Source organism: Pseudomonas sp. A (assembly GCF_056270345.1).
The window spans coordinates 3806982-4035810 of record NZ_CM149873.1 but is presented as its reverse complement, the minus strand read 5'-3'; the positions used below and the strand labels follow the sequence as shown (position 1 = coordinate 4035810).

Below are 228829 nucleotides of genomic sequence, written 5' to 3'. Positions count from 1 at the left end.
AAATGCGGGCAAACGACCTGTTCCGCTGGCTGCGCGATTTTGGCCCCGACTTCGGCTGGCGCCAGACGGGCACGTTGAGCAAATTGCAGCAGGCCGCCAACCAGGGCGGCGTGGCGTTGATCGTCGCGCGGCGCAAGGCGGATGGAAAATCCGGGCACATCGTTGCCGTCGTCCCTGAAACGGCGCAGAAGAGCGCGAGGCGTGATGCCAATGGCGAAGTGTTGGCGCCGCTGCAGAGCCAGGCCGGGGCAAGGAACTTCCGCATGGAAACAGGGACGGCCAACTGGTGGAATGGCGAGCAGTTCGCCGAGAGTGCGTTCTGGATTCATGGGTGATGCGTGGCCGTCGAATGGTGTGGCGAGCGGTCAGTCGGAACAGGCTGCTCGCTTCCTTGCTCAACGTTCTTGCGCCGACGAGGCATGCGCTGCTGCGTCTTTACGGCTGAACCACAACAAGCAGGCGCCTGCGAACAGCAACCCCAGCGTGCCGTAGAGGCTCCAGCTCAGCGTGAACCCGACGCCGGCAATCAACGAAGCGCCCAACCCCACCGAGACCATTCTGGCGGCCGCCAGGAGAATGGGGATGAGGGAAAAGAGACGGGCCTGGGTCTGCAATGAGGTCTCCTGAGAGATCAACGCGGTGATTTGGGTGACGCCGAGAATCTCGCCCATCGTCCAGAAAAGAACGACAGGATCAACGCTGTGTGTTCGACGAGCGCATAGGCACCGAATCCGATGCCATAGAACATGGCCGCCAGGGCCAGGTTGGCGAGTGTGCCGAAACGAGCGGTCAACGCGATCAGAGACTGCGTCAGCAAGACGACCAGCAAGGCATTGACGAGCCCCACCGCGGCGAAGGTGCTCGCCGCCTGCTCGGCGGCGATCGCGTCGAGCCACAGCTGCAGCTGGTACTCGCGCTGCGCAGTACCGCCGTGGCGAAGAACAACGCGCCGGCGATGATCACGACACGAGGCACGTCGCCCAGGCCGCGCCCCGTGCCACAGGTGCCTGATCCTGGCGTTTGGGCATCGCCAGAAAGAGGCTGGAGACGAAGCGCAAACGACTCTTTCAGCCCTTCACAACGACCAAGCAGGGAGGTCTGGGGGGGCTGGTGATGGTCAAACGCATCATGGAGCGCTTCGGCGGGCAGGTGGATATTCAGAGCACACCGAACGAGGGAACCCGCGTTCGCCTGACCTTTGCGCTGGCCGCCAGGCAATGAGCGCTTGTGCTGGCTTGACCGGTGCTTATCATCTAGGCGCTGGTGTAGCCCAGCTACCTGAGGCGGTTGGCATCGAGCGTGCCCTGGCACGTAAGGCCATCAGCAATGACAATCCCCCCCTTTGCCGCCGAGGAGAACCGATGGCTGAATCCACCTCACAGGGTGTTGCCGAGCAGCCCTCCATAGGGTTGCTCGAGGCTTTCCTCTTCTGGCTCAAGCTTGGGTTCATCAGTTTCGGTGGCCCGGCAGGGCAGATTTCCATCATGCACCAGGAACTGGTTGAGAGGCGCCGCTGGATCAGCGAGAAGCGCTTTCTGCATGCCTTGAACTACTGCATGGTGCTTCCAGGGCCGGAAGCCCAGCAATTGGCAACCTACATTGGCTGGCTGATGCATCGCACCTGGGGCGGGGTGATTGCGGGGACGCTTTTCGTGCTCCCTTCACTGTTCATCCTGATCGGCCTGTCCTGGGTCTACATTGCCTTCGGTGAGGTACCTGCGATCGCGGGCCTTTTCTATGGCATCAAGCCGGCGGTCACGGCCATTGTCATGCAGGCCGCGCATCGCATTGGTTCGCGGGCCCTGAAGAATGGCTGGTTGTGGGGAATTGCCGCTGCGTCGTTTGTCGCGATATTCGCGCTGAACCTGCCTTTCCCGTTGATTGTGCTGATTGCCGCCATCACCGGCTTCCTGGGTGGAAGGCTGCTACCTGGGCAGTTCGCGACAGGCGGCAAGCAGGGTGAAGTCAAGGCCAGCCATGGCGCTGCCGTGATCGACGACGACACGCCCACACCGGTGCATGCACGCTTTCGCTGGAGCTATCTGGTCGGCCTGCTGATGGTCGGCGCCGGCCTGTGGATGCTGCCGATGGGGCTGTTGACGCTGGTATATGGGTGGGCAGGTACGCTCACCCAGATGGGCTGGTTCTTTACCAAGGCCGCACTGTTGACCTTTGGCGGTGCTTACGCCGTGCTGCCGTATGTATACCAAGGAGCAGTGGGGCACTACGGCTGGTTATCACCGACGCAGATGATCGATGGCCTGGCGTTGGGCGAAACGACTCCAGGCCCCTTGATCATGGTGGTGGCGTTTGTCGGGTTCGTTGGCGGTTATGTCCACCCGATGTTCGGAGCCGATCATCCGTTTCTGGCGGGCGCGGTCGCCGCCAGCCTGGTGACGTGGTTTACCTTCCTGCCCTCGTTCCTGTTCATCCTGGCAGGCGGGCCGCTGGTGGAGGCGACGCACGACGAGTTGAAATTCACCGCTCCCCTGACGGCCATCACGGCCGCGGTGGTGGGTGTGATCATCAACCTCGCGTTGTTTTTTGCCTACCACGTCATGTGGCCGCAGGGTTTCGCCGGAGCCTTCGAGTGGCCTTCAGCGGTGATTGCAATCGCCGCCGCGGTCGCGCTGTTGCGCTACAAGCGTGGTGTGATCCAGGTGCTGCTGGCAAGCGCGCTGGCGGGGCTTTGTATCCACCTGCTGCGCGCCTGATGTGCAGGCGTGGCTTCAGCCGCGATGGGTCGCAAGGCGGCCCCTTGGTTCACACGTTCTTGCGCAGCGCGTTCAGGACAACTGGGCCGCCAGGCTGTTGCTGACGTTACGCCCCAGCACCAGCACCGTGAGGAAGCCGCAACCCACCAGGGCCGTGGCCAGGCTGAACAGCCCCGCGCTGCTTCGGGTTGACGAACAGGGCAGGCAGGTCGCTGATGCGGATGGCCTTGTCCGGGGTCAACCGCGGCAGCAGGAATATCTGCGCCAGCAGCACCGGTATGCCCACCAGCGCGGTGACCAGGAAGGTGGTGCGCCATCCCATCAGCCAGATCGATAGGACGCTTTGAGAACACCTCTGTACGCCTCCCAACAAAGCCTCACAGCCTGTTGCCTGCAGGTGGTCAGGCTAAACCAGATAGACCGACAATCCGGCGCATTGTGATCTACGATGGCTGGGGGGGCAGTAGATTAAGGCTTAGTGCTGGGGCAGCGGAGCCCTGAAGGAAGCGTCTGATGAAAACGTTACTCGCCACTGCCCTGTTCGCGTGTTTGTCGGCGTCCCCTCCTGCGGATGCCGCACCATTGGAAGGTGCGCTGAAGGACTTCAAAGCGATTCTCTTCGATTATTTTCGTAATCAGCCAGACCCCGTTATTCCAATATTTCTTCCCGCAGGCGAGAAGCCAGGAGACGTGTACCGTGATGTGTTCGGCGGCTATGTTGCCCGACAGGCAGAGTGCTTCAACAATGTAAGTGTCGACAAGGAAGAATCCCGTTTCCAGGAGGCCGTGGAAAGCGTGGCTGGTAATCTGTCCGGGAACGTGCAGGCGCAGTTCACAGAAGCGGCCAGGGTTGGAGGTGGTGTCGGCGTCAAGATGGGCGATTCGGTCACCATTCGTTTTCGTGACGTTTCGGCTCACGTGGCATCGGATGTCGCGTTGATGACTGCATTCAAAAAAAACCTCCGGGCTTGTGCGGCGATCGGGAAACTTATGCGGCAACCAGGCTCTGGCAACGCGGCGTTGGTGTTGGGGCAAGTCTTCACAGCGAAACAAACGATCGAAACGATTGCGACTGTCGAGCGCTCGGGTCAGCTCGGAGGCGAAGTGCGATTGGACGAGGTCATGAAGAAGTTAGGTGTGCTCAGAGACGTCCTAGGTGCCGCCGGCATTTCGCTGGATGTGCTCGGTACCGCAAAGATCGACGGAGGAAGAACTGCGACAACACAGGTATCACTGACTGATCCTCGGCCCTTGCCAGTCGGTTATCGACCTGCTTTTCTCTCGCAACAGCACCTGAACAAGCTACTTGAGCTCCGTCAAAAAGGAGTCCTTGCGGAGATTGAACGCACTGTTGCCGTTACCCGTGATACGCATGAAATAGAAAAAAAATACAACAATGTCATTTTTGATCCAAAGCGGCTCGCATTCGAAATGGCATCTGGCGACATGATTCCTTTCGACAACAAGAATGCTGAACACGTCCAGTACATTCAGGGGCTTGGACTGCTTTTTGCCATAGGCATTGACGCGCAATCCGGTAGTCCGCGCCCAGCCTACACGGCGCCCCCCTCCCGTATCGAGGACGATGGTGCCCGCGCAGTGTTAAGCGAGCGCAAGGGGCCTCCTGCTCCCTGACAATGCACGCCTGGACGATGCTCATGATCTCTTTGCGGTCGTTGGCAGCCGCCTCTGCTACTGATGGTCTGTCGGTGAGGAGGATAGACCGATTTATTCCCATTCTTTGGCAGCCATGCAGCGACTACTTTATCTTCCAGCCTCAACTACTATTGACTCATCCGGCTTCGGTGGCACGGCCAGTTCGGATGATGGGTGACTTTAATAACGGGTACTACGGATACCCACAATGCCTTGTTGGAGCGCGCCATGAACAATGAGAGAGTGAACTTGACCGAGCTTCTAAAATACCCGCTGACCGTGTTTTCAATTCTCCTGGCTCTGATAGTGGCCACGCATACCTTAGGCATAAAATTTGGCGTGGTGTCGGAGTTGAGCGTTGAAGGTATAAAGTTTACTCAGGAAACCAAAAGTGAGGTCAGTGATTTGGCAAGTAAGCTCAATGCTGCGCTGACCGCAATTGAAGAGTTAAAGGCTCGCACGCCAAGCGCACAAACCCCTATCGTTCAAGCAGCCATTGCTGAGGCCGCTCAGACGGTGTCTGACCAGTCCGCACAGTTTTCAAGAATTTCTCCGGGTTCACGCCAGGGCTATATATTTATTGGCAATTACGACAACGCGTGGAGTGCGCTTAAACTCGGGGCGCTTGAGACAGGCCAACCCATCGTCATTGCGCCTGGAAACTTGAAGGCAGGCACTACCTATCAGGTGCTCGGTAACATGGTGGTTCGCGACGGCCTGCCAGCGAATGACTCGCAGTATTATCAAGGGCGTGCCAGTCTGGGCACCGTGCCGCGCGGTTCGAAAGTTCGATTGATCAGCACGCCGGTTGGAATACATCGTGAATTTGCGACCCAGTATTGGGCACAGATCGAGATACCTTAGGATCTGTCTGAAGTCCTACGGCACCTGACCGACGCCGGTACTAGAAGCCATCAAAACCACCAGCCACAACGCTGCAAGCATGATATTCGCCCCCAAAAGAATTGGTAGCTGGAGGAACGTTCTCATCAAGGTTAGTCCGTACACCATGATCCGACGGAAAAATCTCCAGACATAACGCTATGCCCAACACAAAACGGAGGGTTGCACATCCTTTCAGACGCTCTAGGTTCTGTATGAAAACCTTTGAAACCTCACCGGAGCCTCTGGAAGCCTGATTTTCCGTAGAGTTCTCGCTTTTTAGGCGAAGGATTCTGCCATGCCCAAGCGATACGAACTTTCCGACGCAGAATGGGAAATAGTCGCGGATCTCTTTACCGCACATCGACGTACAGGACGCCCAAGAGTTGACGATCGCTTGATGCTCAACGGCGTGTTGTGGGTGCTGTGCTCCGGTGCAACCTGGCGGGACATGCCTGAACGATTCGGGCCTTGGTCGACGGTCTATCAACGATTTCGAGACTGGCGAAACCAAGGAACCTTCAACAAGATGCTCAAGCGGTTACACCTCAAACTCAATGCACAGGGCCAGATTGACTTGACCACCTGGTGCATCGACTCAACCGCCGTGAGGGCCACCCGTGCCTCTGCCGGAGCAGGCAAAAAAGGGGGGCTGAAGAACCAACGGACCACGCACTTGGACGAAGCCGGGGCGGGTTGACGACGAAAATTCACATGGTCAGTGACGCCCGTGGCATCCCACTCCACTTCACGCTCTCAGGTGGTAACGCCAGCGACATCTCCCATGCTCAGCGACTGCTGGACGGTGTCCACATCCCTTCGAATCGAGGTAGGCCACGCAAGCGCTGCCGCTGGCTCTTGGCCGACAAAGGCTATGATGCAGAATCCTTGCGGCAATACTGCGACCGCTATCGGATGCAGCCGGTGATTCCGCTGCGTGACATGAAGCGCAAGCCGAAGCCGGGCTTACCGCGCCTGTTTGACACAAGCCCAAGTATCGGCAGCGGAACGCTATCGAACGGCTATTTGGTTGGTTGAAGGAGCACCGCCGCCTGGGTACACGCTACTGCAAGCTAGCGGAAAGCTTCGCTGCGATGGTTACGCTGGCTTGCTGGCGGCGGTGTTTACGACATTACTTTTCGTACAGTGCCTAATGCGGCTTTGGGCCGCCAGCGGCCAACATCGGATGGCCTCTATGGGGCGAGAGCAGCCGGTCACCAGGGGCCGTCATCGACCCACAGCTGTCGTCGACAAGGCCATGGCGAGGGCGAAGCAAAAATGCTAATTTAGATTCATTCTCATTTATTGCCCGTTTTCATGGACAAACCGCGATCCACCTCATCCGACCCAATTGGCGAACTGTATGCAGGGCACCATCACTGGTTGGTGACGTGGCTGCGCCGTCGCCTGCAATGTCCTCACCAGGCCTCGGATTTTGCCCAGGACACCTTTTACCGTGTACTCACGGCCGGGCACTACGATCCGCCTCGTGAACCTCGAGCGTTCCTGGCCACCATCGCGCGTCGTATCCTGATCGACAACGGTCGCCGCTTGCGGCTGGAACAGGCCTACAGAGAGGAGCTCGAGCGCAGTATCGAGCACATGGATCAGGCGTTTTCTCCCGAACAGATCCTGCAGGCCATCGAGCTGCTCGAACGTATCGACCGGGCGTTGTCACGCATGAAGGCGAGGGTCCGGGAGACCTTCATCCTGCGTCACCTTGAAGGCTGGTCCCAGGATGACATTGCACGCCATCACGGCATCTCGGTGAGGACCGTGCAGGCCGACCTGGTCGAAGCCATGCTGGCGTGCGATGCCGCCATGGGGATGAGCTGATGGCAGAGACGACGGCCGATCCCGTCCTGCGCGCAGCGGCGCAATGGCTGGTGCTGCTCGACAACCAGGCCGATGAGCACTTGCAGGCAGCATTCCAGGCTTGGCTGGCCGAGTCGCCCGAGCATGGCGCGGCGGTCGCCCGCTTGCAGGGGTGTCTGGGTTCGCTGCAACAGCTTCCCCGCCACGCGGCCGTCACGGCCCTGCGCCACGCACCGCGCAAAGCCCTGAGCCACAAGGTTCAGGCACTGGCCTTGGCGATCGCCCTGGTGCCAATGGCGTGGGCTGCAACGACCTATTGGCAACAGGGCTACCTGCTGGCGGACCTGAGCACCTCGGCAGGGGATTGGCTCGATCACCGACTCGACGATGACAGCCAGATCCACCTGGACGCGGGCTCGGCAGTGGATGTGCACTTCGACGCTGGCGAACGCAGGATCGAACTGCTGCGCGGCGAAGTCCTGGTCGATGTCGCCAAGGATCCTCGCCCGTTCGTGGTGGTCACGGCGCATGGGCGTGTGCAGGCCCTTGGCACGCGTTTCACGGTGGAGCGACAGGACGACTCGACGCAGGTGGTCATGTTCGAGTCGACCACCGCCATCAGCAGTGCCGGGCAATCATTGCACCTGACCGCCAACCAACGCGTGCGCCTGAGCGCCGAAGGCCCTGGCAAGGTAGAGCAGGTGCAGGCAGAACCCCTTGAGCAGGCGTGGCGCAAGCACCAGCTGCTGGCAGACGACCAGCCGCTGAGCGATGTGCTCGCGCGTTTGTCGCGCCATTATCCCGGTGTGCTGTGGGCCGACCATGAAGCCCTCGCAGGCCTGCGGGTCACGGTCATGCTGCCGCTGGACGATCCACGCCAGGCGATGCGGCTGTTGCAACGCACCTTGCCGATCGAGGTCAGCCAGTACACCCCGTGGATAACCCGGGTGACCCTGAAGCCCAATGCGGTGAGTAAATAATTTCAATAATCATTTCGTGTTTTCGATTTTCGCCCGTCCTCCCATGGCCAACACCATCAGGAGTATCGAAAACATGAACTCGCCGATTCGAGCGCTGCCGCGTTCCACCTCGCGCAGCCTCTGCCTGGCCGTGCGCCTGGCCCTTTGTGCGGCACCGCTGGTGCTGCCTGCCAGCGCCTTGGCCGAGCAGATCGTGCAGCGATATGACATCGCTGCCGGCCCATTGGGTGAAGTACTCAGTCGTTACGCACAGGCCAGCGGCGCCCCCATCTCGTTCGAATCCCGCCAGGTGCAAGGTTTGACCAGCCCGGGCGTTCGAGGCAGCTTCACCATCGAAGGCGGTTTTGCCCAGGCGTTGCTGGGCTCGGGGCTGGTGGCAAGCCCGACCCAGGATGGTTATCAACTCCTGCAGGCATCGCCGGTTACAGACGCACTCGAGCTCGGGGCGACCACCATTTCCGGCAAGGTGCTCGGCGCGACTACCGAGGGCAGCGGATCCTACACAACGGGCTCAACCAATACGGCGACCAGGCTCGCCCTGAGCCTGCGCGAAACACCGCAGTCGGTGACGGTGATCACCCGCAAGAAGATGGACGACCAGAACATCCAGAACCTGGACGATGTCGCGCGCACGGCGACCGGTATCACCCTCACCAAGATCGGCACTGACCGCTCTACCTATTACTCGCGCGGCTTCGAGATCAGCGATCTGCAATACGACGGTATTCCGACCAATATCTCGGAAAACTACTCCATGGACGTCATGTCCACTTCGAACATGGCGATTTACGACCGTGTCGAAGTCGTACGCGGGGCCAACGGCTTGCTGCAGGGGACGGGCAACCCGTCGGCGGCAATCAACCTGGTGCGCAAGCGACCGACCCAGGACTTTCGCCTGGGCGCGGAGCTGGGGGCAGGCTCCTGGGACAATTATCGTAGCCAGGTGGATGTGTCCGGGCCTTTGACCCCCACGGGCAATGTTCGCGGCCGCGCAGTGGCTTATTACAACAACGCCAACAGCTACAAGGACGGCTCCGGACGGGACAACCAGTTGCTCTACCTGGTCGGCGAAGCGGATCTTGACGACGCCACCGTGCTGACGGTCGGCGCCACGATCCAGAAGGACAACCAGAACGGCTATGACTGGGGCGGCTTGAATACCCGCAGTAACGGCTCTTTCTATCCGCTTTCGCGTTCCACCAACCTCAACGGCAAGTGGGCCCATCTGGATCGCAACAACTACACGCTGTTCAGCGATGTCACGCACACCTTCGACAACGAGTGGAAGGTGACCCTGGCCATGAACGCGATCTGGTCGGACGCCGACTTTCTCTCCGCGTATCCGAACCGGGTATCGGGTGACAACTATCGGATGACCGTCTCCCAGGCCGACTACGAAGACACCCAGTTTGCGCTGGATCTCTACGCGACCGGCCCCTTCGAGCTGTTCGGGCGCAAACATCAGCTGATGCTTGGGGCCAACACGCGCCAGGACCAGTTCGACGCGGTGATCAAGAGTGCCACCAACAACCCGACGATCAACATCACCGACTTCGACTACAGTGCGCTGCCCAGCCCCATCCTCAATGCCATCGGCGCGGACTACAACTACACGCGCAAGGAGCGTGGCCTGTACGGCGCCTCGCGCTTCAGCCTCACTGATGACCTTAGTCTGATCCTCGGCACGCGGGTGAGTTGGTCGGACTACAAGGTGGGCAGCCCCTATACCAATGATCAATACCGCGAGAATGGCCGGCTGGTGCCCTACGCGGGGTTGGTACTGGACCTGGACAAACACCACACCTGGTATGCCAGCTACACCGAGATCTACAAGACACAGAGTTACTATGGTGTCGGCAATACCCTGCTTGATCCGATCGAAGGCGAGAACTACGAAACCGGTATCAAGGGTGAGTACTTCGACGGCCACCTGAACACCTCCCTGGCGATTTTCCAGACCAACCTGGAAAACATGCCCGAGGCACTGTCGGTGTCGCCCACCTGCGGCGTGACCGGTACGAGCAAGTGCTATGAAGCCGGCGCAAAAGTGCGTAACCGCGGCTTCGAGCTGGAGATTTCAGGCGAACCATTGGAGAACTGGAACGTCAGCGCGGGCTACACCTACAGTGATCCGGAGTATGTGGCCGGCGGTAACAAGGGCTCGGACTACTATCGCAAGATCCCGCGGCGCCTGCTCAAGGTGTCGACAGACTACCGCTTGCCCGGTGTCCTCGACCAATGGCGTGTGGGCGGTGATGTGTATGCCCAGAGCCGCACCGCCGCCGATGTGACCGGGTACACGATTGAACAGGGTGGCTACGCCTTGCTCAACTTGCATGCCCATTATCAGATCAACCAACAGTTCAGTGTGCAGTACAACCTCAACAACGTGCTGGACAAGACGTACTACCAGTCGTTACCCACTTCGAACAATTTCGGTGGCCTGTACTACGGTGATCCTCGCAATTTTGCGGTTACCTTGCGCTACCAATATTGATCAAAGGCCTGGGGTGGCGCTTCACCCGTCTTGTACCGATGCCCTTGCAAGTACGCATGCAGTTGACCGCGTCGCTGATTGCCGTAGAATCGCGCGCCCAAAATTCAGCAGGCATGGCGAGAAGGAGCTTCAATGCAACGGGTGATGATCATTGGCCAGCCAGGGTCCGGGAAAAGTACTCTGGCGCGTAAGCTTGGCGAGCGCACGGGCTTGCCGGTCGTGCATATCGACACGATTCACTGGCAGCCAGGGTGGGTCGAGCGCAGCCGGGACGAGAAGACGCGTCTTTGCCATGAGGTCGAGGCCCGTGAGCGCTGGATCTTCGAAGGCGGACACTCGACCACATGGAACAACCGGCTGGCCCGCGCCGACATGCTGATATGGATCGATCGCTCGGCGCCGCTTCGATTCTGGCGCGTGCTCCTCAGAACGGCGCTGAACCGCGGTCGCTCTCGGCCCGACCTGCCGGACGACTGTCCGGAACTGCTGGCCAACCTGCCGGAGTTCTTCAGGTTCATGTGGCGGACGAAAACCTCGTCTCGGGAGGCGATGAAGCGATTCGTGGCGACGGCGCCGTCTGGGTGTCGCGTGGTCTGCCTGCGGTCGAATCGGGATACCGAGGTTTTTCTCGCGAGTCTGGGTGCGCAGCCTGATCAGGCAGTGCAAGGCCACTAGAGACTCGATTGCGCTTGATTGGCGGCAGACGTCTGCCGTGAAGCGTGTCAGAACGTTTTAACCTGCCCAAGGATGGCCCATGGCGCTGACCAGCAAGATCACGACCTACAACCCTGAATGGGCGCAACGGTACCAGGCGGACAAAGTGCTGCTCGCTTCGGCATTCGGTGATGAACTTCTCGCCATCCACCATGTGGGCAGCACGGCTGTCCCGCAACTCGCGGCCAAGCCTGAGATCGATGTGCTGATCGAGGTTTCAGAGCATCGCAATGAGGCAGCCCGAGACGAGGTGTTGCTCAGCCTGGGGTATGTACGCGGCAGTGATCTGTCGCCAGGACACCATTTCTACCGTCGCAATGTTGGCGAGGTTCGCACCCACAAGATCCACATTTGTAGGTGTGGTCACGATTCAGTCATCCAGATGCTGACGTTCAGGGATCTGCTCAGGAACGACGCCTCTCTCCGGCAGCGATACCAAGACCTCAAGATCGAGCTGGAGGCTACCAACACCGGCGGTATGGCTGAGTACCTGGAGAAGAAGGGGCCGTTTATCATTGCGGCGTTGCTCGAGGTCGGTCTCAGGCGGTGGTGATGGTCAGCCATAACGCTGTTCGACCACTCGAAACCGGCTGCTTACGATGCTTTTTCAAACTGCGACCACAGGGGATCGCTCGCCATCAACGCAGTCACCCAGTCGGCGAACGCTCTTACTCTCGCCGACAAATGCCGCGTGTAGGGATAGACGATGGACAGGGGCATGCTCGCCATCTGCCAGTGCGGCAGGACCTCGACCAGGGCGCCACTTCTGAAGTGAGGCTCGGCCTCCGCCCTGGGCAGGAATGCGACGCCCAGGCCGGCGACCGTGGCGGCGGCCGTGGCACTGCCGTTGTTGAAGTACATGCTTGGCGGATGATCCAGGGTGAAGTGCTCGGTTCCGCGGGTAAGGGTCGGGACGTATCGCCTGTCCGTGGCGGGAAACTTGAAGCCCAGGTGCTTGTGTCGTGGCAAGTCCACAGGCGTCTGGATCGGCTCTGCCGCCGCCAGGTAGGAGGGTGAGGCGCAAAAGCAGAAGCGCATCTGGCCTATCGGGCGGCAGACCAGGTCCTGGTCTGCGACCACGCCACCACGAATCGCGCAGTCGACGCCCTCCTGGACAAGGTCCACGACGCGCTCGCTGCAGCCGATGTCGAGATGAATCTCCGGGAACCTGGCGGTGAAATCGGGCAGCGCCGGCACGATGAACAATATCCCGACCGGTGACGGCATTTCGATGCGCACCCGGCCACGCACGACGTTGCGGCTCTGGGATACCGAGGCCTCCAGTTCGTCTACGTCGTCGATGACCGCGCGCGCCCGGGCGTAGTACGCGGCGCCTTCTGTAGTAGGGGAGACCTTGCGGGTGGTGCGGTGCAGAAGCTTGATCCCCAGCAGCGCTTCCAACGCCTGCAGCTGCCCTGAGATCGTCGTCTTGGCCAAACCCAGCGACTCTGCTGCGCCGCTGAAACTGCCTACCTCGACGATACGGCAGAACGCGCGCATGGCCTCCAAACGGTCCAAAGCCATTGTCCGTATTTCCGTAAAAACAAAACGATTCAACCTAGTTTATCCGAGTATTTGCTTTTCCTACAGTACGCCCATGCCACGGCACGTCGTGGCCAAACTGTCGGAGAACACCCATGAGCAACAAACGCATCAACTACTACGAAGCGGCCCCTCAAGCGATGAAAGCCATGATGGGCCTGGAAAAGGCGGTCTCCCAATCGATCCTGCCCGCCGCGTTGCGTGAGCTGGTACGGATTCGCGCCTCGCAGATCAACGGCTGCGCCTACTGCATCGACATGCACGCCAGTGATGCTTTGAAAGCCGGAGAAACCCCACGGCGGTTGATGGCCATCAGTGTCTGGAAGGAAACGCCGTTCTTCGATGCGCGTGAGCGTGCGGCCCTGTTGTGGGCCGAGACACTGACCCTGGTGGCCGAGCGGCATGCCCCCGACGAGATCTACGAAACCGTGGCCACCCAGTTCAACCCGCAGGAACTGTCCGAGTTGACGTTCGTCATCGCGGCTATCAACGCCTGGAACCGTTTTGGCGTTGGTTTCGCCATGCAACCGCAGTAAGCCCACCCGCTGGAGCTCGGCATTTCACTTGCTCGCCGACTGAGTTCCACCCGGTATTTCCATAGATCCCGTTTGCAAACTGATGAAGTTCAGTTGGCGCCGTTCTGCGCGCGCCATTCGAGGAAACGACATGAACCCACTCAGCAACTTCACGGCAATCGTTGCGCTGGCGTTGCCGTTGTTCGCCCATGCCGAAGATGGGGCGCAGGCCGCGAAGCGCTTTCACGATCACAACAAGGCGGTGTTCGCGCAACAGGCCAAGGATCGCGCCGCGCGTGAGCAACGTGAGCGTGAGGCCTTAGAACCGTCAATGGAAAGGGCGTCCGGTGATATCCCGGCGAGCCATGCAACGACTGCAGATTGACCTGCAAACGCCCTCGTCATTCACCGATTTAGAAAGGACAGCCCTGTGCGCGCCCCTTCCGTCAGCGTTACCGCAATCATCATCGCTGCCTTGCTTGCCAGCGGTTGCAGCAAAGAACCCGAGTCGATCGTCGCCAGCCCTGCCGCTGTCGATGTCGTGAACGCGAAGGTCAGAAGCGTCAGATATTGGGACAGCTTCAATGGTCGCGTGGCAGCCATGGAGTCGGTGGCGATCCTTCCCCGGGTGGGCGGATACATCACCAAGGTGGCCTATGGCGAAGGGCGCGAGGTCAGCAAGGGCGATCTGCTTTTCGTCATCGACCAGCGTCCCTACCGCGCCGCGTTGGACAGCGCGCGCGCCCAGCTGGAGCGGGCGCGTGTTTCGCTGGCGTTTGCCAGGCAGCAAGACCTGCGCGCGCAAAAGCTCATCAGCGCCAACGCCGTTTCGAAGGAACTCGCCGAGCAGCGGCGCACGGCCTACGAGCAGGGCGTTGCCGAGGTACACGCCGCCGAATCTGCAGTTGCCACCGCGGCATTGAACCTTGAGTTCACCGAGGTTCGATCGCCCATCGACGGCCGTACCAGCCGCGCTCGGCTGACCGTTGGCAACCTCGCGGTAGCGGATCAGTCCGTGCTGACCTCGGTCGTGTCGCAGGATCCGGTCCATGTCTACTTCGACCCCGATGAGCACAGTTACCTGAACTACCGCAAAACACTCACGACCTCGGCGAAGGCCGCGGTGCGTATTGGCCTGGCGACTGACGACGGCTTTGCGTACGAAGGTGAGCTGACGTTCGTGGACAACGAAGTGGACGCCGCGACCGGTACGATCCGCGCGCGCGCCACCGTGCGCAACCCGGACAGGCACTTGACCCCAGGCCTGTTCGCCAAGGTCCGGTTCTCGCCAGGCGAGGCGGTGCAAGTCGTCGTGGTACCTGATCGGGCCATCCTGACCGACCAGGACAAGCAGTATGTGTATGTGCTCAGCGGCGCGAAGACGGCCGAAAAGCGCTACGTCGAAACCGGCAGGCTGCTCGGCAAGCAACGCGTCATCACGGTGGGCCTGGCCTCGGACGAGCAGGTCATCGTTTCCGGACTGCAGCAGATCTATGCCTCGGGAACCCCGGTCCTGCCCAATGTGCTCGCGCCTGAAAACGATGAGCTGAAAGTTTCCAGCACCCGTCATGACGGACGATGATCCGCAAAGGCTCCCACCATGGATTTCTCTAGATTCTTCATCGACAGGCCGATCTTTGCCATCGTCCTGTCGGTCGTTATTTTCGCTGCGGGCCTGATCGCCATGCCACTGTTGCCGGTCGGAGAGTACCCGGAAGTGGTGCCGCCCACCGTGGTGGTGAAAGCGACCTATCCTGGCGCCAACCCCAAGGAAATTGCCGAGTCGGTTGCCGTTACGCTGGAGGAGTCGATCACCGGGGTCGAGGACATGGTGTACATGAAGTCCGTGGCCAGCTCCGATGGCACCCTGCAGGTGGTCGTCACCTTCAATTCGAAGGTCGACCCCGACACCGCTGCCGTTCGCGTTCAGAACCGTGTCAGCCAGGCCCTTTCGCGTTTGCCGGAGTCGGTGCGCCAATATGGCATCACCACCCAGAAGCAGTCACCGACGCCGCTGATGTATGTGGACATGTATTCCGACAACGACCAGTTCGATGCGCTCTACCTGCGCAACTATCTGCGCTTGCACGTGAAGGATGAGCTGGCGCGCATCCAAGGCATCGGCGACGTCGTGCTCTACGGTTCGGGCGACTACGCCATGCGCATCTGGCTCGACCCGAACAAGTTGGCCGCCCGTGGCCTCACCGCTCAGGATGCGATCGGCGCGATCCGCCAGCAGAACGTGCAGGTTTCCGCGGGCCAGCTGGGGGCCGAGCCTGCTCCGCAGGATACGGAGTTCCTGGTCTCGATCAACGTCCAGGGCCGCCTGAAGACTGAACAGGAGTTCGCCGATGTCATCCTCAAGAGCGGGAGCGACGGACAGGTCACCCGCCTTGCCGATGTCGCCCGCGTGCAACTGGACTCGGGCGACTACACGATGCGCGTGTTTCGCGGCAAGAACCAGGAAGTTGCCATCGGGATCTTCCTGACGCCCGGGGCCAACGCCATCGATGTCGCCAACACGGTGTATGCGAAGCTCGACGGGTTGGCCAAGGATTTCCCCGAGGGTGTGCGCTACGCCCCGGTCTGGGACCCGACGGTGTTCGTTCGTGAATCGATCAACGCCGTCCAGCACACCTTGCTCGAAGCGATGGTGCTGATCGTGCTGGTGGTCGTGCTGTTCCTGCAGACCTGGCGCGCCTCGATCATCCCGCTGATCGCCGTGCCGGTCTCGATTGTCGGCACGTTCGCGTTTCTCTACCTGCTCGGCTATTCGATCAACACCCTCACCTTGTTCGGCATGGTATTGGCCATCGGTATCGTGGTGGACGACGCCATCGTCGTGGTGGAAAACGTCGAGCGCAACATCGCGCTTGGCCTGGCGCCGCTCCAGGCGGCGCACCAGGCCATGCGTGAAGTGTCAGGCCCCATTATCGCTATCGGCCTGGTGCTGTGTGCCGTGTTCATCCCGATGGCATTCATGAGCGGTGTCACGGGGCAGTTCTACAAGCAATTCGCGGTCACGATCGCCATTTCCACGGTGATTTCGACGATCAACTCGCTGACCCTGTCGCCCGCCCTGGCGGCCAAGCTGCTGCGTCATCACGACAGCCCCAGGGATCGGCTGACCCGTGGGATGGATTACACCCTGGGCTGGCTGTTGCGCCCGTTCAATCGGTTCTTCAATCGCAGCTCGGCACGTTACGAAGGCAGCGTTGCGCGGTTGCTGCCGCGCAAAGGGCTGGTGTTCGTGGTCTACGCCGCATTGCTGGGGGCTACCGGGGTGCTGTTCAAGACGATACCGGGTGGTTTCATTCCCAATCAGGACAAGCTCTACCTGTTTGCCGGGGCCACACTGCCACCCGGTGCGTCGCTGTCCCGCTCCGAGGCCGTCGCCCGGCAGATGTCGGCAATCGCCTCGAGCGTGGAGGGCGTCGATTACGCCAACTCCTATGTCGGCCTGAATGCGCTGCAGAGCACCACCACGCCGAACCTGGTGACCGCGTATGTCCTGCTCAAGCCCTTTGCCGAGCGCACGCGCAGCGCGGCGGATATCAATGCCGAGCTCAACGCCAGGTTCGCGGCGATCAAGGACGGTGCCGCCTACGCGTTGCTGCCGCCGCCGATCCAGGGGTTGGGCAACGGCTCCGGCTACTCGCTGTTTCTCACCGACCGGGGCGGGCTGGGCTATGCCGCGTTGCAGCAGGCGCTCGCCAGGTTCCAGGGCGAGGTTGCCAGTACCCCGGGCATGACCTTCCCGGTCAGTTCCTACCAGTCCAACATTCCGCAACTTGACGTCAAGGTCGACCGTACCAAGGCGCAAGCTCAAGGCGTGGAACTGACGGCCATCTTCGAGACCTTGCAGGCCTACCTCGGGTCGGTCTACGTGAACGACTTCAACCTGTTTGGCCGGGTGTATCGAGTGGTCGCCCAGGCCGACTCGAGCTTGCGCCAGACGGCGCAGGACATCGGTAACCTGCATGTGCGAAACCGCCGGGGCGACATGGTCCCCATCGGCGCGGTTGTCGATATCGTGCCGACCTTCGGCCCGGATCCGGTGATGCGCTACAACGGCTATCCCGCTGCAGACCTGATCGGCGATGCCGACCCGACTGTGATGTCGTCGGGCGAGGTCATCGCCAAGCTGCAAGCGATCGCGGCCCGCACGCTGCCACGGGGCATAGAGCTGCAATGGACGGACCTGAGCTATCAGCAGGTCACCCAGGCCAATACCGCGGCGATCGTGTTTCCAGTCGCGGTCATGCTTGCCTTCCTTGTGCTGGCGGCACTCTACGAAAGCTGGACCTTGCCGCTGGCGGTCATCCTGATCGTGCCCATCTGCATGTTCGCGGCGCTGAGCGGCGTCTGGCTGGTCGGTGGGGACAACAACGTGTTCGTCCAGGTTGGCCTGGTGGTGCTCATGGGGCTGGCCTGCAAGAACGCGATCCTGATCGTCGAGTTTGCCCGGGAGCTGGAAATGCAGGGGCGAGGCACGGTGGATGCCGCTTTGCAGGCCTGCCGGTTGCGGCTGCGGCCGATCGTGATGACCTCGGTGGCATTCATCGCTGGCGCCGTACCGCTTCTGCTCGGCAGCGGTGCGGGTAGCGAGGTGCGTCATGCCACGGGCGTCACGGTGTTCTGCGGAATGCTTGGCGTGACGTTGTTCGGCTTGTTCCTGACGCCGGTGTTCTATGTCGTGCTGAGAAAGCTCGGCGCAGGCATTCCTGTACATCCTTCCGGGGTGGCGCAGGACAGTATGCTGAACATACCGCCGCGCAACTAGGTGTCGAGTGCCGGAGCCATCGATTTCCAGGCGTGCAAATTGCCCTTGGTTTTGCAGCCGTTAATACTGGATTGAAACCGATGGCCCTGGCTCAGCCCGTAGCCTGCGAACGTCAGAAGGTGTACTTGATACCCGTCATGATGTTCCTTGGAGCACCGTACATGCCGTGGTCGCCGGCATAGCTGAGGTATTCACGGTCAAACACGTTGTTCAGATTGACTGACGCACTCAGATGCTGGTTGAAGTCGTAGCGAGCCATGAGGTTGGTGACGGCGTAGCTGCCCTGGGTGAAGGTGTGCAGGTCGGCACCGGTCTTGCTCTGCCAGTTCACGCCGCCGCCGATGGTGACCTTGTCCAGAATGCCCGGCAGGCGATAGCTGGTGAAGGTCTTGAGACTGTGGCGGGGCAGGGTGGTCACGATACGCTGGTCGTCAGCGTCGGTACTGACCGCATAGGCATAGCCGGCGGAGGCCTGCCAGTCTTCGGCCAGTTCTCCGTCCAGGGTGAATTCAGCGCCCTTGGTAGTGGTGCCCTGTTCGGACTTGTAAGTGTTGCCGCCTGGGGTATCGATCCAGATCGCCAGGTTGTCCTGCTCGATCTTGAACAGCGCGACGCTGGAATTCAGCTTGCCGTCGAAGTGGCTGCCCTTGACACCGACTTCATAGCCGGTGCCCTCCATCGGGTCCAGTGGCTTGTTGTCGATGTCGCGAACCCAGGACGACTGAGGGTTGAAGATTTTCGTGTAGCTGGCATACAGCGACCACGTGTCGTTGACGTCATACACCACACCGGCATACGGAATGTAGACGCCGGTTTCCGACTCCTTGGTCTTGGTGTGTTCAGCGTTATAGGGTTTATCCTCGATGTCGCGCTGCCAGTCGATCACGCGGCTGCCCAGCAAGATACTGAGATCGTCGGTGGCGTGCAGGCGCGTGGCGAGGTAGGCGGCGTATTGGGTTTCGTCGACAGTGGATTTACCCGTGACGTCGAATTGCGGTTTCACCGAGGCGCCGTTCCAGTTCAGCAGGTTGTCGATCGCGCCGGCCGGAGAGCCGGAATAGTCGTACTTCCACCCGCCGTAGCTCGGCACGTTCTCGTAGTAGTTGGACAAGGTCACGCCGGCGATCAGCTCGTGCTCGCGGCCCAACAGACCGAACGGGCCGGTCAGGTAGGCATCGATATTGTTCTGGCGCGGGATACCGGAGAAGCGCACGGGCAACTGCGTGGTGCCACTTCCGTCCGGGTTGAGGCTGCCGTTGACGTAGTTGAAGACTTCATCGAACTTGTTTTCGGAGTGGGTGAGTTCGATCTTGCCGCTCCAGCCATTGGCGAACTGCTGCTCGATGGAAGTGAAGAAGCTTGTTTGTTCATGGTCGTTGTATGACCAGGTCTGAGCCGAATTGAGCGAGCGTTTGAGGTTTGTGCGAGAGCCGTCGGTGAAGCGGGTCGGCAGGCCGGAGCGCATGGGCGAGTCGACGTCTGTGCGTTGATAACTGAAGCCCATGGTCAGCAGGGTGTCTTCAGTCAGGTCGAACTCGGTAATGCCGTAGATCAGTTGCGAGTCCTGCTTGTAGCGGTCGATCCAGGACTGCTCGGTCTTGAAGTCGGCGACCAGGCGACCGCGTACGTTGCCGGTTTCGGTCAGCGGGCCGGACACATCAAAGCCGGTACCGTAGCGGTCCCAGTTGCCGGCTTCAGCGGTGACGCTGGCCTGAGCCTCGGCGGTCGGGCGCTTGCGGATCAGGTTGATCGTCGCCGAAGGGCTGCCCAGGCCGCTGATCAGGCCGGTGGCACCGCGCACCACCTCCACACGGTCATACATGGCCATGCTCTGGGTGTAATTGTCCATGCGCTTGACGGTGGGCACACCATCGATTTCAAAGTTCTGGATCTCGAAGCCCCGGGAGAAGTAACCGTCGGATTCGGCACCCTGTCCGTCGCGCAGCACGATGATGCCCGGTGTGGCATCGAGGGTATCGCTGAGATTGGTCAGGCGCTGGTCATCCAGGCGCTGGCGGGTCATGACGGTCAGTGACTGCGGGGTTTCCTTGGGGGTCAGGTTCAGACGGGTCGAGCTGCTGGATGAGTAGGTGGTGTAGAGTCCGGTGCCCTCTGTAGTCGACCCGGGAGCCTTGCCCGAAATGGAAATGCTCTGCAGCTCCAGGGCGGCAGGGGCCGGTGCGCGCTGGAGGGTGTATCGCCCATCCGGCTGGCGAACCGCAATCAGTTGGCTGCCCTCGAGTAGCGCCTGTAAAGCACCGTCGACCGTGTAATCGCCACTCAAGCCAGGGCTGTTTCGCCCGGCAATCAACTCATTGGGAAACGACAACAACAAGTGGGCTTGCTGGCCCAGTTGATTGAGCGCAGCGCCCAGCGACGCCGGGGCAATTTCGTAGTGCTGCACGCGGCTATCGGCGGCTGCCCAGGCTGGCGATGAAGTGGCGAGCAGAACCGCCGCGGTAGTGGCGAGCGAGGTTACGTAGTAGGAGGAAATACTGCGATGATGCATGTGAAGTTTCCCGATGATTTTTGATGTATGGCCTATGAGTCTCGCCAGAAATCAAAACGGCTCATCGAGGACGCAAAAAACTTCAAACGTTAGCGGGCAGGGGACGCAGGTTGACCCACAGTCGGGTGAAACGCTGTACATCCAGTTTCAGTGTGTGGGCGACGGCATCGATGATTCGATCGCTGTCTGCCAGCGGGTAGGTGCCCCATACGCGCAGATTGGCCAAGGCGGCGTCGCACCCCAGATGCCCATGACGATACCGGCCAAGTTCATCGAGGAACGCCTGGAGCGGTTGGCCGTTGGCGACGATCATGCCTTCGGCCCAGGCAGGGGCGGATGCTTGCAATACATCCTGATCGAGCATCCCGAGCGGCCCGAAACGCGCCAACTGTCCGGCTTGCAGGGTCGTCCAGGTGCTGGCCTGATTGGGGCTTACTTCAAGCGAGCCACGATAGACCGCCAGCTGGGTCGAGCCATTGTCAAACTGCCGCATCGTGAAACGCGCCGAGGACGCCTGCGCCCGAACCTGAGCGGTTTCGATAAACAGCGCCGGGTTCAAGGCGGTGTTGATCAAGACCTCGCCGCTGAATAATCGCAGGTGCCAGCGCTGGTCAGTCGCGCGAGCATTTATCGCACTACGGGTATTGAGTTCAAGCAACAGATCCGAAGCCAGCGCAACACGTCGCTGCTCGCCCACACCCGTGGTGTAGTCGGCACTCATGCGCGACACCAACTCGCTATCTCGACTCAACCAGCCACCGGTACCTGCAGCCAGCAGCAAGGCCAGGCCCTTTATTGCCCGACGCCTGCTCAGCCCTTCCTGGGAGGGGAGTAACAGGGCCTGTCGGGCGAGGTCTGGATCGCCTTGGGTGCGCAATGAATCGAGCTGCTCCCCCAGCGCCAAGGCTTTTTCCCAGGCCAGTTCATGCAAGGGGTGTTCACGACGCCACGCCATGAAAGCGGCCTGTGCGGGGGAATCGAAATTGGCCTCCTGCATATCGAGCCACCACTCCATCGCCTCCTCACACATTTTCGGCGATAGCGCGGGTTCTCGGCCAAAGGTGTTGGCGGTGATAGTCATTACAGTGCTTCCGTCACCAGCATGCATCGCGCACCCGCCTTGATGATATGGCGCTTGACGGTAGCGATTGAAATACCCAGTCGCTCGGCAATTTCTGCGTGGCTGAGTCCATCGAGTTGCGACCAGAGAAAAGCCTTCTTGACGGCGACATCCAGTTCACACAGTGCTTCGTCGAGTCGAACCAGCGTCTCGAAAATGATCAATTGGGTCGCCAGATCCGGCAGCACGCTTTGGTCTTCAGTCTGAAGCGCCTCCAGATAGGCTTTTTCCAGGCGTGCGCGGCGGTAGTGGTTGGACAGGACACTGCGTGCCACCTTGGCCAGAAAAGGCCGAGGCTGGCGGATTTCAAGCGCCTCGTTGCTGGCCAACAGACGCATGAAGGTGTCCTGCATCAAATCAGCGGCGCGGTGTGAGCAGCTCAATTGCCGATACAGCCAGCTACGCAACCAGCGGTGTTGCTGTTGGTAGAGAGCAGTGAGCTGAGCGGTATCGATGGATGCCATGAGCTGCCACGGAATGGGTGCAAATGAGACTTAGTATCATATGAGATTAATTGGGTAGCGACAAGAATGCAGAAGGGCGCAGGGCAGGACTGGCCTGATGGGTGAATAGCAAAGTCGTAGAGGTATACGACAAGATACAGGCCAAGAACCTGCCTTGTGTGGTGATGGTCGGCATTTCCAAACCGCAGACCCGTCAACAAGCAGACACCCTCAATACCCAGCGCACCAGCATTGCTAACTGGTGGGGCTGCTCGTACCGTGGGCAATCTGGCCGGGCCAGTAGCAGGGCTCGCCGCCGGTACTGCTGTAGGAATGGGTGTGCGCTCTTACGTCAATGAGGTTTTACCCACTTACCATGCCGGCGACGTTGTCGTGAGCATCCAGGCTCAGGTGAATGGTGGGATTGGCCCGCAGCGTACTGCCGAATCACTGATCATCAGGGCTTGAGAGGAAGTGCACATGTCCGAGATTACCCAGGCAGTCGTCTTCGTTGCGCTGGCTTTTCTGTTTGAACGGTTCATGAAACCGTACCTGCTGCGTAAGTGGCTAGGCGTTGCGCTGGTCATTGCTGGGCTGATGGGTTGTGTGGCGCTGAGCCAGGCCCGTTTGCAGGGCTTTGACCTGGGATTGATGTCTGCCCTTGCAGTGCCGGTCGGTATAGGGTTGTTCCTGAGCAGACGACGATTTGAGAGGCGAGAGTAGGGTGCTTGTCGAGGCGCCTTTGGCTGGTTCAGTTACACCACTTCCCGGGACACGATCACTGCTTCCTGCTGCGTCAAGAAATGAAGAATTGAGAAAGGGGAGCTCTAGGCAGCAGAACCAAAAAAGCCGTGGCCACGAAAGTGAACCACGGCTATGGACAATCATCAAAAGCACCTTCAAATTCGAAGCACTACTCAATGCGTCCTAAGGGAGGATTGTTAATCAACCATTGCTGGGGAAGGCAAATTGCGCAGCCTCGTGATTTGCGCGGCGCGGCCAGCGTTGGGTGATAGCCTTTTTACGGGTGTAGAAGCGCACACCATCCGGGCCATAGGCATGCAGGTCGCCAAACAGCGAGCGCTTCCAGCCGCCGAAGCTGTGGTAGGCCACTGGCACCGGCAGCGGCACGTTGACACCAACCATGCCGACTTCGATCTCGTCGCAGAACAGACGCGCTGCTTCACCGTCACGGGTGAAGATGCAGGTGCCGTTGCCATATTCGTGATCATTGATCAACTGCATGGCCTGCTCCAGGCTGTTCACCCGCACTACGCACAGCACCGGTCCGAAGATCTCTTCCTTATAAATGCGCATCTCGGGGGTGACGCGGTCGAACAGGGTGCCGCCGACGAAGTAGCCATCTTCATGACCGGCAACCCGCAGACCACGGCCATCGACCACCAGTTCGGCACCGGCAGCCAGACCGTCGTCGATGTAACCGACAACCTTGTCACGGGCGGCGGCGGTCACCAACGGGCCCATGTCCAGGCCGCAACTGGTGCCGGCACCGATCTTCAGGCCCATAATCTGCGGAACCAGCTTGGCGACAAGCGCATCAGCCACGTGGTCACCGACACAGACGGCCACGGAAATTGCCATGCAGCGCTCTCCGCAGGAGCCATAGGCTGCGCCCATGAGTGCGCTGACGGCATTATCCAGGTCGGCATCGGGCATCAACACTGCGTGGTTCTTCGCACCACCCAGAGCTTGCACGCGCTTACCGCGTTTGGTGCCTTCGCTATAGATGTACTCGGCGATCGGAGTGGAGCCAACGAAGCTCAGAGCTTTCACTTCCGGCGCCTCGATCAGCGCGTCCACGGCTTCCTTGTCGCCATGCACCACATTCAGCACGCCCTGTGGCAGGCCCGCATCCAGAAGCAGTTGGGCGATGAACAGGGTCGAGCTTGGGTCACGCTCGGACGGCTTTAGGATAAAACAGTTGCCACAAGCGATGGCCAGCGGGTACATCCAAAGCGGCACCATGGCAGGGAAGTTGAACGGGGTGATACCGGCAACCACACCCAGTGGCTGCAAATCACTCCAGGCATCGATGTTCGGACCGACGTTGCGGTTGTATTCTCCTTTAAGGATCTCTGGGGCCGCGCACGCAAACTCGACGTTCTCTATTCCACGTTTGATCTCGCCGGCGGCGTCCTCTACCGTTTTGCCGTGCTCCTCGCTAATCATCTGCGCAATCTTCGCTTCATTCTGCTCCAGAAGCTGCTTGAAGCGGAACATCACTTGAGCACGTTTAGCTGGCGGTGTGTTGCGCCAGGCCGGGAAGGCGGCCTTAGCCGAGTCGATCGCTTTCTGTACGGTGGCACGGCTGGCCAACTCGACTTTGCGAATGGCCTCGCCGGTGGACGGATTAAATACCTCGGTGCTGCGGCCTTGGTCAGTGATGTATTCGCCGTTAATAAGATGCGGCACGGTGGTCATCTTGATTCCCTCGAAAATAGGTTTAGTGCATCGCTCTCGGTGCAAAGGTGGTGATTAATTGATGGCTTGCAGCGTTTGGCCGACCGCATCGAATAGGCGGTCGAGTTCGTCCACAGTTGCATTGAAGGGCGGGCCAAACTGCAGGGTGTCGCCGCCGAATCGAACGTAGAAACCCGCCTTCCACAGGGCCATTCCCGCCTCAAACGGACGGACGACTGGGTCGCCATCGCGTGCAGCTAACTGCAACGCGCCGGCGAGGCCGCAGTTGCGAATGTCGATGGCATGTTTGGCGCCTTTGAGGCCATGAATGAGCCTCTCGAAGTGAGGTGCCAACTCGGCGGACTGCTGTACCAGGTTCTCTTTTTCCAACAGGTCCAGAGTGGCCAAGCCAGCGGCGCAGGCGACCGGATGCGCGGAGTAGGTGTAGCCGTGAGGGAACTCCACTGCGTATTCCGGGATCGGCTGGCTCATGAAGGTGCTATAGACCTCACTGCTTGCAATCACCGCGCCCATGGGGATGGCGCCGTTGGTAATCTGCTTGGCCACGTTCATGAGATCCGGAGTCACGCCAAAATACTCGGCCCCAGTCCACTTGCCCATACGACCGAAGGCAGTAATCACTTCGTCGAAGATCAGCAGGATGTTGTGCTGGTCGCAGATCTCACGCAGGCGTTGCAAGTATCCAACTGGCGGTGGCAGAACACCTGCGGAACCTGACATCGGCTCGACGATAACGGCAGCGATGTTAGATGCATCGTGCAATTCGATTAGCTTCAGCATTTCATTTGCGAGCTCCACACCGCCCGTCTCTGCTGCGCCCTTAGTGAATGCTAGACCCTGCTGGAGGGTGTGCGGCAGATGGTCGACGTCCATCAATTGGCCGAACATTTTGCGATTGCCACCGATGCCGCCTAAAGAAGTACCCGCGACGTTCACGCCGTGATAGCCACGTGCGCGGCCAATCAGTTTGGTCTTCTGCGGCTGCCCCTTCAGGCGCCAATATGCACGGGCCATCTTGATGGAGGTATCAGCACTTTCGGAGCCTGAGCCGGTGAAGAACACATGATTCAGTTCACCTGGAATGAGATTGGTGATCCGATCAGCAAGCTGGAAGGAAAGTGGGTGACCATACTGGAAGCCAGGAGAGTAATCGAGCGTGCCCAATTGCTTGGACACTGCTTCCTGGATTTCCTTGCGCGAATGACCGGCGCCGCAGGTCCAAAGACCGCAGAGGCTGTCGTAAATTCGACGACCCTGATCGTCGATCAACCAACTACCCTCGGCGGCGACAATTATCCGCGGATCCCGCAAGAAATTTCGGTTGGCGGAAAAGGGTAGCCAGTGCGAATTCAGCTTAAGCGGATGAGTCTGCAGTTCAGACTGTAAGGAAGGATGATTCATGTTCATGATACAGGTCCAAGTATGTGATGGGAGACTCATCTGGCTTAGGTTTTTATTCAGATAAGTCAGGGGATGCGCGTCCTCTTTTCGCGACGGGCGTTTTCTAAAGTTCCACGGGTCAACATAGAATGTTGCGAATGCACTGTGGGATAAATCCCCCGATTCAAAAGCCGACTTTCATCGATTTGAAAGTTAGGCGCCTAGCCTTCGTTGGGTGCGCGAAGACCGCAGCGCGACTAGCTCTGTCGAAATGGATTCGAAGATATCAAATTAGTATTTAATTGCTGCAGCAATACAAGCTATTGAATGCTTCAGCAGCCAAATAAACACTCTAGGAATTTTGTCAGCGCTGGCCTTGACTCTTGCCCTTGACGAGTAGCGCAGTGAAATTCCGAACGGTACGACAATCGTTCCGGGTGTAATTCACGAAGTTTTCCTTCCTTTACCCAAGCAGCCGCGTAATGTGTAGGCAGGTAGCCAATATAGGTACCGGATAGGAGCAATGTCGCGATTGCTTCCATAGAGAAAGCTTTAATCGATTTACTGAATCGCAGATCGTGAGGTCGACGATTTTCCGCCATATAACCACGATCTACGTAATCAACTGCACAGATCTCTTCGATACCGAGTGCTGAGTCATCACGGCTGAAAAACGGGTGTTCGCTGCTGCAATAAAGATTTTGCTCCTCTTCAAACATCGACTGGTAGTGAAGTCCTGAGAGCCGATGGTGAAAAGCGCCTATAGCAAGTTGCAGTCGCCCTTCGAGGACGCCTTGCTCCAACTCGTCAGGCCGCATGATATGCAAGTCGATACGCGTAGTGGGACAATCCTTTCTGTACAGAGCGATTGCCCGAGAAAGCGGCGCCTCTACGCATGTAATTAGACTGTCTACCGTCCCGATTTGCAGAAAATCAGGTAGGCCACCGTGCAGAGTTGTCGTACGCTGGCGGAATCGATTGATATCGGCAAACAGCTCTTGGGCCGCCACGTATGTGGCCTGGCCTTCTTCTGTTAGCTGAAAACCCGCTTTGCCGCGCGAGCATAGGGAGTATCCCAGGCGAATTTCTAGGTCCCTCACTAGCACGCTCAGGCGCGGTAGACTGGTGTTCAATCGGGCTTGAGCGGCGGTGAAACCGCCTGCTTCAACGATGGAGCAGAAAATTCGTAACATCCGCAGATCAACATCAGTCAGCGTACTTAGCATATTTTCTGCTCATCGTAGAGATTGAGTATTATCGGACTAGCGCTATGGTTCGTCAGCCCACCATCGCCCCACCGCCGTTCACCCCAAGGACTTGACCGGTCATGAAACTGGCCTCCTCGGAAGCAATAAACGCTACCACGTTAGCAATTTCCTCGGCAGTTCCCAAACGCTGCAGAGGGTAACGCGCGGCCTCCTCTCGGATGTAGTCCTCACCCAGTCGGGTGACCATCGGTGTCAGAGTGCCTCCAGGTGCCACGGAGTTCACTCGCACATTCCAAGAGGCGAGTTCCCGGGCTAGAGACTTGCTGAACGCGATGATTCCACCCTTTGCGGCAGCGTAATGGCACAAATCGGCGCAGCCAAGCTGACCAAGGTCTGAAGAGATATTAACGATTGCACCGCTCCGCTGACGCTGCATGAGGACAGCAGCCCCTTTCGAAAATAGGAATGCGCCATGGAGATGAACGCAAATCATCCTATCCCACTCCTCAAAGGTGAGCTCAGTGATCGGCTTTTCGAAAAGAATCCCGGCATTGTTGACCAAGATGTCCAATCGTTCCAAACCAGTGAATGCATATTCAGCGGCACCCGGATCGGATACGTCGCCGAGCACTATGTTAGTCTTAATATCTCGACGATGTAATTCATCTACGAGAGATTGAAGAGCCTCGCTATCACCCAAGTCATTCAAAACTGCAGTATCTCCGGCGTTGCCTAAACGCAATGCAATAGCCCTTCCGATTCCGTTTGCTGCGCCGGTTACGAGATAAGTTTTCATACAAGTATCCAGTTCAATAAGTATGAAGAGCTAGCCAGTCTGCATAGCCGGCCAGGCCATCACCTAAAGTGTAATGGGGCTTATAGCCCAACTGCTCAATTGCCGCGTCAATACTGAAGCGTGCGTTCGAATCCAAAACGGAGATGGTCCCAGGGCCGATATCGATGTTGGCATCGGGGAACATACGGGCTACTCGACGAGCCACATCTGAATAGCTTTCTTGTTCACCTGCAGTCACGTTGAAAACGCGTTGCTTCAGATGATCGCTTGGGACTTCAGCAGCCAGGATACAAGCTCTAGCGACGTCAGAGACGTGTACATATTGCAATAGGTAGTCACCGCCCTCCTCATCATGGTGTGGGGTACCATCAATGGCGCTGCGCAGAAGAGACTTGAGATAGCATTGCATGAATTGACCTGGACCATAGATCCAACCGGGGCGGAGCGAAATCACATCAATCCCATACAGGTCGTTGTATACCTTGCCAAGCTTTTCTGTGAAAACTTTGGTGCAACCATAAGGGGTGGTGGGCTGAAGGTCGGCGGACTCGTCTATTACGCCAAGTTCCAGATTATGGCCATAGGCACACTCCGAGCTTAGATTGACAATCCGGCCAACTCCGCTAATTCGAGCAGTTTCGAAGACATGTGTTGTCCCGACTGCATTTGTGAGTACGGTCTGGAGCGGAATCCTTCGAGAGTCCACAGGGTGGGAAATCGCGGCGGTATGGATGATCGCTGATGGCTTGAACGCTTGGCACGCTTGGAGCAGCGTTGCGATATCGGCAAGATCCCCTTGGACATAGCTGTATTTTTTGTCGGAGATCGCGCTGGTAAGGCTTCGATCATAGCCCAGTACTGCATGACCAGCAGCCAACAACTGACGTGCCACTTCCTGGCCCAAAAAGCCATTTGAACCGGTTACCAAATAGTTCATTTGTTGAAACCTCAATAGGGCTGAAGGGGCAACTCAATGTTCCCGGCTTTCCAGTGTGAGTAGACAGAGTCGGGGGTGCAGAACCATAGGTCCTCTTGAGAGCGCATCAGCTGGATCAGGTTCTCCAACATCATTAGTCGCGACGGTCTGCCGATCACTTCAGGGTGCATGGTGAGCATGAAGTGACTGCCAAACTCACGCATGCCGGCAAGCTCAGCTGCCCACATGCGATAGACCTTGTCTGGCTCTTCAATCACCCCGCCAACAGCAGGCTCGGCGGAGTAGGCAAATTGTTCGAAGTCATCGAGCAGCCAGCTAACGGGTAATTCAAGAAGGCTCTGCTCAGGCCCGCCTACGAGATATGGACGATCATCTCCCATCAAACTGCTGTCGGTATGGAATCCCAAGTCGATCAGTGACTGAACTACATCTGGGGTGATTTCCCAGAGGGGGGCTCGGTAGTGACAGACCTCCCGATCAATGGTTTGCTCGAGAATATTCTTGCTGTCCCTAAGAATTATCAGGTTCTCGGCCGGGTTCATTTCATCGACGCGCTCATGAAAGAATCCATGGCAACCGATGCCATGGCCGGCCTTGGCGATACTACGTACCACCTCGGGATCAATTTCTGCAATCCGCCCAGGGATGTAGAACTGTGCCTGGATGCTGTATCGCTCGAGCAAGTCAAGTAAGCGAGGCACTGCGACGCGACGGCCATAAGCTCCCATTGACAGCAACGACAGACGGCGGCCATTTAGGCTGGATGACTCCCAGGAGGATTCCGCGTCAAGGTCAAAAGAGAGCGTGGCAGCAAAGCGTTTGTTGTTGGGCCAGATGATCATTGGAGAAGTACTCCTCAGCTACACACGCCTTCTAGGTTTTGGGGCTGGTCAGACGTGGTGGAGATAGAATGGTCGGGCGCTCAACGCTTGGCGATCGATTCAGCAAGGATGCACATCAACTCAAACATCATTGTGGCCCCCACCAGCGCAGTCGAACCACCTTGGTCGAAAGGTGGGGAGACCTCCACTACATCCGCACCAACCAGATTCAAACCGCGCAGGCCGCGAATAATCTGTTGTGCCTCCAGTGTGGTCATGCCGCCAATTTCGGGAGTACCGGTACCTGGGGCAAATGCTGGGTCGAGAACGTCGACGTCAAACGTGACGTAGGTAGGTCCGTCACCGACGATCCGGCGTGCTTCGGCAATGGTCGCTTCCACTCCAATTTCGCTGAACTCCTCCATATGGATAACACGAATCCCGCACTCTTCTGCGAAGGCTTCGTCGTCAGCTGAGTAGATCGAGCCACGGATACCGATCTGCACGGTTCGCTTCGGATCTAGCAAACCTTCCTCGATTGCTCGGCGGAATGGTGTGCCATGGGTATAGGGATTGTCACCAAAGTAACGATCGTTGGTATCGGAGTGGGCATCGAAATGCACCATCCCGATGGGTCCGTTCTGCGCCAAGGCCCGGAAAATAGGGAGCGTGACCAGATGATCTCCACCCACAGACAAAGGGACCGTACCGGCCTCGTGTATCTGGCGGAAGAAGGCTTCAATGCGCTTCAACGAATCCAGCAGGTCAATTGGGTTAACGGGAGCGTCGCCCAGGTCACCAATGCGCACGAGATCGTACGGGGCGATTCGGCTTACGTGATGGACCTTACGCATCAGGCTCGACATGTTTCGCACTTCACGTGGCCCATGGCGCGCACCGGCACGATTTGTTGTGCCGCCGTCCCAAGGGACACCCACCAGCGCAAGTTGCACCCTGCTCGGGTCTTCGAAGATAGGAAGGCGCATGAAGCTGGGGATGCCAGCAAAGCGCGGAATAAGAGCGGCGTCCAGCGGCTGGGGGAAGTCATTGTGCATATGTCTACTCCATGTGCGCGCCCTCAGGAGCGCACATTCGCGAATGAAAGATCCGATAAGCGTTACCAGAGCTCTCAGCGGCACAATGCAGAGCAAATGTCATGGCCTCACAGACAGTGAAGGCTCAATCGCTTGTCCCTGTGCATTTTTTGGCCTTTTTGAGAGCACGGCGGGCTGAATCATGATGGTAGGCGAGGTAGAGGGAATAAATCCCGTGATGCGCAACCTGACTTTCACCGACGCGAAAGTACCCACGCATTTTCGTTTTCCGAAAAGCTGACTTTCGGTTCTCAGGATTTGTGCTTGCAGAGTATGGCCGTACCTTCAGGGTAGGGTTATCTAAAAACAACAGCGAGACCTAGCAAGCATGAAACTACACGACCTTATCGGGTATGACCGGAATGGCACGATCAAGGAGATCGAGACTGGCTTGAACAAAGGCAAGCTTGGTACGAGAGACATAGTCTTCTCCGCTCTCGGGTTCAATGCACCAGCCTGGGTTGCCGCATCTTCGATGTCGATCCTGTACTCTATCTCCGGTCACCAGGCGCCCCTAGCAATTTTGATAGCCTTCTTCTTTCCCATGCTGGTACTAGCGATTTGCTTGGTTTCGCTCACTCGGTATGCCCCGTCCGCCGGTGGAGTGTTCACATTCTGTTCCCGGTTCATTCATCCCAGCTGTGGAGTAGTGCTCGGCTGGACCTACGCCCTGGCGTGCATGGCGGTAACACCCATGTGTGCATTGATTGGAACCCAGTACATTCAAGCGCTGTTCCCCGCGCTTCAAGGTGAGCTACAGGCAAAGATAATTGGTACGCTGTTGATTTTGACGTTTCTTATGGTCTCATCCAGAGGTGTGGCTGTGACTGCACGGGTAGCAGCTACTTTCCTTGTATTTGAAATAGTTGTCGTCGCAGGCCTGGGTATGTTGGGGATCATCAATCCGCAAGTCAGCGATCTGTCCGTTGCCACGATGTACTCGGTTACCGCGAATAATTGGTCAGCAGTAGCCCCCGGCGTATTGTTTGGTGTATGGATGTTGGCAAACTTCGATTCGGCTATCAATTACATTGAAGAAGCTAAGGTTCCAGTTCGAACCGTTCAGCGCTCGCTATTGATCGTCTTGACATCTGCGTTTATTATTTACAGTATTGCGGCGATTGGATGGCAATTCGCAGTGCCCGTAGATAAACTTGCCTCTATCGTAGAAAGCGGCAATGGTGGCGCGATTTCGGCGATCGCGGAAACTTACTTGCCCTCATCAATGTCCTGGGTCGCCCTGTTTGTTGTAATTACGTCTGCTTGTGCTGGCTTGCAGATTTCTTCGAACTCAGCGGCGAGAACGCTTTACCGGATGAGCGAAGAAGGCCATCTACCTTCCGCACTGTGCGCTGTAAACAAATTCAAGGCGCCTCGATTAACTCTTGCTTTGGTGACTACTGTAGGCATCGCTATAGTTTGGTGGAAGCCAATTAGCAATATCATCTGGTACTACGATGTGATTACGATCACTCTCGTACTTTCTTATGTATTTGCTCTGATCGCATTTTTGGTTTTAACTTGGGAAAAAAATGCTCCGAAAGTTGCTCTGATGCTCTCGGCGCCTGCTGTTCTCGCGATGCTGGTTCTGGGTTATATTGGATATCTGGCCGGAGCTAGTCCGGTTTCGCCGGATGATATCTACACCGCTTGGTATTTGGGCATATTTGCTCTTGTGAGTGGTGCATTGATCGCGCTGTTGAGTAAGCTATGCAAGCTGCGACCAATTATAAACTAAGTGGATTAGCTTTCTGCAGTCGCATCCACGACGCTAACTGGTAGGTGAAGCTTAAGTATGGGCTGCCTTAACAATCACTAAATAGCTAAGTGCAGCAACCGGTTCGGCCTTTGCGAATCTCGTCGGGTACCACGACCTACTCATTGGCGGGATTCGCGGGGGTCGATTCAAAAAAGAAGATCCCATACGTTTCCCGCGATACTAAGATTTAAAGCTTCCCTAACTGCGAGCTCGTGACTAGAAAATAGCCAAAGTTGACGACCAGGATACCAAGCAACTGCGGAGGGCATTTGATCATGGTTAAACAGCACTTTGAAATGCAGTGCAAGTAATTTCAAAACACAAACAGCTTTCGCTACTGCCCATTTCTTGCCTTGACAATAATTACGGGAGTGTCTTTATGCCCGTGGAGAGAGCATATGCCCAGTGCCAAGATTGACTCGCAGCAGCCAGTGCTCATTGAAACTCGTTCTATAGATCATATTCCAGAGTCCGAACGACATGGAAGTCTCTATAGTCAATTTACGTTGTGGTTAGGCTGCAACTTACAGATCACAGCGCTACTCACCGGTTCGCTGGCAGTGGTCCTCGGCGGTGATGTTTTTTGGTCGCTGATCGGTTTGCTGGTTGGGCAGGTTTTTGGTGGAGGCGTAATGGCCCTACATGCCGCTCAAGGACCAAAGTTAGGTCTTCCGCAGATGATTTCCAGCCGGGTGCAGTTCGGGGTCTATGGTGCTACAATTCCCATCGTTCTCGTAGCGCTCATGTACCTGGGCTTCAATGCAACCGGCGCCATTCTGTCCGGTCAGGCGGTCGCCCAACTGGTTGGTATCAGCAATAGCAGCGGCATCCTTATTTTCGCCTTCCTCACAATGTTGATGACCATTATGGGGTATCGGTTTATCCATTTAGCTGGACGAGCAGCGAGCGTCGTAGGTGTGCTTGCGTTCTGCTACCTCTTCGCTCGCCTAACTTTGAACCACGATATCGCTCAACTTCTGGCCATCCGGCATTTTGAATGGGGCAGATTTTTACTTGCGGTGTCGCTTTCGGCTTCCTGGCAGATCGCATACGGACCCTATGTGGCAGACTATTCGCGCTACTTGCCGGGCGAAACATCTTCAGTCAAAACTATTCTTGCTGTTGGGCTTGGGTCGGTTATCGGAGCTCAGACTTCCATGGTTCTGGGGGTGTTCGCTGCTGCGCTAGCCGGATCAAACTTTGCGGGTCATGAGGTATCGGTTATCGTAGGGCTAGGGAGCACCGGCCTCGCCGCAGCGTTGATTTACTTTAGCATTGCGTTCGGAAAGCTGACTATCTCCACCTTGAATGCTTATGGTAGCTTCATGTGTGCAGCTACCGTCATAAGCGGCTTTAAAGGCAGTGTCGTAATCAGCCAAGCGCACCGTATAGGTTTCGTGCTGTGTATTGTAGGCGCCTCGACGGCTGTCGCACTTGTCGGCGAAGACTCATTCATCGCAGCGTTCAAATCGTTCATTTTATTCTTGCTCGCGTTTTTCACGCCCTGGAGCGCGATCAACCTCGTTGATTTCTATTTCATCAACAAGGGAGAGTATAACCTTAAGGCGCTCTTCGACCCTGATGGGCAATATGGCCGGTGGAATGGAGTCGGCATCGTTACCTATGTGGTAGGTGTTTTGGTACAGATGCCTTTCATCGCAACTACTTTGTATGCCGGTCCCTTGGTCGAGCTTCTGGGCGGTGTGGACATATCTTGGATCATTGGACTGATTTTTCCGGGGATTATGTACTACGTGCTAGCCAGACGAGCCAAGACTGAAATCTCATCCAGCGTGCTTTCATAGTAACTGCACGCTCGCTCAGGGGCGAGCATCATGTTTTAGGTGGCTGTGAGTTAGGCAGAGAGGAGCTCTTTTATTCGCCGGCCTAGATTAGTTTGATGTAAGTAATGGTTGACTATCGAAGCATGGAGGGCTGGGAACGCTCAGGCCCCGTCAAGCTTTTTAGTCTAAGCTCACCGCCACCTTCCGGCATGAAAGCGGCTTACAAGCTGATTTTCTGAATACCAGGTTTTGATAGCGGCCTTCTGCTGTCCCTAATTATTATTCTGCGAGATATGAACAGAGAATGAAACGAAGCTTAGAAGAGAGGCCCAGAGCAGGCGAACCACTGATGCTCGAAGCCCTTGCAGCGATGAAGGCACATCGAGATGCTCAAGATGGCGGGGAATCTCCGGAGGAGGTAGAACGGCTCAGATTGCTGGCAGATTCTCTTTATCGCGCCGTAGTTAGTTTCCAGTTGTTGGAAGCCGGCAGTCTGCCTGATCCGATTCATTGATGGCCTAGCAAGATTCATCGTGATTATTTAGGACTGAATTGACCTCGGTTTCGTAGACACCTCGAACGGCAGCTATGGGTCGAAAGCGGCCATTCTCGAGTGAGCTCCATCGACCCATAGCGAATCGCCGTGGCTGCCTGACAAAGCAGCCAAGGTGTAGTTGGGCTTTGCGTGTGCTTGCCCGGGTCTATAAGCTGCAACCTTAGTCCCAATCAACTTCGCAAGAGGTAAACCTTTGTCCACAGATCCGCTGTGTCTCGTTTTTGTTCCGGCGCTTGTATCCCTGCTTAAGGCGGCGGAGGATCGCAAAGGCTCCCAGCTCAACGAGGATGAGGTGCTTGAGATTCGCGATAATGCAACCGCGACAGCAATACCCTTCAGTGTCGCCGTCGCGTTGGAAAAAGAGCGGGGTTATGAAGACATCGCTCCAGAAGAGTGCTGGAAGGAATGGCAGCGAGTACGCTCATTTTTCTGAGCAAACAGTCCTCACACAACCGTTCGGGGTCAGAAATTGCGCAATTACTATCGGAGCGATGGATCAAATGACGACAGTCTCCAGCCTCATCGGCCCTTGGAAAGGTGCGGCGTCGACAACGTTGCTACAGCGTTGTCGAGATGCCTGGGACACGCCTTTTGAAGAGCTTTCAGATCTCATGGTCGCTACTTTTCTGAGCCAGCGAATCGCAATTCCTCAACTGTTGGTCGAGGCGATGCGGCGGTTGGATTCAGAGCCCCGCGATGACACCGAGTACTTCGATGGCCAACTGGCTGAGGCAGTTTCGGCGCTGAAAGCTGACGGTGTCTGACCGTTAGCTGCCCGGCTATGGGGCGATAGCGGCATCACAACAGGACACCAGTATGTACGCATTCCTCAGCCTGTCTTAATCGCCATTTCACAGCCACCGAAAGTGGTCGTTTGCAACGTCACGTCCGCCCATCACTCGAATAGGCTTTCGTTGCTTTCAGCGCCGTGCGGAAAGTTGTTGCGGCGCCAGGAAGGCGTCGTGGAAGTAATTGTGGAACGCGTGCATCGCCGGGCTGAACTCCCGCTCGCGATGCCAGGCCAGGCCGACGCTCATGGGGGTGACCTTGTCGGTGATGGTCACTGTTTCGATGCGTTTACCCTCCAGCGACCAGGGGCGGTGTACCAGGTCGGAGAGGATCGCCACGCCGCTGCCGTTGGCCACCATGCTGCGCACCGCTTCCACAGAGCTGGTGCGGATTCGCACGTTGGGCTGCTGGTGGGCATGTTCCCAGTAGCGCATGGCGCTTTGTTCGGCTTCGTCGACGGTAAGCAGGATGAAGGGCTCCTGTGTGACGTCGGCAAGGCTCACGGCCGAGCGTTCGCACAGCGGGTGATGGCTGGGCAGCCACAGCCGGCGCTCGGAATTGAACAGGGTTTTCGAGACGATGTCCGGGTGGGTCAGGTTCGAGGTCAGCACCACTGCCATGTCGAATTCGCCTTCCAGCAGGCCTTGCTCGATGGCCTGGCGCTCCCGTTCGTGCACTTCGATGGCCACGTCCGGGTGCCAGTGTTCCAGGCGTTGCAGGTGATGGGGCAGGAAGTAGCCGATCACCGTGTAACTGGCCGCTACCCGCAACAGGCCGGTGGCGCGAACGTCCGGCAGTGGGCTGTTGAGGGCGTCGTCGACGCTACGCAAGATCACGTAGGCCCGGTTGAGAAAGTGCCGTCCGGCATCGGTCAGGCTCATGCCCTGGGCCGAGCGCTGGAACAGTAGCGTGCCGAGAATGCCCTCCAGTTCCTTGATCGCAGTGGTTACCGCCGACTGGGAAATATTCAGATGAATCGCAGCTTGGGAGATTTGCCCGATCTCGGCCGTGGCGACGAAGTAGCGAACCTGGCGCAGGGTCAGAGACATGAGCACTCCGCTTGATGGGTATCTGATTTTCAGAAGATATCCCCTCGGATAATAGATCTTCCCAAGGGGGTGGCTGGAACTTAACGTGCTCTGCATGAAGTCACAAGCGTCAGGAGCACGTGTCATGCAGGCAGTAGATTTCAATTCGGACATGGGCGAAGGCTTCGGTCCGTGGACGATCGGCGACGGGGTCGACAACGAACTGATGGGCTTCATCAGCTCGGCCAACATCGCCACCGGTTTCCATGCCGGCGACCCCGGCACCATGCGCCGCACGGTCGAGCAGGCCAAGCGCCTGGGCGTGGCCGTCGGTGCCCATCCGGGCTTTCGTGACCTGGTCGGGTTCGGCCGCCGCCACATCATTGCATCGGCCCAGGAGCTGGTGGACGACATGCTGTATCAGCTGGGCGCCCTGCGTGAGCTCGCCCGAGTTCAAGGCGTGGCCCTGCAACACATCAAACCTCACGGTGCGCTGTACATGCACCTGGCCCGGGACGAAGAAACGGCGCGCTTGCTGGTAGAAAACCTGCAGCGCCTGGAGCCTGAACTGCTGCTGTATTGCATGCCCGACTCGACGATCTGGCGCATCGCCAAGGAGCTTGGCCAGCCAGTGATCCGCGAGTTCTACGCCGACCGCGAATACGACATCAGCGGCTCCATCGTCTTCACCCGCAATGTGCGTGCCTACGACCCCGCGCAAGTCGCTGCGCGGGTACTGCGTGCCTGTCAGCAAGGCGTGGTGCGCACGGTGGAGGGTGAAGACCTGGCGATCGAGTTCGACTCCATCTGCTTGCACAGCGATACACCCGGTGCCCTGGCACTGGTCGAGGCCACCCGCAAAGCGCTCGATGGCGCGGGGATCGAGGTGCGCGCACCGCGATAACGCAACCGAAGACACCTGGCACGCAGACGCCAGGGTTTGCTCGACACACAGATTTTTTGCCTGCCTTTCTACAACTATTCCAAGAGGAACAGACATGGCGCAGCACACAGTCATCACCCCATTGCCGGGGACGTTCTACCGCAAGGCCACCCCGGAGTCGCCGAACTACGTCGAGGCCGGTGCCAGCGTCAGCGCCGACACAGTGATTGGCCTGATCGAGGTCATGAAACAGTTTTCCGAACTGACCGCGGGTACGGCAGGGCGTCTGGACGCGTTTCTGGTCGAAGACGGTGATCCGGTGGAGCCGGGTCAGGCCATCGCTACACTCGAAGACGCGTGAGGGCACGACCATGACCCAAGGCATTGGTAAACTGCTGATCGCCAACCGTGGCGAGATCGCCGTGCGGATCATCCGTGCCGCGAAAGCGCTCGGGATTCCAACCGTGGCGGCGTGCAGCGAAGCAGACATCGATTCCCAGGCCGCGCGCATGGCCGACGAAGTGCACGTCCTCGGCCCGGCCCGCGCTGACAAGAGCTACCTCAATGTCGAGGCCTTGCTCGGTGCCCTGAAGGCCACCGGAGCCAACGCGGTGCACCCTGGTTACGGCTTTCTTTCGGAAAACGCCGAATTCGCCGAAGCGGTACTCGCGGCTGGGGCGATTTTCGTCGGCCCATGCCCCGAGACCATCCGCCGCATGGGTGACAAGGCCGAAGCCCGGCGCACCGCGCAAGCGGCGGGCGTGCCGGTGGTGCCCGGTTCTCCCGATGAACTGTTCGATGTGGAGTCGGCGGTCGAGGCCGCCAGCTCCGTCGGTTTCCCGCTGCTGATCAAGGCCTCGGCCGGAGGCGGCGGACGCGGCATTCGCCTGGCGCAAAACCTGCAACAGTTGCGCGAAGAATTCCCCCGTTCCCAGCGCGAAGCCCAGGCCGCCTTTGGCAATGGCGCGGTGTATCTGGAGCGCTTCATCGGCAGGGCCCGGCATATCGAAGTGCAGGTGCTGGGCGACGGCAAGCAGGCGGTGCACCTGTTCGAGCGCGAATGTTCGCTGCAACGCCGTCGCCAGAAAATCTTCGAAGAAGCACCGTCGCCGGTCCTTGATGCGCAGCAGCGCGAGGCCCTGTGCGCGAGCGCCGTGCGCCTGACCGAGGCGCTGGGATACAAGGGCGCCGGCACCCTTGAGTATCTGTACGACGACGTCACTGGCGAGTTTTTCTTCATCGAGATGAACACACGGATCCAAGTGGAACATCCGGTCAGCGAGCTGATCACCGGTATCGATCTGGTCCAAGCCATGTTGCGCATTGCCGGTGGCGAGCCACTGGGACTCAAGCAAAGCGATATCGAGCTCAACGGCGCAGCCCTGCAGATGCGCCTGAACGCCGAAGACCCCGCGCGGGATTTCTTCCCAAGCCCAGGGCTTGTGCAAGCGCTCAACTGGCCACAAGGCGAGGGCGTGCGTGTCGACAGCCATCTGTATGAGGGCTACCGGGTACCGCCATACTATGACTCGCTGCTGGCCAAGCTGATTGTTCATGGCCGTGACCGCACCGAAGCTCTGGCCCGCGCGCGACTGGCGGTCGAGCAGACCACGCTCACCGGCATGGCCAGCACCTTGTCGTTGCATGGCGAACTGTTGGAGCAACCCTGGTTGCACACCGCCGATTTCCACACCGGCACTTTGGAAACCTGGCTGGCCGAACGCCGCAGTGGAGGTGCAGCATGAGCAGTCCGATTCGCTACAGCTTTGGCGCCGACGAACATCTGTTTGCCGAAGTCAGCGAGAGCATGTCCCTTGAAGCCTTCTTCAAGGGCATGGCGGTCACCCGCGCGGTGGAGCGTCTGGCCCTCGATGGCGTGCTCGACGTGTGCTTGGCCAACGCCTCGTTCCAGATCCGCTTTGACCCGGATCGCATCGCGCCGGCCGATCTGCTTGAAGCGGTGAAGGGGGCCGAGGCCCAGGCCGTGGCCGAGCGCACCCTGCACACCCGGATAATCGAAATCCCGGTGCTCTACAACGATCCCTGGACCCACGAAACCCTGATGCGCTTTCGCGACCGCCACCAGGACCCGAATGCCACGGACCTGGAGTACGCCGCGCGCATCAACGGCTTGGCCGACGTCGAGGCGTTCATCGCCGCCCACAGTGGCGCGCCGTGGTTCGTGTCGATGGTGGGCTTTGTGGCGGGCCTGCCGTTCATGTTCCAGATGGTCGAGCGCGAACGCCAGTTGCAGGTGCCCAAGTACCTGCGACCGCGTACCGACACGCCGAAGCTGACCCTGGGCCATGGCGGCTGCTTCGGTTGTATTTACTCGGTACGTGGCGCCGGTGGTTACCAGATGTTTGGCGTCACTCCGGCACCGATCTACGACCCGCAGCAGAGCTTGGCGTACCTGAAGGAGCACATGGTGTTCTTCCGTCCCGGTGACATCGTGCAGTTCAAGCCGATGGACCGCGATGCCTATGACCACGCCGTGGCCGAGGTCGAAGCCGGGCGCTTCGATCTGCGCATTCGTCCAATCGAGTTCTCGCTCGATGCGTTTCTCGCCGACCCGATCGGCTATCCCAAGTCGCTGCAGGAGGTGCTGGCATGATCAAGGTGCTCAAACCCGGTCTGGCCACCTCGGTGCAGGACCTCGGCCGCGAAGGCTACTACCATCTGGGTATCCCGCCTTCCGGGGCGCTGGACCAGTACGCCCTGAGCGCGGCCAACCAGTTGGTGGGCAATCCGGTCAATTCGGCGGCGCTGGAGTGCACCTTACTGGGGCCGGAGCTGGAGTTTCAGCAGGACGCCCTGGTGGCGGTATGTGGTGCGCAGATGACGCCGAAGGTCGATGGCGTGGACATGCACTTGGACACCGCCTTCGAAGTGAAGGCCGGGCAAGTGCTGCGTTTCGATTTTCCCAAGGCTGGCGCGCGGGCTTATCTGGCGGTGGCCGGCGGTATCGATGTGCCGGTGGTGCTCGGCAGTCGTTCTACCTACGCGCTGGGGGCGCTGGGTGGTTTTCAGGGGCGCAGGCTGGTGATGGGTGATGAACTGCCGATCGGCACCGCCAGCGGCAAGGGGCGTGTCGGGGCGAGTCTGCCCATGGCGTTGCGACAGTCGCTGGGAGGGGAGATCACCCTGCGGGTGGTACCGGGGCTGTACTACGATCGCCTGACCCTGGCGGCGGCGGACAGCTTTTTCGCCGAAGCCTGGACCGTCGGCTCGGAGGCAGATCGCATCGGTTATCGCTTCAAGGGTGGCAGCCCGCTGAGCTTCCAGCCTCGCGAGCAGCCATTCGGCGCAGGCTCCGACCCTTCGAATATCGTCGACAGCTGCTACCCGATCGGCTCGATCCAGGTGCCGGCAGGGCTCGAGCCCATCATTCTGCACCGCGATGCGGTGTCCGGTGGCGGCTACGCGATGATCGGCACGGTGATCAGCGCTGACCTCGACCTGGTCGGCCAGATGCAACCCAACCAGAAGGCCCGTTTCGTTGCGGTGACGCTGGAAGAGGCGCTGCAAGCCCGACGTTCCTACAAGAAAAAACTCAGCTGTCTGAGCAAGCTGTTCCCTTCCTGACCTGCCCGCCGCACTACGCGGGTAAAGCCAAAAAGGCAAGCCAACACCGCCCTTCGGTGCGGGGGCGGCTGCCCGCGCTTCAACCTCTGACTGGCTCTGGAGTTCACGCATATGGCTGCTTTATCGCAATCGAGTCAAACCGGACAGGACCCGGCCAATCATCCCGTTGCGACCGATACGCGCATGGGGCGACTGTCGCTGACCATGGCCTGGTGGGCGGTGTGCAGTGCAATGTTCTATATCGTGGTCGGTGCTTCCCTGGCGCTGTCCTACGGCGCGCGCAATGCGTTGATCGGCATGCTGTTGTCAGTGATCAGCTATGGCCTGGTCAACAGCGTGCTCAGTCGCTTCGCGATGCGCAGCGGCTTGTCGGTGGCGCTGTTTTCGCGGCTGCTGTTCGGTAGCACCGGTGCGTGCCTGGCGACGCTGATCTTCTTCTCCACGGCGATCTACTATGCGGTATTCGAGGGCTCGGTGATCGCCGTGGCGCTCAATTACCTGTACCCCCAGTTGGTGTATCCGCTGGCCGCATTGCTGGTGGTGCTGTACAGCGTGCCGATGGTACTGGGCAGCGTGCAGCACTGGCTGGACAAGCTCAACGGTGTGCTGCTGCCGGTCTACCTAGGCGGTCTGCTGGCGGCGGTGGGGTTGTCGATCAGCCGTTATGGCTACCAGGCGCAATGGCTGGACTTCGGCCCGGCGACTCCCGCTGCCTTCGGCTGGTGGGACTGCTTCGTGGCCTACATGGGTGTCTGGATCCTGATGCTGTTCACCTTCGACTACGCGCGTTTCGGCAAACCCGAAGACGCCGAGTACCATGGTCGCTGGAACTTCGGCATGCCGTTCTACATGGTGACTTTCCTGCTCAATGGCGCGGCGGGCATCTATCTGGTCAGCAGCATTCCCCACGAAGGTGCGCTGAACGAAGTGTCGGTGGTCATGGCGATCCTGCAGTTGATGGGGCTGTGGGGGCTGTTGTTCGTCTGGGCCACGCAAACCCGGATCAACACGGCCAATTACTACCTGGCGACCTTGAACATGCAGGCGTTCTTTTGCCGTTTCGGCCTGCGGGGTTCGTACCTGATGTGGGCGCTGGCGGTTGGGCTGATCGTGTATGGCCTGATGCTCGCGGATGTGTTCGCATACTTGCTCAAGGCGTTGGCCTACCAAGGCATCTTTGTCGTGGCTTGGGTCGGTGTGGCATTAGCGCAGATTCTTTTGGGACGTCTTGATGTGGTTGCGCTCGACGAGGAGCCCGCATGGAATGCTGTCGGCTTGACGGCCTGGTTTGGCGCCACCGCATCGGGGCTGGCTTTGATGTTTGCCGGCGGTGGGCTGGGCAGCTTTTCTGCACCATCGACTGTAATCATTGCGTTCGCCCTGCAAGCAGGTTTGTCCAGACGAAGCCGGTTACTATCGCAAGCGATTGAGTAGGGTGTAGCCGTTGCGCCTCTCCTGGAACAAATCGTAACTCATTGATTTAGCTAGACCCTGTGGGAGCGGGTTTATCGGACCGTCGCACCGCCGCGAAGAATCCAGCGCGGTGTATGGCACCGGCTGCGCCGGTGTTCGCGGCGGTGCGGCGGTCCGACAAGCCCGCTCCCACAGGGATCGCGTCAGATTCTAAAAATTGACGTTGGCATCAGCGTCAGTGATGGTCTGGCCCCGACTACCAGCCTTGCGCGTGGTGTTCTGGACCTGTCAGCGCAGGAAACAGCGGCAGCACTTCTTCGGCCAGTTCCTGGATGATTTCCAGCGGCGGGCGCCGCGCCATCTGCATGCCCAGTGCCGCATGATTGACCCCGGCGTGACGCCACTCATGCAGCAGATCGATCAGGCCGTTTCGACCGGTGCGCAACACGTAGCCGCCTTGTTGCGGCGTGCGCGGGAAGGTCGGGTCCTCATCGAGGTCGATCCATTCATTGGTGACATGCGGGCGGAAGCCTCCACCGGGAATGAGCGCCCGCCAGGCACTGATCTTCTCGGCCAGGCGCCGAGGCCCAAGGATATTGTGGGTGGCGTCGGGGTAGGTGATCCAGCCGTCGGCCTGCTCGCCAAGCCACTGCAACGACTGGCGTGATGAACCGGTCACCAGCAGCGGGATCCGTCCAGTGACGGCGCTGGGCAGCAGTTTGGCGCCATCGAGTTGTCCCAGTGGCGAATGGATCGGCGCAGGATGGTTGGCCAGCAGTCGGCGGAAGTAGTCCACGCTCTGCGCGAAGCGCTCCCCTCGGCCGTCATGGGCCAGGCCATAGGCCGGAAACTCCACCGGTCGATCGCCCGAGGCGATGCCCAACACCAGGCGTCCACCTGACAGACAGTCCACGCTGGTCGCGGCTTTCGCCAGGTCGATGGGGTGGCGCAGCGTGAAAATCGCGCTGCCGGTTGCCAGGGTGATCCTGCGGGTATGGGCCGTCAGATAGGCCAGGTAGGTGAACGGATCGAATACCTGGCCGGCATCACCGAAGGCAGGGTCGTACAAGGGCACATCACGTACCCAGGCGGCGGCAAAGCCCAGGCGGTCGATCTCGCTGAGCAGTTGCGCCTGTCCGTGCAGCACGCCCATATCGCCGTCATAGAAACGAAGCGGCAGGAAGATGCCCAGGGTCAACTGACCGTGGGCGAACATACGACGGTAACCGGGATGCAGGGCGAAGGCATCGGCGCTGGCGCCCTGGGTGCTGATAGGGGTCATGGACATTCCTTGGTCGGGGAGTCAGGGGCCGGTGGCGGGCGCCGGGAGACGAATGCCGCGTTGCACGGCGGGACGCTGCTCGATCTGCCGGTACCAGCGATTCAGATGGCGGTAGGAACTGAAGTCGAAGCCAACGATCTCGGCGATGTGCAGCCAGGCGAAGCTGGCGATATCTGCAATCGAATAGGATTCGCCGGCCAACCATGGGCGGGTTGCAAGCTGCTGGTCGAGAAGTGCGAAGGCATCCTCGGTGAGGGCGCGGTAGCGCTTCTGCGCCGCAGGATTGGGGATGGGCTCGAAACACTCGAAGTGCACGCGCTGACCCAGCAAGGGGCCCATGCTGGCGCTGTGGTGCATCAGCCAGGTGATTGCCGCCCAACGCGGTTGCGCGGCCTGTTCGAGCAGCTGGCCGCTGTGTTGCGCCAGGTACAACAGAATCGCGGCTGAATCGAACAGCACAATGCCGGCCTTGCGGTCTATCAGCACCGGGATGCGGCCTGCCGGGTTGAGTGCCAGGAAGTCTTCGTGGCGATGCTCGCCCAGGTCGATGTTCACGTGGACCAGGCGATAAGGCAGCCCCAGTTCCTCGAGGGCAATGGTGATCTTGAAACCGTTGGGGGAGCTGTCGGTGTAAAGCACAAACGCAGGGTCCGTCATGTTGTTCACCTTAATAAAACTGATTCGAATGTCTCTGGCACAACGCTATGCTAGGTATCATCCAGGTGGTTTACGAACGATCATTCCACTTGCTTAAATCAGTTTTTCTAAGGTTGGTATTGCATGGGTGCCGTGTTGCCGTTGCTTGCGTTGCGTGCCTTTTCCGAAACCACTCGCCTGGGCAGCCTGAAGGCCGCCGCCGAGCGCATGGGCGTGACCCCGGGTGCTATCAGTCAACAGATTCGCCTGCTGGAGGATCGCCTCGGGGTTACCTTGCTGACCCGCAGCCGCTATGGCGTGCAGCTCACAGAGGCGGGCGCGAGTCTGTATCCGGGGCTGTCGCGTGGGTTTGGCCAGATCGAAAGCGCGCTGCTCGATCTTCAAGTCCTGACACGGACCAACACCCTGACGATCAGTACCCAGCCGTCATTCGCGTCCAGCTGGCTGGTGCCGCGGTTGGCGGACTTCAATGCGCTGCATCCGGAGATCGACGTGCAGGTGCAGTCCACGGCCGAGCTTGTCGACCTGCACCGGGAGCCTGTTGATATTGCCTTGCGTCATGGCCTGGGCGATTACCCGGGGCTGGAGTCGATACCGCTGCTGGCGCCTGTGCTGCTGCCGGTGGCCAGCCCTGGCCTGCTTGCTGGCGGGCCGGCCCTGGACGAGCCGCAGGACTGCCTGCACTACCCACTTCTGCAGGATGCCGAGCGTGCCGACTGGACGCTGTGGTTGCAGGCTCATGGTGTCGAGCCCGATCACCGTAGCCGCCGGGGGCCGAGCTTTGATGAGGATCTGCTGTTGGTGCGTGCGGCTGTCAGTGGGCAGGGTATTGCTCTGGTACAGGCGCAGCATGCTGAAGAGGATCTGCGAAGTGGCAGGTTGGTGGTGGCGGTGGATCGGGCTTGGCCCTCGCGGTTTGCTTATTACCTGGTTGGTCGGGGGGAGAACCTGCGGCGAGTGCAGGTGCGTGCGTTTGTTGAGTGGATTCAAGCGCGGGTTGAGGCTGAGTCAGGTGTCTCGTTGTAGGGTGTTGATGACAGAGCTGATGTGCACGGAGGGGCAGGGCTGGATCTGGTGGGGGAAGCGAGTGTCCGTACTGGGGAGAAAGTAGTTACTCGCGACCGGCTGCTATCGACCCTAAGTGGACCCGGTCGGTGTTTGCTTCCCTCGAAAGGGCATAGATAAGCTACCGTTTGTAGACCCCTTCCTCAAGGAATCATCATCCATGGCCAATGATCAGGATCGTTTTTCACGCGCTTTTCGTTTCGTTCTTAACAATGGCACCGAAGTATTCCCCGTGCGGATGAAAAAATAGGAGTACCGGACTGGTAGCCTAGCGAGTCTCCCGTGGTGGGGCAGGAGGAAACACGTTGGACGCAAGTGAGGAAGTCGACGAATTAACGATGATCGATAAGGTTTTTAATTTTGACTTTGCTGTCCGCTGCGCTTCCCTCGATGGAAGCGTTCGTGGCTTGTACAAGAAAGGTCAGCGATCTGTACGTGAGGTGTGCTGCGAAATCAAACCGTCGATAGAGTGATTTCGGTTCTTGCAGGGGGTATTTCGACGATCATCGAGGGGCTCTCATGGGGCGAAGACAGCCAACCTTGATCGACCACTCTCGAACCATGGGGGCAATGGCTTAGGTAACAACCGGCAAATAGCTCACATCCAGTCTACTATCCAGTGTAAGGCGAATACTACGAATGGGAGCTTCTTCTGTCATTCCTAATATACCTGAACTCTGGTTTAGAACTATACTCTGGCAGGCAGGGCCGCAGGGTGCGGCAAGGATGAATGCTATTGGGGCTGAACCATGTAGAGGTTGGATGTCCGTGGGCGACGGGTCTGGCCAGCACGGCGATACTTAGGGCTATGGGATGCCGGTTGCTGTTGTGATACTTGCTATCTTAAGGTGGTGTATGGAGCAGAGTGTTATTCTGGTTGTATCTATGGCGTTCTATAAGGTGGCATCGCTTGCGGCTGGGGTGGGTCTGTCATATATGGGGTACCGACTATTTATGGCTGGTGTCTGGGGTCGGTCCGGAAATCTTGAGGCCGAGCATAAAGAATTTCGAATCGTATTGTCGCAAGCGGCGCCTGGAACATTTTTTGCTGTTCTAGGTGCTATTGTGATCGTTGTTACTTTGTTTAGAGGCCTGGAGTATGAGGGGGGGAGTGACCTCTCAGTCACTCCAGGGCCGGTATCGCCACAGTATACGTTGCCGGGTAAGCCGCCTACTTGACTTAAGAAAGAGTGTTTTCATTATGATTAAAAGCAGATCCGCGTTGCTGCTATTGGTGGTGCTTTCTTTTGTCGTCCCAGTCGAGACCCGGAGTGCAGACGCCGGTGAGGAGTCGGGGAATGACTACTATGAGAAAGGGAAACGTGCGTATGATAATGGCGATCTTATCGGTGCTATTAAGTTTTTATTTGCATATAAGGTTTCTCGTGGCGAAAGCTTGAATAGTGATCCAAAGTTTTTGGCTGCTGTTGATGCGGTTATTGAGCAGTCCGAGAAGGATCTTAGGGTGGCTCTCGATAATAATAAAAAAAGGGAGAGGTGGTGGGCGGAAAACCCTAAGGCCCTTGGTGGAAGTTTTGCTTGGAGTGGATCAGGAGATAGTGTTTCTGACTCTTCAGGGCGCAGCCTGGTTGTTAAATACAAGCTTTTAGAGAAGGAGATAGAGCTGAAGCGACTTGAGTTGGAGAAGTTGAACTTCGAGGCGGAGTTGTCCAAAAAGAATGAGCGGGAGAATAAAAAGTAATCCGTACGCCTTCCTCTGTGGGGTGTTTTACTAAAAAGTAAGTTTTCTCCTTGTGCTCATGGCTCTCGCCTAGAGAGGAGTAGGGCGGTTAGAGGTCCAGGCTGTGAAAAAAACACAAGCGCCGATCTCAAGTACTTGCCTCTACTTTAAAACTGCAAGTTTTTTTAGGCTTTGTACGAAAAGTGCCTGCGCGACAATCATGCTGTGTTGAAACAGGCTCGAAATGCTCATTTGCATCCAGCAAAGTCGAGTGCGACTGCGACCGTTCCTCGCCTGTTTTCGCCCTGCCTGATCGCCGCTCGGCGGCCTGTCGTACAAACGCTAAGGCGCCTTGCGCACCCGAGTCACCGTCAAGCGCAAGCTTCCGGAATTGTTGCCATACAAGCCCCACACATCGTTGGGGAAGCAGTAGAGATAGCCTGGATGCTTCAACACCAGCGGTTTCTTTCGATGCTGATACAACTCGACATACTGGTGTGGAAGGGGACTTCCGTCGTTGTTGACAGCTGCAACACCACCGTTGTCGTTAGCGATTGCTCCGATCAAGGTGAACCAGTTTTTGTCTTCGATGCGTTTGGTGAATATAAAGTCCGCACCATGGTTTCCGGTGACTTTGCTGTAGATAGGCTCCGCGGCGCCCATAAACCCGGAGACGCTACGGATGATGTCGCCCATGGTCAATTTAGTGTCTTCAGTGCCTTTCCAGTCGCAGGCATCCTCGCTGTCTTGCCATTCACCAGTTGCATTGAAAGTGTATTCTATCCCTGCTTCCAGATATAGGTCAGAGCGATTCCAGTGCTGATTCGCATAGACGTTGAACGAGGTGCTGTCACCGTCATTGCCGAGGATGGTTGTCGGGTAGTAAGCAGGATACTCGAGGGGCGAGTTCTTTTGTCGCGCCAGTGCGCTTTCATGAAATTCCTGGGACGTAGAGTGCATCGCCGGCAGGTTTCTGGGCCTTGAGCGGAGCTTGGCGAAAGCACCTTTGTATGAGTTATGCAAAACGCCCAAAGGGTTGGGAGAAATGGCCGCTTGAACGTGAGAGTGGAAGGGCAGACCGGCCAATTCGCTTTCCCTGATCATCCACAACAAGGCGCCATCGGATAGTCCACTGCTGGCGTAACCGCCGCCGACATCCGAGTGCACACCCGGGAACCACAGCTCGGACACGTCTTTATGGGTATGGCGATTGGTCCAGCGGGTGACACAGAAGCTTGAGCGCATTTCATCGATCGCCATGGCGTGTCGGCCGGTCTGTACATGATCGCCCAGGTCAGTATTGTGAAAACGCCAGGCAGCGGGGTTATCGAAAAGATTGAGCAACTCGAAGTCATCCGGCACGCCTAGCGCACCCACGGTGTCCCAGACCCCGATCAAGCGCACTGGCGTAGCAGCGCCGGCATGGAACATTTTCCAGTTTCTATTGACCTGTTTCACCGAGCGTTCGGCTCGATAACCTTCCTCGTAGGCCCTGTGAACGCGCAGCCAGGCTTCAGCTGGCTTGACGCCAGCCAGGTCCAACAAGCCACGACCGAGAAAGGCGCCAAGGCTGCGAGCGGTGAATGCGCCGCGACTGAAACCGTAGAGGTAAATATCGGCGCCCTCTTCATAGTTGCTCGCCAGCCAATGGTAAGCGCTGCAAATATGTCTGGAGATACCGGCGCCGACGGCCCCACCGACAATAGGCCGGATAATACCACCCTCGCCGCCGACTCCGGGGTGGTAGTATTTGTCGTTATCGGGGAGGGCAATGGCGTTGTGAATCTTGAAGACGTTTGAAGGAGCGGGCAGCCCGTTGTCTTCTTGTTGTGGATTGTTCCAGGTCCCATCGCAGCAAACGACAAGGCGTTTGGTCATGGTGCACTCCATGTTGCTGGTTGTGTCAGTTGGCCGGAATGGGTCGGTTCATGGGTTGGGGAACAACCAAATGCAAAACCGAGCACAATCCGAGTCGATAGCGAAGTCTCATCTACTCAAGTTGTAGACGATAACGGTGATTCTTGTTCGCCATCAGCACACTGCAAATCAGACCGAATCGGCTGTCACTTGCCAGGGTCGTGGCCCTGTAGAAATTGCCGGTGCCGATTTCTGCCGGCCGCGCCGGCCCAATACCAATCGGCAACCTGTCGGCCAGACGGTCATGTCGGACCGCCTTGCGGGGGCTATCGTTGCTTGTCTGGGCAACGACTACCGACCGAGGGCGGTGCCATGAACACGAGTGATCTACTGGAACAGTTGCTTCGGGCCGGGCAGGGCTCGCAAGCTCAATAAGGGCGCGGCGGCATGTCAGCGCAAGATGGCCTGGGCGGCTTGCTGGGAGGGCTGCTTGGCGGCGGCAGTGGAGCAGGTGGCGGTGGTGGCCTTGGTGGTTTACTGGGCGGCCTTCTGGGTGGCGGTGGTGGCAACGCCGGCTCTTCCACTCAGGGACGCTCTGCTGGCAGCGTCAATTACGCGGCTCTGGCGTCGTGGGCATGATGGCGTTCCAGGCCTATCAAAGCTGGCAGCGCAGCCAGGCGGCAGCCCCGCAACAGGCGGTACGTACTGTTGATCAATTGTCCGGCCCCGAGGCTGAGGATCACAGCCATGCAATCGTCACACCAGCGACCCGCAACTGCAGCAGTGGCTGGACGAGGAAGTCAGCAAGCCACTCGATGCCGCCGAGGTGGCACAGTCGGCCCAGGACCCGGGCATGGCTGCGGAAATGTACCTGGCCAGCGTGATGCTGGTGGATGACCAGCAGGCCAAGGAGGCCGCCTGGCCGGGCGGAGATGTTCTCCGTGGGCGATCTCGCGTACACAGCAGCCAGCAGCTCAAGGGGCAGACTCCGCGCGCCTGTCCAGACCCGGCGCGCTAATTGACGATGAACAGGTCGCCTTCTACCCCCGTCGCACCCTGTTTACGCTGCTCGGCGGCGGCGTCGTAGACCAGCAGCACTGCGCCCGTTCCATCGCCCGGCTCGTACAGGCACAGACCCTCGGCGTGGTCGTCGCCTTTTCCGAATGGCACCTCGAGTACCTTCTCCAACTGGACCCTAAACACCACGCTTTCCTCGTCAGAGGCCAAGGCGCCACGCCAGCGGAACACCGTGACCGGGCCATCGAGGTCCAGGGTTGGGCCGGCCAGGATCAGCAGGTCGTCGCCCTGCCAGCACAGGTCCCGCACGCCCAGGCCTTCGAGGTCGAAGAAGTGCTTGCGGTAGGGCCGCCCATCCGAGCCGATCGGCTTGAGCAGCAGGGTGCCGGGCGAGTTGTCGTCCTGTTCGGGTTCAATCTCCAGCACCACGGCCCAGCCGCGTAACACGGGTCCGCGCAGCCCCAGCAACAGTCGTGGGCCATTAACCGCCAACCCCTCGATGTCGAACCCGTTGTCCTTGCCTGGGATGCGCAGGAAGTCGCGCAGATGTTCGTCTTCGGCGATTGCCGCAGTCAGCTCGTTGCCGGTGTCGTCGCCGCGCAGCTGCGCCGCGCTCCGCCCGTCGCTGTCGACCTTGTCGGCCAGTGCATGGTGGTCGTCTTCTAACACCACGGGGATGCGGGCAAGCAGGTAACGATTGCCATCGGCCTCCACCGTCGCCAAGCGCTTGATGTTCTTGTGGGCGGTTTTTTTGGCGTCGGCCTTCTTGCGTTTCAGGCTATGGGAGCCTGTCAGCCATAGATATCCCTCGCGGGCGTCGTAGGCCAGCCCCTCGATATCGATCTCGGCGTCATCCTGCTTCACGGGCAGGTTCAGAAACTCCCGCAACGGGAAGACCCGGTGCTCGTTGCAGGTGATCGCTCCCGTGTCCGTTGCCTTGCCGATCTGCAGGCGCTCCAGGCTCGTGGTCTCGTCATTCGCCAGCCACAGCGAGTCGCCTGTGCGCTCGACAGCCGACAGGCCGTCACGTAGCGACGGGGTCTCGAAGGTGAACAGTACGGTGCCCCATTTCGTGCTCATGAAGTTTGCCTCCTTATGCCGCTGGCGGCGTGGCATGCCTGCCACTCAGGGTAGTCGCTGCCTGATCGTGAGCGCACACACGTTGGACGGACCAGCCGTTAAATTACAAATGGATCTTTGCGCATACGGCCAGTTTCCCCAGGCGGTGCTAGTGTATGAGTCAGAAGTTTGAGCGCTAAATAAAAAGGTAAACCTGTTGAAAGTTGCCGAACTGACGCTGAGTTGGCCGTAGATGCGTTTGCCCCGAAAAAACAGTTTTTCAGCACTCGGCGTTCACGTTGGGCAGCATCCTTGAGCAACAGCCTTGGGGGCGCGCATGGTCCGTTACTGGAAATTGACGCTACTGCTTCTGGTCTTCGATCTTCGCGTTGCATTCGCAGTCGCCGGGCCATCGGACACCGCATCGACGCCGACCTTCCAGTTCCTGGGAATAGGCGGCTATCTGATTCGCTGGCGTGGCGAGGCCTTGCTGATAGCGCCGCTGTTCAGCCATCCCTCGCCCTTTACGCTTTCAATGAAGCCGGACGAGGAGAAACTCTCCCGAAAGATGCCGGTGGCCGACGATGTCACCATGCTGCTGATCGGTCATGGTCATTACGATCATCTGCTTGATGTGCCCTGGATAATGCAGCACCGTGCGCCAAACGCAATCGCCTACGGCTCGGTCACGGTTGGGCGCATCCTGCGCGCGGTCATCGCGCCAGGACGCGTGGTCGATGCCCAACGGAAGATGGCCAGGGTACAAGCGGGCAAACCAGCGGATAGGGGTAAGTGGATCGAATCCACCGGAAAGCATTTTCGCGCGATGCCGATTCAGAGCATGCATGCGCCGCATTTTGCCGGGTATACCTTGGCCAGTGGCAGTTATGACGATGACCCCGACCTCACTGAGTTGCCATCTACAGCCTTGGGCTGGAAGCAAGGCCAGGTGCTGGCGTGGATGATTGACCTGCTGGATGACGCAGGCAAGACGGTGCTGCGGATTCACTATCTGGACTCGGCAAGCACTCCACCCTTCGGGTTGCCAGTGCTCGAGGACGACGGCAATGCTGTAGACGTTCAGATATTGGCAGTGAGCTCTTGGCAGAAGGTCGACGATTATCCGAGTGTGCTACTCGCCCGCACTCAGCCGCGGCTGGTGGTGCTTGGGCATTGGGAAAATTTTTTGGTCGATGATGCCAAGGGTGCTGAAGACCTGCCTTTGCAGGATATTGACGACATGATCAAGGTCACCTGCAAGAGTGCGCCAGGCGCAAAGGTAATCAAACCTCAACCGCTTGACTTGATAAAGCTGACTTTGCGCAGTGATGCAACCGGGAGAGCGGCTAAAGAAGTAGCTGATTCAATGTCTAACCTGTGTGAGCCGTAAATTTTTATCCGCTCTGTGAATCGGGGTAAGGCTCTCCAGTGTTACGGAGTATTGATCCCGCATCCTCATTGCAAATCAGACAGTCAAGGAATTTGGTATGCCGTTTACGATCACCCAAAGCGGTTTCACCCAACCGCCGGCGCATGCTCGGCCATCAATTCGATTATCCAGTCGATAAACACCCGCACCTTGGCGCTGACATGGCGATTCGGCGGGAAGGCCAGGTACATCGGCATTGGCGACATGTGCCAGTCTTCAAACAGCGGCAGCAGTTCGCCGCTGAGCAGGTGCGGTTTGGCCATGTACTGCGGCAGCCAGAGCATCCCCAGGCCAGCCAGCCCGGCGGCAAGGTAGGCATTGCCGTCATCGACCGTCAGTTGCGGGCGGGCCTGGACCTCTATGCGCTCCTCGCCACGCTGCATCGCGTAGGGCAAGGTTTTACCTGTGCGAAACCAAAGAAAGCCGATGGTCTTGTGCTGGCCTTCCTCTAACTCACGGGGGTGTACCGGTGTACCGAGGCGCTGCAAGTAGCCGGGCGTGGCATACATGCCGAGCTGCAAATCGCCCACATGCCTTGCCACCAGAGACTGATTAGTGATCTCGCCGCCACGCACCACGCAGTCGACGTTTTCACCAATGATGTCGACGATGCGATCGCTGACGCCCACGGTCAGCTGGATTTCTGGATAACGTGCAAAAAACTCTGGCAAGGCGGGTATGAGCAGCATTCGCGCCAGCGGGCTGGGGACATCCACCCGCAGCCGTCCGCGCGGTGCCATCGACGCGCTGGACAAGCTGGTCTCGGCGTCGTCCATGTCGACCAGTAGCCGGACGACGCGTTCGTAGTAGGCCGCGCCGTCGGCGGTGACATTGACCTTGCGTGTGGTGCGGTTGAGCAAGCGTACGCGCAGCCTCGCTTCCAGCTGCTGAATGAGCTGCGTCACGGTGGTCTTGCTCATGTGCAGGGTGGCGGCCGCCTTGGTGAAACTACCGGTTTCCACCACTCGGGCAAACGCCTGCATTGCATCGAATCGGTCCATTCCACGCCTCGTTCGCACCTGGATTGTTTGGAGTATACAAACAGTCCTGGCCAGAGCTGCCCGTTTATCCAGGTAGGTGGCCTTTTTAAAGTGACCTTACCGTAAACACCGGGCCGCGATGGCCTAGAACGAGGTAGGTAATGTCCAGCAAACGTGATGTCGTTTTCCCACCCGATCGCCATGCTTTGTACGAGCTGCACCGCTACTCGCCGGCGATTCGCTCCAATGGTTTTCTGTTCGTATCCGGTCAGGTCGGCAGCCGCAAGGATGGTTCGGCCGAGCCGGACCTGGCGGCGCAGGTTCGCCTGGCCTTCGCTAACCTCAACGCGATTCTCGCCGAGGCCGGCAGTAGTTTCGAGGATGTGGTTGATACGACCATCTTCATGGTCGACCCCGATTCGAAGTTCGAAACCATCTGGGAGGTGGCGGCCGAGTATTGGGGTGAGGCGCCTTATCCCACGGTGACCGCTCTTGGCGTGACCTGGCTGTCCGGCTTCGATTTCGAGATCAAGGTGATCGCGAAACTGCCGCAATAGAGGCGGTCCAGCCCCTGCTTCGGGTTCAAGTTGCAGGGTGCGTCCATGCTATTTCGCTGCACTCGGTAAGCTCCCGCTTACCCGTCGGCCAGACGGTAATGGCGGTTCGCCTTGCGGGGGCTATCGTTGCTTGTCTGGGCGACGACTACCGACCGAGGGCGGTGCCATGAACACGAGTGATCTACTGGAACAGTTGCTTCGGGCCGGGCAGGGCTCGCAAGCGCAACAAGGGCGCGGCGGCATGTCAGCGCAAGATGGCCTGGGTGGATTGCTGGGAGGGCTGCTTGGCGGCGGCAGTGGAGCAGGGGGCAGTGGTGGCCTTGGTGGTTTACTTGGCGGCCTTCTGGGTGGCGGTGGTGGCAACGCCGGCGCCTCTACTCAGGGGCGCTCATCTGGTGGCGTCAATTACGCAGCATTGGCGTCATTGGGCATGATGGCGTTCCAGGCTTATCAAAGCTGGCAGCGCAGCCAGGCGGCCGCGCCGCAACAGGCCGTGCGTACGGTGGATCAATTGTCCGGCCCCGAGGCTGAGGATCACAGTCATGCGATCTTGCGTGCGCTGATTGCGGCAGCCAAGGCTGACGGTCGCATCGACCCGCAGGAAGAACAGTTGATCTACGCCGAAATCAAACGTCACACCAGCGACCCGCAACTGCAGCAGTGGCTGGATGAGGAAGTCAGCAAGCCCCTCGATGCCGCCGAGGTGGCACAGTCGGCCCAGGACCCGGGCATGGCTGCGGAAATGTACCTGGCCAGTGTGATGCTGGTGGATGACCAACAGGACGCTGAACGGGCCTACCTTGATGAATTGGCCAGTGCGTTGGGGATCGATCCGACGTTGCAGGTGCATTTGGAGCAGCAGGCGAAGGGGGCCGCCTGATCGGGCTGAAGTGCTCTTGCTGTCTATCAATCTAAAGCCTGCACAGGCAAGGCCCGAGAGATTGCGCGCACGCTCGGGCTATTTGTTTCGATCCGAGGCGAACATTGCTCCAAGACCGTGTTTTCAACGCAGCCTGATTGTTGGACAGCGTGGGAGCGGGCTGGCCCCGCGATCACCGGCAATGCCGGTGCCATACGCCGCATCGCGGGGCAAGCCCGCTCCCACGTTGGTAATGCTTGTAACGTTGTTCCCTGCACGACTGCGTAGCCCATAGGGCCCGGCGATCTCCTACAAGAGCCGGACCTGGGCTTCAGCCCAACTCCGTGAACCGCCGCCGCGTCACGAACAGCACCACGCCCAATGGCACTGCCAGGAGTGCCAGCAGCTCCAGGTCAAAGCCCAGCACTTGCTGCTGGCCGACTTTGAAAATGCCGACCAGGCCCGCAGCCAACAGCGCCACGCCCAGCCACTTGCGTAAGGGGTATGGTTTCAGAAACTGAACGAGGAGTGCGCCCAGTATCAGAAGGATGACAGCTTGCATGATGTAAGGCATATGCAGCTTCTCAGACCTGATGACCAAAAGTGGCGGGATTCTCTACAAGCTCTGGGTGAGATGTAAACCGTCTTTTTTGGGGCTGGGTAGACGGGCAGGGGAGAGACCCGCGTCGCGTCCTACAGGGATTAATCAGATTTTCCCTATTTCGAGTAGTCCATTTCCGAAGCATGCTTTGACCGCTTTTACGCCTTCCAACAGAGGTCTAGTCTCGCTGAGTCGCTGCAAAAAGTAGCGGCCGGGTCTGCAAGCCTGAGCGGGACAACTAGATCAGCGCCACCCCTTGCCATTGGTCTCAAGCCATTGGCCGTGCGTTATGGTGGCTGCGTACGGGTGGCCTTCGGGTCAGCCGGGCTTACTCTAGTTGCCCCGGTCTTGCAGGCCCGTACGTAGCCGCCACCCTATCGCCTGCAAGCGATGGGCTGCGGTCCGATCAGCGCAACTAGAGAATTTCATCATGCTCAAGATCGTCCCGGCCCCCCCCCGTCCGCTGAATCCCCTCATCTCCTTGAAGACACGTTGGTCCAGGCCACCGAGTACGTCATGTGTGCACTGGCCGTCGCCCATCAGTCTTTCAGCCATCTGCCAAAATCACCGGCCACCCTGGTGATGCTGACGATGATGCACGAGCTTGATGCCACCCGCATGCTGCTGGAGTCGGCACTGGCTCAGCTACAGATGAGTGCGCGACCGCCGTCATACACATTGCACTGATAGAGCTGCCACAGGTCAGCAGGGAGCTGTTTCCCTGTGGGAGCGGGCTTGCCCGCGAAGCAGGCGCCGCGGTGGCTGGCACCGGCTTTGCCGGTGTTCGCGGGCAAGCCCGCTCCCACAGGGGGATGTGGACTACCTGCGAACCAAGTTCCCACGCGGTAGCGTTGCCCGTAGGGCTGGGCAATTTCCTGCAGGCGCATGGCAACCCAAACGTCGATACCGCTATGCAAAAGACACCCGAGGATTTCGCAAATGGACAACGAAACCCCTGCAGACCACGGCAAACTCGGCTGGACCGTCGGCAGCTGCATCTGCCTGGAAGGTGCCACCAAAGGCACGCGCCTTCAATAGGCCTTGCCCTCATCAGGGGAAGGGTACGCAAGCTAGGGATTCTCCGGGAGTAGCGGATCTCACATCGCTTGCCGGCCAGGCTAGTCCCAGTACATTTCGATGTTTTCCTGCACTCTGAACTCATCCAGCACGCTGTGAAAATGCGACCTTTCAAAAGTCAGGCAGGGTATCGCGTCGAACCAGTCAACAGCAGGGGCTTCGACAATGATCAGGTCCTTCAGCAAGCCAAATCGACTCCAGTGAACGGCATGCTCATGGGCGCATTGCTCAGCGACAATCACGGTGCAAGTGAGGTCCAGGTCATCCGCGCAGACCAGCAACGGCACCAAGGTCTTCCATCCTGGCACCGTGGAATAGATCCGATCCCAGATCAACAAGGTGTCTTCATCACTGTGCAAACCGGAGTGGGCGGCTACAAGGTGGAATTCGGCATCCGCATTCTGTCTGGGTAGCCAAACCTCAAGGGGTGATCCGTCAATCGCAAAGGTTGGGTAGTAACCTTGGCTGTACTTGGACTTGTGACTGGCAATTGATAGCCGGTTGAACATTCAGTTTCTCGCTCTGCTGAAGCTCACATAACTTACTGCTTTTGGCTGTGAATGTCTGCCAAGGGGTGAGCAGTGAGTAGGGCAGGGCCCGGCCAATGATTTGTTGGTGCGTCCTACAGGGATGAATCAGATTTTCCCTATTTCGAGTAGTCCATTTCCGAAGCATGCTTTGGCCACTGTTGCGCCCTCGAAGTGGCGGCTAGTCTCGCTGGGTCGTTGCCAAATCAACGACCGGGTCTGCAAGCCTGCGCGGTATTACGATGGTGCTCACCATGAGCCTCGGCGTCGAGTCGTGGGTCTCGCTTTATGGTGGCTACGTGCGGGTGGCCTTTTGGTCAGCCGGGTTTTCGCCTCGTAATGCCCCGGTCTTGCAGACCTGCACGTAGCTGCCACCCTTCACCTGCAAGTGAAGAGGTGGCGGTCTGACTAATGCATTGCGAGGTGTTTATGCTCAAGATCGTCCCGGATCCACCCCCGTCCACCGAATCCTCCTATCTCCTCGAGGACACCCTCGTCCAGGCCACCGAGTACGTCATGTGCGCACTGGCCGTTGTCCATCAGTCGTTCAGTCACCTGCCGAAATCACCGGCCACTCTGGTGATGCTGACGATGATGCACGAGCTTGATGCCACCCGCATGCTGCTGGAGTCGGCTTTGGCCCAGCTCCAGATGAGTGTGCGACCGCCGTCATACACATTGCACTGACAGGGCTGCCACGGCCCCCTAGGCGATCATCTAGCCATGTAGGAGCGGCCTTGCGCCGCGAAAGGGCTGCGCAGCAGCCCCGGCGATTTTGATGGCGGCTCGGAACCTGGGGCCGCTGCGCAGCCCTTTCGCGGCGCAAGGCCGCTCCTACAGGGTTGAGCTAAATCAATGAGTTATGGCTTTTCCACGAGAGAGGATTTCGCAAATGGACAATGAACCGGTGCTGGTCTGGGCATCGCACTACCTGAGCGATATGGCCAAGGCATTGATGGATGATGCGCATATGGGGATGTTGAAGAAGGTGTGAAACAGACCCCGGTGGTCTGGGTGGTCAGCCGAACCGACCCGGACCACACTCGAATGCCCTCAACACCTTTTATCGTGGCGACAAGCCCGTATAGTGCCTAGCTGTCATCAGTCAAAGGAGTGGCCATGAAACAAGCAGCACATCGCCCGGAGAGGGGAATCTGATGCGTATCGCAACGATCCTCGCGGCAGTCGGGACTACCTTGTCGTTGATGTCGGCGTCGCTGTCGGCGTCACCCGGCCAGCCTTCGTCTCCGTTACACACTGATCAGCAGCGTATCTCGGTCCAGGTCGAAGGCGAGGGCAGGGATGTGATCCTGATTCCGGGGCTGGCATCGTCTCGCGAGGTATGGGCTGACCTTGCCGCTCGGTTACGCCAGAACCACCGTCTTCACCTTGTGCAGCTCGCAGGCTTTGCCGGTTTGCCTGCGGTGTCCGATAGCGAAGGGAAAGTGGTCGCTCCGGTGGCCGAGGCAATTGCTGACTACATCCGCACCCAGCATATAGAGGCACCCGTGATCATCGGTCACTCACTGGGGGGAGAGGTTGCATTGATGCTGGGGGCTCGTCATCCCGATCAGGTTGGGCGCTTGATGATCGTCGATGCGTTGCCGTTCTATACGTTGCTGATTGACCCTTCGGCCACCAGCGAAACCGCTACGGCGCAGGCGGCAGCAATGCGTAGTTCGCTCTTGTCGGCATCGCCGGAGCAGAGCGAAGCGATGCAGAAGGCATCCATCGCCCGACTCGCCAAGACCGAGGCGGTCAGGCCAGGGGTGGTTTCTGCGGGGATCAGCTCTGATCGCAAGACCGTGGCGGATGCAGTGTATGAGTTGATGATCACTGATCTGCGTCCCGAACTCGGTCGCATCAGCGCGCCGGTCGAAGTCGTTTATGCATACGACGATTTTTACGGTGTGCCTGCATCCAGCGTCGATGCAACGTTCCGTCGGGCCTATGCCTCGACACCTGATATCCATTTCACCCGCATCGATGACAGTTTTCATTTCGTCATGCTCGATCAACCGGAACGGTTTGCCAGCGTTGTAGAAACCTTCCTCAAAAAGTAAGCAGTGCGGAGCCCGGCCAATGATTTGTTGGTGCGTCCTACAGGGATGAATCAGATTTTCCCTATTTCGAGTAGTCCATTTCCGAAGCATGCTTCGCCCACTGTTGCGCCCTCGAACTGGCGGCTAGTCTCGCTGGGTCGTTGCCAAATCAACGACCGGGCCTGCAAGTCCGTCTGAACATCGAACTGTACTCACCTTCGAGTCGCTGGCGTTTTCCAGTGGCTGTGCTCAATGGTGGCTACGTGCGGTTGGCCCTCGGGCCGGCCGGGTTATCGCTCGATGTTCCCCGGACTTGCAGACCCGCACGTAGCCGCCACCCATCCTCCTGCAGGTGAATGGGTGTCTGGTTGATCATTCATGAACGTCGAGTATGAAGTCATGTTGAAGATCGTCCCAGATCCACCCCCGTCCGCTGAATCCCCTCATCTCCTTGAAGACACCCTCGTCCAGGCCACCGAGTACGTCATGTGCGCACTGGCCGTCGCCCATCAGTCGTTCAGCCACCTGCCGAAATCACCGGCCACTCTGGTGATGCTGACGATGATGCACGAGCTTGATGCCACCCGCATGCTGCTGGAGTCGGCACTGGCTCAGCTCCAGATGAGTGCGCGACCGCCGTCATACACATTGCACTGATAGAGCTGCCACAGGCCCCAGGTTCCGCGCCGCAATCAAGATTGTCGGGGCCGCTGCGCAGCACTTTCGCGGCGCAAGGCCGCTCCTACAGGGGCTAGCTAAATCAATGAGTTATGGCTTTTCCACGAGAGAGGATTTCGCAAATGGACAACGAAACCCCAGCAGACCACGGCCAGCTCGGCTGGACCGTCGGCAGTTGCACCTGCCTGGAAGGTGCCACCAAAGGCACGCGCCTGTTCCGTGTCGAGCCCGGCAACTGTGCAAGCCATGCCATGGAGCAGGCTTCCGTTTTGCTCGACAGCGCCCGTCGGGCGTCCTTCATCGGTGTGATGGACAACGAACCGGTGTTGGTCTGGGCATCGCACTACCTGAGCGATATGGCCAAGGCACTGATGGATGATGCGCATATGGGGATTTTGAAGAAGGTGTGAAGCAGACACGGCGGTCTGGGGCGGGCAACCCCACCGCCCCAGACCACACTCGAATGTCCTCAACACCTTCAATCGTGGCGACAAGTCCGTATAGTGCCTAGCTCTCATCTGTCAAAGGAGTGGCCAATGAAACAAGCAACATATCGCCTGGAGAGGGGAATCCGATGCGTATCGCAATGATCCTTGCGACAGTCGGGACCACTTTGTCGCTGATGTCTGCATCGCTATCGGCGTCATCCAACCAGCCTCCGTCTTCGCCACTAGGGCACGCTGACCAGCAGCGTATCTCGGTACAGGTCGAAGGCGCGGGCAGGGATGTGATCCTGATTCCGGGGCTGGCATCGTCCCGCGAGGTATGGGCTGACCTTGCCACTCGCTTACGCCAGAACCACCGCCTTCACCTCGTGCAGCTCGCAGGCTTCGCCGGTTCGCCTGCGGTGACCGATAGCGAAGGGACAGTGGTCGCTCCAGTGGCCGAGGCAATTGCTGATTACATTCGCACCCAGCATATCGAGGCCCCCGTGATCATCGGTCACTCGTTGGGGGGAGAGGTTGCATTGATGCTGGGGGCTCGCTATCCCGATCAGGTTGGTCGCTTGATGATCGTCGACGCGTTGCCGTTCTATACGTTGCTGATCGATCCTTCGGCCACCAGCGAAACTGCTAGCGGGCAGGCTGCAGCAATGCGTAGTTCGCTGTTGGCTGCATCGCCGGAGCAGAGCGAAGCGATGCAGAAGGCATCCATCGCCCGACTCGCCAAGACCGAGGCGGTCAGGCCAGGGCTGGTTTCTGCGGGGATCAGTTCAGATCGCAAGACTGTGGCGGATGCGGTGTATGAGTTGATGGTCACTGATCTGCGTCCTGAACTCGGTCGTATCAGCGCGCCGGTCGAAGTCGTGTATGCATACGACGCTTTTTACGGCGTGCCTGCATCCAGCGTCGATGCAACGTTCCGTCGGGCCTATGCCTCGACACCTGATATCCATTTCACCCGCATCGATGACAGTTTTCATTTCGTCATGCTCGATCAACCGGAGCGGTTTGCCAGTGCTGTTGTGACCTTCCTCAATCCGGGAGCAGAGCGCGGGCAATGAGTCGTTGGCGTGCCGCCCTCTCAAGGTCTTTGGCTGCGAGGGCTACTGACCGATTGAGGGCCTCGAGGTGTTCGCCGCAAGCCTTGCAGCGCCCATGAGATCGAGCGCCGCCCGCGCGGCGCATCGCGACGCAAGGCCGCTCCTACATCTATGGTTACCCCCATTTCTGCAATACTGTACTGAGATGTGCGTGAGTTTGGTTTGCGTCAATCTATACGGCGTCGTGTGGGAGGTTGGTCCCGCGCCTCGATGAAAATCGCGCCCGACGAGCCTAGATATTTGTTCGGCTTCTGAAGCCGAGTAGGAGCTCAGGTTGATCGCCAGGCCGGTATACCGTTCACGTCATCTGTGTGCAGCATCGCAAAACCAGGTGGGTTGTTACTCGTGTGTCTGCAGGGTCAAGCGTTCATGGCGCTTGACCCTGCATTAAATTCGCTGTGGTGTGCCGTGATGGCCCAGGCGATTCGGGCCAGTTTGTTGGCGATAGCGCACACCACCAGGTTGGGGTGGTGAACACGTAGCAAGCCACGTACCCAGTCCGCCAGCTTGCCGGTTTTGCGCTCCAGCCCAATCAGATAGACCCTCGCGCACTGGATCAGCAGTCGTCGCTGATTGCCGTCGCCCCGCTTGCTGATTCGCCCCAGGCAAGGTTTGCCGCCTGTCGTGTGCTGCCTGGGAACCAGGCCTATGGAGGCTGAATAATTTCGCCCACAGCGGAACTGCTTACCATCACCCAATTCCGCAGCCAGGGCGGTAGCGGTGATCGGGCCAATACAAGGTATCGACATCAAACGGGAAGCAAGATCATCGCTAACGGCCTGGCTATGCACTTCCTTGTCCAGAGCCTTGATCCGATCATCGAGATAGCGGAAGTGGGCATGTAGGTCCAGCAACAGCTTCTTGATCAACGGTGAGAAGGTACTGTCGTCCAGCAGAATGGGGAGCTCCCGGACCGCCTTGAAGGTGGGTGCCAAACTGACCCCCACCTCGAGCAAATAAGCGTGGATGCGGTTCATGGTGGCAGTACGGTCTCTGATGAAGCTGTCGCGCAGTGAATTGAGCATCGCCAGCGCCTGCTGGGCCTCGGTTTTGGGAGGCACGAAGCGCATCTGATCGCGGGTTGCCGCCTCACCGATAGCGGCAGCATCGGCAAAGTCATTCTTGTTGCTTTTCACGTAGGGGCGAACGAACTGTGCGGGAATAAGTTTGGGCGTATGACCCTGTCTCGTCACCTCTCGCGCCATGAAATGAGAGCCACCACAGGCCTCCATCGCCACCGTGCAGGGCGCAAGATTGGCAAGGTGGCGGATGAGTGACTCACGGTTGAACCTGCGGTGATAGAGCTCATGACCCCGATCATCCTGAGCGTGTACATGGAAGCTCAACTTTCCCAGGTCGATGGCGATGATGGCGACAGTGTTCATGGCGTTGCACTCCGATAGGCACCCTGTGAAAGCTTAGAGGGCTGACACAGGGTGGGGCGGGGGTAGCCATTTCATTATTTGTTGCAACGTGCCGAACCTGTCAGGCCATGGTTGCCCGCCTTGGTGCCTGTCTTGAGACAGGTGGAGCGGCAGTGGTGCCCATGCTGAAACCGCGCCTTACCAACAAGGCGGACCCGGTGATGGCACAGGATTGACTGGCCCGAAACAGATGTAGGAGCGGCCTTGCGTCGCGATGCGCCGCGCGGGCGGCGCTCGATCTCATGGGCGCAGAAGCCTTCGCGGCGAACACCCTGAAAGCCCCGGCGCTTAGAACGCCGATCCTGCCCCCATCAGAAACTCCCCTTGAGCGTCACCATGAAGTTACGCGGCTCACCGTAGTGGTTGCCCCAGCCAGCAGCCCCGATGGTCGCGTAATAGCGCTTGTCCAACAGGTTGTTGCCGTTCAACGCCAGGCTCCAGTGCTCGTCGAGGCGGTACTGCACGCGGCCGCTCCACAGGGTGTAGCCCGCTTGCTCGATGCTCAGGTTGCCCTGGCGGCGGAAGTTGTCGCTCTGGCTGGAAACCCCGGCACCGACCGTCCAGCGCTCGAGCGCGCCGTCGAGCTGGTAGTCGCCCCAGACCTTGAGCATGTGCCGCGGGATGAAGCTGGAGGTAAAGTTGAGCTCGGTCGGGTCGGTCTGGTTGATGGTGCTCAGGTACTTGGTCTGGGTGTAGGTGTAGCCCGCCAGCAGTTCCAGGCGCTCGATGGGCGAGCCGCTGACCTCGGCCTCGAAGCCCTGGGCGCGGACCTTGCCGCTATCGGTGTAGCAGTACTGGTCGCCCGAGCCCATGCAGGTGGCGGCGTAGTCGGTTTCGGCGCGGTGCTCTTCGACCGTGCGGAACAGGTTGAAGGCGGTGTTGAGCGCGCCGCCGAACAGTTCGCCCTTGATGCCCAGCTCGTAGTTGGCGCCGGTCTTGGGTTGCAGGGCCTGGCCCTGGGCATTCACCAGGTTGCTCTGCGGCTGGAAGATATCGGCGTAGCTGGCGTAGGCGGTCCACTCATCGTTGAGGTCATAGAGCACCGCGGCGAAGGGCGTGACCTGGCCGTTTTCCTGGCTGCGGTTGTGTACCCAGTAATCCCAGGCCTGGGTGTAGGAGTCGCTCTGGTTGCGGTACCAGCTCACCCGCGTGCCGAGCACCAGGGTCAGCGGCTCGGCCAGCTTCAGGCGCAGGGTGGCGTAGGTGCCGTACTGGCTGGTGGTGGAGTCGCTGGGCGCGCTGCCGCCACGGCTGGGGTTGGCCAGGAATTGGTCCTTGGACGGGTGGGGGAAGGCCCCTGACGGGTCGAAGGGGTTCTGGGTGCCGCCGAGCGGCATCAGCGCGAAGTAGTCGTGGGTCTTCTGCCGACTGGCGTTGGCGCCCACGATCAGCTCGTGCTCGAGGCCGAACGCCTCGAACTTGCCGTCGACGTAGCTATCGAAGCCGTAGTCGTCCTGGTCGTAATCGAACCGGCCGACAATACGGCGCATTCCGGCGCTGCTGGCGCCGACCGGCACCGCGCCCTCGGAATAGCCGTATTCGATGTTCTGGTTGTTGTGGGTGTAGACCGAGGCGAAGTTCAGCGTCCAGTCGTCGTTGAAGCGATGCTTGAGGTCGGCGAAGCCGGTGATGCGCTGGCTCTGCTGGTCATTCCAGGTGGCGCCCAGGCAGGTGGAGCGCGACAGCTTCAGATCGCTGCCGTCGGCATAACGGGGCAGGCCGGTATAGCACGGCGAGGCGTCGACGTCTTCATAGGCAAGGCCCACGCCCAGGGTTGTGTCGGGCGTCACGTCCCAGTCGAGGGCGCCGTACAGCACCTGGTCCTGGCGCTTGGCGTTGTCGTAGAAATACTGACGATCCTGCAGGGTCGCCACGACGCGGCCGCGCACGGTGCCCGATTCGTTCAGCGGGCCGCCGACGTCCACCTGGCCTCGGTAGTTGTCCCAGGTGCCGGCGGACAGGGTCAGCGTGGTGTGGGCCTTGTCCTGGCCGCGCTTGCGCACGAAGTTGACGCCGCCGGCGGAGGAGCCTGAGCCCTTCATCATGCCGGCCGCGCCCTTGAGGATCTCGACCCGGTCATAGAAGGCCATGTCGCTGGAGAAGCTGTTGGCCTGCACGTAGTTGCCGCCCACATCCAGCGGTACGCCGTCGTACTGGTACTGGCCGTCGAGGTTGAAGCCACGGGAATAGAAGTACTTGCCGCCCATGGGCGAGTCGTAGACGGTGATGCCGGGGGTCTTGTCCAGCACCTGCTCCAGGGTATTGAGGTTCTGGTCGTCGAGCATCTTGCGGGTCATCACGGTGACCGACTGCGGCGTTTCCTTGAGGCTGTGCACGCCTTTGCCGATGGTCACCGCGCGCGCGGCGTAGGACTGGGTGCCCTCGCTGGTGGCATCGAGGCGGTTGGCGTCGATGGTCAACGGCCCCAGTTCCATCGCCGCGCCATTGTCGGCCGGTACCAGCACATAGCCGCCGTTGCCCTGGCGCTGGGCTTGCAGCCCGCTGCTGGCGAGCAGGCGCAGCAGGCCTTCCTCGACGCTGTAGCTGCCGTCGAGCCCGGCGGTGCTGAGGTGGCGGGTCTGCTCGGTGTCGAACGAGATGGTCACTCCCGCTTGCACACCGAACTGGGTAATGGCGTTGCCCAGGGGGCCGGCGGCGATATGGTAGGTGTTCTGGCTGCTGGCCATGGCATGGGCCGGCGCGAACAACGCGCAGGGCACGGAGGCGAGGGACAGGCCGAAGGCGAACCGGCGGATGGCCAGGTGCAGGCGGGCGGTGGGGTGGGGAGCGGGCATTGGGTGATCCTTGCGTGTCATGGCGGAAAGTCGCTGTCGTCGCGGCTTGTGTCATGGACGGACGAGAATCGAAATCAGCAAGATTGCGGAAAACTTTTTTCGCTCAGGCAGGCTCCACGCTGACCCAGTAGCGACTCAGGTAGCGCACCTTCACCGGCAGGGATTTGGGCAGGTTCGCCAGGGCGATATCGGTGTCGTCGATACGGAACGAGCCGGAAATGCTCATGCCGCGAATGGCCGGGGCGCAACGCAGCACCCCGCTTCGGTAGCGGCCCAGCTCGTCGATGAAGTCACCCAGGCGCCAGTCGTTGACGCTGAGCATGCCCTGGACCCAGGCCGTCGAGTCGGCGGGCAGGGGGTGGGCGCGGGCAAATGTGTCGCGGTCAAAACCGGCCTGTTGCCCTGCGTCCAGGCGCAGCACCTGGTCGAGATGGTGCTTGGGCCGAATCTCGACGGCCGACTGCAACACACCGACCCGTGTCTGCTCCGCTAGCTGCCGCACACTGAACCGCGTACCCAGCGCCCGCACGCTGCCGTTGTCGGTGTGCACGATGAACGGGCGCCGGGCGGGGTCGCTGGCGGTGCTGACCAGGATCTCGCCGCGATAAAGTTGGATCGCCCGTACCTGCGTATCGAAACGCACATCCAGCGCGGTGTCGACGTTCAGCTCCAGCTGCGAGCCATCCTCCAGGCGCAGCGAGCGCCGTTCGCCGCTGCCGGTGCGCTGCTGGGCGAGGAGGGCGCTGTAGGGCACCTGTTCGCTGGCCAGCCAGCTGCCGCCGCCGACGGCCAGCAGCATGCCCAGTACTTTCAGCACCTCGCGGCGCTGCGCCTGGGCCGCGCCCAAACCCGACAGCGCGGCCTGGCGCGGCACCATAGCCCACTGCTGCTGGAGCTTTTCCACCCGCGTCCAGGCTTCGGCATGCGCCGGGCTTGCTGCCAGCCACGCCTGCCAGGCCCGGGTCCGTGCAACGTCGGCATCACCGTCATTGAGCTGCACGTACCAGGTCGCGGCCGCTTCGAGTGTCTTCATATCCATAGCCCGGGCCCTCAGCTCTCGACCACCAGCAGGCAGCGGGTCATGGCCCGGATCAGATGGTTCTTCACCGTGGTCACCGAGACGTCGAAGCGTTCGGCGACCGCCGCATAGGTCAGCCCTTCCAGTTGCACCGCGAGGAAGATGTCGCGGGTCCTGGGGCCGAGCTCGTCGAGCATTGCATCGACCGCTACCAGCATCTCGATGATCGACAGGCTAATCTCCGGCGATACCTCGACCGGCTCCGGGCGCAGGGCCAGGGCTTGCAAGTAGGCCTGCTCGATGGCGCGGCGGCGAACCTTGTCGATCAGCAGTGCGCGGGCGATGGCGCTGAGGTAGCTGCGCGGCTCGCGGATGGGCGCCTGGTTGCGGGCGGTCATGACCCGCAGGAAAGTGTCGTGGGCCAGGTCGGACGCATCGGCGGTATTGCCCAGGCGCGCGCGCAACCAGCTTTTCAACCAGCCGTTGTTCTCGCTGTACAGCTGGTGCAGCGCCGAGCGGTCGAGCGTCGACATAGAGCGGGATCCATGATGTAAATGGTAATTGCTCGCATTGTCTCGGTGCGGCGGGGGGATTGCAAGGTCCACGGCTGCTGGCGTGGCTTGCGCGTACTAGATGACTGCCAACGAATTCTGACGCACACTGCCGAAAAAACCGATGCCCATTGCCCCGCCTGAGCGGGGCACCCCTGGAGCACGCAATGGCGCGACAACTTCCAACAACAAACGCCAACGACCCGCTGCAGCAATCCCGCCTGGTCCGCCTGAAGCTGGCCAGTGAAGGCGAGCTGCCCTCCGGCATGCTGCGTGACGAGATCGACGCCTCCTGGCGCCGCAGCCTCGGCCACGGCCTGGACTGCCTGCAGGGCGAGCAGGTAGGCCTGGGCATCCGCCATGGCCTGGACCTGCGTGCGCTGCTGGAGCACAACCGCCTGCTGATCGACGCGGTCACCCCCGAACTGGATTACCTGGTCAAGCGCCAGGGCAAGAGCGGCATCGTCATCCTCGGCGACGCCCAGGCCAACGTGCTGGCCATCGAGGGCCAGAAGCAGACACTTGAGCGCGAGGGCCTGCGCGACCTGCACCCGGGCAGCTGCTGGAGCGAGGCCCTGCGCGGCACCAACGCCATCGGCACGGCGGTGGTCGAGGGCCAGCCGACCCTGATCAACTGCGGCGAGCACTACCTGGACCGGCTCAGCCCGTTCTCCTGCACTTCGGTGCCCCTGCGCGATCCGCGTGGCGAAGTGATCGGTGTGCTTGATGTGACCCGTGAAGGCGTCATGGCCCAGCCCCAGGACAGCCTCTCCACGCTGCTGCTGGCCGCCGGCAATATCGAAAGCCGGTTGTTCGGGCTGTATCACCCCGAGCACCTGGTGCTGGCCTTCCATAGTCGGCCGCAGTACCTGGCCAGTGCCTGGCAGGGCCTGCTGGCGCTGAGCCTGGAAGGCGAGGTGCTGGCGGCCAACGACAACGCCTGCCAGCTGCTGCAGATGTCGCGCCAGGCGCTGCTTGGGCGGCGCAGCAGCGACCTGCTGGGCGAGCGCTCGCCAGCATTCATCGCCCGCCTGTGGCAGGGCGGTGTCAGCAGCGTGCAGACCGCCAAGGGCGAATTCTTCTTCCGCGCCTTGCAGTTGCCACGGCATGGCCGCATCAGTGGTCCGGCGTCCACCACCAAGCCGGCTGAGCCGGCCAAGGCCCAGGCTCTGGAGGCCCTGGCCGGCGGCGATGCCCGCCTGGCCCGAGCCTTGCGCATGGCCCGCCAGGGCCTGGCCAATGGCTTGCCGGTGCTGCTGTTGGGCGAAACCGGTACCGGCAAGGAAGTCGCCGCCCGTGCCCTGCACCAGGCCGGCCCGCGGGCCGACAAGCCGTTCGTGGCGGTCAACTGCGCGGCGATTCCCGAGGGCCTGATCGAGTCCGAGCTGTTCGGTTACCGCGAGGGCGCCTTCACCGGCTCGCGCCGTGGCGGCATGGTCGGGCGGCTGATGCAGGCCCATGGCGGCACGCTGTTCCTCGACGAGATCGGCGACATGCCTCTGGCCTTGCAGGCGCGCCTGTTGCGTGTCCTGCAGGAGCGCCGGGTGGCGCCGCTGGGGGCCGGCGAGGAGCAGGACATCGATGTGGCGCTGATCTGCGCCACCCACCGCGATCTCAAGCGCCTGGTCGCCGACCAGCAGTTCCGCGAAGACCTCTACTACCGGGTCAACGGCGTATCCCTGCGACTGCCGGCACTGCGCGAGCGCGACGACCTGGCGACACTCATCCAGGGCCTGCTGGACAAGTCCGGGGCCAGGGGCGTCAGCCTCGATGCACCATTGGTGGCGCTGCTGGAGAACTTCGACTGGCCGGGCAACATCCGCCAGTTGGAAATGGTGGTGCGCACCGCCCTGGCGATGCGCGAGGAGGGCGAGCAGGTGCTGACCCTCGACCATCTCACCGACTGCCTGCTCGATGAACTGGCCAGCGGCGCCGCGCCGTCCGGCAGCCTGCGCGACAACGAGCTGGAGCTGATCCGCGCTGCCCTGGCCCGCCATCAGGGCAATGTCTCGGCCGCGGCCGAGGCCCTGGGCATCAGCCGCGCGACGCTGTACCGCAAGCTCAAGCAGTTGCGTGGTTGAGCCATGGGCGGACTGTTTTCCCGGCTGATCGAATCCAGCGACCCGGCGCTGATGCGTCAGGCGCTGGCCTGGTTGTATGGCTTCGTGCGTCCACACCGTTGCGCCATCGGCGTGCTGCTGGCGCTGTCCCTGGGCGCCTCGCTGCTGGCCCTGGCGCAACCCTGGCTGGTCAAGACGCTGATCGACGAGGGGTTGCTGGCCAAGGACTACCAGACCCTCTGGCACATGGCGGCAATCATGATCGTCGCCGGCCTGCTCGGCACCGTGCTGGCCGGGGTCAACCGCTACCTGCATACACGGCTGTCCGGGCGCATCCTGTTCGCCCTGCGCGATGACCTGTACCGCCACCTGCAACGGCTGTCGCCGACCTTCTACGGCCGGCGGCGCACCGGCGACATCCTGTCGCGGCTGGACGGCGATGTCGCCGAGATCCAGCGGTTTGCCGTGGACTCGCTGTTCTCGGCGGTGTCGGCGCTGATCGGCCTGGTCGGCGCCGTGGCCCTGATGCTGATGCTGTCCTGGCAGCTGTCGCTGCTGCTGGCGCTGCTGATTCCGATCGAGGTGCTGTGGCTGCGCTGGATGCGGCGCAAGGTCGAGCGCGAGGTGCGCAGCCTGCGCGAGCGCTCGGCGGACGTGTCGTCGTTCCTGGTCGAGACGCTGCCGGCGATGAAGTTCATCCAGGCCGCCGGCCAACAGCAGCGCGAGGCCGAACGCCTCGACCGGCTGGGCCAGGGCTACATGGGGCAGTTGCTCAAGGTGCAGGTCACCGAGTTCTTCACCCAGGCGGTGCCCGGCACCCTGACCTCCTGGTGCCGGGCGTGCGCATTCCTGGTCGGCGGCTGGTGGGTGATCCAGGGGACCTGGCAGCTGGGTGCGCTGATCGCGTTCTCCACCTACATGGGCATGGCCGTCGGCCCGGTGCAGAGCCTGCTGGGTCTGTACGTGGCGGTGCAGCGGATGGCCGTGAGCCTGGCCCGGGTGATGGAGCTCAAGCAGGAGGCGGTCGCGGTGCGCGAGGCGGATGATCCCAAGCCCATGCCGCAGGGGCCCGGCGAGCTGCGCCTGGAGGCGGTGAGCTTCGCCCACGACGGGCGCCAGGGCAAGGTGCTGGACAAGGTCGATGCCAGTCTGCCGGCCGGGGCCAAGGTCGCCATCAGTGGCGCCTCCGGCGTCGGCAAGTCGACGCTGATCGACCTGCTGCAACGCTTCTACGACCCCGATGGCGGGCGCATCCTGCTCGATGGCGTCGACCTGCGCGAGCTCGACCTGCAGGCCCTGCGGCGACGCATCGCCGTGGTCAGCCAGGACATCGTGCTGTTTCGCGGCACCCTGGCGCAGAACCTGGCTTACAGCACGCCCCAGGCCAGCCGTGACGACCTCGAGCGGGTGGTGCGCCTGACCCGTCTGGAGAGCCTGGTGCAGAGCCTGCCGCTGGGGCTCGACGGCTTGCTGGGCGAGCGTGGCCAGCAGCTGTCCGGTGGGCAGAAGCAACGCATCGCCATCGCCCGGGCGCTGCTGCAGCAACCGGCGATCCTGGTGCTGGACGAAGCCACCTCGGCGGTGGATGAAGCCACCGAGCGCGAGGTGATCGCCGCCATTGACCAGCTGTTCGCCGGGCGCACGCGGATTCTCATCAGCCACCGCGCCTCGACCCTCGCCGATGCCGACCTGCACCTAGAACTGCTGGACGGACAGTTGCGCAGCAAGGAGCCCGCCGACCATGGCCGCTGAACCGTGCATCGGCGTGATCGACAGCGGCTGCTCGCCGGAGCAGGCGGCCGGCCTGCTGGATGCGCGTCGCTTCTGGCTCGAAGAGGGCATGTTGCGCGAGGGTGACCCGCTGCCGGACGCCCTGGGCCATGGCAGCGCCGTGCTGGCGCGGCTGCGCGCCGAGTCCGGCGCCCAGCCCGTGCTGCTGGCCCAGGTGTTCGCCGGGCAGGGCAGCACCAGTGCCTTGCAGGTGGCGGCTGGTCTGTTGTGGCTGGTGGAGGCCGGCGCGAGCGTGGTCAACCTGAGCCTGGGCCTGCGCCAGGACCGCCCGGTGTTGCGCCAGGCCTGCGCCGAGGCCGTGGCCGCCGGGGTGCTGCTGTGCGCCTCCAGCCCGGCGCGGGGCGAGCCGGTGTACCCGGCCAGCTACCCCGGGGTCATCCGCGTGACCGGCGATGCCCGCTGCGCTGCCGGGCAGTGGTCGTGGCTGGACACGGCCCAGGCCGATTTCGGCGCGGCGGTCGGCAGCGATGGCGGGGCAGGAGCCAGCCTGGCCTGCGCCGCATTCAGCGGCCGGGTGGCGGCCCTGCTGCGCGAGGAGCCCGGCATGACCCGGGAGGCGCTGTTGCGGTGGCTGAAAACCCACGCGGCGTTTGCCGGCCCTGAGCGCAAGGGGCTGATCAATGTCTGAATCGAGCATCCTGATACTCGGTGCCGGACCTGCCGGCGCAGCCACGGCGCTGGGGCTGCGGCGGATGGGCTATGCCGTCACGGTGGTGTCCGACTGGCGCCGCTTCGCCGCGGTGGAAGGCGTGTCGCAGCGGGTGCTGGAGGGCCTGCGTCATGCCGGCCTGGGCGCCGCCCTGGCCGAGGCCACCACGCCGGCCGCGCGTCAGGTGCACTGGAACGGCGAGCGGCTGCAACCGAACCAGGAATGCCTGCTCGATCGCCAGCGTTTCGACCAGGCCCTGCGCGACGACCTGCGCCGCGCCGGTGTCGAGCTGGTCGAAGGGCGTGTGCGCGAGGTGGCGCGGGGGCAGGGGTACCGGTTACACCTGGACGACGGTCGCACCTTGCACGGTAACTTCCTGGTCGAGGCCCGTGGTCGCCAGGCGCCGTTGAGCGAAGGTCGCCTGCGCGGACCGGAGACCGTCAGCCTGCTCAACCTCTGGCAGGCAGCGCCCGGCACGCCGGCCTCGGCGGTGGAGAGCCTGGACGACGGCTGGGCCTGGATGGCGCGACTGGCCGATGGCCGCTGCTACTGGCAGGTGACGCTGGATGCGACGGCGGCACAGCTGCCGGGCAAGGCGGCCTTGCCCGAATACTGTGCCGAGCGTCGGCGTGGTTCGGCGCTGGTGGAGCAACTGTTCGGCGAGCAGGCCTTCGCCCCTGCGCAGGTGCATGCCCGTAGCAGCACCGCGATCCTGGCCGGCACCTGCGCAGGCGATGATTGGCTGCGAGTGGGGGATGCGGCGATGGCGGTAGACCCGCTGTCGGGTAACGGGATCTTCCAGTCGTTGTCATCGGCCTTGCAGGCGCCGGCGGTGATCAACACCTTGTTGCAGCGGCCTGAGCACGCGGCCCAGGCGCTGCGCTTTCACCAGGAACGGATTGAGCAGCTGTTCCTGCGCTTTGCCCGTATTGGCCGGGATTTCCACGATCAGGAGCAGTCGCGGGCGACGGCCGCGTTCTGGGCTGCGCGCCGCGAATGGCCGGATACGCAGCCGATCCATGCCCAGGCCGCCTGGAGCGCTGTGACGGTGGAGCGTCGGCCGGTGTTGCGTAATGGCTTCGTGGAGGAGGCCGAGGTGGTGGTGACGGCAGACCAGCCGTTGGGGGTGTGGCACTTGCAAGGGGTTGAGTTGGCGCCCGTGGTCCGTGGGGTGCAGGCGGGGCTGTCGCTGCAGGCGTTGTTGCGTGATCGGCCTGCACAGCAGCAGATGATGGTGCGGCGGTGGTTGTTGGAGCAGGGGTGTCCTTGAGACTGTGGGGCTGCTGCGCAGCCCTTTTCGCGGCACAAGGCCGCTCCTACAGAGGATCGCGGTCTCCTGTGTAGGAGCGGCCTTGTGCCGCGAAAAGGGCCGCGCAGCGGCCCCATAATCTGGAATCAGAAGAAGGTCCCGACCACCAGTTGCAGATAGGTCCCCCTATCCCGGCCACCCAACTGCACGCCGCCATCCTGCGCACTGCGCTGCGGGGTATAGAACCCCACCAGCGGGCTGATCAGCCAGTGCTCGTCGACCATCCACTCCACATACAGGTCCACCTCGCGCCCACCCAGGTTACCCTGGTCGGTCTTGAGCGTGTCGAAGTCGAAGTACAGCGCCCCCACGGTCAGGCCCTCCCGCGGCGTGGCCTTGAGCGCCACATGGTGCACCTGGGTGTTGCTGTTGAAGGGCCCGGCGTAGTTGGCCGCCACTTCGCCCTGGAACCAGGTGCCGTAGCCTCGGCTCAGGCCATAGAACAGCGGGTCGAAATGCTCCGAGAAGCGGCTGTAGCGGTAGGTGGCGGTGGGCGCCCAGGGCAGCTCGGAGAACGTCCAGTTGCCCTCCAGGTACCAGGCGTTTTCGCGTCCGCCGGTGCGGTCCTGGGTGACGTATTCGGCGGCCAGCTCCAGGTCCTTCACCCCCAGGTTGCCGCGCCCGCGCAGGCTCACCGTATCCATGCCGTCGCGGTGTTCCAGGCCGAGGATCTCGGCGTAGCGGCGGTCGACATCCAGGCCGTGGATCCAGCTCAGGCCCACGGTGCCCGCATCGCTGACATGTTCGAGGTTGGCCACCGCCATGGCGGTGTCGGCCTGGAACGGGTTGTCTGATTTGAGCCACATCAGGTCGCCACGCCAGCCTTGCTTGCCGCCCAGGCGCAGCACGGCGGTGCGGTCGAAGGCCTTGCGCGCCGCCAGGTAGTAGGCGCCGCCACGGTCGAAATTGGCGCCCAGGTCGACATTGCCGGCATTGACCGGGTCGCCCTGGATCAGGAAGCCGTCGCCGAGGGTGATGACCTGGCGGCCGCCGGAGAGGTCGATGCCATCCTCGCCGAGGGCCGGGAACAGGTTGCCCGAGCGCCAGCCGAGGTAGGCGTCCTCGATGCCGGTGCGACGCTCGTTGCCGAGGGTGAAACCGGCGGCGTCACCATCGCCCCAGGTGGCCGAGCTGAGCAGGCTGAAGGCGCCGTACAGCGTGCCGCTGTCGGCCAGGGCCTGGCTGGCGCTCAGGCCGTACTTGACGTAGCCCTCGCGCCAGTTGCTGCTGCCGGGCTGGCGGTTGCCGAACTGGTCGAAGCTTTCGTCGCTGTGGAAGACGCCGAACAGGGCTTCGAGGTTGGCGTCCAGGGTGGTGCCGGCGTTGTTGTAGAGTTCATGGGCCTGGGTGAGGGGCGAGGCCAGCAACAGGGCCAATGTGCAGGCGAGCTTGTGCGTCATGGTTGTGCTCCATGTTTTTATTGTGTGTTCTGTAGGGGCTGTTCCGGCCTCTTCGCGGGTAAACCCGCTCCCACAGGGATCGAGCGAATCCTGTGGGAGCGGGTTTACCCGCGAAGAGGCCAGTGCAGGAAGACTCAGAGCCTGATCAACACCGACTTCAGCTCGGTGTAGTGCTCGATCGCCGCCGCGCCCATCTCGCGGCCGACGCCGGAGAGCTTGTAGCCGCCAAACGGCAGCGCCGGGTCCAGTGCGCTGTGGCAGTTCACCCACACCGACCCGGACTTGATCCGCGGGATCATCCGGTGCACCGCGGCGAGGTCGTTGGACCAGATGCTCGCGCCCAGCCCGTAGGGGTTGTCGTTGGCCATGCGCACCACCTCGTCGAGGTCGTCGAACGGCATAGCCACCAGCACCGGGCCGAAGATCTCCTCCTGCACCAGGCGGTGGCGCTGGTCGACATCGACGATCACCGTCGGCTTGACGAAGTAGCCCGGGCCGAAGCCTTCGCCGCCGCAGGCGATGGTCGCGCCCAGCTCGCGGCCCAGGTCGATGTAGCCGGTGACCCGGTCCTGCTGCTTGGCCGAGATCAGCGGCCCCATCTGCACGGTCGGGTCCAGGCCGTTGCCCAGCTTCATGGCGTTGGCGATGCCGGCGATATCGGCCACCACGTTGTCGAAGTGCTTGCGGTGCACGTACAGCCGGGAACCGGCGCAGCACACCTGGCCCTGGTTGAAGAAGATCGCGGTGGCGGCGCCGGCGGCGGCTTCCTGCAGGTTGGCGTCGGGCAGGACGATGGTCGGCGACTTGCCGCCCAGCTCCAGGGTGACGCGGGTCATGTTGTCCATGGCGGCCTTGCCGATCAGCTTGCCGACCTCGGTGGAGCCGGTGAAGGTCAGCTTGTCCACGCCCGGGTGGCGGCTCAGGGCGGCGCCGGCGTTCAGCCCGGTGCCGGTGATCACATTGAACACGCCATCCGGGTAGCCGGCCTCGCTCACCAGCTCGGCGAGCTTCAGCGCGGTCAGCGGGGTTTCGTCGGCAGGCTTGAGGACCACGGTGCAGCCGGTGGCCAGGGCCGGACCGAGCTTCCAGCAGGCCAGCAGCAGCGGGAAGTTCCAGGCGACGATGGCACCGACCACGCCGACCGCTTCGCGGCGGATGAAGCCGTGGAACTCATCGTCGGGCATCAGCGGCAGCGAGGGCTCGACCGTGCTGCCTTCGAGCTTGGTGGCCCAGCCGGCCATGTAGCGCAGAAAATCGATGGCCAGTTGCACGTCCATCACCTGGGCCACGGCGGCGCTCTTGCCGTTGTTCAGGCATTCCAGCTCGGCCAGCTCCCGGGCATCGCGCTGCATCAGGTCGGCCAGGCGCCACAGCAGGTACTGCCGTTCACGCGGGCGTGTGCGGCTCCAGGCCGAGTTGTCGAAGGCCTGGCGCGCGGCCTGCACGGCGCGGTCCACGTCCTGGGCCTCGGCCGCGGGCACCTCGCCGAGGACCTCGCCGGTGGCCGGGTTGCGCAAGGTCATGGTGCGACCGCTGGCGGCGTCCTGCCAGTCGGCGCCGATGCGCATCCTGAGCTTGCGTGCGAGGAAGTCGCGTGTGGCGGGGAGGATCGGCAGTTCGGAATGCATGGGGGCGGTGCCTCTTGTCATGGTTGTGACCAGGGCTGGGGCAATGGGCGTGCCAAAGGACTCGGATGGCGGGTAGGCCCAGCTAGTGGTGGCTTTTGCCGGATTGGGAGTGAATAGAATCAGGGTTGGTCTGTTGCATATTGAGATCGGGTGAGACGTCGTGTGACACACATTCACGGGTGCTGGGGCCGCTGTGCGGCCCTTTCGCGGCACAAGGCCGCTCCTACAGGGGATCGCGGTCTCCTGTGTAGGAGCGGCCTTGTGCCGCGAAAGGGCTGCGAAGCAGCCCCGGCAACTGTCTCAAGGTGAAACACCCAGTCGCGAAATGGGACGTTCACCTACAATCCCAAACGCTGGCCCCTACCCGCAAAACCAAGGTAACTCACTGATCCAAAACATTTTTGCTGCAACTGGCACACTTCCTGTATCGCAACTGTCACATGCACACCGCTGTACCCAAGCGTGCGAATAACGATAAGAACAACACCGTGGAGGTCTGACCTTGAAGACGACTCGACTCCGGCGGCAGGCGGGCACACTGGCGCTGGTCGCCACCGCACTGCTGGCCGCCCAGGCCATGGCGGCCGAGCAGGGCCCGAGCCTGTTGCAGAACAAGTGCATGGGTTGCCATATCCCCGAAGGCAACGACAGCTACAGCCGCATCAGCCACCAGCGCAAGACCCCGGAAGGCTGGCTGATGAGCATCGCCCGCATGCAGGTGATGCATGGCCTTTCGATCAGCGACGACGACCGTCGCACCCTGGTCAAGTACCTGGCCGACAAGCAGGGCCTGGCGCCCAGCGAGACCGAGGGCGTGCGCTACGCCATGGAGCGGCGGCTGAACACCGTCGAGCACTTCGACGATCAGCTCAGCCAGATGTGCGGCCGCTGCCACTCCGGCGCCCGGGTCGTCCTGCAGCGGCGTCCGGCCAAGGAATGGGAACACCTGGTCAACTTCCACCTCGGCCAGTGGCCGTCCCTCGAGTACCAGGCCCAGGCCCGCGACCGCGACTGGCTGGACATCGCCCTCAAGCAGATGGTGCCGGACCTGGCCAAGCGCTTCCCCCTCGACAATCCGGCCTGGGCCGAGTGGCTCAAGGCGCGGCCCGAGTCCAAGGTCCTGGCCGGGCAATGGGCGTTCAGCGGCCACATGCTGGCCAAGGGCGACGTGCGCGGGGTGATGACGGTCAGCGCCGAGCAGGGCGACATCTTCAAGGTCGAACTCAAGGGCGCCTATGCCGATGGCACGCCGTTCAACGGCAGCGGCTCGGCGATCCTCTACAACGGCTATGAGTGGCGCGGCAACGTCAAGGTCGGCGAAGCCAACCTGCGCCAGGTGTTCGCCGCCATCGAAGGCCAGATGAAGGGCCGCATGTTCGAGGCCGAGCATGACGAGCGCGGCCTGGACTTCAGCGCCGCCAAGGCCGGCCAGGGCCGTCTGCTGGCGGTGCAGCCGGCGTTCATCAAGGCCGGCGGCGACAGCGAGATCAGCCTGGTGGGCAGCGACCTGTCCGGCAAGCCCGACCTGGGCGCGGGCGTCGAGGTGACCGAGGTGCTTGAGTCGACGCCGACGCTGATCCGGGTCAAGGCACGTGCCGCCAGGGACGCCGCCGCTGGCCAGCGCGAGGTCGCGGTGGGCGCGCTCAAGGGCGTGCAACTGGCGGTGTACGACAAGGTCGAGGAGGTCAAGGTGGTGCCGGCATTCTCCATTGCCCGCATCGGCGAGAACGGCGCCTCGGTGCCCAAGGTCCAGGGCCGCTTCGAGGCCGAGGCCTGGGGCAAGGACGCCAGCGGCCAGCCGCTGCGCATCGGCTATCTGCCGGCCACCTGGAAAGTCGAACCGTTCAACGAACGGGCGGTCGAGGACGAAGACGTCAAGTTCGCCGGGCAGATGCAGGCCGACGGCGTGTTCGTGCCGGGCGGGGCAGGGCCCAACCCGGCGCGCAAGATGATGACCAACAACGCCGGCAACCTGAAGGTGATCGCCACCCTCGCCGACGGCGGCCAGCAGGGCGAGGGTCACATGATCGTCACCGTGCAACGCTGGAACAATCCGCCACTGCCATAGGCATCAACCTGACGCATCGAATCCCGGGAGGTCGCCATGGGCGCACTACTGAACCTGGTCGAACGCAACCTGCACGAAGTGCAGGTGGATGCCGACCGCATGCTGTTCCATATCCCCAGCAGTTCGCTGTTCGCCGCCGACGCGGTGACCGGCGGCATCATCGACGCCCTGCGCCGCCAGGGCTGCTCCGCCGAGGAGCTGATGCAACGCCTCGGCCAGCAGTTTTCCGGACAGGACATCGAGGAAACCCTGCGCGAGCTGATCGCCCTGGAAGTGGTCAGCGACGGCTCGCCGCTGACCCCGGAGATCGCCCTGAAACAGGTCGAGCGCACGGCGCTGAACACCGTGGTGCTCAACGTCAACACCGGCTGCAACCTGAGCTGCACCTACTGCTACAAGGAAGACCTCGACAAGCCTTCGGCCGGGCGCAAGATGAACACGGCCACCGCCGAGGCCTCGGTGGAGATGCTGCTCAAGGAGTCGCCCGACGAGCAGCGCTACAGCGTGGTGTTCTTCGGTGGCGAGCCGCTGTCCAACCGGGCGCTGATCGAGCACATGGTGGCTTACTGCGAGCGGCGCTTCGCCGAGGTGGGCAAGCAGGTCGAGTTCATCATGACCACCAACGCCACCTTGCTGACCGAGGAAGTCGTCGACTGGCTCGACGCTCACCGTTTCGGTTTGTCGGTCAGCATCGACGGGCCCAAGACCGTGCACGACCGCAACCGCATCACCGTGGGCGGGCAGGGCACCTACGACGTGGTGCGGCGCAAGGCCGACATGCTGCTGTCGCGCTACCGCAGCCGGCCGGTGGGCGCGCGGGTCACCCTGACCCGTGGCATCACCGATATCGAGACCATCTGGAACCACCTGTTCAACGAACTGGGTTTCGCCGAGGTCGGTTTCGCCCCGGTGACCTCCGGCGACATGGCCGACTACAACCTCACCGGCGACGAGCTGGTGCAGGTGTTCGCCAACATGAAGGCCCTGGGCCGGCGTTACCTGGAGGCGGCGCTGGAGCATCGCAACATCGGTTTCTCCAACCTGCACCAGCTGATCACCGATATCCACGAGGGCCACAAGAAGGCCCTACCGTGCGGCGCCGGGCTGAAGATGCTGGCGGTCGATCACGAGGGCGAGCTGAACCTGTGCCACCGTTTTACCGGCTCCAGCCTGCCGACCTTCGGCAACGTGCACCAGGGCGTGAAACAGGCGCAGCTCAATGATTTTCTCTCGCAGCGCCTGGACCGCAGCGGCACCGGCTGCGACAGCTGCCGCATCCGCAACCTGTGCTCCGGTGGTTGCTACCACGAGAGCTACGCCCGCTATGGCGATCCGCAGCACCCGACCTACCACTACTGCGAGCTGATGCGCGACTGGGTCGACTTCGGTATCGAGGTCTACAGCCGCATCCTGGCCGCCAACCCGGCCTTCATCGATCGCTACATCACTCCCAGGAAGGCGCATTGACATGAAGCACCTCAAACCGCTGAACAACAAGGCGCGCATCCTCGAACAGGCCGCCGCCGAAGACCGCGTCGACGAAGTGCTGGCCATGAGCGCCGTGGCCGGCTGCACCGCCACCACCGACCCGGGCTGGGAAGTGGACGCCTTCGGCGGCGTCAGCTCGCTGTGCCAGCCGATGGAGGCCGACCTCTACGGCTGCTCCGACCCTTGCTGGTGGCCGGCCCAGGTGCCGGACATGATGAGCACCTACCAGGACTGGAACGCCCAGGCGACCAACTCCGCCGAAGACTGGCGCAACCTCGGCACCGTATTCCCGAAAGACAAATAGAACGACAAGGGGAAACCGCATGAAAGCTGGATTCTGCGCGCAGCTCGCGCTCACCATTGCCGCCACGGCCTGCGCCTGGGCGGCCCAGGCAGATGATGCAGGCCCGGCCTTGAAGGCCGGCCATGAATACCTGATCGCCACCAACTACCCGAACAACCTGCATGTGGTCGAGGTGGCCAGCGACACCCTGTACAAGACCTGCCGCATGCCCGATTCGTTCGGCCCCGGCACGGCGATGATGGCGCCGGACAACCGCACCGCCTACGTGCTGAACAACCATTTCGCCGATATCTACGGCATCGACCTGGACAGCTGCAAGACCACTTTCCACGCCAACCTCTCCAGCGTGCCGGGCGAGGTCGGCAAGGCCATGTACTCCTTCGCCATCAGCCCCGACGGCAAGGAGGTCTACGCCACGGTCAACCCGAGCCAGCGCCTGAACGACCACTACGTGGTCAAGCCGCCGCGCCTGGAGGTTTTTCGCACCAGCGACGGCCTGGACGCCAAGCCCGTGCGCAGCTTCCCGATGCCGCGCCAGGTCTACCTGATGCGCGCCGCCGACGACGGCAGCCTGTACGTGGCCGGGCCGGACATCTACAAGCTCGACGTCAAGACCGGCCAGTACAGCATCGCGCTGCCACTGCGCAGCTGGAACCGCCCAGGCTACAGCGCCCCCGACGTGCTGTACTTCTGGCCGCACCAGAGTTCGTTGCATGAGTTCTCGATGCTCTACACCATTGCGAAGTTCAAGGATGCCAAGCAGGACCCGGCCACCGCCGAGCCGCTGTACGGCTACCTGAGCATCGACCTGAAGACCGGCAAGGCCCACACCCAGGAGTTCGCCGAACTGACCGAGTTGTACTTCACCGGCCTGCGCTCGCCCAAGGATCCGAACCAGATGTACGGCGTGCTCAACCGCCTGGCCCGCTATGACATCCAGCAGAAGAAACTGGTCAAGGCCGCCAACCTCGACCATACCTACTACTGCGTGACCTTCGACAAGGCCGGCGACAAGCTCTATCTGGGCGGCACCTTCAACGACCTGGCGGTGTTCGACCCGAACACGCTGGAGAAGGTGAAGAACATCAAGCTGCCCGGTGGCGACATGTCGACCACCACGCCGCAGGTGTTCGTTCGCTAGAGGACCGGGAAATATACATCCCCGTGTAGGAGCGGCCTTGTGCCGCGAAAGGGGCGCGCAGCGCCCCCGGCGATTTCAGCGTCACAGCGAGATTGGGGCTGCTTTGCAGCCTTTTCGCGGCACAAGGCCGCTCCTACAGGGATCGCACAACAAGAGAGCCCCTATGCCCCAGCCCAGCCATACCCAAGGCTCAAAAGCCACTCCCTTGCTCACCCACTGCATCGGTGACGCTTTCGACGTCACCGCCGCCCGCTTCCCCGACCGCGAAGCCCTGGTGGTCCGCCATCAGCACCTGCGCTACACCTGGCGGCAACTGGCAGACGCTGTCGACCTGCACGCCCGCGCCCTGATGGCCCTGGGCCTGCAGGCCGGTGATCGCCTGGGCATCTGGGCACCCAACTGTGCCGAGTGGTGCATCACCCAGTTCGCCAGCGCCAAGATCGGCGCGATCCTGGTCAACATCAACCCGGCCTACCGCACCAGCGAGCTGGAGTACGCCCTGGGCCAGTCAGCCTGCCAATGGGTGATCTGCGCCGACGCCTTCAAGACCTCCGATTACCACGCCATGCTGCTGGACCTGGTGCCCGAGCTCGGTGCCTGCCGACCGGGCGAGCTGCAAAGCACCCGGCTGCCCGAACTGCGCGGGGTCGTCAGCCTGGCCGATACGCCACCCAGCGGCTTCCTGGCCTGGCCGGCGTTGCAGGCCCGCGCCGGCGAAACCGACGCCGGGCAACTGACCGCACGCCAGGCCAGCCTGCACCGGCACGAGCCGATCAATATCCAGTACACCTCCGGCACCACCGGTTTCCCCAAGGGCGCGACCCTCAGCCACCACAACATCCTCAACAACGGCTACATGGTCGGTGAAAGCCTCGGGCTGACCGAGCACGACCGGCTGGTGGTGCCGGTGCCGCTGTACCACTGCTTCGGCATGGTCATGGCCAACCTCGGCTGCATGACCCACGGCAGCACCCTGATCTACCCCAACGATGCCTTCGATCCACTGCTGACCCTGCAGGCCGTGGCCGAGGAGCGCGCCACCGCGCTGTACGGCGTGCCGACCATGTTCATCGCCGAGCTCGACCACCCGCGCCGCCACGAGTTCGACCTGGGCAGCCTGCGCACCGGCATCATGGCCGGCGCCACTTGCCCGATCGAGGTGATGCGCCGGGTGATCGACGAGATGCACATGAGCGAGGTGCAGATCGCCTACGGCATGACCGAGACCAGCCCGGTGTCGTTGCAGACCGGCGCCGCCGACGACCTGGAGCGCCGGGTGACCAGCGTCGGTCGCACCCAGCCGTGGCTGGAGAGCAAGGTGATCGACAGCGCAGGCTGCACCCTGGCACGCGGCGAGATCGGCGAGCTGTGCACCCGTGGCTACAGCGTGATGCTCGGCTACTGGAACAACCCCAAGGCCACCGCCGAGAGCGTCGATGCCGATGGCTGGATGCACACCGGCGACCTGGCGGTGATGGACGACGAAGGCTATGTGCGCATCGTCGGCCGCAGCAAGGACATGATCATCCGCGGCGGCGAGAACATCTACCCGCGGGAGCTGGAGGAGTTCTTCTTCACCCACCCGGCGGTGGCCGATGTGCAGGTGATCGGCATCCCCTGCAGTCGCTATGGCGAGGAGATCGTCGCCTGGGTCCGCCTGCATCCGGGGCAGGTGTTGGGCGCGGACGAGCTGCGCGACTGGGCGCGGGCGCGCATCGCGCATTTCAAGGTGCCGCGTCATTTCCGCTTCGTCGACGCATTCCCGATGACGGTGACCGGCAAGGTGCAGAAGTTCAGGATGCGCGAGATCAGCATCGAGGAGCTGGCTGGCGGCACCGATCGATAGTCGTCAGCCCTGTGGCCGGGCACCGTTGAGGAACAATTGCTCGACCGTCTGCGCAGTGTTGGCGCTGGCGGCGCGACCGCGGTGCTCGGCATCGACCATGCCGTAGATCATGGTCATGAATATCTCGGTGAACACTGCCGCGCTGATGTCGATGCGTAGCACGCCCAACTGCTGGGCACGCAGGAAGAACGCATCCATGGCCTGGATATAGACCTGCCAGCGCAGGTCCTCGGCGTCGTTGAGCAAGGTATCGGGGCGGTACTGGAACATCAGGAACATCAGCAGTTCGCGATGCTTGAGGTGTTCGGCGATCAGGTGTCGGATGCCGGCCAGCGGTTCGACGCGCTCGAGGTCGGCTTCAAGAATGACCTGGTTGAGCACCTGCTCGCCATGGTCCTCGAGCAGTTTCACCAGGTTGTCGCGGGTGCCGCAGAAGCGGTGCAGGGTGGCCTTGCTGACCCCGGCGGTTTCCGCCAGCTCCTTGAGGGTGGCGCGGGGGTGGACGACAATGGCCTGGGCCAGGGCCTTGAGCAGGCGCTCTTCCTGGAGGGTTCTACGCATGTGGGACCTCGAGTCGGGGTTCGGCGACGAAATATCCACAATTGTATCATATGAGACGAATAAATCTCATAAAGGGGCACGCCCCGTGTAGGAGCGGCCTTGTGCCGCGAAAGGGCTGCGCAGCAGCCCCGGGATTTCAGCGTAAATGCAAAGATTGCCGGGGCCGCTTTGCGGCCCTTTCGCGGCACAAGGCCGCTCCTACAGGACCTGATGCCTCGCCTCAGACCGTGTAATGCTTCAACTCACGCGCAATCAGCATGCGCTGGATCTCGCTGGAGCCCTCGTAGATCTGGGTAATGCGCGCATCGCGATAATACTTCTCCACCGGGTAGTCTTCCAGGTAGCCATACCCGCCATGTACCTGGATTGCCATCGAGCAGACCCGCTCGGCCATCTCCGAGGCGAACAGCTTGGCCTGGGAGGCCTCCGACAGGCAAGGCTTGCCGGCGCTGCGCAGGCGCGCGGCATGCAGGATCAGCAGGCGAGCAGCGTTGACCTGCACCTGCATGTCGGCCAGCAGGTTGGCGATGCTCTGGTGCTCGTTGATCGGCTTGCCGAACTGGATGCGCTCGCGGGAGTAGGTCAGCGCCGCCTCGAACGCCGCGCGGGCAATGCCCAGGGCTTGGGCAGCGATGCCGATGCGTCCGCCTTCGAGGTTGGACAGGGCGATGGCCAGGCCCTTGCCGCGCTCGCCCAGCAGGTTGGCGGCCGGAATGCGGCAGTCGTCCAGGGTCACCGCGCAGGTGTCGGAGGCGCGAATGCCCATCTTGTGCTCGCTGCGGTCGACCTTGAAACCCGGGTTGTCGGTCGGCACCAGGAAGGCCGAGAGGCCTTTCTTGCCCAGCTCCGGGTCGGTCACGGCAAAGACGATGGCCAGCTTGGCGCGGCGGGCGTTGCTGACGAACTGCTTGGCGCCGTTGATTACCCACTGGCCATCGACCAGCTCGGCGCGGGTGCGCAGGTTGTGGGCCTCGGAGCCGGCCTGGGGCTCGGTCAGGCAGAAGCAGCCGATCGCCTCGCCACTGGCCAGTTGCGGCAGCCAAGCCTGCTGCTGCTCGGGGGTGCCGTAGGCCAGCAGCGGGCCGCAGCCCACCGAGTTGTGGATGCTCATCATCGCTCCGGTGGCGCCATCGGCGGCGGAGATTTCCTCGACCGCCAGGGCGTAGGCGACATAGTCGGTGTAGCTGCCGCCGAACTGCTCCGGGGCGACCATGCCGAGCAGGCCCAGTTCGCCCATCTTGCGCACCACGTCATCGTCGATCCAGCCGGCCTTTTCCCAGGCCTGGGCATGGGGCGCGATCTCGCCGCGGGCGAAATCGCGGGCCATGTCGCGGATCATTATCTGCTCTTCGCTCAGTTCCAGGTCTTGCATCTGTGTACTCCCGGGCTCACAGGCCTTCGAAGAATTGGTCGACCCGCTGGGCAGTGAGGCCGGCCAGGGTCGGCGGGTTCCAGCGGGGTTGCTTGTCCTTGTCGACGATCAGGGCGCGCACGCCTTCGATGATGTCGCCGTGGGCGAACCACTGGCGGTCGATGTGCAGTTCCATGGCGAAGCAGTCTTCCAGGGCCAGGTGGCGGCCACGGCGCAGCAGTTCCAGGGTGACCGCCATGGCCAACGGCGAGCGGGTTTCCAGCAGGTCGGCGGTGTCCAGCGCCCATTGGCGGCTGTCGCCGATGGTCACGGCGCGCAGTTGCTCGATGATGCTCGGCAGGTCGGGCAGGGCGAAGAAGTGGTCGATCACCGGGCGCAGTGTCGCCAGCGGCGCGTCCGCCAAGGTCTGTGTGCCCTGCTTGGCGAGCAAGCCTTGCAGGTCCTTGAGCGGGTTGGCGCCGAAGGTCAGGCGGTCGAGCCCGTCATCCAGGGCCGCGAGCTGCTCACTGTCGACGTACCAGTCGGCCAGGCCGCAGTAGAGGGCATCGGCAGCCTTGATCTGGCTGCCGCTGACGCCCAGGTAGATACCCAGTTCGCCCGGTACCCGGGGCAGGAAGTAGCTGCCGCCGACATCCGGGAAGTAGCCGATGCCCACCTCGGGCATGCCCAGGCGGCTGCGTTCGGTGACGATGCGCAGGTCGCAGCCCTGGGCCAGGCCCATGCCGCCGCCGAGGGTGAAGCCGTCCATCAGCACCAGCACCGGCTTGCGGTAGCGGTGGATGCACAGGTCCAGGGCGTATTCCTCGACGAAGAAGTCCTCGTGCAGCTTCTCGCCGGCCTTGTAGCTGTCGTGCAGCGAGCGGATATCGCCACCGGCGCAGAAGCCCTTGGGGCCCTCGCCACGCAGCATCACGGCGTGCACCTGCGGATCCTGGGCCCATTGGTCGAGGTGGCGCTGCAGGCTGCGTACCATGTCCAGGGTCAGGGCGTTGAGGCCGGTGGGGCGATTAAGGGTGAGGTGACCAATGTGGTTGCGGACCTCGGCCAGTACCTGATCCGTTGCCGAGGGTTGAGCGTGCGCGGTCATCGCGGTCTCCCTGCTTTGTTATTGATTTTCCAAGTGAAGTCCTGGAATGCGCGGGCGGATCGAACGATCCTGTCATGCAAAATTACCCTGCACAATTGGCAAATCTGCAGGGTTACCCTGCATTTTTGTCGCCATGCGCATTCCAAGTCTGATGCAGCACTGTAGCAACTCCACGCCCCCTGTAGGAGCGGCCTTGTGCCGCGAAAGGGCCGCAAAGCGGCCCCAGGATTTCAATACTGATGCGAAGGTCGCCGGGGCCGCTTGCGGCCCTTTCGCGGCACAAGGCCGCTCCTACAGGGGGACGTGCAGCAATTGAGACTGGCTCCTCACCCCGAAGGGTGATAGCCGCCCCGTCCCCCCCATGAAACAATCCCGCCCAGCACTCACCCTGGCGGGGACAACAACAATGAGCAACGCCCAGCTGAATTCGCCCGACTGGTACGCGCAGATGGCCCGCGTGGTCGACGCCATTGGCACGCCCGGCTTCGTCGAGGCGTTGTTCGCTGCCCTCAACCAGCTGGCGCCGTGCCAGGCCATCACGGTGTTCCTGTACCCGCGCAAGGGCTTGCCGTCGGCGCTGTTCGCCAAGGACGACGAGGGGCCCTGGCTGCCCGAGGGCAATGTGCAGAAGTACCTCGAAGGCTACTACCTGCTGTGCCCGTTCTACCGCGCCTGCATGGACGGCATGCCCGCCGGCTGCTACCGCCTGAGCGATGTCGCGCCCGATCATTTCAAGCGCAGCGAGTACTACACCTCCTTCTACCAGCATGCCCACCTGGAGGACGAGCTCAACTACCTGGTGCCGCTGGACGCCCAGCTGTCCATCGCCGTGGCCCTGGGCAGCACCCGGCGCCTGGGCAGTCGCCAGGTGGCCGAGCTCAAGTGCGTTGCCGCCTGGGTGGTGGCAGTGGTGCGCCGACACTGGGGGCAGCTGGATGCCGAGGCCCTGGGCGGACGCTTCGAGAGCGCGCTGGGGCGGCAGATCAACGCCGCGCTGAACAATTTCGGCTCATCCCTGCTCACCGAGCGTGAATGCCACATCGCCCAATACCTGCTGCGCGGCCATTCCACGCGCTCGCTGGCCGAGCGCCTGGGGATCAGTGAGGACACCGTCAAGACCCACCGCAAGAACCTCTACGCCAAGCTCGACATCGCCACCCAGGCCGAGCTGTTCTCGCTGTTCATCGCCTCGCTGGCCCAGGCCCAGGAAGGCCTGAGCAAGGACCCACTGGAAAGCTACCTGCGGCGGCGCTGAACCACCGTTTCACCTCATCCAGACAACGACAATCACCGGCCCCGCGTGTGGCCGGAGGGGAGACCTGCGTGCATACGAAAAGCGATTGGCAGCAGCGCGCTGCACGGCAAAGCTTCATCACCACCGCGTTGATCGACGGCCGCCCGGTGGCGGCTCGTGACGGTGCCACCTTCGCCGCCATCAATCCGGCGACCGAGCAGTGCCTGGCCCAGGTCGCCGCCTGCGCCGACCACGAGATCGATCAGGCGGTGCGCGCCGCCCGTCGCGCCTTCGAGCACGGGCCCTGGGCACGCATGGCGCCGGCCGAGCGCAAGCGCGTGCTGCTGCGCCTGGCCGAGCTGATGCTGGCCCACCGCGAGGAACTGGCGCTGCTTGACTCGCTGAACATGGGCAAACCGGTGATGGACGCCTACAGCATCGACGTGCCCGGTGCTGCGCATGTGTTCGCCTGGTATGGCGAGGCGCTGGACAAGCTCTACGACCAGGTCGCGCCGACCGCCGCCAGCGCCGTGGCAATGATCAGCCGCGAGGCGCTGGGCGTCATCGGCGCGGTGGTGCCGTGGAACTTCCCGTTGGACATGGCCGCCTGGAAGGTCGCCCCGGCACTGGCCGCAGGCAACAGCGTGGTGCTCAAGCCCGCCGAGCAGTCGCCATTCTCGGCCCTGCGCCTGGCGGAGCTTGCATTGCAGGCGGGGTTGCCGGAAGGCGTGCTCAACGTGGTGCCGGGCCTGGGTGAAACCGCGGGCCGCGCCCTGGGGCTGCACCCGGACGTGGACTGCCTGGTGTTCACCGGCTCCACCCAGGTCGGCAAGTACTTCATGCAGTACTCGGCGCAGTCCAACCTCAAGCAGGTGTGGCTCGAATGCGGCGGCAAGAGCCCGAACCTGGTGTTCGACGACTGCCGCGACCTCGACCTGGCAGCGCAGAAAGCGGCGTTCGGCATCTTCTTCAATCAGGGCGAGGTGTGCTCGGCCAACTCGCGGCTGTATGTGCAGCGCTCGATCCATGACGAGTTCGTCGAGCGCCTGCTGCGCCAGGCCCGTGAGTGGCTGCCGGGCGACCCGCTGGATCCGGCCAGCCGCGCCGGCGCCATCGTCGATGCAGGGCAGGCCGCGCGCATCGAGGCGGCCATCGCCCAGGGCCGGGCCGAGGGCGCGCGCCTGCTGTGCGGCGGCGAGCGGCTGAGTGTCAACGGCTCGCAGAACTTCATCACGCCAACGATCTTCACCGATGTGCGCCAGGACATGGCCCTGGCCCGCGAGGAGATCTTCGGCCCGGTACTGGCGGTCAGCGCCTTCGATGACGAGGAGCAGGCCATCGCCTTGGCCAATGACAGCGTCTACGGCCTGGCCGCGTCGGTCTGGAGCGACGACCTCAACCGCGCCCACCGAGTGGCCCGGCGGCTCAAGGCCGGCACGGTGTCGGTCAACACCGTCGACGCTTTGGACGTGACCGTGCCGTTCGGCGGCGGGCGCCAGTCGGGCTTTGGCCGCGACCTCTCGCTGCATTCGTTCGACAAGTACACCCAGCTCAAGACCACCTGGATCCAGCTGCGCTGACATTCACCCGAGGAGAACAACAATGAACGCACCTTTTGCGCCCAAACGCGACACCCGCGACTACCAGGCCAGCGACGCCGCCCACCACATCCACGCCTTCCTCGACCAGAAGGCGCTCAACGCCGAGGGGCCACGGGTCATCACCCGGGGTGAAGGCCTGTACCTGTGGGACAACGACGGCCGCCGCTACCTGGACGGCATGTCCGGCCTGTGGTGCACCCAGCTCGGCTATGGCCGCAAGGACCTGACCGCCGCCGCCGCCGCGCAGATGGACCAGCTGGCGTACTACAACATGTTCTTCCACACCACCCACCCGGCGGTGATCGAACTGTCCGAGCTGCTGTTCAGCCTGCTGCCGGGCCACTACAGCCACGCCATCTACACCAACTCCGGCTCCGAGGCCAACGAGGTGCTGATCCGCACTGTGCGTCGCTATTGGCAGGTGGTCGGCCAGCCGAGCAAGAAGATCATGATCGGCCGCTGGAATGGCTACCACGGCTCGACCCTGGCGGCCACGGCGCTGGGCGGGATGAAGTTCATGCACGAGATGGGCGGGCTGATCCCGGACGTTGCGCATATCGACGAGCCGTACTGGTTCGCCGCGGGCGGCGAGCTGACCCCGGCCGAGTTCGGCCGACGCTGCGCCCTGCAACTGGAGGAGAAGATCCTCGAGCTGGGCGCCGAGAACGTTGCCGGTTTCATTGCCGAGCCGTTCCAGGGCGCCGGCGGCATGATCTTCCCGCCCGAGAGCTACTGGCCCCAAATCCAGCGCATCTGCCGCCAGTACGATGTGCTGCTGTGCGCCGACGAGGTGATCGGCGGTTTTGGTCGCACCGGCGAATGGTTTGCCCACCAGCACTTCGGTTTCGAGCCCGACACCCTGTCCATCGCCAAGGGCCTGACCAGTGGCTACGTGCCCATGGGCGGGCTGGTGCTGAGCAAGCGCATCGCCGAGACGCTGGTGGAGCGGGGCGGGGTATTCGCCCACGGCCTGACCTATTCCGGTCACCCGGTGGCAGCAGCGGTGGCGGTGGCTAACCTCAAGGCCCTGCGCGACGAAGGCATTGTGCGCCAGGTCAAGGACGACACCGGGCCATACCTGCAGCGCATCCTGCGCGAGGTATTCGCTGATCATCCGCTGATCGGCGAGGTGCAGGGCGCCGGGTTGGTGGCGGCGTTGCAGTTCGTCGAGGACAAGGCCACGCGCAGGCGTTTCGCCAATGAGAACGACCTGGCCTGGCAGTGCCGCACGTTCGGCTTTGAAGAGGGGGTGATCATTCGCTCCACCCTGGGGCGCATGATCATGGCGCCGGCGCTGGTGGCCAGCCGAGGCGAGCTGGATGAGCTGGTGGAGAAGACCCGTATTGCGGTGGATCGGGTGGCGGGGATGGTTGGCAGACGCTGAGTCTGGCTTGAGATCCTGGGGCCGCGTTGCGGCCCTTTCCGGCCGGTCCGACGCCTCGGCAAGGCCGCTCCTACAGGGGTACGCGATCCGGGTAGGAGCGGCCTTGCGCCGCGAAAGGCCTGACTTATGATTATCCAGCGTTGTCTGACAGCGCCTTCAACACCGCCATGGCGCGCTGGGCGTCGTCGACACCGACAAAGATGTGGTCATGGTAATAGGCCGCCACTACGTTGCAGCTGATGCCCGCCTTGCCCAGCGCGGTGGCGAACGCCGCAGTCAGGCCCACGGCCTCGAGGGAAGAGTGGACGGTCAGCGTGATCCAGGCGCAGACATAGGTGTAGGGCAGCTGCATCGCGTCCGCGACCGTTCGCTCCAGGATGACCGTCCAGCCTTCGCGCTCCCTGAAGCTGCCTACAATGTTCAGGTCTTGCAGCTGCGAGGCGTCAGTGACCGTGGCAAAGACATATTCGCCATCATTGAGTTCGGGCCTCATGGACTGGAGAAGTTTTTCAATCGAGGTTTCGCCATGCATCGCCTGGGCTCCTTGAATTGTGAGTCGGCAGTCTAGAGCGTTCACCGGGGGCGAATGAAATTAGCATTGCACGCAGGGCATTAGGACAATCGATTTCGCCGCTCAGCGCCACGCTGCCAGGCGTACCAGCGCGGGCAGCAGCGCCCAGATCGGCGCCAGCAGCAGGGCGGTGGTGACCGCGCCCAACGGCAGGTCGACCTGTGCCAACCGGGCACCGGCCAGATAGGCCAGCGGCCCGCCCAACGCACCCAGCACCGCCCCGCGCCAGAACGGCTGGCCGGCCCAGGCCAGGCTATGGCGCAGGCCGCTGGCCAACACCAGCCACATCAAAACCAGCCACACGGGTAGCGGACGGCTGTCGAAAGTAAACACGCCAATCGCGCCCAACAGGCTGTCCACCAGGCAGCCGGCCAGCGTCACGCGCAGTAGCGCCCAAGCCTCGCCAGGGCGATCCTGGCAGAGGTATACATGCACCGCCATGACCGGCGGCACCACCAGCAGCAACCCGGGCCATCGAGCGCCGAGCACGCACAGCCACCAGCCGGCCTGCAGCCACAGGGCATTGGCGATCAGCCAGCCACGGCGCATGGGTCAGTGCCCGGGCAACGGAGCGCGCCGTGCCAGGGGAGCTGCCCAGAGCAACTGGGCGACGCCGATGGCGCGCTCCTCGAAACCGCCCTGGCAGTAGCACAGGTAGTACTCCCACAGGCGCTGGAACATTTCGTCGTAGCCGAGCGCCGTCAGCACACCGCGGGCCTGGCGCAGGTTGTCGCGCCAGTGCCGCAGGGTGCGGGCGTAGTCCAGGCCGAAGTCCTCCAGGTGCACGAGGTTCAGTCCTGTCTGGCGGCTGGCGGTGTCGAGCAGCACGCTCAGCGACGGCAGGGCGCCGCCGGGGAAGATGTAGCGCTGGATGAAGTCCACCGAGCGACAGGCCTGGGCATAGCGCTGGTCGCGGATGGTGATGGCCTGCAGGAGCATCAGCCCGTCGGGCTTGAGCAGCGTAGCGCACTGGCGAAAGTACACAGGCAGGTAACGGTGGCCGACGGCCTCTATCATCTCGATCGAGACCAGTTTGTCGAAGGTGCCCGCCAGGTCGCGATAGTCCTGGCGCAACACCGTCACACGGTGCTCCAGCCCCAGCGCCTGGACGCGCTGCAGGGTGAAGGCGTACTGGGCCTCGGAGAGCGTCGTGGTGGTGACCCGGCAGCCGTGCCGGGTCGCGGCGTGGATCGCCAGGCTGCCCCAGCCGCTGCCGATCTCCAGCAGGTGATCCTGCGCACGCAGTTCGAGCTTGCGGCAGATCTGCTCCAGCTTGTTCAGCTGGGCCTGCTCCAGGGGTTGCTCGGGGTGTTCGAACCGGGCCGCCGAGTACATCATGGTCGGGTCGAGCAGGTGTTCGAACAGGACGTTGCCCAGGTCGTAGTGGGCCAGGATATTGCGTCTGGCGCCGCGCCGGTTGTTGCGGTTCAGGCGATGCAGCAGGCGCAGCAGGGGGCGACCCAGACGCGCCAGGCCACCCTCCAGGGCGTCCAATACCTCCAGGTTGGCCACGAACAGCCGGGTCACGGCCGCCAGGTCCGGGCTGTGCCAGTAGCCATGGATGTAGGCTTCGCCGGCACCGATCGAGCCATTGCCGGCCACCAGGTTCCAGGCCGCGCCTTCAAGGATCTCCACTTCGGCCTGCAACGGGCTGTCGGTGTCGCCGAAGCTCCATTGCCGTCCCCGCTCGCGCAGCCGCAGGTGGCCGTGGCGTAGCTTGCCCAGTTGCGCCAGCACCGCGCTGCGGGCCAGTCCACCCAATAGCGGTGTGAGGCCTGCAGATTTGCTAACGCTCAGGGTGGGGTTCGACATGGTCGGGCTCCTCGCGGCGATGGCCGAGCGCCAGGGTGCCCTGGCTGGCGGTATGGTCGTGAACGGGGACACGCTTGAACAACAGGCGCAGTGCTTGCCAGTAGATGGCCGAGACGGTGCGCAGGCTCATCCAGGGGAAGGACAGCAGGTAGCGATGCAGCGCGGCGCGGTCCAGCGGCTGGCGGCGCACGGCGAGGTCGGCTTCGAAGACCTTCTGGCCGTCTTGCCAGTTCTCCATGTGCACGTGAATCCGCTGCGTATCGAGATGGAAGTGCAGGCGGTAGTCCATGGCCATCGGCAGGAAGGGCGATACGTGGAAGGCCTTGGCCATGGTGAACGGTTGCTCGAGGCCGTCCCGCACCGGCAGCACATAGTGGAAGCGCTCGCGCCACGGCGTGTTGCGCACTTCCAGCAGAATCGCCGCCAACTGCTCGTCGCGGTCATGGCAGAAGTACAGGCTCACCGGATTGAACGACAGCCCCCAACTGCGCAACTGTGTCAGCAGGCGCACCGGGCCTTCGGGAACCTGGCCGGTGGCCTGGCCGACCAGTCGGCGGGCGGCCTGGGCCAGCGGCTCGCCCTTGCCGGTCAGCGCCGGCAGGTAGTCGGTCTCGCGCCAGCTCAAGGGCGCCAGTCGCCAGCGCCCCACCCAGCGCGACAGGCCCAGCAGCCGGGCCTGCTCGTCGAGGTCCAGGTAGAACATGCCGATCCGGTAGCGGAAGGCATGCGACCGGGGCCCCAGGCGTCGATGGCTGACCCAGCCCGGGCACAGGCTGCTGTTCACAATTGCTCTCCGAAGTGTTCGGCGACCTTGAGCGCACTGACCACGCCGTCTTCGTGAAAGCCGTTGCCCCAGTAGGCGCCGCAGTAGTAGCTGTGGTGCTGGCCCTGCAGCTCGGCCTGGCGGGCCTGGGCGGCGGTGGCGGCGAGGCTGTATTGAGGGTGGGCGTACTGGTAGCGGGCGATGATCTGCGCCGGGTCTACACGTGAGGTCTGGTTGAGGCTGACGCAGAAGGTCACCGGGGCCTGGATGCCCTGCAGGATGTTCATGTTATAGGTCAGCGCGGCTGGGGCCTGTTCGGGGCCGCCCAGGCGGTAGTTCCAGCTGGCCCAGGCCTTGCGCCGGCGCGGCAGCAGGCGGGTGTCGGTGTGTAGCAGCACATCGTTGCTGGCGTAGGTGATGGCCCCAAGCACCGCGCGCTCCTGGGCGCTGGGTGCTTCCAGCAGGGCCAGGGCCTGGTCGCTGTGGCAGGCGAACACCACGTTGTCGAAGCGCTCACTACCGGCCTTGCCGTGCAGGGTGACGCCGCCTTCGTCGCGGCTCACCCGGTCGACTTTGCACGCCAGGCGAATGCGCTCGGCGAACGGTCGGCACAGCGGTGCGACATAGCTGCGCGAACCACCCTCGACGACCCGCCACTGCGGACGCCGGTTGACCGACAGCAGCCCATGGTTGCGACAGAAACGCACGAAGAACTGCAGGGGGAAATCGAGCATGTCCGCCCGTGACATCGACCAGATTGCCGAGCCCATCGGCACGACGTAGTGCTCGATAAAGCGCCGGCCATAGCCCTGTGCCTGGAGGTAACCGCCCAGGGTGGTGGACGGGTCGATGCGCTCGCGGTCCAGGTCGGCCAGGGCCTGGCGGTTGAAACGCAGGATGTCGCGCAGCATGCCCCAGAACCCTGGCGACACCAGGTTGCGCCGCTGGGCGAACAGGGTGTCGAGGTTATGGCCGTTGTATTCGAGGCCACTGCCCGGGTCATGCACAGAGAAGCTCATCTGGGTCGGTCGCGAGGCGACCCCAAGCTGGTCGAGCAAGCGGATGAAGTTCGGGTAGGTCCAGTCGTTGAACACGATGAAGCCGGTGTCCACTGCGTGGCGCTCGCCGTGCCAGGGCACTTCGACGGTATGGGTGTGGCCACCGATCCAGTCCTCGGCCTCGAACACCGTGACTTCGTGGCGGCGCGACAGCAGGTGGGCGCAGGTCAGGCCGGCGATGCCGCTGCCTATGATCGCGATGCGCATGGCGGGCTATTCCTGTGGCCGTCTTGCCAGGCGTCGACCCAGCGCCAGGCGCCAACGCGGCGGCAGCGCGCCGAGCAGGCGCAGGACCAGGGTGAACGCAGTGGGGAAGTTGATTTCCAGCGGCCGCCCGGGCAGGCGCCGGGCGATATGGCGGGCGGCGCGCTGCGCCGTCCAGCGCTGGGGCATGGGGAAGTCGTTGCGCCGGGTCAGGGGCGTATCGACGAAGCCGGGGCTGACCAGGGTGACATCGATGCCTTCATTGGCCAGGTCGATGCGCAGCGATTCGACCAGGTAACGCACGGCGGCCTTGGATGCGCCATAGGCGCCGGCCCGGGGCAGGGCGAGCCAGGCCACCGAACTGCCCATCACCACCACATGCGGGCGCTCGCCACGGCGCAGCAAGGGCAGGGCGATGGCCAGGCAATGACACAGGCCCAGCAGGTTGGTGCGCACCACGCGCTCGACCAGGTCAGGGTCGAATCGACCCGGCTCCAGGTATTCACAGGTCCCGGCGTTGAGGATCACGCCATCGAGTGCGCCCCAGGCTTGCTGCAGTTCCCCGGCGATCAACGCCAGCCGTTCGCGGTCGTCGATATCGCCAAGGGCCGCCAGCGCCTGCCCGGGAAAACGTTCGACCAAGGGCGCCAGGCGCTCGGCGCAGCGGCCTCCCAAGGCTACCTGGTGCCCCTGTTCCAGCAGTTGCGCGGCCAGCGCCGCGCCGATGCCGCTGCTGGCGCCGGTCAGCCAGTAGCGGCTCATGCCAGCCGACCCTTGAGCCAGCGGATGGCGCCGCCCATGACCGGGACATGTTCATAGAGCAGGGCACCGGCGTCGAAGTAATCCTGGTGAACCTGTACCCGCTGCTGCCATTGCAGATGGCTGCAGCCCTGCAGGCTGATGGGCCGGCCACCGGCCAGACGTGGATGGCGAAAGTGCAGGGTCCAGCGCAGGTAACCCTGCCCGGGCCGGACCTCGTCGGCGCCGGTGAAGGCATAGCGGATGTCGTGGGCGTTGGCGTAGAGCTGGGCGAAGTACGCCTTCAGGGCCGGCAGGCCATCGACCCGGTGCAGCGGGTCGCGAAAGCTGACATCTTCGCTGTACAGGTTTTCCAGCGAGTCCAGGTTGCCCCGGTGCAGGCGGGCGAAGCATTCGGCGAACTGCTGCAGGTAGTCTGACATGCGCGGCTCCGGGCAATCCTGTACAACGATGGCGAGTTGTACAGGTATGACTGAAGCCTAGGACTAAAATTGTACAAACACAATCTTCTTGTACAGATTTTGCCGTCAGCGTCCGGCTGCCGCCAGCGCCTCGCGCAAGCGCGCGACCTCCGCTTCCAGTTCACGCACTTTCTCCTCGGCGGCTACCTGGGCCGTGACATCGCGCTGGATACCGATGTAGTAGGTCAGTTGGTCGGCTTCGTTGCGCACCGGGGTAATCGACAGCTCGTTCCAGAACGGGCTGCCATCCTTGCGGTAGTTGCGCAGCACCTGGCGGCAGGGGCGGCCTGCGCGGATCGCCTGGCCGATGGCGGCGACGCCCGGCTGGTCATGGTCGGTGCCCTGGAGAAAGCGGCAGTCCTGGTAGAGGATGTCGTCCGTGGCGTAGCCGGTGAGCCGTTCGAAGGCCGGGTTGACGTAGATGAGAATGCTGTCGTTGCCCTCCTGTTCGGCGACGACGATGCCATCGTTGGACTGCTCGACCATCAGTTGCAGGAGTTTCGCGTTGATCATGGAGCTCACCTGTCGGATCGTGTGTGCGAATGCGCAGCGTAGCTTCCGTGCGAGAACCTCGGGCGCGTGTGCCGACCATGATGACCCAAGCAGGCTCGCCGCAACAGGTACCCATGGGGTTAGAATGTGTCTTCACCCATTCGAACCCTGGCCATGACCGACGCCCCTTCCTTCGACTTGCTGCCCATGCGCGACGTGGTCAGCCTGACCGGCATCAACCCCGTGACGTTGCGCGCCTGGGAGCGCCGCCATGGCCTGATCAGCCCGCAGCGCACCGAAGGCGGGCACCGGCTGTACACGGCCAGGGATGTCCAGCGCATTCGCGACATACTGCGCTGGACCGGCAATGGCGTGCCTATCAGCAAGGTTGGCGGGTTGCTCGCCGGCCAGCCCGAGGCGCCCCCCGCGCAGGACGATGCCTTTCACGACTGGCGCCTGGCCGTTGTCCGGGCGACCAAGGCGTTCGACGCGCAGGCTTTGGAAGGCATTCACGGGCAGTTGTTCACGCTGTTGCCCAAGGCCTCGGTGATGCACGAGGTGTTCATGCCGGTGTGGCGCGAGCTGGCCGAAGGTGAGGCTTTCGGCGAGCGCAGCCAGTGGCTGTTCCTGGACACTTTCCTGCGCGCCCGTCTGCTGCTGCGCCTGCACATGAACCAGGCCGATGCGCCACGGGTGCTGCTGGCCGGCGCCGAGGGCCTGGCCGAGCTGCAGTTGCTGTGTGCCGGCCTGCTGCTGAGTGATCGGCGCCAACGCATCGAGGTGCTGGGGTGTGGCCAGCCGCTGGAGGAGCTGGCGCTGGTGTGCAGGGCAATCCAGCCGGCGGTGCTGGTGGTTGCGGTGCGGGGGCCGGTAAGCGCGGCCTTGGCGAAACGACTGCGTTCGTTGCAGATGGAGATCGCTTGCCCGCTGGCGCTGGTGGGCGAGGGGCTGGGGGCTTCGCAGGCGATGCTGCAGGGGATTCCGGTGTGTCTGCTGGATGAGTGTGATCCTCAGGCGCCCGGCATGCTTGATGCGTTGATCAGGGGCGCCCTGGACCTGTGATGGCTACCTACAGCGCTTTCATCTCCGCAATATCCCGCGCCACCTGATCCGCGGAGCGGTCGAACATCGCCTGTTCCTGCGCATCCAGCGGCAGCTCGATCACCCGCGTGATGCCCGCGTCCGAGAGCACGCAGGGCACTCCCATGGCGATATCCGTGCGTCCGTACTCGCCCTCGAGAATCGCGACCGCCGGCAGGATGCGGCTGCGCCCGTTGGCAATCGCATCCACCATCTGCGCGATCGCCACGCCCGGCGCATCGCAGGCGCTGCCGACCTTCTTCAGGGCAAGGATCTCGCCGCCACCTTTACGGGTACGCTCAACGATCTGCTCGATCTGCTCACTGGACAGCAAGTGCGCCAGCGGCACCGCACCGACCATGCAATAACGCATCAAAGGCACCATGCTGTCGCCGTGCCCACCCAGGACCAGCGCCGTGATATCCCGTGCCGAAAACCCGGTCTGCTCGGCGATGAAACATTTCATGCGCGCGGTATCCAGCACCCCCGCCTGGCCGAACACCTTGTCGCGGCCCAGTCCACTCAGGCTCCAGGCCCGGTAGGTGAGCACGTCGACCGGATTCGACACCACCAGCACCGTCGCGCTCGGCGCCTGCTGTTTCACATCGCGCATGATGCCGTCGAGTATCGGCAGGTTGATGGCCAGGACATCCTGGCGCGACTGGCCAGGCTTGCGCGGCACGCCCGCGGTGATCACCACCAGGTCGGAATCCTGCAGCAATTGGGCATCCGACCCGCCGTGCACCTTGGTATCGGACCCGGACTCCACCGCCGCCTGCCAGACATCCAGCGCCTTGCCCTGCGCCAGCTCACCCTGGACGTCGATCAGCGCCAGTTCACGGCAGAGCGCGTCCCGGGCGATGACCTGGGCCGCTGCCTCACCGACGATACCGGCACCCACGATTGATAGTTTGTTCACCTCGCACCTCCTCGTGGCTCGCGTTACCCGCAACACGCGCGCCTGTACAGGGAAGTATTGCCTGCCCGGGCGAAAAGGCTACCCGAGGTGGAGCCCTGTGGGCCCTTGGAGCCATCCCTTTCAAGGTTTTTGCGTTTTTTGGGATATGGCCGCTCTAATTCAAGATTGCCGGGGTCGCTTTGCGACCCTTTCGCGGCACAAGGCCGCTCCTACAGGCGATCGCGCCCCCCTGTAGGAGCGGCCTTGTGCCGCGAAAGGGCCGCAAAGCAGCCCCGGCGATTCGAAGCCGGACGCCAATTCAGAGCACTTTGACCGCCCGCCCGATGAACTGCACAGGCCCGTTCGGACGTCCGCTTGCAGAGCCACCCGCATTCTCCAGGGTCAGCTCGAACAACTGGTTGGGCTCTACCGCAGGCAGGCGCTCCAGCGGCACGGTGACCTGCTCCCCAGGTTTGATCAGCCCAAGCGAGATTGGTGCTGGCCACTGTTCACCCTTGGTCCAGAACTGCAGGACCTTGCCTCCCGGGACCTCGGACTTGCCCAAGGGAATCAGCTGGACCTGATCAGCGCCACGGGCTTGGACCACCCAGCCAGGTGCCTGGGTGGCAGGCGCCACCAGCACGACCATATAGGTGGTGGCAGGCGACTGTACCGTCAGCAGTGCAAGACCCAGTAACAGACTGGCTGCAAGGCCGGCACCGGCCAGCCCTTGCCACAGCCCCAGGCGTCGCCACCATGAGGGCTGGGCAGGGCGGTCGCCCAGGCTACGGTTGATCCGTTGCCACAGTCGGGGACTGGGCGCAAGTGGCGTGGCCAGCGCGTTCAAGCCCAGCAGTCGCTGCTCCCAAGCGTCCACGGCGTCACGCAAGGCACGGTCGCTGTCCAGGCGCTTGAGCACGGTCTCCTGCTGTTCGGCCGACAACGTGCCTAGCACGTACTCCCCGGCCAGTTGCTCGAGGTCATCGGTGCTTTCGTTACCCGGCTCGTTGGTCATCCCATGCACTCCCGCAGCGCCTTGAGGCTGCGTTTGATCCACGACTTGACCGTGCCCAGCGGGGTGTCGAGCAGGCGGGCGATCTCGGCATGGCTGCAGCCGTCGACGTAAGCATGCAGGATGCACTTGCGCGGCGCGGCGTCGAGCTGGTCGAGGCAGCGGTGAATCCTCGGTGCATCGGCCTGCAAGGTCATGTCATCGTGATAGGGCGCGATATCGACGGTGGCAACATCGTCGATCACCACTTCTCGGCGGGTATCGCGTATGAAATTCAGGGCCAGGTGCCGGGTCAGGCTGTACACCCAGCCACGCGCCGAGCCTCGGGCCGGATCAAAGCTGGCCGCACGAGTCCAGATGCGGATGAAGGCGTCATGGACGATGTCCTCGGCGGTGGCGTGGTCGCGGGCGATGCGCCGGGCCACGCCGAGCAGCCGGGCACCCTCCTGGTCGTAAAGCGCCTGCAGGGCGCCGCGATCGCCCCTGGCACAGGCCTGGAGACAGCGCTCGTAGTCGAATGGCGTCGTGGGCAGGTTCAAGGTCGGGCCGATCCTCATGCTACCGGGAGCCCCGGCCGGTCGGCCGGGGACTGTCGATGAGCGTAGCTCAAGGGTGCTGGCGCGCCTTGCGCGCAGGCCCTCAGTTGGCGGCCCAGAAGATGTAGTCGGCCTGGTACTTGACGATCTGCTTCTCGCCCTTGTTCTGCGCCGTGCAGGCGGTCTGCGGGGCGACACCGCCACGGGTGGCCAGGCGCTGGACGAAGCTGACGCCGCTCATGGCGCCCTTGCCCTCGGCGGGATTGGCCTTGACCAGCTGGTACGGCAGGTCACCCTTGGCCGCCGGGGCGATGGCCAGCTGGGTACCGGTGATCTTCGAGCCGTCCTTGGCCTGCCAGGTGGCGGGCGGGCCGAAGTAGTCGCCCACGGTCTTGCCGGCCCGGTCCTTGAGCACGGCCTTCGGGCCGACGAAGGTCCATTCGGTCTGGCCGGGGGCGTCGGCCTTGTCGCGGCATTCGTAGGTGATTTCGCCGACACCGACGGTTTCCAGCGCCACCTTGTGGCCGTCCGGCACCTTGACGGCATCGGGGACCCCGGTCTGGGCGTGGGCGGTCGGCACCAGCATGGCCAGGGCGAGGCCGCAGGCGGTCAGGAACGAAACGTGTGCGATGTTCATCGAGCGATCTCCTGGTGGGGGCATGGCAGGGCATTCAGTTGTTGCCCTGAGTTGAATACCCACCAGAACGGGATCTGGATGCACTCAAGCGTAAAAAGAGAGACCTGGCCGACGGAGCGCAAGGTGGCCAGCAGTCTTCCTCCGATGTCGAGCGCTCATCGGGGAATGGCGTTTCTTTACGCTTTCTTTATGCCGGCCTTTGCAGCTTGAGAAGATACTGGCGCGGTTTTTCTGCCCCCCCCAGCCTGCCTGCCCGCATTCAGTGTTTACGCGATACTGACGAGACGTTACCTGTGAGCCAATCCGCAACCGTTGAAAACCCGTCCCACGCCAACAAAAGCACGGGCGTCGGCCTGCTGGTCGCCGCCGTCGGCGTCGTCTATGGCGACATCGGCACCAGTCCCCTGTACACGCTCAAGGAGGTGTTCTCCGGCCATTTCGGCGTGCAGGCCAACCTTGAGGGGGTGCTGGGCATCCTGTCGCTGGTGTTCTGGTCGTTGATCTGGGTGGTTTCGGTAAAGTACGTCCTGTTCATCCTGCGCGCCAGCAACCAGGGCGAGGGCGGGATCATGGCGCTGACCGCGCTGGCCAGGCGGGCGGCACGTCCTTATCCGCGGCTGAGCAAGGTGCTGGTGCTGCTGGGGCTGTTCGGCGCGGCGCTGTTCTACGGCGACAGCATGATCACCCCGGCCATCTCCGTGCTGTCGGCGGTGGAGGGCCTGCAGTTGGGCATCGACGGCATCGAGCACTGGGTCGTGCCCCTGGCGGTGGTGGTGTTGGTCGGGCTGTTCATCATCCAGAAGCACGGAACCGCGCGCATCGGCATCCTGTTCGGGCCGGTGATGGTGCTGTGGTTCGTGGTGCTGGGGGCGCTAGGCATCCATGGCATCGTGCAGCGGCCCGAGGTGCTGCAGGCGCTGAACCCGTCCTGGGCGGCGCACTTCTTCGTCGCCCATCCGGGCATCGGCGTGGCGATTCTGGGTGCCGTGGTGCTGGCCTTGACCGGTGCCGAGGCGCTTTATGCCGACATGGGGCACTTCGGCCGCAAGCCGATTTCCCGCGCGTGGTTCATCCTGGTGCTGCCGGGCCTGGTGCTCAACTACTTCGGCCAGGGTGCGCTGATCCTCGACAACCCGGCAGCGGTGCGCAACCCGTTCTACCTGCTGGCCCCCGAGTGGGCGCTGCTGCCGATGGTCGCGCTGGCCACCCTGGCTACCATCATCGCCTCGCAGGCGGTGATCTCCGGCGCCTTCTCGCTGACCCGCCAGGCCATCCAGCTGGGCTATGTGCCGCGCATGTTCATCCAGCACACCTCCAGCGAAGAGCAGGGGCAGATCTATATCGGCATGGTCAACTGGGCGCTGATGGTCGGCGTGGTGCTGCTGGTGGTCGGCTTCGAGTCGTCCAGCGCCCTGGCGGCGGCCTACGGCGTCGCGGTGACCGGCACCATGCTGATCACCACGCTGCTGGCCTCGGCGGTGGTGCTGTTGCTATGGAAGACCCCGCGCTGGCTGGCGATTCCCTTGCTGCTGGGCTTTCTGCTGGTGGACGGCCTGTACTTCGCCGCCAACGCGCCGAAGATCCTGCAGGGCGGCGCCTTCCCGGTGATCGCCGGCCTGGCGCTGTTCGTGCTGATGACCACCTGGAAGCGCGGGCGCAGCATCATCGTCGAGCGCCTGGATGAAACCGCCTTGCCGCTGCCCTTGTTCATCGCCAGCGTGCAGGCGCAGCCGCCCCATCGCGTGCAGGGCACGGCGGTGTTTCTTACCGCCCGCTCCGATGCGGTGCCCCACGCGCTGTTGCACAACCTGCTGCACAACCAGGTGCTGCACGAGCAGGTGGTGCTGCTGACGGTGGTGTCGGAGGATTCGCCGCGGGTGACGCAGGACAAGCGCTTCGAGGTCGAGGCGTTCGGCCAGGGCTTCTTCAGGGTCAACCTGCACTTCGGCTTCATGGAGGAGCCCGACGTGCCCCTTGCCCTCAGCCACAGCAGCACGACCGAGCTGGACTTCAGCCCCATGCGCACCACCTACTTCCTGAGCCGGGAAACCGTGGTGCCGACCAAGCGAATCGGCATGGCCAAGTGGCGCGAGCACTTGTTCGCCTTCCTGTTGAAGAATGCCAACAGCAACCTGCGGTACTTCAAGCTGCCGCTGAACCGGGTGATCGAACTGGGGACCCAGGTCGAGATGTGAGGGGGCATCACGGGGCGCCGGTAGCTTACTATCCTGAATGGAATAGCAGGGGTATGGCGAGGAGTGGCAACGCGCGCCGGGCGCCCAGGACGCCGCCAAAAGTGAACAGCTTATTTCCGAGGCAGGACACTAGTGTGAGCTTGAGCGCGCTGGGTGCTCAATTCAAAAGTCCACTTCCATGATTTCAGAACCGATACATTTATCGAAGATTGCGGCCAGAGGGACATCGTTGCCGTAGTAGGATGCAATACATGCATTGACCCATTCTTCACGGTTGGCCAAGTCCCAATTTATAATGTAACCTGCGTTGAATACCAGACATTCAAATAAGTAGCGCTGTGTTCGTCCGTTGCCTTCCCGGAATGGGTGCGCGACGTTCAACGTACCGTAGGATTGCGCAACAGCGGAAACCAGTTTTTCTCGGGAGTACCCTTCAAACCAGTGCGCGTCGGCCATCTTCGAAAATTCTTTCTCGGTTTCGGACTCGATAAACTCTGGACTGCAGAACCTTGTTTCGCCCTTACTGATTGCTAACGTTCGGGTCTCGCCTGCCCAGCTATACACATTGCAGAACAAGGCATGGTGCACCCGCTTCAGAGCGTCGAGGTTGTAGGGCGGCTGGACAAAGTCCATCGTTTGCAAGGCAATTTCGTTGAGGTACCGCTCGGCCTCTTCAAGGTCATCTGCATCTTGCAGATCAAGCAAGTTTATAAGCACGTCGCTACCCGGGTAGCAATCCGGTGCTTGGTCAGTACCGTACTTGTCTCGGCTCAAGCTTTGATGCGTCGGACGGCATGAAGAGCCGCAGCGCGGGTAGGCAGCTTCACTTCGCCATCGGTAGGGGATGGCACAATGCCCTCAAGGCGCAGGCTGGCCGCGAAATTGGATTTTCGATACTTGGCGAAACAAGCTTTCTTGGCTTGCAAACTCAGCTTATCCATCATTTGCCCTCGAGTCATTGCCTGGTAAGTATAACCGATCGCCCTGCAATGGCGCCACGTCAGACCACGACGTTGCCCTTGGACATCACTCAAAGTCTGTCCGGATGCCTCAAGAACATGGCGATTCGTGAAAGCGGAATTGGCGGTATCAGCGGGCATTCATCGGGGTACAACGGTCGGTGATCATGGGCCTCATATCGCCAGCCCTGATACGACATTGACACCTTCCAGCGTCGCAAACGAAATGTCCTTGGCCGTCAGCTCCGAAGTCCGCACCTGCGCGGGCTCGATGTCCGCGGGCTCGAAAAAACGAGTGAAGATGTCCAGGCGGTGGCGCTCGATGGGGTAGGTGATCAGCGTCTGGCTGGCCAGGTCGCCGCGCTCCAGCGCGGGCAGCGGCATCGTGCTAGCTATCGATATCGCGCAAGGCGTGCATCGTGCGCAGGTGCCTTGGATTGATCATGAGTGGAATTAAAGATCATCTCAAGAAAAATGAGTTTGTCTCATTGTGGCCGTTTATTGACAATCCCCCCATTGAATTTTTCCTTCGAAGCCGGGCAAGCAGGAAGACTTTTCAGGATCTACTTCGGGAATCAGGGTGCCGGGTCACAATGAATAAAACCTTCACGTTCGCCATTAAAAGTATTCGTTTCGACGAAGATTATCTGCCCGCGGACAATACGCGTATAACCACCAACTTTGCCAACCTGGCCAGGGGCGCGAGCCGCCAACAGAATCTGCGCAACACGCTGGCGATGATCGACAATCGCTTCAATGCCCTGGCGCATTGGGACAACCCCAAGGGTGACCGTTATTCGGTAGAGCTCGATATCGTTTCCGTCGAGATGAAGATCGCGGGTGAACAGGCAGGCGATGCCTTGCCGTTGATTGAGATCCTGAAAACCAGCATTGTCGACCACAAGACCAACGAGCGCATCGAAGGCATTGTCGGGAACAATTTCTCCTCTTACGTGCGGGACTATGACTTCAGCGTGCTGTTGCTGGAGCACAACAAGGGGCAGTCCGGTTTCAGTACGCCGGAGGCGTTTGGCGAGCTGCACGGGAAACTGTTCAAGCGCTTCGTGAATTCGAGCGCTTTCAAGGAACACTTCAACAAGCCGCCGGTCATCTGCCTGAGCGTTTCGAGCAGCAAGGCCTATCACCGCACTGAAAATCAGCACCCGGTCCTGGGTCATGAATACCAGCAGGATGAGTACTCATTGACCGATGAGTACTTCGCCAAGATGGGCCTGAAGGTGCGCTATTTCATGCCGCCGAACAGTGTCGCGCCCCTGGCGTTTTACTTTGCCGGCGACTTGCTGGGTGATTACAGCAATCTCGAGCTGATCAGCACCATCAGCACGATGGACACCTTCCAGAAGATCTACCGCCCCGAGATCTACAACGCGAACTCGGCGGCAGGCAAGTCCTATCAACCCAGCCTGAAACACCAGGACTACTCGTTGACTCGAATTGTCTACGATCGCGAAGAGCGCAGCCGTCTGGCCATAGAGCAAGGCAAGTATGCCGAAGAACAATTCATCAAGCCGTACCACGCCGTGCTGCAGCAGTGGTCCGCTCATTACGCTGTTTGAACGATCGAATACACAAGGCCTTGCGTCATGAAAAAACTACTCCCCACTTCGACTGCCGGCAGCCTGCCCAAACCGTCCTGGCTGGCACAGCCGGAAACCCTCTGGTCGCCCTGGAAGCTGCAAGACCAGGTGTTGGTCGAGGGCAAGCAGGATGCGCTGCGCCTGTCGTTGCATGAACAACAACTCGCCGGTATCGATATCGTCAGTGACGGTGAGCAGACCCGTCAGCATTTCGTGACGACCTTCATCGAACACCTGAGTGGCGTTGATTTTGAGAAGCGCGAAACCGTCCGCATTCGTGACCGCTACGACGCGAGTGTTCCGACGGTCGTGGGCGCCGTGGCTCGTCAGAAGCCGGTGTTCGTGGAGGACGCCAAGTTCCTGCGTCAGCAAACCTCGCAGCCGATCAAATGGGCGCTGCCAGGCCCCATGACGATGATCGATACGCTGTATGACGCGCACTATAAAAGCCGCGAAAAGCTGGCCTGGGAATTCGCCAAGATCCTCAACGAGGAAGCCCGCGAGCTTGAGGCTGCCGGCGTTGACATCATCCAATTCGACGAACCCGCCTTCAACGTCTTCTTCGATGAAGTGAATGATTGGGGCGTTGCCACCTTGGAGCGGGCGATCGAAGGCCTGAAATGCGAAACGGCAGTGCATATCTGCTACGGCTATGGCATCAAGGCCAACACCGACTGGAAGAAGACCCTGGGTTCCGAGTGGCGCCAGTATGAGGAGGCGTTCCCCAAGCTGCAGAAATCCAAGATCGACATCGTCTCGCTGGAGTGCCACAACTCCCACGTTCCGATGGAGCTTATCGAGCTGATCCGCGGCAAGAAGGTGATGGTCGGGGCCATCGACGTGGCCAACCATGCCATCGAAACCCCGGAAGAAGTAGCCAACACCCTGCGCAAGGCCCTTCAGTTCGTGGATGCCGACAAGCTCTATCCGTGCACCAACTGCGGCATGGCCCCGCTGCCGCGTGCCGTGGCACGCGGCAAGCTCAATGCATTGAGTGCAGGTGCAGAGATCGTTCGCCGGGAACTCTTGAAGTAAAACCGAGCGCGATGTGAGAGGGCAGGGGCGTGCAGCTTCAGCCCTTTCCCATTGTTGGCGGGTTGTACCTAACATTCAGGATTTACTATGTCGCTTCCCTGTACTGCTATCGAGCCGTTGCGCTTTCGCGAAGCGCTCGGGCATTACGCCTCCGGCATCACGGTGATCACCTCGCACAGTGATGGCGAACCGCTTGGCTTTACCTGCCAGTCGTTCTACAGCGTGTCGATGAATCCGCCGCTGGTGTCGTTCAGCGTCATGTCCAGTTCGGCCAGCTATCCCGGAATTCGCCAGGCCGGCCGTTTCGCGGTCAACATCCTGTCAGGCGAGCAGGTCGGGATTTCCAACCAGTTCGCCCGGCGAGGCACGGACAAGTGGCAAGGCATCGACTGGCAGACATCGCCGCTGGGCAACCCGATCATTGCCGGCAGCCTGCACTGGCTCGATTGTGAGATTCACGCCGAACACGCTGCCGGTGATCACCTGATCGTGATTGGCGAGGTGAAGGCATTGAACGTGCAGGACGCCGACGCCGCGCAGCCACTGCTGTATTTCAAGGGACAGTATCGTAGTCTCGCCGCAGTGGATGCGGCTTGAGTCTTCATTCATCATGCGCGCGATCATGTTACTGCGTCAGGTACAAAGGTTGCGCCTAGGGTGGTGTACAGCAGCCACAAAATGCTGCTCACCATCCACAGACTCGATAGCGTAAAAAGCGAGATCCATTGCACCGCGTTACCGAACCGGCGCTTGGGCACGCGAATGGGACTTTCGACCTACAGGCTGTCCGGATCGCCGAAGAACATCTGTATCCGCGAGCGCAACCACTTCTCCGCCGGATCATTGTCCTGCGCCCCACGCCAGGCCATGTGCAGCTCGAAGGTGCGCACCTCCAGCGGCAGGTCCTCTGCCCGCAACCCACCCGCCGCAGTCAGCGCATCGGCCGTGTAGTCCGGCACCGTGGCGACGATATCGGTCCCCGCCAGCAAACTCCCCAATCCGTTGAACTGCGGCACCGCCAACACCACGTGGCGCTTGCGGCCGATCTCGTCCAGTGCCTCGTCGATGAACCCCGAGAGGTCGCCGGCGAACGACACCAGGGCATGGGGCCGGGCGCAGAAGTCATCCAGGGTGATGCTGCCGGGCATGCTGTCGGCGCGCAGCAGCTTGGGCATGCTGCGGCGCAGCACCTTGCGCTTGGCGTTGGCGGGGAGTTCGTTGGTGTAGCTCACGCCCACCGAGATTTCGCCCGAGGCCAGCAGGGTGGGCATCAGCAGGTAGTTGACCCGGCGCACCACCAGGACAATGCCGGGGGCTTCGGCGCGGATGCGCTTGAGCAGCTGCGGCAGCAGGGCGAATTCGGCGTCGTCCGACAGACCGATGCGGAACACCGCGTTGCTGGTGGCCGGGTCGAACTCGGCGGCGCGGCTGACGGCGGTGGAGATCGAGTCCAGCGCCGGTGACAGCAGGGCGAAGATCTCGTGGGCCCGCGCCGAGGGCTCCATGCTGCGGCCGGTGCGCACGAACAGCGGGTCGTCGAACAGGTTGCGCAGGCGCGACAGCGCGGCGCTGATCGCCGGCTGGCCGAGGAACAGTTTCTCGGCGGCGCGGGTCACGCTGCGTTCGTGCATGAGCGTTTCGAACACGATCAGCAGGTTGAGGTCTACGCGACGCAAGTCGTTACGATTCATTCGATGCGGCTCGCCTGAAGTGGGGCAGGGGTGAATCTTAAGGCCAAAGGCTGGTACCCTGCACCGATTTCCGGGTGCCAATGCACAGATTTGTCAGGGGCCCAATCAATGACAGGCATGTCGACTATTAACAGCCACTGATGGTCCAACCGTGAAAGCCCGGATAAAGTCCGTGGTAATACGAGATTCACACAGGCGAGGTATGCGATGTCCCGCATGATCCGTTTCCACAAGTTCGGCCAGGCCGATGTGCTCCGATGCGAGGAGCAGGCCGAACCGTCCCCGGCTACCGGCGAGGTGCAGATTCGCGTCGAGGCGATCGGCGTCAGCTGGTACGACGTGCTCTGGCGGCAGAACCTGGCGCCGTCCCAGGCGCGGCTGCCGGCCGGCATCGGTCACGAGATGGCCGGCGTGGTCACCGCCGTGGGCGAGGGTGTGGACGATATCGCGGTGGGCGACCGGGTTGCCAGCTTCCCGGCCACCAGCGCCAACGACCACCCTGTGTATGGTGATGTGATCGTCCTGCCGCGCAGCGCCATCACCCGTTACCCGGATGTGCTGACCCCGATCGAGGCCAGCGTGCACTACACGCCGCTGCTGATCGCTTACTTCGCCTTCGTCGACCTGGCGCGGGCCAAGGCCGGGCAGACCGCGCTGGTCACCGACGCCAGCCACTGCGCGGGGCCGGCCTTCGTGCAACTGGGCAAGGCCCTGGGGCTGAAGGTGTTCGCCGCCACCAAGGAGCCCGAACAGCGCGAGTACCTGCTGGGCCTGGGCGCCGACAAGGTGATCGTCACCGAGGAACAGGACCTGCTGATGCAGATCGGCAAGTACACCGATGGCCGTGGCGTGGACATGGTCCTCGACGGCATGGGCGGCCCGCAGATGTCGCTGCTCGGCGATGTCCTGGCGCCGCGTGGCAGCCTGGTGCTGTACGGCCTGCAGGGCGGCAACCAGACGCCGTTCCCGGCCTGCGCGGCGTTCCAGAAGAACATCCAGTTCCATGTGCACTGCATCGGCAACTTCACCGGCAAGCCGGAGCTGGGCATCGCCCAGGACCAGGTGGCCCTGCAGCGGGCGCTGCGCGACATCAACCAGTTCACCGCCGACCAGCTGCTGACGCCGCAGATCATCAAGGTGTATCCGTTCGAGCAGGTGGTCGAGGCGCACCGGCACATGGACGAGTGTCCGTGTGGTGGGCGGGTGGTGCTGGATATGGGTGTGCACTGAAGCCACGTGTGATCCCTGTAGGAGCGGCCTTGTGCCGCGAAAGGGCCGCAAAGCGGCCCCGGCGATTGATGCGTCAACGCTGTAACCTTGAGGCCGCTACGCAGCCCTTTCGCGGCACAAGGCCGCTCCTACAGGGACGTCAGGCAAATTTAGCTAAATGTCCTACTAGGCTTTAGGAAGTTTCCTTCAAGCTCGGTTTGCTATTCATCTGCCAGAATCGGACTTCAATTCGAAGCCGTCAGGGAGATGGAGCGATAGCATGACCGAGACCCACGACCAAGCCATGCATTATGTCTACCAGCAAGTCCTGCAGCGCCTGCTGGAGCACATGACCCAGGCCCAGCGCGCCTCGGTGCAGTTGCTGGTCCAGCGATTGCTGGTCATCGCCGGCGGCCAGGATTACGTCGGCAACGTCCGGGTGCTGGTGCTGCACGGTGTCGACCGGCGCAGCGCGCATCTGCTGGCTTGCCTGCGCGCCGCGCAGTTGAGCATCGCCCTGCGCCATGGCGCCACCTGCCGCCTGCGCGTGCTGGCGGCCCGCCTGCCGACCCTCGACGATACCGCCCTGGCCCTTCACGACCGTTGCTTCAGCGCGCTGTTCCTGCATGACGATCCGCGGGTGGAGCTGCTGCGAGCCGATGGCGGGCAGCTCGGTCCGTTCTGTGCCCGCCAGGCCTGCACGGCCGAGCAACTGGCCGATGCGGGCAACGCCTGGTTGCTGTTCGGCCATCTGGTCGGCGGGCAGCCGGACGCGATGCTCGGTGCCAGGGGCTACCTGGAGCTGGCCAACAGCCTGGGCCAGGCGCTGGCCGGGGAGGCCGGCGAGCAGATCCTGATCAGCGCCGTGCCGTTTTCACAGCGCCACCGCTTGCTGGCCTGGGGGCGGCGCTGCCTGCGCCATACCGTGGAGGTGGCCCACGCCCTGACGCCTCACAATGTGCTGGCGGCGGGTCTCGAGCAGTTGGGCGAGGTGCTGGCCGATCCCTGGCAACCACCGACTTCGCCCGTGCTGCGCCAGCCCGGCGGCGAGCCGCGCCTGGTGATGGTCGAGGACCTGTTGCGCCACCCGGACGACGGTGGAGCGCTGGACCGCATGCTCGGCCGGCAGGACGTCAAGGGCAGTCAGGCCCAGGGGCCGTCAGGGCTGTTCGATCCCTTGCCGCTGGCCCACCTGCATGGACTCAAGGCGCAGTACCTGGATCAGCGCAGCTATCGCGAGGGCACCCAGGCGTTCTTCCAGCGCTTGCGCCAGCCGTCGACCGCCTGGCCGCAGGGGCGGGCCTTGCGCGGCGAGGCACAGACGCGCCTGGCTGGCGCCTATGGTGTGAGCGAGGCGCAACTGGTCTGCCAGCTGTTCACCCCGTTCGAGGCGCAAGGGCACAACCTCGAGACCTTCGTGCTGCGGTGTCATCCGGGCATGCGCGTCGCACTGCCGTACCTGCACCGTGCCTTGCAGGGTCGTCCCTGCCCGGAGCCGGTCAGCCAGTGGCTGGTTGAAACCAGCGGCCTGCAGCTGGCGCAGTTGCGGGGGCTGTATGCCGGCACGCTCAGCCACCAGGCCCGGCGCCTGTTCCAGCTGCTGGGCCGGCGCGACCTGTGGCTGCGGCCTTTGCCGGCCAGCCCGGGTGGCGGCTATCCGCTGTGGCGCGCCGTCGAGTAGGCCTGCTTTCTGGGCGAGTGCTCTTAACGATCGTGTGACCGTCGATCCAGCGCGCTTGCCCAGGCATGTGATCTGTATGTATAACCAGTGCTTGTTCCTCAGCACCCGACTAGCACCGTGATCGCCCATTCCGTCGATGATCCCCTGTACTACCTGCACAACTTCCGCCAGGTCCTGCGCTGGGTCGGGCAGCGCTATGCCGACCTGCTGGACCGCGACGAGCACGGTTTCATCCAGGTCTTCAGCGAACTGCCGGTGCCCAGCCAGGCCCTGCTGGTACGCATGGTCATGCGCAAGGGTGAGCTGTTTCGCAGTGACAAGCTCGACTATGCCGAGATTGGCGACACCGAGGTGGCCCTGGCGCCGTTGCTGGCGTTGGGCTGGGTGGTCGACGACGCGCCGATGACGGTGGAGCAACTGTGGGCGTTGCTGCGCAAGGACGAGCTGGCGACGTGCTTCGCCGGGCGGCTTCCCCGGCCGCGGGCCGGCAAGGCCGGGTTGCTGGAGCAGTTGCAGGCTTTGGGTTTGCCGGCCGGCCCGCTGGCCCAGTGGTGCCCCGGTTTCCCGGTGCGGATCCTGCATTGGTGCCAGCAGCCGTTGTGCGACCGCCTGCGCCTGCTGTTCTTCGGCAACCTGTACCAGAGCTGGTCGGACTTCGTGCTTGCCGACCTCGGGGTGTTCCGCTACGAACAGGTGGCGTTCAGCGACGACTCGCGGGCCTTGCGCCAGCGTGCCGAGGTCGACCTGGCCATGACCCTGCACCAGTGCGCAGAGCACCTCGAGCAGGGCGCCCCGCCTGCCGAGCTGCTCGCGGCACTGGACGGGTTCGACGATAGCAACCCCTGGCTGGCCCGGCGCCGGGCGCGCCTGCTGTTCAGCATCGGCCAACAGTGCGAGCGCCTGGGGGACTGGGACCTGGCACTGCGGATCTACGCCGACTGCGCGCACCCCGAGGCACGTATTCGTCAGGTCCGGGTCCACGAGCGCAGCGAGCAATGGCCAGAGGCTCATGCCCTGGCTCGGCATATGGCCCAGGCACCTGCCAACGCTCTGGAACGCCAAGCCCTGGAACGCCTGCTGCCACGTCTGGCGCGCAAGCTTGGCGGTCCGGCACAGCCGCGCCGGCGCAGCGAGGCAGTGACACTTATCGAACTGGAACTGCCGGCCGAAATGGCAGCACTGGGGGTGGAAGAGGCGGTGCGCCAGCATTTGGAGCAGGAAGGCGGCAGCGTTCACTACGTCGAGAACACCCTGTTCAACAGCCTGTTCGGCCTGCTGTGCTGGGAGGCGATCTTCGCCCCGGTGCCGGGGGCGTTCTTCCACCCGTTCCAGAGCGGGCCGCAGGACCTGCACGACGTCGACTTCCAGCAGCGTCGCGCGGCACTGTTCGACGCCTGCCTCGGGCGCCTGGACGATGGCAGCCATCGTCAGGCCATCCGCGACTGCTTCCAGGCCAAGCAAGGCCTGCAGTCGCCTTTCGTGTTCTGGCAGATGCTCGACGAGCCGCTGCTCGAACAGGCACTCGAGCACTTGCCGCCCGCGCACCTGAAAGCCTGCTTCCTGCGCCTGCTGCAGGATATCCGCGCCAACCGCGCCGGCATGCCCGACCTGATCCAGTTCTGGCCGGGGCAGGGCGGCTACCGCATGATCGAGGTCAAGGGGCCGGGTGACCGCCTGCAGGACAACCAGCTGCGCTGGCTCGAGTTCTGCCATGCCCACGGGCTGCCGGTCGCGGTCTGCCATGTGCGCTGGAGCGATGTGCCGGCATGAGCTACACCGTGGCCGTGCGTGCCTTGTGTGAATTCAGCGCCAAGGTTGGCGACCTTGACCTGCGCTTCACCCCGTCGCCCACCGCCCAGGAGGGCATTGCCGGACACCGCCGGGTGGTGGCGCGGCGCGCCGCCGGCTATGAAGCGGAGGTGGCGCTGGAGGGCGAGTACCAGGGGCTGCGGGTGCGCGGTCGCGCCGATGGCTACGACCCGGCGCGCAATCGCCTGGAGGAGATCAAGACCCACCGTGGCGATCTGGCCAGGCAGCCCGACAACCACCGCCAACTGCACTGGGCCCAGGCCAAGGTCTATGCCTGGTTGCTGTGCCAGGCACGGCAGCTGACGGAGATCGATGTGGCGCTGGTCTATCTCGATGTCGACAGTGACGGCCAGACCGTGATCAGCGAGCGTTACCAAGCCGATGAGCTCAAGCACTTCTTCGAGACCCAGTGCCAGCGCTTCCTGGCCTGGGCGCAGGCCCAGGAGCGGCGGCTGAGGGAGCGGGACCTGGATCTTGGCGCGCTGACATTCCCCTATCGCGAATTCAGGCAGGGCCAGCGCCAATTGGCCGAGACGTTGTACAAGGCCGTGAGCACCGGCCGCTGCCTGATGGCCCAGGCCAGCACCGGCATCGGCAAGACCCTCGGTACCCTGTTCCCGCTGCTCAAGGCCGTGGTGCCGCAGCAGCTGGACAAGCTCTACTTCCTTACCGCCAAGACCCCAGGCCGGGCCCTGGCCCTCGATGCACTGCGCCAGATCACCCGGGCGTCGCCGCAACCAGCCCTGCGCAGCCTCGAGCTGATCGCCCGCGACAAGGCCTGCGAGTACCCCGAGAACGCCTGCCATGGCGAATCCTGCCCCTTGGCGCGGGGCTTCTACGACCGCCTCCCTGCCGCCCGCGAAGCCGCCGCGCAGGTGTCGCTGCTCGACCGTGCCAGCCTGCGCGAGGTGGCCTTGGCGCACCAGGTCTGTCCTTATTACCTGAGCCAGGAGATGGCGCGCTGGGTCGACCTGCTGGTGGCCGACTACAACTACTACTTCGACGCCCATGCCTTGCTGTTCGGCCTGGCCCAGGCCAACCAGTGGCGCACGGCGGTACTGGTGGACGAGGCGCACAACCTGGTCGAGCGGGGGCGGCAGATGTACAGCGCCAGCCTCGACCAGGGGCAGTTGCTGGCGTTGCGCCAGAGCAAGCCGGCCGGGCTGGGCAGTGCCCTCGACCGGCTGAACCGGCAGTGGAACGCGCTGTACAAGGCCCAGGTGGCGCCGTACCAGGCCAGCGAACAACTGCCGGACGCCTTCTTGCGTGCCCTGCAGCAGTGCATCGGGCTGATCCAGGAGCGCATGAACCAGGCGCCCGCCGAAGTCGAGCCCAAGGTGCTGGAGTTCTTCTTCCAGGCCCTGCAGTTCAGCCGCATCGCCGAGCTGTTCGACGAGCACTTCCTGTTCGATATCAGCCCGCGCAACGGCCCGCGGGGGCGGCGCCTGGCCACGCTGTGCCTGCGCAACGTGGTGCCGGCGCGGCTGCTGGGGCCACGGATGAGCGCGGCGCGCAGCGTCACGCTGTTTTCTGCCACGCTGAACCCGCGGCACTTCTACAGCGACCTGCTGGGCATGCCCGCTGACACGGCCTGGCTGGAAGTTGCCGCGCCGTTCCGGGCCGAGCAGTTGCAGGTGCGCATCGTCAGCGAGGTGTCCACCCGCTACCAGCAGCGCCAGGCGTCGCTGGCGCCGATCGTCGAGCTGATCGCCGCCCAGTTTGCCGGCCAGCCGGGCAACTACCTGGCCTTCTTCAGCAGCTTCGAATACCTGGAGCAGGTGGCGCGGCTGCTGGTCGAGCGCTATCCGGCACTGCCTATCTGGTGCCAGGCGCCCGGCATGGACGAGGCCGGGCGCGAGGCCTTCCTGGCGCGGTTCGTCGAGCACGGGCGGGGGGTGGGCTTCGCCGTGCTCGGCGGCGCCTTCGGCGAGGGCGTGGACCTGCCGGGCACGCGCCTGATCGGCGCCTTCGTTGCCACCCTCGGGCTGCCCCAGGTCAACCCGGTCAACGAGCAGTTCAAGCAGCGCCTGGGCCGTCAGTTCGGCGCCGGTTTCGACTATGCCTACCTGTACCCGGGCGTGCGCAAGGTGATTCAGGCCGCCGGCCGGGTGATCCGCGGCGATCAGGACCGTGGCGTGTTGATGCTGATCGACGAGCGCTTCGCCGAGCCCCGGGTGCGGCAGATGTTCCCCAGTTGGTGGCAGTTGGGGTGAACGCCGCCATCGCCTGGCGCTGAAACTCCCAGTACACTGCGCGTTCCAACACCTACTTCTGTTGATTTCGAGGTTCCGCATGACGCTCAGTCCTTTGGCAGGCAAGCCGGCTCCGGCCAGCGTGCTGGTCGATATCCCCCGCCTGTTGACCGCCTACTACACCGGCCGTCCCGACGCCGCGGTGGCGGCCCAGCGCGTGGCCTTCGGCACCTCGGGCCACCGCGGCACGTCGTTCGAGCTGAGCTTCAACGAATACCACGTGCTGGCGATCACCCAGGCCATCTGCCTGTATCGCCAGGAAAAGGGCATCGACGGCCCGCTGTTCATCGGCGCCGACACCCACGCGTTGTCTGCCCCGGCCGCCGCCAGCGCCCTGGAAGTGCTGGCCGCCAACGGCGTGCAGGTGATGCTGAGCCAGGATGACGAGTACACCCCGACCCCGGCAGTGTCCCACGCCATCCTCTGCTACAACCGTGGCCGCCAGCAGGGCCTGGCCGACGGTATCGTCATCACCCCGTCGCACAACCCGCCGCAGAGCGGCGGCTTCAAGTACAACCCGCCCAACGGCGGCCCGGCCGACAGTGACGTGACCAAGTGGATCGAGGCCAAGGCCAACGAACTGCTGGCGGCCAACCTGGCCGGCGTCAAGCGCATGGACTACAAGCAGGCGCTGGCGGCACCGACCACCCAGCGTCACGACTACGTCAGCAGCTATGTCGCTGACCTGGAAAACGTCATCGACTTCGAGGTGATCCGCAGTGCCAACCTGCGCCTGGGCGTCGACCCGCTGGGTGGCGCCGGGGTGCGCTACTGGTCGGCCATCGCCGAGCGCTACCAGCTGAACCTGGAAGTGGTGAACACCGAGGTCGACCCGACCTTCCGCTTCATGACCGTCGACTGGGATGGCCAGATCCGCATGGACCCGTCCTCGCCGTATGCCATGCAGGGCCTGATCGGCCTGCGCGAGCGCTTCGACGTGGCCTTCGCCTGCGACCCCGACCACGACCGCCACGGCATCGTCACCGCCGACGGCCTGCTGCAGCCGAACAACTACCTGGCCGTTGCCATCGACTACCTGTACCGCAACCGCCCGCAATGGCGCAGCGATGCGGCGGTGGGCAAGACCGTGGTCTCCAGCGGCCTGATCGACCGTGTCACCGCCGCGCTGGGCCGTGAGCTGTACGAAGTGCCGGTGGGCTTCAAGTTCTTCGCCCAGGGCCTGTTCGACGGCTCGCTGGGCTTTGGCGGCGAAGAGAGCGCCGGCGCCTCGTTCCTGCGCAAGGATGGCAGCGTCTGGGCCACCGACAAGGACGGCCTGATCCCGGCGCTGCTGGCGGCCGAAATGACCGCCCGCACCAAGCGCAACCCGAGCCAGATCTACGCCGACCTCACCGCCAAGCTGGGCAAGCCGTACGCCACCCGCGTCGAGGCCAAGGCCGATGCGCGGCAGAAGGCGCTGCTGAGCAAGCTGGCGCCGGAGCAGGTCAAGTCCACCGAACTGGCCGGCGAGCCGATCCAGCAGATCCTCAGCCACGCGCCGGGTAACAACCAGGCCATCGGCGGGCTGAAGGTGATGACCGAGAACGGCTGGTTCGCCGCCCGCCCTTCGGGCACCGAGGACATCTACAAGATCTACGCCGAGAGCTTCATCGACGAGGCGCACCTGGCGCGCCTGGTGGCCGAAGCCCAGGTGCTGGTGGACGCGGCGATCGCCTGATCTACGTCGTTGTACAAGGTCGGCGCGGTCCCTGTGGGAGCGGCTTCAGCCGCGAACACCGGCGCAGCCGGTGCCAGGCACCGCGTCGCCTGATTCGCGGCTGAAGCCGCTCCCACAGGATCGCGTAATTGTTCTGCCAGTAGAACGATCCATGCCATTTTCTCCGTCTACCGCTTAATTAGCCTCCTCGGTAAGGTTATACCTATCCAAGAGGAGGCTTCTCATGAAAAAGATCCAGGGTATCCACCGCAGCCCCCACGCCCACTGGGTGGGCGACGGCTTCCCGGTGCGCAGCCTGTTCACCTACGACCATCTGGCCCGGCACATCAGCCCGTTCCTGCTGCTGGACTACGCCGGCCCCCACGACTTCACCCCGACCACGGCCCGTCGCGGCGTCGGCCAGCATCCGCATCGCGGTTTCGAGACGGTGACCATCGTCTACCAGGGCGAGCTGGAGCACCGTGACTCCACCGGCGCCGGCGGCTTGATCGGACCGGGTGACGTGCAATGGATGACCGCCGCGGGCGGCATCATCCACGAGGAGTTCCATTCCCCGGCCTTTGCCCGTAGTGGCGGTACCCTGGAAATGGTGCAGCTGTGGGTCAACCTGCCGGCCAAGGACAAGCGTGCCGCGGCGGGCTACCAGACGCTGCTGGCCAACGACATTCCCGTGGTGGCGCTGGCAGGCGAGGCGGGCAACCTGCGGGTGATCGCCGGACGTTACCTGGATCATCAGGGACCGGCGCGCACCTTCACCGAGATGGACGTCTGGGACCTGCGGCTGAAGGCCGGTGCCACGTTGCAACTGCCCTTGGCCGCCGGGCGCAATGCCGCGCTGGTGGTGCTGCGCGGCAACCTGCGGGTCAACGACGAGCGCGAGGCCGGCCCGGCCAGCCTGGTGCTGCTGGAGCGCGATGGCAGCGATGTGCGCCTCGAGGCGCTGGAAGAGGTCAGCGTGCTGCTGCTCAGCGGCGAGCCGATCGACGAGCCGATTGTTGGCTACGGGCCGTTCGTGATGAACAGTCAGGCGGAAATCGCCGAGTCGTTCGATGATTTCCAGGCCGGGCGGTTTGGGCAGGTAGGCGGTGTCGAGCGTGGTATCTATTGACAAATGCGGCAAAGGAGCTGCATGGGCCGCCTCTGCTGAAATAATGCCTAGTGTGGTGTTTCAGAAACACCACACTAGATTGAGGTACGCACGCCCCCATTTTGCCTAGCTGTTGATTCCTGTCTACGAGCATCCAATGCCTCCTGATTGGGAATCCACTCATCCCAGGAATCTGTTGATTCAATCGAGCTGCTGCGGGATCGTGAGTAATTGTTCTCGGCCGTACGTGCCTCGGGGCTGTATGCCACGTTGGCAGATGTTTGTGCTTGTACTGGACGTACTATCGCCATGGGCCTACGTGTTTGGGTCGAGGGTGGCAACGATATGAACGATCTGTTAGCGGGAGCGTTTGTCCAACCTGGCTGTGGCGACACCAAGTCATTTGCCGGTCGGGCGGGAAGGGTTGAGGAAATCACTGCCACACTGCGTTGAGTGGCTGGCTCGGTCCCTGTGCGAGGGCGAGGCGACACCGCCACGGTGGGCAATATGCGAGGTGGCATGGAGGTCGTACGTAGAGACGCGTTACCGTTTTTGCCATTCGCGGGGAAGGGCTGATGAATCAATCCTCGGAACTTGGTAACAGCGGTTGTTACTACTGCCGCAATATATAAATTCATTGTGCTGCTCATGCCCGAGGAATCTGCTCGATTGATGGGGTCGTTATGGCAATAGGAGTAAGCATTAATACCTCCATCACCAAATGGGCTCATATCGTCGGCGGAGACAAAACGCATCAGTACTGGGTTGAAGCTTCGATAACCGTTTCCAAGCAGGTAAACACCGGTCGAAGGCTCGCGGTGCTGGCTATTGAAACCGAGCAGGGGCGCTACTGCTCGCGCAGATCCCAGGTGTCCAAAGGCACAGTAGACAAACACATCTGGCGGCTGGTCACTAAGTCGTTTCAAAACCGAGCCGGCAATATCTGTCACCAGCAGCCTTGTGGATGGCAGGAAGTTTGGATGAGACATGGCCGCTCCTGAGTTTGGCAAACTCGAAAAGCTGACTATGGAGTGGGTTGCCTGTACCGACAACTGGCAGAACTATCAGTTGGCTCAACGCTGGTTCAGCGAAAATCCTTGAAAGGGTGAAGGGGCCGCAAGGCAGCCCCAGGTATCGCATGTCGTTACTCCTGATCCGGCACCACCGCGATCACATCGATCTCCATCAACCACTCAGCCTGGGCCAACCCTGCCACCACCAGCCCGGTGGAAATCGGGAACACCCCCTTGAGCCATTTGCCCACTTCCTTGTACACCGGCTCGCGGAAGCGCGGGTCGGTGATGTAGGTGGTGGTCTTGACGATATGCGACAGGTCCGAGCCGGCTTCTTCGAGCAGTTGCTTGACGTTCTTCATCGCCTGTTCAGTCTGGGCCTGCGGATCGCCCAGGCCTACCAGCCGGCCTTCGAAGTCGGTGCCGACCTGCCCGCGCACGTAGATGGTGTTGCCGGCGCGCACCGCCTGGCACAGGTCGTTATCCAGAGTCTGGTTGGGGTAGGTGGCCTTGGTGTTGAACATGCGGATGCGAGTGTGGGTAGGCATCAGAGGGCTCCGAAAGTGCTGACGTTGCTGATCGAGGGTTGCTGCTCATCCGCCGCGCGCTGCTCGCGGTCGCGGTAAGCCAGGTAGGTGCGCTGGGTGGCGATATGGCCGGCAACGTGCTTGGCGTCGTGCCACACCCCCCAGATGAACGACGAGCCACGGCGCGACAGCCAGGGCAGGCCGAGGAAATACACGCCCGGCTCCCTCGACACGCCGCGCTGGTGCTGTGGCTTGCCGTTGGCGTCGAAGGTGTCCACCTGCAGCCAGCTGAAGTCCACGCCGTAGCCGGTGGCCCAGATGATGGTCCTGACCTTGGCCTGGGCCAGGTCCAGTTCCGGCAAGGGCTGGCTGACGCAGGCCGGGTCGGGCAGGCGCTTGCGTGCCTCGGGCTCTTCCGGCAGGTCCAGGCCGTTGCGTTCGATATAGGCGTCGGCGGCGTCCAGCAGGGCCAGGTAGTTCTCGTCGCCGCGGTTGATGTTCTCGGCCAGGTTGTCCTGGAAGCGGGCCACGCCGCCCTCGAACGACTGGGTCAGGCCGACCAGGGTCATGCCCTGGTGGGCGAGGGCGCGGAAGTCCACGGTGTGGCCGCCGCGGGCGCCGGACACGGCGATGGTCACGTGCTCGCGGCCGGGCTTGGCGATCTCCGCGTCCCACTCGCCAAGCACGCCCAGCCACCAGCAGAAATCGCGGTTGCGGTAGCTACGCGGCGGACGGTCATGGGCGCCGACCGACAGGTACACCTGGCGCCCGGCGCGCATCAGTTCCTCGGCGATCTGCACCCCCGAGGAGCCGGCGCCGACCACCAGCACCGCGCCCTCAGGCAACTGCTCGGGGTTGTAGTAGGCGGCGGAGTGGATCTGGTGCAGGCTTTCGTCCTTGGGTGCGATGGCCGGGATCACCGGGCGCTGGAACGGGCCGGTGGCAGCCACCACGCGGTTGGCGCGGATCACGCCCTGGTTGGTGTCGATGGTGAAGCCCGGGCGGTCGGCGTTGCGCACCACCTTCCTCACCTCGACCCCGGTGCGTACCGGCAGGTTGTACTTGCGCACGTACTGTTCGAAGTAGTCGGCGACCTGCTCCTTGCCGGCGAAGGCGTCGGCGTCGAGGTCGAATTCCAGGCCAGGGAAGCGGTCGTGCCAGACCGGTCCGTTGGCCACCAGCGAATCCCAGCGTCCGCTGCGCCAGGCCTCGGCGATGCGCTTGCGCTCCAGCACCAGGTGCGGCACGCCGAGCTTGCTCAGGTGTTCGCTCATGGCCACGCCGGCCTGGCCGGCGCCGACCACGAGGGTGTCGATTTCGATGTTGTTCAGTGTCATGTCCCAGCCCTTCTTCAGCGGCGTTCTTGTTCAGGTCGGTGGGGACCGCCTTTGCCTGGAGCCAGACTAGGGATGGGCGGGAAATCGCGAAAATAGTATTTAGCTGGGGCTTGCCGATAAATTGGCGAAGGCCTGTGTTGTGGCGCGGATGTTCAGGGTTGCGCAGGATCTTGTAGGAGCGGCCTTGCGCCGCGAAAGGGCCGCAAAGCGGCGCCGGCAATCTTGAGGTGGGCATACACCCGGGGCTGCTCTGCAGCCCTTTCCGGCCGGTCCGACGCCTCGGCAAGGCCGCTCCTACACAGGATGCATTCGCAGGCGCCTTAGTTTTTTCCTGCCCAGTACCGAGGAAAATGTTGGTTTCGCAGCTCCCGGGGCCCACCGAGAATGCCGGTAACCTCAACACAGGAGCTGCACCATGACCTTCTCCATCATCGGCCGCTGCCAGGAAACCGGCCAGGTCGGCATCGCCATCAGTTCTTCGAGCATCGCCGTTGGCGCCCGCTGCCCGTGGGTACGTGCCGGGGTCGGGGCGGTGTCGACCCAGAACATTACCTTGCCGGCCCTCGGCCCGCAGATCCTTGACGCCCTCGAACAGGGCCAGTTGCCGCCCGCAGCGGCGCTGGACCGGGTGCTGAGCGCCAATGGCTGGAGCGAGTATCGCCAGGTCACGGTGATCGACAGCCAGGGCCAGGTGGCGCTGTTCACCGGCAAGGAGGCCCTGGGCGTGCACAACGCCGTGGCCGGCGAGCAATGCGCCGCGGCCGGCAACCTGTTGTCGTCGCGGGCGGTGATCGAGGCCATGGTGACGGCGTTCGAGCAGGCCGGCGGCCACCTGGCCGACCGCCTGCTGGCGGCGATGCACGCGGCCATGGCTGCCGGTGGCGAGGCGGGGCCGGTGCACTCGGCGGCGTTGAAGATCGCCGGAGAGCTGACCTGGCCTTTGGTGGACCTGCGCGTGGACTGGACCGAGCACGATCCCATCGGTGAACTGGACAGCCTCTGGCAGGCCTACCGCCCGCAGATGCAGGACTATGTGACCCGCGCCCTGAACCCGACCGCCGCGCCGAGCTATGGAGTGCCGGGCGATGAATGAGGTTTCCAGCCGTGCGCTGCTGGAGCGCTTGGTCGGGTTCGCCACGGTCAGCCGCGATTCCAATCTCGAGCTGATCGCCTTCATCCGCGAATACCTGGCCGGACTTGGCGTTGCCAGCGAGCTGTTCCACAACGAGGCGGGCACCAAGGCCAATCTGTTCGCCACCATCGGCCCCGCCGACCGTGGCGGCGTGGTGCTCTCCGGGCACACCGACGTGGTACCGGTGGAGGGCCAGGCCTGGACCGTCGAACCGTTCCTGCTCACCGAGCGCGAAGGACGCCTGTACGGCCGTGGCACGGCCGACATGAAGGGCTTCATCGCCTCGGTGCTGGCGGCGGTGCCGGCGTTTCTCGCCCAGCCGCTGAAGCTGCCGGTGCACCTGGCTTTTTCCTATGACGAAGAAGTGGGTTGCCTGGGGGTTCGCTCGATGCTCGCCGCCCTGGCGCAGCGTCCGCACAAGCCGCGGCTGTGCCTGATCGGCGAACCCACCGAGCTCAAGCCGGTGCTCGGCCACAAGGGCAAGCTGGCCATGCGCTGCCAGGTGCATGGCGCCGCCTGCCACTCGGCCTATGCGCCCTACGGCGTCAATGCCATCGAGTACGCGGCGCGGCTGATCGGCAAGCTGGGCGAGATCGGTGACGAGCTGGCGCGTCCCGAGCATCACGACGAGCGCTTCGACCCGCCGTTCTCCACGGTGCAGACCGGGGTGATCAAGGGCGGCCGGGCGCTGAATATCGTCCCCGAGGAGTGCGAGTTCGACTTCGAAGTGCGCGCCTTGCCCGGCTTCGAGGCCCAGGCCGTGGCCGACCGTCTGCAGACCTACGCCGAGGCCGAGCTGCTGCCGCGCATGCATGCCGTCAGTGGCGCCAGCGATATTCGCCTGCGCGCCCTGAGCGCCTACCCGGGCCTGGCCACGCCAGCCGAGAGCGAGGCTGCACAACTGGTGGCGTTGCTCAGCGGTTCGGACGATTTCGGTACTGTGGCCTTTGGCACCGAGGGAGGCCTATTCGATCAGGCGGGTATCCCCACGGTGGTCTGCGGGCCCGGGAGCATGGACCAGGGGCACAAGCCCGACGAGTTTGTCAGTGTCGAGCAGTTGCAGGGATGCGATGCGATGTTGCGGCGGTTGGTGGATCATCTGAAGCAGGCATGACAATCGCGGAGCCAGCCCGCTCCCACAGGTTGCGCAGGCATCTGTGGGAGCGGGCTGGCCCCGCGACAAGGTTATAGCGGCTCAGGCCTGAACAACGGTTTCTTCATCACGCCCTTGATCCACACGACGGCAATCAGCGACACCACCGCCAGTACCACTCCCGCCGTACCGAAGACCTTCAGGTTCATTTCCGGGCTGGGGGAGGCATGCCAGATCGCGTACAGCATCCCGCCGATACCGAACAGCTGCGGCAGTGGGTAGAACGGTGTGCGGAATGGCCTCGCCAGATGTGGGTAGCGCAGCCGCAAGGCGATCACATCCAGGTGCACGATGATGTACGCCAGCAGCCAGGCCAGCGCGGCGGCCAGCAGCAACAGGTTGATTGCCGCGGCGTCCTGGCCCATCAGCAGGATCGGCAGGCCGGTGATCGCCGCGACGAACAGCACGGCCACCCAGGGCGTGCGCGCCCGCGGGCTGAGCTGCTTGAACTGGGGGAACGCCTGGCCGTTGCAGGCCATGCCGTAGAGCATGCGTGGAATGGCCGCGAGCGACGTGTTGAGGGTGCTGCAGGTGGCGGTCACCGCGGCGATCACCAGGAACACCTCGCCGGTCTTGCCGAACACCGTGGTGGCGAACAGGTAGTGGGGCAGGGCGTCGCTGCTCAGGGCTTCCCGGGGCACCAGGAACAGCGCGCCCAAGCCGTACAGGCCGATGGTGGCGAAGATCACGGTCAGGCCGATGATCATCGAGCGCGGGATGTTGCGTTCGGGCTTGCGGGTTTCCTCCACCAGCGAGCAGACGAACTCGGCGCCGACGAAACCCCACACGGCCATGGCAGTCAGGGCCAGCACCCCGGCGCCCATGGGGTTCCAGTCGCCCTGCAGCAGGGTGGTGGTGACACCCTCGGCATGCCCTTCGCTGATCGCGGCGATGCCGAGGATCAGCAGTACGATCACCATGACCACGGCCATGGCGCTCTGCAGTTTGGCGAAGATGTCGATGCCCATCAGGTTGAGGCCGGTGAACAGGGCGAGCACGCCGAAGGCCACCGAGTACTGCGGGAACACCCCGGGGTAGACCTTGCCGATGATCAGGTCGAGCAACAGCAGCTCGGCCGACAGGGCGAACATGGCCACCACCACGTAGCCGGAAAAGGTCGCCAGGATCGCCGGGAAGTGCCCCAGCGCCACTTCGGTGTAGCTCGACAGGCTGCCGGCGCGGGGCACCAGCAGGGCCAGCTCGGAGAAGGAAAAGGCGTAGCTCAGGGCCAGCAGGTAGGCCAGCCCCAACGGCACGATGAAGCCCAGGCCGGCGGCGCCGACCCCCTGCAGCATCATCACCATCACCCCTTGCGACACCACCAGGCCCACGGCCACCGCCAGCAGCGACCCCAGCCCCAGGACCCGGCGAAAGCCGGCTTGATCGTGCTGCACGCTGGCAGGCACGGACGCACTTGCACTCATGACAGTTTCCCCGCTCTTTGTTGTTGTAGTTGCGCCAGATACTGGGACAGGGGGCGGGGCGGGGAAATTAGTAAATATGTGGTTGCTGGGCAGGAAAAAGCTATGCGCGCCAACGCCGACCTGTAGGAGCGGCCTTGCGCCGCGAACGGGCTGCATGGCAGCCCCGGCGATTGATGCTTTAACGCTAAAACCCAGGGGCTGCTGCGCAGCCCTTTCGCGGCACAAGGCCGCTCCTACAGGTCACGCCAGGCTTGGTTTCAGAACGTCGCCTTGACCTGCAAGCCGAACACCAGCGCGTTGTCGATGTCCTTCCCGGAAAACGCCCCCGGCTCGACGATGTACTGCACATCCGGCCGCAGGTTCAGCCACGCGGTGGCCTGGTAGCCATAGCTCAGCTCGACCAGCTGCTCGGCGCTGTCGAGGTTGGGGACGGGCTGCCCGGCATCGACGGCCGCATCTTCCAGCACATCGCGGCTACGCGGGTTCGGCACCGCGCGGCCATACCCCAGCGCGACGGTATCCCGTGGCCGGCTTGCGAACGGCTTGTACAGCACCACGCCTGCGCCATACCACCTGGTGAACGGCGAGGCGGCCTTGCTCGACGCCGAGTACTGGCCGAAGGCATGCAGGCTGCGCCCGGGCGATACCGGGTCGTTCCACACGGCCTGGTCGACCAGCAGGTAATGCCCACCACGACCGGCGACTTCCTCGCTGCTGCCGATGCGCTTCGCGTTCGAGCTGTCGTAGTAGTAACCGAGCTTGTACTCGCCCGGCAGTTCGCCGCGCAGCTTGTACACCAGTTCCACAGGGACCACGGTGCCGGTGGTGTGCTTGGGCCCCAGGTGCCAGGCGCGGCTGGAATTGCCGTTGCTCTCGGGGTCGACGTTGAACGCCGCCACCCGCAGTTGCCAGTCGGGCGTCAGGTCATATTTCAAGCGTACGCCGAGGTGGGCGTTGGGGTAGTTGGTCCAGCCGCTGCCGCCGGACATGTTCAGCGGGTGACCGCAGAAGCCGGCGTTCATGAAGTTGCACAGGATGCCGCTGTCCAGGCCGCCGAGGTCGTTGCCCATGGCCATGTAGCCGAGCTTGAGGTTCAGCGCGGGCGACAGGTTGCGCTCGTAGCTGAGTTCGGTCAGGCGGGTGTAGAGGCCGCCGTAGTTTTCCTGGATCGGCAGGCGGTTGCCCACCAGGTCCTCCGAGGCGCTGTTACCGCGCCGGTCGTTGATGGTCAGCTGGACCTTGCCGCCGTTGTCCAGGCCGTACAGCTTCGACAGGTCGAACTGCACGCCCAGCTTGAGGTTCTGCGAGTAGCGGGCCGAGCGGTGCAGGCCGCCATGGGCGTTGTAGGCGGTCTCGCCGCTGTAGTCGCCGGTGAAGCTGATGCCGTCTGCCGCGAGCCGGTGGCGCAGGCCGCCCCAGTCGCCGGTCAGGGTGTTATCGTCGGCGAGAGACGCGGTGCTGGTCAGCAAGAGAAAGAAGGGAGTGAAACGAAAAGCACGGGGCATTGCGTAATCTCGGGTTGTGTATAGGGCCCCTTCGCGGGTAAACCCGCTCCCACAGGGACCGCACAAGTTGCAGTCCAGTGAAAGTCCTGTGGGAGCGGGTTTACCCGCGAAGAGGGCGACGCGGTTCAGGGCAGGGCGTATGCCATCACGTAGTCGCCACGATCGGTCGACTGGCGTGCGCCGCCGGCGGTGATCACCACGTACTGCTTGCCGGTCTTCGGCGACACATAGGTCATCGGGCCGCCCTGGCTGCCGACCGGCAGGCGGGCCTTCCAGATCTCGTTGCCGTTGCCGCTGTCGTAGGCGCGCAGGTAGAAGTCCTGGGTGCCGGCGATGAACACCAGGCCGCCCTGGGTGGACAGGGTGCCGCCCAGGGTCGGCAGGCCGATCTTGATCGGCAGGTGCATGCGGATGCCCAGGGGGCCGGTGTCCTCGACAGTGCCGACCGGTACCTGCCAGGCGATCTGCCGGGTCTTCATGTCGATGGCGGTGAGGGTGCCGAATGGCGGCGCCTGGCACGGGATACCGGCCACCGACAGGAAGCGGTTCTTGTTCACCGCATACGGTGTGCCCTTGAGCGGCACCGCGCCCATGCCGGTGTTCAGCGCCTCGCCGCCGCCCGCTGCCGCACCCGTGTTCTGCGAAGGGATCATCTGGATCCACAGGCCCAGGCGCATGTCATTGACGAAGATGAAGCCATGCACCGGGTCGGTGGAGAGGCTGCCCCAGTTCATGCCGCCCAGCGAACCCGGGAAGCTCAGCGACAGGTCGGTGCCCGGCGCGGTGTACAGGCCGTCATAGCGCATCTTCTTGAAGTCGATGCGGCACAGCAGCTGGTCGTACGGGGTGGCGCCCCACATGTCCGACTCGGTCAGGGTCTGCGCGCCGATCTGCGGCATGCCCACCGACTTCGGCTGGGTCGGCGAATACGGCTCGTTGGGGATGTTGCCCGGTTTTACCGGTACTTCGTCGACCTGGGTCAGCGGCTTGCCGGTGGCGCGATCGAGCACGTAGATCTGCCCGGCCTTGGTGCCGATCACCACGGCGGGCACGGTATTGCCGTCATCCTTGGTGAAGTCGATCAGGCTCGGCTGCATCGGCAGGTCGAAGTCCCAGAGATCGTTGTGCACGGTCTGGTACACCCACTTTTCGTTGCCGGTGGTGGCGTCCAGGGCCAGCACCGAGGCGCCGTAGGTGTGATCAAGCTTGTTGCGTTCGACGCCGTAGATGTCGGTGGACGAGGAGCCCATCGGCAGGAACAGGGTGTTCATCGCCGGGTCGTACGACATCGGCGCCCAGCTGTTGGGTGTGCTGCGCACGTAGGTCCGGTCGTCTTGCGGGGCGTCGCGGTCCTGCGGGTTGCCCGGGTCGAAGGCCCAGCGCTGGGCGCCGGTGATCACATCGAAGCCACGGATCACGCCGCCGGGCATGTCGGTCTGGACGTTGTCGGCGACGCGGCCGCCGACCACCACGGTGGTACCGGCCATCAACGGTGCCGAGGACAGCTGGTAGTACGAGTCCGGCACGTTGCCCAGGCCGGCCTTGAGGTCGACCTGGCCGTTGTCGCCGAAGCCTTCGCAGAACGCGCCGGTGTCGGCATCGACTGCGATCAGGCGGGCATCGATGGTGTTGGTCAGCAGGCGGCGCTGGCAGTTGGCGCCGGCCGGCACGCTGCTCACGCTGACCGGCGTGCTGTCGGGCCGGGTCGGCTGGGCGATCGGCGCGCTGGCGTCGAAGTAGGCCAGGCCGCGGCAGCGCTGCCAGACCTTGGACTGGGCGTTGATGGCGTTCTTCCACAGCTCCTTGCCGGTGTCGGCGTCGAGGGCGATCAGGTTGTTGTGCGGGGTGCAGATGAACACCTTGTCGCCCACCTGCAGCGGCGTGAGCTGGTCTTCGGCGCCGTTGCCGTCGCTGAGGGCGACGTCACCGGTGTGGTAGGTCCAGGCCACCTTGAGCTGGTCGACGTTGCCACGGTTGATCTGGTCCAGCGCGGCGAAGCGGCTGCCGCCCTCGGTGTTGCCGTAGTGGGCCCAGTCCTTCTGTTGCTGGCCGGGTTCCACTGGCGTCAGGCCCGGGCCCTTGCTGGTAGGAGCGACGCTGGGGTGGGCGACGAACATGTTGCCGGCGGCGATCGCCAGCGCCACGCCCAGCAGACCGGCGATGCCGTAGGCGCCACGCGCCGGGCGCCGGACCAGTTGCGGATACACCAGCACTACCACCAGGCCGATGGCGGCGAACATGAATAGCCGCGAGAACAGCGGCCAGAACACCAACCCGGCGTCGGCCACGGCCCAGATCGCGGTACCGGCGAGGAACAGCGCATAGAGCCAGGCGCCAGCGGGCTTGCGACGGGCGATGAGGATGCCGGCAATGGCCATGGCCAGGCCGCCGCCCAGGAAGTACCAGGAGCCGCCCAGGCCGGCCAGCTTGACGCCGCCGGCAGCCAGGAGCAGGCCGAGCAGGGCGATGACGACGCCCAGGCCGACCAGGATGAAGGTTGAGGCGCCGGAGGCGCGGGGTGAGTCTTTCATGCCAGGGATCTCGCAGGTGGAATGCGAGAAGTTTAAGCCCTTAGCAAGCTAATTAACAAGTTAGTACATTTTGCGGCGAGCAAAATTTCTATAGGCCGTAATCCTCCCGTGTAGGAGCGGCCTTGTGCCGCGAAAGGGCCGCAAAGCGGCCCCGGCGATCTTTGCTCAGTCCTGAAATCCTGGGGCCGCTGCGCAGCCCTTTCGCGGCACGAGGCCGCTCCTACAGGTGGGCGTAGCCATTCAGACCTGCAACCCCTCCATCAAACAGCGCAACGCCCCCTTCACCCGTTCCGCCGCCGCCTGCGGATCGTCCTGGGCGATCACCCACATGCCGCTGTCGCCCATCGCGCCGTTGATCAGGTGCGCCATGGCCACGGCGTCGAAGGCGCGCAGCCTGCCGGCCTGCTGCAACTCCACCAGCCCCTGGGCCATGGGCCCGATGTAGCTGGCTTCCTCCAGTTCGCGCAGGCGCGGGCCGAGTACCCCGGGGGCGTCCTGCAGCAGGATGCGCCGAAGGGCCGGCTCGTGCAGCAGGTCGTAGTAGTACAGGCAGGTGTCGATATAGCCCTCCCATGGGTCGTCGTGGGTGGCGTAGCGGGCGTCGAGCGCCTGGTTGATCTCCTCGAGCAGGTGCTCCACCACGGCGGTGAACAGCCCGGCCTTGCCGCCGAAATGGTGGTGCAGGGCGCCCCGGGTGAGGTCGGCTTCGGCGCACAGTTCGTCCATCACCACGGCGGCAAAGCCCTTTTCGGCGAACTGGCGGCGGGCGACGGCGATCAGCCGTTCGATGGTATCCGCGCTCATGGCGGCGCGGCTGCGGCGAGGGGTGGGCATGGAGGGCTCCGGGTGAAAAGCGATGGCTGCAAATTAGCATACGTTGCGTATGTCAATAAATGGCATTAGCATACGCGGCGTATGTCAATTGGAGGTTACTACCGTGACTGCCCTTGTTTCACGCAAGAACATTGCCTGGCTGGGTGAGCTGCCCGGTCTGTTGCGCCTGGCGCTGCCGCTGGTGCTGGGCCTGTCGGCGGCCGAGCTGATCAGCCTGACCGATACCGTGCTGCTGGCCTCGCTGGGCACCGTGGTGCTGGCCTGTGTCGCGCTGACCAGCAGCGCCGGGCTGATCTTCCATGCCGGGCTCTACGGCATGCTTGCCACCCTCAGCGTGCGCGTCGGCCATGCCTTCGGCGCCGACGACCCCGGCACCGTGGCGCGCACCCTGCGCGCCGGGCTGGGCTATGGCCTGCTGGTGGGCATCCTCGGCTGCCTGGCGATGCTGGCCTGCCTGCCATTGGTGCAATGGCTGGGCGTGCCGCTGCCCGACGTGGCGCTGCTGACGCCGTACTGGCAGGCCATGGCGGTGTTCCTGATCCCGTACTGCCTGGCGGTGGTGTTCAAGGATGTGCTGGAAGCCATCGGCCGGCCCTGGGTGGGCGTGCTGCTGGTGATGAGCGCGGTGCTGTTCAACATTCCGCTGAGCTACGGGTTGATCCACGGCCATTTCGGCCTGCCGACGCTGGGCCTGCTGGGCGCGGGTATCGCCGGGGTGATCGCCGAATCGCTGGCGGTGTTGCTGGCCCTGGCTTATTGGCGCCTGGCGCCATCGCTGGCGCGTTACCGCCTGGCGCCACAGGGGGCGCGACTGAGCTGGCGCACGCTGCTGGGCGAAGGCTGGCCGCTGGGCCTGGGTTATCTCGCCGAAGCCGGCGCGGTGGTGATCGCCGCCTGGATGCTGGGCTGGCTGGGCAATGCCGCACTGGCGGCCAACCAGGTGGTGCAATCGATCGGCGCGTTGCTGTACATGCTGCCGCTGGGCATGGCCGCGGCGGTGAGCATCCGCATCAGCCAGGCCCAGGGCCGCGGCGAGACGGCGCGCATCCGTGCCATCGGCAGCGCCACCTTTGCCAGCGTGAGCGCCTGGATGCTGGTGGCCACCGTGCTGTTGGCGTTGTTCGGCCGCTCCATCGCCGAGGCCATGAGCGACGACCCGCAGGTGATCGCCATCGCCGTGCCGATGTTCGTGGTGGTCGCGGCCATGCAGGTGGCCGATGGCTTGCAGTCCACCGCGCTGGGCGCCTTGCGCGGCCTGCAGGACTACCGCTGGCCGGTGGGCGTGACCATGATCAGCTACTGGTTGCTGGCGTTGCCGCTGAGCTACTGGCTGGCCTTCCACTCCGCGCTGGGCGCGGTGGGAGTGTGGGTCGGGTTCGCCTGTGGCCTGGCCGTGGCGGCGGTGCTGCTGCCGTGGCGGTTCTATCGCCTGCAGGCGATGCCTGCCGCAGCGACCTTGGCTCAGCCCTGATAGAACACCGCCAGCCATACCGTGGCCACGCCGGGTTCGGTCCACTCCACGCGGTGGCGGCAACCGGGCGGGATGTCCAGATGGTCGCCGGGGCGCAGCACGCGGGTGCGCGGCTCATGCTCCAGGCGCAGCCCGGCGCTGCCACTGAGCACGACCACCCATTCGCCCTCGGTCTGGTCGTACCAGAACCCTGGCGGGCTGGCCTGGCCGCTGGAGACGATGCGCTCGATGCGCAGACCCGGGCGCCGGAGCAGGTCGGTGAACTGCTCGTCGGCGTCGGGCGCGAGCGGGGGCAGGGCGGTAAACAGGTTGTCGGGCATGGGCGCCTCGCGCATGGTTGATTCCAGCCGGTGATTGTAGGAAGGTTTCGGCCTTTGCCCCATGGAAGATTGACGATGGACAAGCTGCTGGCGCTCAAGGTGTTCATGGCCACCGCCGAGGTCGGCGGCTTTTCCGCCGCTGCGCGCAGGCTGGGGGTGGCGACCTCCTCGGTGACCCGCCAGGTCGACGCCCTGGAACTGGAGCTGGGGGCCAGCCTGCTCAACCGCTCGACCCGCCAGGTCAGCCTGACCGAAGCCGGCGCCAGCTACTACCAGCGGGCCCGCGAGATCCTCGAGGCCCTGGCCGAGGCCGACGCCAGCGTCGCCGACCGCGGCGAGGAACCGGTCGGCGTGTTGCGCCTGTGCCTGCCGGTGGAATTCGGTCGCCGGGTCATCGCTCCGCACCTGGGCGCGTTCCTCGCCCGCCACCCGGCACTGGAACTGGACATCGACCTGAGCGACCGCTTCGACGACCTGCTCGATGGTCGCTACGACCTGAGCATCCGCCTCGGCGAGCCGGCGCCCAGCGACGAACTGGTGTGTCGCCCGCTGGGGCGTTTCGAGCGCTGGCTGGTGGCCAGCCCGGCATACCTGAGCCAGCAGCCAGTGCTTACCGAACCGCAGCAACTGGCCGCGTGCGCCTGCCTGCGCTTTCGCTACGGCCAGTCGGCACGGCCCTGGCGGCTGAGCCTGGGCGAGCAGCGCCTGGAACTGGACGTCAGCGGCCCGTTGCGCAGCGCCAACGCCGACCTGCTGCGCGAGGCGGCCATTGCCGGTAGCGGCGTGGCGCTGCTGGCCGACTGGCTGGTGCGCGAGGATGTCGAAGCCGGGCGCCTGCAAAGGTTGTTCGCCGACTGGACGGTGAGTCCGGGGGCGGCCAGCGCCAGCATCAACGCTCTGTACCTGCCCAACCACCGAGGCTCGCGCCGGGTCATGGCGTTCGTCGCCTTCTGCGAGGGGCTGCTGGCCGGCTGAGGTGTTGCGCGCCACGCAAAGGCCCGTTGCGCGGGCGATGGATTCTCGCCGGGGCGGTTGTCCGTCACCCTTCGCGCACATCCTTTCGCAAGCCGAGGTACCCTCGAATGAATCCCTCCCTCGCCGTCGCCCAGGCATCGGCCCCAGGCCTGAGCCGCACCCTGGTGACGCTACTGGCGTTCTGCTGCGGCGCCATCGTCGCCAACATCTACTACGCCCAGCCCATCGTCGGCCTGATCGCGCCGGACCTGGGGCTGCCCGCCGAACGGGCCAGCCTGATCGTGTCCCTGACCCAGATCGGCTACGCCCTGGGCCTGTTGTTCCTGGTGCCGCTGGCCGACCTGCTGGAGAACCGCCGGCTGATGATCGCCACGGCGGTGCTGGCCACCGGCAGCCTGTTGCTGGCCGGCACCAGCGGTCATGGGCAGGGCGAGGTGTTCCTGCTGTACGCGCTGCTGATCGGCTTCAGTTCGGTGGCGGTGCAGATGCTGATACCGCTGGCGGCGCACCTGGCGGCGGAGCGCGAGCGTGGCCGGGTGGTCGGCAACATCATGGGCGGGTTGCTGCTGGGCATCCTGCTGGCACGGCCGCTGGCGAGCCTGGTGGCGGATCACTTCGGCTGGCGCGCGGTGTTTGTCGGTGCCGCCGGGGTGATGGTGGCGATCATCCTGCTGCTGGCGTTGACCTTGCCGCGCCGGGTGCCTGAGCACACGGCCAGCTATGCCGGGCTGATGGCCTCGTTGCTGGTGCTGCTGCGCCGTTATCCGGTGTTGCGCCAGCGGGCACTGTTCCAGGCACTGATGTTCGCGGCGTTCAGCCTGTACTGGACGGCGGTGCCACTGGCGCTGGCCGGCGAGCACGGCCTGTCGCAGAGCCAGATCGCGCTGTTTGCCCTGGTCGGGGCGGTGGGCGCGGTGGCGGCGCCGCTGGCCGGTCGGCTGGCCGATGCGGGCCATGCGCGACGCGCTTCGCTGCTGGCGATGGCCCTGGCGCCGCTGGCGTTGCTGCTGGGCCTGAGCGCGCCGGGCGCCAGCGTGATCGGCCTGGGGTTGACCGGGGTACTGCTGGATTTCGCCGTGCAGATGAACATGGTCATCGGCCAGCGTGAGGTGTATGCGCTGGATCCGGCCAGCCGTGGCCGGCTCAATGCCTTGTACATGACCAGCATCTTCCTCGGCGGGGCGCTGGGCTCGGCGCTGGCCAGTGGGGTGTATGCGCAGTATGGCTGGAGCGGCGTGGCGTTGCTGGGCGCGGGATTGCCGGCGCTGGCGCTGGTGGTGTTCCTGGTCGTTTCCCGGCGTTGATCCCTGGGGCTTCTATCGTCCCAGCGGCAGGGCCACGCCGATCAGCGCGAACAGGCTCCCGCAGCAGCGGTTGAACCCACGTCCGCCCTTGGCCAGCCACGGGCGGATGCGAAACGCCAGGCGGGCCAGCAGGTACTCCACCAGGCATTCGACACTGGCGAAGGTCGCCGCCATCACCACGAACTGCACCAGCAGGCCGCGCTGCGGATCGATGAACTGGGGCAGGAACGCGCCATAGAACAGCAGCACCTTGGGGTTGGCCAGCGCCGACAGGCAGCCCTGGCGGAACAGCCCGGCATTGCTCAGCGCCACGCTGCCGCGCGGTTGCTCCAGGTGCAGCGCCGGGGTGCGCCACAGCTGGATCCCCAGCCAGACCAGGTAGGCCCCGCCGACCCACTTGAGCACCGTCAGCACCGAGGCTGAGGCCTGCAACAGGGCGCTCAGGCCGAACATGGTCAGGGCGATCAGGAGACTGAAGCCCAGCACCCCGCCGAGGATGGTAAACAGCGTGCGGCGGGCGCCGTACAGCGCGCCATGGGTCAGGGCCAGCAGGCTGTTCGGACCTGGGGTCAGCGACAGGCCGATGCTGGCGAGCAGGTAGATGAGCCAGGTGTCGAGTGCCATGGGGGAGCCTTGTTTATGTGCAGGGCGTCAGTGTAGGGCAGGGCAGTGGGAATACAGGGTAGTATCTGGCCATTGAATGGTTATATCTGGACATACCTCAATGACACCCGACCTGCGCCTGCTGATCCTGCCGTTACCGGAGTTCGCCCTGCTGCCGTTCGGCGCGTTCCTCGACAAGCTGCGCTTTTCCGCCGACGACGAGGACTACAGCCGCCAGCGCTATTGCCGCTGGACCGTGCTCGGGCTGGACCGGGAGCCCGTGGTTTCAAGCAGCGCGGCGAGTGTTCAGGTCGAGGCGGCGCCTGCGGACATCCGCTGGGGCGACTACGACCACCTGGTGCTGTTCGGCGGGCGCAACGCCAGTGCCACGGCGGCTTTGGCGCCGCGCTACAGGGCTCTTTTGAAGCAGGCGACCAAGGCCGGGGTGAAGCTGGTGTGCGTTGACAACGCGGCTTTCCTGCTGGCCGCCTGTGGCCTGCTGGAGGGTCACCAGGTAGTGGTGCACTGGCGCCATGAGGCGGAGTTTCGCCTGGCCTTTCCCCGCGTGCGCCTGCTGACCGGGCAGCTGTTCTGCTTCGACGGTGGCCGCATCACCTGTGCCGGCGGCACGGCAGCCATCGACCTGGCGGTGGAATTGATTGCCCGCGCCAGTGGTCGCACCCGGGCGCTCAAGGGCCTGGCCGACATGCTGGTGGACGAGAGCCGCGATAGCCTCCATGCCTTGCGTTCGCTGGAGGCCGGCGCCGGGCAGGGGCGCCAGGTGCGGCGGGCCACGGCGCTGATGCGCCACCACCTGGCGGCGCAGATGCCAGTGGAGGCGTTGGCGGCAGAGCTGGGCATCAGCCGACGCCAGCTCGACCGCCAGTTCCAGGCCTGCCATGGCATGAGCGCCAAGGCCTGGTGGCAGGAACTGCGCCTGCAGCAGGCGCGCTGGCGCTTGCTCAACTCCAGCCACAGCCTGGCGCAAATCGCCGATGAGGTGGGGATGGCAGATGCCAGCTATCTGGGCAAGTGGGTACGGCGGCGGTTTGGTTGCACGGCGCTGGCGTTGCGCAACTCGGGCCATGCACCGTCCTTGTAGGAGCGGCCTTGTGCCGCGAAAGGGCTGCGCAGCAGCCCCTGTCTCGGAGAAACGCTGAAATTGTCGGGGCCGCTTTGCGGCCCTTTCGCGGCACAAGGCCGCTCCTACAGGGACGGTGCCTGGCAGGGTTTACTGCGGCGTACCGAACAACCCCGTCCAGTAGATCCCGGCATCGCTCTTCGGGTCCACCGCATACGCCGCCCCCAGCTCGCGGAAGTCCGGGTTCATCAGCGTGGCGCAGTGCCCTGGGCTGGCCAGCCAGCCGTCGACAACCTTGCGCGCGGTGTCGCGCCCGGCGGCGATGTTCTCGCCGATCTGCCGGTACAGGTAGCCGGCCAGCTCCGCCCGATCACCTGGGGTGCGGCCCTCGCGGTCGAGATGGTCGAAGAAGTTCTGGTTGGCCATGGCCCGGGTGTGGTTGGCGGCGACGCCCGCCAGGGTGGTGCTCCAGGCCAGCGCCGGGGCGGCGGGGTAGGGCTGGCCGCCGCACTGGCGGGGCAGGTTGCGCGCGGCGTTGATCTCCTGCAGCAGCTTCTGCCCTTCGGCCTGCCAGTCACCCAGGCGAGCGCTGAGCAGCGGTCGGGCCAGGACAATGCGCCAGTCGCGGCCCTCCTGGCTGACGCCGATGTCGACGAACTGCGGGTCGAGCACCACCTGGCAGAAGCTCTCCTCGATGGCCTTCATCGCTGCCTGGGCGTCCCGTGGGCCGGACAGGCTGATGGCCTGGACGTTGACCATCGGGTAGGCGGCGCGGGTCATGGCCTGCTGCAGGTCGCGGGTGCCTTCGGGCGACAGCGCCAGGCGGGTGTCGCTGTTGAGCGGCGGCAATTCCAGCGAGGCTTCGCCACCACAGCGCTGGGCCTGACTGCGGTAGACGTTGATCGTATCGATCAGTTGCGCCTCTTCACCGGTGAAGGCCTGGGCGCTGGTAGCGGCGAGCAGGCCCAGCGTCAGGCCGACGAGGCAGGCAACGGATGGGACGCGCATGTGGATCTCCCTGTAACTGGCAGCGTCTGGATCTGCGCTGCCCATCCTACACAACGGCAAGGCTTTTGGCCCGGCCATGTGCAGTGTGAAAAGGCGGGCCTTGGCAGTCGAATGCGGTTGGCAAAAGAGGGAGTAGACCGCTGCTCGGCGAAAAAGTGCGATCGTTGTTGGCGCGCTATTGCTGCAAGGTACAGAAGAAGGTTGTGACCCTGCGGTCAACGTGGAGACTGTATCACCGGCACCATTTTGACCTGCAGGGATTGCAGCGTGTCTTACCAGAGTGCCACCGCTGCTGCTCCGACAACCCGGCCGAATACCGCCAGCGCCGTGTCCACGTCCGCTTCGCTGGTGTAGCGCCCGAGGCTCAGACGCACGCTGTTGCGCGCCTGGTGCTCGTCGAGGCCAAGAGCCAGCAGCACATGGGACGCCGCGTTGCTCGCCGAGTTGCAGGCCGAGGTGGTGGACAGCGCCAGCTCGCCGGCCAGGGCCAGGCTGTTGAAACCCTTGGCGTCGATGCGCAGGTTGAGGGTGTGGGGAATACGCTGCATCGCGCAGCCATTGAGCGTCACTCCGGGCAAGGCCAGCAGGCCGTCGCGCAGGCGCCGGGCGAGCTGTTCCAGGCGCTGGTACTCCGTCTCGCCGGGCTGGCCGGCCAAGTCGAAGGCGCTGCCCATGCCGACGATCTGGTGGGTGGCCAGGGTGCCGGAACGCAGGCCGCGTTCATGGCCGCCACCGTGCATCTGCGCACGCATGACCGGGCGAGCGTGAGGGCCGACGTAGAGGGCGCCGATGCCCTTGGGGCCGTAGACCTTGTGCGCCGAGAACGACATCAGGTCGACGGCCTGGTGCGCCAGGTCGATGCGGACCTTGCCCACGGCCTGGGCCGCGTCCACATGCAGCAGCGCGCCATGCTCGCGGACCAGCTGGCCGATACGGGCGAAGTCAGTCACCGTGCCCAGTTCATTGTTCACCGCCATCAGCGACACCAGGCGCGTGTCCGGGCGCAAGGCGGCCTGCACGGCTTCGGCCTGGATCAGGCCATGGGCGTCGGGCGCCAGGCGGGTCACTGTCCAGCCCTGGCGCTCCAGTTCGGCGGCGGTGTCGAGGATGGCCTTGTGTTCGAGCTGGCTGGTCAGCAGGTGCCCCGGCTGCGCGAAGCCCTGGGCGACGCCCTTGAGCGCCAGGTTGTTGGATTCGGTGGCGCCGGAGGTCCAGACCAGATCGTCGGGCAGTGCGCCCACCTGCATGGCCACCTGCTGGCGGGCCTGTTCGACGGCCTCGCGGGCCGCCTGGCCGTGGGCGTGGCCACTGGAGGCGGGGTTGCCGAAGTTCGCCTCGCGTCCCAGGCAGGTGAGCATGGCGGCAATGACCCGGTCATCGACCGGAGTGGTGGCGGCGTAATCGAAGTAGAGCGGGGTGCTGGGCATGATCGCGGGCGGGTCCGTGCGTGGACGCCGCCTGTCGGCATCCATGGACATCATCCTAGGCAACTGCCGATATGAATGTTTTTTCTTTTTCCCGTTCCAGGGCGATTTTCGAAAAAAATTCTATTCTTTTTCGCTATGTATTTAGAATTTTTTTCTTCCCTGGGTCAGAGCCATTGCCACGGTGCCTGCTTGGTGATCATCACAAGCACGAGCAGGAACATGCCGGCAAACCCCGCCACCCCCATCCACAGCCAGGGGCGGTACAGCCGCTGATAGTCCTCACCCAGCGCGGTGCCATGCTCGACCGCCTGGGCCGCGAGGCGCTGCATGCGCGTCTGCAACAGCAGCACCGGCAGCCACAGGGCGCCCACCGTGAAAAAGATCAGCAGTGCGCCACGCAGCCAGCCCGTGGACCACGGCATGCCGGTCATGCTGACCATGGCGTAGCCGGTCAGCAGTTGCAGGACGCCGGCGGGTGTGGTGATCCAGGCATCGAAGCGCACCACCATCCTGGCCACGGCGGCGATCACCCGTGGATCGCGGCTGCGGTTCGCGGCGATCAGGTACAGGTACGAGCCCATGCCGAAACCGAACAGGAATACGGCAGCGATCACATGCAGGTACTTGAGCAGCAGGTAGCTCATCTCAGCCTCGCCCGTGCTGGAAGCTGACGCTGTAGCGCACCTTGTCCGGTTCGCCGATGGCCGCCAGGTACTGCTCGACACTGATCTCGCCGACGCAGGGGCGGGCGCCCGGGGCTGGGGTGTAGCCCTCGATGACCCTGGCCATCAGCGCCACCGCCGCGCAGCTGGGAATTTCCGGGCCCTTGTCGTCGCGGGCGCTGACCTGGGCCTGCAGGCGCAGTGGCTGGCCCTGCATGTCCAGGCCGCGGACATCGAGGTACATCGCACTCATGCCATCGCCAAAGCGCTCGAAATGGCCGCCCAGGCGATGCAGACGCCGCGCCCAGGGCAGCGGATCGCGCACCAGGCCGTACTTGACCAGCAATGCCAGCGCGGCATTGGCCAGGCCACCGGCCATGAGCCCGGAGCCGGCCTTGAACGCCAGGTCCCGGGCGCCGTAGCGCTCGGCGAAGATGTCCATGTCCGGCACATCGACGTTGTTCAGCAGGCGCCAGCCCAGGCCGGGCAGGTGGCGCAACTGCAGGCCGAGCCAGCCGTCGACGGTGTGCGGGCGTCCGTCGCGCCACTGGCGAATCGGCCGGCCGGCGTAGGCCAGCACGCCCTCGATGGTGGACAGGCCGGGCATCTTCGCCGAGGAGGAAATGCCGTGCTCGATACGGTCTATGCGGCTGAAGTGATGGCGCTGCTCGTCGAGGATCGCCGACGACAGGCTTGGCACCGAGCTGCAGCCGCTGAGCAGCGCGACATTGGCCTGGCGGGCGCGGGCGTCCAGGCGCTCGATGCCGTTGACGAACACCCGGCAGTCGGAGAGGTCGCAATAGCTGGCGCCGGCCTCAATGCAGGCTTCGGCCACGCTGTAGGGCTGGCCCTGGAAGGGGCCGCCGGTATGGATCACCCAGTCGATGCGCAGGGCGCGCAGTGCGTCGGCGAAGCCGGGGGCCATGGCGTCGCCGCACCAGCTTTCGCTGCCGCTCAGCTGGGTGGCCAGTTGGGCGAGGCTGTTGGCGTTACGGCCGGCGATCACCAGTTGCACGGCGGGCATCTGCTGCAGGTGGCGGCAGATGATCCGGCCGAAGTTGCCGTAGGCGCCGATCACCAGGATTCTGCGGGACATGCGGGGGTCCTTGTGCATGTGTCGGGGAAGGAAAAGCTGACTTACATTTCCCTGTAGGAGCGGCCTTGCGCCGCGAAAGGGCCGCAGAGCGGCCCCAGCGATCGTTGCATCAACACTGAGATCCTGGGGCTGCTACGCAGCCCTTTCGCGGCGCAAGGCCGCTCCTACACAGAGGGGGCAGCGCAGGGCCGGATTCAGCCCTCGTAGCCCAGGTTCGGCGCCAGCCAGCGTTCGCTGACGCTGACATCCTGGCCCTTGCGCGCGCTGTATCGCTCGATCTGGTCCTTGTCCACCTTGCCCACGGCGAAGTACTGCGCCTGCGGGTGGGCGAAGTACCAGCCGCTGACTGCTGCCGCCGGGAACATGGCGAAGTGCTCGGTGAGGAACACGCCGCTCGGGCCGGTCTCGCCGATGGCGGTGCCATCGAGCAGGCGGAACAGGGTTTCCTTCTCGGTGTGGTCCGGGCAGGCCGGGTAGCCGGGGGCCGGGCGGATACCGCTGTACTGCTCCTTGATCAGCGCCTCGTTGTCCAGGTGCTCGTCCTTGGCGTAACCCCAGTGCTCCTTGCGCACCTGCTCGTGCAGCCACTCGGCGCAGGCCTCGGCCAGGCGGTCGGCCAGGGCCTTGACCATGATCGAGCTGTAGTCGTCGCCCTTGTCCTGGTAGGCCTTGGCCACTTCCTCGGCGCCGATGCCGGCGGTGGTGATGAAACCGCCGACATAGTCGGTCACGCCGCTGTCCTTCGGCGCGACGAAGTCGGCCAGCGACCAGTTCGGCTTGCCGTCGGGCTTGATAGTCTGCTGGCGCAGGTGGTGGAGGGTGGCCAGGGTGTCACCGTTGCCGCCATACACCTCGATGTCGTCGTGTTCGACCTGGTTGGCCGGCCAGAAACCGAACACCGCGCGGGCGCTGATCAGCTTCTCGTCGATCAGCTTGTCGAGCATTTCGCGGGCGTCCTTGTACAGCGCCGTGGCAGCCTCGCCGACCACTTCGTCGGTGAGGATGCGCGGGAACTTGCCGGCCAGGTCCCAGGAGATGAAGAACGGCGTCCAGTCGATGTACTCGGCCAGGGTGCGCAGGTCGATGTCTTCCAGCACCTTGACGCCGGTGAAGGAGGGCACCGCGGCCTGGTAGCCGGCCCAGTCGTACTGCGGCTTGGCGGCGATGGCCTGGGCGTAGCTCAGGCGTTCGGTGCGGGCGCTGCGGTTGGCGGTGCGCTCGCGCACCTCGACGTATTCCTGGCGGGTCTTCTCGACGAAGCCGCTCTTGAGCTCCTTGGACAGCAGCTGGGTGGCCACGCCCACCGCGCGCGAGGCGTCGGTGACATAGACCACGGCGTCGTTGGAATACTTGGGCTCGATCTTCACCGCGGTGTGGGCTTTCGAGGTGGTGGCGCCACCGATCATCAGCGGCAGGTGGAAGTCCTGGCGCTGCATCTCGCGGGCGACGTGGACCATCTCGTCCAGCGACGGGGTGATCAGGCCGGACAGGCCGATGATGTCGCACTTCTGCTCGCGAGCGGTCTGCAGGATCTTCTCGGCCGGGACCATCACGCCCATGTCGACGATGTCGTAGCCGTTGCAACCGAGCACCACGCCGACGATGTTCTTGCCGATGTCGTGCACGTCGCCCTTGACCGTGGCCATGAGGATCTTGCCCTTGGCCTCCGGCTTGTCGCCTTTCTCTTCCTCGATGAACGGAATGAGGTGGGCCACGGCCTGTTTCATCACGCGGGCGGACTTCACCACCTGCGGCAGGAACATCTTGCCGGCGCCGAACAGGTCGCCGACCACGTTCATGCCGCTCATCAGCGGGCCTTCGATGACTTCGATGGGACGTGCCGACTGTTGGCGGCATTCTTCGGTGTCTTCGACGATGTAGGCGGTGATGCCCTTGACCAGCGCGTGCTCGAGGCGCTTGTCCACCGGCATCGAGCGCCATTCTTCGTTCTCGACTTCCTTGGTGGCCCCGCCGCCCTTGTAGTCGTCGGCAATCGCCAGCAGGGCGTCGGTGCCGTGCGGGGTGCGGTTGAGCACCACGTCCTCGACCTTCTCGCGCAGGGCAGCGGGGATCTCGTCATAGATCTCCAGCTGGCCGGCGTTGACGATACCCATGGTCAGGCCGTTCTGGATCGCGTGGTAGAGGAACACCGAGTGGATCGCCTCGCGCACCGGGTTGTTGCCGCGGAACGAGAACGACACGTTGGACACGCCGCCCGAGCTCAGGGCATACGGCAGGTGATCGCGGATGTAGGCGCAGGCCTCGATGAAATCTACCGCGTAGTTGTTGTGCTCCTCGATGCCGGTGGCGACGGCGAAGATGTTCGGGTCGAAAATGATGTCTTCCGGCGGGAAGCCCACCTCGTTGACCAGGATGTCGTAGCTGCGCTGGCAGATCTCGCGCTTGCGCGCGGCGGTGTCGGCCTGGCCGACCTCGTCGAAGGCCATCACCACCACGGCGGCGCCGTAGCGCTTGCACAGGCGGGCGTGGTGCTTGAACTGCTCGACGCCTTCCTTCATCGAAATCGAGTTGACGATGCCCTTGCCCTGGATGCACTTGAGGCCGGCCTCGATCACCTCCCACTTGGAGGAGTCGATCATGATCGGCACCCGGGAGATGTCCGGCTCGCCGGCGATCAGGTTGAGGAAGCGGACCATGGCGGCCTGGGAGTCGAGCATCCCTTCGTCCATGTTGATGTCGATCACCTGGGCGCCGGCCTCGACCTGCTGCAGGGCGACTTCCAGGGCCTCGGTGTAGTTCTCTTCGCGAATCAGCCGGGCGAACTTGGCGGAACCGGTGATGTTGGTGCGCTCGCCGACGTTGACGAACAGCGACTGGCGATCGATGGTGAACGGCTCCAGGCCCGACAGGCGGCAGGCCTTGGGGATGTCCGGAATCGCCCGCGGCTTGTACTTGGCGACCGCCTCGGCGATGGTCTGGATGTGCGGCGGGGTGGTGCCGCAGCAGCCGCCGATGATGTTGAGGAAGCCGCTGGCGGCGAACTCCTCGACCACCGCGGCCATTTCCGCCGGGGTCTCGTCGTACTCGCCGAAGGCGTTGGGCAGGCCGGCGTTGGGGTGGGCGGACACATGGGTGTCGGCCTTGGTCGCCAGCTCTTCCAGATACGGACGCAGGTCCTTGGCGCCCAGGGCGCAGTTCAGGCCGACGGAGATCGGCTTGGCGTGGCGCACCGAGTTCCAGAAGGCTTCGGTGGTCTGGCCAGACAGGGTGCGGCCGGAGGCGTCGGTGATGGTGCCGGAGATCATGATCGGCAGTTCGACGTCGTCCTCCTCGAACACCTGCTGCACGGCGAAAATCGCCGCCTTGGCATTGAGGGTGTCAAAGATGGTCTCGATCAGGATCAGGTCGGCGCCGCCCTCGATCAGGCCACGGGTGGCCTCGATGTAGTTCTCCACCAGTTCATCGAAGGTGACGTTGCGATAGCCTGGGTCGTTGACGTCGGGGGAGATCGAGCAGGTGCGGCTGGTCGGGCCGAGCACGCCGGCGACGAAGCGCGGCTTGTCCGGGGTCTCGAGGGTCTTGGCGTCGGCCACCTGGCGGGCAACGCGCGCGCCCTCGACGTTGAGCTCGTACACCAGCGCTTCCATGCCGTAGTCGGCCTGGGAAATCTGCGTGGCGTTGAAGGTGTTGGTCTCGAGGATATCGGCGCCGGCGTCCAGGTAGGCTTTCTCGATCGCGGCGATGACATCCGGGCGGCTGAGCAGCAGCAGATCGTTGTTGCCTTTGACATCGCTTGGCCAATCGGCGAAGCGCGTGCCACGATAGTCGTGTTCCTCGAGGCGGTAACTCTGGATCATAGTACCCATGCCGCCGTCGAGGATCAGGATGCGCTCTTTGAGTGCTTTCTGGAGTGCTTGGTAACGAGCGCTGCGGTCGGACATAGGAACTACCTGGTCGGGCGAATATCAGAAGGTGCCGAATAATAACAAAGCTGCACGGATTTTAGGCGTACCGCCGATTTGCATGAATTTACTTCATGTTGGTGCGGCGCCCCAACACCTCAGGACCCGCCAGGCACATCGTGATGGCTTCAAGTAACCAGGACTTTCGGCACATGCTGCATCGCATATTTGCCAGCGCCTTCGCCTTGCTCATCAGTGGCGCGGCGTTCGGGCAGGCCCCCCAAGCGAGCCCGACGATTTCATACACCCGGGATATCCAACCGATCTTCACCGAGAAGTGCGTGGCCTGCCACGCCTGCAACGACGCTGCCTGCCAGCTCAACCTGGGCAGCGCCGAGGGCGCCGAGCGGGGTGCTTCCAAGGTGCCGGTCTACCAGGGCGAGCGCAGCCAGGCGGTGCCCACCACGCGGTTGTTCTACGATGCCCGTGACGAAGCCGGCTGGCGCAAGCAGGGCTTCTACTCGGTGCTGGACAAGCAGGGCAGCCAGGCCGCGCTGATGGCGCGCATGCTCGAGCTGGGCCACAAGACCCCGCTCACGCCCAATGCCAAGCTGCCCGAGGAGATCGTCCTGGGGCTCAACCGCAACAACATGTGCCCGTTGCCCCACGAGTTCGACGCCTACGCCGGCGCCCACCCCAAAGAGGGCATGCCGCTGGCGGTCACCGGCCTGACCGACCAGGAGTACCAGACCCTGCAGCGCTGGCTGGCGGCTGGCGCTCCGGTCGAGAAGACGCCGATCCAGCCCAGCGCGGTCGAGGCAAAGCAGATCGCCGACTGGGAAGAGCTGCTCAACCGCCCCGGTTCGACCGAGGCACTGGTCGGCCGCTGGCTGTACGAGCACCTGTTCCTCGCCCACATCCACTTCGTCGGCGGCGAGCCGGGCCACTTCTTCCAGTGGGTGCGTTCGCGCACGCCGAGCGGCCAGCCGGCAGACCTGATCGCCACCCGTCGCCCCAACGACCCGCCAGGCACCGATTTCTACTACCGGCTGATCCCGGTGCAGGGGGTGATCGTCCACAAGACCCACATCACCTACCCGATGGGGCCGCAGAAGCTCAAGCGGGTCAAGCAGCTGTTCTACAGCGGCGACTGGCATGCCTCGTCGCTGCCCGGCTACGGCCCGCGCCACCGCGCCAACCCGTTCGAGACCTTCGAGGCGATCCCGGCGGTGGCCCGCTACCAGTTCATGCTGGACAACGCCGAGTACTTCGTCCGCACCTTCATTCGCGGCCCGGTATGCCGTGGCCAGATCGCCACCGACGTGATCCGCGACAACTTCTGGGCACTGTTCCAGGAGCCGGCCCACGACCTGTACATCACCGATGCCGAGTACCGGGGCGAGGCCACGCCGCTGCTGGCCATGCCCGGGCAGATCGACGACGTCGGCAGCGTGCTGAGCCTGTGGCACGCCTACCGCGACAAACGCAACGAGTACGAGGCGCTGCGCCGCGAGGCCTATGCCGAGCAGCCGGCGCCGAGTTGGTCGACCCTGTGGGCGGGCAATGACAACGCGCTGCTGAGCATCTTCCGCCACTTCGACAGCGCCTCGGTGACCAAGGGCCTGATCGGTGACGTGCCGCTGACCATGTGGCTGTTCGACTACCCGCTGTTCGAGCGTACCTACTACCAGCTGGCGGTGAACTTCGACGTGTTCGGCAACGTTTCTCACCAGTTGCAGACACGCCTGTACTTCGACCTGATCCGCAATGGCGCCGAGGTCAACTTCCTGCGCCTGATGCCGGCCGGCAAGCGTAGCGAGATCCTCGGCAACTGGTACCAGAACAGTGGCAAGGTGAAGATGTGGATGGACTACGAGGACATCGACACCAGCACCCCGAGCGCGCTGAAGCTGGACAAGCACGATCCCAAGCGTGACTTCGGCCTGCAGTTGCTGCAGCGCACCGGCAGCCTGAACGTGGCCCCCGACCCGATCAACCGCTGCCAGGGCGCCTATTGCTCGCGACCCGGGCTGTCCCAGGAGTTTCGCGACGTCGAGCAGTCGTTGAGCCGCCTGGTGTCGCGCCCGGCCGCGGGCCTGAAGGTGATCGGCCAGCTGCCCGAGGCGACCATGCTGCGCATCGAAGGGCAGGGCGGTCATCGCCAGGTCTACAGCCTGCTGCGCAACCGCGCCCACAGCAACGTGGCGTTCCTGCTCGGCGAGGCCTACCGCTACCAGCCGGGGCTGGACACCCTGACCCTGGTCCCGGGCGTGCTCAGCAGCTACCCCAACTTCATCTTCAACATCCCGGTGGCCGATGTGCCGGAGTTCGTCGAGGACATGGAAGCGGCGCGGGACGACACGGCGAAGTTCGAGCGCATCGTCATGCGCTGGGGCGTGCGTCGCAGCCATCCCGAGTTCTGGCGCTACTTCCATGACCTGAACAGCTACATCAAACAGACCGAGCCGGTGGAGGCGGGGGTGCTGGACATGAACCGCTACGAGAACCTCTGATCGGTTGGCCGGGACTTTCCCGGCCTGTTGCGGTCGGAACTGCTGGATGGTTTCGGTTGAAATGGCTCTGCAGCCATCGCCGGGGTAGGAGCGGCCTTGTGCCGCGAAAGGGCTGCAAAGCAGCCCCAGGGGCCTCCAGCAACGCTGCAAAGATTGCTGGGGCCGCGCAGCGGCCCTTTCGCGGCACAAGGCCGCTCCTACCCCCGCGATGACATAGCCTGATTGCCGAAGCCTCAACGCACCGGTCAACGCAGGGTTTTTCATGCTGTATTCGCTTCAGGCTCTTCGGGCATTCGCCGCCTGGGTGGTGGTCTGCCACCACTTCATGCAGATCTTCTTCGACTTCCACGCCACCGGCCCCTTCGGCCAACTGCTCGCCGACCGCGGCGCGGTGGGGGTGGACATCTTCTTCGTCATCAGTGGCCTGGTGATCTACCTCTCGACCCGCGACAAGGACATCGCGCCCGCACAGTTCCTGCTCAACCGCGCCCTGCGCATCGTGCCCGCCTACTGGTTCTATACCCTGCTGATGGCAGCGCTGATGCTGGTCGCCAGCCGCTGGATGCCGCACCAGGTGTTCGAATGGCAGCACCTGCTGCTGTCGCTGTTGTTCATCCCGGCGGAGAATCCGGGTGGCTACGGCTTGTATCCGACCCTCAATGTCGGCTGGACGCTGAACTTCGAGATGTTCTTCTACCTGTTGTTCGGCCTGGCGTTCCTGGTGCGCCAGCGCCACCACCTGCTGTTGGTGACGGCGGCGCTGCTGCTGGTCAGCGAGGTACTGGGCCGCCTCGGCGTGCTCAGCCGCTTCTACAGCAACGACATCGTCTACGAGTTCCTGCTGGGCATTGGCCTGGGCGTGCTGTACCGCCGCGGGCTGATTCGCCAGGGCTTGTGGCTGCCGCTGGGGCTGCTCGGCGTGGCGGGGTATGCGCTGTATCACCTGGACGCCTCGCAGCGCCTCCTGCACTGGGGCCTGCCCAGCGCCCTGGTGGTGCTGGCGTTCATCGCCCTGGAGCCATTCTTCAAGGGTAACCGGGTGCTCAAGGCGCTGGGGGATTGCTCCTATTCGGTCTACCTGGTGCATGTGCTGGTGCTGTATGGCGGCCTGTTCGCCAGCGAACGCCTGCGCCTGAATCCGTACCTGGTGTTCGCCTTGTGCGTGCCGTCAATCGGACTAATGTCGTGGCTCAGCTACCACTGGCTGGAGCGTGGCCTATACGGGCGGCTCAAGGCCGGATTCGCGGGGCGTGGCGCCCAGGAGCCTGCGCTGGCGCTATCCCGAGTCAAATGCTAGGACTTTGTTCGAGGGCCGGGTTGGCGTACACTGCCGGCAAGTCTGTGAGGAACTTCCATGAGCGCTATAACCATTACCGACGCCGCCCATGATTACCTGGCCGATCTGCTCTCCAAGCAGAACACGCCTGGCATCGGCATCCGTATCTTCATCACCCAGCCGGGCACCACCTACGCCGAGACCTGCATCGCCTACTGCAAGCCGGGCGAGGAGAAACCCGACGACCAGCCGGTGGGCCTGAAGAGCTTCACCGCCTACCTCGACGCAGTCAGCGTGCCGTTCCTCGAGGACGCGCTGGTCGACTACGCCACCGACCGCATGGGCGGCCAGCTGACCATCAAGGCGCCGAACGCCAAGGTACCGATGGTCAACGAAGACAGCCCGATCAACGAGCGTATCAACTACTACCTGCAGACCGAGATCAACCCGGGCCTGGCCAGCCACGGCGGCGCCGTGAGCCTGGTGGACGTGGTCGACGACGGCATCGCCGTGCTGCAGTTCGGCGGCGGCTGCCAGGGCTGCGGCCAGGCCGACGTGACGCTGAAGGAAGGCATCGAGCGCACCCTGCTCGAACGCATTCCGGAGCTCAAGGGCGTGCGTGACGTGACCGACCACAGCCAGAAGGAAAACGCGTACTACTGATCGCCAGTGGTGACGCCATCGCGGGGCAAGCCCGCTCCCACGCCTGGGCCATGCCTGGATCAATGCGTGGGAGCGGGCTTGCCCCGCGATGTTTTCAGGTGTTGTGCATTGATCCCTAGCAACAAAGTGTTACGGATTCAACCCCTGCGACAACCGGTCGCGCCCCGTAAACAAAGGGCTGCAGCCTGGTCGGCCGGATATCGGGTGGATGGTGCAGGGGTGGCGTGACAGAATGCCCCGGTTTTCTGGCCGGCCCATCCCAGGGGTCGGCACCTTCCCTGTAAAGGATGGTTCCATGAATGATCTGTTGACCCGGCGCGCGGTTGTCGCCGGGATGGGCGTACTGGGGCTTGGCCTGCTGGCGGGTTGCAACCCGGCCCGGGGCCTGGATTTCAAGTACGGCAAGAACATGAGCAACGAGATCCTCGGGCGCAAATTCAAGCTCAAGGACACTCAAGGCAACGAGCGCACCCTGTCGAGTTTCTACGGCTCGATGCCGATGATCTTCTTCGGCTTCACCCAGTGCCCGGCCGTCTGCCCGACCGCCATGGCGCGCGTGGCGCAGATCCGCAAGATCCTGCGCGGCCGTGACCGTGACCTGTTCCAGCCGGTGTTCATCACCCTGGATCCGGAGCGCGACAGCCCCGAGATACTCGATGCCTACGTCAAGGCCTTCGACCCGTCGATCGTTGCCCTGACCGGTACCCCCGAGGAAATCGCCGAGGTGGCCCGGGAATTCAAGGTGTTCTACGAAAAGGTCCCGGCCGGCGACACCTACACTGTCTCTCACTCGTCCACCAGCTACGTCTACGACACACGTGGCACCCTGCGCCTGAGCCTGGGCCATTCCCTGAACGCCAAGGAATGTGCCGAGGACCTGGTCACCCTGATGGAGATCTGCTGAATGTCGATGCAACCGATCAAACGCGGTCTGGCCGCCCTGGCCCTGCTGGGCATGACCCTGCCGGCGTTCGCCCAGACCACCGTGAGCGACGCCTGGGTGCGCGCCAGCGTACCGCACCAGCAATCGACCGGCGCCTTCATGACCCTGACTGCCAGCAGCGACAGCAAGCTGGTGAGCGTCGCCTCACCCGTGGCCAAGGACGTGCAGGTGCATGAGATGGTCATGAACGGCGATGTGATGAAGATGGGGCCTGTCGATGCCATCGCGCTGCCGGCGGGCAAGCCCGTCAAGCTGGACCCCAATGGCTACCACGTGATGTTGATGGGCCTGAACCAGCAGGTGAAGGAAGGCGAGCAGGTACCGCTGACCCTGACCATCATCGATGCCAAGGGCGCCAAGGAAACCCTGCAGGTACAGGCACCGGTGCGCGCGCTCAACGCCGAGGCCGGCGGTGGGCATGACCATATGCATATGAACCACTGATCGTGGATCGGGGGCGCTTTGCGCCCGTTCGCGGCACAAGGCCGCTCCTACAGAGGAAATCGCAGTCCCCTGTAGGAGCGGCCTTGTGCCGCGAACGGGCTGCAAAGCAGCCCCAGCGGCCCGTCAGCTACGAAAACGTGGCAACGGCCGTTCGATGTTCAGCGAGGTCAGGGTCTTGCGCACCTGTGCATCCTCGGCCTCCAGCGCCTTCAGGCTGGCGCGGATCTTCCCGGCGGCGGGCACATCGCCCTGGCGGTCGATCCAGTCGGCGATCTCCTTGCAGGCGCTGCTCAGGCAGGCCTGGCGCTGGCTCATCAGCGACAGGAGCGTGGTGATTTCTCGTTCGGACATGACGCGATCCTCCATTCAGCCCCTTGAGTGTAGCAGCGCCCGGCCAGGCTGCTCGTAGCCGATGGCCAGTGCCCAGCCCGCCAGCGCACAGACAAACAGCGTCGCCCCCATAGCCTGGCAGGCACCCGCCAGCAGCAGTCCCGCGCCAATCTGCAGGTAGTAGAACAAGCCGAACAACGCGCCCGCCGTGCCACGGCAGTCGGCGTAGTCGACCAGCGCCGAGCCCAGCACCAGCGGAATCGCCATGGCGAAGGCGAACATCACCAGGGCCATGGCCAGCACCGTCCACAGGCTGTCGCCCAGCCCCAGCAGTGCCAGCGCCGCCAGCAGGTCGAGCAGGCACGCCAGGCGCAGCAGGCGCGCCGTGGCCACCCCGCGCTGCAACAGTCGTGCATTGAGTCGCGCGCCCAGCAGCGAGCCGAGCGCCAGCGCCGCGCCGGAGTAGCCCATCCACGGGCTGGCGCCGAGGCGCTCGAAAACAAACGGCGCCAGGCTGTACCAGCTGAACACGCTGATGTTGAACACTGCCACCAGGGCGCTGGCCAGCAGCACGCGACGGTCGCGCAGCAGGCGTCGCAGCACCTGGCCGAGCGCGGGCGTCGCCTGCGCGGCGGGGCGCGTCTCGGGCAGGCCGCGCCAGGTCCAGGCGAGCAGCAGCGCGGCCATCAGCAACTGGCCGGCGAGTACACCGTGATAGCCGAACAGCCGGTCCAGCCAGGCGCCGCTGATCAGCCCGAGCGCCGGGCTGAGCGCCAGGCATACGCCGATCAACGAGAACACCCGGGCCAGTTCAGGGCCGGCGTGGCGATCGCGCAGGATGGTCTGGGTGACCACGGAGCCCACCGCCGCCGCGAAGGCCGCCACGATCCGCGCCAGCAGCAGTTGGCTGAAGTCGACCGCCAGCAGCGCCGCCAGTGCTGCGGTGGTATAGAGCGACAGGCCGGCAAGCATGGCCGGGCGCCGCCCCCACAGGTCGCAGGCACGCCCCCAGGCCAGCACGCCGACGGCAAACGCGACGAAGTACAGCGACAGGGTCAGCGAAGCCTGGGCAGCGCTGACGGCGAATGCTTCGGCCAAGGAGACCAGGGCAGGGCTGTAGAGGGTTTCGGCGACTTGCGGAAACATCAGCAGGGCGGTGGCCAGGGCCAGCCAGGAACGGGAAAGCATGGGAGTGAACGCCTTGCAGCACAAACGGGCGCTCATGGTAGGGACGTTGTGCCGTGAGCTATTATCGCGATTCCGTTGCTCTATCGTTGAAATCGGACAATTACAGCCATGGCCTGGTTAGCTCCCGACACCCACTTCGACCCCGATGCTTTCGACGCGCCGGTACTGGGCATCTGCTCGGCTCTGGGCGACCACGACTCGGGGCGCCACCGCCATGGCCGCGGCCAGGTGCTGTTCACCCGCCAGGGCTGCGTGCGCATCCAGACGCCCGGACGCCTGTGCCTGCTGCCACCGACCCAGGCTGCGTGGATTCCGGCGGGGCTGGAGCATCGGGCGCGCATGCGCGAAACGGTAGACTACCGCTCGCTGTATTTCAGCGCCGTGCTCAACGTGGAGCTGCCCGACGACGTGACGATCATCAGCGTCAACCCGTTGCTGCGCGAACTGCTCGAACGCATTGCCCAGGCGCCGTTCGACACGGCCTGGGACCGAGGTGACCAGGTGCACCTGCTGGCGCTGTGTCTGGGCGAATTGCGCCTGGCGCCGCGCCAGCCGATGTTCCTGCCACTGCCAGGCGATCGCCGCCTGGTTGGGCTGGTCGAGCGGCTCGAGCGCCTGCCGCCAGCGCTGGGTGAACTGGCGCGGCAGGTTGGCGCCAGCGAGAAGACCATCAGCCGCCTGCTGCGCCGGGATACCGGCATGTCCTATCAGCAATGGCGCCAGCAGTGGCGGTTGTTGCGGGCAATGGAACAGCTGGCGTTGCAGCGGCCGCTGGGCGCCATCGCCGACGACCTGGGCTTCGCCAGCGACAGTGCCTTCATTGCGTTCTTTCGCGGCATGACCGGCATCACGCCAGGCGCCTGGAACCGGGGCGCAGCTACAGGCCCAGACAGGCCTGGCGATAGGCCCCCGGCGTAACGCCATAGGCCTGCTTGAACTGGCGGCTGAGGTGGCTCTGGTCGGCGAAGCCCAGGGTGACGGCGACCTCCAGTGCCGGCAGGCCGCTGCGCAGCAGCTCGCGGGCGCGGGCCAGGCGGCGCTGCTTGAGCCAGGCGTGGGGCGGCAGGCCGGTGGCCTGGCGGAACACCCGGGCGAAGTGGAACGGCGACAGGTTCACCGCCGCCGCCAGGGCTTCCAGCGAGGGCGGCTCGGCCAGCCGGCTCTCCAGCAGTTCGCGGGCGCGGGCCACGGCCAGCGGCTCGTTGCCGGGGGCGGCGGGCTCGGCGCAGTGGCCGTGGCGCTGCACCAGCGCCAGCACCGCCTGGCGCCAGGCGGTCTGTTGCTCCAGGGCGCTGGCGCAGGACTCGGACAACTGGTGCAGCTGGCTGAACGCGGCGGCCAGGGTCGGGTCCTGGATCACGCTGTCCTTGAACCGGGGCAGGCCGTGGCGGCCCAGTTCCAGCTCGTCGAGCACGCCGGTAACCCGCTCGTGCTCGGGGTAGAAACCGCGATAGCGCCAGCCCGCCTCGTGGGCGGTGGCGCCGGTGTGCAGCTCGTCGGGATTGATCAGCACCATGCTGCCGACCGGCGCCAGGTGCTCGCTGCCACGGTGCCAGAAACGCTGGGCGCCGGATTCGATCACGGTGAACACGTAGCCTTCGTGTACGTGCGGGGCGAAGCGCTGCTGGATGTAGCGGGCGTGCAGCATCTCGACGTCGCCGAGGGCGGGCGCCTGCCACAGGTGGGCCTGTTCGCGCAGGGGCGTGGTCATGCCAGCCAGCTGCGCAGGAGGAAGAAGATCAGCATGCTCGCCAGCATGCTCAGCAACACGCTGCGGGTCAACAGCACCAGGGCGATCGCCACCAGCGAGCCGAGCAGGTAAGGGTTCAGCAGGCTCAGCTCGAGCTGGTGGCCGGGCAGGAAGATGATCGGCCCGCAGATCGCGGTGAGCATGCCGGGCACGGCGAAGCCGAGGAACTGCCGCGCATTGGAGCTCAGGCGCAGCGGCAGGCGCGGTTCAAGGAAGGCGTAGCGGTTGAGGAACACCACCGCGCCCATGGCGACGATCAGCAGCCAGATCATGAGCGGCCTCCGGAGAATTTCTGGCAGATAAAGCCAGCGGCCATGCCCAGCAAGCCTGCCACCACCAGGGCAGTTTCCCAGTGCCAGTAGCTGAACAGCACCGAGCAGAACAGCGACACCGCCACGCACACCACGGTCGGCAGGTTGCGCACCAGCGGCGCGATCAGCGCGACGAAGGTGGCGACGATGGAGAAGTCCAGGCCCAGCTGGTCCAGGTGCGGGATGTTCTGGCCGAGGACGATGCCGGCCAGGGTGAACAGGTTCCAGGCCACATAGAAAGTCAGGCCGACGCCCAGGGCGTACCAGCGGTTGAACTGCTGCTGGTCGTGGTGGCTGGTCAGGGCGAAGAACTCGTCGGTGAGCAGAAAGCCCAGGCCTAGGCGCCAGCGGGTCGGCAAGCCGGACATCACCGGGCGCATGGACAGCCCATAGAGCAGGTGCTGCGAGGTCAGCAGCAGGGTGGTGAGCAGGATCGACAGCAGGTTGGCGCCGCCCTTGAGCATGCCGATGGCCACCAACTGCGCGGCGCCGGCGAAGACGATGGCCGACAGGCCCTGGCCTTGCCAGGCGCTGAGGTTGGCCTCGATGGCCATGGAGCCTGCCAGCAGGCCCCAGGGCGCGACGGCCAGGGATAGCGGCAGGATGGCGATGGCGCCGTGAAGGAAGGCATTGCGGGCGAGCGGTGGGCTGGACATGGGAACGACAACGAATCGACAGGGCAGGCCAGCATGACAGAGCGGCGCGGGGGCGGCTTGAACGATCTTGCTTTGTTGTCGATCATGCCGGCCCCTGTAGGGGTTCAGACCATTGCCAGGCGTTGCTTGCAGGTCGGCGCGGGGAAGGCCTGGTCGATGGCCCGCAGGTCTGCTTCGCTCAATATCAGCCCTGCCGCCGCCGCGTTCAGGCGCACATGCTCCGGGTCGGTGGCCTTGGGAATGGCGATCACGCCCTCCTGGCGCGTGACCCAGGCCAGGCTCACCTGGGCCGGCGTGGCGCCATGGCGTGCGGCGATATCGCCCAGCACGGGATGTCGCAGCAGGCGCCCGGCCTGGGCCAGCGGGCAGTAGGCCATGGTCGGCAGGCCCTGCTGCTGGCTCCAGGGCAGCAGGTCGAACTCGATGCCGCGCTCGGCCGGGTTGTACAGCACCTGGTTGGTGGCGCAGGCGGGGTTGTCGAGCTCGCGCAGGTCGTCGAGGTCGAAGTTGGACACGCCCCAGCGGCGGATCTTGCCCTGCTCGATGAGGCGCTCGAAGGCCTCGACGGTCTCCTCCAGCGGATACTGGCCGCGCCAGTGCAGCAGGTACAGGTCGATGCAGTCGGTGCCCAGGCGTTCGAGGCTGCGCTCGCAGGCGGCGGGCACGCCGCGCCGGCTGGCATTGTGCGGATAGACCTTGCTGACCAAAAACACCTGGTCGCGGCGCCCGGCGATGGCCTGGCCGACCACGCGCTCGGCACCGCCCTCGGCGTACATCTCGGCGGTGTCGATCAGGCCCAGGCCCAGTTCGATACCCTGTTGCAGCGCCGCCACCTCGGCGGCCCTGCGGCCTGGGTCCTCGCCCATGTACCAGGTGCCCTGGCCGATGGCCGGAACGCGGGAACCCGCCAGATTCACGTAACGCATGTCACCTCCTGTGGATGGGTATGGGTCAGCAATACATCGAGCAGCGCCTCGGCGGCCCTGGACAGCTTGTGATCGCTCAGGGCGATCACGCCGATGCGCCGCTCCACGGTCGGTTCGACCAACGGCACGCAGCGGGCGCCGAGCTCCTGCATCTGGCCGATGCACAGCGCCGGCACCGCGCTCACGCCCAGGCCGCTGGCGACCATGCGACCGATGGTCGACAGCTGGTGGCTCTCGAAGGCCACCGCCAGCTTGCCATGGTTGGCGGCCAGGTGCTGCTCCAGCAGCAGGCGCACCGCGGAAGGCCGTTGCAGAGCGATGAAATCCTCGGCCAGCAGCTGCGGCCAGCGCACCTGGGGCTGGCGGGCGAGGGGCGAGTCGGCGGGCACCACCGCGACGAAACGGTCCAGGTACAGCGGATGGAAGCGCAGCGCCTCGCTGCTCTCGGGCTCGAAGCCGATGCCCAGTTCGACGCGGCGGTGGCGCACCAGTTCCAGCACCTGCTCGTTGATCACATCGTGCACGGTGACGTTGACCTTGGGGTAGCGCTGGCGGAACACCTTGAGCGACTGCGGCAGCAGGTTGCCGGCAAAGGCCGGCATGGCCGCCACCGAGACCCGCCCCAGCTGCAGGGTAAAACGCTGGCGCAGCATCTCCTCGGTGTCGTCCCAGTCGGCCAGCAGGCGCCGGGCCAGGGGCAGCAGCACTTCGCCCTCGGGGGTCAGGCTGACGCTGCGGGTGGTGCGGGTGAGCAGGGCGCCGCCGAGGTTGTCCTCCAGCGCCTTGATGGTCAGGCTCAGGGCCGGTTGCGATACATGCAGGTGCTCGCCGGCCTGGGCGAAGCTCTGGTACTTGGCCACGGTGACGAAGGCGCGCAGCTGCTTGACGTTCATGGGGCGGGCCCTTTGTTTTGTAAAAGTTATCAATCGATGACGAAAACAAAATTAACAAATCAGTCGACTACAGTGAAGATGACCGTACGGTTCCAACAACTACAAAAGGCGACTGAGCATGGCCGGACTGGACAAGCGTGTAGCAACTTATGAAGAGGCCCTGGCGGGCCTGACCGACGACATGACCGTGCTGGCCGGCGGCTTTGGCCTGTGCGGCATCCCCGAGAACCTCATCGCCGAGATCAAGCGCCGCGGCGTCAAGGGCCTGACCGTGGTCTCGAACAACTGCGGCGTCGACGGCTTCGGCCTGGGCGTGCTGCTCGAAGACCGGCAGATCCGCAAGATGGTCGCCTCCTACGTCGGCGAAAATGCCGAGTTCGAACGCCAGCTGCTCAGCGGCGAACTGGAAGTGGAACTCACCCCGCAAGGCACCCTGGCCGAGAAGATGCGTGCCGGCGGCGCCGGTATCCCGGCCTTCTTCACCGCCACCGGCTACGGCACCCCGGTCGCCGAAGGCAAGGAAGTGCGCGAGTTCAACGGTCGCAAGTACATCCTCGAAGCGTCCATCACCGGCGACTTTGCCATCGTCAAGGGCTGGAAGGCCGACCACTACGGCAACGTGGTGTACCGCAACACTGCGCAGAACTTCAACCCGCTGGCCGCCACCGCCGGCAAGATCACCGTGGTCGAGGTCGAGGAGATCGTCGAGCCCGGCGTGCTGCTGCCCAGCGAGATCCACACCCCGGGCATCTATGTCGACCGGGTCATCGTCGGCACCTTCGAGAAGCGCATCGAAAAGCGCACCGTCAAGGCCTGAGCGCCGCCCTCAAGAACAACAAAGAGATCCTGACCATGGCATTGACCCGCGAACAAATGGCGCAACGCGTCGCCCGTGAACTGAAGGACGGCTACTACGTCAACCTCGGCATCGGCATCCCCACCCTGGTGGCCAACTACGTGCCCGAGGGCATGGAGGTGATGCTGCAGTCGGAGAACGGCCTGCTGGGCATGGGCGAGTTCCCCACCGAGGCCACCATTGACGCCGACATGATCAACGCCGGCAAGCAGACCGTCACCGCCCGCCGTGGCGCGTCGATCTTCGATTCGGCGCAATCCTTCGCCATGATCCGTGGCGGCCATGTCGACCTCACCGTGCTCGGCGCCTTCGAGGTGGATGTGCAGGGCAACATCGCCTCGTGGATGATCCCCGGCAAGCTGGTCAAGGGCATGGGCGGCGCCATGGACCTGGTGGCCGGTGCCGACAACATCATCGTCACCATGACCCACGCCTCCAAGGATGGCGAATCCAAGCTGCTGCCCAAGTGCAGCCTGCCGCTGACCGGTGCCGGCTGCATCCGCAAGGTGCTCACCGACCTGGCGTACCTTGAGATCGAAAACGGTGCCTTCATCCTGCGCGAGACCGCCCCGGGCGTGAGCGTCGAGGAGATCATCGAGAAGACCGCCGGCAAGCTGATCGTGGCGGACGATGTAAAGGAAATGACGTTCTAATCACCCGCACCGCACCGCCCCCCTGTAGGAGCGGCCTTGTGCCGCGAAAGGGCTGCAGAGCAGCCCCGCGATTTCGGCATCAGCGCTGAGATCGAGGGGCCGCTTCGCGGCCCTTTCGCGGCACAAGGCCGCTCCTACAGGGGTTTTGCAATACCTGTTGAAAAATCCACCAATAAAACCAAAAAAGGAAAACATCGTGGCCGCTGATATCCAAGACAGCCGCTCCGCCCGCTTTGCCCTGCGCTGCTCCAACTGGGCCGAACGCTGGTTCCCCGACTCCTGGGTGTTCGCCGCCCTGGCGGTGATGCTGGTGTCCCTCGGCGCCCTGGCCATGGGCGGCAAGCCCACCGACACCGCCAAGGCCTTCGGTGATGGCTTCTGGAGCCTGATCCCGTTCACCATGCAGATGGCCTTCGTGGTCATCGGCGGCTATGTGGTGGCCAGTTCTCCGCCCGCCGCCCGGTTGATCGACCGCCTGGCGCGGCTGCCGAAGAACGGCCGCTCGGCGGTGTGCTGGGTGGCGCTGATCTCGATGCTTGCCTCGTTGCTCAACTGGGGCCTGTCGCTGGTGTTCGGCGGCCTGCTGGTGCGCGCCCTGGCCCGGCGCAGCGACCTGAAGATGGACTACCGCGCCGCCGGCGCCGCCGCCTACCTGGGACTGGGCGCGGTGTGGGCGCTGGGCCTGTCGTCGTCGGCCGCGCAGCTGCAGGCCAACCCGGCCAGCCTGCCGCCGTCGATCCTGTCGATCACCGGGGTGATTCCGTTCACTGAGACCATCTTCCTCTGGCAGTCCGGGGTGATGCTCGCCGCGCTGGTAGTCGTCTCGCTGGTCGTGGCCTATGCCACCGCCCCGGGGCCGAACAGCGCCCGCAGCGCCCAGGATTGCGGCGTCGACCCGAGCTTCAGCGCGCCACCCTCGCCACAGCGCACCCGCCCCGGCGAGTGGCTGGAATACAGCCCGATCCTGATCCTGCTGCTGGTCGCCCTGGCCGCCGGCTGGCTGTACCAGGAGTTCGCCACCAAGCCTGCGATCACCGCGATCTCCGGGTTGAACACCTACAACCTGCTGTTCATCATGCTCGGCGCCTTGTTGCACTGGCGCCCGCGCAGCTTCCTCGACGCGGTGACCCGCGCCGTGCCGACCACCACCGGGGTGCTGATCCAGTTCCCGCTGTACGGCTCGATCGCCGCCATCCTCACCCAGGTCAAGGGCGCGGATGCCCAGACCCTGGCCCACCATATCTCGGTGTTCTTCACCCAGATCGCCACCCATGACACCTATGCGCTGCTGATGGGCGTGTACTCGGCGGTGCTCGGCTTCTTCATTCCGTCCGGCGGCGGCAAGTGGATCATCGAGGCGCCATACGTGATGCTGGTGGCCAACGACCTGCAGTACCACCTGGGCTGGGCGGTGCAGATCTACAACGCCGCCGAGGCGCTGCCGAACCTGATCAACCCGTTCTACATGCTGCCGCTGCTGGGCGTGCTGGGGCTCAAGGCGCGTGACCTGATCGGCTTCTCGTTCGTGCAGTTGCTGGTGCATGTGCCGCTGGTGCTGGTGCTGCTGTGGGCGCTGGGCACGACTTTGCAGTATGTGCCGCCGGTGATGCCGTAGGGCCCAAGTCGTGGGGCTGCACGGCAGCTCCACGTCGTTCACGGCGACAGGGCGAAAATTTTTCTCTGTAGCGAAACGGCTCTATCTCAATGGTTTCATTCAATACGCGGAGCCGTGTTACAAAAAACTCAATGATGGCAAATTGACGCCAATTTGATGTCAAAATAGTATGCCCGCCACTTTGCACTGTTCACCAGGGATCGGTCATGGCGGGACGTCTAGTTTCAGGGCGCAAAACGGCCCTCTGTGCGCTTGTGAGCCTGCTGTGCTGCCCTGCGGCCTGGGCCGTTTCACCCGGCGACCAGGACCTGATCCGCGACCGCCAGGACCGTCTGCTCGAAGAGCAGCAGCGCCGCCTCGAAGAGCTGCGCAACCTGCCCGGCAAGGCCGCCGAACCCGGTGAAGCGCAACCGACGACCGACAGCCGCTGCTTCACCATCCACACCATCGAGCTCAAGGGCGCCGACAGCCTGTCCGCCGCCGACCGCGACCGCCTGCTCAAACCCTTCATCGACCAGTGCCTGGGCGTCACCCAGCTCAATGCCTTGCTCAAGGCCATCACCGACCATTACCTGGGGCGCGGCCTGGTCACCAGCCGCGCCTACCTGCCGCAGCAGGACCTGTCCTCGGGGCACCTGCAGGTATTGGTGGTGGAAGGGCGCCTGGAAGGGCTGCGCCCGGACCCGGCCAGCGGCCTGAGCGACCGCGAACTGGCCATGGCCTTCCCCGGCGATATCGACCAGCGCCTGAACCTGCGCGAGATCGAGCAGATGGTCGACCAGCTCAACCGCCTGCCGTCGAACAAGGCGCAGATGGAGCTGACCCCGGGCAAGGCCGTCGGCGGCAGCGAAGTGCTGGTGCGCAACACCCAGCAGAAACCCTGGCGCGCCTCGCTGTCGCGCAACAACGAAGGCCAGCGCAGCACCGGCGAGCAGATGCTCAACCTTGGCCTGGAATGGGACAGCCCACTGGGGCTGGCCGACCAGCTGATGCTGCGCGGCGGTCATGACGTGGTCAGCGACCATACCCAGGGCTCGAAGAACGGCGTGCTGTTCTACAACCTGCCGTGGGGCTGGTGGAACTTCACCTACAGCTACAGCGAGAGCGAATACCGCTCCCTGGCCCAGGCCAACGGTTTTGCCTTCAAGCAGACCGGCGACAGCCAGAACCACCAGCTGCGCGCCGAGCGCGTGGTGCACCGCGACGCCACCAGCAAGACCTCGCTCAATGCCGGCATGGCTCACCTGCGCACCAACAACTATATCGAGGACAGCCGCCTGGCCGGCAGCAGCAACCGCCTGAGCGAGGCGCAGTTCGGCATCAACCATGGCCGGCGTCTGGGCAATGCCTTCGTCAACCTCGACCTGGGCACCCAGGAGGGCATCGGTGCCTTCGACGCCCAGGACAACGGCCATCCACGCCCGGGCCAGCCGGTGGCGCGCTACCGCAAGTACAGCGCCACGCTCAGCTACGTGCAGGGTTTCCAGCTCTTCGGCGAGCGCCTGAGCTTCAGCAGCCTGGCCACCGGCCAGCGCAGCGAGGATGTACTGTTCAGCCCGCAGCGCATTAGCCTGGGCGGGCTGTCGTCGGTGCGCGGCCTCAAGGACCAGTCACTGTCCGGCGACAGCGGCGGCTACTGGCGCAACGACCTGCGCTGGACCCGCCCGGTGAACTGGCCGCTGCTGCAACCGCTGGTGGCCGAGTACGGCCTGGGCCTGGGCTACGACCTCGGGGTGATCCGCAACGATCGCTACAACGGCGAGTACCACGGCCGTGCCAGCAGCCATTCGCTGGAGTTGTTCGCCCGCGGCCAGCACATGGCCGCCAGCGTGACCTTCGCCCACAGCCTGGAACGCCCCGACGTGCTGACCGACAAGGAACGCCCGGTGTATTTCCGCCTGGACTTCTTCATCTGACCGCCTGATTCACGAGACCTGACATGGACGTTCGCCTGTTTGCCTTCCTGGCCCGCCAACGCTCGGCCGAAATTCAGCCCCGTGAGCATTTCTGCGGGTTGCCCAAGCGTGGCCTGGCCTTCCTGCTGGCCAACGCGATGTTCTGGCAGCCGCTGTGGGCGCAGGCAGCCGAAGGTGTGGTGGTTAGCGGACCAGGCACCAGCCTCGGCCAGGCGGGCAACGGCGTGCCGATCATCAACATCGCCGCGCCTAACGGCAGCGGGCTGTCGCACAACCAGTTCAGCGACTACAACGTCGGCCAGCAGGGGCTGATCCTCAACAACGCCACCGAGCGCACCCAGGCCACCCAGCTGGGCGGGATCATCGTCGGCAACCCGAACCTGCAAGGGGCGGCGGCCAATGTCATCCTCAACGAAGTCAACGGCGCCAACGCCAGCCAGCTGCGCGGCTATACCGAAGTGGCCGGGCATACGGCCAAGGTCATCGTCGCCAACCCTCACGGCATCACCTGTGATGGCTGTGGCTTCATCAACACGCCGCAAGTGACCCTGAGCACCGGCAAGCCGGTGCTCGACGGCCGTGGCGCGCTCAGTGGCTATCAGGTCGATGGCGGCAGCGTGGCGCTGGAAGGGGCGGGGTTGAATGCCGACAATGTCGAACGCTTCGACATCATCACCCGCTCGGCGCGCCTGAACGCGCAGTTGCGCGCTCGTGAACTGAAAGTCATCACCGGGCGCAACGATGTCGACGCCCAGACCCTGGCCACGACACCGCGCGCTGGCAACGCGGCCGATGCGCCGGCCCTGGCCATCGACTCCAGCGCCCTGGGTGGCATGTACGCCGGCGCCATTCGCCTGGTAGGTACCGAGGCGGGCGTCGGTGTGCGCCTGGCCGGGGACGTGGCGGCCAGTGGCGGCGATATCCGCCTGGACGCCAACGGCCAGCTGAGCCTGGCCCAGGCCAGTGCCAGCGGTGCAGTCAAGCTGCAGGCCGCCGGCGTCGACCTGCAAGGGCCGGTGCATGGCGCCAGCCAGGTCGAGGTGCGCAGCAGTGCCGACTTGACCTCTCGCCAGGCGATCACTGCCGGCAACCGAATCAGCGTCCAGGCCACAGGCACACTGGCCAACCAGGGTGTGATCGAGGCCGGCGTGAATGCCGATGGCAGCCGCAACGCCCAGGGTGACGTGAGCATCGCCAGCGGGCAGTTGCTCAACAGCGGCAAGAGCATCGTCGCCAGCCGCGACCTGGACCTCGCGGTACAAGGGCAGCTGGATAACCGCAGCGGTACTCTCAGTGCCGGGCAGGACAGCCGGATCACCAGCGCCGCCCTGGACAACAGCGCCCAGGGCAGGGTGCTGGCGGGGCGCGACCAGACCGTGCAGGCGACACAGACCCTGGGCAACCAGAACGGCCTGATCAGCGCCGGCCAGGCCCAACGCGTCACCGCGCAGACCCTGGACAACCGCGGCGGCGAGCTGTCGGCGCAGCGCAACACGCTGGGCGCCAACCAGCTGGACAACCAAAGCGGCCGGCTGAGCGCCGGGCAGGCGCTGGACATCACCGTCGCCGGGCGCCTGGACAACCGCGCCGGCGCCCTGGCTGCCGGGCAGGACCTGCAACTGCAGGCCGCCAGCGTCGACAACCGCAATGCCGGGCGCATCGCCAGCGATGGCCAGGCCACGGCGCGCCTCGGCCAGCTCGACCAGCGCGGCGGGGGCCAGTTGCACGGCGCCAAGGTGCTGACCCTGGACATGGCGGACGGCCACCTGGACAACAGCGAGGGCGGCCTGCTCACCACCCCGGGCCAACTGACCCTGCAACGCCTGGGGACCGTCGACAACCGCGGCGGCGAGATCTCCGCCGGCCAGGCCTATGCGCTGGTGGCGCGGCAACTGGACAACAGCGCCGGCAAGCTGCTCGGCGGCAACGACCTGCGGGTGCAGATTGCCGGGCAACTGGCCAACACCGCCGGCCTGATCGCTGGCCACCAGTTGACCCTGAGCGCCGCGACCCTGCTCAGCCAGGACGGCACCGTGCAGGCGCGCGGCGGCCTGCAACTGACAGTCGCCGGCCAGCTGGACAACAGCCGTGGCCGGTTGCTGGCCGAGCAGGCCTTCGTGCTACAGGCCGGCAGCCTGGTCAACCTGGAGGGGCAGATCGCCGGCAACGGCAGCCTGCTGCTGACCAGCACCGGGTTGGACAATCGCCAGGGGCGCATCAGTGCCGCCCAGGGCCTGACCCTGGACCTCTCCCGTGGCCACTGGAACAACGAAGGCGGCACGCTGCAGAGCCCGGGCGCCTTGCTGCTGCGCAACCTGGCCACGGTTGGCAACCGCCGCGGCGAGATCTCCAGCCAGCTTGGCTTCAGCCTGGCTGCCGACAGCCTCGACAACCAGGACGGCAAGCTGCTTTCCGAGCAGGCGCTGACCTTGCGTGTCGTCCAGCTGCTGGACAACACCCGTGGCTTGGTCTCGGCCCAGGGCCTGGACCTGCAGGCGGGCAATCTGCTCAATACCGACGGCAAGCTGAAGGCGCGCGAGGCGTCCCGGCTGCGCCTGGACGGCGCGCTGGACAACCAGCGTGGCGAGATCAGCGCCGCCGACCTGACGTTGAGCGCGGGCAGCGTCGACAACCGTGCCGGGCGCCTGCAGGGTGACCGCCAGCTGACGGTTGCCAGCGTAGGGGCCATGGACAACCGCAGTGGTACCGTGGTGGCCGCCGAGCAGTTGCAACTGGACAGCGGTTCGCTGGCCAACGACCAAGGCCAGATCAGCAGCCAGGGCCAGGCAAAGGTCGGCACCGCGGGCCTGGTCAACGCCGGCGGGCAGATATACGCGGCACAGGGGCTCGAGTTGAGCGCCGGCCAGGTGGACAACACCGACGCCGGGCGTATCCACGCCGGCCAGTCGCTGGTCGCCCGTATCAAAGGCCTGCGCCAGGCCAACGGCGGTCAGCTGTTCAGCGGCGCGGACCTGCTCCTTGACCTGAACCACGGTCTGCTTGACAACCAGGGCGGCCTGATCAATGCGCCGGGCCAGCTCTTGTTGCAGCAATTGGTACGGGTCGATAACCGCGCCGGCGAGATATCCAGCGATCTGACCTACACGTTTGCCGCCGAGGCACTCGACAACCAGGATGGCAAGCTGCTCTCGAAGCAGTCGCTGACCCTGCGCATCGCCCAGGCGCTGGACAACGCCAAGGGGCGCATCTCCGGGCAGGTACTCGACTTCCAGGCGGCGAGCCTGGGTAACCAAGGCGGTGTCATCGAGGCCCGTGAGAGCTTGGCGCTGACGCTCGGCGGCAATCTGGACAATCGCCTGGGCCGTCTGGCCGCCCAGGGCGACATCGCCCTGCAAGCCCGTCAGCTGGACAATCGCGCCGGCGTGGTCAACGGCGGCCAGGCCGTCACCTTCACCGGCCAGCGCCTGGACAACAGCGACAAGGGCCTGCTCACCGGCAAGGGCCCGATACGCCTGACGGCCGACACCTTGGTCAACCGCCAGAAGGGCGTCGTGACCAGTGGCGACACGCTGACCCTCAAGGCCGGCGAGCTGGACAACAGCGAGCATGGCCGCATCGGCGCCCACGGCGCCTCGCTGGTCGACGTCGGGCGTCTCGACCAGCAGGGCGGCGGTAAGCTGACCAGCGACGGCGACCTGACCCTGGACCTTGCCGGCGGCCATCTGGACAGCCAGGGCGGACTGATCCGCAGCGCCGGGCAGTTGCTGCTCAAGCGCTTGAGCAGCGTTGATAACCGGGGCGGCGAAATCTCCAGTAGCCAGGCCTTCGAGCTGGCGGCGACCAGCCTGGACAACGGCGATGGCAGCGTGCGCAGTGACCAGGCACTGGTGGTGCGGGTCGCCGAGGTGCTGCGCAACGTCAATGGCCTGGTCAGCGGTAGTCGGGTCGAAGTCAGTGCGGCCAGCCTGGATAACCATGACGCCACGGTCAGTGGCGAGCATGGCCTGAGCGTAAAAGTGAGCGGCGCGCTGGCCACCGTCGGCGGTGAGCTGTCCAGTGGCGCGGTCACCCGTATCGAGGCCGGCAGCCTGGACAACCGTGACGGCGGCATCATCGGCGACCAGGCGGCCCTGCTCACCGTGCAGGGAGCGCTGGACAACCGCAACGGCACGCTGCTGTCACAGAAGGACCTGCAGGTGACCGCCGCCAGCCTGGACAACCGCGTCGGTGGCAGCCTGGCCAGCGATGGCCGGATCAAGGCGCAGGTCGGCGGCCTGCTCGACAACCAGGGCGGTGAACTGCGCGCCCTGGGCCTGATCGAACTGCTGCTCGGTCGCCTGGACAACCGCAGCGGGGTGATGTCCGGCAAGGACTTGCTGACCCTGCGCAGCGCCAGCGCCGACAACCACAAAGGCGTGTTGCACGCCGATCGCCAACTGCAACTGTTCGTCGATGCCCTGGACAACCGCAACGGTGTACTGCGCAGCAGCGGCACCCTGGTGTTCAAAGGCCGGCACCTGGACAACCGCGAAGGCCTGCTCAGCGCCACCGCGGCAGTGGACCTCGAGGCCGAGGAAGTGGACAACGGCAAGGGGCGAATCGCCAGCCGCGCCAACCTCGATGCCCGCGTCGGCACGCTGCGCCAGCAGGGCGGCGAACTGGTCGCCGAAGGCAGCCTGACGCTGCGCGGTACCGCCCTCGACAACCGCGTCGGAGGCGTGGTGGTTGGCAATGCCGGTGTCGACCTGCAGGTGGGCGACATCGATAACAAAGGCGGCCGGGTGGCCAGCCAGGCGCAGGTGCTGGTGCAGGCCGAGCAACTGGACAACAGCGAAGGCGGCCGGCTGATCGCCGACAACCGCCTGGCCCTGACCGTGGCGCGGCTGGTCAACCAGAACAAGGGCCTGGTCTCCGGTCGCGACGTCGAGCTGCGTGGCGCGCGCCTGGACAACCAAGGTGGCAGCCTGGGCGCCGGGCGCTCGCTGCTGGTTGTCCTGGAGGACCGTGGCCAGCCGCTGCGCGATGCCGTGATCGACAACCACAAAGGCCTGATCGACAGCAGTGGCAGCCTGACCTTCGAGGGCGTCACGCTGCTCAACCAGGGCGGCAAGGTCAGCAGCAAGGGCGACCTGAGCGTGACCAGCGCCACGGCGCTGGACAATCAGGGCGGTACCCTGGAGACCGACGGCCAACTGCAACTGAGCGCCGCCAGCCTGGACAACCGCAACAAGGGCCGTATCACCGCCGAAGGCAACAGCACGGTGCGCACCGGCGCCCTGGAGAACGGCCAGGGTGGCCTGCTCAGCAGCGGCCAGCGCCTGGACCTCGTCGCGACCACGGTGGGCAACCAGGCCGCCGGCAGCATCGCCGGGCGCCAGGTGCTGGCCAGCGTTTCCCGCCTCGACCAACAGGGCGGCGAACTGTTCAGCCTCGAGGATCTGAGCCTCGACCTCAACCATGGCCGGCTGGACAACAGCAATGGCCTGATCCGTGGCCCAGGCCAGTTGCTGCTGCGTAACCTCGGCGAAGTCATCAACCGTGGCGGCCAGATCAACAGCAACCAGGGCTACGAACTGGTTGCCGACAGCCTCGACAACAGCAGCGCCGGCAAGCTGCTTGGCAGCCAGGGCCTGACCCTGCGCATCGCCAGACAGCTGGACAACGTCGCCGGCATGATCAGCGCGCGCCACCTGCTGGTGCGCGCCAATGCCCTGAACAATGCCGAGGGCACGCTCAACAGCCTGAGCGATATCGACCTGAAAGTGCAGGGCCGGCTCGACAACCAGTTGGGCATCGTCTCGGCCGAGGCCCGCTTGCTGCTCGAGGCGGCCAATGTGCTCAACGGCAAGGGCAAGCTGTCGGCCAGGACCGACCTGCGCGCGCAACTGGGTGAGCTGGACAACCAGGCCGGCACAGTTGAGGCCAGCGGCGTGCTGGACCTGACCGCCGATAAAGTCGACAACCGCGCCAAGGGCCTGCTGGCCGCCACCGGCCTGCTCGACGTCAAGGCCGTCAGCCTGGACAACCGCAATGGCGAAATCTCTGGCCAGGGCGTCGTTCATCTCGCAGGCCTGACCCTGGACAATGGCGACGGCGGCCTGGTCAAGGCCAAGGGGGCACTGACGGTCGAGCAGCAGACGCTGCTCAACCGCCTTGGGCTGATTGCCAGCGAAGACCGGCTCACCCTGCGTGGGGCCAGCCTGGACAACGCTCAGGGCGAGGTGCGCGCCGAGAAGGGCATCGGTGCGCAACTGAGCGCCGCGCTGAACAACGACAAGGGCACGATTGCCAGCGAGGGCGCGCTGTCGCTGGCGGCTGCCAGCATCAGCAATGCCGGTGGCGAAGTGTCCAGCGCCGGCGATCTGGTCGTGTCCAGCCAGGGCGCGTTGAGCAACCTGGGCGGCAAGCTGCTGGGCGATGGCAAGATCACCTTGAGCGGCATGCACCTGGACAACGGCCAGGCGGGCCTGGTCAGCGCCAAGGGCGACCTGCGCATCACCAGTGACAGCCTCGACAACAAGGCCGGCGCACGCCTGACCAGCGCCAGCCTGCTGCGAATCGACACCGGCCTGCTGGACAACAGCGGCGGACGCATCACCGCCCGGCAGGCGCTGGTCGCCAACGTCAACGGCCTGCGCCAGCACGGCGGCACCCTGTACTCCGACGCGGGTGTGGAGCTGGACCTGAACCACGGCCAGCTCGACAACCAGGGTGGCCTGATCAACACCCCCGGCCAATTGCTGCTCAAGCGCCTTGCCGAGGTCGACAACCGCGGCGGCGAGATCTCCAGCGCCAAGGCCTTCGCCCTGGCCGCCACGACCCTGGACAACAGCAACGGCAAGCTGCTCGGCCAGCAGGGGCTGACCCTGGTGGTCGAACGCGCCCTGACCAGCGTCAAGGGCCAGATCGCCGCCGCCAGCCTGTCGGTCCAGGCGCAGCGCCTGGACAACAGCGGCGGGGCAGTGACCAGCCGTGGCGACCTGACCCTGGATATTGACGGTCAGTTGATCAACCGCGAGGGCGGGCAGATCAGCGCCAGCCGGCAGTTGAACGTTACCAGCAAAGGCCTGGACAACCAGGGCGGCAAGCTGCTCGCCGCCTCGCACCTGGCGCTGACCAGCGCCGGGACGCTGGACAATGGCGGTAACGGGCTGATCAACAGCCTCGACAGCCTGACCTTGGGCGCGGCCGCCTTGCGCAATGCTGGCGGTGAAATCTCCGCCAAGGGCGCCGCGCAGGTGAGCGCGGACAGCTTGAGCCAACAGGGCGGTCGTCTGCTCGGTGAGCGCAGCCTGGCGCTGCTGCTGGGCATCGCCGGCGGCGACGTGGACAACCGCGCTGGCCTGATCCACACCAAGGGCCAGCTGACCCTGAGCAACCTACGCGACCTCGACAACCGTCAGGGCGAGATCTCCAGTCCGTTGGGCTTCAGCCTCGCCGCGCGCACGCTGGACAACAGCAATGGCCGGCTGATCAGCAGCCAACAGTTGACCCTGGGCGCCACTTCCTTGATCAACCAGGGCGGCCTGGTCTCCGGCTGGCAGGGCCTGGCCGTCAATGCCGCGAGCCTGGACAACCGCAACAACGGCACGTTGTCCAGCCGCGACGGCGACCTGGGTATCACCCTGGCCGGAGCGCTGGACAACAGTGCCGGGGGGGCACTGGTCAGCCTGGGCCAGCTACGCATCAAGGCTGCTGGCCTGGACAACCGGGGCGGTTATCTCGCCAGCACCGGGGCGCAACAGCTCGACCTGCGCGGTGGCAGCCTGGACAACAGCCAGGGCGGGCGCGTGGACGCCGGTGCCGCGTTCAGCCTGCAAGCCAATGCGCTGAACAACCGCGGCGGCACCCTGGTCGGCCTGAACACGTTGACCCTCGACCTTGCCAGCCAGCTCGACAATGCCCAGGGCACGCTGCTGGCCAGCAGCGGCTTGCAGATTCGCGGCGGCGCGGCCATCGCCAACCAGGGCGGCAGCCTGATCAGCCGGACCTACCTCGATCTCAACGGTGCGAGCCTCGACAACAGCGACAAAGGCACCCTGGCCGCCAACCAGGCGCTGGGCCTGAACCTCACTGGCGCACTGCACAACGACCGCGACGGCCTGCTCTACAGCCAGGCCGGCGCCATCACCCTGAAAACCGCCAGCCTGAGCAATCAGGCCGGCATCGTGCAGGCCAAGGGCGCCGTCGACGTCACCAGCGGCGCTGTCGACAACCAGGGCGGCAAGCTGATCGCCCAGGACGGCAACCTGCTGCTCAAGGCGGCCAGCGTCGACAACCGGGGCGGCATCCTCGCCAGCCTGCAGGGGCTGTTCGATGCCCAGGTCGGTGGGCTGCTGCGCAGCGGCCTGGGTGGCACGCTGCAGGCGCGACAGCTCAAGCTGATCGCCTTGGGCGGCCTGGACAACAGCGGCGGCCGCCTGGCCGCGCAAGCCGGCACGCTGCAAATCCATACCGGCAACCTGAACAACCGCGGTGGCGGCCTGTACGCCCTGGGCCAGGTCAACATCGACGCCGCCGACCTGGACAACGGCGCCGGTGGTCAACTGGCCGGCCAGGCGCTGGACTTCACCCTGCGTGGCGCCTTCGACAACGTCGGCGGCATCGTCGAGAGCGATACCCGCATCGGCCTCAGCGCCGTCAGCCTGAACAACCAGGGCGGCCAGTTGCGCAGCCTGGGCAGCGCTGGCACCACCACGCTGCAACTGGCTGGCGTGCTGGACAACCGCAATGGCGTGCTGGAAGTCGCCAGCCAGGACTTCACCCTGCAGGCCGCCAGTTTCCTCAACGGTGGCGGCCGCCTGCTGCATGGCGGGGCAGGGGAGTTGCAGATCGGCATGGCCAACCTGGGCAATGCCGGCGGCGATATCGTCACCCTGGGTGGCCTGACCCTGAACGCCGCCAGCTGGACCAACAGCAGCGCGGTCCAGGCCGGGCGCCTGACCGTCAACGTGGGTGAACTGAACTTGACCGGCAGCGGCCAGTTGCTGGCCAGCACCAGCCTGGTGGGCCGCGGCGGCAACTGGACCAACAACGGCCTGATTGCCAGCAACGGCACGCTCGACCTGGCCCTGAGCGGCCAGTACGCCGGCAGCGGGCAGGCCACCAGCTTGGGCAACCTCAACCTCAGCGCCGCCGGCGTGCAGGTACTGGGCGGCGGGCGCATTGCCGGTGCCGGCGATGTACAGGTCAGCAGTGGCGGCGCCTTCATCAACCAGGGGCGGATCACCTCGGGTCGCGACATGACCCTGAATGCCGGCAGTTTCGGCAACAGCGGCACCGTGGGCAGCGCCGGCAAGCTCGACCTGGTCAGCCAGGTACTGCGCAACGAAGGCAGCGCCGCTGGCCAGAGCCTGATTTCCAGCGGCGGCGACATGCGTCTGCTGACCGGCAGCTTCACCAACCGCTTCGCCACCGTATACAGCCTCGGCGGCCTGATGGTGGCTGCCAATGCCGCGCAGGGGCGGGCCAGCCTGATCGAGAACGTTTCCGCCACGCTGCAGAGTGACGGGGCGATGGGATTGTATGCCGATACCTTCAGCAACAAGCGTGACAACTTCGCGGTCAACGAGCGGCTGATCTCCGGGACCATCAAGTACCAGTGTCTGAACTGCAAGGGTCGATACTACGACCTCTACTATTACGTGAGCGAGGAGATCGAGCGCATTACCACAGGCGATTCGCCTGCGGCATCGATCAGTACCGGCGGCGCGCTGAGCGTGCAGGCCGGGGCATTCGAGAACAAGCACAGTTCGATCAGCGCGGCAACGTCGATCAACATCGCTGCGGATACGTTCAACAACGAGGGCGCCTCGACCGAGAGTCTGATCCGTACACGCCAGTTCCGTAACCCGAACGACAGTGAGCGAAGCGGGGTCTGGAGGGGGTTGGTTGGTACCGGTGGAGCGGTCGCCGAATACGCCAAGTACAACTCCAAGACCAAGTTCGAATACATCTACAAGCGTCGTGGCCGGGAGGATGTCGCTAAAGAGACCCTCGGCATGGGGGAGCAGGATACAGGCCAGGCCAACCCCTACTACCGGCCCAATTCCGGTTACGCCTTGCCTGCGCAGCTGCTGGCCTATGAAGAGGTATCGAAGACTGAAACCCAGATCAACACCGGCGTTGCCGCCGGTGCGGTGATCCAGGCGGGAGGTCTGGTGTCGATTACGGCCACCAAGACCCTGAACAATGGCGTGACTCGCAGCAACACCGGTTATTCCAGCCTGGCACTCAATGGCGTCGACACCCAGGCCGCCAGCCAGGTCAGGAACAATGTCGTCAAGATCAACGCACAGTTGCCGCCTGATCTTGCCCAGCGCCAGGTCAACCCGCTGACCTTGCCCGGCTTCACTCTGCCCACCGGTGGTACCGGCCTGTTCCGCCTGAGCGCCGATGCCGCCAGCCAGGCCGGTGCCAGCACCGCCGCGCCGGCGCCGAGCAACTGGACCCTGGGCGGCGCCAGCATCGACCTGGCCCAGCGCCAGCAACTGTTGCCGGTGGTCCAGGGGCGCACGGTGGACATCGCCGCGATCACCGCCATCCAGGGCACCGAGCGCCAGCTCGCGGCCAACCAGCGCCAGGGCCTTGGCCTGGACAACCGGGCCGATGTGGCCAGTGTCGCGGCGGTGGGCCAGGCCCAGGGCCCGGACAACCTGCCGAGCCGCACCCAGATCGGCGCCGGCACCCCGCTGGAGCAGACCCAGGTCAGCGGCCCCGGCCTGGCCGCGCTGGACATCAGCCGCCCCAGCGGCGGCAGCTCCGCCGTTCCGCTCGAACGCAACACCGCCACCCCGATCGTCCAGCCAGGCACCGCGCCGGCGCCGCAGGACGTGCGCATGGCTGCGGCGCAGACGGTGTCCAGCGCCGCCACGGCGGTCAGTCCGCAGACCATCGCCCGGGTCCAGGGCCTGCCAGCCAACAGCCGCGCGCCGCAGCCGCACAAGTACCTGGTCGAGACTGACCCGGTGCTCACCGATCTCAAGCAGTTCATGAGTTCGGACTACCTGCTCGGCAACCTCGGCTACGACCCGGACCAGAGCTGGAAACGCCTGGGCGATGGGTATTACGAGCAGCAACTGATCCAGCAGGCGGTGACCGCCCGCACCGGCAAGCGTTTCATCGATGGCCAGACCTCCGACGAGGCACTGTATCGCCACCTGATGGACAACGCCGTGGCCAGCCGCGAGCAGTTGGGTCTGTCGCTGGGCGTCACCCTGACCTCCGCCCAGGTGGCGGCGCTCACCAAGGACATCGTCTGGCTCGAAAAGCATGAAGTGAAGGGCGAGCAGGTACTGGTGCCGGTGCTCTACCTGGCCCATGCCAATGATCGACTGGCGCCGACCGGGGCGCTGATCGAAGGCAAGGACATCAACCTGGTCGCCGGCGAAAGCCTGAGGAACAGCGGTACCCTGCGCGCCAGCAACAACCTGTCGGCCAGCGCCGGCAAGGACCTGGTCAATGCCGGTTTGATCCAGGCCGGTGGCCGGGTCGACCTGCTGGCCGGCGGCACCCTGTTCAATGGCGCCGGTGGCATCATCAGTGGGCGCGACGTCGCCCTCAACACCGTGCTTGGCGACCTGATCAACGAGCGCACCCAGACGATGCTGGGTGGCATGTTCGTTACCGAAGGGCGTCTCGACAACGCCGCGCGGATCGAGGCTGGCAATGACCTGTCACTGGGCATCGGCCGTGATTTCCTGAACGTGGGCGGGATGCTCCAGGCTGGCCGCGACGTAGACGTGCGCACCGGTCGCGACCTGCTGATAGGCTCGGCCGAGCAGACCTACAGCTACCAGAACGGCCATAACAATCGCAGCAGCTCGGTGCAGCAGTTCGGCTCGCAGATCAGCGCCGGGCGCGACATCGGCATGAAGGCCGGCAATGACTTCGCTGCCATCGGCAGCGAGCTGGATGCCAAGCGCAACATCGCCATCAGCGCCGTCAACGACATGACCCTGTCCTCGGCGGCCAACGAGGAGCACTTCTACTCCAAGACCAAGAAAGTCACCCGCCAGGAGGACCATGTCCGCCAGGTCGGCACCCGCGTCAACGCCGCAGGCGACATTTCGCTGAGCGCTGGCGAGGACCTCAAGCTGATCTCCAGTCGCGTCAGCGCCGGCGACGAGGCCTACCTCTATGCCGGCGACCAGCTGGAACTGCTGGCCGAGACCGACAGCGACTACTCGCTGTACGACAAGAAGAGCAAGGGCAGCTGGGGCAAGAAGAAGACCCGCCGCGATGAAGTCACCGACGTGCGCCATGTCGGCAGCGAGATCAGCACCGGTGGTGACCTCACCCTGGAAAGTGGCGGCGACCAGCGTTACCAGGTGGCCAAGCTCACCAGCGGCGACGACCTGACCCTGGACAGCGGGGGTGACATCACCTTCGAAGGGGTCAAGGACCTGCACGACGAGAGCCACGAGAAGAGCAAGTCCAACGCTGGCTGGTTCAGCATGAAGGGCAAGGGGCGTAGCGACGAAACCTTGCGTCAGAGCGAACTGGTGGCCCAGGGCGAAGTACTGATCAACGCCGTCGGCAAGATTCGCGCGGATGTACGACAGGTCAACCAGCAGTCGGTGCATGAGTCCATCGACGCGATGGTCAAGGCCGATCCGAAGCTGGCCTGGCTCAAGGACCTGGAAGCGCAAGGCGGCGTCGACTGGCGCCAGGTGCAGGAGATCCATACCAGCTTCAAGTACAACAACTCGGGCCTTGGCCCGGCCGCCCAGCTGGCCATCGCGATTCTGATGGCCGTAGCCCTGGGCCCGGCGGGACTGGGCCTGACAGGTGCGCCGTTGGCTGGCGCCACCAGCCTGGCGACTACCGGCGCGGTCAGCACCATCAACAACAAGGGCAACCTGGGCAAGGCGCTCAAGGAGACGTTCAGCAAGGACAGCCTGAAGAATGCCGCGATTTCCATGGCGGTCGCCGGGCTGGCGCAGAAGTTCATCACCCCGGCGTTGCGCGGCACCGATGCGGCGTTCAGCAAAACCAATGGTTTCAACCTGGGCACCCTGGAAGGTATCGGTGGCTTCAGCCTGCATGCCGGCGCCATCGGCCTGACGTCCGGGCTGGTCAAGACGGCGGTCAATGGCGGCAGCCTCAGCGACAACCTGCTCCAGGGGCTGGTCTCGCAAGCGGCGACCGTCGCGGCTGCAGTGGCCTTCAACAACATCGGGACCTATGCCGACAAGCAGGTCAGCCTGGCGGAGTCGGCCAAGGACAACAGCACCGCGGCGATGTGGAAAGAGGGGGGGATTGGCCGCACCGCGCTGCACGCACTGGCCGGTGGTGCCATCTCTTCGGCGACGGGGGGCGACTTCACCACGGGTGCCGTGGCGGCGGGGGCCAGCCAGGCCATGGCCGGTGTGCTCAAGGAGCGTTTCGCATCCAAGCCTGAGTTGCGAGAGGCATTCGCCCAGCTGATCGGCATGACCTCGGCCGGCTTGGCCGGGGGCGATATCCACAAGGGTTCGTGGGTCGCGCAGATGGCCGACCAGTACAACCGTCAGGCGCACCCGGACGAAATGCGCCTGATCAAGGGCCAGGCCGAGGCGTTGGCCAAGGCGCAGGGCATCAGCCCCGCAGAGGCCGAGCAACGCATGGCCCGGGCATTCGCCTACCTCACCGACAAACAATGGCAGGAGATGTTGACCAAGGAAGGCCTGGTCATCGACACCGTCACCATGAGGTATCTGGCCCAGGCACTGACGCCACTGGCCAAGCGTTACGACGTGCCCGAGGCCACGGGTGACGTACCGGTAATCGAGAACCCGGACAAGCATTACACCACGGAGCAGACGCTCGGCTTGCTCAATGCCTACGCGATCAACCACAGCGTCGCCTTCAATGATGACACGTTGTATGGCGAGTTCATGCTGAAGGGCAAGGGGGCCGACTACTACCAGAAGAACCTGAACTTCGGCAAGGTCGACCTGGGCGCTGACGCCGTCGGTGCGGGCAAAGGCATTGGCGACGCCCTGGGTAGTTTCCTCAAGGACCTTGCCGGGCTGGCCGAGGGGTTGGTCAAACAGCCTGAGCGCACCACGACCGGCATCCTGCATCAACTGATCAGCTCGGCCAGCAATCCCCAGGACGTCGTCAAGTCGTTCCTGCAGGCCAAGCAGGATGCGGAGGTCAAGTCAAGCCTGCTGCGTCTGCAGGGCAAGCCCGAGGAAGCGGCAAGGGTCGAGATGGACTGGCAGATGCAGTTCTACATGAACTTTGTCGCGGTCAATCGGGTGGCCAAACTGGGGCAGGTTGCCAGGATGCTGACCGCCAGCGAGGAGGCAGCGAAGGCGGGCACCTTGGTTGGTGCGGGCGCTACAGCTCGAGAGGTGGCCGGGCTACCTGCCTGGTATCGCGATGCCAGTGGGGTTGGCGCCAATGTGGCCAAGCTGGATGGATACCAGACCGTATTCAACAGCAGGACAGGCAGCTTTGAATACCTTGCTTCGGACGGGAAGCTGTACTTCTATACGGAGTCAGGACTCAAGCCGAAGGTGGGGGGGAACCTTGCTGAGCTGGCGGCGGCGGAAAGGGATATCATTGCATCCAGGCCGGAGGCGGGTACGTCAGGCTTTGGTGGTGCAAAAGGGCCAAGTCAGATCGTTGTGCGCAGCGATAACGATTTCAGCGCAACAGTCAACGGAAGCGGCAAACCCAAAGCGTATATCAATGAAAACGGCGATTTGGTTCCACCCAACATCAATGGGACTGGTAGCGTCCAAACGCACGTGCGTGGTGGTAATCCTGAGAATTCGCCGTATATATCTGTTACTGATCCAAGTGCAACGTCGAAGCCGAAAAATTATGGCACCGATAAAATTGAGATCGACGTAAAGCGCTTGCAGAAGGACATTGATTCCGGTGTACTTCCAGATACCAAGTTTTTGACGAACCAACAGGTGGCAGCAGAATTGCAATCGAAAGTGGATGCGGCTCGTGCAAGGTATACAAACAACCCATCTCGAAATAACAAAGATTCGTTGATTAACGCAGAGAGAGATTTGGGGAACGCTACGCGCGATGGTGAGTGTTTGATCAAGGGTTGTGTGCCGGCCGACTATATTAAAACGGTAAAAAAATAGGTTTTTTATGGAGCCGAAAACATACGAACTTTTGAATCACATTCCAAAACATGCGGATTATGCCGTGAGTGCAGGAGATTTGGATCCAGAGGATATTCCACAGGATAGAATTGACGCCGTGCTGGATTTGCTTCGTCATGCGAATAACGATGAGGAGCACTTCTTGGCTGCGAAGTTACTGACCAGTTGGGGCATCCATGAAGGGTTGATTGCCTTGGAGGGGAGAATGGACAAACCTGGGGGCATCGAAGGAGTCTATTTCCATCGACTACACGGATACGACGACACTTATCACCAAATACTCTTGGCTGTGACTCGGTATTTTGCCAACGTGGCTGATCGTGGAGATATTGAGGCTGCGAGAGTCCAGATCTATTCCCCTCTATCGAAAATCATTGCTTTGGCGAGTAGTGAACCGTTTGAAATAGCCAAAATTTTTGATTTCGCGAGTAGTGAAAACTACTCAGAATATGTGCCTCTTGTTGAAAAGCACCTTGTCGCCATAATTGATCATCCCGAAATACATCGCTGGAAAATTTATGATGCTATTGAGTTTTTGATGGTTTTCAATCCCGATTTCGTTGCGTTTCTATTGAAAGAGAAAAACAAGACGATTGATGATTTTAGGCCGGTGACATAAGGGCGATAGCCTCGGTGCAAAAGGGGCTGTAATTCCAAAAGGTTTTTCAAATGCAGATGATTTCGTGCGCTTTGGCACAGATACGCAAGATGGTTTGGCACGTGCTGGCTATGAAAATGTAGAGCCAATTCTTCAAGGAAGTGCCGTAACAGGAAAAAATTTTAAAACTGGGGAGGCATTTGACGTTGGCGGGGTGAGTGACTTTGATGTTGCGCTGGCAAGTCCAGAAATTTTGCAACGCGCTCAATCCTTAGGAATAGGTTTGAGGAGTGGTGGAACTCGTACGGGCCCGTTGAGTGCAAGAGACTTGCAAGCCCTTGGCCTGAAAGATTTGTCGAGTAAGATGAGCGCCCAAACAGGACGCGAAATTAATTTTATGATCTATGACTCTGCGGCAACAGCCGCAAGTCGTGCTCCGAGTGCGGTGTTACCGAATTGACTATTGTGTATGATCTCTACGGTGCGGAAAAATCATGTCTTCTGTCGGCGAGAAGTGATGTGGAAAGAGCGCTGGGAGAGATTTTTGAGGAAAGGGATAGCTCTTATCAGGGTGGTGTCTACTATATGTGGGGTAGGAGTGATTCAGAGAATTTTGTTTTAAAATTGAATGTTGATCCTTTGGACGGCTATCCAGTAGAGCAGAACTACGCGAGCTATAAAGTCTTGCTCTATATAAACGCTACAAATCGTTCAGCTGATATAGAAAAATTGATTAGCCAAGGTGGTGGTTTTAAGTTGCTGAGGCATGAGGTTTTTTAACGGACACCAAGGCTAGTCGGTGCAAAAGCAACTTCCAGTGCGTTGCAGAACTTCGGCGGTCGCACTGTTGATGACCTAGCCTCAGCTACTGCAAATCCTATTAACAAGGAAGGTCTCACAGAGGCCACTAGATCACTGACAAAACATGCTTCTGGGCAGCGCTCAACGGGGACATTCCCTAAGCTGTCAGGTGGGCTTGGAAAACAAAACGCTACCGCCCAAGGAATTGTTAATGAAATCCTCAAGCATCCTGATGCAAGCTATAAAAATTTGAGGCGAGGTGGGCTAGAGGTGAGAGCTCTGGATGGTAGAGGGCTTCGGTTCAATAGCGATGGGTCATTGTCTGGGTTCTTAGATCCAAAGGTGCAGCCATGAAAATTAATAGTAATCCTGACTTTGAGGTCATTGGATTTAGCGATAGTCGTTACGAGAAGTTGACTATTGAAATCCAGTACAGAGGGGAGCCGATAGCGCAAGTTAATCAGGAACAAGGAGTGGGTAGTTTAGAGATTGAGGTGTTTGCTGACTTAAATAGCTCAATCCTGAAGGTTCCCTTGGCTGGGTTTTTAGATTCAATAATACTCGCAAAGAACTCAATTGAGGGATAGTATTAAGCGTAAAGGGGACAGGTTTATTTTTTCTACTCTAATTTCTGCCTTTGCATGGCCAAGACGGCGACGAAGCTGATGCTGAAGATACTAGTGAGGACGTCTAGCGCTGGAAGCGGGGTAAGTCGAAATTTAGAGTGTGAAAAATAAATCTGTCCCCTTTTTCATGGCTATACTTGGCATCACCATCAAGATAGCGGGCGAATGCAGTTGGTTCCTGAATTGGTTCATAAAAAGACAGGACATATTGGCGGAGAAGCTATGGGGGTGGAATGTGAAATCTATTGAGTTTGATATTTTTAGTGATGAGCTGATGGCCTTCGTCATTACTTACCTGTTTTGTGGGGCTATCAGCAAAGAAGAGCTCAATGTTTGGTGTGCTGAAGCGTTATCGCTGGATAAAGCTCCGGCATATATATATGACCTGATGGAGTTTCAGGATGAAATTTTTAAGGTGTATAAGATAATTGGCTTCGTGCCCTGTTGGGAGCATTCGGATATTGACGAGTATGCTTTGTATGGTGTTGCAGTTCGTCGAGGTTTTGAGCCTTGCGATATGCCTTTAATTCCGATCGAAGCACTTGCTCACCTTGAAGCATCATTCGATATCGAGAATTCATTTAGAGAGGTTTTTCCCTTTATCAAGCTGTAAGTCGCCGGTCGGTATAAAGGGGGTCCTTCAATTGTTGAGCTGAAAATTGTCCGGTAGATGAGTGAGCGAGGTTAAATAGAAAAGGGCAAATATATTTGTTCTAGTCTAATTTCTGCTGTTGCATGGCAAGGATACGGCAAAGCCAGGTGCTTAAGGTATCGGTGAGGCGGTCGAGCGCTGGAGGCGGGGCGTGCAGAAGTTAGGGCATGGAAATTAAATCTGTCCCCTTTTTGCTCAGTATTTACAGAATGTCGCGAATGGAATGACAAAAGAAAATGCTGCTTTGAATACGTGGGCTGGTCGGATGTCTCAGAAGTATGGGTATATTAAGGTCTTAAAAGTTGAGGACGTTAATGGGGTGATCCATGCTACTTTCGGAAAATAACGATTTGTTGGCGCAAATTCTGGGCGGGATGCTACCAAGCGTTGTGCTAAATAGAGTGCTGGAGAAAAATCCAAGATTGGATAAATATGATTTGGCTAATATTTTTCTTGGGGAGTGCGATCTCTTGGATAGTAAAATTCTTCCGGTTGTTTGGAATTGGAAGAGTGCCAGGTCGAATAGGGGGGTGTCTGACGAAGTATTCGATGAAATGGTGCTTGCACACATGAGGCTTGTGGGCTATAGGGTATAGGTTTGCAGGCGTTCTCGTTGAGTTTGATGCGAAGTGGAAAGATTGAAAGGGGTGGGCTGAAAAGGGGATAGATTTACTTATTCTACTTTAATCTCTGCTGTTGCATGACCAAGGCGACGGCGAAGCCTGGTGCTTAAGGTCTCGGTGAGGAGGTTGGGCGTTGGAGGCGGGGCGCGCTGAAGTTGGAGCATGGAAAATAAATCTGTCCCCTTTTTTATGCCACGTACTACCTGACGAATAAGCGACCAGATGGTTCTGTGGTGGTTTTTGACATTGATGCTAGCCTTCATAAGAAAATTATGGAAAAAGTAATACCTCAGCGGCCTGTCGCTGGAATAACGAAGGACCCTAATGCGCTGAAAAGAGTAGACAAAGATCAGCCTGGTTACTCTCTTGAGTTGCCTGAAGTTTGGGGGCGCTTCTCGAAAAGAGTTCGAGTAACGCCCGGGTTTATACGCAAGATGAGTTTTTAAAGGAGTTCAAGAAATGACGATGAGTCAGACGGTTTTTGATGATCTTTGGCGTGGGGAGAAAAGTCTATGTTTTTTTGTGCATTCTGGAAAATGTTACTGGGTTGTAGATGAGAAATATAATTTCTCTCTTGATGCGGAAAAAGACTACCGTGCCTATCTTGAAGATGGCTATATAACCCAGGAGCAATATGAGCAGTCATGTAAAGACTTTAGAGGTGGTATCCTAAAAATGACGGCGGAAAATTTTCCGCAATATTTGAATATATCGAATGGAAAAATAATTTCTCCAGAGGAGTTGGACGGTTTCATAGGGGCGGATCCTGAGGTTTTTGAAAAAGTTGAATATTATTTTTTAACCGGTGAGGGTTTGACCCCCGCTCTGTATAAACAGGTCAATATTATTCACTCCAGATTTCCTAGGTTCTACATAAATTTTGACAGGAAAATTTTTATGCATATGGATGATGTGCGCGCTCATGAAAGTCTAGCTTATCCAGGTTGGACTGCTGAATGCTTTGATTTTAGCTTTTTGATTCCTGCTAGCGAGCGGTATTGGATAGTGGCGGGTAATGACTATTGGAAGCTTCGATTTATATGACTGGAATAAAGGGGCAAGGAAAAGGGGGTGGATTTATTTTCTCTGCTCTAATTTCGGTCCCTGCAGATGAAGGGATCTAGCAGTCATGCAGGGGCGGTAAAAATTAGAGTGGGGAAATAAAGCTGTCCCATTTTGCTGATAGAAAATAGAGTAGATGGCCCGCCGAAACAAGTTGTTTGGAATGTTGTAGGCAAGGTTGTGACGGGGAAGCTGACGAATGTTCAAGATATTTACAAAGCATTGAGGGGCTGGGTTAGTGTCTTCTAATGAACTTTCTGACAGGTATGCGGCTCGTTTCGGCTTGCCAAATATGAGTTGTGTCGAGCTTGAGGGTTTTGTTCAGGTTCTTGAGCTGGTGGCAGTGAAGAATAAAGGGTTCTTTATATTTAAGGTGGACGGTGAGCGAGGGGGTAATATTTATACTTTTGTTTTGAATGTGTCGGCGACCAAGGGTGTTGTAATAAGAAAGGATGCATGCAGTATACGGGAGGGTATGGTTTTTTTGTTTTGCGAGCTTGAGCGGGCTGGCATATATCCATAGTCTGAGTGCAGTGTTTAAGGTGTAATTTTTAACTAGGGTGTAAAAGGATTTTCCATGATACGCGGCATTCTGTTTTTGTTGGCCTGCTTACTCGCTGGCTGCTCCGGCTTCGATTCTGTCCCCTATCTTGAGCCGACCCCCCCTGCCGACATGGCGTTGGTACGCGTAACCTCCAATACCGATGTGTATGGCGACTCCCTCGCAGGTTCGTGCGTACCCAAGGTAAGGCACCTGATGGCCATGGCGGGCCGTGGGTTCGATGAGGTCAGCCCGGCTTATCCGGCATTTCCCAGGCAGAGTGCTTCGGTTGGCATGTCGCCCCCTGTCATGCCGTTGTTACCGGCTATCAGTGGTATCCGGCAGGCGTCAGCCGGGCCTTACCAGCCCGTGGTCACGGAGTATCGCGTCCCGGTGTCGGTGCCGTTCATGTTTTCCACCAACCGCTCCGTTGCCGCTGACAGCAGTATCAGCTCGGTGAGCTGCCCGGAACAGAGCAAGGTCTATCGACTGGAGGCAGGGCAGCAGTACGAGGTGACGGTGGGTATCGACACACCGTGGAACAGCAAGGGTACAGGGCAGTGGCGGTGTGTGTTCGAAGTACGCAAGCTGGTGCGCCTGGCGCAGGTCGAACAGACCTTGCCGGTGCCTGTGCAAGGGCGCACTGCACCCGAGATAAACTGTCGTGAGTGATGCTCCAACGCACGGGGCGAATATCAGTGGGCATGATGGGATGCGTTGGATACAGGCTAAATGTGAATCAGGACTTCTCAACCCATCTTGGTTTGAAGTGGCGGAGGAAAGGTAAGTTATGCAGGTTTTATACGCTTTGGTAATAATGACGGGCAGGTTCGCGGGGCTGTAACCCAATGGACTAACAATTCTTGCTATCATCAGCCTCCTGCTACGCTGAGTAGAGATTCGGGCTTGCCGCAGGATGTATTGAAGCCAAGGTAGGTGGTGTTATGAATTCACAGCAGAAGCAGCTGTGTCAACAGCTTGCAGCGCTGAGCTCAGAGCAGGCTGTTGAATGGCTAATGAGGACCTATCCGTTAGAATCCATGGAATATGGTGAGGCGCTGTTGCTGATTCCTCACCGCTCTTGGAAGCGATCCGATCAAAGGCGATTGGCTAGCTACTATTTTAAGAAGATACCGTTTTCGAGCGCGAGAGGGTACGAGGTGTTTTCCTCGTTTATGTCAGTAAAGACATTTATTGAGTGTGTCAGGGACAACCTTCCAGCTAGCACTTCTGATAGAGTGTTGCTGCTCTACTATCTGACTCCTGTTCTGGGTAAGGCCGCAAAAAATGAATCTGATCGACTGTTGGTAAGAGGTTTTTTGAGTGAGGTTGGCTCTTGCGACTAAAAATGAATTCGGATAAGCAAGCACCGTTTGTGTTCTTCGATAGTCATAGGGGCTACGATACAGCCAAAGCTTTCTATGTGCGTATAGACCCCGGAATAGCGTTGCCAGCCGAATTACTGAGGGCGCTTTATTATGGACTTTGGTTTCCTGGATATTTTGGGTTTAACTGGAATGCGTTGTATGATTGTTTGACAGACCTTGAGTGGATTCCCTGTCGAAAAGTGATCATCGCTCATGAGGGGGTGCCTGCCTTACCGGACAGTGAGTTGAGGGTCTATTTAGAAGTTTTGCGAGATGCAACTCTTAGTTGGGATCTGGGGGCGAACATAAGCTTGAAATTTTATTCAGGGAAGTCGATAGGGGCATGATAGAGCGATTCTTGAATTCCGGTGTTTGAGTCACAACGGAGAAAAGGAGGAGGGGCAGGTTTGTTTTCTCTATTCTAATGTCTGCTGTTGCATGATCAAGACGACTGCGAAGTCTGGTGCTAAGAAAGTGCTGATGTAGTCGAGCGTTGGAAGCGGATGTGTCAAAAATGAGTGCAAGGAATAAAACTGTCCTCTTTTTGGCCCGTCTTTCACCTCTTCGAGTTAAGGCATTTATGAAGCTCCCCATGCTCTCTCACTTGTTGGGCTGTTACTTTCATCAGGACTGGCCAGAAGAATATTCCGACAGCGCTGAAGCGTTGCGCAACATGCTTGTGGATGAACCAAGGGAAATGCATGTAGCAGGCGTGCGAGAGATTGATGAGGTGCTAAGCTTAAATTTTTCTGAAAAGGCGCTTGAACATCTCGTGGCACAGGAAATAGGTTGCTTCTTTGCGCCAGATTCAGAGGGGCTGGATTATGCTGGTTGGTTGCGCAAGGTACGGGAGGTGCTGGCTGATGGGCACCCAGGGTGCTGAGGGCGGGGAAGTTGGGGCGCAGCAAGCCCGCTTTCACAGCGGTAATCCTGCCTTGCGAAACGGTGATGGATTAAGTCTGTCGGACCCCTTTGTTTATGGTGATGAAGATGGATGAGGCAATATTGCCTTATATGACCCTGATCAAGGGGTGTTTGGACGGGGAGTATTCGCTTGAGCAATTCTCCGAATTATACTTTGAGCGTTTCAAGCGCGAGCAGTCCCCTCTTCTAGAGGAGACCTATGGCGTGCTGGATAAGCTGTTCGGCGATCTTGATGCGTTTACGAAGAGTGAGCGTTTGCTTCAGAGCGATCCAGATTACTATCTTGGCGCAGCGCAAGTTCGCGATTGCATCTGGTGTGCATATGAGGCACTGAAGGGTTATTGATGTTCATCTCGCCGGAGGACGAAGGGGCAAGGGCAGGGCCAGGTTAACACTGGAAATTGCTGCGATGGACTATGTGCGGCACCTGACCTTGATCGGGGTGATGGACGAAGACCCGCGGATGGTCTGGGCGGCGCATTACCTCAGTGCCTTGGCCAAGGCGCTGATGGATGATGCGGAGCTTGGGATGGCGCACTAGTCCCAGGCTTTGCACATTCCCCTGTAGGAGCGGCCTTGTGTCGCGAAAGGGCTGCAGAGCAGCCCCGGCGATATCTGCTTGATGCACGAATCCTGGGGGCGCTTCGCACCCCTTTCGCGACACAAGGCCGCTCCTACAGGGGGACGGGTTGGGTTTATTTCTCTGCTTGGCGTGACAGATGGGCCGGCGGCACTTGGTCTACCAGCCAGACACCGTTGTCGGCTTGATAGAACACCGTTCCTGCTGCGCACATGGCCTGGGTATCGACCCCAAGCAGCACTGGCTGACCATATCGCTTGCCCACCGCCAGCGCGGTCTGCGGATCCTCGCTCAGGTGCACATGGTGGCGGCTGCCGGGGATCAGGCCCTGGGCTTCGATGGAGGCCAGGAAGCGGCTGGCGGTGCCGTGGTAGAGCAGGGCGGGTGGCGTCTTGGCGACGTGGCGCACTTCGACCTGGGCGCTGCTGTGGCCCTGGGCGGCGCGGATGCGGCGGCCATCGTCGGAGAGGGTGAAGCGGCGCTTGTCATTGGTCTCGACCACCTCGCGCAGGGCGTGCAGGTCGAAGGCATGGCCTTGCCGGCCGGCGCCGTGGATCAGCGCGTCGACATCGGCCCAACCGTCGCGGTCCAGGGACAGGTCGATGGATTCGGGGGCATGGCGCAGTACGTAGCTGAGGAATTTGCTGAGGGCGTCGCGTTGTTTCTGGTTCACTGGAAAGGTCCTTTTCCATGGCTTCTGGTCGTTTGGGTCGGTACATTCTCCGGGTTCGGGGTTGAGTTCTCAAGCGTGCAGATGGCCTGTGGGAGCGAACGCCCACAGGCACGTCGCTGATGCTAGTGTCCTGTCTCGGGAATACGTTCTCTTTTGGCGAGTGGCTTGGGTGTCCGGCCAAGGCGCCGCGACGAGTCATAGCAGGGCTATGGCGAGGAGTGGCAACGCCGGCCGGGCATCCAAGACGCCGCCAAAAGTGAACAGCTTATTTCCGAGACAGGACACTAGCCCTGACGCAAGGCTTCGAGCAGCGTCTTCATCTGGTCGCGGCCTTGGGTATCCAGCCCGAACACCCGCCGCCGTGGCTCGCCGACCGGCAGCCCGGCCATCTCCAGGCCCGCCTTGATGATCGCCCTCGCCAATAAATGCGCATACAAACACTCAAACCAACACGCTTGAGCCAAAGCTGAAGTCCTTGACTTGCGCCTGTCCCCCACGCTAGCTTCCCACCCCATGAACCTATTCCCGCAGCGTCGCGCCCTCAGCATTATTACCGCCATTATCAGCTTGGCGGGCTAGCGCACACATGCACTGAACCCGCCCTGGAGGCGGGTTTCTTCTCTCTGACTCCTGGGCACTACAAAAAAACCAGGAGTCATCGATGACCAGCCTCAGCGCCACCCTGCGTACCCCGGCAACGCCCCAGCAACTGCTGTCCGAACAAGTGCGCCGGATTCTCTCGGCCCCGGTGTACGACCTGGCCATCGAAACCCCCTTGCAAGTGGCGCCGGCCCTGTCGGCCAGCCTGGGCAACCAGGTCCTGCTCAAGCGCGAAGACCTGCAACCGACGTTCTCCTTCAAGATCCGCGGCGCCTACACCCGGCTGTCGCGCCTGACTCCCGCCCAGCGCGAACGCGGCGTCATCACCGCGTCGGCCGGCAACCACGCCCAGGGCGTGGCCCTGGCCGGCTCGCACCTGGGCATCAAGACCACCATCGTCATGCCCACCACCACACCCTCGCTCAAGGTCGAAGGCGTGCGTTCACGGGGTGGCCATGTGGTGCTGCACGGCGAAAGCTTCCCCCACGCCCTGGCCCATGCCCTGCAACTGGCCGATCGCGACGGCGCGACCTTCGTGCCGCCGTTCGACGACCCCGACGTCATCGCCGGGCAGGGCACCGTGGCCATGGAGATCCTGCGCCAGCACCCCGGCCCGCTGCATGCGATCTTCGTCCCGGTCGGCGGCGGCGGCCTGATCGCCGGCATCGCCGCCTACGTCAAGTACCTGCGCCCCGAGGTCAAGGTGATCGGCGTCGAGCCGGAGGACTCCAACTGTCTGCAGGCCGCCATGGCCGCCGGCGAGCGGGTGATCCTGCCGCAGGTCGGCACCTTCGCCGACGGCGTGGCGGTGGCGCAGATCGGCGCGCACTGCTTCGAGCTTTGCCGCCACTTCGTCGACGAGGTGGTGACGGTCAGCAGTGACGAGCTGTGCGCGGCGATCAAGGACATCTACGATGACACCCGCTCGATCACCGAGCCCTCCGGCGCCCTGGCCGTGGCCGGCATCAAACGCTACGTGGCCCGCGAGGGCCTGCAGGGCCAGGCCCTGGTGGCCATCGACTCCGGTGCCAACGTCAACTTCGACCGCCTGCGCCATGTGGCCGAGCGCGCCGAGCTGGGCGAGCAGCGCGAGGCGATCATCGCCGTGACCATCCCCGAGCGCCCCGGCAGCTTCCGCGCCTTCTGCCTGGCCCTGGGCAAGCGCCAGATCACCGAGTTCAACTACCGCTACTACCCGGGCAAGGAGGCGCGCCTGTTCGTCGGCGTGCAGACCCACCCCCAGCACGACCCACGGGAGCAACTGCTAACCAGCCTGCACGAGCAGGGCTACCAGGTGCTCGACCTGACCGATAACGAACTGGCCAAGCTGCACGTGCGCCACACCGTCGGCGGCCACGCGGCGCCGGGGGCCGGCGAGCGGGTACTGCGCTTCGAGTTTCCCGAGCGTCCTGGGGCGCTGCTGGGCTTCCTCGAGCGCCTGGGCAAGCGCTGGAACATCAGCCTGTTCCACTACCGCAACCACGGCGCGGCACAGGCGCGGGTGTTCGCCGGGCTGGAGGTGCCGGACGACGAGCTGGCCGGGCTGCCACAGGCGCTGGACGAGATGGGCTATCAGTACTGGGACGAGACGGAGAATCCGGCGTACCGGCTGTTCATGGGGTAAACATGCCGCCACTGGCGGTGCCGGCGCTCTACAGCTCCCAGCGCTGCACACACCAGCGTGGGAGCGGGCTTGCCCCGCGTGGCGTCGGCACTGCCAGCCAACCTCCCCAGGTTGGCTTACGCTATGACGCCACTGGCGTTGCCGGCGCTCTACAGCTCCCAGTGCTGCACATACCAGCGTGGGAGCGGGCTTGCCCCGCGATGGCGTCGGTGCTGCCAGCCAACCTCCCCAGGTCGGCTTACGCTATGACGCCACTGGCGTTGCGGGCGCTCTACAGCTCCCAGTGCTGCACATACCAGCGTGGGAGCGGGCTTGCCCCGCGATGGCGTCGGCGCTGCCAGCCAACCTTTTCAGGTTGGCTTACGCTCTGGCATTACCCGGCCTACAGGAAGACAAAACGCTGCAGCCACACGCCAGCTGCGCAGGTTCGAACACCAAGGGGATGTCGTTGAACAGCACGGTGTTGTCAGCGCTGGATACCAGCGCGAACTCACCACCGTGCAGCGGGCAGGCTGCGCGATCGCCAAGCACACACTGCGGCACACCATCGATCAGTACACCGCGGCCCTCGAGCATCCGACCGCCACCACTGTGACGGTCACCCTTGCGAATCGCGCCGTGTCGGGCCATGCCTCAAGACTCCTCGGTTGTGTGCATGACGGCTTGGTAAAGTCCTTCCGGCATGGCTTGTGGATCGTATTTGCAGACTGCAGCCATAAAACGCTCCAGCAACTCGTCTTTTTCCAGCCGGGTGCCTGGCGGGCAGGTGAGCTTCGCGTACGGGGTTGTCAACAGTGGGTGATCAATGAAGGGATTGGTCAGGCCCAGTGATCGTCGCAGATTGAGGATGGCGAGGATTTCGGCGGGGTAGACGGCCTCGAAGGGAGAGCCGAATTCGAAGTTACCTGAATCAAGTTCCCGGGAGTTGAGGGCGATGCGCTCGACATGGGTGTCGCAGGCTGCCATCAGGATGGGTAGCAGTTTCTCTGGATCGGGCTCGCGCCAGTGGGCGACTAGTTGACCCCAGGCCGGGTCACGGGGCAGGGCATGCTTGTCGAGGTCCAGTGGTTTGCCCAGCCAGTCGCCAATGATTGCTAGACCGAAGGCGGCGTAACGTAGCGTGGTTCCTAGAGGTAGGTTATGCCCGTCCTCAATTCCATACCCACCGTTAATGCCGGCGAATACTGCCCGGTGGAATGGCTCAATAATCGCAAATTGTCCCGTCGCAAGGGCACAAAACATAATATGTGTTACGTTGTCCAGATCGTCGATCCCTGTCGAATTAGAATCCAACAGGGTTCGAATAATCATGCTGTCAGCTATCAGTATTTTACGTATTCCGGCTGCTAGTTTATTAGTTTGTTCGAGATGTGACTGATCTGGTGCGGATTGTAGGCTGGCACCTATCTCATTCTTTCCAAGTAGGAATATTTCGTCGCAGGCAACCACCAAGCGCTCGTTCTTGTTTGTATAATATTCTATGGTGTCCAAATCGGCGATAAGACCACCACCTGCCCAGATCTTGATATTGGCTAGGCTTTTCGCGAGGCGTGTGCTGGGTGACTTTCTCATAGAGGATGTTCTCCGAGTGGCTGACCAGTGCTCCGTGGACGTATGGGATGATTGCTGGGGTCAACCTAATGACGGTTTCTGTAGTGCTGCTTCGTAGAGCCCCTCTGGCATGGCCTCCGGGTTGTACTTGCAGACAGCGATCAGAAAGCGTTCCAGCAACTCGTCTTTATCAAGTCGGGTGCCCGGCGGGCAGGTGAGCGCTGCATAGGGGGTTGTCATCAATGGGTGATCGATGAAGGGATTGGCCAGCTTCAGTGATCGTCGCAGGTTCAGGATGGCGAGAATCTCGGCAGGGTAGACGGCCTCGAAGGGAGAGCCGAATTCGAAGTTACCTGAATCAAGTTCGCGGGAGTTGAGGGCGATGCGCTCGACATGGGTGTCGCAGGCTGCCATCAGAGTAGGCAGCAGTTTCTCTGGATCGGGCTCGCGCCAATGGGCAACCAGTTGGCCCCAAGCCGGGTCACGGGGCAGTGCGTGTTTGTTGAGGTCCAACGGTTTGCCGAGCCAGTTGCCAATGATCGTTAGCCCGAAGGCAGCGTAGCGCAGAGTGGTTCCTAGAGGTAAGTTATGTCCGTCGTCAACTCCGTAGCCATTATCGATAGCGGAGAGTATCGCTCGATACATTGGTTCGATAGTGTTGAACTGCCCTGTGGATAAGGCACAGAGCATCACATGAGTGACTCCATCCAGATCCTGTGTGGATTTTTTCGAGGTTCCTTTAAGGCTAGAAATTCTTATGGAGTTTGCTATTAGCATTTTCATGGTTGCTGATCCTAGACTTAAAGCCGCATTGCGAGGCGCTGCTGTCAAAGCCAGGTGCATACTCTTGCCTACCGCATTCATGCCTGTTCTAAAAAGTTCGTTGCAGACTGTTGGGAAATTATTTCCCGTCTCGCAATAAGATTTTAGAATGTGTTCTCTGACTATCAGGTCGTCGGAAGCCCAGTCGGTGATATTTGCTTTGCTGGTATTTAAGCGATTTTTCTGTTTGGTTTTCATTCTTAGTTCCAGGTATTTAGTTGGATGCCATTGTTATTTTTGGTTAACCTACTTAGGTTGCCATTTGTGTCGAAGAAAACCTGTGCGTGGATGTAAGTTATTTGTTCTGCTCCATAGCTATCCATCACGGCTCCGAGTTTTTTGGAGAAGTTAGAATCCATTGCCCGAAGCTTGGCCTCATTCCATCCTTGTTTTTTGTTTTCAATGAGATGCTGAATTCTTTTGAGGTTCTGTACTCCACCGTTTGTCTGGGTTTTCAGAAACCCCGGCGTCTTGGTTTTCCCCAACGTCGTCTTCACCTCGATCACCAACAGCGTCCCCTCGGCAAACTGCAACTCTTCCAACGGCGCCACCCCCTTGATCCCATCGATGTGATGCCGCATCTGTTGGTTCGTCGGATTGCGCACGCTCATCGATGGCGGTGGCGGCACGTAGACCAGCATGTCGATGCCCTGGTCGCTCTTGTTCTTCAAACCGAACTGGCTGGCGCGCGAGGGATGGGTGCTCATGCCGAGGATGTTCTCCGGCTTGACCTTCCAGTGGTTGACCAGCGCCGCGGCCAGTGCCTCTTCGCCCGCATCGGCCACCACCCGGGTCAGGCCGCCGCCCATGCGCACCGGCCCGACGGCGTGGCTGATCAGCGCCACCAGGCGGTCGCGCATCGTCGTGGCCATGTAGGCGTAGTCGGCACGGCCGCCGACCACCTCCAGCGCTATCCGGCTGGCGTTGCGGTCGATGGCGTGCAGCTCGCTGGCGCGCACCGCCAGCCCGCCGTCGCGGGCCGGGCGGTCGATGCGGGTCTCGAGCACGCTGACCTCACCGGCCTCACGCCGGGCCAGGCGGCGTACCTGTTCCTCGGTCAGTGCGGCGTTGTCCAGGCGTACCGTGGTGACGCTGCCGGGCCGCAGCTTGTGCATCAACCAGCGCGCGCCACCCAGGGCGTTGGGCAGCAGCAGGGCCAGGTTGATGGCCATGAACACCTGCTTGCCACGGGCCTCGGCGGTGGTGGGGTTGGCCAGGCTGGCCAGTTCGGTGAAGAACGCCTCGCCGATGCTCAGGCCTTCGCCGGTGATCATGCGGCTGCTGCCGTCGACCATGGCGTCGGCGGCCAGGGCGCCCTCCAGGGCGAGGAAGGCGTAGCGCCCGGCGCTGACGCCGCCGCGAATGCCGCGCACCACCGGTACCGTGGCCAGCAGGCCGAGGGCGAGTTCGGCGGCGCCCTTGACGCCCTCCCAGGTGCGTGACCTGGCCTTGGCCTCGGCGAAGTGGGCGGCCAGTTGCGTGCAGGCCTGGTCGACGGGGTAGAGGCCGCTGGGCGAGTGCCAGGTGTAGGGTGGGCTGATGTGCCGTTCGCCCTGGTCGTCCAGGTACTCCTCGCGAGGTGCTTCGGACCAGCGGGCGTGGGTGAAGGTGGCGAAGTAGATGCTGTGGTCGGCGAAGAAGAAATTGCTGTGCAGTTCGAAGCCCATGCCCTGGTGGGTGCGCACGCCCATGTGGTCGAGCACGGGCGGCGCCAGGTCGTCCAGGCGCATCTGTTCGTCGACGCAGACCAGCTGCAGTTTTTCGCGAGCGGCGAAGGCATGGAACTCGGCGAGCCAGGCGTCGCCGTAGGTGCTGCCGGCCTGCTCAAGGACCTGCTGCAGAAAGGTGTCGCGGTGGTTGCGGGCCGTGTCGCGGATCCATGGGTTGTCGCGGAACCAGGCGGGGCCGACGCCCTGGCGTGGAATGCCCAGCAGGAAGTCGCAGCCCTCGTCGCCCTCAAGGGAGAACATCGCGCCGGGGAGGGTGCAGGGGATGCACAGCTCGACGGGTTTGGGCAGGTTGCCGTCGAGAACGTCCTGGTAGATCTTGTCCTGGGATGAAATAGCTGTTTCAGGCATGGGGCACGACCTCCACCAGCGTGCGTTGATAAGTCGTCAGTAGCCCGGCCAGCGTGGCGCGTCTTTCCCTGGAGGATGCTTGCTGGTCCAGTGCCACCATCCACTCGGTGAACGCTGCGCTGAGGAAGAAGGCGCGGCCGAACACGATTGCCAGCAGGATGTGCTGCACTATTTGGTTACGTTGCAGTGCGGGCTGTTTTGTCAACGCATCGGAGAGCTTCGGGATGCGCCAGCCGTAATGACGGTAGGCGAGCACTTCCTGGCCATTGAGCTCGCGATGGACCAGGGGCGGCAGGCCATAGCGCTCACAGGCATCCGTTTCGTAGGTGCGGTAGATTTTCTCGTGCGTCTCCAGCGCCGGGCCTCGGAGGGTCATGAGCCGGGCCAGCGTGTCCCAGAGCCGATCCATCTCCCAGGTGTCGTCATGCCAGCCCAGCAGGTCGAGGAGGACGGCAAGCATGCCGGGCAGCACAGCCTGCTGGTGCTTGCCCTGGGCAATCGCCTGCGCGGTCAGCAGGTGCAGCCGTTGGTCATGGTGCAGCCCATCAACTTCAAGCAGCGAGCACAGTGGCTGGCAGCTGGGGTCGTTCCACCAGGCGAGCCCCAGGAGCACGTGGATCAAGGTCTGCGTGGCGTACTCCGTGGCGTCGGGGGAGTCACTGCTCCAGGTGATGCTGCCCGCCTGGTCGATCAGGTGGGGAAGACGCTTCTGGGTAATGGGTAGATGCGCCAGCGCATCGAAGTGCTCTTTCAGGTAACGGACAAGCTGGCGATTGGCGTTTTGCCGGGAGGCCGTGGTCAGGGCGTCGAGGTCGAGGGTGGGCAGTTTCACCGGGCGACCTCCATGGGTGGTGCCAGCCAGGCCAGGCAGCCGTCCTGTTCGCAGTCTTGCGCGGTTTGTTCGAACAAGGGTTGAACGCCTTGTGCCAGGCCGGTCTGGGGGACATGGAAATACAGCTGGCGTATGCGGCCATGGGCGAAAAGGTCTGCCAGGGCCTGCGGTTGTTGCGCCAATGAGGCCACATACAGGTGCAGCGAAGCGGGATCGCCAAGGCGCAGGAAGTAACGATGTCGACCCTGTTGCACTTTGCCGAAACGCCGCAAGTGCGATGCCAGTTCCGCGAGCGGCAGAGTGCTCTGGACCACGGAGCAGGCGAACGTCGTCTGTCGGCTTGCGAGCCAGGTATCGAGGTCAGTGCCGGGTGACAGCTGCAGGAGCAGTGGCGCATGGTTTTCCAGGCCTGGGCGCAGGTGCAGGTGCCACAGGTATTGGTAATGCGCGCCATGGAACTCCAGCCGCCCCGGCAGGCCAGGCACGGCGCAGGCCTCTGCCAGCAGGTACAGAGGCTGGTCGGCGCAGGCTGGCGCACCGGCCTCGCTCAGTTGCCGATGCAGGCTCATGCGTCGTCCTCCCCGGCAAATGGGCATTCCTCGATAAGGGGCGTCCCTTCGCGGATTGCCGCTTCGATGGCCTCGACCTGGGCCTGGACCGGGGGATGGTAGGTGACGTTGCCCTTGAAGCGGATGTTGGGGGCTTCGAGGGTGATGCCGTCGGCGTCCAGGATGATCTTGCCGGCGGGGCCGCGGATATGGATTCGCTCGGTGCCCTGCAGCATGTACGACGGTGTCAGCAGGCGCTGGGCCGTGCGGGCCTCGAGGGTCTGGGTGCCCTCGATGATCAGCGTCTGGTCACGCCCGATGCTCAGGTGGTGGTCGCTGCCGATCGTCTCGCTGCAGGCGTTGCCGATGTTGTGCACCAGGTTGCGGTCGATGTGGGTGAAGCAGTCCTGGCGCACATGGTCGCGGCGGTCGCGACCGGTGCTGAGTGTCGCGTCGCGGGCAATGCAGGTGCTGCTGTCTCGGCCGGTGGAGAGGGTGCGATCGTTGCCCACGGTGTGGCTTTCATCGTGATTGATCTTGGCGTTGAGGTCTCGCTGCGCATGGATGAACACCTCTTCCTGCCCCAGCTCATCCTCGAAGCGCAGCTCGTTAAAACCTTGCCCCTTGTGGGTCTTGCTCTTGATGGTCATGCGCGTGCGGTGCTTGGGCAGTTCGTAGGGCGGCCGCTGGTTGCCGCAGTAGGTGCGCCCGGTGATCATCGGCTGGTCGGGATCGGCGTTGACGTACTGGATGACCACGTCCTGGCCGATCCGTGGGATGGCCATGGCGCCCCAGCCGCCGCCGGCCCAGCCCTGGGACACCCGCACCCAGCAGGAGCTGTACTCGTTGTCGCGGCTCTCGCGGTCCCAGGGGAAGCTGACCTTGACCCGGCCCCACTCGTCGCAAAAGATCTCCTCGCCCTCGGGGCCGACCACCGTGGCCATGTGCGGCCCGTCGATGCGCGGCTTGGGCGGCGCCTCGGGGCGCCACTCGATGCGCCCGGGCACCAGCAGGGCCTTTTGCATGTAGCGCGTGCCTTGTTCGGCGCCGGCGGCTTCCTCCTGCAGGCTGGTGAACTGCGCGCCCTCGTGGCGCACGCTGGCCACCCGCCAATGGATGTTGAGGTCTGCGCGGGGGTGTTCGACCAGGTCGAAGCTCAGGCCCGGCTGCAGGCGCACGTCGTCGCCCTCGACCTCGGCGATGCGCGCGTCGTGGCGCAGGGCGGTGAGGCGGGTGCGGGTGAAGGGGATGCCGACTTCGTCACGCTTGTAGCGGCCGGGGTAGTCGAAGCGCTCGTAGTCGTCGGCCTGGTGCTGCAGGTCGCTGGCGTTGAACTCCTGCTGCAGGTGGTAGGCCGGGTGGGTGAAGGAGTAGTCGCGTTGCACCTGGCGGGCCGTGCGCACCTGTTCGCGGTAGTGCAGGCGGCGCAGGCAGGGGCGGGCCTGGTCGCCGCCGCTGTTGGCGTGGTAGAGCACGGCGAGCGGGTCGGGGTAGTCGTCGTCGACGAAGCCTTCGTCGTCGTCATCGTCATCGGGCTTGACCAGGCTGGAGCTGATCATGCCCAGGGTCAGCACGCGGTCGCTGACGAGCAGGCGATGGCCCTTGGCGCTGTGGACGAAGCGGTAGATGAAACCTTCCTCGGCGGCCAGGCGGGTGATGAAGGCGAGGTCGGTTTCGCCGGCCTGGACGCAGAACTCGCGGGGGGCGTGGGGGAAGCTGTGGCCCAGCTCGAAGTCGGTGATGCGCTGGGCCTTGAACAGGGTTTCGAGGATCTGCGGCACGCTTTGTTGCTGGAAGATGCGCCAGTTCGAACGCAGCCCGGCGCGGGCCAGCTTGGGCTCGATCACGGCCTGGTAGCGGGTGCGGCAGGAGCCGGTGTCGCCCTGGCTGAAGACGCTGATCAGGCCGTGGACATGGCGCATCGGGCGCTGGCCGCGCAGGATGGTGAACAGCGCGGGCTTGTCGAGCAGGTGGGCGAAGTCGACGTTGTCTTCGTAGCTGACCAGTTCGAGCACCAGCCTGAACGGGGTGCTGAGGGCTTCGTCGAGGGTGAAGGAGACCACTTCGAACGGGTCCTGGCTGGCCAGGGGCTCGAAGCGGTAGCTCAGGTCGGATTGGCGGGTCATGGCACTCCAGTGTTTATATGTAACTAGTTGTTATCTGGAATTGTCAGGGCTGCCGTAGAGTCCGTAGGACCCTGTTAATGGCGAGCAAGAAAATGCCCCTGGCAAATACGAAGGCCTAGGCTAGAACGCTATTTCAAATAATTAAATAAACTTTGCGTTCTTGTTTTTGTGGGTTTGTAGGATGTTTCTTAGTTGGTGTTTATTAATTGTTATTACTGGGTAAAAGAATCCGGCCGGACACAACTAGATTCGTTTTTTCGAACCCCGGCCTGCATCAGTCTTGCCCTGGATCAACGCCACCACGCCCGTTCCGGCGGATGCTGAAAACCTACCGTCAGCTTGAGAGGATCCGGCCATGAGCAGCACGTTCTTCATCCCCGCCGTGAACATCATGGGCATCGACTGCCTGGACGAGGCGATGACCGCGATCGCCGGCTATGGCCTGCGCAAGGCATTGATCGTCACCGATGCCGGGCTGGCCAAGGCCGGCGTCGCCGAGCGCATCGCCGGGATGCTGGCCATGCGCGACATCGATTCGCGGGTGTTCGACGGCGCCAAACCCAACCCGAGCATCGCCAACGTCGAGGCGGGCCTGGCGATGCTGCGTCGCGAGGGCTGCGACTGCGTGGTCTCGTTGGGGGGCGGCTCGCCCCATGACTGCGCCAAGGGCATCGCCCTGTGCGCCACCAACGGTGGGCATATCAGCGATTACGAAGGTGTGGATCGCTCGGCCAAGCCGCAGCTGCCGCTGATCGCGATCAATACCACGGCGGGCACCGCCAGCGAGATGACCCGCTTCTGCATCATCACCGACGAGGCGCGCCATGTGAAAATGGCCATCGTCGATCGCAACGTCACGCCGATCCTGTCGGTCAACGACCCCGCGCTGATGGTCGGCATGCCCAAGGGCCTCACTGCCGCCACCGGCATGGACGCGCTGACCCATGCCATCGAGGCCTATGTCTCCACCGCCGCCACGCCGATCACCGACGCCTGCGCGCTCAAGGCCGTCAGCCTGATCAGCGACAACCTGCGCCAGGCCGTCGCCGACGGCGGCGACCTGGTGGCGCGGGAGAACATGGCCTATGCCCAGTTCCTGGCGGGCATGGCGTTCAACAATGCCTCGCTGGGTTACGTGCACGCCATGGCGCACCAGCTGGGCGGCTTCTACGACCTGCCCCATGGTGTGTGCAACGCGGTGCTGCTGCCCCATGTGCAACGCTTCAACGCCAAGGTCAGCGCCGCGCGCCTGCGCGATGTGGCCAAGGCCATGGGGGTGAAGGTCTGCGGGCTGGACGCGGAGCAGGGCGCCGGGGCGGCGATCTCGGCCATCGAGCACCTGGCGGCGGCCATCGGCATTCCGGCCGGGCTGGCGGAGCTGGGGGCCAAGGTCGAGGATGTGCCGGTGCTGGCGGCCAATGCCTTGAAGGATGCCTGCGGGTTGACCAATCCGCGGGTGGCCAGCCAGGTGGAGATCGAGGCGATCTTCAAGGCGGCGTTCTAGCCCGGCGTCATCGCGGGGCAAGCCCATTGACCCTGTGGGAGCGGGTTTATCGGACCGCCGCATATGGCACCGGCTGCGCCGGTGTTCGCGGGTGAACCCGCTCCCACAGGGATAACAGTTCCCTGCACGACAGCGCAGCCCCAAAGGGCTGGGCGATCTCTCATGGAACAAACCGTAACTCATTGATTTAGCATGGACCTGTGGGAGCGGGTTCACCCGCGAACACCGGCGAAGCCGGTGCCAGGCACCGCGGAATCTGCTTCGCGGGCAAGCCCGCTCCCACAGGGATCACAGTTCACTGCACGACAGCGCAGCCCCAAAGGGCTGGGCGATCTTCTACCAGAACCACGAAATTTGGCCCTGGGGGGCTTGCTCAGCGTTCGCGCATGAAGAACCCGGCCACGTACTTGCGGAAGGTCTCCAGGCTCTTGAAGTCGGCGTAGCGCTTGAAGTTCTCGGCATCCGGTTCCGGCCCGATCGGCTGCTCCAGCAACGACACCGACAGCACCCGGTCCTGGTCCGAGGTCAGCACCAGCTCGTCCATCACCTGGCCGCCGATCACCGGGCGGCGCATCAATACCTTGACGCCCTTGCTCGCCATCCAGTCGATCAGCGACACCAGCGCCTTGAGCGGTTCGCGCTCTTCGTCGCGGTACACCGGGAACAGGTGCCCACGTGACAGCACCGGTACGCTGGCGACATGGATCAGTTCGTAGAAATGGCTGCCGGCGGTGGCCGGCGAGTACAGCGCCAGGGCCAGCAAGGGGCCTGAGGCGCGGTTGCCGCCCCAGTAGTGGTGGTGGCCCTGGAAGTCGAAGCCGTCCTCGCTGCGGTTGTTGAACAGCTTGCGGCCCTTGACCTGGTCGACGCAGTCGAGCAGCAGGCCATGGCGGCGATGGTTGCCGAACACCGTGGCCTCGCGCAGGCGCGCCTTGAGCATCATCATGTGCTTCATGTCCAGGCGTGTTTCCAGGTAGTTGCTGGCCGGCACCCGTTCCAGCAGCGGGTAGCGGCCGGCGACGCCGCGCAGCTCGGCGAACTGGGCGGTGAGGTCCTTCTTCAGGTGGGTGGCGTAGACATTCAGACCGCTGGCCTCGATCCAGGTCAGCAGCAGCGACAACAGGCGCTGCTGCTCGCGGCGCTCGCCGGGGTCGCGTGGTCCGGCGGCCGTTTCCCCGTCAATGGCACGGCGGTAGTCGCCGAGCAGCCGCAACGGCGCATCCGGCGCCAGCCAGGCCGCGGGAGGCGTGTTGTCCTCGGCGCTTGCGCCGGTCTCGCGTTCATCCTTGCTGAACGGGCAGCCCGGGGTGTGTTCCGGGGTGTCGGGGTTGTTGCGCAGGAACAGGGTGCCGGTGTTGCCGTTCAGCGACACGTTGAGCACCGGCAGGGCATCCTGGCGGCAATCGCAGGCCAACCACTGGTTGGCGCTGCGCACTTTCATCAGCCACTGGTTGGCTTGCAGCAGGCGGGGGCCGGCCAGGGTGCCGGTGGCGAAGCTGGCCAACAGTTCCTCTTCGGCCAGGGTCAGGCTGCGCACCTGCGCGCCGGATTTTTCGATGATACGCATTGAGAGGCAGCTCCAAGCTACAAGCCTCAAGCTTCAAGCAAAGCGCAGCGGCTTTCAACTTGAAGCTTGCGGCTTGAAGCTTGCCGCTCAGTTGGCGCCGAACATTTTCGCGGCGCGGGCGCGGATTTCCTCGGGGGTGAGGTCTTCCTTGTGGGTGGAGACGAACCACATGTTGTTGAACGGATCCTTCAAGGTGCCGCTGCGGTCGCCGTAGAACTGGTCCTTCACCTCGCTCAACTGCTGGGCGCCAGCGGCGATCGCCTGTGCGAAGACCTTGTCGCAATCCTCGACGTACAGGTGCAGGCCGACGGCTGGATGTTCGATGGTCTGGCTCGGCTTGAGGGTGTTCGGCATGTCGCAGGGGTCGCCGAGCATCAGCGAGGAATCGCCGATTTTCAGTTCGGCATGGCCGACGCGGCCTTGGGGGTCTTCAAGGCGGAACATCTCGACCGCGCCGAAGGCCTTCTTGTAGAACTCGATGGCTTTGGCGGCGTCCTTGATGCCGAGGTAAGGGGTGATGCTGCGCTGGCCTTCGGGGATAGGTTTGACTGCCATTTTCGTAAACTCCTTTCACGTGGGTTGTTGTTTGCAACAGCCTGGTGATTAGAGTCGTCTAGGCGGATGGAAAATCGACAGTCGCGTTATATCGATTGTCGATTAAAAACCCGGTTTTGGGACTGATGCGGTCAGGGTAGGAGCGGCCTTGTGTCGCGAAAGGGCTGCGTAGCAGCCCCGGCGATTGATGCTTTTACGCTGAAAACCTGGGGCCGCTGCGCGCCCCTTTCGCGACACAAGGCCGCTCCTACAGGGGGAGTGTGTGGTGATCAGAAGATGTAATCGGTCGTCAGGAAACTCGACTGCCGGTTACGGATGATCTCGCTGATCAGCTCCTTGTTCGCCTCCTGGAACTTGGTCGCCACCAAAGTACGGATGGAGAACACCCGCAATGCATCATGCACCGACAAGGTCCCCTCGGCGCTGTTCTTGCGGCCGTTGAACGGGTAGGTGTCCGGCCCGCGCTGGCACTGGGCGTTGAGGTTGATCCGGCCGACCTGGTTGGCGAAGGTGTCGACCAGCGCGCCGACGGTCTCGGGGTCGTTGCCGAACAGGCTCAGCTGCTGGCCGTAGTCGGAGTCGAGCACGTAGTCGATCACCGTCTGCAGGTCGCGGTAGGGCACCACCGGCACCAGTGGGCCGAACTGTTCCTCGTGGTAGACACGCATGTCCTGGCTGACCGGATAGAGCAGGGCGGGGTAGAAGAACGAACCGCGGCTGTGCCCACCGCCTTCGTTGAGTACCCGCGCACCCTTGGCGGTGGCGTCGGCCACCAGGCCGTCGAGGTAGTCGACCTTGCCCGGCTCCGGTAGCGGCGTCAGCGCCACGCCCGGCTCCCAGGGCATGCCCGGCTTGAGCGCGGCGAGCTTGCGCTGGAACTTGTCGAGGAACGCATCGACCACGTCTTCGTGCACGAACAGGATCTTCAACGCCGTGCAACGCTGGCCGTTGAACGACAGGGCGCCGGTAACGGCCTCTTCGACGGCGTTGTCCAGGTCGACCTGGGGCAGGACGATGCCGGGGTTCTTGGCATCCAGGCCCAGGGCCGCGCGCAGGCGGTGCGGACGCGGGTGGAGTTTCTTCAGGTCGCTGGCGGCCTTGTGGGTGCCGATGAAGGCGAACACATCGACCTTGCCGCTGGCCATCAGCGCGCTGACGGTCTCGCGGCCACGCCCGTAGATGACGTTGATCACCCCCGGCGGGAAGCTGTCGCGGAAGGCCTCGAGCAGCGGGCGGATCAGCAGCACGCCGAACTTGGCCGGCTTGAATACCACGGTGTTGCCCATGATCAGCGCCGGGATGAGCGTGGTGAAGGTTTCGTTGAGCGGGTAGTTGTACGGGCCCATGCACAGCGCCACGCCCAACGGCGCCCGGCGGATCTGGCCGAGGGTGCCCTGTTCGAGCTCGAAGCGGCTGGAGCGGCGGTCGAGGTCCTTGAGCGCGTCGATGGTGTCGACGATGTAGTCGCAGGTGCGGTCGAACTCTTTTTCCGAGTCCTTGAGGTTCTTGCCGATCTCCCACATCAGCAGCTTGACCACCGCCGTGCGCTGCTCGCGCATGCGCGCCAGGAAAGCCTCGACATGCTGGATGCGCTCGGCCACGCGCATGTTCGGCCAGGCACCGCGGCCCTTGTCGTAGGCGGCCACGGCCGCGTCGAGGGCGGTGAGCGCGGTGTCGGCGTCCAGCAGCGGCGCGCTGCCGAGGATCACCTGGCGTTCGCTGTCGCCTTCCTTGAGCCACACCGGGCTGCGCACGGTGGCCAGCGGCCCGTCCCAGCGGCGCAGCTCGCCGCCGACCAGGTAGTCGCGTTGCTCCAGCGGCGCACCCAGGCGCCAGGCTTCGGGGATGTCCTCGGGGGCGGGAAACAGCGAATCGAGCAGACGGTCCATGGGTACTGCACCTCTCAAATCCGGATGGTGAAACGCTTCAGCCTGCGAGCATGCGCCGACCGGCTGAAAATTGCCAGCCTGGCGCAGCCGCACGCGGTCATTCCTCGAAGGGCGGCGGGAACACCTCGGCGTCCATCAGCCGCATCGCTCCGATCGACAGGCCATAGTCCATGGCCCGAGGGTCGGCGAACGTGCGCAGGCGCTGCCACAGTTGCGGCTGAGTGTAGTCCGGCAGGTCCTGCAGCCCGCGCAGATCGCGGCGATACTGCAGCGGCAAGGTGTTCCAGATGCTCCAGTCGTCGACACCGGTGTCCTCCAGCATCTCTTCGTACTCGGCGTCGGCCACCAGCAGGTCGACGCCATTGCGCTCGTAGTAGGCCTGGATCTGCTGGCTGACGCGCTCGCTGAGTTCGGCGCTCTCCAGCCACAGGGCCTGGCCCGCCACCCGCGACAGGTGCAGGTCGTCCGGCAAATGGGTGAAGCGGTTATCGCGCAGATCGAAAACGATGGGGCGCCAGTCGTCATCGTTGCGGAGGCCGGCTGGCCAGTCCGCCAGTTCGCAGGTGTTGAGGTTGAGCATGTCCAGCGCGGCCAGGCGGCTCAGGTCCGGGCTGCGGGCCAGCGGGTTGTGCGACAGGTCGAGCAGGCGAAGGTTGTCGAGGCGATCCAGGACAATCTGGTTGGCGTCGCTCCAGAGGATGCTGTTGCCTTGCATATCCAGCCATTCCAGTGAGCGCGGCACCGCGACCGCTGGTATTTGCTCGAAGCCGCAGTTCATCAGGTGCAGGCGTTGCAAGTCGGGAAAGCGTTCGAGGAACTCCGCGGGCAGCTCGCTCAGGGCGGGGTTGGCGCCCAGGTCGATGCGCTGGATATGGGTGAAGCGATCAGGTAACGCCAGCGAGGCCAGGTCCTGGTTGGTCAGGTTCAAGTCGGTCAGGCTGATCAGGTGGATGACCCGGCCTTCTTCCTCTGAGTACTCCGAGATCCGTTGCCAGTTGCTTACCAGCCGGCGTGCGGCGGCCTGGCGCAGCGGGTTGTTGCCTGCCCAGGCACGCATCTGGTCGCGGAACGCCAGCAGTTGCCGTTCCAGTTCGGCGAGCTGCTGTGCCGGATCCAGGCCGGCCTCGAACCATTGGGTCAGTTGCTCGTTGACCTGGTAATCGGCTGTTTCGGGGTAGAGCGCGCGGTAGCGGCGAAAGAACGCGCCGACGTCGATGCGCTGTGCGGGTGGTGCAGGCTCGTCCATACCGCCGCGTAACTGACCATGGTTGCCCCAACCCGACGTCGAGTCGTTCAGTAGACGTCCGGCCATGGCTCGCTCCGACAGGGCCAGCGCGTGGATCTTGCGGCGCAGTTCATCGATGTTGGTGGCCGTCAGGCCAAGGGCCGCACGGTCGCCGGAGGAGAGGGCCTGCACGATGGCACGGCAGAGGTCGTGGTCCTGTTGCAAGGGGACCGGTCGTTCTCCGAGGTAGGCTTCGTAGCCCTCGGCTGACTTGAGCACGGTACAGACACGGCTGGCGTCCTGGGTGCCGGCGACAAGCAGCAGCGGGCCTTGGGGTGACGCGGTCCGCAGTTCCAGGCGCAGTTGCTCTGGCCAGCCAGGCAGCTGCGGCATCGCGTTGATGATCAGGCGCTCGCTCAGCAGGCTGGCTTGCTCGGGGAGATACAGCCCCTTCAGGGCGTTCTTCAAAACGCTCTCGTCACGCTGATCGACGCGTCGCAGGCGCTGGCTGCCGTCTTCGAGGGTGACGGGTTCGAGGCTCTCCATCAACGGGCTGCTGGCGAAGCGTGACGCGGCCTTGCCGGCCAGATGCAGCCCGCCGATCAGCGCCAGGTTAAGGCCCACCGACTTGAGGTGGGCCATGGCCTGCGCGCGGTCACCGACCTGCCAGGATTCATAACCTTCGTAGGCTTCATCCAACAGTTGGTAGGCAATCACCGCGGTCATGACCGTGCCCAAGGCGGGGACGAACAGGCCGGCGATCATCAGCATGTCGAGGCCGGCGCTGGCCCAGAGGGCCTTGCGCGCCTTGAGCGCCTGTTCGTCGGCCTGCGCGGTAGGCACGGCCAGTTGTCGGGCTTCGTATTTCAGGCGTGCAAAGTGGTCGTCGTGGAGGAAGTCGTACAGGTCTACGGCGATGGGCAGGGTACGCAAGCGCAGGTCGCCACCGGCATTCTGGCGCAGGCGGCTGGTGAACTGGTCCTGTTGCTCGCTTGGCACATAAGCCATGAAACCCTGGCGAAATGGCTCCTGTTGCAAGTCGCTGCGCAACTGGTCATGCAGGGTTTCGAGGTTGTCGAAGGCACGTAGGTGGTCTGTCTGTTCCGGCAGGTACAGCACGATGCCCGGAGTGCCGGTGTCGATCAGGACGGCCTCGTGCAGGGTGATGCCGAACAGGCTCAGTTGGCTACTGGGCAATGCTTTGCCATTTTCCAGCAAGGTCTGCAGCGCATCCCATCCCGCACCACTGAGGCGGTTGCGGACTCGGGCGAGGTCAGCCGCCAGACGCAGGCTGTCCTGGTACACGCGCAGCGCCGCCGGGCGCACGCCGGACGCGGCGAAGGCGGTATCGAGGTGATCCTGGTAAGCCTGGCCGAGGTCCAGCTCGCGGCAGGTTCTGGCGAACGCTTCGGGTGTCAGCGCCAGGGGCTTGATCTGGATCTGCTCCGAAGGCAGGTCGATATCGACTTCGGTCTCGCTGTCGCCCAGGGTCGTCTTGCCGGTGACCACGGTCTGGCTGACCTGCCAGTCGCTGTCCAGGGCGAGGGCGCTGTCGCGGCTGAAGGTCACGGCGTCGCTGAAGTTGTGCAGGGCGGCTTCGAGCAGGCTGCGGTGTTCGTGGTGGGTGAGGTAGACCTGGAAGCTGTAGAGGTGCTTCACCCAGACCAGCGACGTGCTGCGCAACGGCGCGCTGAATCCGTGTTGCGTGCGCAAGCGCTCGGTGAGCAGGGGCTCGGCGAATTCGTTGATGTTCTTCAAGCCGCGCAGGTGCCGTGCCAGCGCACGTTGCGCCTGCATCAGGCGTGTCTGGCTGGTCTGGACCGCCTCGCGCAGGTGTGGCGCGGCATTGGCGAACCAGGCCGCCTCGGCGCCGGGCAGGCCCTGCGCCGGCAGGATGGCGTCGCTCAGTTGCTGCCAGTGTTCGGCTCTCGCCTCCCTTGTCCAGGCGGGCAGTCGGCGTTGCAGAAGGGCATGGTGTGAGTGGGGGATATTCGCTGTCATCTGTGGCTCCTTGCAAAGCGCACATCAGAGCAGCTGCATCGGAGCTGTCGGTGGTACATGCTTGTACTGGTAAAACAGGCCTCAACATTGGCCGCGCAGCGCCGATAACTGCGTAATTGCCTGCCATCGCTTGCCTATGATCACTTCCCAGCCCCCACAAGACCCCACGCCAGCCCCAGCCGGGACCTTGCGCCAATCGCTCAATCGCCTGCTGCCGGTCGGTCTCGCCCTGGTGGGTATCGGCCTGTCAGTGGTCCTGGGGCACCTGGATGCGCAGCGCGAGCGCAGTGAGCAACTTGGCAACCTTGCGGCCCGCCTGGCAGGGATGCGCGGCGCCCTGGAAGCCCAGTTGGGTGCGGCATTTGGCGAGGCCGAAGGCATCGCCCAGTTGATCAGCGCCGACGGTGGCATCAGTCCGGCGCACTTTCACGGCATGGCCCGCGATGCCTTGCAGTCGGTCCCCTACATGCGTCATATCGCACTGGCGCCGGGGGATGTGATCGGCGATGTCTACCCGATGGCGGGCAATGAGCGGCTGGTCGGGCTGGACTATCGCCAGCTGCCAGACCAGTTCCCGCTGGTGCGCTCGGCCCGCGACCAGGCCCAGCCGGTGCTGGCCGGTCCCCTGCAGCTGTACCAGGGTGGCCGGGCGCTGATCTACCGGCGCCCGGTGTTCGTCACTGGCAAGCGCGGCGTGCGCTTCTACTGGGGCAATGTGTCGATCGTCGCCGACATCGACCGCTTGCTGCTGACGGCGGGATTGCGCCCGGATACCGAGTTCGAGGTCGCCGTGCGCGGCGGCGACGGCAAGGGCGCCGAGGGTGCGTTGATCTGGGGCGATCCGAAGCTGTTCGACACGTCGCAGGTGAAGATGACCGTGGAAGTGCCGGGCGGTGTCTGGCAACTGGTGGCGGCGCCACGGGGTGGCTGGTCGGGGCTGGACCTGTTCGGCTCGCCGCTGTTCCTGTTCGCCTTGAGCTGCACGGGGCTGTTCAGCCTGTTCGTCGCCCAGCTCAACCGCAAGCAGCGCCTGCTCGAGCAGCGCAACCGCGAGCTGCAGCGCTACCAGGCCCAGCTCGAACGCCTGGCCCATTACGACACCATCACCGGGCTGCCCAACCGGATCCTGTTCCAGCAGCAGCTGGGCGCGGCGATCCTGCAGGGGCATGGCCTGGCGGTGCTGATGCTTGATATCGACGGTTTCAAGCAAGTCAACGACAGCCTCGGGCATCCGATGGGCGATCTGTTGCTGCAACAGGCGACCGCGCGCTTCTTGCAGGAACTGGACAGCCAGGACCGTCTGTGCCGCCTGGGCGGTGACGAATTCGTGTTCATGTTGCAAGGCGCCCAGGGCCAGGTGAACCACCAGGTCCGTGCCTTGTTGCGCTGTCTGCAGCGGCCATTCGACCTCAATGGCAACGCCGCCCTGGTCACCGGCAGTATCGGCCTGGCCTGGTGCCCGCAGCACGGCGAGGACGCCGACAGCCTGCTGCGCCACGCTGACACCGCCATGTATGCGGCCAAGGAAGCCGGGCGCGATGCCTGGCGGCCCTACCACCCGGACATGACCGAGCGTCTGCAGCAGCGCCTGGAGCTGGAGCGCAACCTGCGCCGGGCGCTTGAACACAACGAATTCGAGCTGTGGTACCAGCCCAAGGTCGATCTGTTCAGCGGGCAGCTGGAAGGCGTCGAGGCCCTGCTGCGCTGGCGTGACCCCGAACATGGCCTGGTCTCGCCGGGGGAGTTCATTCCCCTGGCCGAGCGCACCGGGCTGATCATCCCGCTGGGCGAGCGGGTGCTGGAGCTGGCTTGCGCGCAACTGGCCGAGTGGCGCGCCGGCGATGGCCTGCCCGGACCGCTGGCGATCAACGTCGCGGCCCTGCAGATCGAGCGCAGCGACTACGTCACCAGCCTGGCCTCGGCACTGGAGCGCCATGGCCTGCCGGCCAACCTGCTGGAAGTGGAGATCACCGAGAGTCTGCTGATGGAAAGCCAGCAGCAGGCTTGCGCGGTGTTGGCGCAGCTACAGGCCATGGGCGTGGCCACGGCGGTGGACGACTTCGGCACCGGCTATTCGTCGCTGGCCTACCTGCGCGCGTTGCCGATCGATCACCTGAAGATCGACCGCGCCTTCATCAAGGACCTGCCCGGGGACGACGATGCGGTAGCCATCGCCAGGGCGATCATCGACCTGGGCCATGCCTTGGGTTTTCGCATCACCGCCGAAGGCATCGAAACCCAGGAACAGTACGATTTCCTGCGCCATGCCGGCTGCGACCAGGGCCAGGGCTTCCTGCTCGGACGACCGATGCCGGCCGAGGCTTTGCGCCGCTGGCTGGACGACAACCATGAACGGCGGCATCGGCCGCCGGGGCGTTAGTGGCAGGGGGGCGAGTGCCCGTCGATACAGGTTTGGCGCCTATCAGATCGAGCGCCGCCCGCGCGGCGCATCGCGGGACAAGTCGCATCGGCGCACCGCCGCTCCCACATTTGTTGCAACGTGCCAAACCTGTCAGGCCATGGTTGCCCGCCTTGGTGCATGTCTTGAGTCATGTGGAGCACCGGTAGCGACCATGCTGAAACCGCGTCGTACCAACGAGGCGGACCAGGTAATGGCACAGGATGAATTGGCCCGAAACAGATGTGGGAGCAACTGTCTTGCTCAATTTTTAGAATCTGGCGCGATCCCTGTGGGAGCGGGTTTATCGGACCGCCGCACCGCCGCGAAGCAGGCGACGCGGTGCCTGGCACCGGCTGCGCCGGTGTTCGCGGCTGAAGCCGCTCCCACAGCGACCGCGCGGCCCTCAAGCCACGCGCTATGCCTGTGGGAGCGGGCTTGTCCCGCGATGCGCCGCGCGGGCGGCGCTCGATCTCATAGGCAATGCACCTCTAACGTCGAACACCCGGCGGCCATCAACTCATCTCCTCCTGCATACCCAAGCTCGCATACCCCACCCGCGGCACCTGCCCCAGGCGCTGCTCGACCAGCGCCAGCAGCGATTCGCCGCTGGCCAGGTAGGCGTCGCCGAAATCATGCCCACCCAGCGCGCTGGGATGGGCCACCAGCTCCAGCACGCCATGCTCGGGGGCCAGGCCGGCCTTGAGGTCGGCCGGGGTGCAGACGAAGTCGGCGGTGCTCCCGGCGAGCTGGCGCAGGCGCCAGTTGAGCAGGGTCTTGAACGCACGCTTGGCCGGCCCGATGTTGTGCCCCAGATTGCGCGCCAGGCGCACCGGCACGCCCTGGTCGCGGGCGAAGCGGGCGACGACGGTGCCCACCGGCCAGATGTTGTGCACGTGCTGGTGCGAATCCAGGTGGCTGGGCATCAGGCCGTGGTCCAGGCAGTGTTTCCATTGGGCTTCGAGCTCCGCTTCCACTGCGGCCCGCTCGCGGCGCGACAGGCGCAGGGTGCGTTGCTTCAGGCGCAGGTCGAACTCGCCGTGGGGCGTGCAGAAGCGCGGCTCGTCCAGGATCGCCTGGCTCAGCGGGCGGCCGTAGGTGAGGTTGAAGTGCAGCCCGATGCGTCCCTTGAGCGCCGGTTGCTGGGCCAGCGCGCAGGCGGTGGCGAAGGCCGGCATGTTGGCCATGGCCGTGGCCGAGCTGATCAGCCCGGCCTGGAAGGCGTGCAGGATGACCGCGTTGGTGTGGGCGCTGAGGCCGAAATCGTCAGCGTTGACTATGACCTGGGATGGCATCCGGGCGCTCCTGTGGCGGGGTGGGGGCGACAACATCGGCTTCGTTGCGCGGCGAGCGCCTGCGCAGGCGTGGTTTGAGCCAGTGCCAGCAGCGCTGCGCCAGGCCCAGCAGCACGCCGTCGGGGCGCCAGCTGTAGCTGCTCAGGCGCCACTGTTCGAGCTGGCCGGTCATGCGTTCGTGCAGTTGGTGGCTGGAATTGTCCAGGCTGACCCGCGAGGCGTCGATCCATTTCCAGTCGGCGTCCAGGCCCCAGTGGATCCACTCCTCCAGTAGTACGCGGCCGCTGCCCAGGTCGCGGTGTTCGGGCACAAAGGCGAGGTTGTAGTCGTAGACCCGGCCGCGCTCCACCAGGCCCAGGCGGTAGCTGATGCAGCGCCCGTCCAGCTCCAGCAGCACCAGGCACACCAGGCCTTCGCCGGCCAGCGCGATGAAGGCCTGCTCCATCCACTGGCGGCGCAGGGGGCCGGAGAAGATGCCGACCTCGTCGTCGCCTTTCCAGCTCACGGCCTCGACGGCGCTGATGGCGTCGAGCAGTTCACCCATGTTCTCGGCCGTGGCCATGACGCGGCGCACGCTGGCGCCGCAGGCGTTGATTCGTTTGCGCGCGCGGCGCAGCTTGTAGCGCGGATCGCCGCTGACCTCCTGGCGATCCTGTTCGTTGATGCGGTGCACCGGCACGCGGCAGGTCAGGCGCTGCTGCCAGGTGGAACTGGCGCCGGCCCACTGGCGCAACCAGCCTTCGTGCTCGGCGTTGTCCGGCACCTCGTTCAGTTGCAGCAGGGCATGGGGCAGGTGTTTGCGGATGGCCTGCAGGACCTGGTCGGCGTACAGCGCCGGCAGGTCGATGAGCAGCGCGATGCGGTCGCTCAGCGGATAGCCCAGGTGGCGCACCACCGGCGCGAACAGTGGGCCGAAGGGCTCCCGGGCGCGGACCAGGGGCAGGCACAGGCACAGGCGTTCGTCCTGGTAGCCGAGCAGCACACCGAGCCGTTGGCCGGGCAGCAGGGCGGCCTCGGCGGCGCGCAGCCAGCCGAGGTGGTTGAACGGCGTGCTGCCGGGCAGGCGCCGGCGCAGCGCCTCGTAGTCGGCGGCGGGGAAGTCGTCGCTGCGCAGCGAGGCGCACCATCTGAGCTGCAGGGCCATGGCTTCAGCCCGCCGTGGCCGAGGAGGCCGGGGCCTCCGGTTTGCGCAGTGGCTCCAGGCGCGAGGTGGTGTAGCGACTCTCGCGGTAGAACCTCCAGCGGCCGAACAGGCAGTACACGTTCATGATCCGTCCTTGCTCCTGATAGCCCATGCGCAGGTGCAGCTTGAGCGCCGGGATGTTGTGCTGCTCGCACACGTCCACCACCTTGGTGCAGCCCTGGGCGGCCATGGCCTTCCACAGCGCCAGTTGCAGGTCCACCGACAATTCGGTGCCCCAGTACTTGCGGATCAACTCGCCACCGAACTCGAAGAACTCGCCCGGTCCGACCGGGAACCAGCAGCCGTAGTAGTGGCGGTCGTGATAGTGGCGGCTGCTGCCCCAGATGAAGGCCACGGCGTCGTTGTCGTCGTCGAGGAACATCAGCCCGGTGTGGCCTTCGGCGGCCAGCTCGCGCATGGTCTCGACCCGGTCGCCGAAGTGGCGGGCGAAGGCCTGCACGTTGTGCACGGTGATGCCCTCGACGCGCAGGCTGCCGTAAGGCTTGAGCCGGTGCGGCGGCACCGGGCTGACCAGGTCGCGCTCCATCCACAGCAGCTCCCAATGATAGAAGACGTAGTGCCGCAAGGCGCTACCGAGGGTGTCACGCAGTCCCTTGCGCTTGATGCGATCCTGGATCTTGGCAAATGCAGTCATGGTGCCTCCTGGGCATGGCTGATCGAGGTGCGTCTCATGACGCGCTCCAGGTCAGGGCGAATACGGTCTGCCCTGGCAGTTGAAAACGGACCTGGCCATCGGCGCAGCTGAAGCTGGCGCGGCGGCTCTGGTTGTCGGGGCCGAACAGTTCGAGCTGGCCGGCCGGGCAGTCGCCCAGGACCAGCGCCACCTGTTGCAGGCGCTCGGCCTTGTTCACCCCCAGCAGGCTACGTTGGTGCTGGCGGGCCATGGCCAGGGCGTCGACCTCGAAGGCGTCGTTGTCCAGGGTCAGTACCTGGTCCAGCCAGTGGCGCTGGATGAACTGCTGGGCCAGGCCCACCGGCTTGAGCTCGTAGCGCTGGTCGCCGGCATCGCGCAGCATGCCCTTGGGCCATTCTGGCTCGTCGGCGACATGGAACCAGTTGAGCATGTCGAGCAGGCCGTCGCCGGCGGCGTTGATCACCACCGAGGTCCACCACAGCCCGGCGTAATGGGTGTTCTGCTCGTAGGGGCTGAGGCTTGAGCCGCTGGACAGGTTGGTCTGGTCCAGTAGCAACGCCTTGCGCGGCCGGCCCTGGTTGTCCAGGCCCACCAGCTCGGCGGCCTGGCGCACGCTGTCGCGGTAGCTGCGGGTGGCGAGCAGGTCGCGGACCATCCATTCGTGCCAGGCCAGGGCGTCGATCTGCGCACCCTGTTCGGCGAGCAGGCGCCGCGCCCAGTCGATGCCGCGGCGTTGCTTGCCGTCGTCGGTGAAGGGCCCGCCGAGCAGGCGCGAGGAGGCCGGCATGGCAATGCGCACACCGGCCTCGCGGGCGCCCGGATACTCGCGCACGCGCTTGGCCATGGCCTGGAAGAAGTCACGATAGCTGGCGTAGTCGCGGTAGTTGAGATTGGGCTCGTCAGCGAAGGCCAGGTAGTGGATGCCTTTGCCGCCCAGGGCCTTGGTCGCTTCGAGCCAGGCGCCGAGCCCATCGCTGCTGGTGCGGTCGCTGCGCAGGTCGGCGACCCGGGCGCTGCCGGCCAGCAGGGTGATGTCCTGGAGGATGCCGAAGCGTTCCTGGTAGAGCTTGCGCCAGGCATTCTCGAAGTCGGGTTGGCGTTGCAGCACGTCGACGAAGCTGTAGAAACCGGCGGCCTGGGGGCGCAGGGCGTCGAGGGCGGCAAAGCTCGAGGCCGGCGGCAGCACATAGGGCAGGGCCACCCCTAGCCTCGGCGTGGGGCCGAGTAGCTTGGTGCCGAGGGTCAGGCGTACCTGGCCCTGCTGTTGGGGCAGGTCACCGAGGTCGTCGGCGCGCTGGGCGAACAGGTTGGCGCTGCCGTCGAGCCAGAACGCCGCCTTGCCGCTGCCTTGCAGGCCCAGGCGCCAGGTCTCGTCGCGGCCGCTGACGGGCAGTGCTAGCTGGTCGAAGCGCCAGTAGGCGCGGTAGGGCTTGAGTGGCAACTGCACGCGCCGGCCATCGCTGAGACGTTCGGCGAACAGCCCGTGGACGCCGCCGTGGTGCTTGCCGGCCAACACCGCCCGTTCGCCGGCCTTGACCCGAAAGTACAGCTCGACACCCGGCCCGACCTCGGCGCTGAAGTGCACTTTGGCCGGTGCGAACAGCGCACGGGTACTGGCATCGTGCTGGATGCGGTAGTCGCGGAAGCTGTAGCCGGGCACTTCCAGGCGATAGGTACCGCCACCGGCTGCCAGGGGCCAGCGCTGCTCGCCGCGCACCTGCGCGGCCTCGATGCGCCGTTCGCCGGTCAGGCGGCCCTGGCCGTCCAGCAGGTACAGGCGCTCCGGGTTGGCGTCGGCCTGCCAGGCCGGGCGCCACTGGATGCGCAGCTCGTCGGCGCGGGCCGGGAGCAGGTACAGGCTGCCATCGCGGATCTCGCCCCATTGCACGGGCGCGGCGAGCGCCGACTGTGCCAGCAGCGCGGTGCACAGCAGCAGGGCTCTCATGCCGCCCTCCGTTGCAGCATCTGGCGCAGCGGCGCCAGGTCGGCGGGCAGGATGATCAGGGTCTGGCCCAGCGGCACGCCGCTGAGGCGGCAATACAGCACCAGCATGGCCACGGTGACCGCCAGGTAGGCGATGGACGAGGCCGCCGCGGCGCCGACGATGCCCCAGGTCGGGATCAGCAATACGTTGAGCACCAGGTTCAGCGCGGCGCCCGCGCCCATCAGCAGCGACACCGTGCCGGGGCGGTTCTTGCCCAGCAGGTCCAGGCGCAGGATGCTGGCGTAGCACAGGCCGAGCAGGCCCGGCAGCAAGGCCAGCAGCGCCGGATAGGCCGGCGCGTAGTCGGCGCCGAACAGGGTGACGATCAGCCACTGGCCGATCAGCGCCATGCTCAGGCAGGCGCCGAGCATCACCGTGGCGGTCAGGCGCAGGGCCAGGGGCGTCAGGCGTTCCATACCGGCGTCCTGTTGCAGCAGGCGTTTCATCAGCGGCGTGGTCACCGCCTCGGGGACGATCAGCAGCAGTTCGGCGGCGGCGCTGGCCATGGCGTAGTGGCCCAGGGCGGTGCTGCCGAGCATGGCGCCGATGAACAGGTAGTCCGAGCGCAGGATCACCTGCTGGAACAATAGGTCAGGGTGACTCTTGGCGCTGTAGCTCAGCAGTTCGCGCTGGCCGCCGCGATCCCAGCGCAGGGCCAGCGGGTGCTGGCGGCGCAGCCACCACAGGCCCAGCACCAGCACCAGGGCGATGCCGCACAGCCAGCTGATCAGCGCGGCCTCCAGGGCCTCGTCGCGCCACATCCAGAACAGCCCGAGGAACAGCAGCAGCGGCGCCAGCGACTCGGTCAGGCGCAGGGCGTTGAAGGCACCGACGCCGCCGCTGGCGTTGTGCAGGGTCAGCAGGCCGCTCTTGAGCACGGTCATCGGCACCGCCAGCAACAACAGCCAGGCCAGCAGGCCCAGCTGCACGGTAATTTCCAGGTCGCTGCCGAACTCGCGCACCAGCAACACGCAGACCAGCGTCAGCAGCCCGGCCAGCAGGCAGCCGTAGACCAGCACCTGGGTCAGCAGCAGGCCCATGTCGCGCTGCTTGGCCGCCTGGTAGCCGACCGCGCTGTTCAGGCCGCCGCTGGTGGCGGCGCTGAGCAGGTCGGGCAGGGTGCTGAGCAGGGCGAACAGGCCGCGCTCGCTGGGCCCGAGGATGCGCGCCAGCAGCACGTTGCGCAGCAGGCGCAGGGCGATCATCGCAAGCTTGGTGCCCATGCTCAGCGCCAGGTGGCGCAGGTAGCTGTTGCGGTTCATCAGCGTTCTCCGCGGCTGATGCGCCAGGCCAGCAACGAAGGCCGGCTGGCATTGCGCTGGCTGACGCCGATGCGCGGCAGCGCCAGCGGGTCGTCCTGGCCCTGGCAGATGCCCGGGCGGGTGCTCAGGGCGTAGGGGTAGCGGTGCGCGGCGACACGGGCGCGCACGCGCTCGTCGTGATCGCCGTTGGGGTAGCAGTACACCGGCAGCGGTTCGCGGCAGCCTTCGTTGAGCGCGGCGTGGCTGCGTTGCAGCTCTTCGTTGAGGCGGTGGTCATCCAGGTACGGCAGCAGGGCATGGCTGGCGCCATGGGGGCCGAAGCGCACCAGGCCGGAATCCTCCAGGGCGCGCACCTGCTGCCAGTCCATGGCCTGGGGCAGCGACTCCGGCGGGCAGGCGTCGGTCAGCACATGCAGGGCCTGGGGGCTGAGGCTCTTGAGGGTCTGCAGGTAGCGCGCCAGCACCAGGCTGCGGGCCTTGCTGTGGTCGTGCATGAAGTAGGCCGCAGGCAGTGGCCGGCCAAGCTTGCGCAGGCGCTCGATCAGTTGCCGACGGGCCTCCTCGCCATGGCTGCCCCACAGGGTTTCACCGACGCTTTCCCACCAGAAACGCTGGCGGCTGCCGATGAAGTCGGTGGACAGGAAGATGCTCGCCGGCACCTGGTGGCGCTGCAGCAGCGGGAAGGCGTTGACGGCGTTGTCGCGCCAGCCGTCGTCGAAGGTCAGGGCCACCTTGGGGCGGGTGTCGCCGCGGGGCTCCTCGTGACTCTTGAGCAGGTCCATGAGGCTGACGCAGTCGAAATGCCGGGGCAGCCAGCGCAGCAGCCCTTCGAAGGCCCGGGGGCCGACGCACAGCTCGTTGCGATGGGGCAGGGCGGCGCTGGCGTCGTCGGCCAGCACCCGGTGCAGCATGAGGATCACCCCGGCGCCGCGCAGTTCGGCGCGCCCGCGCGGCGACTTGAAATAGAACCAGCCACTGGCCTGCTTGATATGGGTCTTGATCGGCATGTCCGTCGCTCATCGATTCTGGTCGGGGTTCCATTGGCTGTAGCTGTGCCCGCGCAGGAACTGCCACAGGCCCACGCTCATGCCGGCGAGGGTGACCAGCACGAAGGCGGCCAAGCGGAACGGGCGCGGCAGGCGGCGGCGGGCGTCGAGCAGGCCGGCGATGGCGGCGGCGTAGCCGAGCAGCTGCAGGGCCAGGGTCAGGCGGTAGAATCCGGGTTCGATGGCCAGCCACAGGTTGGCCAGCAGCAGTGGCAGCAGCAGCACCGGGGCCAGGCGGCGGATCAGCTTGTGGCTGATCAGGGCGATGGCGTACAGGCCGTGGCGCGCCGGGTTGAGCAGTTCGCGGCGGGCGGCCAGGCTCAACAGGCCGCCGACGGTAACCCGCTGGCGCCGGCGGAACTGCTTGTCGGCCTCGTCCACGCCCTGGTCCAGCACCACCGCCTCGGGCACGTAGACGATACGCAGCCCTGCAGCCGGGGCGCAGGTGCTGATGAAGAAGTCGTCGTTGACCTGCTTGGGAATCGGTTGGTACAGCGCCCGGCGCAGGGCCAGCAGGGCGCCGTCGGCCGAGACCATGCAGCCGGTGCGGTTCTCCACCTTGCGCACCCAGGCTTCGTAGTGCCGGTACAGGCTGTCGCCGATGCTCAGGCCCTTGCCCGGGTCGGGGATGATCATGTGCCCGGCGGTGCCGCCGACCTGGGCGTCGGCGAACGGCGCCAGCAGCAGCCCGAGGGTGTCGGCCGACCACTGGTTGTCGGCGTCGGTGAACACCAGCAGGTCGCCCGTGCACACCTGCACGGCACTGTTCAGCGCCCCGGCCTTGCCCAGGCGCGGCAGGTCCAGTACCTGCACCCGCGGGTCACCCAGGGCGCGGGCCAGCGCCACGGTGCGGTCGCTGGAACCGTCGCTGGCCACCACTACCTGCAGCTCGGCGGCAGGATAGCCCTGGCCGAGCACGCTGGTAAGCTTGGCTTCGATATGCCGCTCTTCGTTGTGCGCGGCGATCACCACGCTCACCCGCTGCGCCGGCAACGGCGAATGCGTGCGCCGGGTAAAGAACGGCGCGGCCAGGGTCAGCAGCAGGGGATAGCCGACCCAGGCGTACAACGGCAGCAGCAGGCATAGCCAGAAGATGAACTCAGCCACGGGCGGGCCTCCTTGCGGTGCGGTTGAACAGGCTGAGGATGAACGCCGCGCCGGCCAGGTGCAGGCGCAGCCAGTGCAGGCCCCAGAGTTGCAGGGTGAGCAGCGGGTCACGGTGCCGGCGGCTCTGGCGCAGGCTCAGGAACAGCGCGGGCAGGGCGCTGACCAGCAGGAAGAACAGGGCCACATGGGGGAAACCGTCGAGCAGGGCCGACAGCGCCATGGCGTCCAGCACCCACGCCCCCACTGATAGTAGCGGGAAGCGCAGCAGGCGCAGGCTCACGCCATGGCTGCGCAGCAGCTGCAGGTGGCTGCCCTGGCGCCACATCTCCTTGCCCAGCCATTCGCGCCAGTTGGCCTCATAGCCCCAGTGCAGCACTGCGGGCTGGCGCAGCACGCGCAGACGGGCGCCGGACTCGTGCAGGCGCAGGGTGAAGTCCTTGTCCTCGCCGGTACGCAGGCGCTCGTCGAATCCGCCGACCTGTTCGAACCAGCTGCGGCGCATCAGCAGGTTGGGGCTGGGCAGCCAGGTGCAGTCCTGAACCGTCTGCCCGGTGCGCAGGGTGCGCCGTTGCCAGGCCTGGGCGAACCACGGGGCGTGGCGTGGGGTGTCGCAGTCGAGGGCGAAGACATCGCCTTCGCCGCGGCGCTGCAGGTCCAGCAGCAGGTCCAGCCAGTGCTCGGGCACCTCGATGTCGGCGTCGAGGAAGGCCAGCCATTCGCCGTGGCTGGCGGCCACGCCGGCGTTGCGCAGGGCGCCGATGGCCACCCCGGGCAGGGTCAGCATCTGGGCGCCGTGCTCGCGGGCGATCCGCGGGCCGTCGTCGCTGGAGCCGTTGTCGACCACGATCAGCTCGCAGGCCAGGCCCGCCGCGCTGGCCGAGCGCCGGGCGGCGTCCAGGGTGCGGCCGATATGGCGGGCCTCGTTGAACATCGGGATGACGATGCTCACCCGGCTCATCGGGCCACCTCCACTGGCTGTTGTTCACGGGCCTGGCCCAGCAGCACGCTGGACAGCGCCAGCATCAGCCACAGGTACTTGTGGCTGGGGGCGCTGAGGAACATCAGGAACAGGCCGATGGCCAGCATGCTCATGGTCAGGTGGGTCATCAGGTCGGCGCGGTCCGCATCGCCGGCCGCGCGGAAGGCGGCGCGGGCCTGCCAGAAGTTGCGCAGGGCCAGGGCGATCATGCCGACGAACAGCAGGCCCGCCGGCAGGCCGACCTCGCTGAACAGCTCCAGATAGGTGTTGTGGGCGCGGCGGTAAAGGTCGGTGGTCTTGCTGTTGACCGGGGCGAAGGCCTTGGAGAATCCGGTGTCGGCATAGTGCAGCGGGAAGGTGCCGGGCCCGGTGCCGAGCAGCGGGCTGTGGCTGATCATTTCTTTGCCCACCACCAGGTAGGAGGCGCGGCGGCCCAGCGATTCGTCCTGGTGCGCGTTGACCCCGGACTTGAGCAGCATCAGCGACTGGATGCGCTCGGCGTAGCCCGCCGGCATCAGGGCCACGCCCAGGGGCAGGACAATGGCCAGGCCGAGCATGGCGAAGCCCAGGTGGCGCGGGCGGATACGGGTCAGTTGTTCGCGGTAGTTGTACAGCACGATGCCCAGGCTGATCAGCAGCACCACCAGCCCCGAGCGCGATTCGGTCTTGGTCATGCCGACCAGCAGCAACAGGCAGCTGCCGGCCCAGAACAGCTTGACCGGGATCTGCCGGGCCTTGATCGCCAGCCACAGCCCCAGCGGCATGGCGATGGTGATCAGCAGGGCGAAGGCGTTGGGGTCGAGCATGGCCGAGGCGCGGCCCTGTTCCTGGTACTTGGTGGAGAAGATCGCGAACAGGCAGGTGACACACACGCTGACGGTGATCAGTCGGGCCAGCATCGGCAGGTTGAGGTCGCGGCCGACCAGCAGGGTGATGACGAACACCACCAGGCCCACCAGCAACTCGCGCAGGTGACCGCCCGACAGCGCCAGGTCGTCGCTGGCCCACAGGCTCAGCAGGTACAGGGCCATGAACGGCAGCAGCAGGCGCCATTGGTTGCTGCGCAGGCGCTCGCCGGGCAACTGGCGCACTGCCAGCTGCAGGCTGAGGATCAGCACCAGGCCGATGCCCACCAGCTTGGCGCCGGACACCAGGCCGTCCTTGAGCAATCCCTCCAACGGCACCAGGGTGGCGATCGCCAGCAGGCCCCAGGCTGGCTTGCGGTACAGCACTAGTACGCCGGCCAGGCCGATCACGCCGCCGGGGGCCAGGAATGGGTAGGGGCTGGCCAGCAGCCCCAGGCTCAGCAAGGCCACCAGGGCCACCAGCGACAGGGGAATGATCATGCGACAACCTCCTCGGCCGTGCCCCGGTACACCAGGGCCCAGCGGTGTGCCAGGGTCGGCAGGTGGTAGCGTTCGCGTTGCGTGCGGCGGGCGCCGGCGACCAGCTCGGCGGCCTGCGCGGGATCCACGAGCAGGGCCTCGAGGTGTTCGCCCAGTTCAGCGCTGGCCAGCGGGGCGGCCAACAGACCGTTGCGCCCATGTTCGATGACGTCGGGAATACCGCCGACACCGAAGGCCACTACTGGCACGCCGTCCTGCATGGCCTCGAGCAAGATCATCGGCGTGCCTTCGGTGCGCGAGCTGATGACCAGGGCGTCCAGGCGCTTCATCCAGCCGCGCATGTCGCGCTGGAAGCCCGGCAGGGTGATGCGCGCGGTGAGACCGGCGGCGTCGATGCGGGCCTGCAGGGTGTCGCGCTCGGGGCCTTCGCCGAGCATCACGGCGTGGACCTGTGGGTGGCGCTGGCACACCGGGATCAGGGTGTCGAGGAACAGGTCGGGGCCTTTTTCGCTGGACAGGCGGCCGACGTAGGCGGCGAGCCAGGGGGCCTTGTCATGATCGCAATCCCTGTAGGAGCGGCCTTGTGCCGCGATCGGCCGCGAAGCGGCCGCCGCTGCGGGGTAATCCGATGTGCCTGACTTATCGGCGTGGGTGGCCTTGGGGCCGCGTTGCGGCCCATCGCGGCGCAAGGCCGCTCCTACATGATCTTCATCAGCCGTGCAGGCCTCGGGCAGGCCGTTGGGAATCACCCGCAACTTGGCCTCGGGAACGCCGGCATCGCGGTGGATGCGGGCGATGCTCTCGGCCACGCACACCACCGTGTCCACCGTCGGCGTGCGGCACAGTTGCAGGCTCAGCCAGGTGTAGAAGCGCTGCTTGCGGCTGCGCGGGGTGAAGCCATGCTGGGTGCTGACCATCGGCAGGCGCCACAGGGTGGCGCCGATCCAGCCGAACAGCTGGCCCTTGAAGTTGTGGCTGTTGACCAATGGACGTTGGCCGCGCTGCGCGCCGAGTACCTTGAGCACCGCCCCCAGCCCCCGGCAGGTGTCGCATTCGACCCCCGCCTCGCGAAAGCGCGCCACCAGCTCCGCCGGGGCATCGAGAAACAGCACCCGATGCTGGCCGGGGGTCGCCTGGCAGTGGTCCAGGAGCATGCGCTCGGCGCCGTAGAACCCGCCACTGCCTAGCAGGTGGAGGATCGGCCGGCCGGCGTGCAGCGCGGCGTTCAATTGCGCACCCAGTGCCACAGGCGTGGCAGCGACCAGCTCTTGTGCGGGTTGGGCAGCGCCGGGGCCTGGTCGTTGATCACCAGCAGCACCGGCAGGCCCAGCTCGTGGCTGATCTGCGCCGGATGCTTGAAGCGATGGTCGAAGAACTCCCTGACGTAGACCACGGCGATCGCCAGCAGCAGGCCGGTGACCAGGCCGAACGGAATGATCAGGCCAGGTTTCGGGAAGCTCGCCGCAGTGGGCTCGTAGGGGGCGCTGAGGATCCGCGCGTTGGACTGGCTGCCGTCGAGCAGGCCCTGGCCGCGGCTTTCCTCGTAACGCTGGGCGTAGGTGGAGAAGGCCTTGTGCAGGGCATCGATCTCGGTGTCCAGCTGGCGGGTCTTGCTCTGGGTCTCGCGCAGCTGGAGGATGCGCTTGCTGTAGTCGGCGATGCGCTGGGTCTTCTGCTCGATCACCTGCTGGGTCACGGCCAGGTCCTGCTGGCGCTCGCGGATGCGGTTCTCGACGATCTTGAGGAACTGCGCGCGCAACTGGGCGATTTGCTGGCGGGCCATGACCATCTGGTCGGAGCCTGGCTGGAACACCGTGGCGTCGCCGTTGTAGCGGGCCAGCTGGGTGGTCAGCTGTTCGCCGAGCTGCTTGATCTCGCGGTCCTCGAAGGCGACGTTGTCGACCGTGGTGGTGAAGGTGTAGGGGAACGCGTAGTCGGCCATCCTCGCCTTGCTGGCCGCGGCCAGGCTGCTCTGCAGGTAGTCGAGCCACTTCTGGTTCTGCAACTGGCGGTCACGTTGCAGGTTGAGCGCCTGCTCCTCGGTGTTGATGGCGTTCAGCCGGAAGGTGATCTCTTCCTTGGGGTCCGACGAGCCGATGGCGGTCAGCAGGCCCAGGCGCTGGCTTTCCAGGTCGCCCAGGCGGGCCTGGTAGTGCAGCTTCTTCTGCTCGTAGAACGCTTCGGGCAGCTCGTTGGACTGCAGGTCCTGGCGGTTGGCCAGGAAGTTCTCCAGCAGGCGACTGACGAACAGCGTGCCCAGCTTCGGATCGTCGGCGCTGTAGGTGATGGAGATCACGTTGGAGCCGGGCAGGGTCTCGACCTTGAGGTCCTTGACCGCCTGGTCGGTAAGGGTGTCGAGCTGGGTGTCGCGGTCATCGGCCACGCTGTTGCCGAACAGCCGGTGCAGCGGGTCGAATACCGCGTGGCGCACCGGGTCGAGCACGGTACGGCGCAGCAGGCCGGGCTCGTCCGGATAGTGGCCTTCCTTGCGCAGCTCGCCGATGGTCTGACGGATCAGGGTCGGCGAGCGCAGGATGTTGCTCTCGGTCTCCATGTCGGCCAGCGACGGCGGGATGAACTGGTCGGCCTGCTGGCTGAGCGCCGAGGTGGTGTCGCTCTGCGAGAGCTTCTTGGACTGCACGATGACTTCGGCGGTGATGTCGAAGCTCTGCTTGAGCACCAGCGGTAAAATTACCGCGATCACCGCGAACACCAGGAACACCCGTTTCACCAGCTGGCGGTTGGCGAAGAAGATGCGGAAGAACTCATGTACATAGTTTTCTTTGGGTTGCGTGGTCATGGTTCGTCCCCCGGTCAGTCGTCGCTTTCTTTGTTGTCGACGCGGTAGCTGAAGCTGAAGCCGAAGCCCTGGAACAGCACCACGTCGGCCAGTTGCCGGGACAGCTCGGCGGCGCTGGCCAGCTTGGTCTTGGGCACGTAGAGCATGTCTTCGGGCTGCAGGTAGGCGAGCTTCTGGGTGCCGCCGGACAGCGCCTGGTCGACGTCATAGTTGACCGCGTGCACGGTGTTGCCTTCACGGCGCATGATCACCACCGAGCCGAGCTTGGCCTTGAGGGTCGGGCCGCGGGCCAGGGTCAGCGCTTCGAGCACCGATATTGGGCGGCGGATCTGGAAGGCGCCGGGCTGGCCGACTTCGCCGAGCACATAGATCTCGTTGGCGGCGGTGGACTTGAGCAGCACGTCCACGCTCATGCGCCCGGGCAGGGTGGCGTAGCGCTCGTTGAGGTAGTCGCGCAGCTGGTTGACGGTCATGCCCTGCAGCGGCACCGAGCCGATTTCCGGGAAGGTGGCGCGGCCGTCGTTGCCCACGGTGATGTCGCGGCTCATGCCGGTGCCGGGGTGGTTGAGGGCGTTCTTCAGGTTGACCTCGTCGGTCATCGGGCTGATTACCCGCACGGTGACCTGGTCACGGTTGGGCTTGAACACCCGCTTGTCCTGGTAGGCCTGGCGGATGGCGTTCTCGGCTTCGCCGGGGGTCATGCCCTCGACGCGCACCGCAGCGTTGGTGCTGGGCAGGGTGATGCTGCCGTCGGGCTGCACCAGCTGGTTGCCGTTCAGGCCGCTGGCGGCCATGAAGTTCAGGTCCAGGGTGTCACCGGACTGGATGCGGTAGACCCCGGCCGAACGGTTGCTGACGTGGAAAATCACCTCCAGCACGTCCTGCGGGCGCAGCACCTGCTCGCGGCGGGCGACTTCGGTGGCCTGGCTCTCGGCCGGTGGCGCGGTAAGGATCTGCACCGGCATCTGGCGGTCTTCCTGGCTGGCGCAGCCGGCCAGGGCCAGCACGCACAGGGCAATCGATGGGTATCTCATGGCGTTCATCCTGTGCGGCCTCTCAGAGATTTTCGTACAGCCACTTGGGCATGTAGTACTTGCGCTTGTTGAACACGCTGCCGATCAGTCGCGCGCCGGCCTGGGTCAGGCGCTGGCTGGCGGCCTGGGCGACTTCCCAGCGGGTCTCCTCGGCGCAGACCACCAGGATCACGCCGTCGACCAGGGTGCCGATCACCAGGCTGTCGGCGCTGGCGTAGATGGCTTCGCCATCGATCACCACGAAGCGGTACTGGTTGCTCAGCTGGTGCAGCAGCACGCGCAACTGCTCGTGGTCGAGGCGGTCGCGGCCGCGTTTCCAGGTGCCCACCGGCAGCACGTCGAACGGCTGGTCGGACAGGCGCACGATGCAGTCCTGGGCCAGCGGCGGTGTGTCCTGGTTGAACAGCAGGTCGCTGTAGCCGCGCAGCTTGCCCAGGCCCAGTTGCTGGCTGAGGCCGCCGGGGCTGAGGCTGGCGTCGATCAGCAGCACGTTGCCCGCGCTCATCAATGCCAGCTGGCTGGCAAAGGCCAGGGCGCTGGTACTGGTGCCGCTGCCGGTGTTGGCCGCGGTCAGCAGCAGGGTGCGCTGGTCGAGGTCGAGCACGGTGGAGGTCAGGTTGGTCTCGCTTGGGGTAGCGATGGTCAGACTTCTTGAGGATGAACCGTCCATCTCAGCTTGCTCCGTGGCCAGTGAACACTTTGAACGGGGTCTTGAGCAGGATCTTCAGGTCCAGCATCAGGCTCTGTTCGTTGATGTAGCTCAGGTCCAGCTCTACGCGTTGGTCGAAGTCGATATCGCTGCGCCCGGAGATCTGCCACAGGCCGGTCATGCCCGGGTAGATCGACAGCCGTGCCAGGTGGTTGTCGTGGTAGCGGTAGGCGTTGAACGAGGTGGGGCGCGGGCCGACCAGGCGCATGTCGCCGGTAACCACGTTGATCAGGTTGGGCAGCTCGTCCAGGCTGCTGCGGCGCAGCCAGCCGCCTATCGAGGTGATGCGCGGGTCCTTGTCGATCTTGAAGTCGATGGATTCGGCGCCGTGCTTGTTCAGGTGGCGCAGCGAGTCCTTCAGCGCCTCGGCGTTGGCCACCATGGTGCGGAACTTGTACATGCCGAAGGCGCGGCCCCGGTAGCCGGTGCGCTTCTGCACGAAGAACACCGGGCCCTTGCTCGACAGCTTGATCAGCAGCGCCAGCACCAGGAAGACCGGCGACAGCAGCAGCAGCAGGGTCAGCGCGGCCAGGCACGACAGCACGCGGTTGGTCCGCGACAGCGTCCACGGGCGGCCCCCGGCACGGCCGGTCATCCAACCGCGGCCCTGCATGTGGATGGCGGCATCGATGCGCTGCCGGTGCGCCGGGTCCATGCGTTTGTCCTGGTACAGCGCCTGCAGTTGCGCGCTCTTGGGTTGTCCTGTCATACCGCCCTCCGCTGATCTGGCTGCTCGCCCGTGGGCGCCGCTTCGCTGGCGGCGGGCGAGTGGTAGCTCTTGAACCAGGCGACGAAGCGCCCGAGCCCTTCATCAAGGCCTATCTGTGGGGTGAAACCGGTGACCCTGGCCAGGGCGCTGGCGTCGGCGCAGGTGGCCAGCACATCGCCCGGTTGCAGCGGCAGCAGTTCGATCACCGCGTTGCGCTGCAGGTGTTTTTCCAGCAGGGCCAGGTAGTCGAGCAGCTCCACCGGGCGCTGCCCACCGATGTTGTACAGGCGCCAGGGCGCGTGGCTACTCGCCGGGTCCGGGTTGAGCGCGTTCCACTGCGGGTCGGCGACCGGGGGCAGGGGGATCAGCCGCACCAGGCTTTCGACGATGTCGTCGATGTAGGTGAAGTCGCGCTGGTGACGGCCATGGTTGAACAACTGGATCGGCCGGCCTTCGCTGATCGCCTTGGCGAACTGCATCGGCGACATGTCCGGGCGGCCCCAGGGGCCGTACACGGTAAAGAAACGCAGGCCGCTGCAGGGGATGCCATAAAGGTGGCTGTAGCTGTGGGCCATGGCCTCGTTGGCCTTCTTGGTGGCGGCATACAGCGACAGCGGGTGGTCCACCGGATCCTGCACCCGATAGGGCGTCTGCTGGTTGGCGCCATACACCGAGCTGGACGAGGCGTACAGCAGGTGCTTGACCGGATGGCGGCGGCAACCTTCGAGAATGTTGAGAAAACCGGCCAGGTTGCTGTCCAGGTAGGCTTGCGGGTTTTGCAGCGAGTAGCGCACGCCGGCCTGGGCCGCCAGGTGCACCACCACCTCCGGACGCTCGCTGGCGAACAGCCGGGCCATGCCGTCGCGATCGCCCAGGTCCAGGCAGTGCAGCGGGAAGTCGCCGACCGTCTGCCGCACCCAGTGCACGCGGGCGTGCTTGAGCGCCGGCTCATAGTAGTCGTTGAAATTGTCCAGCCCCACCACCTGGTGCCCCTCGAGCAACAGCTGACGGCAGGTGTGGGCGCCGATGAAACCGGCCGCGCCGGTCACCAGCACTTTCATGGCGCATCCGCCTGCGGGGCGATCTGGCGCAGGCCGATGCCGCTGTAGTGCAGGCCATGGGCGGCAACCTGCTCGGGGTTGTACAGGTTGCGCCCGTCGACGATCACCCGCTCGCGCAGCTTGCTGGCCAGCATCGAGAAGTCGACCACGCGAAAGTTCTTCCACTCGGTGCAGATCACCAGGGCATCGGCGTCCTGCAGGGTGTCGTCGCGGGTGGCGCACAGGTGCAGGTCGTCACGGTAGCCGTACAGGCGCCGGCACTCGTCCATGGCTTCAGGATCGTAGGCGCGCACGGTGGCGCCTTCAGCCCACAGGGCCTCCATCAGGTAGCGGCTGGGGGCCTCGCGCATGTCGTCGGTATTGGGCTTGAAGGCCAGGCCCCACAGGGCGATGGACTTGCCGGCCAGGCCCGACAGGCGCTGCTTGAGCTTGGCGAAGAGGATGCGCCGCTGCTGATCGTTGACCTCGTTGACGCTCTGCAGCAGGCGCAGCGGCATGCCGCTGTGGGCGGCGGTGTGCAGCAGGGCCTTGATGTCCTTGGGGAAGCACGAACCGCCGAAACCGCAGCCTGGATAGATGAAGTGGTAGCCGATGCGCGGGTCGGAGCCGATGCCGCGGCGCACCGCTTCGATATCGGCGCCCAGGTGTTCGCTGAGGTTGGCCAGCTCGTTCATGAAGCTGATGCGGGTGGCGAGCATGGCGTTGGCGGCGTACTTGGTCAGCTCGGCGCTGCGGTTGTCCATGAACATCAGCTTTTCGTGGTTACGGCAGAACGGCGCGTACAGTTCTGCCAGCTGGTCATGGGCGACTTCGTCGAGGGTGCCGACGATGATCCGGTCCGGGCGCATGCAGTCGGCCAGGGCGCTGCCTTCCTTGAGAAACTCGGGGTTGGACACCACGCGCACCTGCAGCTGGCCCTTGCCCAGGCGCTGCAGTTCGTCGCGGGCCAGGGCCATGACCTGGTCGGCAGTGCCCACCGGCACGGTGGACTTGATGATCAGGGTATGGTCGGTCTCCATCAGCGCGGCAATCTGCCGGGTGACGTTGAGCACATGGCTGAGGTCGGCCGAGCCGTCCTCGTCGGGCGGCGTGCCGACGGCGATGAAGATCAGCTCTGCGTGGCTGACCGCGTCGCTGGCCTGGGTGCTGAACAGCAGGCGGCCTTCCTTGATGTTGTCCTCGAGCAGGTCCGACAGGCCCGGCTCGCTGATCGGCGGTACACCCTGGCGCAACTGGTTGATCTTGTGGGTATCGACATCCACGCACAGGACCCGGTGACCTACGTCCGCCAGGGCTGCTGCCTGTACCAGTCCGACATAACCGGTGCCAAAAACGCTCACGTCCATGCGCGGTGCCTCGTATGGATGAGTAAGGGAGATGAAACAGTGGTGTGAATTGGGTATAGCTCAGCCCGGTGGATTTGCGTCAAAGCAATGGCATGTTTCGTCGAATTTACAGACCCTGGCGAAACGGGCGTTCTGCCACCAACCTGTTTCCAATCCGTGTGTTAGCGCGCATAGCTAGTGGCAATTGGCCGTTCGACGAACCGATGAACGGTTGGACGCACCGAAATAAGCGGGTTGCGGACGATAGGGAGAATCAACAACAACTTGCGGCAGGTGCCAGATTCTGGTGTCGGTATGTCGTCGGAATTTTGACTTTTTTGCGTTGTAGTTTGTTTCACAGCTGCTACGGTTTGAAGAGATTCCCATGACCGGAGTGGCCGAAACATGCGCGGATGGATCAAGCTTTTGCTGTTGCTGGTCTATCTGGCCAGCTTTCATGCCTATTACCGCGAGCGCATAGAAGCCCTGGGTATTGGCCTGCCACTGGTGCTGTACCTGGGGGTGTTCGCTGTATTGGCTCTGGCCCTGCTGCTGGCCGCGTTCAGCCGCCCCGGCTGGCTGCGCTGGTCGCTGGCGCTGGCGTTCACGGTCAGTGCGATCTTTCTCGACGCTTATAACCGCATCACCGACTCCTACCTGACCTATAGCGCATTCGTGTCCATGGTCTATGCCGGCGGTTTCGTCCAGGAGGCCCTGCAGCAATATCACTACGCTATTACCCTGGCCGCGGCACGGGCGCTGTTGCTGCTGTTTGGTCTTGGCTTGCGCCCGGGGCCGACCCCTCGGCTACCGTGGCTGTTGCCACCCGTGGCACCGGTGCTGGGTCTGCTGGTGCTGATCGCCATCCTGTTCGTGCGCGCCGGCGAGGGCGCCCGCGGGCTGCCGGTGATGTACACGCCGCTGGCCTACCTCAGCCTGTTCGGCTACGAGACCCTGCACGACCATGTCGGGCCGCGCCAGCCAGTGACCCTGGCCCAGGCGGGGCCGGCGATGGCGCGGGATATCGTGCTGCTGATCGACGAGAGCATCTCGGGCAACTACCTGGACCTGAACACCCCGGCCGGGGTCACCAGCCACCTGGGCCAGGCCCAGTCCGGCGTGTCCATCGTCAACTTCGGCTATGCCGCGTCCATCGCCAACTGCAGTGCCGACACCAACGTCACCCTGCGCTATGGCGGAACCCGCACCGATTACCTGCGCATCAACTCGACCCAGCCGTCGATCTGGCAGTACGCCAAACGCGCGGGCCTGGGAACGGTGTATATCGATGGCCAGCGCACCGGCGGCAACCTGCAGAACCTGATGACCGAGACCGAAAAGCGTGATATCGACCAGTTCATCCAGTTCGACGACACCCCCGTGGTGCAGCGCGACATGGCGGCGCTGGAGCGGCTGGTGGCGTTGCTCAAGGACGGCAGGCCGCAGCTGATCGTGGTGAACAAGGTCGGCGCCCACTTCCCGGTGCATGACAAGTATCCGGATGACTTCCTCAAGTACCAGCCCGCCTTGCCTCGGGGGCGTTACGTCGATATCGCCGACACCGGCACCCGCGATGGATTCGATGGCCGTCCGCAGGACTGGGTGTTGTATCGCAACGCCTACCAGAACACCGTGCTGTGGAATGTCGGCGAATTCTTTCGCCGGCTGTTCGCCGAGGGTGATCTCAGCCAGGCCGTGGTGCTCTATACCTCCGACCATGGCCAGGACCTGCATGAGCGCGGCAATCCTGGCCTGAACACCCATTGCGACAGCGATCCTGTGCCGGAAGAGGGCCTGGTGCCATTGGTGGTGATCCAGGGCGAGGGCCTGCGCACGCTGGACTGGCAGGCCCATCTGCAGGCCAACCGCAACGCTTCCAGCCATTACAACCTGTTCCCCACGCTGCTCAAGCTGATGGGTTATGACGGCACGGCCGTGAGCGCGCGCTACGGCCGTTCGCTGGACATGCCGACCGACGACCCGTTCACCTTCAACGTGCGTTTCAATGCGCGGCTGGGGGCCAAGCCGGATTTCCGTCACATCGACCTGGGGCAGGTGGTCACGCCCGCCAGTGTCCTGGCGGGGCAACCGATGCCGGTAGGCAAGGCGGACTGAGGTCAGAAATCGATGCTGGCAGACAGCTGTACCGTACGCGGCGCACCCAGCCCCAGGCTGGTGAGCAACGGCATACCCCAGTAGGCCTTGTTGGTCACGTTCTCCACTGTGCTGCGCAAGGTCACCGGGTGGTCGGCCACCTGCAGCCGGTAGCGGGCGCCGACATCGTAGATGGTGTAGCCGGGAATCGACTGGCTGTTGTCGCTGCTGATGTACTGCTTCGACACGGCGTTGGCGTTGGCGGTCAGGGTCAGGCCATCGAGCAGCGGGGTATCCCATTCCACGCCCAGCTTGCCCTGCAGTTTCGGCTGGCCGGTGGCGGTCTTGCCTTCATCCGAGCCGCTGGCGGCCTTGGTCACCTTGGGGTCCAGGCGAGCCACGCCGCCCATCAGGCGCACATCGGTCAGCGGAGTACCGAAGAAGCTCCACTCGAGCCCGCGGTTGCGCTGTTCGCCGCCGAAGGAGAAGACCCTGGTTACCGGGTCGGTGAAGCTGCTAGGGCGTTCGATCTGGTACAGGCTCAGGGTGTGGGCGAAGTCGCCGAGGTCGAGTTTGATGCCGACTTCTTTCTGCTTGGACTTGTAGGGGGCGAAGACCTCCCCGCGATTGGCCGTGTTGAACGGCGCGATGGCGCCCTTGCTCAGGCCCTCGATGTAGTTGGCGTACAGCGACACCTCGTCGGTGACCTTGACCAGCACTGCCGCCGCCGGGGTCGTGGCGCTCTCGTTGTAGCGCGTGGTATGCGCGCCGTTGCTGACGTCGAAACTGTCGGTCAGCACCTGCTGGCGACGCACGCCCAAGGTGAGTTGAAGACGCTCGTCGAGGAACGACAGGGTGTCGGCCAGGCCGTAGCTGCTCAGGCGCGATTCGGTGTGGGAGATCGGCGGGTAGCTCCTGGCGGCCTCCGGTCCCCAGACAGGGTGGTAGATGTTGTTGATCCACTCGGCCCCCGGGACGTTGCGTCGGCCATAATCGTGCTGCTTGTCCGAGTAGTGCGTGGCGTTGAGCGACCATTGGTGACCGACACCGAACGTGTCGAAATGGCCGCGCAGGCCGGCCTCGCCCGAGGTCTTCTTGAGGTCGATCTTCAACTGGCCCATGTTCGTCTCCATGTCTCCAGCGGTGTTGAACACCTCGGCGAGCATGGTGCCACTGTAGGCATAGTCGGTCTTGCTGGTACCGGCCGCGGCATAGGCCATGAGGTTGTCGTTGAGGTCGTACTCGCCGCGCACGATCACGCCCTTGTCGCGGGTCTGGACGAAGCCCCAGTCCGGGTTGAGCAAGGTCTCGGACTTCGGCGGCCGGGGCACTGGCACGCCTGCGGCCAGGCCGATGCCGCGGTTCTGGCCCCTGACCCGGTCCTCGCTTTCGTACAGGTCGGCGGACAGGCGCGCCCGCTCGCCGCGCCAGTCGAGGCCCAGGGCGTTGAGCTCGGCCTTCATGCGCTGATGGTCGGTCGCGGTGTCGCCGTCGCGATAGACACTGTTGAAGCGCACGCCGAACTGCTGCTGCTCGCCGAAGCGGCGGCCGACGTCGAGGTGCCCGCCGAACTGCGCGTCGGACATGTAGGTGGTGGTGATTCGGGTTAGCGGTTCGGCGCCGGCGCGCTTGGGCACCAGGTTGATGCTGCCGGCCACCGAGCCGCCCGGCGGCATGCCGTTGAGCAGGGCGGACGGGCCTTTGAGCACCTCGATGCGCTCGTACATCTCCGGCGAGATCCGGTAGTAGGGCGCCATGCCGTACAGGCCGCCGATGCTCACATCGTTGATGTTGGAGTTGAATCCGCGGATCGAGTAGTTCTCGCTGTAGGTGCCCTTCAGGCCGTTGCTGAAGACTGCGGGGTCGGTCGCGGCGATCACGTCGGTGACGGTCTGGGCCTGGGTGTCCTGGATGTACTGGTCGGTGTAGCTGATGGTGCTGAACGGCGTCTCCATGAAGTCCTTGTTGCCCAGCAGGCCGACCCGGCCACCCGAGGCCACCTGGCCGCCGGCGTAGGCGGGGGGCAGTGCGCTCGGGGCGTCAAGGTCGCCTTCGACCCGGGTCTCGGTCAGCTCGAGGCTGCCGCTGGCCTGGCCTTGGCGGTTTTTTTCCACTTCCTCGGCCCGTTCCACGGTCTGCGCCGCGGTCACGCTCATGGAGACACCGCCCAGGCCGAGCAACAAGGCCATGTGCACGGCGGCGAAGGTGCGATTGAGGTCGAAGTGGGGCACAGCCGGCTGCTGCGCCGGGCTGACACGCTGTTGCGACATGCTGGATTCCTTTCGATTCGCAAGTGAGTGAAGGCATTCACTAGGCTTTCCGACCCAGCACGGTAAAACCTCAATGCAAATCATTAACATCCAACAGTACAGCTGACGATCAGCCCGGCAGGGTCAACTGGCGATGAGGATATCCTCGAAGAACGCCCCGACCGGTTCGCTGGGATGGCACAGCTGGATTTCCAGCACCCAGACCATCTCCCCCGGCACGATCTGCAGGTCGGCCAGCTTCTCCTGCCCGTACAGGACATGGGGGAAGTCGGCGATGCGATGCCCGGCCAGGTTGCGCTCCAGACACCAGCCCTTGGCCTGGGCACTGCGCTCGGCGACGTTGTACAGCTCGCGCCCGGTCAGTCCGCGGCGCCAGGCCAGGCGCGTCTCGTCGAACACGGCATGCAGCGCTTCGACGCAGGCGTGGTGCAGGGGGCGGTCGCCGAACACGAAGGTATCCCCATAATCGCCCTCGTAGCCGTCCCATACCGGGCCGAGATCGACCACTGCGATATCGCTGGCGCGCAGCCTGCGCTGCGGGTCGATGCCCTGGCGCGGCGTGCGCACGGTGTCGTCGCCGAAGCGGATGTAGGTCGGGTGCCAGGTGTGCGAGGCGCCCATGGCCCGCAAGGTGCGCTCGGCCATGGCCAAGGCCTGGGCGGTGGTCATGCCGACTTCCAGCTGGCTGGCGATGGCGGCCAGGGCCCGTACCGTCTGTTCGCGGGCGGCGAGCATGCCGTCCAGCGAGTAGCGCGGGCCGACTTTCTCCAGTTGCGGGTCCAGTGCCGTGGACGGCAGCGCTGCGCCGCTGGGCACGAAGGCCTCGGCGATGAAGCGATGGGCCTGCACGCCTGCGCCAAGGCATTGCTCGCGGACCTGCTGGATCATCGTGCCGTTGCCGCAGGCGTAGACCTGGGTATCGGCCCAGTAATGTGACTGGGCCAGTGCCACCTGCTGCACGCGGGCCTGGGTGGCCAGGACCGGATGCCAGCGAAACCGAGGGTGCGCCTGGCTGCACTGGTCGAGGAACGCACGGTCGTAGAAATCGGCCGGCGAGGCACCGCCCCAATACAGCGTGACCTCGGCATTGCGTGCCAGGGCCGTCAGCAGCAGGGGCTTGATGCCGGCATAGCCGGTCCCTGTGGCGAACAGCACCACGGGGCGTTCATCTTCATGCTGCCAGGTA

Annotated in this window: 186 protein-coding genes and 7 pseudogenes (2 of these 193 only partly in view); 95 read left to right on the top strand and 98 right to left on the bottom strand. The window is 63.5% G+C overall.

The features are described 5' to 3' along the window. A protein-coding gene (locus AC0MAZ_RS18015; protein ID WP_232856107.1) for a hypothetical protein crosses the window boundary here: on the top strand, nt 1-335 show its end. Its footprint begins 1387 nt before the window's first position; only the last 335 of its 1722 coding nucleotides appear in the window; its start codon lies beyond the left edge, outside the window; the stop codon is at nt 333-335. 60 nt (nt 336-395) lie between these two features. On the opposite strand, the gene AC0MAZ_RS18010 is transcribed toward AC0MAZ_RS18015, so the two are convergent. Then, nucleotides 396-671 (bottom strand): hypothetical protein, encoded by a 276-nt coding sequence (locus AC0MAZ_RS18010; protein ID WP_232856106.1) that lies wholly within the window; start codon nt 669-671, stop codon nt 396-398. Nucleotides 672-1065: 394 nt separating this feature from the next. Here AC0MAZ_RS18010 and AC0MAZ_RS18005 point away from each other — a divergent pair. Next, a pseudogene (locus AC0MAZ_RS18005) lies at nt 1066-1221 on the top strand (ATP-binding protein); the annotation flags it as partial. A gap of 140 nt (nt 1222-1361) precedes the next feature. Next, on the top strand, nt 1362-2714 hold the full coding sequence (chrA, locus tag AC0MAZ_RS18000; RefSeq protein WP_232856105.1) for a chromate efflux transporter: 1353 nt from the start codon (nt 1362-1364) through the stop codon (nt 2712-2714). 175 nt (nt 2715-2889) lie between these two features. Here chrA and AC0MAZ_RS17995 read toward each other — a convergent pair. Continuing rightward, nucleotides 2890-3039: pseudogene (locus tag AC0MAZ_RS17995) on the bottom strand (MFS transporter); the annotation flags it as partial. A gap of 188 nt (nt 3040-3227) precedes the next feature. Between AC0MAZ_RS17995 and AC0MAZ_RS17990 the strand changes: the two are divergent. The 8 genes and pseudogenes from AC0MAZ_RS17990 (at nt 3228) to AC0MAZ_RS17955 (ending at nt 11811) form a co-directional block, all read left to right on the top strand. Beyond that, nucleotides 3228-4349, top strand: a complete 1122-nt coding sequence (locus AC0MAZ_RS17990) for a hypothetical protein (protein WP_475858765.1) — start codon at nt 3228-3230, stop codon at nt 4347-4349. A gap of 249 nt (nt 4350-4598) precedes the next feature. Next, nucleotides 4599-5234, top strand: coding sequence for a hypothetical protein (locus AC0MAZ_RS17985; protein WP_232856103.1), 636 nt, complete (start codon nt 4599-4601; stop codon nt 5232-5234). Between the two features lie 316 nt (nt 5235-5550). Beyond that, nucleotides 5551-6406, top strand: a pseudogene (locus tag AC0MAZ_RS17980) (IS5-like element ISPsp10 family transposase). Between the two features lie 163 nt (nt 6407-6569). Beyond that, nucleotides 6570-7088, top strand: a complete 519-nt coding sequence (locus tag AC0MAZ_RS17975) for a sigma-70 family RNA polymerase sigma factor (RefSeq protein ID WP_110737654.1) — start codon at nt 6570-6572, stop codon at nt 7086-7088. Next, nucleotides 7088-8047, top strand: a complete 960-nt coding sequence (locus AC0MAZ_RS17970; protein WP_475858764.1) for a FecR family protein — start codon at nt 7088-7090, stop codon at nt 8045-8047. Before AC0MAZ_RS17975 ends, AC0MAZ_RS17970 begins: the two co-directional genes overlap by 1 nt. A gap of 73 nt (nt 8048-8120) precedes the next feature. After that, nucleotides 8121-10544 carry a TonB-dependent siderophore receptor gene (locus AC0MAZ_RS17965; protein ID WP_475858763.1) on the top strand — a complete coding sequence of 808 codons (2424 nt, stop codon included), beginning with the start codon at nt 8121-8123 and terminating at the stop codon, nt 10542-10544. A 132-nt stretch (nt 10545-10676) separates the two neighbouring features. Next, the gene (locus tag AC0MAZ_RS17960) at nt 10677-11219 is read left to right on the top strand and encodes an AAA family ATPase (protein ID WP_110737660.1); all 543 of its coding nucleotides are present in this window, start codon (nt 10677-10679) and stop codon (nt 11217-11219) included. Nucleotides 11220-11298: 79 nt separating this feature from the next. After that, entirely contained in the window at nt 11299-11811 is a 513-nt protein-coding gene (locus AC0MAZ_RS17955) for a GrpB family protein (protein ID WP_475858762.1), read from the top strand. A 41-nt stretch (nt 11812-11852) separates the two neighbouring features. Here AC0MAZ_RS17955 and AC0MAZ_RS17950 read toward each other — a convergent pair whose 3' ends face one another. After that, nucleotides 11853-12782, bottom strand: coding sequence for a LysR family transcriptional regulator (locus tag AC0MAZ_RS17950; RefSeq protein ID WP_203652500.1), 930 nt, complete (start codon nt 12780-12782; stop codon nt 11853-11855). 113 nt (nt 12783-12895) lie between these two features. On the opposite strand from AC0MAZ_RS17950, the gene AC0MAZ_RS17945 reads away from it, so the two are divergent. The 4 genes from AC0MAZ_RS17945 to AC0MAZ_RS17930 all read left to right on the top strand — a co-directional run bounded on the left by AC0MAZ_RS17945 (nt 12896) and on the right by AC0MAZ_RS17930 (nt 18098). Beyond that, nucleotides 12896-13336: a carboxymuconolactone decarboxylase family protein gene (locus AC0MAZ_RS17945; protein WP_110737666.1), complete on the top strand. Its 441-nt coding sequence runs from the start codon at nt 12896-12898 to the stop codon at nt 13334-13336. Between the two features lie 130 nt (nt 13337-13466). Next, on the top strand, nt 13467-13700 hold the full coding sequence (locus AC0MAZ_RS17940) for a hypothetical protein (RefSeq protein WP_475858761.1): 234 nt from the start codon (nt 13467-13469) through the stop codon (nt 13698-13700). Between the two features lie 45 nt (nt 13701-13745). Beyond that, entirely contained in the window at nt 13746-14897 is a 1152-nt protein-coding gene (locus tag AC0MAZ_RS17935) for an efflux RND transporter periplasmic adaptor subunit (protein WP_203652502.1), read from the top strand. A gap of 18 nt (nt 14898-14915) precedes the next feature. Further along, complete coding sequence (locus AC0MAZ_RS17930; RefSeq protein ID WP_475858760.1) at nt 14916-18098, top strand: efflux RND transporter permease subunit; 3183 nt, start codon at nt 14916-14918, stop codon at nt 18096-18098. A gap of 112 nt (nt 18099-18210) precedes the next feature. On the opposite strand, the gene AC0MAZ_RS17925 is transcribed toward AC0MAZ_RS17930, so the two are convergent. The 3 genes from AC0MAZ_RS17925 to AC0MAZ_RS17915 form a co-directional block, all read right to left on the bottom strand. Beyond that, nucleotides 18211-20607: a TonB-dependent siderophore receptor gene (locus AC0MAZ_RS17925; RefSeq protein ID WP_475858759.1), complete on the bottom strand. Its 2397-nt coding sequence runs from the start codon at nt 20605-20607 to the stop codon at nt 18211-18213. Between the two features lie 82 nt (nt 20608-20689). Further along, the gene (locus AC0MAZ_RS17920) at nt 20690-21688 is read right to left on the bottom strand and encodes a FecR domain-containing protein (RefSeq protein WP_475858758.1); all 999 of its coding nucleotides are present in this window, start codon (nt 21686-21688) and stop codon (nt 20690-20692) included. Further along, nucleotides 21688-22191 carry a sigma-70 family RNA polymerase sigma factor gene (locus AC0MAZ_RS17915; RefSeq protein ID WP_254464285.1) on the bottom strand — a complete coding sequence of 168 codons (504 nt, stop codon included), beginning with the start codon at nt 22189-22191 and terminating at the stop codon, nt 21688-21690. Before AC0MAZ_RS17915 ends, AC0MAZ_RS17920 begins: the two co-directional genes overlap by 1 nt. Nucleotides 22192-22650: 459 nt before the next feature. Here AC0MAZ_RS17915 and AC0MAZ_RS17910 point away from each other — a divergent pair, with 459 nt between their 5' ends. Further along, the gene (locus AC0MAZ_RS17910) at nt 22651-22893 is read left to right on the top strand and encodes a hypothetical protein (RefSeq protein ID WP_475858757.1); all 243 of its coding nucleotides are present in this window, start codon (nt 22651-22653) and stop codon (nt 22891-22893) included. 222 nt (nt 22894-23115) lie between these two features. On the opposite strand, the gene AC0MAZ_RS17905 is transcribed toward AC0MAZ_RS17910, so the two are convergent. From AC0MAZ_RS17905 to speB, 7 genes are all read right to left on the bottom strand, one after another. Beyond that, nucleotides 23116-24612, bottom strand: coding sequence for a CoA-acylating methylmalonate-semialdehyde dehydrogenase (locus AC0MAZ_RS17905; RefSeq protein WP_203652508.1), 1497 nt, complete (start codon nt 24610-24612; stop codon nt 23116-23118). 54 nt (nt 24613-24666) lie between these two features. After that, nucleotides 24667-26013 carry an omega-aminotransferase AptA gene (aptA, locus tag AC0MAZ_RS17900; RefSeq protein ID WP_475861458.1) on the bottom strand — a complete coding sequence of 449 codons (1347 nt, stop codon included), beginning with the start codon at nt 26011-26013 and terminating at the stop codon, nt 24667-24669. Between the two features lie 311 nt (nt 26014-26324). Beyond that, nucleotides 26325-27218, bottom strand: a complete 894-nt coding sequence (locus AC0MAZ_RS17895; RefSeq protein WP_203652509.1) for a LysR family transcriptional regulator — start codon at nt 27216-27218, stop codon at nt 26325-26327. 52 nt (nt 27219-27270) lie between these two features. Next, nucleotides 27271-27996, bottom strand: a complete 726-nt coding sequence (locus tag AC0MAZ_RS17890; protein ID WP_203652510.1) for an SDR family NAD(P)-dependent oxidoreductase — start codon at nt 27994-27996, stop codon at nt 27271-27273. A 13-nt stretch (nt 27997-28009) separates the two neighbouring features. After that, entirely contained in the window at nt 28010-28933 is a 924-nt protein-coding gene (locus AC0MAZ_RS17885) for an NAD-dependent epimerase/dehydratase family protein (RefSeq protein WP_203652511.1), read from the bottom strand. 11 nt (nt 28934-28944) lie between these two features. Then, a complete protein-coding gene (locus AC0MAZ_RS17880; RefSeq protein WP_203652512.1) occupies nt 28945-29775 on the bottom strand; it encodes a polysaccharide deacetylase family protein in 831 nt (276 codons plus the stop codon). An 80-nt stretch (nt 29776-29855) separates the two neighbouring features. Beyond that, nucleotides 29856-30809 carry an agmatinase gene (gene speB, locus AC0MAZ_RS17875; protein WP_203652513.1) on the bottom strand — a complete coding sequence of 318 codons (954 nt, stop codon included), beginning with the start codon at nt 30807-30809 and terminating at the stop codon, nt 29856-29858. A 367-nt stretch (nt 30810-31176) separates the two neighbouring features. Here speB and AC0MAZ_RS17870 point away from each other — a divergent pair, with 367 nt between their 5' ends. The 5 genes from AC0MAZ_RS17870 to AC0MAZ_RS17850 all read left to right on the top strand — a co-directional run bounded on the left by AC0MAZ_RS17870 (nt 31177) and on the right by AC0MAZ_RS17850 (nt 35711). Further along, on the top strand, nt 31177-32586 hold the full coding sequence (locus AC0MAZ_RS17870; RefSeq protein ID WP_475858756.1) for an APC family permease: 1410 nt from the start codon (nt 31177-31179) through the stop codon (nt 32584-32586). A gap of 419 nt (nt 32587-33005) precedes the next feature. Beyond that, nucleotides 33006-34412, top strand: a complete 1407-nt coding sequence (locus AC0MAZ_RS17865; protein ID WP_475858755.1) for a purine-cytosine permease family protein — start codon at nt 33006-33008, stop codon at nt 34410-34412. Nucleotides 34413-34740: 328 nt separating this feature from the next. Then, nucleotides 34741-34905, top strand: coding sequence for a hypothetical protein (locus AC0MAZ_RS17860; protein WP_324256549.1), 165 nt, complete (start codon nt 34741-34743; stop codon nt 34903-34905). Nucleotides 34906-35140: 235 nt separating this feature from the next. Then, nucleotides 35141-35380, top strand: coding sequence for a hypothetical protein (locus AC0MAZ_RS17855; RefSeq protein ID WP_475858754.1), 240 nt, complete (start codon nt 35141-35143; stop codon nt 35378-35380). Continuing rightward, nucleotides 35319-35711 carry a hypothetical protein gene (locus AC0MAZ_RS17850; protein ID WP_475858753.1) on the top strand — a complete coding sequence of 131 codons (393 nt, stop codon included), beginning with the start codon at nt 35319-35321 and terminating at the stop codon, nt 35709-35711. The genes AC0MAZ_RS17855 and AC0MAZ_RS17850 overlap by 62 nt, the downstream gene beginning before the upstream one ends. A gap of 156 nt (nt 35712-35867) precedes the next feature. On the opposite strand, the gene AC0MAZ_RS17845 is transcribed toward AC0MAZ_RS17850, so the two are convergent. Next, nucleotides 35868-36785, bottom strand: coding sequence for a LysR family transcriptional regulator (locus AC0MAZ_RS17845; RefSeq protein ID WP_475858752.1), 918 nt, complete (start codon nt 36783-36785; stop codon nt 35868-35870). A 124-nt stretch (nt 36786-36909) separates the two neighbouring features. Between AC0MAZ_RS17845 and AC0MAZ_RS17840 the strand changes: the two genes are divergently transcribed. The 6 genes from AC0MAZ_RS17840 to AC0MAZ_RS17815 all read left to right on the top strand — a co-directional run bounded on the left by AC0MAZ_RS17840 (nt 36910) and on the right by AC0MAZ_RS17815 (nt 42666). Then, nucleotides 36910-37668: a 5-oxoprolinase subunit PxpA gene (locus AC0MAZ_RS17840; RefSeq protein ID WP_234560957.1), complete on the top strand. Its 759-nt coding sequence runs from the start codon at nt 36910-36912 to the stop codon at nt 37666-37668. A gap of 94 nt (nt 37669-37762) precedes the next feature. After that, the gene (locus AC0MAZ_RS17835; RefSeq protein ID WP_110737685.1) at nt 37763-38008 is read left to right on the top strand and encodes an acetyl-CoA carboxylase; all 246 of its coding nucleotides are present in this window, start codon (nt 37763-37765) and stop codon (nt 38006-38008) included. Nucleotides 38009-38018: 10 nt separating this feature from the next. Beyond that, complete coding sequence (locus AC0MAZ_RS17830; protein WP_475858751.1) at nt 38019-39392, top strand: acetyl-CoA carboxylase biotin carboxylase subunit; 1374 nt, start codon at nt 38019-38021, stop codon at nt 39390-39392. Further along, nucleotides 39389-40261 (top strand): 5-oxoprolinase subunit B family protein, encoded by an 873-nt coding sequence (locus tag AC0MAZ_RS17825; RefSeq protein WP_267812598.1) that lies wholly within the window; start codon nt 39389-39391, stop codon nt 40259-40261. Before AC0MAZ_RS17830 ends, AC0MAZ_RS17825 begins: the two co-directional genes overlap by 4 nt. Continuing rightward, nucleotides 40258-41232 carry a 5-oxoprolinase subunit C family protein gene (locus tag AC0MAZ_RS17820; protein WP_475858750.1) on the top strand — a complete coding sequence of 325 codons (975 nt, stop codon included), beginning with the start codon at nt 40258-40260 and terminating at the stop codon, nt 41230-41232. Before AC0MAZ_RS17825 ends, AC0MAZ_RS17820 begins: the two co-directional genes overlap by 4 nt. Before the next feature lie 111 nt (nt 41233-41343). Beyond that, entirely contained in the window at nt 41344-42666 is a 1323-nt protein-coding gene (locus AC0MAZ_RS17815; protein WP_475858749.1) for a purine-cytosine permease family protein, read from the top strand. Nucleotides 42667-42901: 235 nt separating this feature from the next. Here AC0MAZ_RS17815 and AC0MAZ_RS17810 read toward each other — a convergent pair whose 3' ends face one another. Both AC0MAZ_RS17810 and AC0MAZ_RS17805 read right to left on the bottom strand, forming a co-directional pair. Then, on the bottom strand, nt 42902-43927 hold the full coding sequence (locus AC0MAZ_RS17810) for an LLM class oxidoreductase (protein WP_475858748.1): 1026 nt from the start codon (nt 43925-43927) through the stop codon (nt 42902-42904). Between the two features lie 21 nt (nt 43928-43948). Next, nucleotides 43949-44584 (bottom strand): glutathione S-transferase family protein, encoded by a 636-nt coding sequence (locus AC0MAZ_RS17805; RefSeq protein ID WP_475858747.1) that lies wholly within the window; start codon nt 44582-44584, stop codon nt 43949-43951. Nucleotides 44585-44707: 123 nt separating this feature from the next. Here AC0MAZ_RS17805 and AC0MAZ_RS17800 point away from each other — a divergent pair, with 123 nt between their 5' ends. Both AC0MAZ_RS17800 and AC0MAZ_RS17795 read left to right on the top strand, forming a co-directional pair. Beyond that, nucleotides 44708-45610: a LysR substrate-binding domain-containing protein gene (locus tag AC0MAZ_RS17800; RefSeq protein WP_475858746.1), complete on the top strand. Its 903-nt coding sequence runs from the start codon at nt 44708-44710 to the stop codon at nt 45608-45610. 1240 nt (nt 45611-46850) lie between these two features. Next, entirely contained in the window at nt 46851-47351 is a 501-nt protein-coding gene (locus AC0MAZ_RS17795) for a hypothetical protein (protein WP_475858745.1), read from the top strand. 321 nt (nt 47352-47672) lie between these two features. On the opposite strand, the gene AC0MAZ_RS17790 is transcribed toward AC0MAZ_RS17795, so the two are convergent. Further along, a complete protein-coding gene (locus tag AC0MAZ_RS17790; RefSeq protein ID WP_475858744.1) occupies nt 47673-49208 on the bottom strand; it encodes a DUF2235 domain-containing protein in 1536 nt (511 codons plus the stop codon). Nucleotides 49209-49559: 351 nt separating this feature from the next. Between AC0MAZ_RS17790 and AC0MAZ_RS17785 the strand changes: the two are divergent. Then, nucleotides 49560-50205: pseudogene (locus AC0MAZ_RS17785) on the top strand (DUF533 domain-containing protein). Here AC0MAZ_RS17785 and AC0MAZ_RS17780 read toward each other — a convergent pair. Next, on the bottom strand, nt 50202-51284 hold the full coding sequence (locus tag AC0MAZ_RS17780; protein WP_475858743.1) for a DUF3616 domain-containing protein: 1083 nt from the start codon (nt 51282-51284) through the stop codon (nt 50202-50204). The pseudogene AC0MAZ_RS17785 and the gene AC0MAZ_RS17780 sit on opposite strands and share 4 nt — an antisense overlap. Before the next feature lie 316 nt (nt 51285-51600). Here AC0MAZ_RS17780 and AC0MAZ_RS17775 point away from each other — a divergent pair, with 316 nt between their 5' ends. Further along, entirely contained in the window at nt 51601-52653 is a 1053-nt protein-coding gene (locus tag AC0MAZ_RS17775; protein WP_475858742.1) for an MBL fold metallo-hydrolase, read from the top strand. 125 nt (nt 52654-52778) lie between these two features. On the opposite strand, the gene AC0MAZ_RS17770 is transcribed toward AC0MAZ_RS17775, so the two are convergent. Then, complete coding sequence (locus tag AC0MAZ_RS17770; protein WP_475858741.1) at nt 52779-53693, bottom strand: LysR family transcriptional regulator; 915 nt, start codon at nt 53691-53693, stop codon at nt 52779-52781. A gap of 140 nt (nt 53694-53833) precedes the next feature. Between AC0MAZ_RS17770 and AC0MAZ_RS17765 the strand changes: the two genes are divergently transcribed. Next, nucleotides 53834-54229: a RidA family protein gene (locus tag AC0MAZ_RS17765; RefSeq protein ID WP_110737717.1), complete on the top strand. Its 396-nt coding sequence runs from the start codon at nt 53834-53836 to the stop codon at nt 54227-54229. A 166-nt stretch (nt 54230-54395) separates the two neighbouring features. Then, complete coding sequence (locus tag AC0MAZ_RS17760; protein WP_475858740.1) at nt 54396-55109, top strand: tellurite resistance TerB family protein; 714 nt, start codon at nt 54396-54398, stop codon at nt 55107-55109. Nucleotides 55110-55419: 310 nt separating this feature from the next. Here AC0MAZ_RS17760 and AC0MAZ_RS17755 read toward each other — a convergent pair whose 3' ends face one another. After that, complete coding sequence (locus AC0MAZ_RS17755) at nt 55420-55662, bottom strand: hypothetical protein (RefSeq protein WP_475858739.1); 243 nt, start codon at nt 55660-55662, stop codon at nt 55420-55422. Nucleotides 55663-56205: 543 nt separating this feature from the next. On the opposite strand from AC0MAZ_RS17755, the gene AC0MAZ_RS17750 reads away from it, so the two are divergent. Beyond that, the gene (locus tag AC0MAZ_RS17750) at nt 56206-56376 is read left to right on the top strand and encodes a hypothetical protein (RefSeq protein ID WP_475858738.1); all 171 of its coding nucleotides are present in this window, start codon (nt 56206-56208) and stop codon (nt 56374-56376) included. Nucleotides 56377-56807: 431 nt separating this feature from the next. Here the strand turns inward: AC0MAZ_RS17750 and AC0MAZ_RS17745 are convergent, their stop codons facing one another. After that, a complete protein-coding gene (locus AC0MAZ_RS17745; protein WP_475858737.1) occupies nt 56808-57275 on the bottom strand; it encodes a hypothetical protein in 468 nt (155 codons plus the stop codon). A gap of 447 nt (nt 57276-57722) precedes the next feature. On the opposite strand from AC0MAZ_RS17745, the gene AC0MAZ_RS17740 reads away from it, so the two are divergent. From AC0MAZ_RS17740 to AC0MAZ_RS17715, 6 genes and pseudogenes are all read left to right on the top strand, one after another. Further along, nucleotides 57723-57980, top strand: a complete 258-nt coding sequence (locus tag AC0MAZ_RS17740; protein ID WP_475858736.1) for a hypothetical protein — start codon at nt 57723-57725, stop codon at nt 57978-57980. A 223-nt stretch (nt 57981-58203) separates the two neighbouring features. After that, nucleotides 58204-58287, top strand: a pseudogene (locus AC0MAZ_RS17735) (DUF3077 domain-containing protein); the annotation flags it as partial. A 163-nt stretch (nt 58288-58450) separates the two neighbouring features. Then, nucleotides 58451-59356, top strand: a complete 906-nt coding sequence (locus tag AC0MAZ_RS17730; RefSeq protein WP_232856073.1) for an alpha/beta fold hydrolase — start codon at nt 58451-58453, stop codon at nt 59354-59356. Between the two features lie 378 nt (nt 59357-59734). Beyond that, complete coding sequence (locus tag AC0MAZ_RS17725; RefSeq protein WP_186712545.1) at nt 59735-59992, top strand: hypothetical protein; 258 nt, start codon at nt 59735-59737, stop codon at nt 59990-59992. Nucleotides 59993-60135: 143 nt separating this feature from the next. Further along, the gene (locus tag AC0MAZ_RS17720) at nt 60136-60423 is read left to right on the top strand and encodes a DUF3077 domain-containing protein (RefSeq protein ID WP_475858735.1); all 288 of its coding nucleotides are present in this window, start codon (nt 60136-60138) and stop codon (nt 60421-60423) included. Between the two features lie 164 nt (nt 60424-60587). Further along, entirely contained in the window at nt 60588-61517 is a 930-nt protein-coding gene (locus tag AC0MAZ_RS17715; protein ID WP_475858734.1) for an alpha/beta fold hydrolase, read from the top strand. A 398-nt stretch (nt 61518-61915) separates the two neighbouring features. Here the strand turns inward: AC0MAZ_RS17715 and AC0MAZ_RS17710 are convergent, their stop codons facing one another. The 4 genes from AC0MAZ_RS17710 to AC0MAZ_RS17695 all read right to left on the bottom strand — a co-directional run bounded on the left by AC0MAZ_RS17710 (nt 61916) and on the right by AC0MAZ_RS17695 (nt 67326). Beyond that, nucleotides 61916-62941 (bottom strand): IS110 family RNA-guided transposase, encoded by a 1026-nt coding sequence (locus AC0MAZ_RS17710; protein ID WP_475858338.1) that lies wholly within the window; start codon nt 62939-62941, stop codon nt 61916-61918. 350 nt (nt 62942-63291) lie between these two features. Then, nucleotides 63292-65775 (bottom strand): TonB-dependent siderophore receptor, encoded by a 2484-nt coding sequence (locus tag AC0MAZ_RS17705; RefSeq protein ID WP_475858733.1) that lies wholly within the window; start codon nt 65773-65775, stop codon nt 63292-63294. A gap of 103 nt (nt 65776-65878) precedes the next feature. Next, the gene (locus tag AC0MAZ_RS17700; RefSeq protein ID WP_475858732.1) at nt 65879-66814 is read right to left on the bottom strand and encodes a FecR domain-containing protein; all 936 of its coding nucleotides are present in this window, start codon (nt 66812-66814) and stop codon (nt 65879-65881) included. Nucleotides 66815-66825: 11 nt separating this feature from the next. Next, nucleotides 66826-67326 carry a sigma-70 family RNA polymerase sigma factor gene (locus AC0MAZ_RS17695; RefSeq protein ID WP_475858731.1) on the bottom strand — a complete coding sequence of 167 codons (501 nt, stop codon included), beginning with the start codon at nt 67324-67326 and terminating at the stop codon, nt 66826-66828. 185 nt (nt 67327-67511) lie between these two features. On the opposite strand from AC0MAZ_RS17695, the gene AC0MAZ_RS17690 reads away from it, so the two are divergent. The 4 genes from AC0MAZ_RS17690 to qhpG are packed head-to-tail and all read left to right on the top strand — an operon-like array spanning nt 67512 to nt 73114. Continuing rightward, nucleotides 67512-69425: a sigma-54-dependent Fis family transcriptional regulator gene (locus tag AC0MAZ_RS17690; protein ID WP_475858730.1), complete on the top strand. Its 1914-nt coding sequence runs from the start codon at nt 67512-67514 to the stop codon at nt 69423-69425. 3 nt (nt 69426-69428) lie between these two features. Then, the gene (locus tag AC0MAZ_RS17685; protein WP_475858729.1) at nt 69429-71156 is read left to right on the top strand and encodes an ABC transporter ATP-binding protein; all 1728 of its coding nucleotides are present in this window, start codon (nt 69429-69431) and stop codon (nt 71154-71156) included. Continuing rightward, nucleotides 71146-71823 (top strand): subtilisin-like serine protease QhpE, encoded by a 678-nt coding sequence (gene qhpE / locus AC0MAZ_RS17680; RefSeq protein ID WP_203652538.1) that lies wholly within the window; start codon nt 71146-71148, stop codon nt 71821-71823. Before AC0MAZ_RS17685 ends, qhpE begins: the two co-directional genes overlap by 11 nt. Further along, nucleotides 71816-73114, top strand: coding sequence for a flavin-dependent monooxygenase QhpG (gene qhpG / locus AC0MAZ_RS17675; RefSeq protein WP_475858728.1), 1299 nt, complete (start codon nt 71816-71818; stop codon nt 73112-73114). Before qhpE ends, qhpG begins: the two co-directional genes overlap by 8 nt. Nucleotides 73115-73239: 125 nt before the next feature. Here qhpG and AC0MAZ_RS17670 read toward each other — a convergent pair whose 3' ends face one another. Beyond that, entirely contained in the window at nt 73240-74553 is a 1314-nt protein-coding gene (locus AC0MAZ_RS17670) for an alginate export family protein (protein ID WP_475858727.1), read from the bottom strand. A gap of 134 nt (nt 74554-74687) precedes the next feature. After that, nucleotides 74688-76181, bottom strand: a complete 1494-nt coding sequence (locus AC0MAZ_RS17665) for an aldehyde dehydrogenase family protein (RefSeq protein WP_475858726.1) — start codon at nt 76179-76181, stop codon at nt 74688-74690. 502 nt (nt 76182-76683) lie between these two features. Between AC0MAZ_RS17665 and peaA the strand changes: the two genes are divergently transcribed. The 5 genes from peaA to AC0MAZ_RS17640 all read left to right on the top strand — a co-directional run bounded on the left by peaA (nt 76684) and on the right by AC0MAZ_RS17640 (nt 83028). Continuing rightward, on the top strand, nt 76684-78249 hold the full coding sequence (peaA, locus tag AC0MAZ_RS17660) for a quinohemoprotein amine dehydrogenase subunit alpha (protein WP_475858725.1): 1566 nt from the start codon (nt 76684-76686) through the stop codon (nt 78247-78249). A gap of 36 nt (nt 78250-78285) precedes the next feature. Next, nucleotides 78286-79716 (top strand): quinohemoprotein amine dehydrogenase maturation protein, encoded by a 1431-nt coding sequence (gene peaB, locus AC0MAZ_RS17655; protein WP_475858724.1) that lies wholly within the window; start codon nt 78286-78288, stop codon nt 79714-79716. 1 nt (nt 79717) lies between these two features. Then, nucleotides 79718-80041 carry a quinohemoprotein amine dehydrogenase subunit gamma gene (gene qhpC, locus AC0MAZ_RS17650; RefSeq protein ID WP_050705338.1) on the top strand — a complete coding sequence of 108 codons (324 nt, stop codon included), beginning with the start codon at nt 79718-79720 and terminating at the stop codon, nt 80039-80041. A gap of 19 nt (nt 80042-80060) precedes the next feature. Further along, the gene (peaD, locus tag AC0MAZ_RS17645; RefSeq protein ID WP_232857246.1) at nt 80061-81182 is read left to right on the top strand and encodes a quinohemoprotein amine dehydrogenase subunit beta; all 1122 of its coding nucleotides are present in this window, start codon (nt 80061-80063) and stop codon (nt 81180-81182) included. Between the two features lie 163 nt (nt 81183-81345). Next, nucleotides 81346-83028: an AMP-binding protein gene (locus AC0MAZ_RS17640; RefSeq protein ID WP_475858723.1), complete on the top strand. Its 1683-nt coding sequence runs from the start codon at nt 81346-81348 to the stop codon at nt 83026-83028. 3 nt (nt 83029-83031) lie between these two features. On the opposite strand, the gene AC0MAZ_RS17635 is transcribed toward AC0MAZ_RS17640, so the two are convergent. From AC0MAZ_RS17635 to AC0MAZ_RS17625, 3 genes are all read right to left on the bottom strand, one after another. Further along, the gene (locus tag AC0MAZ_RS17635) at nt 83032-83589 is read right to left on the bottom strand and encodes a TetR/AcrR family transcriptional regulator (protein ID WP_203652546.1); all 558 of its coding nucleotides are present in this window, start codon (nt 83587-83589) and stop codon (nt 83032-83034) included. Between the two features lie 220 nt (nt 83590-83809). Then, entirely contained in the window at nt 83810-84961 is a 1152-nt protein-coding gene (locus AC0MAZ_RS17630; protein ID WP_062363361.1) for an acyl-CoA dehydrogenase family protein, read from the bottom strand. Nucleotides 84962-84977: 16 nt separating this feature from the next. Then, nucleotides 84978-86048 (bottom strand): enoyl-CoA hydratase/isomerase family protein, encoded by a 1071-nt coding sequence (locus tag AC0MAZ_RS17625; protein WP_203652548.1) that lies wholly within the window; start codon nt 86046-86048, stop codon nt 84978-84980. Nucleotides 86049-86454: 406 nt separating this feature from the next. Here AC0MAZ_RS17625 and AC0MAZ_RS17620 point away from each other — a divergent pair, with 406 nt between their 5' ends. The 3 genes from AC0MAZ_RS17620 (at nt 86455) to AC0MAZ_RS17610 (ending at nt 90267) form a co-directional block, all read left to right on the top strand. Beyond that, on the top strand, nt 86455-87303 hold the full coding sequence (locus AC0MAZ_RS17620) for a helix-turn-helix transcriptional regulator (protein WP_232857244.1): 849 nt from the start codon (nt 86455-86457) through the stop codon (nt 87301-87303). Nucleotides 87304-87371: 68 nt separating this feature from the next. Further along, nucleotides 87372-88862, top strand: a complete 1491-nt coding sequence (locus tag AC0MAZ_RS17615; RefSeq protein ID WP_234562560.1) for an aldehyde dehydrogenase — start codon at nt 87372-87374, stop codon at nt 88860-88862. 22 nt (nt 88863-88884) lie between these two features. Further along, a complete protein-coding gene (locus tag AC0MAZ_RS17610; RefSeq protein ID WP_475858722.1) occupies nt 88885-90267 on the top strand; it encodes an aspartate aminotransferase family protein in 1383 nt (460 codons plus the stop codon). Nucleotides 90268-90397: 130 nt separating this feature from the next. On the opposite strand, the gene AC0MAZ_RS17605 is transcribed toward AC0MAZ_RS17610, so the two are convergent. From AC0MAZ_RS17605 to AC0MAZ_RS17570, 8 genes are all read right to left on the bottom strand, one after another. Beyond that, a complete protein-coding gene (locus tag AC0MAZ_RS17605) occupies nt 90398-90799 on the bottom strand; it encodes an ACT domain-containing protein (protein ID WP_475858721.1) in 402 nt (133 codons plus the stop codon). 102 nt (nt 90800-90901) lie between these two features. Next, nucleotides 90902-91387, bottom strand: a complete 486-nt coding sequence (locus AC0MAZ_RS17600) for a DUF2878 domain-containing protein (RefSeq protein WP_232857238.1) — start codon at nt 91385-91387, stop codon at nt 90902-90904. A 3-nt stretch (nt 91388-91390) separates the two neighbouring features. Beyond that, complete coding sequence (locus AC0MAZ_RS17595) at nt 91391-92650, bottom strand: class I SAM-dependent methyltransferase (protein WP_475858720.1); 1260 nt, start codon at nt 92648-92650, stop codon at nt 91391-91393. Then, nucleotides 92625-93434 (bottom strand): DUF1365 domain-containing protein, encoded by an 810-nt coding sequence (locus tag AC0MAZ_RS17590; protein ID WP_475858719.1) that lies wholly within the window; start codon nt 93432-93434, stop codon nt 92625-92627. The genes AC0MAZ_RS17595 and AC0MAZ_RS17590 overlap by 26 nt, the downstream gene beginning before the upstream one ends. Further along, the gene (locus AC0MAZ_RS17585) at nt 93431-94678 is read right to left on the bottom strand and encodes an NAD(P)/FAD-dependent oxidoreductase (RefSeq protein WP_475858718.1); all 1248 of its coding nucleotides are present in this window, start codon (nt 94676-94678) and stop codon (nt 93431-93433) included. The genes AC0MAZ_RS17590 and AC0MAZ_RS17585 overlap by 4 nt, the downstream gene beginning before the upstream one ends. 6 nt (nt 94679-94684) lie before the next feature. Next, nucleotides 94685-95437, bottom strand: coding sequence for an SDR family NAD(P)-dependent oxidoreductase (locus AC0MAZ_RS17580; RefSeq protein WP_475858717.1), 753 nt, complete (start codon nt 95435-95437; stop codon nt 94685-94687). Then, nucleotides 95434-95856, bottom strand: a complete 423-nt coding sequence (locus AC0MAZ_RS17575) for a nuclear transport factor 2 family protein (protein WP_232857234.1) — start codon at nt 95854-95856, stop codon at nt 95434-95436. The genes AC0MAZ_RS17580 and AC0MAZ_RS17575 overlap by 4 nt, the downstream gene beginning before the upstream one ends. A 105-nt stretch (nt 95857-95961) precedes the next feature. Beyond that, on the bottom strand, nt 95962-96408 hold the full coding sequence (locus AC0MAZ_RS17570) for a PAS domain-containing protein (protein WP_232857233.1): 447 nt from the start codon (nt 96406-96408) through the stop codon (nt 95962-95964). A gap of 153 nt (nt 96409-96561) precedes the next feature. Between AC0MAZ_RS17570 and AC0MAZ_RS17565 the strand changes: the two genes are divergently transcribed. Beyond that, on the top strand, nt 96562-97449 hold the full coding sequence (locus AC0MAZ_RS17565; RefSeq protein WP_203652560.1) for a MerR family transcriptional regulator: 888 nt from the start codon (nt 96562-96564) through the stop codon (nt 97447-97449). A gap of 7 nt (nt 97450-97456) precedes the next feature. Here the strand turns inward: AC0MAZ_RS17565 and AC0MAZ_RS17560 are convergent, their stop codons facing one another. From AC0MAZ_RS17560 to AC0MAZ_RS17545, 4 genes are all read right to left on the bottom strand, one after another. Further along, nucleotides 97457-98386, bottom strand: coding sequence for a malate dehydrogenase (locus AC0MAZ_RS17560; RefSeq protein ID WP_234562585.1), 930 nt, complete (start codon nt 98384-98386; stop codon nt 97457-97459). 298 nt (nt 98387-98684) lie between these two features. Continuing rightward, nucleotides 98685-99380, bottom strand: coding sequence for an anti-sigma factor (locus tag AC0MAZ_RS17555; RefSeq protein WP_232857230.1), 696 nt, complete (start codon nt 99378-99380; stop codon nt 98685-98687). Beyond that, on the bottom strand, nt 99377-99916 hold the full coding sequence (locus AC0MAZ_RS17550; protein ID WP_232857228.1) for a sigma-70 family RNA polymerase sigma factor: 540 nt from the start codon (nt 99914-99916) through the stop codon (nt 99377-99379). Before AC0MAZ_RS17550 ends, AC0MAZ_RS17555 begins: the two co-directional genes overlap by 4 nt. 100 nt (nt 99917-100016) lie before the next feature. Next, nucleotides 100017-100550: a DUF3455 domain-containing protein gene (locus tag AC0MAZ_RS17545; protein ID WP_254464563.1), complete on the bottom strand. Its 534-nt coding sequence runs from the start codon at nt 100548-100550 to the stop codon at nt 100017-100019. 293 nt (nt 100551-100843) lie between these two features. On the opposite strand from AC0MAZ_RS17545, the gene AC0MAZ_RS17540 reads away from it, so the two are divergent. Next, nucleotides 100844-102745 carry a potassium transporter Kup gene (locus tag AC0MAZ_RS17540; RefSeq protein WP_234562589.1) on the top strand — a complete coding sequence of 634 codons (1902 nt, stop codon included), beginning with the start codon at nt 100844-100846 and terminating at the stop codon, nt 102743-102745. Nucleotides 102746-102907: 162 nt separating this feature from the next. Here AC0MAZ_RS17540 and AC0MAZ_RS17535 read toward each other — a convergent pair whose 3' ends face one another. From AC0MAZ_RS17535 to AC0MAZ_RS17525, 3 genes and pseudogenes are all read right to left on the bottom strand, one after another. Then, complete coding sequence (locus tag AC0MAZ_RS17535) at nt 102908-103450, bottom strand: Fic/DOC family protein (RefSeq protein WP_475858716.1); 543 nt, start codon at nt 103448-103450, stop codon at nt 102908-102910. Nucleotides 103451-103515: 65 nt separating this feature from the next. Then, nucleotides 103516-103686 (bottom strand): YhfG family protein, encoded by a 171-nt coding sequence (locus tag AC0MAZ_RS17530; RefSeq protein ID WP_232857262.1) that lies wholly within the window; start codon nt 103684-103686, stop codon nt 103516-103518. A 255-nt stretch (nt 103687-103941) separates the two neighbouring features. Continuing rightward, nucleotides 103942-104061: pseudogene (locus AC0MAZ_RS17525) on the bottom strand (LysR family transcriptional regulator); the annotation flags it as partial. A 236-nt stretch (nt 104062-104297) separates the two neighbouring features. Between AC0MAZ_RS17525 and AC0MAZ_RS17520 the strand changes: the two are divergent. From AC0MAZ_RS17520 to AC0MAZ_RS17510, 3 genes are all read left to right on the top strand, one after another. Next, entirely contained in the window at nt 104298-105281 is a 984-nt protein-coding gene (locus tag AC0MAZ_RS17520) for a DUF1852 domain-containing protein (protein WP_475861456.1), read from the top strand. Between the two features lie 27 nt (nt 105282-105308). Continuing rightward, nucleotides 105309-106337 carry a methionine synthase gene (locus AC0MAZ_RS17515; RefSeq protein ID WP_475858715.1) on the top strand — a complete coding sequence of 343 codons (1029 nt, stop codon included), beginning with the start codon at nt 105309-105311 and terminating at the stop codon, nt 106335-106337. 87 nt (nt 106338-106424) lie between these two features. Beyond that, nucleotides 106425-106934: a flavin reductase family protein gene (locus AC0MAZ_RS17510; protein ID WP_203652567.1), complete on the top strand. Its 510-nt coding sequence runs from the start codon at nt 106425-106427 to the stop codon at nt 106932-106934. Between the two features lie 179 nt (nt 106935-107113). On the opposite strand, the gene AC0MAZ_RS17505 is transcribed toward AC0MAZ_RS17510, so the two are convergent. Then, complete coding sequence (locus tag AC0MAZ_RS17505; RefSeq protein ID WP_232857215.1) at nt 107114-108028, bottom strand: LysR family transcriptional regulator; 915 nt, start codon at nt 108026-108028, stop codon at nt 107114-107116. A gap of 207 nt (nt 108029-108235) precedes the next feature. On the opposite strand from AC0MAZ_RS17505, the gene AC0MAZ_RS17500 reads away from it, so the two are divergent. The 6 genes from AC0MAZ_RS17500 (at nt 108236) to AC0MAZ_RS17475 (ending at nt 117765) form a co-directional block, all read left to right on the top strand. Beyond that, nucleotides 108236-109258 (top strand): zinc-dependent alcohol dehydrogenase family protein, encoded by a 1023-nt coding sequence (locus tag AC0MAZ_RS17500; protein WP_110738667.1) that lies wholly within the window; start codon nt 108236-108238, stop codon nt 109256-109258. 259 nt (nt 109259-109517) lie between these two features. Beyond that, nucleotides 109518-110918: a hypothetical protein gene (locus AC0MAZ_RS17495; RefSeq protein ID WP_475858714.1), complete on the top strand. Its 1401-nt coding sequence runs from the start codon at nt 109518-109520 to the stop codon at nt 110916-110918. A 117-nt stretch (nt 110919-111035) separates the two neighbouring features. Then, on the top strand, nt 111036-112688 hold the full coding sequence (locus tag AC0MAZ_RS17490; RefSeq protein ID WP_475858713.1) for a VRR-NUC domain-containing protein: 1653 nt from the start codon (nt 111036-111038) through the stop codon (nt 112686-112688). Continuing rightward, nucleotides 112685-114940 carry an ATP-dependent DNA helicase gene (locus tag AC0MAZ_RS17485; protein ID WP_475858712.1) on the top strand — a complete coding sequence of 752 codons (2256 nt, stop codon included), beginning with the start codon at nt 112685-112687 and terminating at the stop codon, nt 114938-114940. Before AC0MAZ_RS17490 ends, AC0MAZ_RS17485 begins: the two co-directional genes overlap by 4 nt. Before the next feature lie 79 nt (nt 114941-115019). Next, nucleotides 115020-116657 carry a phosphoglucomutase (alpha-D-glucose-1,6-bisphosphate-dependent) gene (pgm, locus tag AC0MAZ_RS17480; RefSeq protein ID WP_475858711.1) on the top strand — a complete coding sequence of 546 codons (1638 nt, stop codon included), beginning with the start codon at nt 115020-115022 and terminating at the stop codon, nt 116655-116657. 223 nt (nt 116658-116880) lie between these two features. Beyond that, the gene (locus AC0MAZ_RS17475; protein WP_254464555.1) at nt 116881-117765 is read left to right on the top strand and encodes a pirin family protein; all 885 of its coding nucleotides are present in this window, start codon (nt 116881-116883) and stop codon (nt 117763-117765) included. Nucleotides 117766-117839: 74 nt separating this feature from the next. Here the strand turns inward: AC0MAZ_RS17475 and AC0MAZ_RS17470 are convergent, their stop codons facing one another. The 3 genes from AC0MAZ_RS17470 to AC0MAZ_RS17460 all read right to left on the bottom strand — a co-directional run bounded on the left by AC0MAZ_RS17470 (nt 117840) and on the right by AC0MAZ_RS17460 (nt 120621). Further along, on the bottom strand, nt 117840-118733 hold the full coding sequence (locus AC0MAZ_RS17470) for an RHS repeat-associated core domain-containing protein (RefSeq protein WP_232857204.1): 894 nt from the start codon (nt 118731-118733) through the stop codon (nt 117840-117842). Nucleotides 118734-118888: 155 nt separating this feature from the next. After that, complete coding sequence (locus tag AC0MAZ_RS17465) at nt 118889-119305, bottom strand: RidA family protein (protein WP_234562599.1); 417 nt, start codon at nt 119303-119305, stop codon at nt 118889-118891. Further along, nucleotides 119305-120621: a flavin-containing monooxygenase gene (locus tag AC0MAZ_RS17460; RefSeq protein ID WP_234562600.1), complete on the bottom strand. Its 1317-nt coding sequence runs from the start codon at nt 120619-120621 to the stop codon at nt 119305-119307. Before AC0MAZ_RS17460 ends, AC0MAZ_RS17465 begins: the two co-directional genes overlap by 1 nt. A gap of 415 nt (nt 120622-121036) precedes the next feature. Between AC0MAZ_RS17460 and AC0MAZ_RS17455 the strand changes: the two genes are divergently transcribed. Together AC0MAZ_RS17455 and argE are read left to right on the top strand one after the other, a co-directional pair. Further along, nucleotides 121037-121714, top strand: a complete 678-nt coding sequence (locus tag AC0MAZ_RS17455; RefSeq protein WP_234562601.1) for a DUF1028 domain-containing protein — start codon at nt 121037-121039, stop codon at nt 121712-121714. Next, on the top strand, nt 121707-122867 hold the full coding sequence (gene argE, locus AC0MAZ_RS17450; protein WP_232857199.1) for an acetylornithine deacetylase: 1161 nt from the start codon (nt 121707-121709) through the stop codon (nt 122865-122867). The genes AC0MAZ_RS17455 and argE overlap by 8 nt, the downstream gene beginning before the upstream one ends. Before the next feature lie 71 nt (nt 122868-122938). Here argE and AC0MAZ_RS17445 read toward each other — a convergent pair whose 3' ends face one another. The 4 genes from AC0MAZ_RS17445 to AC0MAZ_RS17430 form a co-directional block, all read right to left on the bottom strand. After that, entirely contained in the window at nt 122939-124330 is a 1392-nt protein-coding gene (locus AC0MAZ_RS17445; protein WP_475858710.1) for an APC family permease, read from the bottom strand. 257 nt (nt 124331-124587) lie between these two features. Beyond that, on the bottom strand, nt 124588-125835 hold the full coding sequence (locus AC0MAZ_RS17440; RefSeq protein WP_475858709.1) for a carbohydrate porin: 1248 nt from the start codon (nt 125833-125835) through the stop codon (nt 124588-124590). 125 nt (nt 125836-125960) lie between these two features. Continuing rightward, nucleotides 125961-128366, bottom strand: a complete 2406-nt coding sequence (locus AC0MAZ_RS17435; protein WP_254464549.1) for a glucose/quinate/shikimate family membrane-bound PQQ-dependent dehydrogenase — start codon at nt 128364-128366, stop codon at nt 125961-125963. Between the two features lie 240 nt (nt 128367-128606). Beyond that, nucleotides 128607-129200, bottom strand: coding sequence for a TetR/AcrR family transcriptional regulator (locus AC0MAZ_RS17430; protein ID WP_475858708.1), 594 nt, complete (start codon nt 129198-129200; stop codon nt 128607-128609). A gap of 103 nt (nt 129201-129303) precedes the next feature. Between AC0MAZ_RS17430 and AC0MAZ_RS17425 the strand changes: the two genes are divergently transcribed. Beyond that, the gene (locus AC0MAZ_RS17425) at nt 129304-130671 is read left to right on the top strand and encodes an MATE family efflux transporter (protein ID WP_475858707.1); all 1368 of its coding nucleotides are present in this window, start codon (nt 129304-129306) and stop codon (nt 130669-130671) included. Here AC0MAZ_RS17425 and AC0MAZ_RS17420 read toward each other — a convergent pair. Next, nucleotides 130662-131006: a cupin domain-containing protein gene (locus AC0MAZ_RS17420; RefSeq protein ID WP_232857602.1), complete on the bottom strand. Its 345-nt coding sequence runs from the start codon at nt 131004-131006 to the stop codon at nt 130662-130664. The two genes, AC0MAZ_RS17425 and AC0MAZ_RS17420, sit on opposite strands and share 10 nt — an antisense overlap. 60 nt (nt 131007-131066) lie before the next feature. Here AC0MAZ_RS17420 and AC0MAZ_RS17415 point away from each other — a divergent pair, with 60 nt between their 5' ends. Beyond that, nucleotides 131067-131966: a LysR family transcriptional regulator gene (locus AC0MAZ_RS17415; protein WP_203646233.1), complete on the top strand. Its 900-nt coding sequence runs from the start codon at nt 131067-131069 to the stop codon at nt 131964-131966. A gap of 107 nt (nt 131967-132073) precedes the next feature. Beyond that, a complete protein-coding gene (locus AC0MAZ_RS17410; RefSeq protein WP_232857600.1) occupies nt 132074-133270 on the top strand; it encodes an MFS transporter in 1197 nt (398 codons plus the stop codon). Nucleotides 133271-133282: 12 nt separating this feature from the next. Here the strand turns inward: AC0MAZ_RS17410 and AC0MAZ_RS17405 are convergent, their stop codons facing one another. Continuing rightward, the gene (locus tag AC0MAZ_RS17405; protein ID WP_475858706.1) at nt 133283-133894 is read right to left on the bottom strand and encodes a LysE family translocator; all 612 of its coding nucleotides are present in this window, start codon (nt 133892-133894) and stop codon (nt 133283-133285) included. Between the two features lie 100 nt (nt 133895-133994). On the opposite strand from AC0MAZ_RS17405, the gene AC0MAZ_RS17400 reads away from it, so the two are divergent. Next, complete coding sequence (locus tag AC0MAZ_RS17400) at nt 133995-134975, top strand: GlxA family transcriptional regulator (RefSeq protein ID WP_475858705.1); 981 nt, start codon at nt 133995-133997, stop codon at nt 134973-134975. A 129-nt stretch (nt 134976-135104) separates the two neighbouring features. Here the strand turns inward: AC0MAZ_RS17400 and AC0MAZ_RS17395 are convergent, their stop codons facing one another. From AC0MAZ_RS17395 to metH, 5 genes are all read right to left on the bottom strand, one after another. Continuing rightward, nucleotides 135105-135962: a CAP domain-containing protein gene (locus tag AC0MAZ_RS17395; RefSeq protein ID WP_203646240.1), complete on the bottom strand. Its 858-nt coding sequence runs from the start codon at nt 135960-135962 to the stop codon at nt 135105-135107. A 272-nt stretch (nt 135963-136234) separates the two neighbouring features. Continuing rightward, a complete protein-coding gene (locus AC0MAZ_RS17390) occupies nt 136235-137389 on the bottom strand; it encodes a cysteine desulfurase family protein (RefSeq protein WP_203652640.1) in 1155 nt (384 codons plus the stop codon). A 164-nt stretch (nt 137390-137553) separates the two neighbouring features. Continuing rightward, a complete protein-coding gene (locus AC0MAZ_RS17385; protein ID WP_475858704.1) occupies nt 137554-138033 on the bottom strand; it encodes a DUF2269 family protein in 480 nt (159 codons plus the stop codon). Nucleotide 138034: 1 nt separating this feature from the next. After that, on the bottom strand, nt 138035-139147 hold the full coding sequence (locus tag AC0MAZ_RS17380; RefSeq protein ID WP_475858703.1) for a saccharopine dehydrogenase family protein: 1113 nt from the start codon (nt 139145-139147) through the stop codon (nt 138035-138037). Nucleotides 139148-139341: 194 nt separating this feature from the next. Further along, nucleotides 139342-143049 carry a methionine synthase gene (gene metH, locus AC0MAZ_RS17375; RefSeq protein WP_475858702.1) on the bottom strand — a complete coding sequence of 1236 codons (3708 nt, stop codon included), beginning with the start codon at nt 143047-143049 and terminating at the stop codon, nt 139342-139344. Nucleotides 143050-143222: 173 nt separating this feature from the next. Between metH and AC0MAZ_RS17370 the strand changes: the two genes are divergently transcribed. The 5 genes from AC0MAZ_RS17370 to AC0MAZ_RS17350 all read left to right on the top strand — a co-directional run bounded on the left by AC0MAZ_RS17370 (nt 143223) and on the right by AC0MAZ_RS17350 (nt 148849). Further along, nucleotides 143223-145523, top strand: a complete 2301-nt coding sequence (locus tag AC0MAZ_RS17370) for a fatty acid cis/trans isomerase (RefSeq protein WP_475858701.1) — start codon at nt 143223-143225, stop codon at nt 145521-145523. 262 nt (nt 145524-145785) lie between these two features. Then, entirely contained in the window at nt 145786-146820 is a 1035-nt protein-coding gene (locus AC0MAZ_RS17365) for an acyltransferase family protein (RefSeq protein ID WP_475858700.1), read from the top strand. Between the two features lie 57 nt (nt 146821-146877). Further along, a complete protein-coding gene (nfuA, locus tag AC0MAZ_RS17360) occupies nt 146878-147462 on the top strand; it encodes a Fe-S biogenesis protein NfuA (protein WP_023630602.1) in 585 nt (194 codons plus the stop codon). Nucleotides 147463-147757: 295 nt separating this feature from the next. Further along, entirely contained in the window at nt 147758-148366 is a 609-nt protein-coding gene (locus tag AC0MAZ_RS17355) for an SCO family protein (RefSeq protein WP_203646248.1), read from the top strand. After that, nucleotides 148367-148849, top strand: a complete 483-nt coding sequence (locus AC0MAZ_RS17350) for a copper chaperone PCu(A)C (protein ID WP_234563032.1) — start codon at nt 148367-148369, stop codon at nt 148847-148849. It begins immediately after the preceding gene. Between the two features lie 123 nt (nt 148850-148972). Here AC0MAZ_RS17350 and AC0MAZ_RS17345 read toward each other — a convergent pair whose 3' ends face one another. Together AC0MAZ_RS17345 and AC0MAZ_RS17340 are read right to left on the bottom strand one after the other, a co-directional pair. Further along, nucleotides 148973-149200, bottom strand: a complete 228-nt coding sequence (locus AC0MAZ_RS17345; protein WP_023630605.1) for a hypothetical protein — start codon at nt 149198-149200, stop codon at nt 148973-148975. A 15-nt stretch (nt 149201-149215) separates the two neighbouring features. Beyond that, on the bottom strand, nt 149216-150367 hold the full coding sequence (locus tag AC0MAZ_RS17340; protein WP_203646250.1) for an MFS transporter: 1152 nt from the start codon (nt 150365-150367) through the stop codon (nt 149216-149218). 108 nt (nt 150368-150475) lie between these two features. Between AC0MAZ_RS17340 and AC0MAZ_RS17335 the strand changes: the two genes are divergently transcribed. Beyond that, nucleotides 150476-151285, top strand: coding sequence for an AraC family transcriptional regulator (locus AC0MAZ_RS17335; protein ID WP_203646251.1), 810 nt, complete (start codon nt 150476-150478; stop codon nt 151283-151285). Here the strand turns inward: AC0MAZ_RS17335 and AC0MAZ_RS17330 are convergent. The 5 genes from AC0MAZ_RS17330 to AC0MAZ_RS17310 all read right to left on the bottom strand — a co-directional run bounded on the left by AC0MAZ_RS17330 (nt 151245) and on the right by AC0MAZ_RS17310 (nt 154903). Next, nucleotides 151245-152078: an AraC family transcriptional regulator gene (locus AC0MAZ_RS17330; protein ID WP_475858699.1), complete on the bottom strand. Its 834-nt coding sequence runs from the start codon at nt 152076-152078 to the stop codon at nt 151245-151247. The two genes, AC0MAZ_RS17335 and AC0MAZ_RS17330, sit on opposite strands and share 41 nt — an antisense overlap. After that, on the bottom strand, nt 152075-152389 hold the full coding sequence (locus AC0MAZ_RS17325; RefSeq protein ID WP_234563033.1) for an AzlD domain-containing protein: 315 nt from the start codon (nt 152387-152389) through the stop codon (nt 152075-152077). Before AC0MAZ_RS17325 ends, AC0MAZ_RS17330 begins: the two co-directional genes overlap by 4 nt. Then, nucleotides 152386-153084 (bottom strand): AzlC family ABC transporter permease, encoded by a 699-nt coding sequence (locus tag AC0MAZ_RS17320; protein WP_203646253.1) that lies wholly within the window; start codon nt 153082-153084, stop codon nt 152386-152388. Before AC0MAZ_RS17320 ends, AC0MAZ_RS17325 begins: the two co-directional genes overlap by 4 nt. Before the next feature lie 104 nt (nt 153085-153188). Continuing rightward, nucleotides 153189-154010, bottom strand: coding sequence for an aldo/keto reductase (locus tag AC0MAZ_RS17315; RefSeq protein ID WP_475858698.1), 822 nt, complete (start codon nt 154008-154010; stop codon nt 153189-153191). Next, nucleotides 153998-154903 carry a LysR family transcriptional regulator gene (locus AC0MAZ_RS17310; RefSeq protein WP_475858697.1) on the bottom strand — a complete coding sequence of 302 codons (906 nt, stop codon included), beginning with the start codon at nt 154901-154903 and terminating at the stop codon, nt 153998-154000. The genes AC0MAZ_RS17315 and AC0MAZ_RS17310 overlap by 13 nt, the downstream gene beginning before the upstream one ends. Before the next feature lie 118 nt (nt 154904-155021). Here AC0MAZ_RS17310 and AC0MAZ_RS17305 point away from each other — a divergent pair, with 118 nt between their 5' ends. The 16 genes and pseudogenes from AC0MAZ_RS17305 to AC0MAZ_RS17230 form a co-directional block, all read left to right on the top strand. Continuing rightward, nucleotides 155022-155720, top strand: coding sequence for a CoA transferase subunit A (locus AC0MAZ_RS17305; protein WP_050705130.1), 699 nt, complete (start codon nt 155022-155024; stop codon nt 155718-155720). 35 nt (nt 155721-155755) lie between these two features. Further along, nucleotides 155756-156412 (top strand): CoA transferase subunit B, encoded by a 657-nt coding sequence (locus AC0MAZ_RS17300; RefSeq protein ID WP_050705131.1) that lies wholly within the window; start codon nt 155756-155758, stop codon nt 156410-156412. Between the two features lie 196 nt (nt 156413-156608). Next, nucleotides 156609-158027: a short-chain fatty acid transporter gene (locus AC0MAZ_RS17295; RefSeq protein WP_062360297.1), complete on the top strand. Its 1419-nt coding sequence runs from the start codon at nt 156609-156611 to the stop codon at nt 158025-158027. Nucleotides 158028-158233: 206 nt separating this feature from the next. Next, a complete protein-coding gene (locus AC0MAZ_RS17290; protein ID WP_475858696.1) occupies nt 158234-159943 on the top strand; it encodes a ShlB/FhaC/HecB family hemolysin secretion/activation protein in 1710 nt (569 codons plus the stop codon). Between the two features lie 23 nt (nt 159944-159966). After that, a complete protein-coding gene (locus AC0MAZ_RS17285; RefSeq protein ID WP_475858695.1) occupies nt 159967-174996 on the top strand; it encodes a two-partner secretion domain-containing protein in 15030 nt (5009 codons plus the stop codon). Between the two features lie 7 nt (nt 174997-175003). After that, entirely contained in the window at nt 175004-175636 is a 633-nt protein-coding gene (locus AC0MAZ_RS17280; protein WP_475858694.1) for a hypothetical protein, read from the top strand. 64 nt (nt 175637-175700) lie between these two features. After that, nucleotides 175701-176075: a hypothetical protein gene (locus AC0MAZ_RS17275; RefSeq protein ID WP_475858693.1), complete on the top strand. Its 375-nt coding sequence runs from the start codon at nt 175701-175703 to the stop codon at nt 176073-176075. A 5-nt stretch (nt 176076-176080) separates the two neighbouring features. Next, nucleotides 176081-176395: a hypothetical protein gene (locus tag AC0MAZ_RS17270; RefSeq protein WP_475858692.1), complete on the top strand. Its 315-nt coding sequence runs from the start codon at nt 176081-176083 to the stop codon at nt 176393-176395. Nucleotides 176396-176766: 371 nt separating this feature from the next. Next, nucleotides 176767-177003, top strand: a complete 237-nt coding sequence (locus tag AC0MAZ_RS17265) for a hypothetical protein (RefSeq protein WP_475858691.1) — start codon at nt 176767-176769, stop codon at nt 177001-177003. 139 nt (nt 177004-177142) lie between these two features. Beyond that, nucleotides 177143-177655 (top strand): hypothetical protein, encoded by a 513-nt coding sequence (locus AC0MAZ_RS17260; RefSeq protein WP_475858690.1) that lies wholly within the window; start codon nt 177143-177145, stop codon nt 177653-177655. A gap of 1121 nt (nt 177656-178776) precedes the next feature. Further along, complete coding sequence (locus tag AC0MAZ_RS17255; protein ID WP_475858689.1) at nt 178777-179361, top strand: hypothetical protein; 585 nt, start codon at nt 178777-178779, stop codon at nt 179359-179361. 595 nt (nt 179362-179956) lie between these two features. Beyond that, nucleotides 179957-180592 carry a hypothetical protein gene (locus AC0MAZ_RS17250; protein ID WP_475858688.1) on the top strand — a complete coding sequence of 212 codons (636 nt, stop codon included), beginning with the start codon at nt 179957-179959 and terminating at the stop codon, nt 180590-180592. A gap of 676 nt (nt 180593-181268) precedes the next feature. After that, entirely contained in the window at nt 181269-181634 is a 366-nt protein-coding gene (locus AC0MAZ_RS17245; protein ID WP_475858687.1) for a barstar family protein, read from the top strand. A 167-nt stretch (nt 181635-181801) separates the two neighbouring features. Beyond that, complete coding sequence (locus AC0MAZ_RS17240; protein ID WP_475861455.1) at nt 181802-182170, top strand: contact-dependent growth inhibition system immunity protein; 369 nt, start codon at nt 181802-181804, stop codon at nt 182168-182170. Between the two features lie 107 nt (nt 182171-182277). Beyond that, entirely contained in the window at nt 182278-182556 is a 279-nt protein-coding gene (locus AC0MAZ_RS17235; protein WP_475858686.1) for a colicin immunity domain-containing protein, read from the top strand. A 64-nt stretch (nt 182557-182620) separates the two neighbouring features. Beyond that, nucleotides 182621-182752: pseudogene (locus AC0MAZ_RS17230) on the top strand (DUF3077 domain-containing protein); the annotation flags it as partial. A gap of 154 nt (nt 182753-182906) precedes the next feature. On the opposite strand, the gene AC0MAZ_RS17225 reads toward AC0MAZ_RS17230, so the two are convergent. Together AC0MAZ_RS17225 and AC0MAZ_RS17220 are read right to left on the bottom strand one after the other, a co-directional pair. Further along, a complete protein-coding gene (locus AC0MAZ_RS17225) occupies nt 182907-183464 on the bottom strand; it encodes an RNA 2'-phosphotransferase (protein WP_475858685.1) in 558 nt (185 codons plus the stop codon). Nucleotides 183465-183748: 284 nt separating this feature from the next. After that, nucleotides 183749-183886: a hypothetical protein gene (locus AC0MAZ_RS17220; RefSeq protein ID WP_475858684.1), complete on the bottom strand. Its 138-nt coding sequence runs from the start codon at nt 183884-183886 to the stop codon at nt 183749-183751. A 239-nt stretch (nt 183887-184125) separates the two neighbouring features. Here AC0MAZ_RS17220 and ilvA point away from each other — a divergent pair, with 239 nt between their 5' ends. Beyond that, entirely contained in the window at nt 184126-185688 is a 1563-nt protein-coding gene (ilvA, locus tag AC0MAZ_RS17215; protein ID WP_050705507.1) for a threonine ammonia-lyase, biosynthetic, read from the top strand. Between the two features lie 360 nt (nt 185689-186048). On the opposite strand, the gene AC0MAZ_RS17210 is transcribed toward ilvA, so the two are convergent. From AC0MAZ_RS17210 to AC0MAZ_RS17180, 7 genes are read right to left on the bottom strand one after another with little or no spacing between them, the layout of a single operon-like run. Then, entirely contained in the window at nt 186049-186318 is a 270-nt protein-coding gene (locus tag AC0MAZ_RS17210) for a PAAR domain-containing protein (protein ID WP_475858683.1), read from the bottom strand. A gap of 3 nt (nt 186319-186321) precedes the next feature. Then, nucleotides 186322-187260, bottom strand: coding sequence for a hypothetical protein (locus AC0MAZ_RS17205; protein WP_475858682.1), 939 nt, complete (start codon nt 187258-187260; stop codon nt 186322-186324). Between the two features lie 60 nt (nt 187261-187320). Further along, a complete protein-coding gene (locus AC0MAZ_RS17200) occupies nt 187321-188259 on the bottom strand; it encodes a hypothetical protein (RefSeq protein ID WP_475858681.1) in 939 nt (312 codons plus the stop codon). Between the two features lie 2 nt (nt 188260-188261). Further along, nucleotides 188262-190139, bottom strand: a complete 1878-nt coding sequence (locus tag AC0MAZ_RS17195; protein ID WP_475858680.1) for a hypothetical protein — start codon at nt 190137-190139, stop codon at nt 188262-188264. Beyond that, nucleotides 190132-190971, bottom strand: a complete 840-nt coding sequence (locus AC0MAZ_RS17190) for a hypothetical protein (protein ID WP_475858679.1) — start codon at nt 190969-190971, stop codon at nt 190132-190134. Before AC0MAZ_RS17190 ends, AC0MAZ_RS17195 begins: the two co-directional genes overlap by 8 nt. Then, nucleotides 190968-191540 (bottom strand): DUF4123 domain-containing protein, encoded by a 573-nt coding sequence (locus tag AC0MAZ_RS17185; protein WP_475858678.1) that lies wholly within the window; start codon nt 191538-191540, stop codon nt 190968-190970. Before AC0MAZ_RS17185 ends, AC0MAZ_RS17190 begins: the two co-directional genes overlap by 4 nt. Beyond that, nucleotides 191537-193645 (bottom strand): type VI secretion system Vgr family protein, encoded by a 2109-nt coding sequence (locus AC0MAZ_RS17180; protein WP_475858677.1) that lies wholly within the window; start codon nt 193643-193645, stop codon nt 191537-191539. Before AC0MAZ_RS17180 ends, AC0MAZ_RS17185 begins: the two co-directional genes overlap by 4 nt. 355 nt (nt 193646-194000) lie before the next feature. On the opposite strand from AC0MAZ_RS17180, the gene yiaY reads away from it, so the two are divergent. Further along, nucleotides 194001-195149, top strand: a complete 1149-nt coding sequence (yiaY, locus tag AC0MAZ_RS17175; RefSeq protein WP_096047947.1) for an L-threonine dehydrogenase — start codon at nt 194001-194003, stop codon at nt 195147-195149. Nucleotides 195150-195522: 373 nt separating this feature from the next. Here the strand turns inward: yiaY and AC0MAZ_RS17170 are convergent, their stop codons facing one another. The 4 genes from AC0MAZ_RS17170 to AC0MAZ_RS17155 all read right to left on the bottom strand — a co-directional run bounded on the left by AC0MAZ_RS17170 (nt 195523) and on the right by AC0MAZ_RS17155 (nt 202386). Further along, nucleotides 195523-196716 carry a hypothetical protein gene (locus tag AC0MAZ_RS17170; protein ID WP_475858676.1) on the bottom strand — a complete coding sequence of 398 codons (1194 nt, stop codon included), beginning with the start codon at nt 196714-196716 and terminating at the stop codon, nt 195523-195525. A gap of 87 nt (nt 196717-196803) precedes the next feature. Further along, nucleotides 196804-197271 carry a VOC family protein gene (locus tag AC0MAZ_RS17165; RefSeq protein WP_475858675.1) on the bottom strand — a complete coding sequence of 156 codons (468 nt, stop codon included), beginning with the start codon at nt 197269-197271 and terminating at the stop codon, nt 196804-196806. A 269-nt stretch (nt 197272-197540) separates the two neighbouring features. Then, the gene (locus AC0MAZ_RS17160) at nt 197541-199160 is read right to left on the bottom strand and encodes an NADP-dependent glyceraldehyde-3-phosphate dehydrogenase (RefSeq protein WP_203646299.1); all 1620 of its coding nucleotides are present in this window, start codon (nt 199158-199160) and stop codon (nt 197541-197543) included. A 97-nt stretch (nt 199161-199257) separates the two neighbouring features. Then, nucleotides 199258-202386 (bottom strand): dermonecrotic toxin domain-containing protein, encoded by a 3129-nt coding sequence (locus tag AC0MAZ_RS17155; RefSeq protein WP_475858674.1) that lies wholly within the window; start codon nt 202384-202386, stop codon nt 199258-199260. A gap of 136 nt (nt 202387-202522) precedes the next feature. Here AC0MAZ_RS17155 and AC0MAZ_RS17150 point away from each other — a divergent pair, with 136 nt between their 5' ends. Next, entirely contained in the window at nt 202523-204766 is a 2244-nt protein-coding gene (locus AC0MAZ_RS17150) for a putative bifunctional diguanylate cyclase/phosphodiesterase (protein WP_475858673.1), read from the top strand. 533 nt (nt 204767-205299) lie between these two features. On the opposite strand, the gene AC0MAZ_RS17145 is transcribed toward AC0MAZ_RS17150, so the two are convergent. The 16 genes from AC0MAZ_RS17145 to AC0MAZ_RS17070 are packed head-to-tail and all read right to left on the bottom strand — an operon-like array spanning nt 205300 to nt 223300. Further along, on the bottom strand, nt 205300-206079 hold the full coding sequence (locus tag AC0MAZ_RS17145) for a ChbG/HpnK family deacetylase (protein WP_232856940.1): 780 nt from the start codon (nt 206077-206079) through the stop codon (nt 205300-205302). Further along, nucleotides 206051-207223 carry a GNAT family N-acetyltransferase gene (locus AC0MAZ_RS17140; RefSeq protein ID WP_254464890.1) on the bottom strand — a complete coding sequence of 391 codons (1173 nt, stop codon included), beginning with the start codon at nt 207221-207223 and terminating at the stop codon, nt 206051-206053. Before AC0MAZ_RS17140 ends, AC0MAZ_RS17145 begins: the two co-directional genes overlap by 29 nt. Nucleotides 207224-207227: 4 nt before the next feature. Next, the gene (locus AC0MAZ_RS17135; RefSeq protein ID WP_203646308.1) at nt 207228-207917 is read right to left on the bottom strand and encodes a GNAT family N-acetyltransferase; all 690 of its coding nucleotides are present in this window, start codon (nt 207915-207917) and stop codon (nt 207228-207230) included. Nucleotides 207918-207951: 34 nt separating this feature from the next. Further along, the gene (locus tag AC0MAZ_RS17130; RefSeq protein WP_232856942.1) at nt 207952-209862 is read right to left on the bottom strand and encodes a hypothetical protein; all 1911 of its coding nucleotides are present in this window, start codon (nt 209860-209862) and stop codon (nt 207952-207954) included. Next, complete coding sequence (locus tag AC0MAZ_RS17125) at nt 209859-211163, bottom strand: lipopolysaccharide biosynthesis protein (RefSeq protein ID WP_475858672.1); 1305 nt, start codon at nt 211161-211163, stop codon at nt 209859-209861. Before AC0MAZ_RS17125 ends, AC0MAZ_RS17130 begins: the two co-directional genes overlap by 4 nt. Further along, nucleotides 211163-212170, bottom strand: a complete 1008-nt coding sequence (locus AC0MAZ_RS17120) for a polysaccharide deacetylase family protein (RefSeq protein WP_198742899.1) — start codon at nt 212168-212170, stop codon at nt 211163-211165. The genes AC0MAZ_RS17125 and AC0MAZ_RS17120 overlap by 1 nt, the downstream gene beginning before the upstream one ends. A gap of 9 nt (nt 212171-212179) precedes the next feature. Further along, a complete protein-coding gene (locus AC0MAZ_RS17115; RefSeq protein WP_475858671.1) occupies nt 212180-213316 on the bottom strand; it encodes a glycosyltransferase in 1137 nt (378 codons plus the stop codon). Then, nucleotides 213309-214274 (bottom strand): glycosyltransferase family 2 protein, encoded by a 966-nt coding sequence (locus AC0MAZ_RS17110; protein ID WP_475858670.1) that lies wholly within the window; start codon nt 214272-214274, stop codon nt 213309-213311. The genes AC0MAZ_RS17115 and AC0MAZ_RS17110 overlap by 8 nt, the downstream gene beginning before the upstream one ends. Further along, on the bottom strand, nt 214271-215641 hold the full coding sequence (locus AC0MAZ_RS17105; protein WP_475858669.1) for an O-antigen ligase family protein: 1371 nt from the start codon (nt 215639-215641) through the stop codon (nt 214271-214273). The genes AC0MAZ_RS17110 and AC0MAZ_RS17105 overlap by 4 nt, the downstream gene beginning before the upstream one ends. Then, nucleotides 215638-216870: a glycosyltransferase family 4 protein gene (locus AC0MAZ_RS17100; protein ID WP_232856947.1), complete on the bottom strand. Its 1233-nt coding sequence runs from the start codon at nt 216868-216870 to the stop codon at nt 215638-215640. The genes AC0MAZ_RS17105 and AC0MAZ_RS17100 overlap by 4 nt, the downstream gene beginning before the upstream one ends. After that, nucleotides 216867-218441, bottom strand: a complete 1575-nt coding sequence (locus tag AC0MAZ_RS17095) for a GumC family protein (RefSeq protein ID WP_203646318.1) — start codon at nt 218439-218441, stop codon at nt 216867-216869. Before AC0MAZ_RS17095 ends, AC0MAZ_RS17100 begins: the two co-directional genes overlap by 4 nt. A 14-nt stretch (nt 218442-218455) precedes the next feature. Next, nucleotides 218456-219475, bottom strand: a complete 1020-nt coding sequence (locus tag AC0MAZ_RS17090; RefSeq protein WP_232856948.1) for a polysaccharide biosynthesis/export family protein — start codon at nt 219473-219475, stop codon at nt 218456-218458. A gap of 22 nt (nt 219476-219497) precedes the next feature. Further along, nucleotides 219498-220145 carry a CpsD/CapB family tyrosine-protein kinase gene (locus AC0MAZ_RS17085; protein WP_050705462.1) on the bottom strand — a complete coding sequence of 216 codons (648 nt, stop codon included), beginning with the start codon at nt 220143-220145 and terminating at the stop codon, nt 219498-219500. Nucleotide 220146: 1 nt separating this feature from the next. Beyond that, on the bottom strand, nt 220147-220893 hold the full coding sequence (locus AC0MAZ_RS17080) for a sugar transferase (protein WP_475858668.1): 747 nt from the start codon (nt 220891-220893) through the stop codon (nt 220147-220149). Continuing rightward, nucleotides 220890-221954, bottom strand: coding sequence for an NAD-dependent epimerase (locus AC0MAZ_RS17075; protein ID WP_203646324.1), 1065 nt, complete (start codon nt 221952-221954; stop codon nt 220890-220892). The genes AC0MAZ_RS17080 and AC0MAZ_RS17075 overlap by 4 nt, the downstream gene beginning before the upstream one ends. Then, nucleotides 221951-223300: a UDP-glucose dehydrogenase family protein gene (locus AC0MAZ_RS17070; RefSeq protein WP_203646326.1), complete on the bottom strand. Its 1350-nt coding sequence runs from the start codon at nt 223298-223300 to the stop codon at nt 221951-221953. The genes AC0MAZ_RS17075 and AC0MAZ_RS17070 overlap by 4 nt, the downstream gene beginning before the upstream one ends. Nucleotides 223301-223684: 384 nt before the next feature. Between AC0MAZ_RS17070 and AC0MAZ_RS17065 the strand changes: the two genes are divergently transcribed. Then, nucleotides 223685-225394 (top strand): sulfatase-like hydrolase/transferase, encoded by a 1710-nt coding sequence (locus AC0MAZ_RS17065; RefSeq protein ID WP_475858667.1) that lies wholly within the window; start codon nt 223685-223687, stop codon nt 225392-225394. Nucleotides 225395-225396: 2 nt separating this feature from the next. On the opposite strand, the gene AC0MAZ_RS17060 is transcribed toward AC0MAZ_RS17065, so the two are convergent. Continuing rightward, nucleotides 225397-227643, bottom strand: a complete 2247-nt coding sequence (locus AC0MAZ_RS17060; RefSeq protein ID WP_475858666.1) for a TonB-dependent receptor — start codon at nt 227641-227643, stop codon at nt 225397-225399. A gap of 123 nt (nt 227644-227766) precedes the next feature. After that, a protein-coding gene (locus AC0MAZ_RS17055; RefSeq protein WP_475858665.1) for a M24 family metallopeptidase crosses the window boundary here: on the bottom strand, nt 227767-228829 show its 3' portion. 665 nt of this gene lie beyond the right edge of the window; only the last 1063 of its 1728 coding nucleotides appear in the window; its start codon lies beyond the right edge, outside the window; it ends in the stop codon at nt 227767-227769.

Bases quoted from the DNA above. Each gene is read 5' to 3' on its own strand.
- qhpE (WP_203652538.1), top strand. From the start codon at position 71,146: ATGGCCGCTGAACCGTGCATCGGCGTGATCGACAGCGGCTGCTCGCCG.
- AC0MAZ_RS17740 (WP_475858736.1), top strand. From the start codon at position 57,723: ATGCTCAAGATCGTCCCGGATCCACCCCCGTCCACCGAATCCTCCTAT.
- AC0MAZ_RS17170 (WP_475858676.1), bottom strand. From the start codon at position 196,716: ATGCGTATCATCGAAAAATCCGGCGCGCAGGTGCGCAGCCTGACCCTG.
- AC0MAZ_RS17495 (WP_475858714.1), top strand. From the start codon at position 109,518: ATGACCGAGACCCACGACCAAGCCATGCATTATGTCTACCAGCAAGTC.
- AC0MAZ_RS17630 (WP_062363361.1), bottom strand. From the start codon at position 84,961: ATGCAAGACCTGGAACTGAGCGAAGAGCAGATAATGATCCGCGACATG.
- AC0MAZ_RS17125 (WP_475858672.1), bottom strand. From the start codon at position 211,163: ATGAACCGCAACAGCTACCTGCGCCACCTGGCGCTGAGCATGGGCACC.
- AC0MAZ_RS17235 (WP_475858686.1), top strand. From the start codon at position 182,278: ATGGATGAGGCAATATTGCCTTATATGACCCTGATCAAGGGGTGTTTG.
- AC0MAZ_RS17385 (WP_475858704.1), bottom strand. From the start codon at position 138,033: ATGAGCTACCTGCTGCTCAAGTACCTGCATGTGATCGCTGCCGTATTC.
- qhpC (WP_050705338.1), top strand. From the start codon at position 79,718: ATGAAGCACCTCAAACCGCTGAACAACAAGGCGCGCATCCTCGAACAG.
- AC0MAZ_RS17210 (WP_475858683.1), bottom strand. From the start codon at position 186,318: ATGGCCCGACACGGCGCGATTCGCAAGGGTGACCGTCACAGTGGTGGC.
- AC0MAZ_RS17435 (WP_254464549.1), bottom strand. From the start codon at position 128,366: ATGAAAGACTCACCCCGCGCCTCCGGCGCCTCAACCTTCATCCTGGTC.
- AC0MAZ_RS17105 (WP_475858669.1), bottom strand. From the start codon at position 215,641: ATGATCATTCCCCTGTCGCTGGTGGCCCTGGTGGCCTTGCTGAGCCTG.
- AC0MAZ_RS17790 (WP_475858744.1), bottom strand. From the start codon at position 49,208: ATGACCAAACGCCTTGTCGTTTGCTGCGATGGGACCTGGAACAATCCA.
- AC0MAZ_RS17990 (WP_475858765.1), top strand. From the start codon at position 3,228: ATGAAAACGTTACTCGCCACTGCCCTGTTCGCGTGTTTGTCGGCGTCC.
- AC0MAZ_RS17415 (WP_203646233.1), top strand. From the start codon at position 131,067: ATGGACAAGCTGCTGGCGCTCAAGGTGTTCATGGCCACCGCCGAGGTC.
- AC0MAZ_RS17390 (WP_203652640.1), bottom strand. From the start codon at position 137,389: ATGCCCAGCACCCCGCTCTACTTCGATTACGCCGCCACCACTCCGGTC.
- AC0MAZ_RS17405 (WP_475858706.1), bottom strand. From the start codon at position 133,894: ATGGCACTCGACACCTGGCTCATCTACCTGCTCGCCAGCATCGGCCTG.
- AC0MAZ_RS17500 (WP_110738667.1), top strand. From the start codon at position 108,236: ATGTCCCGCATGATCCGTTTCCACAAGTTCGGCCAGGCCGATGTGCTC.
- peaB (WP_475858724.1), top strand. From the start codon at position 78,286: ATGGGCGCACTACTGAACCTGGTCGAACGCAACCTGCACGAAGTGCAG.
- AC0MAZ_RS17890 (WP_203652510.1), bottom strand. From the start codon at position 27,996: ATGAAAACTTATCTCGTAACCGGCGCAGCAAACGGAATCGGAAGGGCT.
- chrA (WP_232856105.1), top strand. From the start codon at position 1,362: ATGGCTGAATCCACCTCACAGGGTGTTGCCGAGCAGCCCTCCATAGGG.
- AC0MAZ_RS17150 (WP_475858673.1), top strand. From the start codon at position 202,523: ATGATCACTTCCCAGCCCCCACAAGACCCCACGCCAGCCCCAGCCGGG.
- AC0MAZ_RS17325 (WP_234563033.1), bottom strand. From the start codon at position 152,389: ATGATCTGGCTGCTGATCGTCGCCATGGGCGCGGTGGTGTTCCTCAAC.
- AC0MAZ_RS17605 (WP_475858721.1), bottom strand. From the start codon at position 90,799: ATGCATGGCGAAACCTCGATTGAAAAACTTCTCCAGTCCATGAGGCCC.
- AC0MAZ_RS17720 (WP_475858735.1), top strand. From the start codon at position 60,136: ATGGACAACGAAACCCCAGCAGACCACGGCCAGCTCGGCTGGACCGTC.
- AC0MAZ_RS17750 (WP_475858738.1), top strand. From the start codon at position 56,206: ATGTGTGCACTGGCCGTCGCCCATCAGTCTTTCAGCCATCTGCCAAAA.
- AC0MAZ_RS17815 (WP_475858749.1), top strand. From the start codon at position 41,344: ATGGCTGCTTTATCGCAATCGAGTCAAACCGGACAGGACCCGGCCAAT.
- AC0MAZ_RS17960 (WP_110737660.1), top strand. From the start codon at position 10,677: ATGCAACGGGTGATGATCATTGGCCAGCCAGGGTCCGGGAAAAGTACT.
- qhpG (WP_475858728.1), top strand. From the start codon at position 71,816: ATGTCTGAATCGAGCATCCTGATACTCGGTGCCGGACCTGCCGGCGCA.
- AC0MAZ_RS17825 (WP_267812598.1), top strand. From the start codon at position 39,389: ATGAGCAGTCCGATTCGCTACAGCTTTGGCGCCGACGAACATCTGTTT.
- AC0MAZ_RS17765 (WP_110737717.1), top strand. From the start codon at position 53,834: ATGTCCAGCAAACGTGATGTCGTTTTCCCACCCGATCGCCATGCTTTG.
- AC0MAZ_RS17620 (WP_232857244.1), top strand. From the start codon at position 86,455: ATGAGCAACGCCCAGCTGAATTCGCCCGACTGGTACGCGCAGATGGCC.
- AC0MAZ_RS17885 (WP_203652511.1), bottom strand. From the start codon at position 28,933: ATGAACTATTTGGTAACCGGTTCAAATGGCTTTTTGGGCCAGGAAGTG.
- AC0MAZ_RS17770 (WP_475858741.1), bottom strand. From the start codon at position 53,693: ATGGACCGATTCGATGCAATGCAGGCGTTTGCCCGAGTGGTGGAAACC.
- AC0MAZ_RS17475 (WP_254464555.1), top strand. From the start codon at position 116,881: ATGAAAAAGATCCAGGGTATCCACCGCAGCCCCCACGCCCACTGGGTG.
- AC0MAZ_RS17985 (WP_232856103.1), top strand. From the start codon at position 4,599: ATGAACAATGAGAGAGTGAACTTGACCGAGCTTCTAAAATACCCGCTG.
- AC0MAZ_RS17345 (WP_023630605.1), bottom strand. From the start codon at position 149,200: ATGTCCGAACGAGAAATCACCACGCTCCTGTCGCTGATGAGCCAGCGC.
- ilvA (WP_050705507.1), top strand. From the start codon at position 184,126: ATGACCAGCCTCAGCGCCACCCTGCGTACCCCGGCAACGCCCCAGCAA.
- AC0MAZ_RS17690 (WP_475858730.1), top strand. From the start codon at position 67,512: ATGGCGCGACAACTTCCAACAACAAACGCCAACGACCCGCTGCAGCAA.
- AC0MAZ_RS17575 (WP_232857234.1), bottom strand. From the start codon at position 95,856: ATGTCAGACTACCTGCAGCAGTTCGCCGAATGCTTCGCCCGCCTGCAC.
- AC0MAZ_RS17320 (WP_203646253.1), bottom strand. From the start codon at position 153,084: ATGTCCAGCCCACCGCTCGCCCGCAATGCCTTCCTTCACGGCGCCATC.
- AC0MAZ_RS17165 (WP_475858675.1), bottom strand. From the start codon at position 197,271: ATGGCAGTCAAACCTATCCCCGAAGGCCAGCGCAGCATCACCCCTTAC.
- AC0MAZ_RS17130 (WP_232856942.1), bottom strand. From the start codon at position 209,862: ATGAGAGCCCTGCTGCTGTGCACCGCGCTGCTGGCACAGTCGGCGCTC.
- AC0MAZ_RS17840 (WP_234560957.1), top strand. From the start codon at position 36,910: ATGCAGGCAGTAGATTTCAATTCGGACATGGGCGAAGGCTTCGGTCCG.
- nfuA (WP_023630602.1), top strand. From the start codon at position 146,878: ATGAGCGCTATAACCATTACCGACGCCGCCCATGATTACCTGGCCGAT.
- AC0MAZ_RS17930 (WP_475858760.1), top strand. From the start codon at position 14,916: ATGGATTTCTCTAGATTCTTCATCGACAGGCCGATCTTTGCCATCGTC.
- AC0MAZ_RS17440 (WP_475858709.1), bottom strand. From the start codon at position 125,835: ATGCCCCGTGCTTTTCGTTTCACTCCCTTCTTTCTCTTGCTGACCAGC.
- AC0MAZ_RS17245 (WP_475858687.1), top strand. From the start codon at position 181,269: ATGAATTCGGATAAGCAAGCACCGTTTGTGTTCTTCGATAGTCATAGG.
- AC0MAZ_RS17290 (WP_475858696.1), top strand. From the start codon at position 158,234: ATGGCGGGACGTCTAGTTTCAGGGCGCAAAACGGCCCTCTGTGCGCTT.
- AC0MAZ_RS17365 (WP_475858700.1), top strand. From the start codon at position 145,786: ATGCTGTATTCGCTTCAGGCTCTTCGGGCATTCGCCGCCTGGGTGGTG.
- AC0MAZ_RS17975 (WP_110737654.1), top strand. From the start codon at position 6,570: ATGGACAAACCGCGATCCACCTCATCCGACCCAATTGGCGAACTGTAT.
- AC0MAZ_RS17460 (WP_234562600.1), bottom strand. From the start codon at position 120,621: ATGACACTGAACAACATCGAAATCGACACCCTCGTGGTCGGCGCCGGC.
- AC0MAZ_RS17380 (WP_475858703.1), bottom strand. From the start codon at position 139,147: ATGTCCCGCAGAATCCTGGTGATCGGCGCCTACGGCAACTTCGGCCGG.
- AC0MAZ_RS17925 (WP_475858759.1), bottom strand. From the start codon at position 20,607: ATGCATCATCGCAGTATTTCCTCCTACTACGTAACCTCGCTCGCCACT.
- AC0MAZ_RS17140 (WP_254464890.1), bottom strand. From the start codon at position 207,223: ATGGCCCTGCAGCTCAGATGGTGCGCCTCGCTGCGCAGCGACGACTTC.
- AC0MAZ_RS17710 (WP_475858338.1), bottom strand. From the start codon at position 62,941: ATGAACACTGTCGCCATCATCGCCATCGACCTGGGAAAGTTGAGCTTC.
- AC0MAZ_RS17670 (WP_475858727.1), bottom strand. From the start codon at position 74,553: ATGACGCACAAGCTCGCCTGCACATTGGCCCTGTTGCTGGCCTCGCCC.
- AC0MAZ_RS17755 (WP_475858739.1), bottom strand. From the start codon at position 55,662: ATGCCTTACATCATGCAAGCTGTCATCCTTCTGATACTGGGCGCACTC.
- AC0MAZ_RS17090 (WP_232856948.1), bottom strand. From the start codon at position 219,475: ATGAGATACCCATCGATTGCCCTGTGCGTGCTGGCCCTGGCCGGCTGC.
- AC0MAZ_RS17955 (WP_475858762.1), top strand. From the start codon at position 11,299: ATGGCGCTGACCAGCAAGATCACGACCTACAACCCTGAATGGGCGCAA.
- AC0MAZ_RS17520 (WP_475861456.1), top strand. From the start codon at position 104,298: ATGAATAAAACCTTCACGTTCGCCATTAAAAGTATTCGTTTCGACGAA.
- AC0MAZ_RS17920 (WP_475858758.1), bottom strand. From the start codon at position 21,688: ATGACTATCACCGCCAACACCTTTGGCCGAGAACCCGCGCTATCGCCG.
- aptA (WP_475861458.1), bottom strand. From the start codon at position 26,013: ATGAATCATCCTTCCTTACAGTCTGAACTGCAGACTCATCCGCTTAAG.
- AC0MAZ_RS17910 (WP_475858757.1), top strand. From the start codon at position 22,651: ATGTCCGAGATTACCCAGGCAGTCGTCTTCGTTGCGCTGGCTTTTCTG.
- AC0MAZ_RS17775 (WP_475858742.1), top strand. From the start codon at position 51,601: ATGGTCCGTTACTGGAAATTGACGCTACTGCTTCTGGTCTTCGATCTT.
- AC0MAZ_RS17070 (WP_203646326.1), bottom strand. From the start codon at position 223,300: ATGGACGTGAGCGTTTTTGGCACCGGTTATGTCGGACTGGTACAGGCA.
- AC0MAZ_RS17865 (WP_475858755.1), top strand. From the start codon at position 33,006: ATGCCCAGTGCCAAGATTGACTCGCAGCAGCCAGTGCTCATTGAAACT.
- AC0MAZ_RS17135 (WP_203646308.1), bottom strand. From the start codon at position 207,917: ATGACTGCATTTGCCAAGATCCAGGATCGCATCAAGCGCAAGGGACTG.
- AC0MAZ_RS17705 (WP_475858733.1), bottom strand. From the start codon at position 65,775: ATGCCCGCTCCCCACCCCACCGCCCGCCTGCACCTGGCCATCCGCCGG.
- AC0MAZ_RS17060 (WP_475858666.1), bottom strand. From the start codon at position 227,643: ATGTCGCAACAGCGTGTCAGCCCGGCGCAGCAGCCGGCTGTGCCCCAC.
- AC0MAZ_RS17595 (WP_475858720.1), bottom strand. From the start codon at position 92,650: ATGTCGAACCCCACCCTGAGCGTTAGCAAATCTGCAGGCCTCACACCG.
- AC0MAZ_RS17565 (WP_203652560.1), top strand. From the start codon at position 96,562: ATGACCGACGCCCCTTCCTTCGACTTGCTGCCCATGCGCGACGTGGTC.
- AC0MAZ_RS17285 (WP_475858695.1), top strand. From the start codon at position 159,967: ATGGACGTTCGCCTGTTTGCCTTCCTGGCCCGCCAACGCTCGGCCGAA.
- AC0MAZ_RS17685 (WP_475858729.1), top strand. From the start codon at position 69,429: ATGGGCGGACTGTTTTCCCGGCTGATCGAATCCAGCGACCCGGCGCTG.
- AC0MAZ_RS17880 (WP_203652512.1), bottom strand. From the start codon at position 29,775: ATGATCATCTGGCCCAACAACAAACGCTTTGCTGCCACGCTCTCTTTT.
- AC0MAZ_RS17805 (WP_475858747.1), bottom strand. From the start codon at position 44,584: ATGACGGACCCTGCGTTTGTGCTTTACACCGACAGCTCCCCCAACGGT.
- AC0MAZ_RS17895 (WP_203652509.1), bottom strand. From the start codon at position 27,218: ATGCTAAGTACGCTGACTGATGTTGATCTGCGGATGTTACGAATTTTC.
- AC0MAZ_RS17830 (WP_475858751.1), top strand. From the start codon at position 38,019: ATGACCCAAGGCATTGGTAAACTGCTGATCGCCAACCGTGGCGAGATC.
- AC0MAZ_RS17665 (WP_475858726.1), bottom strand. From the start codon at position 76,181: ATGCATTCCGAACTGCCGATCCTCCCCGCCACACGCGACTTCCTCGCA.
- AC0MAZ_RS17330 (WP_475858699.1), bottom strand. From the start codon at position 152,078: ATGACCACGCCCCTGCGCGAACAGGCCCACCTGTGGCAGGCGCCCGCC.
- AC0MAZ_RS17455 (WP_234562601.1), top strand. From the start codon at position 121,037: ATGACCTTCTCCATCATCGGCCGCTGCCAGGAAACCGGCCAGGTCGGC.
- AC0MAZ_RS17410 (WP_232857600.1), top strand. From the start codon at position 132,074: ATGAATCCCTCCCTCGCCGTCGCCCAGGCATCGGCCCCAGGCCTGAGC.
- AC0MAZ_RS17905 (WP_203652508.1), bottom strand. From the start codon at position 24,612: ATGACCACCGTGCCGCATCTTATTAACGGCGAATACATCACTGACCAA.
- AC0MAZ_RS17505 (WP_232857215.1), bottom strand. From the start codon at position 108,028: ATGAATCGTAACGACTTGCGTCGCGTAGACCTCAACCTGCTGATCGTG.
- AC0MAZ_RS17510 (WP_203652567.1), top strand. From the start codon at position 106,425: ATGTCGCTTCCCTGTACTGCTATCGAGCCGTTGCGCTTTCGCGAAGCG.
- AC0MAZ_RS17795 (WP_475858745.1), top strand. From the start codon at position 46,851: ATGATTAAAAGCAGATCCGCGTTGCTGCTATTGGTGGTGCTTTCTTTT.
- AC0MAZ_RS17280 (WP_475858694.1), top strand. From the start codon at position 175,004: ATGGAGCCGAAAACATACGAACTTTTGAATCACATTCCAAAACATGCG.
- AC0MAZ_RS17780 (WP_475858743.1), bottom strand. From the start codon at position 51,284: ATGAGCACGAAATGGGGCACCGTACTGTTCACCTTCGAGACCCCGTCG.
- AC0MAZ_RS17580 (WP_475858717.1), bottom strand. From the start codon at position 95,437: ATGAGCCGCTACTGGCTGACCGGCGCCAGCAGCGGCATCGGCGCGGCG.
- AC0MAZ_RS17310 (WP_475858697.1), bottom strand. From the start codon at position 154,903: ATGAACGTCAAGCAGCTGCGCGCCTTCGTCACCGTGGCCAAGTACCAG.
- AC0MAZ_RS17730 (WP_232856073.1), top strand. From the start codon at position 58,451: ATGCGTATCGCAACGATCCTCGCGGCAGTCGGGACTACCTTGTCGTTG.
- AC0MAZ_RS17950 (WP_203652500.1), bottom strand. From the start codon at position 12,782: ATGGCTTTGGACCGTTTGGAGGCCATGCGCGCGTTCTGCCGTATCGTC.
- AC0MAZ_RS17715 (WP_475858734.1), top strand. From the start codon at position 60,588: ATGCGTATCGCAATGATCCTTGCGACAGTCGGGACCACTTTGTCGCTG.
- AC0MAZ_RS17515 (WP_475858715.1), top strand. From the start codon at position 105,309: ATGAAAAAACTACTCCCCACTTCGACTGCCGGCAGCCTGCCCAAACCG.
- AC0MAZ_RS17485 (WP_475858712.1), top strand. From the start codon at position 112,685: ATGAGCTACACCGTGGCCGTGCGTGCCTTGTGTGAATTCAGCGCCAAG.
- AC0MAZ_RS17420 (WP_232857602.1), bottom strand. From the start codon at position 131,006: ATGCGCGAGGCGCCCATGCCCGACAACCTGTTTACCGCCCTGCCCCCG.
- AC0MAZ_RS17940 (WP_475858761.1), top strand. From the start codon at position 13,467: ATGAACCCACTCAGCAACTTCACGGCAATCGTTGCGCTGGCGTTGCCG.
- speB (WP_203652513.1), bottom strand. From the start codon at position 30,809: ATGCACAATGACTTCCCCCAGCCGCTGGACGCCGCTCTTATTCCGCGC.
- AC0MAZ_RS17430 (WP_475858708.1), bottom strand. From the start codon at position 129,200: ATGCCCACCCCTCGCCGCAGCCGCGCCGCCATGAGCGCGGATACCATC.
- AC0MAZ_RS17200 (WP_475858681.1), bottom strand. From the start codon at position 188,259: ATGAAAACCAAACAGAAAAATCGCTTAAATACCAGCAAAGCAAATATC.
- AC0MAZ_RS17445 (WP_475858710.1), bottom strand. From the start codon at position 124,330: ATGAGTGCAAGTGCGTCCGTGCCTGCCAGCGTGCAGCACGATCAAGCC.
- AC0MAZ_RS17725 (WP_186712545.1), top strand. From the start codon at position 59,735: ATGTTGAAGATCGTCCCAGATCCACCCCCGTCCGCTGAATCCCCTCAT.
- AC0MAZ_RS17265 (WP_475858691.1), top strand. From the start codon at position 176,767: ATGAAAATTAATAGTAATCCTGACTTTGAGGTCATTGGATTTAGCGAT.
- AC0MAZ_RS17695 (WP_475858731.1), bottom strand. From the start codon at position 67,326: ATGTCGACGCTCGACCGCTCGGCGCTGCACCAGCTGTACAGCGAGAAC.
- AC0MAZ_RS17395 (WP_203646240.1), bottom strand. From the start codon at position 135,962: ATGCGCGTCCCATCCGTTGCCTGCCTCGTCGGCCTGACGCTGGGCCTG.
- AC0MAZ_RS17085 (WP_050705462.1), bottom strand. From the start codon at position 220,145: ATGGACGGTTCATCCTCAAGAAGTCTGACCATCGCTACCCCAAGCGAG.
- AC0MAZ_RS17860 (WP_324256549.1), top strand. From the start codon at position 34,741: ATGCTCGAAGCCCTTGCAGCGATGAAGGCACATCGAGATGCTCAAGAT.
- peaD (WP_232857246.1), top strand. From the start codon at position 80,061: ATGAAAGCTGGATTCTGCGCGCAGCTCGCGCTCACCATTGCCGCCACG.
- AC0MAZ_RS17370 (WP_475858701.1), top strand. From the start codon at position 143,223: ATGCTGCATCGCATATTTGCCAGCGCCTTCGCCTTGCTCATCAGTGGC.
- AC0MAZ_RS17545 (WP_254464563.1), bottom strand. From the start codon at position 100,550: ATGAACATCGCACACGTTTCGTTCCTGACCGCCTGCGGCCTCGCCCTG.
- AC0MAZ_RS17180 (WP_475858677.1), bottom strand. From the start codon at position 193,645: ATGACCCGCCAATCCGACCTGAGCTACCGCTTCGAGCCCCTGGCCAGC.
- pgm (WP_475858711.1), top strand. From the start codon at position 115,020: ATGACGCTCAGTCCTTTGGCAGGCAAGCCGGCTCCGGCCAGCGTGCTG.
- AC0MAZ_RS17110 (WP_475858670.1), bottom strand. From the start codon at position 214,274: ATGAGCCGGGTGAGCATCGTCATCCCGATGTTCAACGAGGCCCGCCAT.
- AC0MAZ_RS17970 (WP_475858764.1), top strand. From the start codon at position 7,088: ATGGCAGAGACGACGGCCGATCCCGTCCTGCGCGCAGCGGCGCAATGG.
- AC0MAZ_RS17065 (WP_475858667.1), top strand. From the start codon at position 223,685: ATGCGCGGATGGATCAAGCTTTTGCTGTTGCTGGTCTATCTGGCCAGC.
- AC0MAZ_RS17255 (WP_475858689.1), top strand. From the start codon at position 178,777: ATGACGATGAGTCAGACGGTTTTTGATGATCTTTGGCGTGGGGAGAAA.
- AC0MAZ_RS17965 (WP_475858763.1), top strand. From the start codon at position 8,121: ATGAACTCGCCGATTCGAGCGCTGCCGCGTTCCACCTCGCGCAGCCTC.
- AC0MAZ_RS17635 (WP_203652546.1), bottom strand. From the start codon at position 83,589: ATGCGTAGAACCCTCCAGGAAGAGCGCCTGCTCAAGGCCCTGGCCCAG.
- AC0MAZ_RS17305 (WP_050705130.1), top strand. From the start codon at position 155,022: ATGGCCGGACTGGACAAGCGTGTAGCAACTTATGAAGAGGCCCTGGCG.
- AC0MAZ_RS17205 (WP_475858682.1), bottom strand. From the start codon at position 187,260: ATGAGAAAGTCACCCAGCACACGCCTCGCGAAAAGCCTAGCCAATATC.
- AC0MAZ_RS17745 (WP_475858737.1), bottom strand. From the start codon at position 57,275: ATGTTCAACCGGCTATCAATTGCCAGTCACAAGTCCAAGTACAGCCAA.
- AC0MAZ_RS17530 (WP_232857262.1), bottom strand. From the start codon at position 103,686: ATGGATAAGCTGAGTTTGCAAGCCAAGAAAGCTTGTTTCGCCAAGTAT.
- AC0MAZ_RS17760 (WP_475858740.1), top strand. From the start codon at position 54,396: ATGAACACGAGTGATCTACTGGAACAGTTGCTTCGGGCCGGGCAGGGC.
- AC0MAZ_RS17250 (WP_475858688.1), top strand. From the start codon at position 179,957: ATGATACGCGGCATTCTGTTTTTGTTGGCCTGCTTACTCGCTGGCTGC.
- AC0MAZ_RS17465 (WP_234562599.1), bottom strand. From the start codon at position 119,305: ATGCCTACCCACACTCGCATCCGCATGTTCAACACCAAGGCCACCTAC.
- AC0MAZ_RS17845 (WP_475858752.1), bottom strand. From the start codon at position 36,785: ATGTCTCTGACCCTGCGCCAGGTTCGCTACTTCGTCGCCACGGCCGAG.
- AC0MAZ_RS17315 (WP_475858698.1), bottom strand. From the start codon at position 154,010: ATGCGTTACGTGAATCTGGCGGGTTCCCGCGTTCCGGCCATCGGCCAG.
- AC0MAZ_RS17555 (WP_232857230.1), bottom strand. From the start codon at position 99,380: ATGACCAACGAGCCGGGTAACGAAAGCACCGATGACCTCGAGCAACTG.
- AC0MAZ_RS17820 (WP_475858750.1), top strand. From the start codon at position 40,258: ATGATCAAGGTGCTCAAACCCGGTCTGGCCACCTCGGTGCAGGACCTC.
- AC0MAZ_RS17915 (WP_254464285.1), bottom strand. From the start codon at position 22,191: ATGGCATCCATCGATACCGCTCAGCTCACTGCTCTCTACCAACAGCAA.
- AC0MAZ_RS17870 (WP_475858756.1), top strand. From the start codon at position 31,177: ATGAAACTACACGACCTTATCGGGTATGACCGGAATGGCACGATCAAG.
- AC0MAZ_RS17355 (WP_203646248.1), top strand. From the start codon at position 147,758: ATGAATGATCTGTTGACCCGGCGCGCGGTTGTCGCCGGGATGGGCGTA.
- AC0MAZ_RS17585 (WP_475858718.1), bottom strand. From the start codon at position 94,678: ATGCGCATCGCGATCATAGGCAGCGGCATCGCCGGCCTGACCTGCGCC.
- AC0MAZ_RS17300 (WP_050705131.1), top strand. From the start codon at position 155,756: ATGGCATTGACCCGCGAACAAATGGCGCAACGCGTCGCCCGTGAACTG.
- AC0MAZ_RS17400 (WP_475858705.1), top strand. From the start codon at position 133,995: ATGACACCCGACCTGCGCCTGCTGATCCTGCCGTTACCGGAGTTCGCC.
- yiaY (WP_096047947.1), top strand. From the start codon at position 194,001: ATGAGCAGCACGTTCTTCATCCCCGCCGTGAACATCATGGGCATCGAC.
- AC0MAZ_RS18010 (WP_232856106.1), bottom strand. From the start codon at position 671: ATGGGCGAGATTCTCGGCGTCACCCAAATCACCGCGTTGATCTCTCAG.
- argE (WP_232857199.1), top strand. From the start codon at position 121,707: ATGAATGAGGTTTCCAGCCGTGCGCTGCTGGAGCGCTTGGTCGGGTTC.
- AC0MAZ_RS17625 (WP_203652548.1), bottom strand. From the start codon at position 86,048: ATGACCGCGCACGCTCAACCCTCGGCAACGGATCAGGTACTGGCCGAG.
- AC0MAZ_RS17610 (WP_475858722.1), top strand. From the start codon at position 88,885: ATGAACGCACCTTTTGCGCCCAAACGCGACACCCGCGACTACCAGGCC.
- AC0MAZ_RS17095 (WP_203646318.1), bottom strand. From the start codon at position 218,441: ATGACCACGCAACCCAAAGAAAACTATGTACATGAGTTCTTCCGCATC.
- AC0MAZ_RS17160 (WP_203646299.1), bottom strand. From the start codon at position 199,160: ATGGACCGTCTGCTCGATTCGCTGTTTCCCGCCCCCGAGGACATCCCC.
- AC0MAZ_RS17350 (WP_234563032.1), top strand. From the start codon at position 148,367: ATGTCGATGCAACCGATCAAACGCGGTCTGGCCGCCCTGGCCCTGCTG.
- AC0MAZ_RS17600 (WP_232857238.1), bottom strand. From the start codon at position 91,387: ATGCGCCGTGGCTGGCTGATCGCCAATGCCCTGTGGCTGCAGGCCGGC.
- AC0MAZ_RS17120 (WP_198742899.1), bottom strand. From the start codon at position 212,170: ATGCCGATCAAGACCCATATCAAGCAGGCCAGTGGCTGGTTCTATTTC.
- AC0MAZ_RS17195 (WP_475858680.1), bottom strand. From the start codon at position 190,139: ATGCCTGAAACAGCTATTTCATCCCAGGACAAGATCTACCAGGACGTT.
- AC0MAZ_RS17945 (WP_110737666.1), top strand. From the start codon at position 12,896: ATGAGCAACAAACGCATCAACTACTACGAAGCGGCCCCTCAAGCGATG.
- AC0MAZ_RS17835 (WP_110737685.1), top strand. From the start codon at position 37,763: ATGGCGCAGCACACAGTCATCACCCCATTGCCGGGGACGTTCTACCGC.
- AC0MAZ_RS17800 (WP_475858746.1), top strand. From the start codon at position 44,708: ATGGGTGCCGTGTTGCCGTTGCTTGCGTTGCGTGCCTTTTCCGAAACC.
- AC0MAZ_RS17075 (WP_203646324.1), bottom strand. From the start codon at position 221,954: ATGAAAGTGCTGGTGACCGGCGCGGCCGGTTTCATCGGCGCCCACACC.
- AC0MAZ_RS17145 (WP_232856940.1), bottom strand. From the start codon at position 206,079: ATGCCATCCCAGGTCATAGTCAACGCTGACGATTTCGGCCTCAGCGCC.
- AC0MAZ_RS17155 (WP_475858674.1), bottom strand. From the start codon at position 202,386: ATGACAGCGAATATCCCCCACTCACACCATGCCCTTCTGCAACGCCGA.
- AC0MAZ_RS17570 (WP_232857233.1), bottom strand. From the start codon at position 96,408: ATGATCAACGCGAAACTCCTGCAACTGATGGTCGAGCAGTCCAACGAT.
- AC0MAZ_RS17470 (WP_232857204.1), bottom strand. From the start codon at position 118,733: ATGTCTCATCCAAACTTCCTGCCATCCACAAGGCTGCTGGTGACAGAT.
- AC0MAZ_RS17185 (WP_475858678.1), bottom strand. From the start codon at position 191,540: ATGAGCCTGCATCGGCAACTGAGCGAGGCCGGTGCGCCAGCCTGCGCC.
- AC0MAZ_RS17700 (WP_475858732.1), bottom strand. From the start codon at position 66,814: ATGGATATGAAGACACTCGAAGCGGCCGCGACCTGGTACGTGCAGCTC.
- AC0MAZ_RS17640 (WP_475858723.1), top strand. From the start codon at position 81,346: ATGCCCCAGCCCAGCCATACCCAAGGCTCAAAAGCCACTCCCTTGCTC.
- AC0MAZ_RS17240 (WP_475861455.1), top strand. From the start codon at position 181,802: ATGAGTGCAAGGAATAAAACTGTCCTCTTTTTGGCCCGTCTTTCACCT.
- AC0MAZ_RS17335 (WP_203646251.1), top strand. From the start codon at position 150,476: ATGGCCTGGTTAGCTCCCGACACCCACTTCGACCCCGATGCTTTCGAC.
- AC0MAZ_RS17810 (WP_475858748.1), bottom strand. From the start codon at position 43,927: ATGACCCCTATCAGCACCCAGGGCGCCAGCGCCGATGCCTTCGCCCTG.
- AC0MAZ_RS17080 (WP_475858668.1), bottom strand. From the start codon at position 220,893: ATGACAGGACAACCCAAGAGCGCGCAACTGCAGGCGCTGTACCAGGAC.
- AC0MAZ_RS17850 (WP_475858753.1), top strand. From the start codon at position 35,319: ATGAAGACATCGCTCCAGAAGAGTGCTGGAAGGAATGGCAGCGAGTAC.
- AC0MAZ_RS17340 (WP_203646250.1), bottom strand. From the start codon at position 150,367: ATGCTTTCCCGTTCCTGGCTGGCCCTGGCCACCGCCCTGCTGATGTTT.
- metH (WP_475858702.1), bottom strand. From the start codon at position 143,049: ATGTCCGACCGCAGCGCTCGTTACCAAGCACTCCAGAAAGCACTCAAA.